The sequence below is a fragment of the Paenibacillus pasadenensis genome (assembly GCF_002864175.1).
In the GTDB taxonomy this organism is placed as follows: Bacteria; Bacillota; Bacilli; order Paenibacillales; family Paenibacillaceae; genus Paenibacillus_O; species Paenibacillus_O pasadenensis.
This window is the reverse complement of the sequence record NZ_NFEZ01000004.1, coordinates 1,241,058-1,471,743: the sequence shown is the minus strand read 5'-3', so window position 1 is coordinate 1,471,743 and position 230,686 is coordinate 1,241,058. Positions and strand designations below refer to the sequence as shown.

The 230,686-nt window shown below is 65.5% G+C and carries 176 protein-coding genes and 1 pseudogene; 50 read left to right on the top strand and 127 right to left on the bottom strand.

Annotated features, from left to right (window positions below; all coding sequences use genetic code 11):
* Positions 1–124: 124 nt before the first annotated feature.
* The 3 genes from B8V81_RS15885 to B8V81_RS15875 are packed head-to-tail and all read right to left on the bottom strand — an operon-like array spanning position 125 to position 1,854.
* Positions 125–817: a CpsD/CapB family tyrosine-protein kinase gene (locus B8V81_RS15885; RefSeq protein ID WP_101808714.1), complete on the bottom strand. Its 693-nt coding sequence runs from the start codon at positions 815–817 to the stop codon at positions 125–127.
* Positions 798–1,550 carry a YveK family protein gene (locus tag B8V81_RS15880; protein ID WP_101808713.1) on the bottom strand — a complete coding sequence of 251 codons (753 nt, stop codon included), beginning with the start codon at positions 1,548–1,550 and terminating at the stop codon, positions 798–800. Before B8V81_RS15880 ends, B8V81_RS15885 begins: the two co-directional genes overlap by 20 nt.
* Before the next feature lie 28 nt (positions 1,551–1,578).
* Positions 1,579–1,854 carry a hypothetical protein gene (locus B8V81_RS15875; protein ID WP_146000510.1) on the bottom strand — a complete coding sequence of 92 codons (276 nt, stop codon included), beginning with the start codon at positions 1,852–1,854 and terminating at the stop codon, positions 1,579–1,581.
* A 393-nt stretch (positions 1,855–2,247) separates the two neighbouring features.
* On the opposite strand from B8V81_RS15875, the gene B8V81_RS15870 reads away from it, so the two are divergent.
* From B8V81_RS15870 to B8V81_RS15865, 3 genes are all read left to right on the top strand, one after another.
* On the top strand, positions 2,248–2,616 hold the full coding sequence (locus B8V81_RS15870) for a helix-turn-helix domain-containing protein (protein WP_028600446.1): 369 nt from the start codon (positions 2,248–2,250) through the stop codon (positions 2,614–2,616).
* Positions 2,617–2,868: 252 nt separating this feature from the next.
* Complete coding sequence (locus B8V81_RS25320; protein ID WP_153783090.1) at positions 2,869–3,042, top strand: hypothetical protein; 174 nt, start codon at positions 2,869–2,871, stop codon at positions 3,040–3,042.
* A 257-nt stretch (positions 3,043–3,299) separates the two neighbouring features.
* A complete protein-coding gene (locus B8V81_RS15865) occupies positions 3,300–3,479 on the top strand; it encodes a hypothetical protein (RefSeq protein WP_028600445.1) in 180 nt (59 codons plus the stop codon).
* Between the two features lie 146 nt (positions 3,480–3,625).
* Here B8V81_RS15865 and gltB read toward each other — a convergent pair whose 3' ends face one another.
* Entirely contained in the window at positions 3,626–8,233 is a 4,608-nt protein-coding gene (gltB, locus tag B8V81_RS15860) for a glutamate synthase large subunit (protein ID WP_028600444.1), read from the bottom strand.
* Between the two features lie 1,601 nt (positions 8,234–9,834).
* A complete protein-coding gene (gene kapB / locus B8V81_RS15855) occupies positions 9,835–10,224 on the bottom strand; it encodes a sporulation phosphorelay system protein KapB (RefSeq protein ID WP_028600443.1) in 390 nt (129 codons plus the stop codon).
* A 131-nt stretch (positions 10,225–10,355) separates the two neighbouring features.
* Here kapB and B8V81_RS15850 point away from each other — a divergent pair, with 131 nt between their 5' ends.
* The gene (locus B8V81_RS15850) at positions 10,356–11,474 is read left to right on the top strand and encodes an MGDG synthase family glycosyltransferase (RefSeq protein ID WP_028600442.1); all 1,119 of its coding nucleotides are present in this window, start codon (positions 10,356–10,358) and stop codon (positions 11,472–11,474) included.
* Positions 11,475–11,679: 205 nt separating this feature from the next.
* Entirely contained in the window at positions 11,680–13,092 is a 1,413-nt protein-coding gene (locus B8V81_RS15845) for an NAD-dependent malic enzyme (protein ID WP_101808711.1), read from the top strand.
* 204 nt (positions 13,093–13,296) lie between these two features.
* Here B8V81_RS15845 and B8V81_RS15840 read toward each other — a convergent pair whose 3' ends face one another.
* The 5 genes from B8V81_RS15840 to B8V81_RS15820 form a co-directional block, all read right to left on the bottom strand.
* Positions 13,297–14,535 (bottom strand): MDR family MFS transporter, encoded by a 1,239-nt coding sequence (locus B8V81_RS15840; protein WP_052333590.1) that lies wholly within the window; start codon positions 14,533–14,535, stop codon positions 13,297–13,299.
* A gap of 437 nt (positions 14,536–14,972) precedes the next feature.
* Positions 14,973–15,650, bottom strand: coding sequence for a hypothetical protein (locus tag B8V81_RS15835; protein WP_052333589.1), 678 nt, complete (start codon positions 15,648–15,650; stop codon positions 14,973–14,975).
* 227 nt (positions 15,651–15,877) lie between these two features.
* Entirely contained in the window at positions 15,878–17,326 is a 1,449-nt protein-coding gene (locus tag B8V81_RS26055) for a C40 family peptidase (RefSeq protein ID WP_180968465.1), read from the bottom strand.
* 336 nt (positions 17,327–17,662) lie between these two features.
* On the bottom strand, positions 17,663–18,523 hold the full coding sequence (locus B8V81_RS15825) for a cation diffusion facilitator family transporter (protein WP_043111868.1): 861 nt from the start codon (positions 18,521–18,523) through the stop codon (positions 17,663–17,665).
* Positions 18,524–18,828: 305 nt separating this feature from the next.
* Positions 18,829–19,311, bottom strand: coding sequence for a zinc ribbon domain-containing protein (locus B8V81_RS15820; protein WP_101808709.1), 483 nt, complete (start codon positions 19,309–19,311; stop codon positions 18,829–18,831).
* 193 nt (positions 19,312–19,504) lie between these two features.
* Here B8V81_RS15820 and desA point away from each other — a divergent pair, with 193 nt between their 5' ends.
* The 3 genes from desA (at position 19,505) to B8V81_RS15805 (ending at position 22,460) form a co-directional block, all read left to right on the top strand.
* On the top strand, positions 19,505–20,530 hold the full coding sequence (gene desA, locus B8V81_RS15815; RefSeq protein ID WP_028600438.1) for a Delta(5) desaturase DesA: 1,026 nt from the start codon (positions 19,505–19,507) through the stop codon (positions 20,528–20,530).
* Positions 20,531–20,631: 101 nt separating this feature from the next.
* Complete coding sequence (locus B8V81_RS15810) at positions 20,632–21,864, top strand: sensor histidine kinase (protein WP_101808708.1); 1,233 nt, start codon at positions 20,632–20,634, stop codon at positions 21,862–21,864.
* On the top strand, positions 21,861–22,460 hold the full coding sequence (locus B8V81_RS15805; RefSeq protein ID WP_028600437.1) for a response regulator transcription factor: 600 nt from the start codon (positions 21,861–21,863) through the stop codon (positions 22,458–22,460). Before B8V81_RS15810 ends, B8V81_RS15805 begins: the two co-directional genes overlap by 4 nt.
* A gap of 1,058 nt (positions 22,461–23,518) precedes the next feature.
* Here the strand turns inward: B8V81_RS15805 and B8V81_RS15800 are convergent.
* The 16 genes from B8V81_RS15800 to B8V81_RS15715 form a co-directional block, all read right to left on the bottom strand.
* Positions 23,519–24,484, bottom strand: coding sequence for a carbohydrate ABC transporter permease (locus tag B8V81_RS15800; protein ID WP_052333585.1), 966 nt, complete (start codon positions 24,482–24,484; stop codon positions 23,519–23,521).
* A gap of 15 nt (positions 24,485–24,499) precedes the next feature.
* The gene (locus B8V81_RS15795) at positions 24,500–25,363 is read right to left on the bottom strand and encodes an ABC transporter permease (protein ID WP_228551822.1); all 864 of its coding nucleotides are present in this window, start codon (positions 25,361–25,363) and stop codon (positions 24,500–24,502) included.
* Positions 25,364–25,563: 200 nt separating this feature from the next.
* Complete coding sequence (locus B8V81_RS15790; RefSeq protein WP_028600434.1) at positions 25,564–27,282, bottom strand: ABC transporter substrate-binding protein; 1,719 nt, start codon at positions 27,280–27,282, stop codon at positions 25,564–25,566.
* Between the two features lie 119 nt (positions 27,283–27,401).
* The gene (locus B8V81_RS15785; protein WP_052333584.1) at positions 27,402–29,177 is read right to left on the bottom strand and encodes a cache domain-containing sensor histidine kinase; all 1,776 of its coding nucleotides are present in this window, start codon (positions 29,175–29,177) and stop codon (positions 27,402–27,404) included.
* 182 nt (positions 29,178–29,359) lie between these two features.
* Complete coding sequence (locus B8V81_RS25315) at positions 29,360–31,057, bottom strand: cellulase family glycosylhydrolase (RefSeq protein ID WP_180968464.1); 1,698 nt, start codon at positions 31,055–31,057, stop codon at positions 29,360–29,362.
* Positions 31,054–33,597 carry a beta-mannosidase gene (locus B8V81_RS15765; RefSeq protein WP_101808705.1) on the bottom strand — a complete coding sequence of 848 codons (2,544 nt, stop codon included), beginning with the start codon at positions 33,595–33,597 and terminating at the stop codon, positions 31,054–31,056. Before B8V81_RS15765 ends, B8V81_RS25315 begins: the two co-directional genes overlap by 4 nt.
* Positions 33,594–34,658: a glycosyl hydrolase gene (locus B8V81_RS15760; RefSeq protein WP_101808704.1), complete on the bottom strand. Its 1,065-nt coding sequence runs from the start codon at positions 34,656–34,658 to the stop codon at positions 33,594–33,596. Before B8V81_RS15760 ends, B8V81_RS15765 begins: the two co-directional genes overlap by 4 nt.
* A 58-nt stretch (positions 34,659–34,716) precedes the next feature.
* The gene (locus tag B8V81_RS15755; protein ID WP_101809433.1) at positions 34,717–35,682 is read right to left on the bottom strand and encodes a carbohydrate ABC transporter permease; all 966 of its coding nucleotides are present in this window, start codon (positions 35,680–35,682) and stop codon (positions 34,717–34,719) included.
* 81 nt (positions 35,683–35,763) lie between these two features.
* A complete protein-coding gene (locus B8V81_RS15750) occupies positions 35,764–36,663 on the bottom strand; it encodes a carbohydrate ABC transporter permease (protein WP_028600429.1) in 900 nt (299 codons plus the stop codon).
* Positions 36,660–39,242 (bottom strand): DUF5696 domain-containing protein, encoded by a 2,583-nt coding sequence (locus B8V81_RS15745; RefSeq protein WP_244912772.1) that lies wholly within the window; start codon positions 39,240–39,242, stop codon positions 36,660–36,662. The genes B8V81_RS15750 and B8V81_RS15745 overlap by 4 nt, the downstream gene beginning before the upstream one ends.
* A 12-nt stretch (positions 39,243–39,254) precedes the next feature.
* Complete coding sequence (locus B8V81_RS15740) at positions 39,255–39,875, bottom strand: Yip1 family protein (protein WP_028600427.1); 621 nt, start codon at positions 39,873–39,875, stop codon at positions 39,255–39,257.
* Positions 39,876–39,877: 2 nt separating this feature from the next.
* Positions 39,878–41,368: an NHL repeat-containing protein gene (locus tag B8V81_RS15735; protein ID WP_052333581.1), complete on the bottom strand. Its 1,491-nt coding sequence runs from the start codon at positions 41,366–41,368 to the stop codon at positions 39,878–39,880.
* 11 nt (positions 41,369–41,379) lie between these two features.
* Positions 41,380–42,246, bottom strand: a complete 867-nt coding sequence (locus B8V81_RS15730) for a carbohydrate ABC transporter permease (protein WP_028600426.1) — start codon at positions 42,244–42,246, stop codon at positions 41,380–41,382.
* A 4-nt stretch (positions 42,247–42,250) separates the two neighbouring features.
* Complete coding sequence (locus B8V81_RS15725; RefSeq protein ID WP_043111862.1) at positions 42,251–43,156, bottom strand: carbohydrate ABC transporter permease; 906 nt, start codon at positions 43,154–43,156, stop codon at positions 42,251–42,253.
* A 15-nt stretch (positions 43,157–43,171) separates the two neighbouring features.
* Complete coding sequence (locus tag B8V81_RS15720) at positions 43,172–46,111, bottom strand: extracellular solute-binding protein (protein WP_244912771.1); 2,940 nt, start codon at positions 46,109–46,111, stop codon at positions 43,172–43,174.
* 64 nt (positions 46,112–46,175) lie between these two features.
* Positions 46,176–47,549, bottom strand: coding sequence for an ABC transporter substrate-binding protein (locus B8V81_RS15715; protein WP_101808703.1), 1,374 nt, complete (start codon positions 47,547–47,549; stop codon positions 46,176–46,178).
* Positions 47,550–47,910: 361 nt separating this feature from the next.
* Between B8V81_RS15715 and B8V81_RS15710 the strand changes: the two genes are divergently transcribed.
* Positions 47,911–48,909 (top strand): LacI family DNA-binding transcriptional regulator, encoded by a 999-nt coding sequence (locus tag B8V81_RS15710; RefSeq protein ID WP_028600423.1) that lies wholly within the window; start codon positions 47,911–47,913, stop codon positions 48,907–48,909.
* A gap of 168 nt (positions 48,910–49,077) precedes the next feature.
* Here B8V81_RS15710 and B8V81_RS15705 read toward each other — a convergent pair whose 3' ends face one another.
* The 5 genes from B8V81_RS15705 to B8V81_RS15685 all read right to left on the bottom strand — a co-directional run bounded on the left by B8V81_RS15705 (position 49,078) and on the right by B8V81_RS15685 (position 57,171).
* Entirely contained in the window at positions 49,078–50,658 is a 1,581-nt protein-coding gene (locus B8V81_RS15705; protein ID WP_101808702.1) for a response regulator transcription factor, read from the bottom strand.
* An 86-nt stretch (positions 50,659–50,744) separates the two neighbouring features.
* Positions 50,745–51,905 carry a family 8 glycosyl hydrolase gene (locus B8V81_RS15700; protein ID WP_101808701.1) on the bottom strand — a complete coding sequence of 387 codons (1,161 nt, stop codon included), beginning with the start codon at positions 51,903–51,905 and terminating at the stop codon, positions 50,745–50,747.
* Between the two features lie 12 nt (positions 51,906–51,917).
* Entirely contained in the window at positions 51,918–52,829 is a 912-nt protein-coding gene (locus tag B8V81_RS15695) for a Nif3-like dinuclear metal center hexameric protein (protein WP_101808700.1), read from the bottom strand.
* A 144-nt stretch (positions 52,830–52,973) separates the two neighbouring features.
* Complete coding sequence (locus B8V81_RS15690) at positions 52,974–55,037, bottom strand: alpha-glucuronidase family glycosyl hydrolase (RefSeq protein ID WP_101808699.1); 2,064 nt, start codon at positions 55,035–55,037, stop codon at positions 52,974–52,976.
* Complete coding sequence (locus B8V81_RS15685; RefSeq protein ID WP_028600418.1) at positions 55,015–57,171, bottom strand: glycoside hydrolase family 52 protein; 2,157 nt, start codon at positions 57,169–57,171, stop codon at positions 55,015–55,017. The genes B8V81_RS15690 and B8V81_RS15685 overlap by 23 nt, the downstream gene beginning before the upstream one ends.
* A 151-nt stretch (positions 57,172–57,322) precedes the next feature.
* Here B8V81_RS15685 and B8V81_RS15680 point away from each other — a divergent pair, with 151 nt between their 5' ends.
* Genes B8V81_RS15680 through B8V81_RS15665 form a run of 4 tightly spaced genes read left to right on the top strand, consistent with a single transcriptional unit; the run spans position 57,323 to position 61,977 of the window.
* Positions 57,323–58,312 carry a helix-turn-helix domain-containing protein gene (locus tag B8V81_RS15680; RefSeq protein WP_028600417.1) on the top strand — a complete coding sequence of 330 codons (990 nt, stop codon included), beginning with the start codon at positions 57,323–57,325 and terminating at the stop codon, positions 58,310–58,312.
* A gap of 37 nt (positions 58,313–58,349) precedes the next feature.
* Positions 58,350–59,717, top strand: a complete 1,368-nt coding sequence (locus B8V81_RS15675; RefSeq protein WP_052333579.1) for a spore germination protein — start codon at positions 58,350–58,352, stop codon at positions 59,715–59,717.
* Complete coding sequence (locus B8V81_RS15670; protein ID WP_028600416.1) at positions 59,714–60,811, top strand: GerAB/ArcD/ProY family transporter; 1,098 nt, start codon at positions 59,714–59,716, stop codon at positions 60,809–60,811. The genes B8V81_RS15675 and B8V81_RS15670 overlap by 4 nt, the downstream gene beginning before the upstream one ends.
* The gene (locus tag B8V81_RS15665; RefSeq protein ID WP_101808698.1) at positions 60,808–61,977 is read left to right on the top strand and encodes a Ger(x)C family spore germination protein; all 1,170 of its coding nucleotides are present in this window, start codon (positions 60,808–60,810) and stop codon (positions 61,975–61,977) included. The genes B8V81_RS15670 and B8V81_RS15665 overlap by 4 nt, the downstream gene beginning before the upstream one ends.
* 21 nt (positions 61,978–61,998) lie before the next feature.
* On the opposite strand, the gene B8V81_RS15660 is transcribed toward B8V81_RS15665, so the two are convergent.
* Positions 61,999–62,682, bottom strand: a complete 684-nt coding sequence (locus B8V81_RS15660) for a L,D-transpeptidase family protein (protein WP_240479068.1) — start codon at positions 62,680–62,682, stop codon at positions 61,999–62,001.
* Between the two features lie 216 nt (positions 62,683–62,898).
* Between B8V81_RS15660 and B8V81_RS15655 the strand changes: the two genes are divergently transcribed.
* From B8V81_RS15655 to B8V81_RS15645, 3 genes are all read left to right on the top strand, one after another.
* On the top strand, positions 62,899–64,068 hold the full coding sequence (locus B8V81_RS15655; protein WP_028600413.1) for a MalY/PatB family protein: 1,170 nt from the start codon (positions 62,899–62,901) through the stop codon (positions 64,066–64,068).
* A gap of 592 nt (positions 64,069–64,660) precedes the next feature.
* A complete protein-coding gene (locus B8V81_RS15650; protein WP_028600412.1) occupies positions 64,661–66,106 on the top strand; it encodes an FAD-dependent oxidoreductase in 1,446 nt (481 codons plus the stop codon).
* Positions 66,107–66,604: 498 nt separating this feature from the next.
* Positions 66,605–68,383: an alpha-glycosidase gene (locus tag B8V81_RS15645; RefSeq protein ID WP_052333578.1), complete on the top strand. Its 1,779-nt coding sequence runs from the start codon at positions 66,605–66,607 to the stop codon at positions 68,381–68,383.
* 367 nt (positions 68,384–68,750) lie between these two features.
* Here the strand turns inward: B8V81_RS15645 and B8V81_RS15640 are convergent, their stop codons facing one another.
* Positions 68,751–69,494, bottom strand: coding sequence for a DUF998 domain-containing protein (locus B8V81_RS15640; protein ID WP_084137558.1), 744 nt, complete (start codon positions 69,492–69,494; stop codon positions 68,751–68,753).
* Between the two features lie 483 nt (positions 69,495–69,977).
* Between B8V81_RS15640 and B8V81_RS15630 the strand changes: the two genes are divergently transcribed.
* Positions 69,978–71,000, top strand: coding sequence for a LacI family DNA-binding transcriptional regulator (locus B8V81_RS15630; protein WP_101808696.1), 1,023 nt, complete (start codon positions 69,978–69,980; stop codon positions 70,998–71,000).
* A gap of 589 nt (positions 71,001–71,589) precedes the next feature.
* Positions 71,590–72,987: an MATE family efflux transporter gene (locus B8V81_RS15625; protein WP_052333596.1), complete on the top strand. Its 1,398-nt coding sequence runs from the start codon at positions 71,590–71,592 to the stop codon at positions 72,985–72,987.
* Positions 72,988–73,461: 474 nt separating this feature from the next.
* Here B8V81_RS15625 and cntE read toward each other — a convergent pair whose 3' ends face one another.
* The 9 genes from cntE to B8V81_RS15580 form a co-directional block, all read right to left on the bottom strand.
* On the bottom strand, positions 73,462–74,835 hold the full coding sequence (gene cntE / locus B8V81_RS15620) for a staphylopine family metallophore export MFS transporter CntE (RefSeq protein WP_244912770.1): 1,374 nt from the start codon (positions 74,833–74,835) through the stop codon (positions 73,462–73,464).
* On the bottom strand, positions 74,832–75,629 hold the full coding sequence (locus B8V81_RS15615) for an ABC transporter ATP-binding protein (RefSeq protein ID WP_101808695.1): 798 nt from the start codon (positions 75,627–75,629) through the stop codon (positions 74,832–74,834). Before B8V81_RS15615 ends, cntE begins: the two co-directional genes overlap by 4 nt.
* Positions 75,613–76,446 (bottom strand): ABC transporter ATP-binding protein, encoded by an 834-nt coding sequence (locus B8V81_RS15610; RefSeq protein ID WP_101808694.1) that lies wholly within the window; start codon positions 76,444–76,446, stop codon positions 75,613–75,615. The genes B8V81_RS15615 and B8V81_RS15610 overlap by 17 nt, the downstream gene beginning before the upstream one ends.
* Positions 76,358–77,308, bottom strand: coding sequence for a nickel transporter permease (gene nikC / locus B8V81_RS15605; RefSeq protein ID WP_101808693.1), 951 nt, complete (start codon positions 77,306–77,308; stop codon positions 76,358–76,360). The genes B8V81_RS15610 and nikC overlap by 89 nt, the downstream gene beginning before the upstream one ends.
* Positions 77,305–78,255 carry a nickel ABC transporter permease gene (nikB, locus tag B8V81_RS15600; RefSeq protein WP_101808692.1) on the bottom strand — a complete coding sequence of 317 codons (951 nt, stop codon included), beginning with the start codon at positions 78,253–78,255 and terminating at the stop codon, positions 77,305–77,307. The genes nikC and nikB overlap by 4 nt, the downstream gene beginning before the upstream one ends.
* A 1-nt stretch (position 78,256) precedes the next feature.
* Positions 78,257–79,831: a nickel ABC transporter substrate-binding protein gene (gene nikA, locus B8V81_RS15595; protein WP_101808691.1), complete on the bottom strand. Its 1,575-nt coding sequence runs from the start codon at positions 79,829–79,831 to the stop codon at positions 78,257–78,259.
* A gap of 110 nt (positions 79,832–79,941) precedes the next feature.
* On the bottom strand, positions 79,942–81,645 hold the full coding sequence (locus B8V81_RS15590) for a hypothetical protein (protein ID WP_101808690.1): 1,704 nt from the start codon (positions 81,643–81,645) through the stop codon (positions 79,942–79,944).
* Positions 81,642–82,451, bottom strand: coding sequence for an ABC transporter ATP-binding protein (locus B8V81_RS15585; protein ID WP_101809429.1), 810 nt, complete (start codon positions 82,449–82,451; stop codon positions 81,642–81,644). Before B8V81_RS15585 ends, B8V81_RS15590 begins: the two co-directional genes overlap by 4 nt.
* A gap of 277 nt (positions 82,452–82,728) precedes the next feature.
* The gene (locus B8V81_RS15580) at positions 82,729–85,071 is read right to left on the bottom strand and encodes a peptidase G2 autoproteolytic cleavage domain-containing protein (RefSeq protein ID WP_101808689.1); all 2,343 of its coding nucleotides are present in this window, start codon (positions 85,069–85,071) and stop codon (positions 82,729–82,731) included.
* A 1,094-nt stretch (positions 85,072–86,165) separates the two neighbouring features.
* On the opposite strand from B8V81_RS15580, the gene B8V81_RS15570 reads away from it, so the two are divergent.
* Genes B8V81_RS15570 through B8V81_RS15560 form a run of 4 tightly spaced genes read left to right on the top strand, consistent with a single transcriptional unit; the run spans position 86,166 to position 90,269 of the window.
* Complete coding sequence (locus tag B8V81_RS15570) at positions 86,166–87,707, top strand: spore germination protein (RefSeq protein WP_084137555.1); 1,542 nt, start codon at positions 86,166–86,168, stop codon at positions 87,705–87,707.
* A 15-nt stretch (positions 87,708–87,722) separates the two neighbouring features.
* A complete protein-coding gene (locus B8V81_RS15565; RefSeq protein WP_028600403.1) occupies positions 87,723–88,916 on the top strand; it encodes a Ger(x)C family spore germination protein in 1,194 nt (397 codons plus the stop codon).
* Between the two features lie 13 nt (positions 88,917–88,929).
* Positions 88,930–89,142 (top strand): hypothetical protein, encoded by a 213-nt coding sequence (locus tag B8V81_RS25310; protein WP_028600402.1) that lies wholly within the window; start codon positions 88,930–88,932, stop codon positions 89,140–89,142.
* Positions 89,139–90,269 carry a GerAB/ArcD/ProY family transporter gene (locus B8V81_RS15560; protein ID WP_028600401.1) on the top strand — a complete coding sequence of 377 codons (1,131 nt, stop codon included), beginning with the start codon at positions 89,139–89,141 and terminating at the stop codon, positions 90,267–90,269. Before B8V81_RS25310 ends, B8V81_RS15560 begins: the two co-directional genes overlap by 4 nt.
* A gap of 1,013 nt (positions 90,270–91,282) precedes the next feature.
* On the opposite strand, the gene B8V81_RS15555 is transcribed toward B8V81_RS15560, so the two are convergent.
* The 7 genes from B8V81_RS15555 to B8V81_RS15525 all read right to left on the bottom strand — a co-directional run bounded on the left by B8V81_RS15555 (position 91,283) and on the right by B8V81_RS15525 (position 103,788).
* Positions 91,283–93,358 (bottom strand): beta-galactosidase, encoded by a 2,076-nt coding sequence (locus tag B8V81_RS15555; protein ID WP_101808687.1) that lies wholly within the window; start codon positions 93,356–93,358, stop codon positions 91,283–91,285.
* Between the two features lie 225 nt (positions 93,359–93,583).
* On the bottom strand, positions 93,584–95,164 hold the full coding sequence (locus B8V81_RS15550; RefSeq protein WP_028600399.1) for a DUF3502 domain-containing protein: 1,581 nt from the start codon (positions 95,162–95,164) through the stop codon (positions 93,584–93,586).
* A gap of 33 nt (positions 95,165–95,197) precedes the next feature.
* Entirely contained in the window at positions 95,198–96,064 is an 867-nt protein-coding gene (locus B8V81_RS15545; protein ID WP_052333593.1) for a carbohydrate ABC transporter permease, read from the bottom strand.
* A gap of 84 nt (positions 96,065–96,148) precedes the next feature.
* Positions 96,149–97,069 carry an ABC transporter permease gene (locus B8V81_RS15540; RefSeq protein WP_028600397.1) on the bottom strand — a complete coding sequence of 307 codons (921 nt, stop codon included), beginning with the start codon at positions 97,067–97,069 and terminating at the stop codon, positions 96,149–96,151.
* 1,483 nt (positions 97,070–98,552) lie between these two features.
* Positions 98,553–99,812, bottom strand: coding sequence for an IS256 family transposase (locus B8V81_RS15535; RefSeq protein WP_101808686.1), 1,260 nt, complete (start codon positions 99,810–99,812; stop codon positions 98,553–98,555).
* Positions 99,813–100,378: 566 nt separating this feature from the next.
* A complete protein-coding gene (locus tag B8V81_RS15530; RefSeq protein WP_240478959.1) occupies positions 100,379–101,953 on the bottom strand; it encodes a response regulator in 1,575 nt (524 codons plus the stop codon).
* Complete coding sequence (locus B8V81_RS15525; protein ID WP_028597926.1) at positions 101,950–103,788, bottom strand: sensor histidine kinase; 1,839 nt, start codon at positions 103,786–103,788, stop codon at positions 101,950–101,952. The genes B8V81_RS15530 and B8V81_RS15525 overlap by 4 nt, the downstream gene beginning before the upstream one ends.
* 446 nt (positions 103,789–104,234) lie before the next feature.
* On the opposite strand from B8V81_RS15525, the gene B8V81_RS15520 reads away from it, so the two are divergent.
* Positions 104,235–105,263: a glycoside hydrolase family 53 protein gene (locus tag B8V81_RS15520; RefSeq protein WP_043111029.1), complete on the top strand. Its 1,029-nt coding sequence runs from the start codon at positions 104,235–104,237 to the stop codon at positions 105,261–105,263.
* A 732-nt stretch (positions 105,264–105,995) separates the two neighbouring features.
* On the opposite strand, the gene B8V81_RS15510 is transcribed toward B8V81_RS15520, so the two are convergent.
* The 6 genes from B8V81_RS15510 to B8V81_RS15485 form a co-directional block, all read right to left on the bottom strand.
* A complete protein-coding gene (locus B8V81_RS15510; protein ID WP_028597923.1) occupies positions 105,996–107,624 on the bottom strand; it encodes an ABC-F family ATP-binding cassette domain-containing protein in 1,629 nt (542 codons plus the stop codon).
* 254 nt (positions 107,625–107,878) lie between these two features.
* A complete protein-coding gene (locus tag B8V81_RS15505) occupies positions 107,879–108,556 on the bottom strand; it encodes a hypothetical protein (protein ID WP_028597922.1) in 678 nt (225 codons plus the stop codon).
* A gap of 587 nt (positions 108,557–109,143) precedes the next feature.
* A complete protein-coding gene (locus tag B8V81_RS15500) occupies positions 109,144–109,962 on the bottom strand; it encodes an SDR family NAD(P)-dependent oxidoreductase (protein WP_373864135.1) in 819 nt (272 codons plus the stop codon).
* Entirely contained in the window at positions 109,959–110,462 is a 504-nt protein-coding gene (locus B8V81_RS26285) for a Dabb family protein (RefSeq protein ID WP_373864134.1), read from the bottom strand. The genes B8V81_RS15500 and B8V81_RS26285 overlap by 4 nt, the downstream gene beginning before the upstream one ends.
* Before the next feature lie 270 nt (positions 110,463–110,732).
* Positions 110,733–111,800 carry a Gfo/Idh/MocA family protein gene (locus B8V81_RS15490; RefSeq protein ID WP_028597919.1) on the bottom strand — a complete coding sequence of 356 codons (1,068 nt, stop codon included), beginning with the start codon at positions 111,798–111,800 and terminating at the stop codon, positions 110,733–110,735.
* Between the two features lie 239 nt (positions 111,801–112,039).
* A complete protein-coding gene (locus B8V81_RS15485) occupies positions 112,040–113,155 on the bottom strand; it encodes an MBL fold metallo-hydrolase (protein ID WP_028597918.1) in 1,116 nt (371 codons plus the stop codon).
* Positions 113,156–113,411: 256 nt separating this feature from the next.
* On the opposite strand from B8V81_RS15485, the gene B8V81_RS15480 reads away from it, so the two are divergent.
* Positions 113,412–114,575, top strand: coding sequence for a virulence factor (locus tag B8V81_RS15480; RefSeq protein ID WP_028597917.1), 1,164 nt, complete (start codon positions 113,412–113,414; stop codon positions 114,573–114,575).
* 170 nt (positions 114,576–114,745) lie between these two features.
* Here B8V81_RS15480 and B8V81_RS15475 read toward each other — a convergent pair whose 3' ends face one another.
* The 7 genes from B8V81_RS15475 to B8V81_RS15445 all read right to left on the bottom strand — a co-directional run bounded on the left by B8V81_RS15475 (position 114,746) and on the right by B8V81_RS15445 (position 123,210).
* Positions 114,746–115,801 carry a transglutaminase domain-containing protein gene (locus B8V81_RS15475; RefSeq protein WP_101808685.1) on the bottom strand — a complete coding sequence of 352 codons (1,056 nt, stop codon included), beginning with the start codon at positions 115,799–115,801 and terminating at the stop codon, positions 114,746–114,748.
* 61 nt (positions 115,802–115,862) lie between these two features.
* Positions 115,863–117,356 (bottom strand): MFS transporter, encoded by a 1,494-nt coding sequence (locus B8V81_RS15470; protein ID WP_101808684.1) that lies wholly within the window; start codon positions 117,354–117,356, stop codon positions 115,863–115,865.
* A 58-nt stretch (positions 117,357–117,414) separates the two neighbouring features.
* The gene (locus tag B8V81_RS15465) at positions 117,415–117,999 is read right to left on the bottom strand and encodes a TetR/AcrR family transcriptional regulator (RefSeq protein WP_101809428.1); all 585 of its coding nucleotides are present in this window, start codon (positions 117,997–117,999) and stop codon (positions 117,415–117,417) included.
* A gap of 1,082 nt (positions 118,000–119,081) precedes the next feature.
* Positions 119,082–119,906, bottom strand: coding sequence for an RDD family protein (locus B8V81_RS15460; protein WP_101808683.1), 825 nt, complete (start codon positions 119,904–119,906; stop codon positions 119,082–119,084).
* Positions 119,903–120,940, bottom strand: a complete 1,038-nt coding sequence (locus tag B8V81_RS15455) for a stage II sporulation protein M (protein ID WP_084136750.1) — start codon at positions 120,938–120,940, stop codon at positions 119,903–119,905. Before B8V81_RS15455 ends, B8V81_RS15460 begins: the two co-directional genes overlap by 4 nt.
* Positions 120,941–120,968: 28 nt before the next feature.
* Complete coding sequence (locus B8V81_RS15450) at positions 120,969–122,339, bottom strand: DUF58 domain-containing protein (RefSeq protein ID WP_101808682.1); 1,371 nt, start codon at positions 122,337–122,339, stop codon at positions 120,969–120,971.
* Positions 122,290–123,210, bottom strand: coding sequence for an AAA family ATPase (locus B8V81_RS15445; RefSeq protein ID WP_028597913.1), 921 nt, complete (start codon positions 123,208–123,210; stop codon positions 122,290–122,292). The genes B8V81_RS15450 and B8V81_RS15445 overlap by 50 nt, the downstream gene beginning before the upstream one ends.
* Positions 123,211–123,215: 5 nt before the next feature.
* On the opposite strand from B8V81_RS15445, the gene B8V81_RS25305 reads away from it, so the two are divergent.
* The gene (locus tag B8V81_RS25305; RefSeq protein WP_180968462.1) at positions 123,216–123,683 is read left to right on the top strand and encodes a hypothetical protein; all 468 of its coding nucleotides are present in this window, start codon (positions 123,216–123,218) and stop codon (positions 123,681–123,683) included.
* A 56-nt stretch (positions 123,684–123,739) separates the two neighbouring features.
* On the opposite strand, the pseudogene B8V81_RS26280 reads toward B8V81_RS25305, so the two are convergent.
* The 4 genes and pseudogenes from B8V81_RS26280 to B8V81_RS15425 all read right to left on the bottom strand — a co-directional run.
* Positions 123,740–124,447: pseudogene (locus B8V81_RS26280) on the bottom strand (DUF4350 domain-containing protein); the annotation flags it as partial.
* Between the two features lie 2 nt (positions 124,448–124,449).
* Entirely contained in the window at positions 124,450–125,058 is a 609-nt protein-coding gene (locus B8V81_RS15435) for a DUF4129 domain-containing protein (protein ID WP_101808680.1), read from the bottom strand.
* Complete coding sequence (locus B8V81_RS15430) at positions 125,055–126,104, bottom strand: glycerophosphoryl diester phosphodiesterase membrane domain-containing protein (RefSeq protein WP_146000507.1); 1,050 nt, start codon at positions 126,102–126,104, stop codon at positions 125,055–125,057. Before B8V81_RS15430 ends, B8V81_RS15435 begins: the two co-directional genes overlap by 4 nt.
* 211 nt (positions 126,105–126,315) lie before the next feature.
* Entirely contained in the window at positions 126,316–127,425 is a 1,110-nt protein-coding gene (locus B8V81_RS15425; RefSeq protein WP_028597909.1) for a slipin family protein, read from the bottom strand.
* Positions 127,426–128,313: 888 nt separating this feature from the next.
* Here B8V81_RS15425 and B8V81_RS15420 point away from each other — a divergent pair.
* Together B8V81_RS15420 and B8V81_RS15415 are read left to right on the top strand one after the other, a co-directional pair.
* The gene (locus B8V81_RS15420; RefSeq protein ID WP_101808678.1) at positions 128,314–129,642 is read left to right on the top strand and encodes a helix-turn-helix transcriptional regulator; all 1,329 of its coding nucleotides are present in this window, start codon (positions 128,314–128,316) and stop codon (positions 129,640–129,642) included.
* Positions 129,608–130,489: a WYL domain-containing protein gene (locus tag B8V81_RS15415; RefSeq protein ID WP_101808677.1), complete on the top strand. Its 882-nt coding sequence runs from the start codon at positions 129,608–129,610 to the stop codon at positions 130,487–130,489. Before B8V81_RS15420 ends, B8V81_RS15415 begins: the two co-directional genes overlap by 35 nt.
* A gap of 505 nt (positions 130,490–130,994) precedes the next feature.
* Here the strand turns inward: B8V81_RS15415 and B8V81_RS15410 are convergent.
* The 7 genes from B8V81_RS15410 to B8V81_RS15380 form a co-directional block, all read right to left on the bottom strand.
* Complete coding sequence (locus B8V81_RS15410) at positions 130,995–133,991, bottom strand: glycoside hydrolase family 2 protein (protein ID WP_101808676.1); 2,997 nt, start codon at positions 133,989–133,991, stop codon at positions 130,995–130,997.
* Positions 133,992–134,185: 194 nt separating this feature from the next.
* Complete coding sequence (locus B8V81_RS15405; protein WP_101808675.1) at positions 134,186–135,166, bottom strand: glycoside hydrolase family 43 protein; 981 nt, start codon at positions 135,164–135,166, stop codon at positions 134,186–134,188.
* A 67-nt stretch (positions 135,167–135,233) separates the two neighbouring features.
* Positions 135,234–136,115 carry a carbohydrate ABC transporter permease gene (locus B8V81_RS15400; RefSeq protein ID WP_028597903.1) on the bottom strand — a complete coding sequence of 294 codons (882 nt, stop codon included), beginning with the start codon at positions 136,113–136,115 and terminating at the stop codon, positions 135,234–135,236.
* A 19-nt stretch (positions 136,116–136,134) separates the two neighbouring features.
* Positions 136,135–137,013 carry a carbohydrate ABC transporter permease gene (locus B8V81_RS15395; protein ID WP_101808674.1) on the bottom strand — a complete coding sequence of 293 codons (879 nt, stop codon included), beginning with the start codon at positions 137,011–137,013 and terminating at the stop codon, positions 136,135–136,137.
* Between the two features lie 113 nt (positions 137,014–137,126).
* Entirely contained in the window at positions 137,127–138,458 is a 1,332-nt protein-coding gene (locus B8V81_RS15390; RefSeq protein ID WP_101808673.1) for an extracellular solute-binding protein, read from the bottom strand.
* Between the two features lie 110 nt (positions 138,459–138,568).
* Positions 138,569–139,360 carry a response regulator transcription factor gene (locus B8V81_RS15385; protein WP_101808672.1) on the bottom strand — a complete coding sequence of 264 codons (792 nt, stop codon included), beginning with the start codon at positions 139,358–139,360 and terminating at the stop codon, positions 138,569–138,571.
* Entirely contained in the window at positions 139,357–141,111 is a 1,755-nt protein-coding gene (locus tag B8V81_RS15380) for a cache domain-containing sensor histidine kinase (protein WP_101808671.1), read from the bottom strand. Before B8V81_RS15380 ends, B8V81_RS15385 begins: the two co-directional genes overlap by 4 nt.
* A 474-nt stretch (positions 141,112–141,585) precedes the next feature.
* Here B8V81_RS15380 and B8V81_RS15375 point away from each other — a divergent pair, with 474 nt between their 5' ends.
* Together B8V81_RS15375 and B8V81_RS15370 are read left to right on the top strand one after the other, a co-directional pair.
* On the top strand, positions 141,586–142,572 hold the full coding sequence (locus B8V81_RS15375; protein ID WP_028597898.1) for a glycoside hydrolase family 5 protein: 987 nt from the start codon (positions 141,586–141,588) through the stop codon (positions 142,570–142,572).
* 93 nt (positions 142,573–142,665) lie between these two features.
* Positions 142,666–143,535, top strand: a complete 870-nt coding sequence (locus tag B8V81_RS15370; RefSeq protein WP_052333026.1) for an AraC family transcriptional regulator — start codon at positions 142,666–142,668, stop codon at positions 143,533–143,535.
* A gap of 208 nt (positions 143,536–143,743) precedes the next feature.
* Here B8V81_RS15370 and B8V81_RS15365 read toward each other — a convergent pair whose 3' ends face one another.
* The 7 genes from B8V81_RS15365 to B8V81_RS15335 all read right to left on the bottom strand — a co-directional run bounded on the left by B8V81_RS15365 (position 143,744) and on the right by B8V81_RS15335 (position 152,183).
* A complete protein-coding gene (locus tag B8V81_RS15365) occupies positions 143,744–144,910 on the bottom strand; it encodes a Gfo/Idh/MocA family protein (protein ID WP_101808670.1) in 1,167 nt (388 codons plus the stop codon).
* 138 nt (positions 144,911–145,048) lie between these two features.
* Positions 145,049–146,869, bottom strand: coding sequence for a glycerol-3-phosphate dehydrogenase/oxidase (locus B8V81_RS15360; protein ID WP_084136748.1), 1,821 nt, complete (start codon positions 146,867–146,869; stop codon positions 145,049–145,051).
* Positions 146,870–147,063: 194 nt separating this feature from the next.
* A complete protein-coding gene (gene glpK, locus B8V81_RS15355) occupies positions 147,064–148,560 on the bottom strand; it encodes a glycerol kinase GlpK (protein WP_028597894.1) in 1,497 nt (498 codons plus the stop codon).
* A 15-nt stretch (positions 148,561–148,575) separates the two neighbouring features.
* Positions 148,576–149,145: a glycerol-3-phosphate responsive antiterminator gene (locus tag B8V81_RS15350; protein ID WP_028597893.1), complete on the bottom strand. Its 570-nt coding sequence runs from the start codon at positions 149,143–149,145 to the stop codon at positions 148,576–148,578.
* Positions 149,146–149,202: 57 nt separating this feature from the next.
* Positions 149,203–149,847, bottom strand: coding sequence for a bifunctional 4-hydroxy-2-oxoglutarate aldolase/2-dehydro-3-deoxy-phosphogluconate aldolase (locus B8V81_RS15345; protein WP_028597892.1), 645 nt, complete (start codon positions 149,845–149,847; stop codon positions 149,203–149,205).
* Positions 149,844–151,202: an A/G-specific adenine glycosylase gene (gene mutY / locus B8V81_RS15340; protein ID WP_028597891.1), complete on the bottom strand. Its 1,359-nt coding sequence runs from the start codon at positions 151,200–151,202 to the stop codon at positions 149,844–149,846. Before mutY ends, B8V81_RS15345 begins: the two co-directional genes overlap by 4 nt.
* Positions 151,203–151,214: 12 nt before the next feature.
* The gene (locus B8V81_RS15335; RefSeq protein WP_052333025.1) at positions 151,215–152,183 is read right to left on the bottom strand and encodes a helix-turn-helix transcriptional regulator; all 969 of its coding nucleotides are present in this window, start codon (positions 152,181–152,183) and stop codon (positions 151,215–151,217) included.
* 115 nt (positions 152,184–152,298) lie between these two features.
* Here B8V81_RS15335 and B8V81_RS15330 point away from each other — a divergent pair, with 115 nt between their 5' ends.
* Positions 152,299–152,643 (top strand): c-type cytochrome, encoded by a 345-nt coding sequence (locus B8V81_RS15330; RefSeq protein WP_043111009.1) that lies wholly within the window; start codon positions 152,299–152,301, stop codon positions 152,641–152,643.
* 251 nt (positions 152,644–152,894) lie between these two features.
* On the opposite strand, the gene B8V81_RS15325 is transcribed toward B8V81_RS15330, so the two are convergent.
* The 24 genes from B8V81_RS15325 to B8V81_RS15215 form a co-directional block, all read right to left on the bottom strand.
* Entirely contained in the window at positions 152,895–154,427 is a 1,533-nt protein-coding gene (locus B8V81_RS15325; RefSeq protein WP_052333023.1) for an ATP-grasp domain-containing protein, read from the bottom strand.
* Between the two features lie 5 nt (positions 154,428–154,432).
* Positions 154,433–155,692 (bottom strand): ATP-grasp domain-containing protein, encoded by a 1,260-nt coding sequence (locus tag B8V81_RS15320; RefSeq protein WP_101808669.1) that lies wholly within the window; start codon positions 155,690–155,692, stop codon positions 154,433–154,435.
* A gap of 68 nt (positions 155,693–155,760) precedes the next feature.
* A complete protein-coding gene (locus B8V81_RS15315; protein WP_101808668.1) occupies positions 155,761–157,101 on the bottom strand; it encodes an MFS transporter in 1,341 nt (446 codons plus the stop codon).
* Positions 157,098–157,769 carry a B3/B4 domain-containing protein gene (locus tag B8V81_RS15310; protein ID WP_101808667.1) on the bottom strand — a complete coding sequence of 224 codons (672 nt, stop codon included), beginning with the start codon at positions 157,767–157,769 and terminating at the stop codon, positions 157,098–157,100. The genes B8V81_RS15315 and B8V81_RS15310 overlap by 4 nt, the downstream gene beginning before the upstream one ends.
* Before the next feature lie 33 nt (positions 157,770–157,802).
* Positions 157,803–159,149, bottom strand: a complete 1,347-nt coding sequence (locus tag B8V81_RS15305) for a nucleotide sugar dehydrogenase (RefSeq protein ID WP_101808666.1) — start codon at positions 159,147–159,149, stop codon at positions 157,803–157,805.
* 16 nt (positions 159,150–159,165) lie between these two features.
* On the bottom strand, positions 159,166–159,576 hold the full coding sequence (locus B8V81_RS15300; protein WP_028597889.1) for a DUF6917 domain-containing protein: 411 nt from the start codon (positions 159,574–159,576) through the stop codon (positions 159,166–159,168).
* On the bottom strand, positions 159,573–160,490 hold the full coding sequence (locus B8V81_RS15295) for a Gfo/Idh/MocA family protein (protein WP_028597888.1): 918 nt from the start codon (positions 160,488–160,490) through the stop codon (positions 159,573–159,575). Before B8V81_RS15295 ends, B8V81_RS15300 begins: the two co-directional genes overlap by 4 nt.
* A 79-nt stretch (positions 160,491–160,569) precedes the next feature.
* Positions 160,570–161,682, bottom strand: coding sequence for an Ldh family oxidoreductase (locus B8V81_RS15290; protein WP_101808665.1), 1,113 nt, complete (start codon positions 161,680–161,682; stop codon positions 160,570–160,572).
* Positions 161,679–163,007: a M20/M25/M40 family metallo-hydrolase gene (locus B8V81_RS15285; protein ID WP_219623324.1), complete on the bottom strand. Its 1,329-nt coding sequence runs from the start codon at positions 163,005–163,007 to the stop codon at positions 161,679–161,681. Before B8V81_RS15285 ends, B8V81_RS15290 begins: the two co-directional genes overlap by 4 nt.
* Positions 163,004–163,897 carry a sugar phosphate isomerase/epimerase family protein gene (locus B8V81_RS25540; RefSeq protein ID WP_219623323.1) on the bottom strand — a complete coding sequence of 298 codons (894 nt, stop codon included), beginning with the start codon at positions 163,895–163,897 and terminating at the stop codon, positions 163,004–163,006. The genes B8V81_RS15285 and B8V81_RS25540 overlap by 4 nt, the downstream gene beginning before the upstream one ends.
* Positions 163,890–165,017 carry a DegT/DnrJ/EryC1/StrS family aminotransferase gene (locus B8V81_RS15275; protein ID WP_028597886.1) on the bottom strand — a complete coding sequence of 376 codons (1,128 nt, stop codon included), beginning with the start codon at positions 165,015–165,017 and terminating at the stop codon, positions 163,890–163,892. Before B8V81_RS15275 ends, B8V81_RS25540 begins: the two co-directional genes overlap by 8 nt.
* Entirely contained in the window at positions 165,014–166,147 is a 1,134-nt protein-coding gene (locus B8V81_RS15270; RefSeq protein WP_043111006.1) for a DegT/DnrJ/EryC1/StrS family aminotransferase, read from the bottom strand. The genes B8V81_RS15275 and B8V81_RS15270 overlap by 4 nt, the downstream gene beginning before the upstream one ends.
* 42 nt (positions 166,148–166,189) lie before the next feature.
* Positions 166,190–167,230, bottom strand: coding sequence for a Gfo/Idh/MocA family oxidoreductase (locus B8V81_RS15265; RefSeq protein ID WP_043111005.1), 1,041 nt, complete (start codon positions 167,228–167,230; stop codon positions 166,190–166,192).
* Positions 167,223–168,032 (bottom strand): tryptophan synthase subunit alpha, encoded by an 810-nt coding sequence (trpA, locus tag B8V81_RS15260; RefSeq protein WP_101808662.1) that lies wholly within the window; start codon positions 168,030–168,032, stop codon positions 167,223–167,225. Before trpA ends, B8V81_RS15265 begins: the two co-directional genes overlap by 8 nt.
* Complete coding sequence (gene trpB, locus B8V81_RS15255; RefSeq protein WP_028597883.1) at positions 168,029–169,222, bottom strand: tryptophan synthase subunit beta; 1,194 nt, start codon at positions 169,220–169,222, stop codon at positions 168,029–168,031. Before trpB ends, trpA begins: the two co-directional genes overlap by 4 nt.
* Positions 169,219–170,061 (bottom strand): indole-3-glycerol phosphate synthase TrpC, encoded by an 843-nt coding sequence (gene trpC / locus B8V81_RS15250; RefSeq protein WP_084136741.1) that lies wholly within the window; start codon positions 170,059–170,061, stop codon positions 169,219–169,221. Before trpC ends, trpB begins: the two co-directional genes overlap by 4 nt.
* 201 nt (positions 170,062–170,262) lie before the next feature.
* The gene (locus B8V81_RS15245) at positions 170,263–171,054 is read right to left on the bottom strand and encodes a helix-turn-helix transcriptional regulator (RefSeq protein ID WP_101808661.1); all 792 of its coding nucleotides are present in this window, start codon (positions 171,052–171,054) and stop codon (positions 170,263–170,265) included.
* A 205-nt stretch (positions 171,055–171,259) separates the two neighbouring features.
* Positions 171,260–171,646, bottom strand: coding sequence for a holo-ACP synthase (gene acpS, locus B8V81_RS15240; RefSeq protein ID WP_028597881.1), 387 nt, complete (start codon positions 171,644–171,646; stop codon positions 171,260–171,262).
* A gap of 10 nt (positions 171,647–171,656) precedes the next feature.
* Positions 171,657–172,466, bottom strand: coding sequence for an ammonia-dependent NAD(+) synthetase (gene nadE, locus B8V81_RS15235; RefSeq protein ID WP_028597880.1), 810 nt, complete (start codon positions 172,464–172,466; stop codon positions 171,657–171,659).
* A 34-nt stretch (positions 172,467–172,500) separates the two neighbouring features.
* Complete coding sequence (locus B8V81_RS15230) at positions 172,501–172,935, bottom strand: BrxA/BrxB family bacilliredoxin (protein WP_028597879.1); 435 nt, start codon at positions 172,933–172,935, stop codon at positions 172,501–172,503.
* 166 nt (positions 172,936–173,101) lie between these two features.
* Complete coding sequence (locus tag B8V81_RS15225) at positions 173,102–173,437, bottom strand: DUF3905 domain-containing protein (RefSeq protein ID WP_101808660.1); 336 nt, start codon at positions 173,435–173,437, stop codon at positions 173,102–173,104.
* Positions 173,437–173,565, bottom strand: a complete 129-nt coding sequence (locus B8V81_RS26050) for a hypothetical protein (RefSeq protein ID WP_255309712.1) — start codon at positions 173,563–173,565, stop codon at positions 173,437–173,439. The genes B8V81_RS15225 and B8V81_RS26050 overlap by 1 nt, the downstream gene beginning before the upstream one ends.
* Positions 173,566–173,664: 99 nt before the next feature.
* A complete protein-coding gene (locus B8V81_RS15220) occupies positions 173,665–175,362 on the bottom strand; it encodes a two-component system sensor histidine kinase NtrB (protein WP_180968461.1) in 1,698 nt (565 codons plus the stop codon).
* A gap of 75 nt (positions 175,363–175,437) precedes the next feature.
* Complete coding sequence (locus B8V81_RS15215; protein ID WP_101808658.1) at positions 175,438–176,475, bottom strand: alpha/beta hydrolase; 1,038 nt, start codon at positions 176,473–176,475, stop codon at positions 175,438–175,440.
* Positions 176,476–176,558: 83 nt separating this feature from the next.
* Here B8V81_RS15215 and B8V81_RS15210 point away from each other — a divergent pair, with 83 nt between their 5' ends.
* A complete protein-coding gene (locus B8V81_RS15210) occupies positions 176,559–177,869 on the top strand; it encodes a BaiN/RdsA family NAD(P)/FAD-dependent oxidoreductase (protein ID WP_028597878.1) in 1,311 nt (436 codons plus the stop codon).
* A gap of 85 nt (positions 177,870–177,954) precedes the next feature.
* On the opposite strand, the gene B8V81_RS15205 is transcribed toward B8V81_RS15210, so the two are convergent.
* The 3 genes from B8V81_RS15205 to xylA form a co-directional block, all read right to left on the bottom strand.
* Positions 177,955–178,362 (bottom strand): hypothetical protein, encoded by a 408-nt coding sequence (locus tag B8V81_RS15205; RefSeq protein WP_052333016.1) that lies wholly within the window; start codon positions 178,360–178,362, stop codon positions 177,955–177,957.
* 829 nt (positions 178,363–179,191) lie between these two features.
* Positions 179,192–180,706 (bottom strand): xylulokinase, encoded by a 1,515-nt coding sequence (gene xylB / locus B8V81_RS15200; RefSeq protein ID WP_101808657.1) that lies wholly within the window; start codon positions 180,704–180,706, stop codon positions 179,192–179,194.
* Positions 180,699–182,012, bottom strand: a complete 1,314-nt coding sequence (gene xylA, locus B8V81_RS15195) for a xylose isomerase (protein WP_028597876.1) — start codon at positions 182,010–182,012, stop codon at positions 180,699–180,701. The genes xylB and xylA overlap by 8 nt, the downstream gene beginning before the upstream one ends.
* A gap of 195 nt (positions 182,013–182,207) precedes the next feature.
* Here xylA and B8V81_RS15190 point away from each other — a divergent pair, with 195 nt between their 5' ends.
* Positions 182,208–183,377: an ROK family transcriptional regulator gene (locus B8V81_RS15190; protein ID WP_028597875.1), complete on the top strand. Its 1,170-nt coding sequence runs from the start codon at positions 182,208–182,210 to the stop codon at positions 183,375–183,377.
* A 123-nt stretch (positions 183,378–183,500) separates the two neighbouring features.
* Here B8V81_RS15190 and B8V81_RS15185 read toward each other — a convergent pair whose 3' ends face one another.
* Positions 183,501–184,859 (bottom strand): sodium-dependent transporter, encoded by a 1,359-nt coding sequence (locus B8V81_RS15185; RefSeq protein WP_043111003.1) that lies wholly within the window; start codon positions 184,857–184,859, stop codon positions 183,501–183,503.
* Between the two features lie 173 nt (positions 184,860–185,032).
* Between B8V81_RS15185 and B8V81_RS15180 the strand changes: the two genes are divergently transcribed.
* Entirely contained in the window at positions 185,033–186,622 is a 1,590-nt protein-coding gene (locus B8V81_RS15180) for a catalase (RefSeq protein WP_028597873.1), read from the top strand.
* A 472-nt stretch (positions 186,623–187,094) separates the two neighbouring features.
* Here B8V81_RS15180 and B8V81_RS15175 read toward each other — a convergent pair whose 3' ends face one another.
* From B8V81_RS15175 to B8V81_RS15165, 3 genes are all read right to left on the bottom strand, one after another.
* The gene (locus B8V81_RS15175; protein ID WP_028597872.1) at positions 187,095–188,654 is read right to left on the bottom strand and encodes a methyl-accepting chemotaxis protein; all 1,560 of its coding nucleotides are present in this window, start codon (positions 188,652–188,654) and stop codon (positions 187,095–187,097) included.
* Positions 188,655–188,829: 175 nt separating this feature from the next.
* Positions 188,830–189,606, bottom strand: coding sequence for a ThuA domain-containing protein (locus B8V81_RS15170; protein WP_084136731.1), 777 nt, complete (start codon positions 189,604–189,606; stop codon positions 188,830–188,832).
* A 409-nt stretch (positions 189,607–190,015) separates the two neighbouring features.
* On the bottom strand, positions 190,016–192,235 hold the full coding sequence (locus B8V81_RS15165) for an alpha-galactosidase (protein WP_101808656.1): 2,220 nt from the start codon (positions 192,233–192,235) through the stop codon (positions 190,016–190,018).
* Positions 192,236–192,486: 251 nt separating this feature from the next.
* Here B8V81_RS15165 and B8V81_RS15160 point away from each other — a divergent pair, with 251 nt between their 5' ends.
* Entirely contained in the window at positions 192,487–193,104 is a 618-nt protein-coding gene (locus B8V81_RS15160) for an NUDIX hydrolase (RefSeq protein ID WP_028597869.1), read from the top strand.
* 176 nt (positions 193,105–193,280) lie between these two features.
* Positions 193,281–194,510 carry an MFS transporter gene (locus B8V81_RS15155; RefSeq protein WP_028597868.1) on the top strand — a complete coding sequence of 410 codons (1,230 nt, stop codon included), beginning with the start codon at positions 193,281–193,283 and terminating at the stop codon, positions 194,508–194,510.
* A 121-nt stretch (positions 194,511–194,631) separates the two neighbouring features.
* Here the strand turns inward: B8V81_RS15155 and B8V81_RS15150 are convergent, their stop codons facing one another.
* Both B8V81_RS15150 and B8V81_RS15145 read right to left on the bottom strand, forming a co-directional pair.
* Entirely contained in the window at positions 194,632–195,867 is a 1,236-nt protein-coding gene (locus B8V81_RS15150) for an MFS transporter (RefSeq protein WP_028597867.1), read from the bottom strand.
* A 39-nt stretch (positions 195,868–195,906) separates the two neighbouring features.
* Positions 195,907–196,980, bottom strand: coding sequence for a lactonase family protein (locus B8V81_RS15145; protein ID WP_043111001.1), 1,074 nt, complete (start codon positions 196,978–196,980; stop codon positions 195,907–195,909).
* A gap of 264 nt (positions 196,981–197,244) precedes the next feature.
* On the opposite strand from B8V81_RS15145, the gene B8V81_RS15140 reads away from it, so the two are divergent.
* Positions 197,245–197,748, top strand: coding sequence for an SH3 domain-containing protein (locus tag B8V81_RS15140; protein ID WP_028597865.1), 504 nt, complete (start codon positions 197,245–197,247; stop codon positions 197,746–197,748).
* Positions 197,745–198,434: an AIM24 family protein gene (locus tag B8V81_RS15135; protein WP_101808655.1), complete on the top strand. Its 690-nt coding sequence runs from the start codon at positions 197,745–197,747 to the stop codon at positions 198,432–198,434. The genes B8V81_RS15140 and B8V81_RS15135 overlap by 4 nt, the downstream gene beginning before the upstream one ends.
* A 62-nt stretch (positions 198,435–198,496) precedes the next feature.
* On the opposite strand, the gene B8V81_RS15130 is transcribed toward B8V81_RS15135, so the two are convergent.
* Positions 198,497–199,405, bottom strand: a complete 909-nt coding sequence (locus tag B8V81_RS15130) for an AraC family transcriptional regulator (RefSeq protein WP_052333014.1) — start codon at positions 199,403–199,405, stop codon at positions 198,497–198,499.
* A gap of 146 nt (positions 199,406–199,551) precedes the next feature.
* On the opposite strand from B8V81_RS15130, the gene B8V81_RS15125 reads away from it, so the two are divergent.
* Together B8V81_RS15125 and B8V81_RS15120 are read left to right on the top strand one after the other, a co-directional pair.
* Positions 199,552–200,610: a Gfo/Idh/MocA family protein gene (locus B8V81_RS15125; protein ID WP_028597863.1), complete on the top strand. Its 1,059-nt coding sequence runs from the start codon at positions 199,552–199,554 to the stop codon at positions 200,608–200,610.
* Positions 200,607–201,464 (top strand): sugar phosphate isomerase/epimerase family protein, encoded by an 858-nt coding sequence (locus B8V81_RS15120; RefSeq protein ID WP_028597862.1) that lies wholly within the window; start codon positions 200,607–200,609, stop codon positions 201,462–201,464. Before B8V81_RS15125 ends, B8V81_RS15120 begins: the two co-directional genes overlap by 4 nt.
* A gap of 91 nt (positions 201,465–201,555) precedes the next feature.
* Here B8V81_RS15120 and B8V81_RS15115 read toward each other — a convergent pair whose 3' ends face one another.
* Positions 201,556–203,232, bottom strand: coding sequence for an ATP-binding protein (locus B8V81_RS15115; RefSeq protein WP_052333013.1), 1,677 nt, complete (start codon positions 203,230–203,232; stop codon positions 201,556–201,558).
* A 171-nt stretch (positions 203,233–203,403) separates the two neighbouring features.
* On the opposite strand from B8V81_RS15115, the gene B8V81_RS15110 reads away from it, so the two are divergent.
* Positions 203,404–203,751, top strand: coding sequence for a hypothetical protein (locus B8V81_RS15110; protein WP_028597861.1), 348 nt, complete (start codon positions 203,404–203,406; stop codon positions 203,749–203,751).
* Between the two features lie 77 nt (positions 203,752–203,828).
* Here B8V81_RS15110 and B8V81_RS15105 read toward each other — a convergent pair whose 3' ends face one another.
* Positions 203,829–205,031, bottom strand: a complete 1,203-nt coding sequence (locus B8V81_RS15105) for an AI-2E family transporter (protein ID WP_280522977.1) — start codon at positions 205,029–205,031, stop codon at positions 203,829–203,831.
* 369 nt (positions 205,032–205,400) lie between these two features.
* Between B8V81_RS15105 and acnA the strand changes: the two genes are divergently transcribed.
* The 3 genes from acnA (at position 205,401) to B8V81_RS15085 (ending at position 211,405) form a co-directional block, all read left to right on the top strand.
* Positions 205,401–208,115, top strand: a complete 2,715-nt coding sequence (gene acnA / locus B8V81_RS15100) for an aconitate hydratase AcnA (RefSeq protein ID WP_028597860.1) — start codon at positions 205,401–205,403, stop codon at positions 208,113–208,115.
* Between the two features lie 583 nt (positions 208,116–208,698).
* Entirely contained in the window at positions 208,699–210,285 is a 1,587-nt protein-coding gene (locus B8V81_RS15090; protein WP_028597858.1) for a M4 family metallopeptidase, read from the top strand.
* A gap of 172 nt (positions 210,286–210,457) precedes the next feature.
* Positions 210,458–211,405: a catalase gene (locus tag B8V81_RS15085; protein ID WP_084136725.1), complete on the top strand. Its 948-nt coding sequence runs from the start codon at positions 210,458–210,460 to the stop codon at positions 211,403–211,405.
* A 127-nt stretch (positions 211,406–211,532) separates the two neighbouring features.
* On the opposite strand, the gene B8V81_RS15080 is transcribed toward B8V81_RS15085, so the two are convergent.
* From B8V81_RS15080 to B8V81_RS15050, 7 genes are all read right to left on the bottom strand, one after another.
* Positions 211,533–212,513, bottom strand: a complete 981-nt coding sequence (locus B8V81_RS15080) for a Gfo/Idh/MocA family protein (protein ID WP_028597856.1) — start codon at positions 212,511–212,513, stop codon at positions 211,533–211,535.
* A 45-nt stretch (positions 212,514–212,558) separates the two neighbouring features.
* A complete protein-coding gene (locus B8V81_RS15075) occupies positions 212,559–213,269 on the bottom strand; it encodes a FadR/GntR family transcriptional regulator (RefSeq protein ID WP_028597855.1) in 711 nt (236 codons plus the stop codon).
* 27 nt (positions 213,270–213,296) lie between these two features.
* Complete coding sequence (locus tag B8V81_RS15070; protein ID WP_028597854.1) at positions 213,297–214,010, bottom strand: LutC/YkgG family protein; 714 nt, start codon at positions 214,008–214,010, stop codon at positions 213,297–213,299.
* Positions 214,011–214,233: 223 nt separating this feature from the next.
* Complete coding sequence (locus B8V81_RS15065) at positions 214,234–215,760, bottom strand: LutB/LldF family L-lactate oxidation iron-sulfur protein (protein ID WP_052333012.1); 1,527 nt, start codon at positions 215,758–215,760, stop codon at positions 214,234–214,236.
* On the bottom strand, positions 215,757–216,485 hold the full coding sequence (locus B8V81_RS15060) for a (Fe-S)-binding protein (protein ID WP_028597852.1): 729 nt from the start codon (positions 216,483–216,485) through the stop codon (positions 215,757–215,759). Before B8V81_RS15060 ends, B8V81_RS15065 begins: the two co-directional genes overlap by 4 nt.
* A gap of 834 nt (positions 216,486–217,319) precedes the next feature.
* Positions 217,320–218,570: an MFS transporter gene (locus B8V81_RS15055; RefSeq protein ID WP_043111000.1), complete on the bottom strand. Its 1,251-nt coding sequence runs from the start codon at positions 218,568–218,570 to the stop codon at positions 217,320–217,322.
* Entirely contained in the window at positions 218,560–219,069 is a 510-nt protein-coding gene (locus B8V81_RS15050) for a MarR family winged helix-turn-helix transcriptional regulator (RefSeq protein ID WP_052333011.1), read from the bottom strand. Before B8V81_RS15050 ends, B8V81_RS15055 begins: the two co-directional genes overlap by 11 nt.
* Before the next feature lie 133 nt (positions 219,070–219,202).
* Here B8V81_RS15050 and B8V81_RS15045 point away from each other — a divergent pair, with 133 nt between their 5' ends.
* The 7 genes from B8V81_RS15045 (at position 219,203) to B8V81_RS15015 (ending at position 227,288) form a co-directional block, all read left to right on the top strand.
* Positions 219,203–219,853, top strand: a complete 651-nt coding sequence (locus tag B8V81_RS15045) for a DUF2306 domain-containing protein (RefSeq protein WP_101808654.1) — start codon at positions 219,203–219,205, stop codon at positions 219,851–219,853.
* Between the two features lie 586 nt (positions 219,854–220,439).
* The gene (locus B8V81_RS15040) at positions 220,440–221,429 is read left to right on the top strand and encodes an ABC transporter ATP-binding protein (protein WP_028597851.1); all 990 of its coding nucleotides are present in this window, start codon (positions 220,440–220,442) and stop codon (positions 221,427–221,429) included.
* The gene (locus B8V81_RS15035) at positions 221,426–222,427 is read left to right on the top strand and encodes an ABC transporter ATP-binding protein (RefSeq protein ID WP_240478957.1); all 1,002 of its coding nucleotides are present in this window, start codon (positions 221,426–221,428) and stop codon (positions 222,425–222,427) included. Before B8V81_RS15040 ends, B8V81_RS15035 begins: the two co-directional genes overlap by 4 nt.
* 126 nt (positions 222,428–222,553) lie before the next feature.
* Complete coding sequence (locus tag B8V81_RS15030; protein ID WP_101809427.1) at positions 222,554–224,194, top strand: ABC transporter substrate-binding protein; 1,641 nt, start codon at positions 222,554–222,556, stop codon at positions 224,192–224,194.
* A gap of 6 nt (positions 224,195–224,200) precedes the next feature.
* Entirely contained in the window at positions 224,201–225,205 is a 1,005-nt protein-coding gene (locus B8V81_RS15025; RefSeq protein WP_101808653.1) for an ABC transporter permease, read from the top strand.
* Between the two features lie 11 nt (positions 225,206–225,216).
* On the top strand, positions 225,217–226,110 hold the full coding sequence (locus B8V81_RS15020) for an ABC transporter permease (protein ID WP_043110998.1): 894 nt from the start codon (positions 225,217–225,219) through the stop codon (positions 226,108–226,110).
* A gap of 806 nt (positions 226,111–226,916) precedes the next feature.
* A complete protein-coding gene (locus B8V81_RS15015) occupies positions 226,917–227,288 on the top strand; it encodes a helix-turn-helix domain-containing protein (RefSeq protein WP_101808652.1) in 372 nt (123 codons plus the stop codon).
* A gap of 122 nt (positions 227,289–227,410) precedes the next feature.
* On the opposite strand, the gene B8V81_RS15010 is transcribed toward B8V81_RS15015, so the two are convergent.
* The 4 genes from B8V81_RS15010 to B8V81_RS14990 form a co-directional block, all read right to left on the bottom strand.
* Entirely contained in the window at positions 227,411–228,118 is a 708-nt protein-coding gene (locus tag B8V81_RS15010) for a hypothetical protein (RefSeq protein ID WP_101808651.1), read from the bottom strand.
* A gap of 5 nt (positions 228,119–228,123) precedes the next feature.
* Positions 228,124–228,525 carry a hypothetical protein gene (locus tag B8V81_RS15005; protein ID WP_180968460.1) on the bottom strand — a complete coding sequence of 134 codons (402 nt, stop codon included), beginning with the start codon at positions 228,523–228,525 and terminating at the stop codon, positions 228,124–228,126.
* A gap of 511 nt (positions 228,526–229,036) precedes the next feature.
* Positions 229,037–229,696 (bottom strand): ThuA domain-containing protein, encoded by a 660-nt coding sequence (locus tag B8V81_RS14995; RefSeq protein ID WP_028600394.1) that lies wholly within the window; start codon positions 229,694–229,696, stop codon positions 229,037–229,039.
* An 85-nt stretch (positions 229,697–229,781) separates the two neighbouring features.
* Positions 229,782–230,507, bottom strand: a complete 726-nt coding sequence (locus tag B8V81_RS14990) for an SDR family NAD(P)-dependent oxidoreductase (RefSeq protein WP_180968459.1) — start codon at positions 230,505–230,507, stop codon at positions 229,782–229,784.
* Positions 230,508–230,686 lie beyond the last annotated feature (179 nt).

Genomic DNA, 230,686 nt, shown 5'->3' with positions numbered 1-230,686 from the left:
CACGCCATACCATCGACGACTCGCGTCTAAGGTCCGCATACGGACCCACAGTATGGCCGAGTGCCTACAGTGATAAAGGTTCAGTAGGCATTACCTATACGATTCCTTCATCAGGCTCGAAAACTTATTTCGCTTCCGCTCCGTAATAGTAGTAGTTGTACTTGTCGCCTTTGCGGCTTTTCGTGTTGTTGAGCACGACGCCCAGGATGCGGGCGTTCACATGCTCCAGACTGGACTTCGCCTTGCGCACCAGCTCGCTTTTCACTTTGCCGGCATGCACGACGAGCAGCACGCCTTGGCAGAGCGAGGAGACGATGATCGAATCGGTGACGGCCAGCACCGGCGGCGTATCGAAGATGACCACATCATAGTCGGCTTTGAACTGCTCCAGCGTCGCCTTCATGCTCTGGGAAGCGAGCAGCTCGGACGGATTCGGAGGCACCGGCCCCGACGGCAGGACGAACAGGTTGTCGACGAGCGTCTCCTGCACCGCATCCGCAGCGCGGCATTGGCCTGATACGACCGTCGATAATCCCACGCGGTTGGATACCTGAAACACTTTGAACACGGACGGCTTGCGCAGATCGGCATCGATCAGCAGCACTTTTTTGCCTTCCTGAGCGTAGGTCACCGCGAGGTTGGAGGCCGTCGTGCTTTTGCCCTCGCCCGGATTGGCCGAGGCGACCATGATGACCCGGATCGCTTCATCGAACGAGGAGAACTGGATGTTCGTGCGCAGCGTCCGGTACGCTTCCGAGATCGGCGATTTTGGATCGTAATAGGTGACGAGGCTGGATTCACTGGTTGAGCGTGGCATACGATCCCTCCCCTACAGGCTTAGGCTTGGATGCGGACGGCTTTTTCGAGCGCGTGCCGTACTTGTCGATTTTGGTGATGAGCGCCAGCATCGGCAGCTCAAGCTCTTTTTCGATATCCCGCTCCGTCTTGATCGTGTCGTCCAGATAGTGGAGCAGGAACACGAGGCCGACCGCGAGCATGAACGAAACGACGAATGCGATGAAGATCAGCACGATCGGGCTGGTGTTGATGCTGTATGCCGCCGCTTCGACATCGGCTTTGTTGAGAATCGTGACGTTGTCCACTTTCATGATGTCGGGGTTGGTCGTGCGGAACGTTTCTGCGATCGCGTTGACCGCCTTGGCCGCTTGAGGGTAGGAGGTGCTGACGAAGCTCAGGTCCATGACCTGGGATTCCGCAGAGGATCCGATGCTGAGGCCGCTGCGCAGCTCATCGGCGCTCATCTTCAGATCGGGGAAGTTGGTCGACACTTTGTTCAGGATCGCGTAAGACTGTATAATTTCTTTGTAGGAATTGATGACCCGAATGTTGGTTTCCATCGTACTTAGATCCAGCATCGACGTTCCCTGAAAATCGAATGCTTGGTTGACGATGAGCTTGGCCGAAGCCTGGTAGATCGGCGTCGTATACATGAAGCTTTTGATTCCGGTCGCGACGCAGGCCAGCAGGACGATCGCGGCGATGAGCCACTTGCGCTTGGCCAAAATGCTGAGATACTCTTTCAACTCCACGTGATGGGCCTCCCGTTATGTATAGTGGTCAGTTCCGATATAAATAGTGGACTTTATGCTCGGGCAACGCTGGCTGATGCCGGAGCAGCCACTCGTTCAGCTCCCGGATCCAGTCCGTGCGGCTGATCGAGCTTCCGGCGATGCGGAGCTCATACAGATAGAGGTTTCCTTGCTTGACTCGCGAGGCGACGATGCCTTCGAGGATGATGCTCTTCTCCCCCAGTTTCATCTGGAAGGACAGGCGGTACCGGTCGTTCACCGGAAATCGGAGCGTCGTGGAGAATTCCAGTTCGTTTGCGTTCATATGAATCAGTAAGACTTTGCGGACGCCGGATCGGACCGGTTCTCCGCCGACCTGGGAAATCGCAAGCTCCGCCAGCAAGGCGCGGCTGTTGCCGGTTCGGGAAATGACGCCAGCAGAAGTCTCCATATTCCGACGCAAGAGCACGGTTCACCTCCGACAAATGCCTCCGGGCCTATGTTTGAGAAAAGCTCCGGCGGGGAAGAATGATGACTAATTGATACGTTTTGTATCGCTTTGACATCTCCAACTTTACGATACAATTCGTAACATGTCAAGGGCTTTTCAGGCTTAATTTTCAAGATTGCGTCTTTTTGTATCATGCCTTCAGAAATCCTTTTAGCGGGGGCATTTCCGTATTAAACTTGAATATAGAGGGAGTTAGGAGGTACGTAAGTGGACATAGGATCACGGCTTGCAAGTCTGAGGGAAGACCGGGGATGGACGCAAGAGCATACGTCTCAGGTTCTTGGCATTTCCCGCGCAGCCTTGAGTCATTATGAGAAGAACCGGCGTGAACCGGATACCGATACGCTTGCGAAATTTGCGGATATCTATCAGGTCTCGATCGACTACCTGGTGGGAAGAACCGACAATCCGGAGGCGACGCTTGATCCGGACGTCAGGGAGTTTGCCGGCAGCATCGAGCTGTCCGATCAGGAGCTTTTGGAGAAGTTCGCCTTCTCCATCGACGGCAGCCCGCTTACGCCCGAGGAATCCAAGATGTTCATCGCTTTCATTCGGGCGAACCGGTCTATGAGATAATCTGGAATATTGCAATGCTTGCAAACCTGCCGTTGGCGGGTTTTTTTGTTGTTTTAAGAACGGGTAGTAGGAGAAAGGAATCAAATAAGACAATTTGTTAATCCAATAGTCCTGATTCGACAAAAGCTCCTTTATTTTTCTCTGATTGCCGCTTCACATTCCGACACTCTTTGCACCTTCAGTCGGATATACTTTATCCTATGTTCCCAGTACATAGAGAAACTAAATAGGAAATGGGAGTGGGGTACAGGAATGAACAGCCATCAACCAGAAAGCAGCTCAAAATCTCCTGTGAAGGTATTGGACGTCAGGCAAGTGCTCGAACAGCTGGGGTTGCAGCCCGATGCCGCACTGAAGGAATTGTTCCCGGAACGAACCTCGCCGCCTCCTTCGGAGGACCGTCAGAACCGCACCTCGAAGAAATAAAGCGCTGAACGCCTCTCCCCCCAACCCGAGGCATCGCTTATCTCTACCGCTAGCTTTCCTCCATTCGCTACCATCTCGAAGGTCTCTCGGTACATACTCGATACACCTTGTATAGATACATATTGTATCAATACGGAGCCGGCTTGTCAGCCATCAGGATAGGCCCTCCCGCACTTAATGACGGCCGATACGGTCGTCTTTTGGTTATTTTCCCGGTGTTATGGGGCCATGCTGATCGAGAAAGGAGGTCATGATCAATGGACCTGCTGGCGATGGCCACGATGACGTTCTGCGTCATTTTTTTCCTCTACGCGATGCGCGCGATCGTGAACAAGGAAAGCGATCGGAAATTCTTTGCCCTGGCCGTTCTCGCCTCTCTTTGCGCCGGGGTTTCTTTCCTGCTTTTGATCGGAGCGATCGGCTCGATCATCCTTTGAAGGTTGCGCCGCGACCGGCCCTCTCCAACGGTGAGTATGGCATGGACGAGCTGCATCCCCGAAGAAACAGCACAAAATCAAAGAGCCGCCAGCCCATAATCGGGCTAGCGGCTCTTTGCATGCCGGCCGGCTGCATCGCCGGAGGCTTAGTTGCCTCCGACTCGCGCCAGCTCTCTCATATTGGCCTCGAAGGCGGCCAGCAGGGCTTCGTCGCCCTTCAGGCCTTGCGCCTCCTCGGCATGGCGGATCTGCTCCAACATCCGCTTGTAATCCTTTGGAATGACGCGGACGAAGTCGCCCAGCGACTGCTCCCAGTTCGCCAGGACGCGTTCGCCGATCGCGCTGCCCGTATAGCGGACATGGTCTTCGATCAGCGAGCGCAGCTCCTGCACGTCCGCCTCGTCCTCGACGCGCTCCAGCAGCACCATTTCCAGGTTGACCTGCTTGTAGAAGGTGCGGTTCTCATCGAGCACATACGCCACGCCGCCCGACATGCCGGCCGCGAAGTTCCGTCCCGTGCCCCCCAGCACGACGACGCGTCCGCCTGTCATGTATTCGCAACCGTGGTCGCCCGTACCCTCGACGACAACCTTGACGCCGCTGTTGCGCACGGCGAAGCGCTCGCCCGCGATGCCGCGGATGTACGCTTCCCCGCCCGTCGCGCCGTAGAAGGCGGTGTTGCCGATGATGACATTGTTCTCCGCCGCGAAGGTCGCCTTCGGCGACGGAGCGACGATGATCTTGCCGCCGGAAAGGCCCTTGCCGACGTAGTCGTTGGAGTCGCCCTCCAGCGAGAGCGTGATGCCCTTCGGCACGAACGCGCCGAAGCTCTGGCCGGCGGAGCCGACGAAGTGCATCTGGATCGTATCCTCCGGCAGCCCCTTGGCTCCGTAGCGGCGCGTCACCTCGCTGCCGAGGATCGTGCCGACGACGCGGTTGGTGTTGCAGATCGGGAACGTCGCCTTGACCGGCTCGCCGCTCTCCAGCGCGCTCTGGGCGGCCGGCAGCAGCGACTGCATGTCGAGCGACAGCTCGAGGCCGTGGTTCTGCTGCTGCACGTTGTAGCGGACCGCGTCCTGCGGCACCTCAGGCTGATGCAGCAGCGGCGTCAGGTCGATGCCCCGCAGCTTGTAGTGGTCCACAAGCTCCTTGGCTTCCAGTACATCGACGCGGCCGACCATCTCGTTGATCGTGCGGAAGCCGAGCTCGGCCATGTACTCGCGCATCTCCTGGGCGACGAACCGCATGTAGTTGACGACATGCGACGGATCGCCCATGAACTTCTTGCGCAGCTCCGGATTTTGCGTCGCGACGCCGACCGGACAGGTGTCCAGCTGGCAGACGCGCATCATGACGCAGCCGAGCACGACGAGCGGAGCGGTCGAGAAGCCGTACTCCTCGGCGCCGAGCAGCGTGGCGATCGCCAGGTCGCGGCCGTTCATGATCTTGCCGTCCGTCTCCACCACGACGCGGTCGCGCAGGTTGTTGAGCATGAGCGTCTGATGCGTCTCCGCCAGGCCGAGCTCCCACGGGAGGCCCGCATGGCGCATCGAGTTCATCGGAGACGCGCCCGTGCCGCCGTCGTAGCCGCTGACGAGGATGACGTCGGCGCGGCCCTTGGCCACGCCCGCCGCGATCGTGCCGACGCCGACCTCGGAGACGAGCTTGACGTTGATGCGCGCGCGCGGATTGGCGTTCTTGAGATCATGGATCAGCTCCGCGAGATCCTCGATCGAGTAGATGTCATGATGCGGCGGCGGCGAGATGAGGCCGACGCCCGGCGTGGAGCCGCGCACCTCGGCGACCCAAGGATACACCTTGCGGCCCGGAAGCTGTCCGCCCTCGCCCGGCTTGGCGCCCTGCGCCATCTTGATCTGGATCTCGTCGGCGTTGACGAGGTAGTTGCTCGTGACGCCGAAGCGTCCCGAGGCGACCTGCTTGATCGCGCTGCGGCGCGAATCGCCGTTGGCGTCCGGAATGAAGCGGGCCGGGTCCTCGCCGCCCTCGCCCGTGTTGGACTTGCCGCCGATGCGGTTCATCGCGATCGCGAGGCTCTCATGCGCTTCCTTGGAGATCGAGCCGAAGCTCATCGCGCCGGACTTGAACCGCTTCATGATCGCCTCGACGCTCTCGACCTCGTCGATCGGCACCGGCTGGCGGTCCTTCTTGAAGTCGAGCAGCGAGCGCAGCGTCATGAACTTGCGGTCCTCGCCCTGCACGAGATGCGAGAACCTTTTGTACAGCTTGTAGTCGCCAGCGCGGGAAGCCATCTGCAGCGTATGAATCGTCTGCGGGCTGAACAGATGGTCCTCCCCGTCCTTGCGCCACTGGTACTCGCCGCCGGAGTCGAGCTCGCGCTCTCCGCCCTGCTGCTCGGCATAGGCGCGGTGATGCGGCTTGAGAGCCTCCTGGGCGATGATGTCGAGGCCGATGCCGCCGATGCGCGAAGGCGTCCAGGTGAAGTACTTGTCGATGACCGACTCCTGCAGGCCGACCGCCTCGAAGATCTGCGCGCCGCGGTACGACTGGATCGTGGAGATGCCCATCTTGGACAGGATCTTGAGCACGCCCTTGGTCGCCGCCTTGATGAAGTTCTTGACGGCCTTGTCATGCGTCACGCCGCGCAGCATGCCCTGGCGGATCATGTCGTCGAGCGTCTCGAACGCCAGGTACGGGTTGATCGCGCTCACGCCGTAGCCGAGCAGCAGCGCGAAGTGATGCACCTCGCGCGGCTCGCCGGATTCCAGCAGCAGGCTGACGCGGGTACGCGTGCCTTCGCGGATCAGATGGTGATGCAGGCACGAGACGGCGAGCAGCGCCGGGATCGGGCAGTTGTCCTTGTCGGAGCCGAAGTCGGACAGGATGAGCACGTTATGCCCCTTGGCGATGACGCGGTCGGCCGCGTCGCACATCGTCTGCAGCGCCTGGCGCAGGCCGGCCTCGCCCCCGTCCGCCGGGAAGAAGATCGGCAGCGTGATCGACTTGAAGCCCGGACGGCGCACGTGGCGCAGCTTGGCGAACTCCTCGTTGGAGAGGATCGGCGAGTCGAGGCGGATCTGACGCGCGCTCTCCGGCTCCGGATGGAGCAGGTTGCGCTCCGGTCCGAGCGACGTGCCGGTCGCCGTGATGATCTCCTCGCGGATCGCGTCGATCGGCGGGTTGGTCACCTGGGCGAACAGCTGCTTGAAGTAGCTGTACAGCCGCTGCGGGCGCTCGGACAGGACGGCCAGCGGCGAGTCGTAGCCCATCGAGCCGACCGGCTCGACGCCGGAGGACGCCATCGGCTCGAGCACCTTGCGCAGGTCCTCGAACGTGTAGCCGAACGACTGCTGGCGCTGCTGCACCGTCGCATGCTCGAGCTCCGGCAGCTCCGGCGCGTCCGGCAGGTCGGCCAGGCTGATCAGGTTGTCGTCGAGCCACTGCTGGTAAGGCTTCTCGGAGGCGATGAGGCTCTTGACCTCCTCGTCGGAGACGATGCGGCCCTCCTTGGTGTCGACGAGCAGCATGCGGCCCGGACGCAGGCGGTCCTTGTACAGGATCTCCTCCGGCTCGACCGGCACGGTGCCGGCCTCGGAGCCGAGGATGATGACGTCGTCCTTGGTGACGTAGTAGCGCGCCGGGCGCAGGCCGTTGCGGTCGAGCACGGCGCCGATCTGCGTGCCGTCGGTGAACGCCATCGCGGCCGGTCCGTCCCACGGCTCCATCAGGCAGCTGTGGTATTCATAGAAGGCTTTTTTCTCCGGGCTCATGTCCTCGTGGTTCGACCACGGCTCCGGCACCATCATCATCGCCACATGCGGCAGCGAGCGGCCGGCCAGGTACAGGAACTCCAGCGTGTTGTCGAACATCGCCGTGTCGGAGCCGTCCGGGTTGATGATCGGCTTGATCTTGTCCAGGTCCTCGCCGAACAGCTCGGAGGCGAACAGCGACTGGCGCGCGTGCATCCAGTTGACGTTGCCGCGCAGCGTGTTGATCTCGCCGTTGTGGATCAGGTAGCGGTACGGATGCGCGCGCTCCCAGCTCGGGAACGTGTTGGTGCTGAAGCGGGAGTGGACGAGCGCGATCGCCGTCTCCATCGCCTCGTCATTGAGATCGACGTAGAACGAGCGCACCTGCTCGGTCGTGAGCATGCCCTTGTAGACGATCTTCTTGGACGAGAAGGATGGGAAATAGAACATGTCGCCGCCCTCGAGCCCCGCATAGCGGATCGCCAGCTCGGCGCGCTTGCGGATGACGTACAGCTTGCGCTCGAAAGCCAACTCGTCCGCGAGTGCCGCATCACGCGACACGAACACCTGGCGCACGTAAGGCTTGGCCTTGAGCGCCGACTCGCCGAGCTTGGCGTCGTCGGTCGGCACGGTGCGCCAGCCGATGACGCGCTGGCCTTCCTCGGCGATGATCGCCTCGAGCTTGCTCTCGAGCGCCTCGCGCACGGCCGAGTCCTGCGGCAGGAAGAGCATGCCGACCGCATAATCGCCCTCGGCGGGCAGCTCGACGTCCTGGCGGCTCAGCTCGCGCTTGAAGAAGCCATGCGGAATCTGCAGCATGATGCCCGCGCCGTCGCCAGTGTTTGGCTCGCTGCCCTGGCCGCCGCGATGCTCCATGTTCTCCAGCACGGTCAGCGCCTGCCGGATGATCGTATGGGACTTCACTCCCTTGATGTGCGCGACGAAGCCCATGCCGCAAGCGTCTTTTTCGAACTGTGGATCGTAAAGGCCTTGTTTCGGCGGCAATCCCGTCATTTTCCTGTTCATCGGATGGCAACCTTTCTGTCGGAGGATGGATATAGAACGGACGGCTGCGAACGGCTACCTATTAGATAGACATCTTCACTCCGGAAGCGGCTCCCGCCTGGCATGGAAGCTCTCCGATTCCATCTCATGAATAAAGATGCATATTAATACATATCCATTACGTCCCGTCCCGTCGTTCAAAAGGCAGAAATCGGTCGGATCTCCCGGACGGCGATCCCGGAAAAAGGAAGGGGGGCTTATATAGCTATTCCTCGATTTTATCACTAGGGTCGGCGCAGATCAATTTAATCTTTTTGATCGCGAGAGGAAAAGTTTCGCTCCCGATTCCTCCCTTCCCTTGCGCGGCAAGGGTTTGAAGCGGGTCCAACCGTTGCTTTGCCACGCCACAGCGGCGCTTCTGCATTCATCCTATCACAAGGCTCGGCAGCTTGGGTATACCAAGTTTAAGGAATGGCGGATCTGCCCGAACGATGACGTTCCATGTCAGGTCAAAGTGAGCCGGCACATGTATACTCATGCAAATTTTTGAACCAAAACTGCAACTGCGGCGGCCGCAGCTTCATGAAAACGCTGTCTCGCTGTCAGCTTGCCGGAAGCTCCAGCGCAGGGGCGCGGGCATGTGCGCGGGATGCCGGCGCGGGATGCCGGCGCGAGATGCCGGCGCGGGATGCCGGGCGCCTGAGGCGAAGCGCTCCGAGCGCTAACGATACTGTCGATCGCTATTGGCGTCAAAAGAGACCGTTTCGAAATGTAACGATACTGAGACGCGCTATTGGAAGCTGGAGAGCCGATTTTGCGGGTTTTAGGACCAATAGCGCTTGTGAGGTATCGTTAGAAGTTCCAAAGGGCGGTGTGGAGCGAAATAGCGTCTCTGAGTATCGTTAGCGCTGTGCATGGTGCGGGCGGCGCAACAGAAGCAGACGGCAGCCGCCTCTCCTTCGTCAGCAGATACGGGTTGTCGAGGGTGCAGCGGACAACGGCATGGCGTAGGTCCACTTGCATAGGGCGATGCATGGAGAAAGCGGACGACGAGGTACGGGGATGCAGACGGTGCGCGCGAAGGCCGGAAATGACTCAAGCTCGACACTCAGACACCGCACGAATGCACGCAGGCGGCGTGCGCTCAGAGCGCAGGCGGCGCAAGACTGCATGGACGCAATCGATGCCCAGGCGGCGCAAAACCGCATGGGCGCAATCGATGCCCAAGCGGCGCAAGAACCGCATGGACGCAATCGATGCCCAGGCGGCGCAAGACCGCATGGACGCAATCGATGCCCAAGCGGCGCAAGACCGCATGGACGCAATCGATGCCCAGGCGGCGCAAGACCGCACGGACGCAATCGGTGCCCAGGCGGCGCAAGACCGCATGGACGCAATCGATGCCCAGGCGGCACAAGACCGCACGGACGCAATCGGTGCCCAAGCGGCACAAGATCGCACGGACGCAATCGGTGCCCAAGCGGCACAAGACCGCACGGACGCAGACGGTGCCCAGGCGGCGCAAGACCGCGCGGATTCAGAGAGTGCGCGCAAAGGACAGCGGCGACTCGTGCTCGAGGCGCAGACAGCGCGGACTGACGAGAGTCCGCGCCGAGCGCCGGCTACCGGTAGTCCGCGGACACGGTCCGCAGCTGGTCGGCCGCGCGCGCCGCCCAGCGCTGCAGCCGGTCGAGCTCCTCCAGCATGCGGGCGACGGCCTGCTCGCGGGAGGCTTCGTACTCCGGCAGCTCCGCCGCGGCATGCGGCTGGATGTCGCGGTTGGGCACGAGCGCCTTTTCGCGATGGGCCAGCGCCCGCCTTTCATGGAAGAAAGGCACGTCGGGATCGTACGGATGGTGCAGGTCGCCCTGCTCGGGATGGCGCAGCACGGCCAGCGTCTCCACGACGCTTCTTGGCGAGCCCTGCTCGACCAGCCTGCCCGCATACTCCCCCGTCTTGTAGACGAAGCGCACCCAGCCCTCCGCGGCCTTGGCCTGATTGTCGTCGCTCATCGGTCATCGTCTCCTTCGGATCGTTTCCCCAAGAATATAGGAAGCGGGCCGGTAAGCACAAGCGGACAAGCCGAGCTTGTTTTATAGGCGGCGCTCGTCGTAATATTGGAAGTGGAAAAGTAGGTGAGTGCATGCGTAAAAAAAGAGTGCTGCTGCTATCGGAGGGGTTCGGATCCGGACACACCCAAGCGGCATATGCGCTCGCTGCCGGGCTGAGGCAGCTGTCTCCGGATGTCCAGACCCGCGTGCTGGAGCTGGGCAAATTCCTGAATCCGGTGCTCGGTCCTCTGATCATGTCCGCCTATCGCAAGACGGTCGGCAAGCAGCCCAAGCTGGTAGGCATGATGTACCGCACCAACTATAAGCGATCGTTCAACCGGTTCGCGCAGCTCGCGATTCACCGGATCTTCTATACCCAGACGGAGCAGGTCATCCAGCAGTTGCGCCCGGAGATCATCGTCTGCACGCATCCCGGCCCGAACACCGCCGTCGCCAGGCTCAAGCGGCTCGGCCTCGACGTGCCTCTTTACACGCTGATCACCGATTACGACGCGCACGGCACCTGGGCCAGTCCGGAGGTCAACCACTACCTCGTCTCCACGCCGGTCGTCAAGCGCAAGCTGATGGACCGAGGCATCCCGTCCGGCCGCATCGAGGTGACCGGCATCCCGGTCCATCCGCAGTTCTGGGAGTCCCAGGACCAGGTCCAGGCGCGGAGCGGGCTGGGCTTGCGGAACCTGCCGACGGTGCTGGTCATGGGCGGCGGCTGGGGGCTCATGGAGGAGGAAGACGAGCTCTTCACCTACATGACCCGCTGGCGCGAGGAGGTGCAGCTCATCTTCTGCACGGGCACCAACGAGAAGTCGCGGGAGAGCATGCTGGCCGACGAGCGGTTCAACCATCCGAACATTCAGGTGCTCGGCTTCACACGCGAGATCTCCAAGCTGATGGACGCCTCCGACCTGCTCGTGACCAAGCCCGGCGGCATGACCTGCACCGAGGGCATGAGCAAGGGCATCCCGATGCTGTTCTACAAGCCGATTCCCGGCCAGGAAGAGGAGAACCTGGACTACTTCGTCGGCAGCGGCTTCGGCGAGATGCTGCAGTCGGCTGCGACGATCGACCGCTGGTTCCAGCTCATCCAGGAGCCCTACAGCTCCGGCCGGCGCCGGCAGCGGCTGCAGTCCAAGAGCAGCCAGCAGTACGATCCGCAGGAATGCCCGTCGGCCGTGCTGCGGCTGATGCGCTGACCGCCGACGCGGAGACGTCCGCGTCAGGCGCAGGGACAGGATCTGCGCAAGCGACTGCGACGGACGCGCGGACGGCGCGCCGAGCGTTTGGAGCGCATGCGCCGAGGCAATACCTATACGGGGGACGGGAGGACGCTCCCTCCCCTTTTCTTTCTCCAACACGTATTCTACGCCTCTAAAGGCAAAAGCCAAGGAGATGAGCCGATTGAACAACAAGGCATTGGACGGCAAGACCGTCATCGTCCGGCTGGAGATCGACTCCGGCACCAACTTCAGCTCGGTCGTATCCGCCATCGAGGCGGCCGGCGGCGACATGATCGCCATCGACGTCATCCAGACGGGCAAAGGCAGCACGACGCGCGACTTGACGGTCAAGGTGAAGGACACCGGCACGACGGAGCGGCTCGGCAAGACGCTGGGGCAGCTGCCGGGCATCCGGGTCATCAACACCTCCGACCGCACCTTCCTGCTGCATCTCGGGGGCAAGATCACCGTTCAGCCCAAGACCGCCATCCACAACCGCGACGACCTTTCCCGCGTCTACACGCCTGAGGTGGCACGCGTCTGCACGGCCATCCACGAGGATCCGTCCAAGGCGTTCACGCTGACGATCAAGCGCAACATGGTCGCGGTCGTCTCCGACGGCAGCGCGGTGCTCGGCCTCGGCAACATCGGCCCCGAAGCGGCGATGCCCGTCATGGAGGGCAAGGCGATGCTGTTCAAGCAGTTCGCCGACGTCGACGCGTTCCCGATCTGCCTGGACACGCAGGATACCGAGGAGATCATCCGCACGGTGAAAGCGATTGCACCTGCCTTCGGCGGCATCAACCTGGAAGACATCAGCTCGCCGCGCTGCTTCGAGATCGAGGAGCGGCTGCGCGAGGAGCTCAACATCCCGGTGTTCCACGACGATCAGCACGGCACCGCCGTCGTCCTGTACGCGGGCCTGCTCAACGCGCTGCGCCTGACGGGCAAGTCGATCGAGGACGCGCGCATCGTCGTCTGCGGCATCGGCGCGGCCGGCACCGCCTGCACGAAAATGCTGCTCGCCGGCGGCGCCCACAACGTGCTCGGCGTCGACCGCGACGGCATCCTGACGGCGGATCGCGACTACGCGCATCCGATGTGGAACTGGTACGCCGCGAATACGAATCCCGGACGCGTCTCCGGCAGCCTGGCCGATGCCGTCGCCGGAGCGGATGTATTCATCGGCCTGTCGGCCGGCGGCATCCTGAAGCGCGAGATGGTGCTCACGATGAACGAGCAGCCGATCGTGTTCGCGATGGCGAATCCGGAGCCGGAGATCCGGCCCGAGGAGGCCGAAGACATCGTCGCGGTCATCGCCACCGGGCGCTCGGACTATCCGAACCAGATCAACAACGTGCTCTGCTTCCCGGGCATCTTCCGCGGAGCGCTCGACTGCCGCGCGACGACGATCAACGAGGAGATGAAGCTGGCCGCGGCCGAGGCGATCGCCTCCACCGTCGGCGAGGACGAGCTGAGCCGCAGCTACATCATCCCGAGCGTGTTCAACGCCAAGGTCGTCGAGGAAGTGCGCCGCCGCGTCGTGCAGGCGGCCCGCGAGAGCGGCGTCGCCCGCCGGAATCCGCGGGAATAGCGCGCGGCACGCGGCAGCGGCGTCGCCCGGCGGAATCCGCAGGAACAGCAGGCGGCAGCAAGGCCGGTTCGCCGCGCGAGAGCGGCTCTGCAGCTGGCGCAGACGAAGCAGCCGTTGCGGCTGGCCTTAGAAAAGAAACAAGGCAGAGAGCTCGCTCTCTGCCTTGTTTCTTTCTTGCCGCGGAACGCTTCGCTTTGCCGGCGGTCAGAGGCCGGCCGTGCGGGCGGCTGGAGCTTCCGTAGAGCCGAGGCTCGATTGGCGCCGCGCTCCCTTTCCATAGAAGAAGGATGAGCTGAGCAGGATCGCGGCGATCAGGCTGAAGACGATCATGCCGCTGGTTCGGTCAAGCAGCCAACCGCCGAGCAGCGGACCGAGAAAGTAACCGAAGTTGCCGAATGTCTGCGCGCCGAAATACGTGCCGCGAAGCGCCCCTGGCGCCAGCCGGTCCAGGAGCAGGCTGCCTGCCGGGTAATTGAGGATTTCGCCGATCGTGAACAGAATCATCGAGACGAAAAGCAGAGGAATGGTCGGAGAGATGCCGAAGCCGACCAGGCCGAGCGCGAACAGGATGTTGCCCGCATGGATCGCCGAGATGGGACGATGCTTTTCGAGCAGCCTGGACAGCGGCATCTGCAGGACGATGACCGTGACGGCATTCGCCGTCATGAGCCAGCCGAACACGTAGACGCCCTGATTGAAGCTCATCTCCAGATGTTGCGAGAGCGTGACGGCATGCTGGCTGTAGCCGATGGCGACGAGGATCGCGCCGATCGTGTACAGCTGAAGCACCCGGTCGCGGCGGACGGCGGCCCATGCGGAACCGATCGTGACCTTCTCCTTTTTGGCTGCGCCCTCGATCTCCTTTATACCGAACGCATTCATCATCGCGAACAGGATGCAGCCGTAGAGCAGGAAAATGAGTCCCGTCACGAGAAAGGGAAGCGGGCTGCTGCCGACGCCGAGATAGACGCCGAGCAGCGGTCCGATGGCGACGCCGACGTTGCCCATCAGATAACGGAGCGAGTACAGCTTGAACCGGCGCTCCGGCTCGGTGAGATCGCCCATCAACACTTGGGAGACTGGCTCGAACCAGGAGCGGCAAATGCCGTTCAGCAGGCTTAGCAGAAACAGCAGCGCCGGCTGCATGAAGAAGGCGAATCCGATGAAGACGGCGCTCCAGGCGAAAAGCGAGATGAACATGATGAGCCTGCGGCCGCAGCGGTCTGACAAAGCTCCGCCGATGAAGCCTCCGAACGTGCCGGCGAGAGATCCCGCACCGGCGACGAAGCCGATCATCGCCGCGCTCATGTCGGTGTTTTTGGCGAGGTACAGGGCGAGAAACGGCATGCTCATCGACATCGCGATCCGGGAGATCATCTGGCCGAAGAGCAGCGACGTGACTATCGGATGGTAGCTGCGGAACAGAAGCTGAATTCGGTTCATGGCTTCACCGACCTTGGAAGGATTGGCATGTACAGGATGCGACGATCGATGCTGGACATGGGCGGACGAATTCGTCTTGGATTAGAGCACGCATGATCAAACGGGCGGTCGGTTGCGACGGCCCGCGGACGGACAGGAGCCCATTTTATACCAGATACGTCCGATCTGCACAGGTATATTTTGGACTAGACCGTTTTCCCCCTGCCGCGGCGCGTCCTAGGGCCGTGTAGCACTAGCGGGCGTGCTATCCAGCGGCTGCGGCGCTTCTTAACGCCAAATTTGCCGTCAGCGGCATCCGGTTCCCCGGCTGCCGCACTTCTTAACGACAATATTGCCTTTAGCAAGGCCGGTTCCCCCGTCGCGGCGCTTCTTAACGCCAAATTTGCCGTTTAGCGAAAGCGTCTCCACTCCGTGGACCCGGCTCTGCTTAAGCATGGTCAGCCCCGCTCTCCGAGCTCCGGCACATAACGATATCGGCGAGCGCGTTTCCCTGCGGATATCAACTGGACTTTCCCTTCAAGCATCAGCTTCTTCAGGTACTTGATGACCGTCCTAGGATCGAGGCCAAGCTCGTCCGCAGCTTTGCTTGGATAGATGCACTCGCTGTGCTTTCTCGCATAATCCAACAAGGCTTGTTCGGCCAATGGACGCTCGGCCCGGCGGCCGGCACGCGCATAACGCATGATGTCCGGCTTCAGAAAATCGCGGATCAACGCCGGATCTTCCTTCAATGCATCATAGGCGATGGAAATATTCGTGTACCCTCTGCTGTGAAGGTACAGCTCTCGCATCAGCTCTCGTCTGTATCCCGTCCGATCGGCCTGCTGCACATGCGGGCCGAAGCCTTTCACATCGATGTTGAAACGACGCAGGCCCGGCAGCCACGCGAAATCCAGATACAGCGTCCCGCCTCTCCAATCCCGCACCTCATACTCGGGATGCAGATCATCGAAATTCCCGACCAGCGGCCACCAGACGTTCTTTAGAAAAAGCGCCTCTCCATGACCGTGCCCGCGCTTCAGACGATCCTTCCTCTCCCCTCTCCTGGCTCTGAGATGCCGCTCCATCCATGCATTCCGCGCTTCTTCGAATTCTTGCATCCGATTTTTGTCCATGTCCATCTGCTCCTTCGCATTCAAATCGAAAAAACGCCCGGTTTCATGCCTCGCCTCCTGCCCGGTCCCCTGTAAAGGGAATCCGAGAACAAGATTCGAAGAGAAACAGGACGTTCTTCGTCACTGCATGTCTTGCTTATCTGTCTGTGCCAGCCGTTTAGGAAAAAAGCCTCCAGCTCGATTTCATCCGAAAGCCCCGCCGGCTTTCAGACTAGCAGCTCCGCTCCCTACAGCGCGCTGCCGCCGAACATGAAGCGCGTCTTCCAGGTCGAGTTCTGCGGGATGTCCGTCACCTGCACGCCGCCCGACTCCTTGGAGTACGTCTGCAGGATCTTGTTGTCGCCGAGGTAGATGCCGACATGGGAGATGAGCGAGGCGTCGAGGCTCTCCTCGGCCGTCATGTCCTTGCCGATCGCGGTGGTCGTGAAGAACATCAGGTCGCCGCGCTTCAGCTCGTTCCAATCCTGCGTGTAGGCGCCTTTGTTCTTGACCTGCTGGCCTTGGCCGCGCGAGTCGGCTGCCAGCTTGATCCCGAGAGCGTCGAGGAAAGCTTGGCGCACGAAGTCCGAGCAATCGAACGTCGTCGTGTCGTTGCGGCTGGAGCCGAACTCATACGGAGTGCCGAGATACTTGAGGCCGGCGGCGATGACCGCCTCCAGCTCCGGCGAGGCGAGGCCATCCCCATCGCCGGACGGAGCCGGCGTCGGAGATGCGGGAGCCGCGCTCGGCGTCGGCGATGCGCTAGGAGCAGGCGTCGCGGTTGGAGCGCTCGGGAGCGTCCCTGTCACGGCGATGTACTTGGCGTCGGAGCTGACGTAGCCGGATTGGCCCAATGCGTCGACGATCTGGTACCAGCTGCGATTGGAAGTGGAGACGATCTGCACGGCCTCGCCCGTCTTCAGGTAGCGGATGCGGTCTTGCGAAGTGGACGGGCCGATGCGGAACGCCACCGCCGAAACGGCCTTCGCGTTCGGCGAGAACGCCTCCGTGCCGCCTTCTGGCGTCGGCGTCGCGGTCGGCGTTGCCGACGGCGCCTTGCTCGGCGTTGGCGTCGCGGTTGCCGCCGGCGTCTTGCTCGGCGTCGGCGTCGGCGTCGGCGTCGGCGTCGGCGTCGCGGTCGGCGTCGCCGACGGCGCTGGCGTCGAAGCTCCGGGCAGGACGCCGGTTACGGTGACGTATTTCTTGTCGGAGCTTATGTATCCGCTGTTGCCCTGCTCATCCTGGATCAGATACCAGTACGCGGTCGGCACGGCCACGATCTGCACCTGCTCGCCCTTGTTCAGGTAGCGGATGCGGTCGCTGGAAGCAGAGGCGCTCTTGCGCAGCGTGACGGTAGCCGCAATCTCCGCGTTCGCGGCGAGCGACGGCTTGGCGGAGGCGGCAGGCTCCTCGACTAGGCTGATGTAGGCGGAGGAGGAAGAGACGAAGCCGATCTTGCCTGCGCGTTCCTTGACTTTGTACCAGCTGCCGTCCACCCGCTCGAGCACGGTGAGCGGCTCCCCTTTGGCGAGCAGGCGGAGCACCTTGCCCTTGGTCGACGGCTCTTCCCTCAGGTTGACGGTGGACTGGGTGACGGCAAGCTGGGCGGCGGCGGATGGAGCGGCCTCCGCCCCGGTCGGGGGCATGCCCGCAAGCAGCAGGCTCGCGGCCAGCACGGCGGCGACGGGCTTTCTCATTCGATCACGACTCCTCATCTGGTTGAATGTCGATTGTCCATGGTCTAGATCACAGGTAGGTTATCGGCATCCGGCTTGTCCGGATTTAGGCTTGACTCTGTCGAAGGAGGAGCGATCGTGCGGCTCGCTGGGATGTTCTGGCGTCTTCTGGTGTCTATTGTAAATAAAACCGGCAAAAAGCGCATGGACCGCTGCTCCCAAGTTCGCCGCGGACTCAAGCTAGGACGAGCGGCCCGCCCGCGCCGAGCCTCCAGGGCCGCTCTGTTTTTTCACATAAAAAAAACCCGCCTCCGTCCCTGAAGGGACTTGGAAGCGGGCTGACGGACGGAAGCAGGCTCACGCCGGCTCCGGCTCGTAAGGCTCCACATGCACATGCACGTTCATGATGTTGTGCTTGCGCTCCATCCGGCTCTCGATCTCGTCGCTGATCCGATGGCTCTCGACCAGGCTCAGCCTGGAGTCGACGGTCACGATGACGTCGACGAGCACATGGCTGCCGTGGACGCGGGCTTTGAGGTCCTTGATCGACTTGACGCCCTCGACCTTCTCGATCGAGCTGCGCAGCGTGCGCAGCTCGCCGTCGTCGAAGCCGTCGGTCAGCGCATGGGTCGAGCCGTAGAAAATTTCCCATGCCGTCTTGCAGATGATGAGGCCGACGGCGATCGCCGCTACGGGATCGAGCCACGGCATGCCGAGCGAAGCGCCGGCGATGCCGACCGCCGCGCCGATGCTGACAAGCGCGTCCGACAGATTGTCCTTGGCCGCGGCGTCCAGCGCCTGGCTCTTGATCTGCCGGGCGAGGCGGCGGTTGTACAGATAGACGCCGAGCATGACGACGGCCGAGACGATCGCCACGACGGCGGACAGGATGTTCGGCGCCTCCTCGCGCCCGGCGAACAGCGAGCGCACGGAGCTGATCAGCACCTGCAGGCCGACCGTCGCCATGATGAAGGAAGCGATGAGCGAGGCGATCGTTTCCGCGCGGAAGTGTCCGTAGGGATGGTCCTCGTCCGGCGGCTTCTGCGAGATGCGCAGGCCGATGAGCACGGCGAACGACGCGACGATGTCGGTCAGATTGTTGAAGCCGTCCGCAGACAGCGCCTTGGAGGCGAACAGGTAGCCCGCGCCGATCTTGGCGATGGACAGCACGACATACGCGCCGATGCTGATCCAGGCTCCGCGCTCTCCTCGGCGCATATCGGCGTATTGTTGCTCGGTAGACACGTTTTCTTTCCCCTCTCAAAAAACACTCTCCCCACCTTACCGTCCGATCCCCCAGTGGGTCTAGAGAAACATTGTTGTCCTAATGCGCCTTTTTGTGGCTCTGCGCAACACTTTCCGCCTCCTGCAACGCCGCTTAGCCTGCTCTGGATATGCCATTTTTATGCAGGATGACGTCTCGTTTTTTCCAAGCCGCGGCAGCAAAAAAAAATCCAAGGCAGAGGGGGCTGCCTTGGATTCGTAGCCTCGCGCTGCGCCGCAGCGACTGCGGTCGAGGCCGCCTATTGCCAGGAGGCCAGCTCGCTGCCGCAGCGCGTGCAGCGCTTGGCGTCGAGCCGGTTCTCCGCCTTGCAGCGGCCGCAGAGCACATGCACCTGGCCCTCGAGCTGCAGCGCCGGCAGCACGCCCTCTTCGGGGAAGGGGGCGCCGCAATCCGGGCAGTAGCGGGCCTCATGGTCGGCCTCGCGCCCGCAGGTCGCGCAAGCCTTGAGCGCCTTGAGCGCGCGGATGCGCTGCTCGAGCTGGTCGATCTGCCCCTGCGCCGACACGATCCGTTGGCAGAGCCGATGGGCGGCCTCATGGGAGGCGGCCATGTCGTCCTTCATATAAGCGGCGAACACGGCGTCGCCGATCTCTTTCTTGAGCCGCGAGATGTCGCGCTGGCGAAGCGCGACCTGGGACTTGAGCCGCGCGGTCTCCATCGTCTGCTGAGCCGCCTTCGCCGCTTCGGCCGCTCCTTGCTTCATTTTGTCGAATATGGACATGATGCACGCTCCCCGCTTCCGGGATGAAGGTTCTTCCCCTAAGGCTACACCAATCGCAGCTTGACCGGCAAGGCATGACAGTTGTCATGTCAGATCGCTTACGGCTATGACTGCCTGTGCCCCGCCCCTTTCCCTATACTGGAATTATCAGCCGCAGCGCTCCGCGCGCCATACGGCCACACGGGAGGAAGCCATGAACCAGACGAAACAGCTCCGCAAGATGATCGCTCCCTTCGAGCGCAACGACAAGACCGCCAGCGTGCGCCAGCTGCTCAATACGATCCCGCCGTTCATCCTGCTCTGGATCGCGGCTTATGCCAGCTTGCAGGTCTCGTATGCCCTGACGCTGCTGCTGTCCGCGCTCGCGGCCGGCTTCCTCATCCGCAGCTTCATCATCTTCCACGACTGCTGCCACGGCTCGTTCTTCCGCAGCCGCAAGGCCAACGACGCGCTCGGCACGCTGCTCGGCATCCTGACGCTGTTCCCATACGAGCAATGGAAGCACAGCCACAACATCCACCACGCCGGCAGCGGCAACCTGGAGCGCCGCGGCACGGGCGACATGTGGCTGCTCACCGTCAAGGAATACAAGGAAGCGTCCGCTTGGACGAAGCTGCGCTACCGCATCTACCGCAACCCGTTCGTGCTGTTCGTCGTCGGACCGATCGCGCTCATCCTGATCACCTACCGCTTCAACGAAAAAGGCGCGCGCCTCAAGGAGCGCCGCAACACCTGGCTGACCAACGCCGGCATCGCCGTCCTCTACTCGCTGCTCATCTGGGCGATCGGCTGGCAGTCGTTCCTGCTCGTGCAGCTGCCGGTATTCTGGATCTCCGGCGCCGCCGGCATCTGGCTGTTCTACGTCCAGCATCAGTTCGAGGACTCCTACTTCGAGCATGAGGAAGAGTGGGACTACGTCAAGGCGGCCGTAGAAGGCAGCTCGTTCTACAAGCTGCCCGCCTGGCTGCAATGGCTGACCGGCAACATCGGCTACCACCATGTGCATCATCTAAGCCCGCGCGTGCCGAACTATCATCTGCAGCAGGCGCATGAAGCCGCGCCGCCGCTCGAGCATGCGACGACGATCACGCTGCTCACGAGCCTCAAGTCGCTGCGCTTCAACCTGTGGGACGACGAGCGGCGCCAGTTCGTCACGTTCCGCGAAGGCATCCGCCGCGCCGCGGAGCCGCCGCTTCGCTCCACCGGACGCCCGGCCTGAGACGGATATTTTGCCGGATAGTATGCTACAATGAGGCTAACCATCCCCGCCGGAAGACAGCGGCCTGAGCGCCGCCGTCCGGCCCAAGGAGCAAGCAGCGCATGCAGCAAAAATGGAATCAGATCCTGCCCCGCAACACCGGGCTCGGACCGTATATCTGGCTGGCCTTCATCGTCCTGCCGTTCTATTTCATCTTCCGCTACCCGGATACGGGCAGCATTCTCGCCGGCAGCCTCATGGTTGCCGTCTTTTTCATCTGCTACCGGCTCACGCGCGAGGGCCGGGGCTGGCGGATGTATACCGGCATCGCGATCCAGATGGCCATTTCGGCGGCGATGACGATTTATTTCCACTACCCTTACTTCGGCTTCTTCCTGGCGTTCTATATCGGCAACACGCGCAGCAGGGCCGGCTTCACGAGCCTCTATGTCGTGCATCTCGTGCTCGTCGCCGCCACGATCTATACCGCCTACTTCATGCATAACCGCTTCTTCATCCAGCAGTCGCCCTTCGTCGCGATCCTGCTGATCGGCGTCTCGGTGCTGCCGTTCAGCCGCTACAACTGGCTCAAGCAGGAGCGGCTCCAAGGGCAGCTCGAGGATGCCAACCGACGCATCGCCGACCTGCTCGTGCTGGAGGAGCGGCAGCGGATCGCGCTCGACCTGCATGACACGCTCGGCCAGCAGCTGTCGCTCATCCGCCTCAAAAGCGACCTTGCCGGCAAGCTCGTCTCCAAAAATCCCGAGCGGGCCCGCGCGGAAATGAGCGACGTGCACCAGACCGCGCGCATCGCGCTGCAGGAGGTGCGCGACATGGTCTCGCATATGCGCGGAGCCCGGCTCGAGGACGAGCTCGGGCGGGTCGGCCAGATTCTGCGCGCGGCCGAGATCGAGTTCGAGCTGGTCGGCGATCCGAAGCTTGCGCATACGTCCCGTTTCACCGAGAACGTGCTCAGCATGTGCGTCAAGGAGGCGGTCACGAACGTCGTCAAGCATAGCCGGGCTTCCCGCTGCCTCGTGCGGATCGAGCAGAAGCCCGACCTGCTCCGCGTGCTCGTCCAGGACAACGGCATCGGCATGCGGCTGCCGCGCGCCCAGGATCGGGGCAACGGCCTGCAAGGCATGAAGGAGCGGCTCGAGTTCATCAACGGCAGCCTCCAGATCGGCCAAGGCGCCGGTATGGATTCGAAGTCGGCCGCCGGCGCGAAAGCCTCGGATTCAAAGGGCGGGACGCGCGCTGCCGGGACGGACGGCGCTGCCGGAAGGCCGGGCACGACGCTGTATATGATTGCGCCGCATAATGTCAGCCGCAGAGAAAAGGAGGATTTCCAATGATCCGAATCGTGCTTGCCGAGGACCAGCGGCTGCTGCTGGGCGCTCTCGGCTCCCTCATCGACCTCGAGGAGGACATGCAGGTCGTCGGCCAGGCGACGAGCGGCGAGGACGCCGTCGCGCTCGTGCGCAAGCACAAGCCCGACATCTGCATCATGGACATCGAGATGCCCGTCATGAACGGGCTCGAGGCGGCCGAGCAGTTGAAGGACAGCGGCTGCCGGGTGATGATCCTGACGACGTTCGCCCGCAGCGGTTACTTCGAGCGGGCGCTCAAGGCGGGCGTGCAGGCGTATCTGCTCAAGGACAGCTCGAGCGACGAGCTCGCCACGTCCATCCGCAGCGTCATGGAAGGACGCCGCCTGTACGCGCCCGAGCTCGTCGACGAGGTGTACAACGAGAGCAACCCGCTCACCGAACGCGAGCGGGAAGTGATGGAGCTCGTCTCCGCCGGCAAAAACACCAAGGAGATCGCGAGCCAGCTGTACCTCTCGAGCGGCACGGTCCGCAACTACATCTCCGTCATCCTCGACAAGCTCGGCGTCAGCAACCGGATCGAGGCCGTCTCCCGCTTCAAGGAGAAGGGCTGGTTCAAGTGAAATTGAGTAAAGGCCGCAAAAGCCGACTAATCGGCTTCTGCGGCCTTATTTTCGCTCCTCGCCTGCTCTATCCGCTGCTCTAACTCCGCCGTTGCTCGGAAAAACCGAGCAACTCCGCTCTAAACACTCCCCTAGCGCCGACGTTGCTCGGAAAAACCGAGCAACTCCTCTCCAGCCGCTGCCCTAGCTCCGCCGTTACGCGGATAAACCGAGCAACTCCTCTCCAGCCGCTGCCCTAGCTCCGCCGTTGCTCGGATAAACCGAGTAACTCCTCTCCAAACGCCGCCTAGCGCCGACGTTACTCGGAAAAACCGAGCAACTCCTCTCCAGCCGCTGCCCTAGCTCCGCCGTTGCTCGGATAAACCGAGCAACTCCTCTCCGAGTTAGTGTACCGCAGCGCAACTCGATGGCTGTAACCCGAAAATGTCGGGTTGCAGGCGTCCATGAGCTCGGTTCAAAGGCTGTAACCCGAAAATGTCGGGTTGCAGGCGTCCGGGAGCTCGATTCAGAGGCTGTAACTCGAAAATGTCGGGTTGCGGGCGTCCGGGAGCTCGGGCCAGTGGCTGTAACCCGAAAATGTCGGGTTGCAGGCGTCCGGCGGACGATCGCTTGGTAGGTCAAGTGAAGCGCGACCATCCGAGCGAAGTTGGACTTGGAGCAAAGGTCGCTTGTGCTGCGGCAGTGGGCGTGCTGGCCCAGCGGAGCGGACGGAATCCTCCTGGAGAAGCGGCAGCGGTTCCCTTGAAGGCCGGATTCCTTCCGTTTCGGAAAGGGAGATCAGAGGAATCTGGGCTTCAGCGGAATCGGAGGGAGGTTCCGTCCGCGCAGCGGCTGTCCTCGGCACGCTGCTTCGTCCGCGCAGCGGCTCTCCCCGGCACGCAGCTCCGTCCGCGCAGCGGCTCTCCCCGGCACGCAGCTTCGTCCGCGCAGCGGCTCTACTCGGCACGCAGCTTCGCCCGCGAAGCGACTCCAGCCGTCCGCGAAGCGGCGGACTACGCCAATAACCCCCGCCGCTCAGAAGCCAGGCTTCCGAGCGGCGGGGGCGGCTTCCCGTCGGCTCAGCCCTTCACGCCGCCGACGGTCATGCCTTTGACGAAGTATTTCTGCAGGAACGGATAAACGATGATCATCGGCAAGCTCGCCACGATCGTCATCGTCGCGCGGATCGACGTCGGCGTGACGAAGTTGGCGCTCGCGTTCGCGCTGTTGGCGAACGCCGAGGCGGACGTCATCGACGAGTTCGAGTTGGAGTTGGCCAGCATCTTCATCAGCTCGTACTGCAGCGTGCTGAGGTTGGCCTTCTCGGAGTTGTACAGGAAGACGTCGAACCACGAGTTCCACTGGAACACGCCGGTGAACAGCGCCACGGTGGCGAGCGCCGGCAGCGCCAGCGGAATGACGATCTGCATGAACGTGCGGAACTCGCCCGCGCCGTCGATGCGCGCCGACTCGATGATGCCCTCCGGCAGCCCTTCGATGAAGGAGCGGATGACGATCATGTTGAACACCCCGATGATGCCCGGCACGATGTACACCCAGAAGCTGCCGATCAGGTCCAGGTCGCGCATGAGCAGGTAGTTCGGGATGAGGCCGCCGTTCAGGTACATCGTCAGGATGAACGTCACCGTCACGAAGCGGCGCAGCAGGAACTCCGGCCGGCTGATCGTATAGGCGACCATCGCGGAGCAGAACACCGTGACGATCGTGCCGATGACCGTCCGCAGGATGGAGACGAGCGTCGCGTGGAAGATCGTCGCTTCCTGGAACACGTACTTGTAGTTGTCGAGGCTGAAGTCGCGCGGCAGCAAGTAGATGCCGCCGCGGATCGAGTCGTTGGCGTTGTTCAGCGACACGGCCAGCGTGTTGAGGAACGGGTAGAGCGTGAAGATGACGAGCAGGGAAAGGAAGATGAAGTTGAACAGGTCAAACAGGCGGTCGCCCGGGGATTGGAACCGTTTGTACACCTTGCGCGGCTTTTCGGGCTTCTTGCCCGCGCCAACCTGCTGCGCTGCCGGTGTTGCCATGATACATCGCTCCTTTTAGAACAGTCTCTGCTCGCCAAGACGCTTCGCCAGCGAGTTGGCTCCGAACAGCAGGATGAAGCTGACGACCGTCTTGAAGATGCCGGCCGCGGTCGCGAGCGAGAAGTTGCCCATCGAGATGCCGTATTTGAGGACGAAGATTTCCAGGTTTTCCGAATAGTCGGCGTTCATGCCGTTGCCCATCAGGTACTGCGGCTCGAAGCCCGTCTCGAGGATGTTTCCGAGGTTCATGATGAGCAGGATGATGATGACCGGCTTGAGGCCCGGCAGCGTGATGTGCTGGATGCGCTGCATCCGGTTCGCGCCGTCGATCTCGGCCGCCTCGTACTGCGACGGATCGATCATCGTCATCGCCGCCAGATAGACGATCGTATTCCAGCCGACGTCCTTCCACACCTCGGAGGCGCCGAGGATGCCCCAGAAGTAATGGCCGACGCCGAGCCACATGATCGGCCGGTCGATGATGCCGAGCCACATCAAGAGCTCGTTGACGATGCCGCCGTCGATCGACAGCGCCGTCGAGATGATGTTCGCCGCCACGACCCAGGAGATGAAGTGCGGCAGGTAGCTGATCGTCTGCACGGCGCGCTTGAAGAACGCGATGCGCACCTCGTTGAGCAGGATCGCCAGAGCGATCGCGGTGACGAAGCCGAGCACCAGCTTGATGACGGCCATCGCCAGCGTATTGCGCAGGACGCGCAGGAACGAGTCGTCGGAGAACAGGAAGCGGAACTGCTCGAGGCCGACCCACTCCTGCTCGAACATGCCCAGGTTCGGGCGGTAATGCTGGAAGGCGATCGTCCAGCCCCACAGCGGCACATATTTGAAGATGAAAATCCAGATGACGAACGGCACCGACATGAGCACCAGCGCCTTCTGCTTGGACAGCGTCCTGAACCAGCGTCCTACCTTTCCCGGCTCCGCGGACGGCGCGGACGGGACGGCGGCGGTTTCTTGGCTGCGCATCGTATCTCTCCTCTCCTATCCAACCGGCATGCCGATCGGCAAAAACCGGACCGGTGCGACTGACCCGGTCCGGTCCGAAACCATTCAGCCTGTTCTCAGTTGCCTTGCGTCTTGGCAATCTTCGCGGCGACTTCCTTGGTCATCGTCTCCTCGTAGGCCTTCACGTCGAGCTTGTTGAATTCCTTGAGGTATTCGTCCCAGATGCCGTCGAACTGCTCCGGCTTCGCCAGCACGAGCTTGGAGAAGTACTTGAGCTTGAGGTCCTTGGACTTCTGCGTGAAGATCTGCGCCGGCGAGCCTTGCTCCAGCGAGATGCTCCAGGCCGGGTACCACGGACGCTCATCCGGCTTGGCGAACAGGTCGGAGAACGTCTTCGCGCCGTATTTCTCGAGAATCAGCTTGTCGCCTTCGGTGAACGAAGCCTGCGCGACCTCCGGCTGGCGGCCGGCGTTGAACGAGTTGCCGTCGGCCAGCGTGGAGCCGCCGCCGTACATCGGCCAGCTGTAGTTGAAGTAGGAGAAGCCGATGCTTTCCTGCGTCTTGTTGTCCTTGAGCATCTCGATCTGCTCCGGCGTGCGGTAGAAGCGGCCTTTGTCGTCCACCTCGTACTCCTCGCCCTTGACGCCCCACTGGATGAGCACCTGGTTCTCTTCCTTGAGCATGTTGTCGAAGAACTCGATGATGCGCACCGGATCCTTGGCCGACGTCGTGATGCCGACGCCGCGGTTGTTGACGAAGGACGGCGGATCGAGGTACTGGTCCTTCTCGACGCCGCTGAACACGATCGGCAGCGGCATGTAGTCGAGGTCGTCGTTGCCCGTCTTCTTGATGTTCTGCAGCGCCTGGTTCACCTGCCAGCCGTAGTCGAAGAAGCCAAGCACGTTGCCGGAGGAGATTTTCGCCAGGTACTGGTCGTAGTTGTTGACGAACGAGGATTCGTCGTAAAGTCCCTTGCTGTTGACCTCGTTCAGCTTCTTCAGCCAGTTTTTCGTGTTGTCGGTGTTCGAATACGTCTTGGCCTCGTGGCTCGTCATGTCGACGATGACGTCGCCGTCGTTCGGATAGCCGGCCAGATGCATCGGCGGGTTGAAGATGCCCATCGTGCGCCAGTCGTAGATGAGCGAGGTGAAGCCGGTCAGCTTGTCGCCGGAGTGGTTCGCCTTATACTTGTCGATCAGGTCGAAGTACTCGTCCAGCGTCTTGATTTTCGGATAGCCGGCTTCCTTCAGCACGCGGCGCTGGATGAAGAACGCGCCCTGCTCGATCGTCGGGTTGGAGATGTATTCGCCTACGACCGGGCTGAACGGCAGGAAGTAGATGTTGCCGTCCTCCGCCTTCATCAGGTTCATGTAAGGGCCATAGACGCGCTGGATGTTCGGAGCATGCTTCTCGATCAGCTCGTTGAGCGGGATGAACGCCTTGGCGTCAAGCACCTTGTCGATGGCCGTATCCGGCGAGAGCACGTCCGGATAGTTGCCGCTCGCGATCATCGTGCCGATCTTCGTATTGACGTCGCCGACCGGATACTGGAGGTTGAAGTTGACGCCGGTCTGCTCCTCGAGCAGCTTGCCGATCTTCGTCTTGTTGGACTCGATGTTCGGCACCTGGGCTCCGGCGTTGAAATACGTGAACGTGACCGGATCCTTCGCCGGCGCCGCCTTCTCGCCTGCGCCCGCGTTCGCCGATGCCTCCGGAGCTGCCGCTCCTCCGTTGCTGCCCGCGTTCCCGGAATTGCCCGAGTTGCCGCTGCAGCCGGCCAGCGCCGTGGCCATCGCTACCGCGAGGACCAGCAAGCCCTTTTTCGTCTTGACCATCTCTTTGCTCCCCTTCCCTATCGTCCGTGAATGTGCAGCTGTTCCTGTAAGCACTTTCATTTTATGACGGAAGCGCTTTACCGACACCCCTGCAAACTTTAGCTCCTACCCTAAAAAGTTTAGGAGTTGCCTCGGATCGCTGCCGGCTCCGCGATTTCCTCGCGCTGCGGAAGGCGGATGCGCACGCTCGTGCCCTGGCGGCGGACGCTGTCCATCTGCAGCTCGAACCGTTCGCCGTAATAAAGGCGCAAGCGCCGATAGACGTTCTGGATGCCGACATGGTCGCCGAAAGGCTCGTCCCGCTGCAGCCCGCCGCGGATCGCCTCCAGCTCCTCCGGCTCCATGCCGGCTCCGTCGTCGACCACCTCGGCGATCAGCGCGCTGCCCTCGACGCGGAACAAGAGGTTGATGCTGCCGCCGCGCTTGCTCTTCTCGATGCCGTGGATGCTGGCGTTCTCGACGAACGGCAGGACGGACATCTTCGGCACGAGCCAGCCGAGCGCCTCGTCGTCGGCCACGACGGAGTAGTCCAGCTTGTCGCCGAAGCGGTATTTCTGGATCTCGAGGAAGCAGTGGATCAGCTCGAGCTCCTCGCGCACGGTCATCCAGTCGCGGTCCCAGGAGAGCGAGCGACGGAAGATCTTGGCCATGTTGTGGATGATCTTGGCCGTCTCCTCCTCTTTTTTGATGAGGCTGCGCATGCGGATCGTCTCCAGCGCGTTGAAGAGGAAATGCGGATTGATCTGGCTCTGCAGCGCATGCAGCTGCGCCTGGTTGCGCTTGATCTCGAGATCCTTGCGCAGGATGTCGGCCAGGTAGACGTCGTCGATCAGGCTTTTGATCTGCAGCGTCATGCGGTTGAACTCGTTCGTCAGCTGGCCGATCTCGTCGCGGTAGTCGGGCTGCTCGACGGGCTCGAACGAATGGTTGCGCACCCGCTTCATCTGGTGCAGGATGCGGGCGAGCCGCGAGCTGAGCGAGCGGGTGAACCAGAGGATGATGAGCGTCGGCACGAGGATGTTCGGCAGCGCGAGGTAGACGACGAAGTTGCGGGATTTGTACACATCCTGCAGCACCCGATGCTCCGGGAACGCGCCCTCGAGGCTCCAGCCGCGCAAATAATCGACGTTGGCGATCGGCTTGCTCACCGAGATCGCGTCGGCCGCGAGCGCCTCGGGCAGGAACGACGCCTGCTCCTGCTGCCGCTCCGCGCCGCCGGACGCCGCCTCGATCCGGCCTTCCGGCCCGACGAGGTACACGTCTCCCTGCAGCGTCGCGTTGCGCATCAGCGCGCTGATGGCGCTGTAGCCGATGTCGATCTTGAGGATCGGATAGCGGCCGTGCTTCTGGCCGAAATAGTCGAGCCGGCGCACGAAGCTGAACACCGTCTCCGGACCGTGGGAAGTCTCGTTGACGCTGCGGATGACGATCGGCGAGCCGTCGCCGCCGCCGAGCGCGAGCGCGCGGTACCACGAGGAGGCCTCCACCTCCTCCGTGATCGGCCGCATCCCGCCGCCCCCGACGATGGTCGGATTGGGGGTATAGATGGCGACGTCGCGGATCGCCTTGTAGATCGGCGAGTAGCGGTACATCGTGGCGTAGATGTCCGCGTAGTAGGCATCCACATATTCCGAGGAGCTCGTGTAGGAGCGCTCGATCGCCTCGTTGAATTTGGCGTCGGTGTAGAAGATCGAAGAAATGCCGGCCGCGACGTCCATCTGGTCGAGGAAGTCGCGCCGGATCTGGTCCATCGCCGCCGAGATGTCGCTCAGCTTCTGCTGCCGGACGTTATGGGTCGTCACCTGATAAAAGACGATGTTCGTCAGCACGATCGGGATGAGCACGCAGACGATATAGACGATGAGCATCTTTTTGCGAAGGCGGACGTGGTTCAAGCTGAATCGCATCTCCGTATCCCCGTCTCTGTTTCGATTAAGGACCTTGCGCTGCCGCCGCTGGCGGCTCCAAGCAAAAAAAGCCCTTTCAAGTAGACTTTAGTCGGCTTTCGCCGCCCTGTCTACCGAAAGGGACGATGCGGGAAGGCGCTTTCTTTGAGAGCGGCCGTTCCCCGGCGGGCTCAGCCCGCCTTTCCTTCGATCTTGGAGCCTGCGCGCACGATGCTGTAGCTCAGCACGGCGCCGCTCCCGAAATGCAGGCGAAGCCGGACCTTGCGCCCCTCCTGCAGCGATTCCAGCAGCGGCTTCTTGAGCATGATGTCGCCCGTCGGATAGGAGGGCGCGAACGCCAGGCCGTACTCCTTGAACGGAGTCCACTCGCCCGGCCCCGGCACGCCTCCGTCCTCATACTCGGCCTCCAGCGTCGACAGCCGCTCGCCGCCAAACGCGACCGGAATCGCCAGCCCCTCGATCGAGCCGGTCGAATCCTGGGCCACGGGCTGCGAGACGACGGCGACAAACACGTCCCAGTCCGCTCCGCCGCTGAACGACAGCGTCAGCCGGGCGACATCGCCGGCCTGGCCGCCGACGAGCGACGAGAGCAGCGCCGCCGACAGCTTCAGCTGGCCGTCCTCCGCCGTGTAGTCGGCGCCTTCCTTCAGCGTCCTCTCTCCCGCGGCGACCGCCTGCAGCCGGTTGCCGTTCAGATCGAGCTGCAGCACGGCTTCCGCCGCCGGCTCGCCGGCCTGCATGTACACGGTGTCGGGCGACGTCGTGGAGGAGCGGCCGGTCCAGCCGGCGACCATCGTCTCCCGCAGCCGGGCGTCCGACCAGCTGCGCGTCAGGCGGTTGAAATGCTGGCCGTTGTCCCACAGCATCGTCGCGAAGCCTTTCTCGCGGGCGTAGTACGCCAGATGCTCGAAATACTTGAGCTTCTCCCCCTGCTGCACCGTGTCCAGCGACTTGTCGAACCCGAGCAGGCCGAACTCGCCGAGCACGACGGGGATGCCGGCGGGAGAGAAGGTCGCCGCCACGCGGTCGAACGTCTCCTCCAGGTCGCGCCTCGCCCGTTCGTCGAACGTCGTCGCTCCGCCGAGATTGACGCTGAACGGATAGTAGCCGTAATAGTGGATCGTCGCGATCAGCCGCTCGTCCTCCATCTTGCGCATCGTCCGCAGCAGCTCGTCCAGCCTCGCCTGCGACGCGCTGGCCGTCATCGACGAGAGGACGAGCGGCCGCCGCGAGTTGCCTCCTCCCGAGCCGCGCACGATTTCATGGAAGGCCACGTTCAGCTCGTCGAGCATCGCGAAGTACGCGGGATCGTCCTTGTTCCAGTCGTCCGAGAAGCGCGGCTCGTTGACGCTCTCGAACATCAGCTGCTCGGGATAGCCGCGGAACCGCTCCGCGATCTGCCGCCAGAGCGCCTCGTAGCGGGCCTTCACCTCGTCGGGGTTGCTTTGCATGTCCTTGATCCACTCGCCGGAATCATGATGCAGGTTGAGCATGACGAGCAGGTCCGCGCCGAGCGACCAATCGACGACTTCCTGGATGCGGTCCAGAAAAGCGGGATCGATCCGGTATTCCGGCCCCGGCCCGGTCCGGTGGAACCAGGTGACCGGCAGCCGCAGGCTCCGGTAGCCCTGGCCGGCCACCGCCTCGACGAGATCCTTCGTCGTCCGCGGATTGCCCCATGAAGTCTCGTCTCCGATCGCATCGAACGTATTGCCCAAATTCCACCCGGGCTGCATGCGCTTCACATAATCGTCCATCGCCATCTCCTTTTCGGGCTTGACCAGCATCGCCGCCAGGACGGCGCAGACGGCCGCTGCGGCCGCCAGTCCCAGCATCGCGGCAGCCCATCGCTTGTGGTATGCCTTCATGAGCCGCCTTCGATCCGGTCCGCTCCGGTGTCCTGCATGGACATCCAGGAGATGCGGCCGGGCCGGGCCGGCTGCCCCGAGGCGCCGTGGAACGATACCGTCCTCGGCAGGCCCGGCAGCACGTCGAAGAAATTGTCCGAGAACCGTCCGGCCTGCTCCGCCGCCAGCCGCACCTGCCGCGCCAGCGTATCGGACGAGACGGTCCAGCTTCCGTCCTCCGCCTCGGTGACGGCGATGCGCGGCCGCTCCAGCCGCTGCTGCTTGAGCGGGACGAAATAATGCCACGCCTCCGCAAGCGGCGCCCCTCCGTCCTCTTCGAGGGCGGCGACGAGCACGGCGGAGTCCGCCGGCAGCCCGCCGAGCCAATCCTCGTCCCGAAAAGCCAGCAGGACGGAGGAGCCGGCCTCGTCCAGCCGCACCTCCATGGCCTCGCGGCGCCGCTCCGTGCCGTCGAACTCCAGCAGCCGCAGCGTCAGCCTCCCGCGGACGCCGCCGGGACGGTCGGTCACCGCATGCAGGGAACGCAAGCCTCCGCTGTCGCCGAACGAGAGGAGCGTCTCCCGGAAGCTGCGCTTCGCCTGATACTGGAGCGCTTTCCAATGGCCGAAATAATCGATGCCCGACCAGGAGGCCGCCGGCCAGCAGTCGTTCATCTGCCAGTACAGGCTGCCCATGCAATAAGGCTTGGCGCGCCGGTGGGCCTCCATCGCCTCCTTCATCGCCTCGGCCTGCAGCACCTGGCTCCGATACACGAACGACGGAAAGTCCTTGGGCTCGCTCATGTAAAGGTTCATGAAATGCCGGATCCGCTGGTTGCCGCCGCCATGCTTCTGATGCGCGAGCATCGGCCTCGACTCCAGCTCCAGCTCGCTCTCCTCCGCATAGGTTCGGATCGTCGACAGCTGCGGGAACGACTGGAAGCCGTATTCGCTCATGAACCGTCCGACGTTGCCGCGGAACGCCTCGAACGGCTCCATGCCGTGCCACACGCCCCAGTAATGGACGTCGCCCTCGCCGGCATCGGCATGCCCGTGCTGGCCGGCGTCGCCGGACAGCCGGGCGAGCGGGGACGACGGCCAGTACGGCACTCCCGGAGAGAACGCCTCGACCGCCCGGGGCAGCAGGACATGGAACAGCTTCTCGTAGCCGCTCCAGATCGCGCTCCGCTGCTCCGCCGAGAAGCGGCCCTTCCACCCCCAGCCTCCCTGCTCGTCGTACTGCGACCAGGCGGAGTCGATCTCGTTGTTGCCGCACCACAGCACAAGGCTGGGATGGCGCCTCAGCCGCTTGAGGTTGTCCTCCGCCTCCGCCGCCACGCTTGCGAGGAAGGCGTCGTCGGACGGATACATGCTGCAGGCGAACATGAAGTCCTGCCACACCATCAGGCCATGCTCGTCGCACAGGTCGTAAAACGCCGAGTCCTCGTACAGCCCGCCTCCCCATACCCGCAGCATGTTCATGCCGCATTCCGCGGCCGCCTCGACCTCGGCCCGGTACTTCTCCACCGGCACCTCGGACGGGAAGCTGTCATGCGGGATGTGGTTGGCCCCCTTGGCGAACACCGGCACGCCGTTCAGCTCCAGCACGAAGCGGCTTCCGCGCTCGTCCCGCTCCGTATTCAGACGGACCGTGCGCAGTCCCGTCACGACCGTCGCCTCGTCGATCGGCTCCCCGTCGTCCAGCCGGAGCAGCTCCGCCTTGAAGGCATGGCGCTCGGGCTTCCCGAGGCCGCGGCACCACCAGAGCCGCGGCTGCTCGAGCTCCAGCTCCACCGACAGGACGTCGGTCCCCGGCCGCAGCTCCACCTGCCGCTCCCAGCGGCGCCCGCCCTCGCTGATGCGCAGGACGGCGGCGCATGCGGCCAGCGTGCGCACCTCGACCTGCGCCGTCAGCCGGGCCGTCTGCGCCGTGATCTCGTCCTGGCGGATGAAGAAGTCGGCGATGCGGCTGCCTCTCCAGCCGGCCAGCCGGGCCTCTCGCCAGATTCCGCTCGTGACGAAGCGCGGTCCCCAGTCCCAGCCGTAGTGGTACGGCGCCTTGCGGGCGAACACGCTGATCTTGTCGTCGCCGAGGCCGCCGAGCTCCGACTGGTCGTTGGCCGCGGGCAGGGCGATGCCGAGCGCCTGGAGCTTCGGCAGGTCCTCGCGGACCGGCGAGCGGAAGACGACGCGGAGCACATTGTCCTTTTCCGCCGCGATGCCCTTGACGTCGGCGCTCCAGCGGCGGAACATGTTGTCCGCCGAGAGCACCGGCCTGCCGTTGAGGCTCACGTCCGCATACGTGTCCAGCCCGTCGAACTCCAGCTCGAGGCTCGGCAGCAGCAGCATCTCCGCCGGAACGTCGAACCTCGTCTCGTAGTCCCAGTCCAGCTTGTCGATCCATTGCAGCTCGCGCTCGTTGTCGGAGCCGAACGGATCGGCGATGACGCGGTTGCGCAGCAGGTCGGCATGCACGCAGCCGGGAACGACGGCCGGCATCCATTCGTCGCTGCCGCTCGACTTGAACATCCATTGGCGAAAACGAAGGACAGATGCCGTCATGCCCGCCCTCCCTCGGCCGCGCGGAGCTCGCCGGCGAGCGGATAGGAGGCCAGGTCGGGCAGCTGGTCGCGGGAGAGGGCGAGCGGATGGGCGTAAAAGGCCCGCAGGCGCTCCGCCTCGGTATGCTTGCCGGAGTAGGCGATGCGGCCGTCCTCGCCGCCCCGCTCATAGACGTACTCCCCGTACCAGGTGCAGATCCACGCCCAGAGCGCGCCTTCGGCGGCCATCGCGTCGAGGTCCGGCAGCGCGCCGTTTTCCGTCATCGCGACGATTTTGTCCTCCGCGGAGAACGATCGGGCGAGCCGGTACCGGCCCGCCTGCGACTCGTGGCTGCGCGCCGGCGGATAGATGTCCTCGCCGATGATGTCCACCGTCTCGTCGCCCGGGTACCAGTCCGCATGCTGTCCGTTCCACACCCAGATCAGGTTGTGGAGGCCATGCAGGCCGGTCAGCCGCCGGAACATCAGGTTCCACAGGGCGATGCACGCCTCGGGGCCGGACGCCCCCCACCAGAACCAGCCGCCGGACGCCTCGTGCAGCGGCCGCCACAGCACCGGCACGCCGGCCTCCTGCAGCTTCGCCAGCTGGACCGCGATCTCGTCGATGTCGCGCAGGAGCAGCCGGTAGCCGTCGGAGTCCTCGTCGGCCAGCGCCCGCGCCAGATCGAACGTCGTCGCCTTCGTATAGAAGCCGCTGCTCCAGCTCTTGTCCGGCGGCTCGTCGATCAGATCCTGCGGCGCGTTCCAATGCCAGCAGAACGTGACGATGCCTCCGCTCCGCCACCAGTCGATGGCGAGCTCCGTGTCCTTGCCGGACGATCCCCGTTCCGTGCGGGACGGAGAGTAGTCCATGAAGTCGAACCCGCCGATCGCGGGATAATGCCCCGTCGTCTCGCGGATGAGGTCCAGCTCCGGCGTCGAGGCGACGCCGATCTGCTGGCCGGTCAAGCATCTGCGGCCGTACTGGTCCCTCAGGAAGGCCATGAGCCGCCGAGCGCCGTCTCCGGCGTCGCGATCGGCCATGCCCTGCCCGCCGAACCGGGAGTCGCGTAGCTGTTCCATCGTTCCTTCCTCCTTGCCAAGTCTGGATTCGGCTGCCGCCGGCAAGCGCCGGGGCGGGTCAGCCGATGATGCCGCTGCGCTCGACGCTCTCGACGAAATAGCGCTGCACGGCGAGATAAAGCAGCACGAGCGGAAGGATCGCGAGCAGGATGCCGGTGTCGATGATCATCGCCACATGGTTCGGATCGGCCTTGACCGCTCCCCCGCCGGCGGACGTGCCCAGCATGCCCGGGATCAGCATGTTCGCCTGCGCGGCGAGCGTGCTGATCTTGGTCGGCATCAGCTTCAGCTCGTTCATGAACAGCGAGGTGAAGAACGTGTCGTTGTACTGCCAGACGAAGCTGAACAGCACGACGGTAATGAGCGGCGGAACCGCGTTCGGCATCATGATGCTGGCGAACGTGCGCAGCCCGCCCGCGCCGTCGATGAGGGCGGCCTCCTCGATCTCCTTGGGCATGCCCTTGAAGAACTGGCGGAAGATGTAGATGAACAGCCCCGCCTTGAGCCCGATCGCCGTCGCCGAGGCGATCAGCGAGGGCCAGTATGTGTTGAGCAGGTTGAAGCCCGGCTTGCCCGTCAGCAGCTGGACGAGGCCGAGCGGGTCGAAGCTGCGGAAGTTCAGGTACATCGGCACCATCAGCGTGCCGGTCGGCACGAGGATCGTCAGGATGACCAGCCCGAACAGGACGCTGCTGCCCGGGAACGGGAAGCGGGCGAAGCCGTATCCGGCGAGGGCGCAGGAGGCCGCCGTCAGCGCCGTCGTCGCCGCGGCGAACAGCAGCGTATTCCCGAGCAGCGGCGCGTAGTCGAGGATCTGGGCCGCCATGCGGATGTTGTCGAGCGTGAAGTGCACGGGAATCATGTAGATCGTCGGGTTGTAGATGTCCGCCTTGTCCTTGAAGGCGATCGACACCTTCATGAGCAGCGGGTAGAGAATGATGAACGAGATTCCCGCAAGCAGCAGGTAGCGGAACAGGACGTACAGCATGTCGGCCGACTTCTTCCCCGCCTTCTGCAGCCGCATGTTTGGGCTCCGGGACGGTTCGGCCGCGGCGGGAGCGGCCTCGGGCATTGCCTGCATCGGTTTCCTCCTCCTTCTATTCGGTCAGTCGTAGTGGACCTTGCGGGACAGCGTCCAGCCGATGACGGCCAGGATGATGCCGACGATGACGGTGTAGATCCACGACATGGCCGCGCTCAAGCCGAAGTTCTGCGTCGTGAACGCCGTCTTGAAGATCGTGTCCGTGACGGCGCTGCCGCTGAAGGAATCGATGATCGTATAGATGACGTTCGTCAGGATGAGCGGGCTCACGAGCGGAAAGGTGATCTTCCAGAACGATTCGTACGCGGTCGCGCCTTCCATCTTGGCGACCTCGTACATCGCCGACGGCACCGACTGGAGCGCGGCGAGGAAGATCAGGATCTGCACGCCGGAGCTCGTGATGATGTCGTAGATGCGCAGGATGGCGCTGACGATATAGTCGGCGAAGGCGTCGGGCAGCCCCGCGTCGCCGAGCAGCATGACCATCGACATCGCGTTGTAGGACGAGCTGGACCCGGCCATCTCGTTCACGGCCGTCGCATCGCCGACGAGGTTGATCAGGCCGGACGCCTCCGCCGCGGAGATCGCGCTCGAGGCGAGGATGACGGGCAGGAAGAACACCGCCCTCGCCAGCGCCCGGCCCCGGAACCTCTGGTTCAGCAGCGTCGCGGAGAACAGGCTGAAGAACAGGATCATCGGCACGTTCAGCGCCATCTCGGCGACCGATTGCGTGAGGATCCGGTTGAACGAGGCGTCGACGAACAGCGCATTCCGGAAATTGTCCAGGCCGACCGACTGCAGCGCGTAGCCGCCCGGCTCGACCGTCAGCTTGCTGAGGCTGAAGCGGATCGACTGCAGCAGGGGAGCCGCGAACAGGAACGCGAAGCCGAGCAGCCAGGGCGCGATGAACGCGAGCCCGAGCAAGGAGCGCTTGCGGGCCAGCGACAGCGGTGCCATTCTCATGAGGCCTTCCCTCCGATCCAGTAGCTTTCGGGCGCGAGCGTCCGCCCGTTCACGGTCTGCGGCTGATCCGAATAGTTGATCAGGAACGTCGTGCCCTTGGCGTAACGCACCTCCACGACCCCGCCGGGATGGCGGACATGCTCGGCGATGACGTCGTTCTGCACCGGCGCGAGCGCCTTGTCGGCTTCGAGATAGAGCGCGGCGGCTTCCTTCAGCCAGAGGCCGCTCTCCGAGGAGAAGCGGGCGTCGAACGAGGTGAACTTCAGCTTGGACGACGGCTCATGCGACAAATAGAAGCGCGGAGCCGCTCCCAGCTCCAGCGAGCGCAGCAGCTGCTTGCGCATGTCCTGCTCGTCGGCCAGGTTCCACGCCTGCCCGGCGTAGGGAATGGAGCCGTGGACGACCATCTGGTAGAACGGCACCTCCTCGTCGGTGAGGACGAAGCCGCTGGAGCCCGTCGGCACGTCGACGAGATGGTCGGCGTCCTTCCAGGCGTACGCGTTGCCGCCGACGAGCAGCGTCCGGCCGACGCTGCCGGAGATCTTGCCGAGCTCCCGCTCCACGATCGTCTTGGCCGCCTCCCGCTGCACGACCCGCCCCTCCCGGTAATCCGAGGCGAGCACGTCGCCCAGATCGCGCAAGGCGACTCCGGAGGCGGCGTCCTGCCGCTTGAAGCCGGCGAGGAAGGCGTCCACGTAGGAAGGAAGCTTCGTCGGCGACAGCAGGTAGAAGGAGCCGAGCGTCATGTCCATCCGGCTCAGCGCACGGTTGTACGGATACAGCTCCGCCTGCTCGCGGGTGACGAAGCGCGCCGCGTCCGCGGAAGGCTTGAAGCCCCCGTCGTCCCGGTAGATCCGCTGGAAGGCCGTGTCCGGGAACAGCAGGCCGCCCTGGCTCTCCAGCTGCTGGCGCAGCGCCTTGAGGCCGCGCTCTCCCCCGAGGCCGCCCGCGGCCCGGAGCGAGTCCGGGGAGCCGTGCTCGGCGCCGCCGCTGGACCAGCCCTCGTAGCGCATCAGGACGCGGCTCGCGCCGAGCTGCTTCAGCTGCTCGGCGATGCTTCCCGCCTGCTCGAACGTCGTCATCGTCACGAGCGAGCGGTACGGCACGCCGAGGAACGACTTCCGCTTGTCGACCGCGCCGAGAATGTCCAGGTAGAAGGGAAGGCTCCCCTGCTCCTGCAGCGGCTGCAGGACGCCGGACGCCTGCAGCTGCGAGCGGTACTCGGCCGCCATCCCGGAATAGCTGGCGGCGTCATGGTCGAGGAAGCTGTAGCGGACCGTGAGGTCTCCCCGATGAAGCCGGTCGTTCAGCAGCTGGATCTCCTGGACCTTGTTGCCGGTGTACAGCTCCAGCACGTCCTCGCCGCGGACGTGGAAGCGGCTGTGGACGAAGTTGTAGCTGTTCTTCTTGCCGCTGATGTCGGCCGCGACGCTCGCGAGCGCGTCGCCCTGCTCGATCGTCGCGAGCCACGCCGCGTTACCCGCCTTCAGGCCGAACACAGGCATGCGCGCGCTCTGGCTCACCTGGCCGCGCCGCCAGCTGTTGTCGTTCGGGTCCATGCCGTAGATGCGCTGCACGTACTGCTCTTCCTTCACCTTGCCGTTGTTCAGATGGATGAGGCTGCCCGAGCCGTCGGGCACGAGCATGTAGCCCTGCTCCCCGCTGCCGGCCGCGCCGAAAAAAGGAAGCACGTCGAGGCTGCGGATCTGATAGCCGGCGCCCTCCTCCACCCGGCCCATCGGCACGGTCGCCCGCAGCGAGCCGCCGTCCAGGCGGTATTCCAGCGGCACGGTGAAGTTCGGCTTGGTCGAGGCGGCTCCGCCCTCGATGCCGGCGGCCGCGTTGTCGGCCGCGAGATCGTCCGGCGTGTAGCCGGCCTTCTCGAACGCCTCGGTCATCTTGCTCAGCACGAGCGGCTTGGAAACCTGGGCGTCGAGGCGCTCCAGCAGCTCGGGATCGGCCTCGGTCGGATAATAGCGCTTCTCGACGTGCTTGGCGGAGGAGCTGTCGAGCTTGGAGAGCACCTTCTCCTCCAGCCGGGCCTTGGTGATGAGCCGAGGCAGCGCGTCGACGCCGAGCGACGTGTCGCCGATCGTATAGACGACCCGCAGGCCGCCCGGAATCGCTTCCGCCTTGAACTGCTTGGAGGAGATGCTCTGGGCGAAGTTCGTATAGGTTTCCAGCGTGCCGACGGAATCGCGGAACGAGACGGACAGCTGCGAGGAGAGCAGCTCCTTCTCGAAGCCCGAAGCCTTGGCGTCGGACTCGCGCTCGGGCGGATTGCTGTACCAGACGTCTCCTTGCCGCTTGTCCTTGACGGCGATCTCGGTCGTCTCCATGTCGTAGTACAAGGAGAGCCGGTCGGATTCGGCCGCCAGGATCATGCCGGGCACGCCGTCCGTGGCGTCGGGCAGAGCCTTCAGCTCCGCTCCCGCCTCCAGCGGCGCGGCGACGTCCGCGTAGGCCGAGGCCGGCACCGCCTTCGCCCCCCGGTCGCCGAGCAGCAGGACGGCGCAGGCGGCCGCGACGCAGACGGCGCCTCCGATCCAGGCCGCCGTTGTTCTCTTCGGTTTTTTCACAGCTGCGCCCCCTTAAGTGCGGAAAGACAATTCCCGATAGATGTTGACGACGAACTCGATCATCTGCTGCGCCATGCTCGCGACCAGCGTGCCGAGGAAAACGATGATGCCCATGACGGCGACCGTCAGCGCCATCGTCACGATCGTCTTGAGCGCCGTGTATTGATGCACGGTCATCGTGCCGACGAACAGCAGCGCCACGAACCATAGGGAGGCGACGGACAGCATCAGGTAATAGAAGGCCGTCTCCTCCATCACCATGAAGCGGCTGGCGACGGTCATCGGCAGGTAGATCAGCGCCATCGGCACGAGCGCGTAGCCCGTCGCCATGACGATCTCCTTGAATTTCCCTTCCCCGTCCAGAAGCGTCGTGATCGACCAGTTGGAGACGCACCAGAGGAAAAAGGGCACGACGATCGTCAGCAGCTGGACGATGCTGTTGAGCTGCCGGGGATCGTTGTAGTTGACCAGGAATCCGGCATACTGGCTCTGCACGATCGTGGAGACGACGACGAGGCCGAGCACGATCAGCGCGATCCGGACGCGGCCGCGGCCGTCATATTTGAGATCCCAATAGCCGTCGAACGGATGCACGATGAGATGCAGCGGAAAAGACAGGTCGCTTCGCTTCATGCTCAGCCCTCCTTCGCTTTCGATGAAGTCCATGGCGGCGGCGGTCCGGCGGACCGTCCGCCGCGCAGCAGCCTGCGCCCGGCCAGCCGCCAGAGCGCGTACGCGGCGACGGCGGCGAGCAGAATCGTCAGCGCCGTGCCGAAGTGCTCCTTCATCACCTCGCGCCGATATCGCTTGAAGGCGACCGAGTAGGAGTCGCGGTCCATGCCGAGCTCGAAGTACGTCATCGCTTCCTTGTTCTTGCGCTCCATCAGCAGCGACTTGCCGATGCCGATGTAGGCGAGGTCGAAGTTGGCGTTCAGCTTCAGCACTTCCTTCCAGGCGGGAACCGCCTGCCGCTCGTCGCCGGTGTAGTGCAGCCCGGCCGCCTTGTTGACGGCGCTGCCGTACCTCGTCGGGGCATACACCTCGATGCTCGCCCGGCCGCGGTCCAGCACGAGCTGCCGGTCGCCGAGCTGCTCGATCGCCGCCGGCGTCTTGACCGTGCCGCGCTGGCTGCCCTTGCCGCCGTAGATGTAGAGCAGATTGCCTTCATGGTCGTAGGTGAACACCTTGCCCTGGCTGGAGTCCAGCACGCTGTAGAGGCCGCTCTCGCGCACGTTCACGTCGATCATCCGCGACGGCCCCACCGCCGAGCGGTACCGGATATCCCCGGCTACGTCGAAGTAGCCGAAGCGCTTGAGCACGTCGTCCCCGGACGGGTTGAGCCGCTTGATCGGCTCGCGCGAGCCGGGGTCGATGTTCGTCGCGAACAGGAAGCCTTTGCCGTCCATGTCGAGATTGGAAAATTCCGTCGGGACGAACAGCACCATCTGGGCTTTCTGCGCCTTGGTCGAGAGCATCCTCCAGAAATATTCCGCATAGTCCGGAGACACCTTGTTCGTGCCGACATAGCCGATGAACGCTCCGCTGCCGTCGAACTGCATGATGCCCTCGAAAATGCCCTTGGCGACGACATAGACGCGCCCGGCCTTGTCGACGGCCACCTTCAGCGGCGTGAAGGCGAATCCGTCGGGCAGGATGTCGGAGCTCGGCTTCTCGATCGTCCGGATGAAGGCTCCGTCGGCGCCGAGCACCACGATCCGGGAATGGCCGGAATCCGCGACATAGAGCTGCTCGGCCTCGTCCACGTACAGGCCCGTCGGATTGCTGAAGCCGTCCGGCTGTCCGTCCCGCTCGAAGCGGTCGATGACGGACTTCACCCGCCAGTCCCCGTCCACGACGACGATCCGGGCATTGCCGCTGTCGACGATGTAGAGCAGGCCGCGGGCGGATACGGCGATGTCGCTCGGCTCGACGAAATCGCCGACGCCGAGGTCGGCGCCGCTCACGCTCTTCTCCGGCAAGTAGGCGGCCGGAGCCGGCACCGCGTCGCTCCAGGAGTCGTAATTGTAGCTCTCGTACGGCGCCGACTCGGCGAAGGCCGGGCCGGGAAGGCCGAGCGCCAGCAGCGCCGCCGCCGACAGCGAGAGCAGGCACGCATGGAGTTTCATGGACTTCCCTCCTAATCCTTCATTCCCGAGGTGGCCATCGTCTCGATGATCCGGCTCTGGGAGAAGATGAACATCGTGATCGGCACGCTCATGAGGATGAGCGCGACCGCGGCCGCCGCTCCGGCGCGCGCGATGCCGCCGGCGACGATCTGGCCCGCCGCGAAATGCAGCGACTTGAGCTGCTCGCTGTAGATGAAGCCGTTGCCGTCCGTCCCCCACAGAATCTGGAACTGGAGGATGACGAGCGTCAGCCAGGCCGGCTTGACGTTCGGCATGACGATCGTCCAGAAGATGCGGTATTCGCTCGCGCCGTCGATCTTGGCGGCCTCCAGCAGCGAATCCGGGATCTGCTCCATGAACTGCTTCATCAGGTACAGGCCGAGCGAGTAGGCGAACGCCGGCACGATGACGGCCCAGTACGTGTCGATCAGGCCCAGCCACGACAGGATCATGTAGTTGGGGATGGCCGTTACGGCAGGCGTGAACATCAGGGACAGGACGACGATGCCGAACATCGCCTTCTTGCCGGGAAACTTATGCTTGGCGAGCGGGTACGCCGCCGCCGAGGCGAGCACGACATGGCCGAGGATGCCCGCGCCGGTGATGAAGACGGTGTTGAAGATGTAGCGCGAGAACGGCACCCACGAGTTGCCCATCAGGGCGAACAGGTCGACGAAATTGTTGAGCGTCGGATTGCGGACGAACAGCGTCGGCGGGAACAGGAAAATCTCGTCCAGCGGCTTGAAGGCGTTGTTGACGGCATAGACGAGCGGCAGGATCATGAAGCAGCCGAACAGCACGAGCAGCGCGAACAGCGAGATCGTGCCTCCGAGCGAGCGGTTCACCCGCTTGCGGCGAAGCGGCAACGAGAAGTTCACGGCCTCACTCACCTACCTTGCGCAGCAGTTTTTGGACGAGCAGGTTGGCTCCCACCATGATCAGGAACAGCACGGTCGCGATGGAGGACGCATAGCCCATCTCGTATCTCGTCGTGCCGAAGTCCATCAGATGCGTGACGATCGTCGCGGCCGCGTTGTTGACGCTCGGGAATCCGGCCAGCGCGATCGAGACGTCCGCCACGGCGAACGCCGTCGTGATCTGGATGACCGCTCCGAACATCAGCTGCGGCCGCATCGACGGCAGCGTGATGAACCACAGCTCCTGCCAGCGGTTGCGGATGCCGTCGACCGCCCCGGCCTCGTACAGCGTGCGGTCGACGGTCTGGAGGCCGGCGATGAACGCGAGGAAGCCGGTGCCGAGGCTCAGCCACAGCTGCACGAGGATGATGATCGGCAGGATGTAGGCTTCCGTCTTGAGCCATTGGATCGGCTCCAGCAGGATGCCGAGCTTCATGAGCATCCCGTTCATGATGCCGTAGCGGTCCCCGGAGAAGATCATCAGCCAGATGAAGAAGACGTTGCCGGATATCGACGGGGCGTAGAAGACGAGCGTCATGAACGCCCGCAGCTTCGGCGACAGCTCGTTGATGATCCAGGCGAATACGAAGCAGGCCATGTAGCTGACCGGGCCCGTGATGACGGCGAACAGCAGCGTGTTTTTCATCGCGATCAGGAAGACGTCGTCCTCGAGGAAGAGGCGCGTATAGTTCTGCCAGCCGATGAACTTGGGAAATTCCAGCATGTTGAAATAGGTGAAGCTGAGTACGATGGATATGAGCACCGGAAGCACGGTGAACACCGAAAAGAGGATCATGTACGGAGCCAGCATCGCATAGGACTGCCGGCTCGTCTTGACTTCCTTCCATTTCATGCTCCACCAGGTCTGCATGATCGCTTCCCTCCTCTAGCGAGGCAATCCGAATTCGCTGCGCTTCGTCCGGATCTCGTCTTGAATGTATTGGACGTAGTCCATGATCGATTCCCGCGCTTCCACGCCGCCGTTCACGGTCTTGTAGAAGGCGTTGAACAGATGGCGTCCGGTGAAGTAGCCGCCCGGAACCTCGGGAACTCCCTTCACCCACTCGAACTGCCGCTTCAGGCTGGCGTAGTCCTCCGCCGGCCAGGGCAGGCTGTCGAGCGCGGCGATGTTGGCGGTCGGATAGCGGGCGGCGGCTCCCATCAGCCCTTCCATCTCGCGGCCGAACTTCGTCTGCGTCTGTTCGCTCGTCCACCACTTCATGAACGTCCACGCCGCGTCCTTGTCCTGCGCCTTGCTCAGCAGGACGACGCCGCTGCCGCCGCTCGGGACGGAGCGGTCGAGCGATCCGCCGGCTCCGGGCGTGCCGGGGATCGGGGCGAAGCCCCACATGCCGCGGATCTCGGGCGCGAAGACGGACAGCTGGTTGTAGGTCGTATAGTCGGCGATGCCGACGGGCATCTGTCCGGTGCGGAACCGGTTGGCGAAGTCGAATTCCTTCTCCAGCTTGTAGTCGGTGTAGAACTCCGTCCACGCCTTGAACGTCTCGATGCCGGTGCGCGAGTCCAGATCGGACTCCCGGCCGACGTTCCGATAGAACTGGCCGCCGTTCTGATAGAGCAGCGCGGCGTACAGCGAGTTCGGCGGCACGTTCTCCCCCTGCACCGTCCCCTGGACGACGGGCGGCAGGCCGAACTGCATATGGTTCTTGCTCAGCACCGCCAGCATCTCCGAGACGTCCTCCCAGCTCTGCGGCACGCGGAGGCCAAGCTCCTGCAGCACGTCCTTGCGGTAGAAGAGCATGTTGAACGTCTGCGTCTCCGGCAAGGCGTACACCCCGTCGCCATAGCTGTAGGGCACCATCGCGCTCGGGCGGAACCGATCCCGCACGTCCTCGAAGTCGGGGAAGCGGGTCAGATCCTCGGCCGCGTTGCGCATGGCGAAATTGACGGGCAGGTCGTTGCCGATCTGCATCGCGACGTCCGGACCTTGGCCGGCCAGCGTCGCCGGCAGCAGCGTGCCCATGTTCACCAGCTTCAGGTTCACCCCGATGCCGGTCTCGGCCGTGAACGTCTCGTCGATCATCGCCTTGATCGTATTGGCCTGGTCGCGGCCGCTCCCGATCCATACCGTGACGCTGCGCTGCTCGTCGTCCTTCGATACGTTGCCGATCTGGTTGTAATCGGTGAAGAACGAGCTCAGGAACGTCAGCGCCTCATGCTTCAGCTTCGCGCCGAAGCCCATTCCTTTGCGGGGAAGCTCGACGTCCGCGGAAGCGACGTACAGCTCGTCGATCTGCAGCGGCTGCTCGCGCGCCTTCTGCACCCAGGTGCCGAGGCCGCCGGTATTGGTCTTGTAGGCGGCCAGCCGCTTCGGAATCGTATCGGGCTCGCCGATCATCGACTCGAGCTGCTCCGCCATCGTGTCCAGCAGCGCCTCCTGGTCGCCCGAGCCTCCCGACAGCTCGACGATGCGAGCGGAGACGGCCTGCAGCCGGTCGCGCTCGGCCTGCAGCGACTCCATCAAGCCGGGAATCTTGCGGTCGACCTGATAGTCGCGGAACGGGTCCGGCGTATTGCCCGTGATCATCAGAATGCTGCGGTACGCCGCGTTGAGGTTGAACAGGCTGTCCTCGACCTCGCGGATGAGCGGAGCGAACTCGCCGAGCGAGGCGGTCAGCCTCAGCGTCCGCGTTCCCTTTTCCAGGTAGAACAGATACGGCTCCTCGCCGCCGAGCACGTCGATGCGGTAGCCGCTCTTGTAGCGGAACGCCACGTTCTCCATCTCGCGGAACGGCACGACGCCGTCGATGGTCAGCCTGCGGGTCGAGTAGATGCCGCGGACGAAGTTCTGCTTGGACTTGAAGGCGATCCGGTACAGGCCCGTTTCCGGGACGTCGATTTCCCATTCGAGCCATTGGTTCGGGATGCGCCAGTTGTAGCCGCCGATCGCGTTGATGCGGATCTTCGAGCTGCTGTACGGCGTGACCGCGGCGCTCGCCCGCTCGCTGACGGGATACAGCGTCGGGGACGACTTCGCGGATGCGGCCTCTCCCTGCACCGTGACCAGCCGGCCGGACGTCGCCGCCCGTCCCGAGCTCTCCTGCTCGGCGATCCACTCGGAGTAGGTCGGCGGGGACGGCAGCTGATGCAGCCTGAGCTGGCGGATCACCATCGGCTCGCGCGTCGACTCCAGCCGCAGCGTGTGCGTCCCGGCGGAAAAATAAAATTGGAACGGCTCGTTCTCGTAGCCGTCGGAGTCGGCGAACGGCGCCTCGCTCCACCTAGGCGCCTCGCCCTGGTTCGGCCTCAGGTCGTTGTCCTGGTTGTCCCGCTGCACCTGATCCTGCACATTGTCCCAGATCCGGTCGAACTGCAGGAAGCCCGCCTCCCGGAACGGACGCTCCCCGTCGATGGACAAGGCGCGCTCGATCGCCGAGCTTTTGCCCTCGATCGGGTAGTAGAGCAGGCTGATGCGGTACAAGCCTTCCTCCTTGACGTCGAAGGTCCATTCGGCCGCCCCGGACTCGCCGGTCAGCAGCGAGACGCCGTCCATCCCCTCGTAGTCCTGCAGCTGCCGAAAGCCCTCTCCCTCCCAGCGGCTCGCCTGGGCGGCCTGCAGGACGATCTCTTCGCCCGGCGCCTTGGCTTCCTCGTGCTCCGCCAAATAAGCCGCGTAATGACGCTCGCGCATCGCGGCCGCGCCGTGCTCCGCGGACGGCTCGGCCGCGGCGCTCGTGGCGTCAGGCGGCTGCGCCTGCTCCGCCCGGACAGGGGGCAGGCCGAGCGGCAGCAGCAGCGCCAGGCTCAGCGCCGCCGCGGCCAAGCGGACCGGGGCGTTCTTTTTTCGACGATGGCTGATGTTCACCCGAATCCTCCCTTCACGAAAAAAGGGGAGCGCAAGCTCCCCCGTTGCTGGCCGTTCGATGCGGTCAATTGCCGAGTTTGCCGATGGAAGCCTCGGCCTCCGGCTTGTATTTCTGCGCCGAAGCGGTCACCGATTGGCTGTTCACCAGGATGTCCGTCAGGAACTTGCCGGTCGGGTAGTCCGGATACGCGTCCTCGAGCACGATCTGCCCCTTGCCGTTGATGTTGTCCTTCATCATCATGATGTCTTCCTCATGATTGTACTGGCCTTCCAGCCATTCCTGCCCCGGGAAGTCCTCGGTCTGGGCGATGTCGAACGTCTCTTCGTAGATCTTGTAGACGAGCTGGGGATCCTTGACCCCTTTCGGAATGAACTTGGCCGCGCTGCCGCTGTCCGCGAAGGTGAACTTGTCGCTGCCGTGAGGGCCGACCGGGAACGGCACGACGCCGAAGTCGAACGGCAGCTCGCTATTGACCGCCCAGATCGGCGCCGGGAACATCGCGACGTCGCCGTCCTTGAACGTGTTGAACTCCTCGTAGTTCATCCGGTCGCCCGTCTTGTTCTTGACGACGTTCTCGACGTTGTAGAGCTTGTTGACGAATTCGACGGCCTCGATCGTGTTCGGATTCGTGAAGCCCTCCGCTTTGTTCTCGGGGTCGACGAAGGCCCCGCCGTTGGCGGCGACGAAGTTGCGGGCGATGTCGATCGACCAGCCCGAGAAGCCGTACGTGTCGGTCTTGCCGTCGTTGTCCGTGTCCTTGGTCGCCTGCTTGGCGATCTCCAGGAATTTGTCCCAGTTCCACTGTCCGCTGGCGTACAGCTCCTGCAGGTCCGGCAGGCCCAGCTTCTTGAACAGGTCGCGGTTGTAGTGGATGCCGGAGCCGGCCATGCCCGGATTGTCGAAGCCGTACTCCTGTCCGGCGATCGCCGGCGTCCGCACCATCAGCTTCTTTTCCTGGTTGATGTCGTCCTCGGGAGAGGTGAACTCGTCGACCTTCAGCAGCTGGCCCTTGAGCGCCGCCGGCAGCGCCGACTTGTATTCCATCTGCATGATGTCGGCGAACGGCTCGCCGGTCAGCACCGTCGCCGTGAACTTCGGCATGTACTCCTCGAACGGAACGTTGACGAACTCGATCTTGACGTTGTATTTCTTCTCGACTTCCGCGATCTTCGCCAGCCGCTCCTTCTCCGAGGCCGTGTTGCCGGCCGGCTTGAGATCCCACCAGGCGGCGAACTTGAGGACGCGTCCGCCCAGGTCAGGCGGAGCCGCCTCCGGCGCCGCCGTCTCAGCCGGAGCCGCGCTGGCGGCCGGCTCGCTGCCCGGCGTCGCGGCCGCTCCGTTCGTCGCCGCTCCGCCTCCGTTGTTGCCGCTGCATGCGGACAGCAGCAGCGTGAGGCTCATCCCCAGCACCAGGCCCATCTTCGGTCTTCTCTTCATCCCGAACCCTCCCAAAATGATTGATGAATGCGCGCCATCCTTTTTGAAGCGCTTGCAAACCTCGTGGAACAAAAACGCCTTTCCGGCCCTTTTTGTTATCATCCCCTTAGGTTTTGTTATTTTTATTTTCATAACGGATCATAATTCTTAAATTTGGAAAGGTCAAGATAAATTTTGAAAACGCTTTATATGGGTCTGGCATCCAAGTTTAGAACCGTCGGAACCCCTTTAAGGCAGGAAGCTTTTAGGTTGCGCGAACGCCCTGGCAATGGTATGTTGTTAACATAACAAAATGTTATTTAATCTCGTTTTTATTAGGAGACGGGAGAAGCAGAAGCTGGATAAGGATGAGGATGATACGATGCGGGGCAAAGTGACCATTCAAGAAATCGCAGATCAGACCGGCCTATCGAAATATGCCGTATCGCGGGCGTTGTCGGGCAAGCCGGGCGTCAGCACGCAGACGAGGGAAATGATCTTGAAGACAGCGGGAACGATGGGATATTTCAAGGAGCCGGTCGCCGTTTTCAACGAGCTGGTCGACCTCGACGTGCGGACCTGGTCCGGAACGATCCTGGTGCTGTTCCCCAACGTCCGCCACCAGAACCGCGAATCCTCCTACTGGGGGCCGATCTTCGAAGGCATCTCCGCGAGCCTGAGCAAGAAAAAAATCAATATCCTGACGCTGACGGAGCCGCAGGACGAGTCCATGTTCTCCTTGCTCAACCCGGAAGGAATCATGGGCATCCTGACGATCGGCAACGTCTCGACATCGACGCTGTTCGACATCCGCAAGCTGAACATTCCGATCGTCATGGTCGATCATCTCGATCCGAGCTTCAACTGCGACACGGTGTTCACCGACAACTTCGCCGGCATGCGGGAGATGATGAACGCGATGATCCATCGCGGGTACCGGAAGTTCCAGTTCATCGGCAACATCAAGGATGCCCACAGCTATCGGGAGCGCTGGCTGGAATTCAACGCCTCCCTGGCAGAAAGCGGCATTCCGCAGGAGCAGCTGCCCGCCCTGCTCGACCACCGGCTGGATGAGTTCTACGCGACGCTCGAGGAGACGTTCGCCTCGCGCGAGCTGCCGGAAGTGTTCGTATGCGCCAACGATTTCTACGTCAACTACACGATCGAGTCGTTCGAGCGGATCGGGATTCCGATCGACGGCAAGGTCGTCTTTACTGGATTCGACCATGTCAACCCTCCTCCGTCCTGCAAGGCGACCATCAGCGTGAACGAGGAGCTGCTGGGCAAGCGGGCGGTCGACCAGCTGCTGTGGCGGATTCTGAATCCGAGCTCCAGCTATGAACGGAAGCTGCTGCGGGGAGATCTGGTGCTGAAGGACTGACCGGCAGCTGCCGCCGCAGAGCTCCCCAAGCCGAGGAAAGCCAAACAAGGACCGGCCGCCTGTTCGTTCCAGGCTTCCGGTCCTTGCTCTGTCTTCTTTCTTCCGCCCCTCAGGGGCTATCCTGGCCCGATTATTTCCGGCTTTGTCCTTTTGCGTTGACGCGATCCTTCACCCCGTCTTCAGCTCGTTGCGGTAGGCGGTCGGAGACTTGCCCTCGACCTTTTCGAACTTGCAGATGAAGTAGTCCGGATTGTCGAAGCCGACGCAGCGGGCGATCTCGTACACCCGCTTCTCCGTCTGCCGCAGCAGCAGCTTCGCCTGCTGGATGCGCAGCTGGAGCAGATAGTCGTTGAAGTAGACGCCGTAGCTCTTCTTGAACAGCTGGCCGAGATAGACCGGGTTCAGGTAAAAGCGGGCGGCGATGCTCTTCAGGCTGATCTCCTCGTGGAACCGGCTGTCGATGTACTGCTTGATGCGGGCGATGTCTCCCTTGGCGCCGCTGCTGCGCAGCCGGCTGGTCAGCTCCCGGCTCTCCTCGACGAACGCGGCGAACCGCTCCCGCAAGCCGTCCGGCGACAGCGGCCGGTCGCGCCAGGCGAGCAGCGGCTCGAGCGAGCGCAGCTCTTTCTCGTCGCCGCCGAGCGAGCGGATGGCGGCGATGGCGCCGAAGGCGAAGCGGCTGATCGCGTGATGGACCGCATCGGGCGCGAAGCGCTGCTCCCGGAAGCGCTCGAAGATGCGCCGCACCGCCTCCTGCCGAAGCAGCGGGTCGCCGTCCTCGAGCCGCTCGTTCAGCGCGGCATGCTCGCTCGGATCGAACTCCATCCGCCGCAGCTCCTCGCCCCGCAGCGCGCTGCGGCACAGCGCGCGCCGCTCCGGATAGGCGAACCGGTACTGCATCGCCTCCATCGCCTCCTGGCGGGAGACGCGGAGACCGGCCGCCGACTCGGCCTGGCCGCCCGCATAGACGGTGAACGGCCGCCCGAGCCGGCTGCCGAGCCGGGCGGCCAGCCGCTCGGCCAGCCCTTCGAGCGTCGTGCCGGCATCGGCCGGAGCGAGATGCACGGCTAGGCCGTACAGCCCCGGCCGCGGCCGGTCGACGCAGCTCGGATCATGCTTCAGGCCGAGCGAGGCCGCGGCCGCGGAAATGGCCGCGCCGAGGCTGTCCTTCGCCTCGACATCCTCCACGGCCGACTCGGCGCTCAAGGCCGGGCAGTGCGCCTCGACGAGCAGATAGCCGCAGGCAGCGGACTGCGGCACGCCGAGCAGGCGGGCGTACTCCGCTCCCGCCTCTGCCGGCGCGTCGCCGCGCAGCAGCTTGTCGAGCGCGGCGCGGACCGGCGGGACGGCCGCGCCGGGATCGCGGGATTCCTTTTCGATCTGTCCGGCCAGCTCCCGCAGCGCTCCCGTCACCTCGCCGTCGTCGACCGGCTTCAGGATGAAGTCGCGGACGCCGAACTTGATCGCCTGCTGGGCGTAGGCGAAGTCGCCGTAGCCGCTGACGATGATGAACTTGACGCTGTCGTTGCCCTGCTCGCGCACCGAGCGGATCAGCTCCAGCCCGCTCACCTCCGGCATGCGGATGTCGGTGATGACCAGATCCGGCGACAGCTCGCCGATCAGGCGCAGCGCCTCCTCGCCGTCCTCCGCCTCCCCGCATACCTCGAAGCCGCAGTCCTCCCAGTCGATCATCGTCCTCAGTCCTTGCCGCGCATACCCCTCGTCGTCGACCAGCATGACCTTGTGCATGGCAATACCTCCTCCGTAGGAATGGGAATGGGATCCGCCCGGCGGCCTCCCGCCCGAGCTCGGCCGTCGTCTGCCGGCGCGGCCGCTTATGCGCGCTCCGGCATCCAGATCCGGTAGCGCCCGCTCAGCGCCAGCATGGCGAACAGGTACAGGCAGTTGTCGTAGTAGCGACGCTCCCCGGTGCGCACCGGCGTCTCCCAGAAGCGGCGCGCCGTCTCCAGCGCCAGCTCTCCTTCAGCGGCCAGCGAAGCGGCGGCGTTGGTCGCGAGCAGGCCGACCGGATGAAGCGATTTTTCCTCGAACGGCGTGCCGTCGATATGATAGCGCCGGTAGTCTTCCGGCTCCTTGTCCGCGAAGAACGACTGGATGCGGCCGGCGATCGCCGGCTGCTCCGGATCGGCGCGGAACCATTCCCAGTCGAGGCCGATGTTGGCCGCGACGCGGTAGGCGTCGCTGAAAAACTTGCCGTAGCCGCGCTCGTCGTTGGGCGTGCCGTCGTAATGGGCGTATTCCGGCGCCAGCCCCGTCTCGGGATGGCAGGAGAGGCGGATGTACGCCCGGCTCGCCGCCGCGGCCTCCTGCCAGAACGGCCGGTCGGCCGGGTCGGCCCACAGCGCGAACAGCTCGTAGAAATGCGGCAGGTGGTAGGACGGGTCGCTGAACTCGCAGTTCGGAACGAACTTGATCAGCTTGTTGTCCGGGTTCCACATCGGGTCGCCGACGCCGTCCTCGCCTTTGTGGATGCAGACGCTCAGCAGCTCCCGCGCCTTGACGCCGTAGTCGAGCGGATGCTCGCCGTCGCCCCAGCGATGCGAGGCGAACAGCAGCGCGAGCGCGTAGTACTCCTCGCCGTCGGGAGCGGGGCCGTTCGAGTTGCGCGTGCCGTCCGGCAGGCAGGACCAGGCGAAGTAGCCGGCTCCCGGTCCTTCTTTCATATGCATGTACTGCCAGCTCCAGCGCCAGATGCGGTCGAACACGTCCTTCTGGCCGAGCTGCACGGCCATCATCATGCCGTACGACATGCCCTCGGTGCGCACGTCGAGATTGCCCGTATCGAGCAGGTAGCCCATCCCGTCGTCCGTCTCGTAGTAGATGCGCGTCTCGTCGCCGTCCTCGAACAGCTCTCGCCACGTCTGCGCAAGCCGCGCGGCGATCTCTTCCTCTCCGTAGCCCGCCTCGCGGAATACGCTGCGGTACGTTCCGGTGTGGAACGCTCCAGCCTTCGTGCCCGTGCCCGCTTCCGTCATGCCGATTCCCCCTCAGATGATCTGGATTCCGTCCCGCTCGTTCAAAAAATGGACCGGCACGCCCGGCAGCAGCCTGCCGATCCGCTCCGCCGCCAGCTCCATGCCCGGCTGCTCGCTCGCGGCGTGCCCGACGTACAGCAGCGCGATCCGGCGCCCGAGCCGGACCGCGTCCCGCACGTACTCCGGCGCCTCCCACTCCGGGCCTTCGCCCGCGAGCAGCAGCTCCGCTCCATGCTCCTCGTACAGCCGTGCGGCGAGCTCGCCGCCGCCGCGATAGCCGACCGTGACCGCAACCGTCCGGCACGGATGCGCCAGGTCGCCCGCCGCGCGCACGCCGCTTGCGCCGAGCCGGCGCTTGGCAAGCTCCGCCGCCGCGGCCGCGCTCAGCGGCTCCGGCAGCCGGATGATCGTCGCCTCCGGCAGCGTCCGGATGACGGCGTCCTCCCAGCCGAGCCGGCGCACGAGCCCTGCCGTGATGACGTCCGGCCGCAGCCGGTGCGGACCGTCATGCCAGCGGCAGACGGCGATGCCGCTCGCCTCGATCCGGCGGCGCTTCGCCTGCGCGGCCTCGCTGGCCGCCGTCCATGCGGCATCCGCTTGGTGGCTGAAGTAGAGCCCTTCATGGGCGACGAGCAGGTTCGCGCCGACGTCCCCGGCCCGCTCCAGCGCGTCCAGCGATGCGGCGAACGAGACGGCGACGCCAGTCAGCGTCCGCTGCGGATCGCCGGCCAGCAGGCCGTCCGCGCCGGCGGACAGAGGCGCGCTGCCGGCTCCGGCGGCCGAGCCGCCTGCTGCCGGATGACCGAGATTGCCCAGGCTGTCGGACCCGGCGGCCGAGCCGCCTGCTGCCGGCTCGCCGAGCCGGGCTTCGTCCAGCTCTAGTTGCAGCAGCCGGCGCACGGCCTCGCCGATCGTCCATGTCATGGGCGGTCCCTCCTTGTGCTCATCTTCACCGCTCGACTTTCGCCGTCGCGGCGCTGCTCAGTGCCGTTTTTACCACCGAGGAGCGCGCTCGCTGCGAAGGTCCAGTCCGTAAATTCAGTCCGTAAATTCAGTCCGTAAATCCAGTCAGTAGATCCTGCGGCCCCGTTCGTCCGGAATGCCGCTCTTGCGCCAGAAGTAGGTGTTGAGTACGTCGCGCCACTCGCGCGCATGCTCCGCCTGGTGGCGGAACCGCTCCAGCGTCTCGCTGTACGCCGGCTCCGGCACATGGCCGCGCAGCGACTCCCAGTCCGCGAGCAGCCCCTGCGCGCGCTCCGCTCCCTCGAAGCGGGAGTCGTAGATATGCTGGATGACCGTCTTGCCCGAGCGCAGCCGATGCGTGTACGGCACATGGTGGAAAAACAGCAGCAGCTCGTCGGGCGTCGTCTCCGGCGACTCGTACAGGCGGGCGACCGGCTCGGCATACTGCGCCGCGTAGCCGGTGCCGCTCGCGGAGCTGCGGTCGACGCCGATGCCGTCGCGGTCGGCGAAGTGGTACGTGCCCCACATCGAATACTCGTAGCCGTCGACGTCCGGGCCGTAATGATGGTTCGGCTTGACCATCCAGCCGACGCCGAGCGGAGCCGTGTACGACTCGTAAATGCTCCAGGACCGCGCCAGCATGCCGCAGACGACGTCGGCCGCCTGCGGGCGGTCGCCGAGCGTCAGCTCCGCCCACTCGCGCGCGATCTGCTCCGCGGACAGCTCCGGCTGCCAGGCGAGGCGCCCGAAGCCGTACAGGTTCGCCTGCGCGAGCAGATGCCCGGTCCAGTTGGCGTCGTCCCCGATGTTGGAGACGGCGGCGAGGCCTCCCGCCGGACGGCCGTGCAGCTCGCCGCTCGCGATCCGCTTCACGGTCGAGCCCTCGCCCTTCAGCCGGGTGTCGAAGTCGAGCGCTTCCTTCCACTGCGGCACGAGGTAGCACAGATGGCGCTGCTGGCCCGTGTACTCCTGCGCGATCTGGAATTCCACCAGCAGGTTCGTGCGCGGCACCGCCCCGATGAGCGGCGACACCGGCTCGCGGACCTGGAAGTCCATCGGGCCGTTCTTCACCTGCAGGAACACGTTGTCCTTGAAACGGCCGTCCAGCGGCTTGAAATGGTCGTACGCCGCGCGCGCCCGATCGGTGCCGCGATCGCGCCAGTCCTGGCGGCAGTCGTAGACGAAGCAGCGCCAGATGATACGGCCGCCATGCGGCGCGAGCGCGTCCGCCAGCATGTTGGCGCCGTCCGCATGGTCGCGGCCGTAGGTGAACGGACCCGGCCGGAACTCGGAGTCGGCCTTGACGAGAAAGCCGCCGAAGTCCGGGATGTGCCGGTAGATGCGGTCCGCCGCCTCGCGCCACCAGCTCCGCACGCCCTCGTCGAGCGGATCGGCCGTGTCCAGGCCGCCGCCCTCGACCGGCGCGGCATAGTTGACGCTCAAGTACAGGGAGATGCCCCAGCCGCGCAGGATGCCGGCCACGGCCGCGACGCTCGGCAGATCCTCCTCGCCGATGAAGCGCGTCTCGCGGGCATGCACGTTGACGTTGTTGATCGAGAGCCCGTTGATTCCGGCCGAGGCGAGCAGGCGGGCGTAGTCGCGGATGCGCGTGCGGTCCGGCACGAACTCCCCGTCCAGGTAAAAGATCGAGCGGCCTGCATAGCCGCGCTCGACGCTGCCGTCGGCGTTGTCCCACTGGTTGACCATGCGCAGCGCGTTGGCCGGCCGCTCGGCGACGTCGAGCCCGGCGAGCGGCGCGCCGGAGCGCAGCAGGCGGCGCAGGTGGAACGCGCCGTACAGCACGCCGGCCGGGCCGGAGCCGGCGACGACGAGCAGGCCGCCGCGCTCGACGAGCCGGTAGCTCTCGCCTGCCGGATCATCCGGCAGGCCGTCCGCGGCATCGGCCGCCTCGGCGCAGCCCGCCGGCGTGCCGAGCACGATGCCGCGTCCGTCCTCGGGCGGCAGGCCCGGCTGCGGCTCCCGGCCGGTCAGGCCGATCGCCGCGGCGCGCAGCTCCGCCAGCGCGGCGGCGATCGGCGCCGCCGGCTCGGGGGCGTGGAGGAATTCCATCCACGCCCGAGCCTGCCGCCGGGCGTCGCCGCTCGCCGGCGGCGCTCCAAGCCAGGCGTCGTAGCCGCTGCCCGGCTCAGCCTGCGCGGCTTGCCGCATCGCGCTCGCCTCCTTCCGCCGCGAGCGCGCGGCTGCCGCTCTCGCGCAGCCACAGGATCGCGGTCACGCCGCGCGGATAATATTTGCTGCCGATGATCTCGCCGGCGAGAATCTGGTCGCTCCACGCCCAGTACGACAGCTCCGGATGCTTGAGCCAGGCGGCGTGGGCCGCGTCGGCCGCCGCCCCCTGCTCCTCCCACGGGAGGCCGAGAATCTCGCGGGCGATGAACTGGCAGAGGTAGATCTTGCTCAGCCAGGAGTTGTCGCTCGTCGATGACAGCTTCCAGCCGCCGTCCGGGAACAGGCAGGTCCCTTCCTGCAGCACCGTCGCCAGATGCGTCCGAAGCGCCGCCAGGTAGACGGAGAAGCGTCCGTTCGGATCGAGCGCGTCCCGCGCTCCCGTGAAGTACGGGAACACCAATCCCTCGATCGCCGGGATGATGCGCGAATCGTTGTTCTCGCCGATGACGGCGGGGATGTAGCCGCGATCGTTCAGCTGCGCCGCGATCGTCGCCGCCGCGCGATCCGCCTGGGCGCCCGCCTCGGCCGCGAGGCCGGCGAGCCCTTCGGCGGCGAGGCGCTTCTCGAGCGCGACGTACACCGCCCAGCATTTGCCCGCCATATAGATGTTGTTGCGCGACTGGCCGAGCGACACGTCGAGGCTGTCGTAGGTCGTAATCTCCGCTCCGCCGTCGGTGCGCGAGCTGTCGAGGCCCATCAGCCCGTTCCGCAGCGACGGGTCCGGATGGTCGCGGCGCAGCATGCTTTCGAGCCCGTCCTGCAGCACCGGCAGCGCGCGCTCCAGGAACTCGCGGTCGCCTGTCTGCTCCAGGTAGACGAGGGCGCAGCAGAGCCAGTTGACGAGCTCCTCGTGGCTCATGTAGGAGAAGCAGCCGTCGATGCCCGCCAGCTCGTAGGCCGAGCGGCCCGGCGGCGAGAAGACGTTGGCGACGCCCATGTCATGGGTGAAGGCGATGCCGCCCGGATGCTCCTCGGCGTCGCCGGGGAAGCGCACCGTATCCCGGTAGCTGTAGCGCTTGACGAACCAGTCGAGCTCGTTGCGCACCGTCCACGGGTTCAGCTCCAGCTCGAAGAACAGCTGGTCCGCCGTCAGGTCGAGCGTGTTCATCATCCGGTACTCGCCCTCGTTGACGATCCACATCGGCTCGCCGTCCACGTCCAGCAGCTGCGTGCTGCCGTAGTAGCTGTGGATCGCGTGGTCCAGCATGAACCGCTGGTCGGCCGACAAGCCGTCCCCGCTCCAGCGCGCCTCGGCGGCGCGGCAGGAGGCGGCGAGCTCCTCGTAATGCTCCAGCGCATAAGCCGCGACGTCCTCGATGCGGCCGAACCAGCGCGTATACAAATAGGAAGCGTCCAGTCCCGACGTCGCGATGCCGCCGCGGTAGAAGCAGACCGCGAAGCGGAACGTGCGCCGCTCGCCCGCCGGCGTGTCGAGCAGCAGCGCGCCCGTGCCGCCGAGCCCGAACGTCAGATGCTGCTCGTGGCGCGCGGTCAGGATGCTCTCCATCGAGAAGCCGAAGCCGGTGCGCACGCCCGGAGCATGCGGCGCCGCGATGGCCGTGATGCGTCCTTGGCCGACGCCGGAGAAGCCGTCTCCCTCGACAGGGCGCATCGCGCTGTACGGATCGTTGCCCTCGTAGCCGAAAAACGCCCGGCGCGGGATGCGGCCCGCCGTATTGTCGACCGTCAGCTCCGCGAACACGGCCGGCACGAGCGCCGCCTTCAGCTCCTCCTCCGAGGCCGCCGCCGGGTCCGGCACCGGACGGACCGGCGACAGGATGCGGAACGTCAGATCGCCCGCCTCCCAGACGTCTTCCCCGGCGGACAGGCTGCGGCCGATCTCGGCGAAGGCGAACGGCTGCAGCAGGGACGGGCCGCCTGCGCCTTTCTTCTCGACGTCGTAGCGCGCGGCCTCGTCGCCGAGCGCGCCGTAGAACGGCAGCGCCTCATAACGCGAGCCGTCGCGCGACTGGAGGCCGATGTAGACGTTCTGGTCGGCCGGCCGGCCGAGCTCGAGGCCGAGTCCTCCTTTGGCGCCGGGATAGCCGAGCGTGAAGCTGGCGAAAGCTCCGATCGGAGCGTGATGAGCATTGTAGAACCGGTTGTCGGACAAGCGGGACAGCCCCTTCCTTGAAAGCGATTACGTTTATCCTAACACGGCATGGATAGGGCGGAAATGGTCAAATCCGGCGACTATTTACCCAAATCAAGCCAAGCCGTATACTGAAAAAAAGGGCCGCGGCCCAAGGAAGGAAGAATCGCCAATGGCTGACGCCGCTGCGGCTCCTGGCGGAGGAGCCGTCCTGTCCGAGACGATGTTCGCGGATGTGAAGACGACGCTGAACCTGTTCGGCATCCACCGGCGCGAAGTGCGCGGGGACTGGTCCTATCCGCCGCATCAGCATCCCCAGTACGAGATCAACTTCCTGCTCGCGGGCAGCCAGATCATGACGGTCGGCGGGCGCGAGCTCGTCCAATCGCCCGGCGACCTGCTGCTCATCCGTCCGGGCGAGCTGCACAGCAGCCGCAGCGGCGACGGCCTGCCGTTCGACTACTTCTGCCTGCACTTCGACCTCGACGACCGGCTGTTCCTGCCGCTGCTCGGACGGCTCGACCAGACGCTGTTCCGCGCGGAGAGCGAGCTGGCCCGCAAGGCGAGCCCGGTGCTGCGCAAGATGCTCGAGCCCGGCCAGGGCGGCGGCCCCAGCTCGGTCGCCGCGCGGATGCGGCTGCAGGCGGCCGCGTTCGAGCTGTTCGCGATGCTGTGGGACGCGATCACGGCCGAATCGCTGCTGCTCCCCCGCGCCTCGTACGCCAAGGAGGAGCTGGCGCAGGAGATCGCCTCCCGGCTGCAGGGCGCGGCGAGCCTGAACTTCCGGCATGCCCGCGGACCGGGGGCGGGCGGCGCGAGCGCGGCCAAGGGCGGCGAGGGCGAGGAGGATGAGGCCGAGGGCGACGGACCGGGCGGCCTGCGGCGGATCGCCGCCGAGCTCGGCATCAGCGCCTCGCATTGCGGACGCGTGTTCCGCGAGGTGTACGGCCAATCGCCGCGGGCGTACTGGTCCTCGCTCGTGCTGCATGAATCCAAGCAGCTGCTCGCGGATTCCCGGCATTCGATCCAGATGATCTCCTCGGTGCTGGGCTATCGCGACATCGCCCATTTCAGCCGCCAGTTCAAGCGCTGGACCGGCCTCTCCCCGTCCGCCTATCGCCGGCTTCATCTGCATAGTTCCGACAGCGGCGGCACAGACTAACTCCCGAATAGCACTTTCTGCCAAGGGAGGTTCTGCCATGCCGGCATTGCTCGCCAGCCTTCATAAGTGGACCGTCGACGAGCCGGCTCGCTCCTTGAACAAGGAGCTGGCGCTCCTGTTCGCCGATGCCCACGACTATATATGCGTCAAGATCGGCGAGGACGGCGGCCGGGAAGTATGCCTGTGCTACCTGTCCACGCTCGCCTCGCCCGCCAAGCTCCGCTTCGTCGTCTCCGAGGAGGCGGGCACGCTGGAATCGCGGCTCAGCCAATACGAAGGCACCGCGCTCCAGGAAGCCCAGGCGGACAGCGCCGAGCACGCCATCTGCCTCGGCATGGCGGTGCTCTGCATGGAGGGCTCCTCGCACGGCCTCGTGCTCAACCTGCATAAGGTGCAGCAGCGCAGCCTCAGCTCGCCGTTCACCGAGAACGTGCTGCAAGGCCCGCTGTATGCGTTCAACGAGAACCTGGAGGTCAATACGGCGCTCGTGCGCCAGCGATTCCGCAGCTCGAAGCTCAAGTGCCTGGTCTCGGATATCGGCACGGCCACCCGCACCAAGGCGGCCGTCATGTATGCCGAGGACAAGGTCGATCCGGACTGCCTGCAGCGCGTCCAGGACGCGCTGGACGGACTGGACGTGCAGAGCGTGCAGGACACCGGAGAGCTGCTCCGGCTGATCGACACGAAGCGCTGGGCAAGGCTGTTTCCGAAGGCGGTCTTGACCGAGCGGCCCGACCGCGTCAGCAGCGACCTGCTCCGCGGCAAGATCGCGATCCTGCTTGACGGCACGCCTTTCGCGCTGCTGCTGCCTGCGGTCTACACCGATTTCTGGCATTCGCCCGAGGACAGCTATGTCAATCCGTTCGTCTCGGTGTTCCTCAACGCGCTGCGCTTCCTGGCGATGTTCTGCAACCTGACGCTGCCCGCGCTCTACATCGCCCTCACCTCGATCAACGTCGACGTGAACCGGCTGGAGATCAGCCTCGCCGCGGCCGCCAGCCGGGAGGGCGTCCCGTATCCGGTGTTCATCGAGACGATGCTCATGCTCATCATCATCGACTTCATCACGGAGGCGGGCACCCGGCTGCCTCAGGCGATCAGCGCCACCGTCACGATGGTCGGCGGCGTCGTGCTCGGCCAGGCGATCATCCAGGCCAATATCGTGAGCAACCTGCTCGTCATCATCGTGGCGGCGACCGCAATCACGAACTTCATCGTCATCGACTATCAGATGGGGCTCGTGCAGCGCATCCTGAAGTACTTCGTCTGCATCGGCGCCGCTGTCGCCGGCCTGCTCGGCATCGTCTTCTGCCTCATCTGCCTCGTCTTCTACCTCAGCTGCCTGGAATCGTTCGGCACGCCTTATTTGACGACGATGCTGAAGAAGAAAGGCGGGGGAGCATGACGAAGCAGCCTAAACGGTCCGCTTACGCCTACTTCTGCCTGTTCAGCCTCTATTTCGGAGCGGCGGGCGGCTTCCTGTATCCGAGCCTGGTCATCAACAGCACCGATGGAGCGCTGTGGCTCCCGATTCTGCTGTGGGCTGGCGCATCCGCCGCCAGCTGCCTGCTCTACGTCCGTCTGCTCCGCGGGCTGAAGGGCCAGCCGCTCTTGCCGTACGCGCGCGGCCTGCTCGGACCCGCAGCCGCGTGGCTGCTCACGTTTCCCTTGCTTCTGTTCGCTTTCGGAGCCGTCATCGTCATGCTCCGCTCGTTTTCCGAGCTGGTCACGATGACGCTGCTGCCGACGACGCCGATCTCCTTTCTCGACGGCATGATCGTGCCGGCGGCGCTGCTGGCCGCAGCCGGCCTGCCGCCGATCTTCCGCGCGGCGAGGCTGCTGTTCCTGCTCGCCTTCACCATCCTGCTGTTCCTGCTGCTCGTCGGCTTCATCAACACGCATCTGTACTACGGCGGGCCTTGGCTGAGGCCGGAACCGGCCTTTCTGCTGAGCGGGGACTTCTACGGCGGCTCCTTTCTGTGGATGGGCTTCGCGTTCGTCGCGCTTTGCGGCAGCTACGACGCCGAAGAAAGCCGGGCGTACCGAAAGGGCTATCTGCTGGCGCTCGGCGTAGGCACGGCGCTCGTACTCTCGTTCGTCTACTTGCCCGTCCTGACCTTCGGGCGGGAGCTGAGCTCGAACCTGACGTTTCCGTTCGTGACCAAGATGGACTCCGTCTATCAGTATTGGATCGTTTTCGAAAATCTGACGTCGATCTTCCTGTCGGCGACGATGTTCTGCCTCCTGGTCGTCATGGCGCTCAAGCTGCGGACGATCGGCAGCGTCGCTCACGGGCTGTGGCCGAAGCTCCCCGTGAGCAAGCTCGTCCTGACGGCAAGCGCGGTCGTCTTCGCCGTGGCGACGTGGATTCCGGAATGGCGCATCATCGAGAGCTGGTTGTTCAACAGCCTGGTCATCCGGATGTATGTGATGTTCGCCTTTCCGCTGCTGCTGCTTGCCGCAGGCAAAAGGAAGACTGCGAAGGAGGAGTCCAAATGAAGCCGATAAACCCGACCGCCTCGCCGGCGTCGGAACGGCGCCGGGAGCAGGCGCAAGGACGGAAGGAGCAGGGAAGGGCGAAGGCGCTGGCGCGGCTGCGGACGGCATGGAGCGGGACAGCGGCGCTGCTGCTCCTGCTGGCGGCCGGCGGCTGCTGGGACTCCAAGGATGTCGACAACCGCTTCCTCGTCGGGGCGATGGGGCTGGACGCGAAGTCGCCCGAGCGGCTGGAGGTGTGGTTCCGAGTCCCGGTGACGAGCCCTATGGGCGGCGGCCACAAGAGCTCCTTCTTTGCCGTCAGCCAGGAAGGGAGCACCGTCATGGACGCGGTCAACAGGGTGCAGTATAAGCTGCCCAAGGCGATCGACGTCTCCTCGACGCGCGCCCTGTTTCTGGACGAGCAAAGCGCCCAGTACGGCCTGCTCCCTTACCTCGAGTTCGCGGTGAGGGAGCGCACGGTGCCGCTCGATGCCGTCGTGGCCGTCGTCGAGGGCGGCATGAAGCGCATCTTCGAAAGTCCGAATCCGGCAGGCGAGCTGGCCGGCATCTACACGAAGCTTTATTTCGAGCCGTATGCCGGAGGCATCCCGCGCAAGAACAAGACGATGCTGTGGGAGGTGTACGCGAAGCTGCACAACCCGATGCACGCCAATCTCATCCCGGTGCTCCGCCAGGAGAAGAAGGATTTCATCCAGACCGGCAACGCCTTTTTCCGGAGCGACCATATGGCAGGCAGGCTGACGATGGACGAGTCGCTGCTGTACGAGATGATGACCAAGCGTCTGACCGACTCCGAGATCGTGCTCATGAGCCGCTCCGACCTCAACATCGTCCATAACAAGACCCGTGTCCGGAGCCGGCTCGTAGGCGGCAAGCCCCGCGTCGAAGCGGAGATCTCGCTGTCGGTCTCCCTGCTCGACAAATCGCATTCCAAGCGGCGCAGCGAGGACGAGATCAAGGAGGAGCTCGCCGAGCAGCTCGATCAGCTGAGCAAAGGCTTGATCGCCAAAACCCAGAAGGCGGGGTCCGACATCTTCGGCTTCGGCAACCGGTTCCGCGACCGCATCAAGCCGGATCAGTGGCCGGATCTGTACCGGCAGGGCGACATCCGCTGCACGTTCAAGATCGAGATGCGCAATACGGGACTGGAGTTTCTGCGGGCCTGACGCTTCGCCCCGGGCTGGGGCTCATTCGATAAAGATCACGGGCTTGCGCGCAGCGTCCAGGCGGGCCAGCAGCTTGAGCAGGGCGCTTTCCGACAGCGCGACGCAGCCTGCGGTCGGCTGGTCCGCTCCACGCCACAGATGGAGAAAAATCGCGCTGCCCTTGCCGGGCACGACCGGCTGCTCGTTGTAGCCGATGACGACCGCGTAGCGGTACAGCGGCTGACGCAGCCGCTCGAACGAGGCCCATTCCGCCTTCGGCCCCGTTTCCGAGCGGATCCAGCGGTTGTAGTCGGGCGAGGCCGGGTCGTCGACCCAGAAGTCCGAGCCGTCCGTCTTTGTGTAGGGGAGGCGCAGCCCGGGCGGCTTGCCGGCGGAGCCGAACGCTTTTCCGAGCGGATAGAGGCCGGACGGCGTGCGGCCGTCTCCTTCCTTCATCTTGCCGATGCCGCTTCTCCCGACGACCGCCGGCGCCTTGCCGAGCGTGCGGAGCCACTTGCCGTCCTGCCTTTCATAAAAGGAGAAGGAGGCCCGGAACGAGTCCGGCCCCGCCGCGTCGATGACGACGACCTGGCTGGAGCCCTGCTTCTCGGCCTGCGCCTTCCACCCTGCGGACGCCGCCGCTTGCGCCGTCCCTCCGCCCGCCAGCAGCCCGGCCAGCATGATCGCCAGCGCGCGTCCGGCTCCGCCGTTTCCTGTTCGCTTCATGCGCCTCGCTCCTCTGCTCCTCTTTTCCTCTTCGTACCCGGATCCAAAGGTTCCCCAAACGCGGCCGCGCCATCCCTCGGCAGCCGTCGGAGCCTTTGCGGCAGCATAATCGGGAGGGATGGCGCGGGCTTTTTTTTCGCCGGACATTCCGATAGACTGATCGAGATGGCCTTGCAGCGAAGCCTGCGCAGGTCGAAGCCAGAGAGGAGCCTTTCGATGACTACGTTCGACAACCCGCCTTCTTTCGAGGGCATCGCTTCCGAAAAATGGGATCTCCACAAAGGCAAGGACATCCTGCCGATGTGGGTCGCCGACATGGACTACGCCGCGCCGCCGAGCGTGCTGGACGCGCTCGCGCGGAGGATCGGCAGAGGCGTGCTCGGCTATACGAGCGTCACGCCCGAGTACAAGCAGGCTGTCGCCGGCTGGATGTCCCGCCGCCACGGCTGGCAGGCGCAGCCGGAATGGGTGCGCTTCTGCCCCGGCGTCGTCGTCTCGCTGTCCGTCATCGTCCGCGCCTGCACGCAGCCCGGGGATGCCGTCGTCATCCAGCCTCCCGTCTACCCGCCGTTCCGCTCCGTCGTCGAGGACAACGGACGCGAGCTCGTGCTCAACCCGCTGCTGCGCGGGGACGACGGCCGTTACGAGGTGAACTTCGCCGAGCTGGAGGAGCAGCTCGCCGAGGAGCGCGTCAAGCTGCTGATCCTGTGCTCCCCGCATAATCCCGTCGGGCGCGTTTGGTCGCGTGAGGAGCTGCTGCGGCTCGCCGAGCTGTGCGCGCGCCACGGCGTGCTCGTCGCTTCCGACGAGATCCATGCGGACCTCGCATACGAGCGGTTCGTGCCGTTCGCCTCGATCTCGGAGGAGGCGGCCGCGCTGGCGCTCCTCTGCACGTCGCCGAGCAAGACGTTCAACATCGCGGGCATGAATACGTCCAACATGATCATTCCGAATCCGCAGCTGCGCGCGGCCGTCACCGCCGAGCTGAAGCGAGGCGCGCTCGCCTCGCTGTCCGCGCTCGGACACGCGGCCGTCCTTGGAGCCTACAACGGCGGCGAGGAGTGGCTCAAGGAGGCGCTCGCGTACATCCGCGGCAACCAGCAGTACCTCGCCCAGGAGCTTCGCCGCTCCGCGCCCGAGATTTCCGCCTCCGTGCCGGAGGGGACGTACCTGCTCTGGCTCGACTGCCGCGGCCTCGGCCTCGCGGAGCCGGAGCTGCACCGCTTCTTCCTCGAAAAGGCCCGGATCCAGCTCAGCCCCGGCTCCTCGTTCGGCGAGGGCGGCTCCGGCTTCATGCGGCTCAATGCCGCCTGCAGCCGGGCGACGGCCGAGGAGGCGGCGCGCCGCATCGCCGCCGCCGTGCAGGAGCTGCGCGCCTCGCGCTAGCGGAGGCGGGCCAGGCGGCGGAGCGCTCTGGAGGCGGGGCGACGGCCGTATTGTACCATCGGCATGAGCGGTCCGCTGGCCGCTCTTCCGTCGGCAGGACGGTCCGGGTGCCGCTCTTCCGTTGGCAGGAGCGGCTCTGGCCGCCGCTCTTCCTTTTCGCGCGGCAGATGCCTCCGGCCGGCTGGAAGACGCTGCGTCGAAAGGCTTGCCTGCGGGTATGAATACGGGAGCCGAGCGCCCGAAAACGACTTGGCGGCGACTGTCACAGCCTCGCCATAATCCGGCGAGAATGCCCCTTGCGTCCCCTGATGACGGATGGTAAGATAAAGCCATCAAGACATTGTGATTAATTTCACAACATCTCTGACACCGACGATTCTGCTTCTTTCGCTCTTCGGTCCGTCCCGACGCGAAGGCTCTCCCTCTCTCAAGAGTCCCAGGGAAGCAGGATCGTCTCCCTTTCGCCCAACATTGTGATTAATTTCACATAATGAGCGAAGCGCAGCTCCTGCAAGCAGCGGCGGCAGCAAGAAGCAAGCCGCAAGAAGCAAGCCACGCGATCGACCTACATCCCTCAAGGAGGAATACCTTTATGAAAATCGCCGTCATCGGATGCACGCACGCCGGAACCGCCGCCGTCAAAGCCATCGCGGCCGAGCATCCCGAAGCCCGCATCACCGTCTATGAGCGCAACGACAACATCTCGTTCCTGTCGTGCGGCATCGCCCTGCATGTCGGCGGCGTCGTCAAGGACCCCGAGGGACTGTTCTACAGCAGCCCCGAGCAGCTCGCCCGCCTCGGCGTCGACACGCGGATGCGCCATGAGGTGCTGCGGATCGATACGGCCGCCAAGACGCTCCGCGTCCGCAGCCTGGAGACGAACGAGGAGTTCGAGGACAGCTACGACAAGCTCGTCGTGACGACCGGCTCGTGGCCCGTCGTTCCGGACATGGAAGGCATCCGGCTGGACAACGTGCAGCTGTGCAAAAACTTTTTCCACGCCAAAGAGATCATCGCCCGCGCCGGAGCGGCCCGCAAGGTCGCCGTCATCGGCGCCGGCTACATCGGCATTGAGCTGGCGGAGGCGTTCAGCGATCTCGGCAAGGAGGTGACGCTGCTCGACAACATGGACCGCGTCATGGCCAAGTACCTGGACGCCGAGTTCACCGACGCCGCCGAGGAAGCGCTCGCCGGCCGCGGCATCCGCACGGCGCTCGGCGAGAGGGTGAGCCGCTTCGAGGGCCGGGACGGCCGCGTCGCCAAGGTCGTCACCGACAAGGGCGAGCACGAAGCCGACCTCGTCGTGCTGTGCATCGGCTTCCGCCCCGGCACCGAGCTCGTGAAGGGCCAGCTCGACATGCTGGACAACGGAGCGCTGCTCGTCGACGAGTACATGCGCACGAGCGATCCCGACGTGCTCGCCGCCGGCGACAGCTGCGCGGTGCGCTACAACCCGACCGGCCAGCAGGCGTACATCCCGCTCGCGACGAATGCCGTGCGCATGGGCACGCTCGCCGGACGGAACCTCGTCGAGCCGAAGGTCAAGTACCGCGGCACGCAGGGCACGTCGGCGATCAAGCTGTTCGACCTGAACATCGCCTCGACCGGCATGACCGAGGCCGCGGCCGAGGCGGCCGGCCTCGACGCCGCAGCCGTGACGCTGCGCGAGTCGCATCGCCCGGACTTCATGCCGGATGCCGAGGAGGCGCTGCTCAAGCTCGTGTACGAGCGGGGGACGGGACGCCTGCTCGGCGCCCAGATCCTGTCGAGGGCCGATCTGACCCAGGCCGCCAACACGCTGTCGGTATGCATCCACAACCGCATGACGACCGAGGATCTGGCCTATGTGGACTTCTTCTTCCAGCCGCACTACAACCACCCGTGGAACCTGCTCAACCAGGCCGGCCTCGCGGCCGAAAAGCAGCGCGCCGAGGCGCTTCGCCGGCAAGCGGCGGAGGAGCAGGCCGGGGCGGAGCAGGCCGCAGCGAAGGAGCAGGCTGCAGCGGAGCCGAAGCCGGAGCGCCGCGCGAGCGCCTGACGGACTTGCGGCGCTTCATTCCTCGCCGCTGTGCTCCGGGCGTGGACCGGATGCCGTGAAATCGATCTCCTTCCAGCCGAGCGCCAGTGCCGGCGAATCCGCAGCGGCCCCGGAGGATGCCGGACTTGCCGTGCTCCAGCGAGAATCGCCGTCTCTTCCGCCTCCCTGCGGATCGGGCGCCAGCCCTTCGCCATCCGCTTCAAGCTTTCATTAAAGGACGCATTCCGATGCGTCCTTTTTTGCTCGCCGGCGGCGGCGGTCCAAAACGAAACGCCCTGCTTGGACCCAGGATCGGAAAGAGCGGAAATACAAGTTGTGCAAACGCTTGCCAAAGTGCGGGACTTGCCTTTATAATGATCCCAGAAGTCAAAGGCAATGCTACCCCAGCCATCCGGGTACAACCTCGCGCGGCCGCCGCCTGGTTGTGCCTTTTCTATTTCTGACGCGCTCTCCGCGCGGCTGCCGCGCCGACTCCATATCCGATGAGGAGGAATCACCATGAATCTCGAAGCGATCTACCACCGCCCGCGCGGAAACTGGGCCTACGCCTACGACAAGGCGACGCTGCACATCCGGCTGCGCACCAAGAAGGACGACCTGGACGAGGTCGTCCTCATCCACGGCGACAAGTACGCCTGGGAGCGCACGCTCGAAAAGACGTTCATGGCCAAGCTGCCCTCCGACGAGCGGTTCGACTACTGGCAGGCGGCCGTGCAGCCTTCGCTGCGCCGCATGAAGTACGGGTTCGAGCTGCGCTCCGCGGGCGAGACGCTTTATTTCGAGGAGAAGGGCTTCCGCGAGGACGAGCCGTCCGATCCGGACAAGATGTTCGACTTCCCGTACCTGAACGGCGCCGACGTCTTCTCCCCGCCGGACTGGGTCAAGGAAGCGGTGTTCTACCAGATCTTCCCGGAGCGCTTCGCGAACGGCGATCCATCCAACGATCCCGAGGGCGTGGAGCCTTGGGGCGGCAAGCCGACTCCGAAAAACTTCTTCGGCGGCGACCTGCAGGGCGTCATCGACCATCTCGACCATTTGCAGGAGCTCGGCGTGAACGCGATCTATTTCAACCCGCTGTTCCAGGCGACGACCAACCACAAGTACGACACGTCCGACTACATGAAGGTCGACGCCCACTTCGGCGACAACGCGCTGCTGAAGCGTCTCGTCGACGCCTGCCACGAGCGCGGCATCCGGGTCATGCTCGACGCCGTGTTCAACCATAGCGGCAAGGAGTTCGAGCCGTTCCGCGACGTGCGCGAAAAAGGGAAGGACTCCAAGTACGCCGACTGGTTCCATGTGATGGAATGGCCGATCCAGGTGAAGGACGGGCGGCCGACGTATGAGACGTTCGCCTTCGAGCCGCTCATGCCGAAGCTCAATACGGAGAATCCGGAGGTCAAGGACTACCTGCTCGGCGTCGCCCGCTACTGGATCGAGGAAATGGGCATCGACGGCTGGCGCCTGGACGTCGCCAACGAGGTCGACATGGCGTTCTGGCGGGAGTTCCGCCGGACGGTCAAGGACGTCAACCCCGACGCCTATATCCTCGGCGAGATGTTCCACGACGCGCTGCCATGGCTCGGCGGCGACCAGTTCGACGCGGTCATGAACTATCCGTTCACCCATCTGGTCATCGACTACGCGGGCAAGGGCATCATCGGCGCCGACCGCTTCGCGGACAAGATCGGCGAGCTGATGGCGAGCTATCCCGACTCGGCCAACGAGGTCGCCTTCAACCTGCTCGGCAGCCACGACACCGAGCGCCTGCTGACGCTGTGCGGCGGCGACAAGGAGCGCATGAAGCTGGCGACGCTGCTGCAGTTCGTCTTCCCCGGCGCGCCATGCGTCTATTATGGAGACGAGATCGGCCTTGACGGCGCGGGCGACCCGGACTGCCGCAAGTGCATGGAGTGGGACGAGAGCAAGCAGGACCGGGAGCTGCTGGGCTTCTTCCAGCGGGTCATCTCCCTCCGCAAGGAGCATCGGGCGCTGCGCACCGGCAAGCTCGGCTTCCTGCACGCGGCCGAGGGCGGGAGCCTGCTCGTGCTCGAGCGCAAGGACGAGCAGGAGCATTTCCTGATCGCGGTCAATCCGGGCGCGAAAGCGGCTTCCGTGCAGCTCGACGTCCATCAGGCGGCGTGGAGCGACCTGCTCGGCGGCGGCGAGCTGCGGGCGAAAGGCGGCAAGCTGAGCGTCGAGCTGGCGCCAGGCGGCTTCCTGCTGCTGCGCGCGGCTTCCGCGATCAGCGCCGGCGGCTTCCCTTCCGGCCGCTAGAGCGGGGACAGCCGGGACGGCTGTGCCGGCGGCCGGCTCGCGGGCCCCGGGTCCGCGAAGCGCGGGCTTGAGGGCGCCGGGTTCGGGTCGGCCTCGGGCTCGCGGGCGCAGGTGCGGGTCGGCCTCGGGCTCGCGGGCGCAGGTTCGGGTCGGCCTCGGGCTCGCGGGCGCAGGTGCGGGTCGGCCTCGGGCTCGCGGGCGCAGGTGCGGGTCGGACACGGGCTCGCGGACCGCAGGTTCGGGTCGGACACGGGCTCGCGGACCGCAGGTTCGGGTCGGACACGGGCTCGCGGACGAAAGGCTGCTGCCCGATGCTTGAAGCATCGGCGCAGCGGCCTTCTTTTCGTCTCGAACGGCCGGCGGCCGATCAAGCCGAATGGCGGTCTGCGCGCAAGCGCAGCGACAGCAGCGACAGCCATCCGAATGCGAGCAGGCCGGCCGCCCCCATGGCGACGCCGATCCAGCTGCCCGGGCTGGAGCCGGCGGCGATCAGGATCGGAGCGAGGAGTCCTGTCGCGATGCTGTAGGCTTTCCAGCCGCGCTCTCCGGTCCGCCCGAAGCGGCGGGCCAGCACGAAGCACGCCGCGACGAGCGCCAGGAAGGCCGCGAAGAAGGCGCCGGAATGGACGGCGGCGGAAACGCTCATCGTCGCCGGCATGCCTGCCGGAGCGCCGGGAGGGAAGCTCATGCCCGGGTCGGGCCGGAACAGCCCCGCGCAGGCCATGCCGATGCCGTAGACGGCGATGAGCAGCGGGCCTGCCACGCTTCCCGCGCCGCCGCGCAGCGCCTGGCGGATGCCGATGGAGCCGAGCAGCGCCAAGCATCCGGCCGCGACGAAGGCGGCGCTCTGGATCCATCCGAGCTCCCCCAGCGTCAGCGTGCTGATGGCGTGCTTGCGGATGTCGAATCCTTCCCGGACGAGCATCAGGACGATCGCCACGGCGAAAAACAGCGGCGCGGACATCGCGCCGGCGAGCAGCAGCCCCCCTCCTTTCGGGGCGGCTTCCAAGCTTCGGCCGAGGCCGGGCTCCAAGCGATTTTCCCGGCTTCCTCTAAGGGTATTCGTCGATCCGGCTTCCACGCTTGCTTTCCGTCTATCGATTCGTTGCATGCTCCTTCATCCTCTCTCGGTCTGTTTGGCCTTCTGACTGGACGACGAAGGAGCGAGGAGGAAATCGACACCCGGCAAAAAAAGAGATTCGGCTTGCTCCGAAGCGGCGTGACGAATTCGCGGGTGCAGGCGTGCCTGCTTCCGTCTGTTAGGACCGCCTGCAAGGCCGTCCGCAAGGATCGCCTGCAAGGCCGTCTGCAAGGACCGCCTGCAAGGACCGTCTGCAAGGACCGCCTGCAAGGCCTCCTGCAAGGCCTCCTGCAAGAATTGCGTCCGCAGGACCCGCTTCACTGGTCCGTTTGAGCAGAGCTATCCTGTGGAAGCGGTTTCCACACCTGGTCCCCGGCCCCGACAGCAGTCCTTCGCAGACCGCCCGGGAGCCGCGCCGCCGTCTTGCTTTTGTTTGCAGCGAAGCTTACAATTTTCATAGTTTCCATCAGGCGCCCCCAGCCTGCCATCCGCATAAGCAGAGGACTGTAACCGATGAACGTAACGATAATCGATGTCGCCAAAAAAGCCGGCGTCTCTCCCTCGACCGTCTCGCGCGTCATCTCCGGCAGCACGCGCATCAGCGCCGCTACGACGGAGAAGGTGAAGGCCGTCATGGAAGAGCTCGGCTATCATCCGAACTTGATGGCCAAAAACCTCGTTTCACGCACGACGATGACGATCGGCCTGCTGCTGCCGCGCAACGCCGACGAGGCCTTTCTCGATATTTTCTTCTCCGACGTCACCCGCGGCATCCTGAGCCAGGCGACACGGGCCGGCTACGACCTTCTGCTGAAGACGGGCCGTTCCGAGCAGGAAGAGCTGGAAGCGGTAACACGTCTGGCTAAGGGCCGGCGGGTAGACGGCATCATCCTGCTTCAGTCTCGGCGCGACGATACGGTCATCCGCTATTTGCAGCAGGAGAAGTTTCCGTTCGTGCTCATCGGGCGCGACCCGGAGCGGCCGGACATCCTGACCGTCGACAACGACAACGTGCAGGGCGCCTACGACGTGACGCGCCATCTGCTGGAGCTGGGGCATCGCCGCATCGGCTACGCCAGCGGCCCGCTCGACCTCGTCGTCTCGGCCGACCGCTACGAGGGCTACCGCAAGGCGCTGGACGAGTCGGGCATCCAGCCCGATCCGAGCTGGCTCGTCAGCGCCGATCGGATCCGCGCCGACAGCACGGCCGCCGTGCGGGCGCTGATGGAGCGGTCGGAGCGGCCGACCGCGCTCGTCGTCATGGACGACCTGCTCGCGTTCACCTTGCTCGGCACGCTCTCCGAGCTCGGCTACAGCGTGCCGGGCGACATGGCCGTCTTCGGCTTCAACGACAATCCGATGTCTCCGGTCAGCACGCCGCCGATCAGCTCCGTCGACATCGGCGTCTACCAGCTCGGCCTGCAGGCGGCCGGACTGCTGCTGAAGTCGATCAAAGGCGAGGCGATCGAGCAGCGGCGGGTCATCGTGCCGCATCGGCTCATCCCGCGCGAGTCCTCGCAGCCTTCGCGGAGCTGAGCGGAGCGCATCGGCTGCGGGCGGAGCGGCAGCGGATCGCCAGCGCCAGCGGGCGAAGCAAAGCGGTTCGGCGGCGCCAGCGGGCCGAGCGGAGCCGTCGACAGCGGCTGCGGGCGGAGTTGAGCGAATCGCTAGTGGCGGAGCAAGGATGAGCGAATCGCCAGCGCCAGCGAGGCGAAGCAAAGCGGTTCGGCGGCGCCAGCGGGCGGAGCGGAGCACCAACGGCAGCGCCAGCGGCGGCGGGCGGAGTTGAGCGAATCGCTAGTGGCGGAGCAAAGATGAGCGGATCGCCAGCGCCAGCGAGGCGAAGCAAAGCGGTTCGGCGGCGCCAGCGGGCGGAGCGGAGCACCAACGGCAGCGCCAGCGGGCGAGCGGATCGCGTTCGAGCGCCGCGTTCCTTTTTGGAAGCGCGGCACTAGGCCTGGAGGCTTTTGTCCCCTGCTCCTGCTTGACGGAATATGATACACTAGACTGATCTGTCCCCTGGCGGGGCAGGTCTTCTTTTATTTCTTGGAGCGAGACACTTCCCCGGCTTCCCACGATCCGAAAGCCCGCTGGAAAAACGATGCTCGGCTGGAGGGTATTCATCATGCTTCGCCACGAACCCGCGCTGCGCGGGAAGCTGCTGCTGTTCCTTACGATTCTCGGTCCGATCGTCATCACCCAGGTGAGCTACACCGCGATGAGCGTGCTCGACACGATGATGTCCGGACGCGCCGGCACGAACGACCTCGCCGGAGTCGCCGTCGGCTCTAGCCTGTTCATGCCGATCATGACGGGGATGAACGCCATCCTGCTGGCGGTGACGCCGATCATCGGCCAGATGATCGGCCGCGGCGAGAAGGACGGGATCTCCCGTCCGGTCGTCCAGGCGCTTTACTTGTCGCTGCTCATGTCGCTGATCATCCTGATCGGCGGCTCGCTGGCCGTCGAGCCCGCGCTGTCGCTGATGGGGCTCGACGACGAGGTGCACCGCATCGCCAAGCAGTATTTAGGCGGCCTCGCCATCGGCTTCATTCCTCTCTTCGGCAGCTATGTGCTGCGGTATTTCTGGGAAGCCCAGGGCTATACCCGCATGACGATGGCGCTGCTGCTCGCGTCGCTGCCGCTGAACGCCCTGCTCAACTACGGCCTCATCTTCGGCGAGCTCGGCATGCCGCGCCTCGGCGGCGTCGGCTCCGGCTACGCGACCGGCATTACGTACTGGTTCATCTTCGGCGTCTCGGTCTGGCTGACGTTCCGCACGGAGGCGCTGCGCCCCCACCGGCTGTTCCGGCGCTGGTACGCGCCGTCCTGGCGCAGCTGGAAGGAGCTGCTCGGCATCGGCGTTCCGATGGGGCTGTCGACGTTTTTCGAGGCGAGCATCTTCGCCGTCGTGACGCTGCTCATGGGCGGAATGTTCAGCACGACGTATATCGCTGCCCACCAAGCGACGCTCAACTTCTCGTCGCTGCTGTTCATGGTGCCGCTGAGCATCAGCATGGCGCTGACGATCCTCGTCGCCTACGAGGCCGGCGCGGGACGCGCTCGCCATGCGCGGCAGTACGCCCTGCTCGGCGTGACGACGGCGGTCGGACTGATGGTGACGGCGGCCGCAGCCCTCTACTTTATCCGCCCGGCCATCGCCTCGTTCTATACGAACGATCCCGAGGTCGCCTCGCTGATGGTGACGTTCCTGCTGTTCGCGCTCGTCTTCCAGCTGTCCGACTCCTCGCAGGCGGCGCTGCAAGGAGCGCTGCGCGGCTACAAGGACGTCAAGGTGCCGTTCATCGTCGCCTTCGTCTCCTACTGGCTGATCGGCATCCCGCTCGGCTATGCGCTTGCCGCCTGGACCGGCCTCGGTCCCTACGGCTTCTGGGTCGGCATCACCGCCGGCCTGACGTTCGCGACGATCGGCTTCGCGATCCGGCTGTGGATCGTGCAGCGCCCGATGGCGCTGCGGCCAGCCGGGGCAGCCGCAGGCGATTCCGCAGAAAAAGAAAGCTGACGCGAGGAGGCTGGCCGGCCGGGCTGCACCGCAGACGGGCCGGCCCGCCGGATCCAAGGCATATTTCTGCCTTGGTTCGCCCGGCTCCCGGCCGGCGGGCCGGATCCAAGGCATATTTCTGCCTTGGTTGGCCCGGTTCTCGGCCGGCGTCTACTCCTCCCGGTAGATCGCCAAGGCGGTTCGCTAGAACATCCTATTCATGCAGCTGTCTCGGCAAAATCTTGTCGCTCATGCGGTCCACAGCCGCATTCACGACACAAACGAGACGGCTTTCGGGGATGTCCTCGGACAAATCCATGGGCAGGGCAAGCGGGTCCATGGTATGTTGGATGCACACAAAGATCTTCCATTCTGGCCGATGTCGGGGTGGTACCTGCATCTTATCAGAGGTGTTTAACCCATTTAAAAGAGGGTGTCCCTAAGCCAAGGCTTTCGGGACACCCTCTTTTTCGTTCAGGCCAAGCTCCCTCCCGCTCACCGGACAGGCGGATGCCCGTCGCCGGAAGCCGCTGCGTCCGCGGCAGCGCCTCTCTCGCCCGCGGACCCGTCTGCGCCTCTCTCCGGCGCAGACGCGGCAACGCCTCTCTCGGACGCGCCCGCAGACCCATCAACGCCTCTCTCGCCCGCGGACCCGGCAGCGCCTCTCTCGGGCGCGGACCCGGCGGCGCCTCTCTCGCGCGCAGCGCCATGCCGAAGCGCGGCGGCGCATCCGACAAGCGAGATCAGCGCGCATGCCGCATACATCGTCGAGTAGGAAGAAGCCTGCACGAGCCATCCCATCCCGAGGCCGCCGAGCGAGAAGCCGAGGTCGTAGGAGCTGAGGAACAGGCCCAGCAGCACGTACTTGGACGGACCGGGCAGCGCGAACGAGAGATAGGTGACGAGCGTCGGGTACAGGAGGGCCATGGCCAGCCCGCCGAACAGGGCGGAGACATAGACCCAGTCGCCGAGCGAGCCGGACAGCGCCAGCATCGCGAAGCCTGCGGCCGCGCACAGCATGAGCCCCGAGACGAGCGGCCCGCTCCAGCTTCCGTCGGACGGAATGCGCTTGCGCAGCACGAAGCGGCAAGCGACGACGACCGCCCCCTGCAGCATCAGATACAGTCCGGCGTGCCCGCTGCCGTCTTTCATCATCGACAGCGGCAGGAACGTCGCCGTCGCTCCGAATCCAAAGGACGCGCACAGCATGACCGCCATGCTGGCCTGCAACGGCCGACTGCCGCGGACCTGCCGGAGCGAGCGCCCGAGGTCGAGCAGCGTATACGACCGGTCCGCCGCTCCGCGGCGCGCCAGCGGCGCTCCGAGTCCGAGCAGCAGCGGCAGCAGGGCGAGCGCCAGCAGGACGGCCGCGAGCAGCAGCCGGTCCCCGTTCTGCCACAGCTCCACGGCCACGATCGGCCCGATGAGCGAGGGCACCATCGTGGACAGCGTATACAGGGACAGTCCCTGCGCCCGGTCGCGCTCCTCGAGTCCTTCGACGATGCCGGTCTGCATCGTCATCGAGAAGAAAGCCGTCACCGCGCCCTGGACGATCCGCAGCCCTGTGAACTGCTCCGCGCCGGCGACCGCGTATAGGGCCAGCGATACGGCATGGGCCGCCAGCAGCCAGCGCATGACCGCAAGCGGGCCATGCCGGCCGATCAGCTGTCCGGCCAGCGGCCGCAGCAGCATGCACGTCAGCATGTAGCTCCCCATCATGAGCCCGATCTCCGCCTCGCCGAAGCCTTCCTGCGAGCTGAGCAGCGGCAGCATCACTGTCAGCACCGAGTTGGCGGAGAAGAACAGGAACGCGAGCCCGTACAGGCGCAGGAAGCCCGGCGATGAAGGATGAAGGCGGCCCGCGCTCACGTAAACGCCTCCTCGCCGTGGACCGCCGATACGAGCTGCCTCGTGTAGGGATGGCGGCCCGCGAGACGGATGTCCCGCACCGGGAACTCGTCGACGGCCAGTCCGTCCTTCATGACGAGCAGCCGGTCGCAGATCGAAGCGGCAGCGGCGATGTCATGGGAGATGAACAGGATCGACATCCCGAGCTCCCGCTGCAGCTGCTTCAGCAGGAGCAGCACCTTCTTCTGCAGCGTCACGTCTAGGCTGGACGTCGGCTCGTCGCAGACGAGCAGCGACGGACCGATGGCGATGCCGCGCGCGATCGCCGCCCGCTGCCGCTGTCCCCCGCTCAGCTCCTGCGGATAGCGCTCCGCATAGCCGGAATCGAGGCCGGCCTGCTCCAGCAGCAGCGCCGCCAGCTCTTTGCGCGAGCCCGTCCGGTCCGCGCCGAACGGCGGCTCCGCGTCCGTAAAGCAGTCGAGCGGCTCGATGACCGAGCGCCAGATCGGCAGCCTTTCGTTGAAGGCGGAGGCCGGGTCCTGGAAGACCGCCTGGACATGCCGGCGCATCTGGCGCAGCTTCTCCCCCTTCAGTCCCGTAAGCGGAACGCCGTTCAGCACGATCTCGCCGCTGTCGGGCTTGTCCAAGGCGAGCAGCAGGCGCGCGACCGTGCTTTTGCCGCTGCCGCTCTCCCCGACGACGCCGAGGCATTCGCCCGGCGCGATGGACAAGGAGACGCCTCGCAGCGCCTGCACGGAGCTGCGGCCCGAGCGGTACGTCTTGACCAGCGAAGACGCTTCAACAATGGGCTTCATGGACATGGCCTCCTTCGTGGCGGTGCAGCGCGTCATCGAGCGACGGACAAGCCGCCAGCAGCTCCTGCGTATAAGGATGGCTCGCGGAAGTCCGGAGGACGTCGCACGGCCCCTCCTCCACGAGCCGCCCCTTCCTCATGACCGCAGCCCGGTCGGCCCAGTCGAGCACCAGGTTCAGATCATGGGAAATGAGCAGGATGCCGCATCCGGTCTGGCGCTGGATGTCGAGCATCAGCTGCATGACGCTGCGGCCCGACACGATGTCGAGCGCCGTCGTCGGCTCGTCCGCGATCAGCAGCTCCGGCCGCAGCAGCAGCACGCACGCGAGCGCGGCGCGCTGCAGCTGGCCCCCGCTCAGCTGGAACGAATAGCTGGCATAGGCGCGCTCGGCGGGCAGGCCGACCTGCTCCAGGCTATCCAGCGCCATTTGCTTCGCTTGCTTCCTCTTCATCGGGCGGGCGGTCCGCAGCGCCTCGACCAGCTGGCTGCCGACCGTATGGTACGGCGAGAAGCTGCCGCGGTAATCCTGGAACACGCAGCCGATCCGGGCTCCCAGCCCTTTTCTCCTCTCCTTGCGGGACAGCCCGGCGAGATCCGTTCCTTGGAAGCGGACGGTGCCGGCCGTCACGCGCAGCGGAGCCGGGAGCAGGCCGAGGATCGCGCTCGCCGTCAGGCTCTTGCCGCTGCCGCTTTCGCCGACAAGGGCAAGCCGTTCTCCGGGAGCGATCTCAAGATCGATTCCCTTCACGAGGTTTTCCCGTCCGTCGCCGATGCAGAGTCCGGCCAGCGAGACGATTGGAGCCGCTGCTTCCGTCATCGAAGGACCTCCTTTCCGTATATCGTTGGTCCAGCCTGGACCTCAGTCCCTCGCCCATCAGATTGAAGGCGATGACGACCAGCATGATTGCCAGCCCCGGATAGACCATCAGCTGCGGAGCCGTCTGGAAGTACGCCCGGCCGTCGTTCAGCATCGCTCCCCACTCCGGGGAGGGCGGCTGCGCGCCGAGGCCGAGAAACGACAGCGAGGAGACGACCAGAATCGTCTTGCCGATGTCGAGCGCGGCGTAGACGAGCACCGGCGACAGCACGGACGGCAGCAGATGGCGCCGCAGCAGCGCCGCCGGCTTGCAGCCGGAGACGATTGCCGCCGCGACGTAGTCCTTTTCCCGCTCGGACAGCACGACGCCCCGAACGATCCGCGCGTAGCCGATCCAGTTGATGGCGACGATCGCCACGATCAGATGGACCTGGCTCGGCCCCAGGAAGCCGGAGATCGCGATGACGAGCAGAAAATCCGGCAGCGTGCTCAGCCCGTCCACGATGCGCATGAGGAAGGCGTCGACGCGCCCGCCGGCATAGCCGGCGAGCAGGCCGAGCGGCACGCCGATGAGGAGGACCGCGACGATGACCAGTCCCGCCAGTCCGAGCGTCGTCTGCGCGCCGACGAGCAGCCGCGACAGCAGGCAGCGCCCCAGGGCGTCCGTGCCGAGCGGATAGGTCCAGCTGGACGGCAGCAGCCGCAGGTCCATGCGGACGGTCAGCGGGTCGTGGGGGGCGAGAGCCGATCCGAAAAAGGCCAGGACGGCCAGCACCGCCCCGACCGCCAGTCCCGCGATCCCCCATGGACGGCTGGCCAGCCTGCGGAGCGCGGCCGCTCCGATGCGTATGGCCTCTGTCATCGCCGTCCCCCCTTGCCGCTCAGCCGCACCCGCGGATCGATCCAGCCGTACAGCAGGTCGACCGCCAGATTCACGAGCACGATCAACGCGCCCGACAGCAACAGGAAGCCCTGCACGAGCGGATAGTCGCGCTGAAAGATCGCCTCCACGGCCATCAGCCCGATGCCGGGCCAGGAGAACAGCGTCTCGACGACGACGGATCCCGCGAGCAGGCTGCCCAGCGTCATCCCGAATACGGTGAGCACCGGAGCGATCGCGCCGCGAAGCGCATACTTGGCATAAATGGTGCTCTCCCGGATGCCGCGCGCGCGGGCGGCGCGGATGTACGGCTGGGAGAGGCTGGCGAGCATGCCGCTCCGCAGCAGGCTCGCATGGACGGCCGACAGGCCGAAGCCGAGCGTGACGGAGGGCAGGATCAGCTGCCGCCAGTCCTCCCCTCTTCCCATGAAGGGCAGCCATTGGAGCCGGTAGGCGAACAGATAAATGAGCAGCAGCCCGATCCAGAAGACCGGAATCGACGCGCCGAGCAGCGAGAACGCCCGTCCGGCATGATCCGGCAGCCTTCCTGGAAAGCGGGCGGCGAGCAGGCCGGCCGGCACGGCCAGGACGAGCATGAACGCCATGCCGCCTAGAGCCAGCTCGACCGTCGCCGGCAGCTTTTCCACATACAGCTCCAGCACCGGCCGCTGGCGCATGAGGGAGTCTCCGAAATCAAGCCGGGCCACGCGGGCCAGCCACTGCCCGTACTGGACGAGCATCGGCTTGTCCAGCCCGAGGGACTCGCGCAGCGCCTGCTCGTCCGCCATCGTCGTCTCGACCTCATCCGCCTTCAGCAGCGCGAATACCGGATCGCCGGGCGCCAGCTTCATCAGCCCGAAGACGAGGATGGACATGAAGAACAGGACGAGGAGCAGCTGCAGCAGCCTCTCCCGTATGAGCGCCAGCACTTCAGCTCACGTCCAGTTCGTTCGTCAGGATCGTATATTCGGACGGGTCGGTGCGCCAGCCGGCGATGCGCTCGCTCAGGCCGACGATCAGGTTCGGATAGACGGCATAGGCGTGCGGCGTCCGGCTCATGGCGATGTCGACCGCCTCGCGGGTCAGGGCGATGCGCCGTTCGGCCTCGCTCGTCGCGTTCAGCGTCTGCATGACGTCCGTCAGCTCGTCGATCCGGATGTCCGCCGCATTCAGAGAGCCTCCCGGCATCAGCGCCGAGTTCAGGAAAAAGCCGCCGTCTCCGCGCGGAGCGGACAGATTGCTGTAGGTGACCAGATCCCAGTCGCGGTTCTGGCGGATCGTGTCGTCGATATTCTCCACGGTCCGGATGTCGATCGCGACGCCGATCTTGGCCGCGTCCGACTGAAGCAGCTGCGCGATCAGCGGCAGCTCCGGGCGCGCCTTGTAGGTCAGCAGCTTAAGCGTAAGCTTCTTGCCGTCCTTGGCAAGGCTTCCGCCCGCATCCGGCGCGTATCCGGCCTGCTCCAGCAGCTGCTTCGCCTTGTCGAGGTCCTGCTCCGCCGCCGCCGCGGTTCTTCCGAACGGCAGCCGCTCGTTGAACGGGCCGTTCGCAGGAGCGGCATGTCCGAGCATGATGTCCTCGACGATGCTGCGGCGATCGAGCAGGACGTCGAACGCCTGCCGCACGCGCAGGTCGCGGGTCGCTTCCCCTTGCGGATTGAACAGCAGGAAGTGCACGCGCAGCCCGGGCTCCGACTCTACCTTGAGCTTGGAATTCAGCCGGATCGCCTCGACCGATTCCGCCGGCAGCTGCGTCGCGATATCCGCCTCGCCGGACTGGAGAGCCAGCGCCCGCACGTTGCCGTCCTCGTTGAACCGGAAGGACACCTGCTCCAGCTTGGCGGCGCCGTCCCAATAGCCGTCATGCCGCTCCAGCTCGATGCCGGCGTCCTGCGCGAAGCTCGCGACGCGGAACGGGCCTGTGCCGACCGGAGCCGAGGCGATGGAAGCCTCCTCCTTCACCTGGATGATCGCCGTATGGGGATTCAGCAGCTCCGACGCGAGCGCAGGATGCGGCTCGAGCGTCTCCACCGCAAGCTTCTGGCCTTCCGCCGTCATCGAGCGGATTTTCAGGGCGAGCTTCATCGACTCGTTGCGGGCCATCGTCCTTTCCAGCGAAGCCTTGACCGCCTCCGCGGTCAGCGGAGAGCCGTCCTGGAACGTCACGTTGTCGCGAATGAGGAATTCCCAGCGCGACGCGTCGACGGCGGTCCAGCTGGCCGCGAGCCAAGGCTTGACGCCGAGATCCGCATCCAGCCGCGTGAGCGTTTCCGCGATTCCCGCTTTGACCGTGATGATGTTGTCGGCGGGGTCCAGCGTGCTGCTCTTGACGTGAAAGAGCACGACGGCCCGCTTCGACGCCGCGGCTTCGGCCGCCGTCCGATCCTGATCGCCCGCTTCAGGCGCGGACGCGCCTCCGGAGCAGCCCGCCGACACGATCATGCTTGCCGAGATCGCCGTTGCCAGCGCGTATTTTTTCCATTTCTTCCATGCTGTAAGCGCCATGATGAATTCACCTTATCCGTTTCTGATCGTAATAATTACTGAATAAAACTATCATGAGGAATTCGATCGGTCAATCCTATCGGGTGAAAAAAGAAAAAAAGACCTTCCGCTTACGCGCGGAAGGTCGGATTTCCATTGGCCGGAGCTTTCTTTTCCGCCGCTCCTTCCCGGAACCCGTATTTCCAGCTGAAATGCTGTCCCGCCAGCAGCAGGACGGCGTAGAGCCATAAGCCGACCGGACCCGCAAGATTGGCGATCAGCGCATGGAGCAGGCCGAGGCCGAGCAGCAGGAACATCAGCAGGAACGTGTGCCCCGCCCCGCCGACGTTGTTGCCGGTCGGAAAGGGCTCGGCGAACGGCAGCCGCCGCGGAATGACGCGATAGCCGATGACGGCGAAGATCGACAGCGCCGGAATCAGTCCGGCCAGATGCGGCAGGATCGCCGTGCCGAAGAAGGCCAGGAACAGCAGCGTCGGCACGGCGAGCGCAGGCAGCCCAAGCCTCAGCAGCACGGCGGCGGCCGCGGCCCGGTGCACCTGCCCTGCGCGCAGGCCCGGAGCGGCGTGGAAGATCCATGCCGCCAGCGGCCGGCTCGAAAAGCGGAGCATCAAGAGCAGCATCGGCACCGCCAAGCCGGTGCCGTACAGCGCCAGGCTCCAATTCGGACTCAGCTCGTCCGTGCGGAATTCGTTGCCGGACAGCGTCGGCAGCACGAACAGGACCGGGATGAGGACGGCGTAGCCGAGGCTCGGGTACACCTTGAGCTTGAAGTCCCGCTCCCGCGACAGCGACGCCAGCGAGAAGTCGAGCAGCGCCCGCTCGCGCGGGTCCCGCAGCAGCAGGCGGCCGAGCAGCGATGCCATCGGCATGCGGCGCCGGCGCTGCCGCGGACGGTCCGGGGCGTCCTTGGACGCCAGCTTGTGCAGGCTGCGCTCGAACGACGGCAGCAGCCGGAGGTAGAGCAGCAGGCCGAGCAGCGGCGCGGCCACGGACAGGACGGTACAGGCGATCAGCCAGCCGCCTCCCTGCCCGTCGATCAGCCCGTGCGGAGCGGCGAACCAGAGCGGCGGCACGAGCGTCCACCACCACTGCGCCTGCAGCGCCTGCTCGGCCAGGCTGAAGTTGAACAGCCGGACGGCGAGCTGGCTGCCGCCGAGCACGACGGCCGCGAGGAAAATCTGCACGTAGTTGATCATGTCTTTCAGCCGCTCGCCGTCCCACAGCCTCAGCACTCCGTAGTAGACGGCTGCCGTCAGGCTCATCAGCAGCGCCGCCTGCAGCGCCGCGTGGACCGCATAGACGGCCGCGGATGCCGGGCCGTGCGCCAGCAGCGCCGCCAGCAGCGGCAGCGCCGTCAGCGCCGAGACCGTCCAGCCCAGATAGACGGCGGCGTGGAGCAGCCGCGCCATGCCCGCCGTCTTGGGCGAGACCGGCCGTACGCCGAGGATCGTCCGGTCCCGCGTGTCGAGCAGCGTGGTGGAGAAGTCGGACAGCAGCAGCGACGAGAGCAGCAGCATCTGGACCGCGGACAGCATTCCCATGCGCAGGATCGGCTGCTCGAGGAAAACCGCCATCGGGACGAGGAACAGGCTGATGCCGACGTAGATCCAGAGCGAGGAGAAGAACGAGTTCTGCAGCTCGTCTCCCTCCGTCTTCCTGGTCCCGCTGAACGCGTTCATCAGGCCGGTCGGCCGCCGCCGGCCCATCGTCAGCTTGGCCTGCAGGATGACGCGCAGCGCCGGGAAGTCATAGCCCGCGCGGGTGAAAGCGCCGCGGAAGCGGTCGAGCAGGCGGATCGAGAGGAACTCCTTCATGGCCGCTTCGTCTCCTCGGACGCTTCTGCGGCGAGCTGCTCCGGCGTCATCGCGATCGTGCTGCAGAACTGCTCGGCGATCGCCTCCTGCTCGTCGAAGCCCGTCATCCGGTTGAAGATCCGCTCGAGGCTGCCCTCCTCGCTGCGCGCCTGCAGCTCGGCGAAGCTGCCGTCCGCCGCCACCTGGCCGTCGTGGAGCAGGACGATGCGGCTGCTGATCTTCTCGACGACGTCCATGATGTGCGACGAGTAGAAGATCGCCTTGCCCCGCGCGGCCAGCCGCGTAAGGATTTCCTTGACGACGGCGACGCTGCCGGCGTCGAGGCCGCTGAGCGGCTCGTCCAGGAAGATGACGTCGGGATCGTGGAGGACGGCGGCGGACAGCATCACTTTTTGGCGCATGCCTTTGGAAAAGGAGTCGATCCGGCGGTCGACCATCTCCTCCAGCCCGAACAGCGCGAGCAGCCGCTCGCCCTTGCGCTCGGCCGCCTCGCGCGGCAAGCCGTACAGCTGGCCGCTGAACGCGAGATACTCGCGGGCGGTCAGCATGTCGTAGATCTCGGCCGTCTCCGGCACATAGCCGATGCGGGACTTGTACTCGTAGCCGCCGTACGAGATGTCCTGGCCGAGCACCTCGATATAGCCGTCATAGCCTTGCTCGAGGCCGAGCAGCAGCTTCTGGGTCGTGCTTTTGCCCGCTCCGTTCGGGCCGATGTAGCCGATGATCTGGCCGGGGTACGCCTCCAGGTCGATGCCCTTCAGCACCTGCTTGCTGCCGTACCATTTGCGCAGGTTCCGCACGCGGATGACCGGCTGCGCGGAGCCGTCGGGAGGCTGAGAGCGGTTTTGCCGGCCGTCCTGGACGGAGGATGAGTTCGTAGGATGAGTGTCGAAGGAAGACAAGCGGTTACCACCTTTCGGATAAATGCATATCCCTCATTCTACCAGATTAGGCGATGTCCGGGGGATAGAAGTTGGAGCTGCATCGCGGGAAGCAGGGCTGCGCGCGAAAAAAACGCCTCCCGCGAAGCCGCTCGTCAGCATGACGAGCCGCATCGCGGGCGAGGCGCCGGAGGCGGAGCCGCTATTTCATCTGGATGCGGATCTGGTTCGGGCCGGTGCGGCTCAGCACGCGGTAGCCGTTCGCGGCGGTCGTGGCGACGCCTCCGCTGCCCGGCAGGCAGTAGCCGTTCGGCGCGCAGCTGCCGTCGTCGCGCACGAGCAGCTTGCCGATCAGGCCGACCGGCGCCCAGCCCGGCAGCAGGCGCCGGGGCACGAACGGAACGGTCGGATCGTAAGCCGGGTCGACGACCGGCTGCTCGACCGCATAGGCCGGCGCGATGACGGTGCCGTCCGGAGCGAGTTCGGCCGGAATCGTCACCGTCTCCAGCACGATCCGCCCCCACTCGTCGCGCAGGTAGGCATCCGGGCTGCGCAGCTCGGCGGCGTCGCCGACGAGCGTCGGCACGGCGCTCGTGACGCCGAGCACGTAGCCGTCGGCCGCCTCGGCCGGACGGATCTGCTCGCCCTCCAGCGTGACGAAATAGCCCGGCTCGAGCGGGGCTCCATCGACCGTCTCGTACAGCTCCGCATAGTCGGCCCCGCCGCTGAAATAAGAGCCGTCGATGTACATGTTGCCCGTCGAGCCCTGCAGGACGGCCGCGAGGCCGGGATTGGCCGCCGACGTGCCGTTGGCGACATGCCAGGAGTACGGATAGAGCGTCGTGCCGTAGCGGCCCATGATGTGGGAGCCGGCCTGGTCGGCCGTCGTCTGCAAGCCTTCGGCATGCGTATAGTTGCCGCTGGCGGTCGTATTGCCGCCCTCGGCATGGGCGCGGCTGCCGGAAGCGACCGTCGAAACGCCTTCGGCGTGGGAGCCGTAGCCCGAGGCTTCCGTCGTCAGTCCTTCGGCATGGGCGTAGCTGGCCGTGGCGGAGGAGCCGCTGCCTTCCGCGTGGGAGGCATAGCCGGATGCGGTCGTCTGATAGCCCTCCGCATGCGTGTTGAACGCGCTCGCCACCGTCAGCGAGCCTTCCGCATGCGCGTAGTTGTCCAGCGCCTGCGTCTGGTAGCCTTCCGCATGCGAGAAGTTGCCGGATGCGGTCGTGAGCGATCCTTCCGAGTGGGCGGATGTGCCGGAGGCGATCGTATCCGCGCCTTCCGCATGCGAATTGTCGCCGCTCGCCTCCCCGTTGAAGCCTTCCGCATGCGAGTTGATGCCGAGCGCCCGCCCCGTCGAGCCTTCGGCATGGGAATTGGTGCCTTGGGCAAGCGTCGCGTTGCCTTCCGCATGCGAGTTGCCGCCGGAGGCGACGGTCGTGTTGCCCTCCGCGTGGGCGGCGAAGGCGCTGGCCGTCGTCGTGGCGCCTTCCGCATGCGAGTCGTTGCCGGAAGCGATCGTCGCGTTGCCCTCCGCATGGGCGGCGTAGCCGGACGCCTGTGTCTCGTAGCCCTCCGCGTGGGAGTTGAAGGCGGTCGCCGCCGTCAGCGAGCCCTCCGCATGGGCGTACGTGCCGGACGCGGTCGTCTGATAGCCTTCGGCGTGGGAGAAATTGCCCGAGGCGACCGTATTCGAGCCTTCCGCATGCGCCGTCGTGCCGCTGGCGAGCGTGGCCGCGCCTTCCGCATGCGAGCTTTCGCCGCTCGCCTCTGTGCTGGCTCCTTCCGCATGCGCGTAAGGGCCGAACGCGTCCGTCGACCGTCCCTCGGCGTGCGAGGCAAGGCCGGATGCTTCCGTGCCAAGGCCTTCCGAATGGGCTTGGTCGCCGGCTGCCCTCGTGCCGGAGCCTTCGGCGTGCGAGGCGGCGCCGATCGACCGCGTGCCGGTGCCTTCGGCATGCGACGATTCGCCTTCCGCCGAGCTCGATTCCCCCTCGGCATGAGCGGCCGGGCCGCTCGCCGTCGTGCCGGAGCCCTCCGCGTGCGCCGCATCCAGAGAGGCCGCCGTCCGGTAGCCTTCCGCATGCGAGGCGGAGCCCGACGCCGTCGTTCCCGAGCCTTCCGCGTGCGAGCTGTCTGCGGCGGCCGTCGTCTGGTAGCCCTCCGCGTGCGCCGCCGTCCCGAGCGCTTCCGTACCGCTCCCCTCCGCATGGGACACGTCGCCCGCCGCCAGCGTGCGCGAGCCCTCCGCGTGCGAGGCTTCGCCGGATGCGGTCGCATAGCTGCCCTCCGCATGGGCGGCGTCCGACAGCGCTTCGGTCGTGAATCCTTCCGCATGCGAGGCGGAGCCGGCTGCGACCGTCGTCGAGCCTTCGGCGTGGGAGCTGTCTCCGGCCGCATTTGTCCGGTACCCCTCCGCATGCGCCGCGCTTCCAGAAGCGACCGTCTCGCTTCCCTCCGCGTGCGACGCCGGTCCGCTCGCCGTCGTGTCCGCTCCGCCAGCATCCGAGCACGGTCCTATTGCCTGGCGGTTGCATTGCCCGTCCATATTCGTCTCCATCCTTCCTCAGCGTGTAGCCGCAAGTGAATTGTTGCATCTTATGCGAGTCAGCGTCCGAGGGGACGAAAAATGACGTAAAAAGGAAGCGATGCCGCAGCACGCTCCCTCGCTTGCGCCCGAATGAATGCAGTCCTCGCTCCGCTCCGCGCCTCCAGGCGGCTGCAACCCGATTTTTTCGGGCTGCAGCTTCTGCTTCGCGCCTCCAGGCGACTGCAACCCGATTTTTTCGGGCTGCAGCTTCTGCTTCGCGCCTCCAGGCGACTGCAACCCGATTTTTTCGGGCTGCAGCTTCTGCTTCGCGCCTCCAGGCGGCTGCAACCCGATTTTTTCGGGCTGCAGCTTCTGCTTCGCGCCTCCAGGCGGCTGCAACCCGATTTCTTCGGGCTGCAGCGCATCCCTTATTGCCTACTGGTAGCCCTCCTCGAACCCCAGTTACTCGGTTTTTCCGCGCATCTCCCTCGCCGGGGCCCTCCTTGAACCCCAGTTGCTCGGTTTTTCCGCGCATCTCCCCCGCCGGGGCCCTCCTCGAACCCCAGTTGCTCGGTTTTTCCGCGCATCTCCCCCGCCGGGGCCCTCCTCGAACCCCAGTTGCTCGGTTTTTCCGCGCATCTCCCCCGCCGGGACGCTCCTTGAACCCCAGTTACTCGGTTTTTCCGCGTATCTCCCCCTCCGGGGCCCTCCTCGAACCCCAGTTACTCGGTTTTTCCGCGCATTTCCCCCGCCGGGGCCCTCCTCGAACCCCAGTTGCTCGGTTTTTCCGCGCATCTCCCTCGCCGGGGCCCTCCTCGAACCCCAGTTACTCGGTTTTTCCGCGCATCTCCCCCGCCGGGACGCTCGTCCGAGCCCCGCTGCTGAGCCGCCCGCCCCGGTGGAGGCGAACTAGGGCCCTGGAAGCCCCGAAACGCCTCGCCGCAACGCGCCTAGTCAGACACGGCCGCTCCCAGCATCCCTTTTGGCGGCGGCTCGAACGGTCCGGGCCGCTGCCGGATTTTGGATAATGGCCCTCGCGGCTGGGCACACTTCTCACAGACCAGGCCGCAACGCTGCCTGGACGGAAACGCGTAAAAAGGCGGCGGTCATGGATGAAACCGACATTCAGCTGGGAAGGCACGGAGCCGGGCATGCTGCAGCCGCTGCCGCTCGATCCCGATGCCGGCCGGCTGCTCGAGACGATCCGCCAGGACATGGGCGGGAGCGGCGATCTCGTCATCCGACGGTTCGGCGATCCCGCCGCTCCGTCGCCTCCCGCCGCGCTCGTCTACATCGACGGCATATCCGATGAGGAGACGGCCGACCGCTACATCTCCGACGTGCTGCAGGCGGCCGGAGCGGAGGAGGACGGGCTCGCCCCTCCGGCAGCGGCCGTCGCTTCCGCCGCGCTGCGGCTGCTCGGCACGATCGGCAGCGGCGATCCGGTCCCCGACATGGCGGCGCTTTATGAGCGGCTGCTGAGCGGCAGCGCGATTCTCGTGCTGGACGGCAGCGAGCTCGCCTTTGCGGCTTCCAATGCGAAGTGGAAGAGCCGCGAAATCGCCGAGTCGCCCAACCAGACCGCGATCCGCGGTCCGCGGGAGAGCTTCACGGAGACGATGCGGGTCAACACGGCGCTGCTGCGGCGCAAGATCAAGGACCCTCGCCTGTGGATGGAGTCGATGCAGCTCGGGCGCATGACCAAGACCGAGGTATGCCTCATCTACATCCAGGGGCTGGCCAAGCCTTCGGTCGTGGAAGAGGCCCGCTCCCGGCTGCAGGCGATCGATATCGACGGCGTGCTGGACAGCGGCTACGTGGAAGAGCTGATCGCGGACGACCGGCGCTCTTTTTTTCCTACGATAAAAAACACCGAGCTCCCCGACAGCGTCGCGGGCGAGCTGATGGAAGGCAAGATCGCCATCCTCGTGGACGGCTCGCCGGACGCGTTGATCGCGCCGGCCCCGTTCTTCACGTTCATGCAGTCGGCGGAGGACTACTATCAGGCCGCGCTTTACTCCAGCCTGCTGCGGATGCTGCGCCTGCTCGGCCTGTTCATCGCGCTGCTGCTGCCGTCGATCTACATCGCGATTACGACGTTCCACCGCGACATGCTGCCGTTCACGCTGTTGTTCAGCCTGATGGCGCAGCGCGAGGGCGTTCCTTTTCCCGCCTTCGTCGAGGCGCTCGTCATGGAGATCACGTTCGAGATCCTGCGCGAGGCGGGGCTGCGCATGCCGCGGCCGATCGGCCAGGCCGTGTCGGTCGTCGGCACGCTTGTCATCGGGCAGGCGGCGGTCGATGCGGGCATCGTCTCGGCCGCGATGGTCATCGTCGTCTCGGTGACGGCGATCGCGACCTTCACGCTTCCCTCGTACAGCATCTCGATCCCGATCCGCATGCTGCGCTTCGCGTTCATGGCCGTCGCCGCGTCGTTCGGGCTGTACGGCATCATCCTGGCGCTGCTGCTGCTGCTGCTTCATCTCTCCTCGCTGAAGACGTTCGGCGAAAGCTACATGTCCCCGATCGCGCCGCTGCGCACGCGCGGGCTGGCCGATACGCTGGCGCGGGCGCCGCGCTGGACGGGCTTCCTGCAGCCGATGCTGTCCCGCCGCGCCGGCGCGAGGCGGTACCGGGACCGCCGCCACGATTAAGGAGCGTGATTTTCCGTGCGGAAACGAATGCGAATCTGCCTCGTGCTGTCCTGCCTGCTGCTGCTGAGCGGCTGCTGGAGCCGGCGCGAGCTCAACGACCTGCTCGTCGTGCTGGGCATGGGCATCGATTGGGTTGACGGGCAATACCTCGTGTCGTTCCAGGTCGTCAATCCGAGCGAGATCTCTTCCAAAACCAAAGGCGCGAGCCGGGCTCCCGGCACGCTGTACCAGGGGCGCGGCAATACGATCTTCGAGGCGGCGCGCTCCTTGACGACGCAAGCGCCCCGCCTCATGTACCTCGGCCATCTGCAGCTGTTCGTGCTGAGCGAGGAGATCGCGCGCCGCGGCGTCGCCAGCGTCATCGACAGCCCTTTGCGGGACAACGAGGCGCGCATGGACTACAACGTCGTCATCGCGCGCGGCGCTACGGCCGCGGAAATCCTCGACCTGTATACGCCGCTCGAGCGGCTGCCTACTTACAGCATGCAGCAGTCGCTGCGCACGTCGGAGCGCTCCTGGGCGCCTACGGTGGCGGTCACGATGAGCGACATGATCAACAAGCTGTCGGACGACGGCCAGCAGCTCGTGCTGACCGGCATCGAGATCGAGGGCAGCCGCAAGCAGGCAGGCAGGCCCTCCAACCTGACCGGATTCCGGCCGGCCGCCTCCTACAACTACCGCGGCATCGGCGCCTTCAAGGGCGACAAGCTGATCGGCTGGCTGAACGAAAAGGAGAGCAAGGGCTTCACCGATCTGACCGACAACCTGGACAGCACCTCGATCGAGCTGCCCTGCTCGCCGACCGGCTATACCGGCATCGAGGTGACGTCGTCCGTCACGCGCCTCATGCCGCGATTGCGGGACGGCAAGCCCGAGTTCCTCGTCAAGATCTGGGCGCAGGGCGACGTCGTCGAAAATGCCTGCTCGATGGTGGACTTCAACCGCGACGCGACGTTCGTCGATTTGGAAAAGCGGTCGGAGAACATCGTGCGCAGCAATGCGGAAGCCGCGATCCGCTGGGCCAAGAGGCACGAGACGGACGTGCTCGGCTTCGGCAGCGCGCTCGCCAAGAAGCATCCGGCTTACTGGGAGCGGGCGAGGGACGATGGGAACAGCAGCGGCTTCTCCCAGGCCGCCATTGTCTTCGATATCGACGTCGTCATCCGCAAGACCGGCACGATCGGCAATTCCGTGAAGCCGAAAGAATAGGAGGAACGCGAATATGTACGCCCTGCTGACCGGATGCTTTTGGCTTGCGGCCGCCGCGGCCCTGGACCGGCGCGAGCTGCTGCGGCGCGGCCGCAAAAAGGAGCTCGTCCTGGCCGCAGCCATCGGCCTCGCCGGACTGCTGCTTTTCGCGGCGCACGGCCTGCACGTTCCGCTTCCCAATCCGCTCGATCTGACAAGCCTGTTCCGCGGGGGGAAGACCGGATGAAGCCGATCGGCAACGGACGCATCTCCGCGCGCCAGTTCAAGATCATGATCGTGTTCAGCCTGATCGGCGACTCGATCCTCATCCTGCCCAACCTGATGGGCAACATCTCCCATCAGGACGCCTGGCTGTCTCAGCTGGCGGCAATCGCATGCGGCATGGCGCTCGCCTGGGCGTATGCCGCCCTGCTCGGCCGTCTCGGCCGCCTCAGCTTCGTCGGAGCCTGGACGGCGCTGCTCGGACGCATCGCGGGCAGCGCGCTCGGGCTCGTCTATGCGTACGGGTTTTACGCCATGGTGCTGGCGCTGCTGGCCGAGATCAGCCTGTTCATGCGCGCGCAGATGATGCGCGAGACGCCGGCAGAGGCGATCATGCTCGCTTTCCTGATCGTCATCGCAGCGGGCCTGCGGTACGGCATCGAGACGTTCGCGCGGACGAGCGAGCTGCTGTACCCGATCTTCATCGCCATGTTCCTGTTCCTGTCATTGTGCCTGCTGCCGCAGATCAAGGCGGATCAGCTGCTGCCGATCGCCGGAGCGGGCATGCCGCAGATCGCCGAGGGCTCTTTTCTCTCCTTCGCCTACGGCTTCCTGGAGTCGGCGGTGCTGCTCATGCTGACGCCTTACCTGGAGGATGACCGGAAAGCGGCGCGCTCCGCCATATTCAAGGGCTTCCTGACAGGCGGGCTCATGCTGTTCCTCATCCTGCTGCTCTGCGTGCTGGTGCTCGGGCCGAGCATGATGGAGCTCAAGCATTATCCGACGTTCCAGCTCGCCCAGCGCATCGAGATCGGTCGGTTCCTCGAACGGCTGGAAGCCCTCCTGACCTTTCTCTGGATCGTCACCGTGTTCTACAAGGCGCTGCTCTACAGCTTTTCGCTGCAAAAAACGATAAGCGAGATCGCGCGGCTGCAGGACGACCGCATCCTCGCCATGCCGCTCTGCCTGCTGATGCTGGCGGGAGGCATGATCAGCGTGCCGAACATCGCCGCCTATAACGAGCTGATCAAGGCGCAGTTTCCGTACTACGACCTCATCCTCTACCTCGGCGGGCCGCTGCTGCTCCTGCTGCTGCTCGCCATCCCGGCGGCGCGGCGGCGATTGGAAGCCCGGCAGCCGAGGGCGGGGTGAGTCTGGGGCAGGGTGAGTCGGGTAAGCGCGGCGGGAACGGGCGGGCGAGGGAATGAGCGCACAGGCAGCGAGGCGGGGCAGGAGCGGGGTGAGACGGGGTCCAGGGGCGGAGGCGCCCCCTTTGCCAGCCATGCGGACTCGCACGACAGCCAGACCGTCAGCACGAAGAGCCGCCGCGCAAGCATACCTCGCGCTGGCCTCGACTCGAACGTTGGGCTGGCGCTAACTCGATAAAATCGACTTAACCCGCTCCGAATCGGGCGTGCGGCTGCATTAGCTCGATAAAATCGACTTAACGGGACTGGGCTCGGATCGGAGGGAGCAGAAAACGAAAAAAAGCGTTCCAATCCACATGCAACGTGGATTGGAGCGCTTCTTTAGTTTGACTGCTGACGGGATGCGCCAATTCGAGGGTCTGACTCATTCTAACGACGGCTGAGACGCTTAGAAGGCATGATTGAGCCTGTTCGAAAATTTAACGACGAATCAGACGCTAAGAACTGCGAAATCCTCGGTTCACAGCTTATTCAGGGGCCATTTTCTTCGCTAAGCGCTTCACGCGTCGCTAGATTTTAGAGGGGGATGAAATCTGCGCTTTAACAAGCTGATTCGTCGTTAGCCAGCCGTGAGGTCGCGGGCTCCGCAGCAGAAGCGGAATACGCCTGGTCTGCTAACTCTAACCCCGGCTGGCCACCTCGCTCGCATGATGCTCGCCCAGCTCGTCTACGCACCGGCTCCGCAGCCACCCGCCTGCCTGTGCTCCGCCGTTCGCCGCCTGCTCCGCCCGCCTACCCACCAGCTCTGCCCGCCTGCCTCCGCACCTGCCTCCGCACCTGCCTCCGCACCAGCTCCGCCCGCCTGCCTGCGCTCCGCCGCCTGCTCCGCTCGCCGCTGCTCCCGCCTGCCTCCGCACCGCTTCGCACCTCCGGCTCCGCGCACACCGCGCCGCGCCCGCCTCCACGCCAGCTCCGCGCGCCCCCGCCTGCCCGCGCTCTGCGCCCGGCTCCGCGGCGCTAGCGGCGCGCGGCGCGCTTCAGCAGCGCCGCGCCATGCGCCGGCAGCGCCAGCTCGGCGCCGGCCGGCTCGCCGGACTCGAAGCGGACGAGTCCGCTCTCGCCGAGCCGCACCTGCGCCGCCGCGCCGGAGAAGTTGAGCACGAACACGTAGTCGTGCTCCCCGTCGCTGCGCAGCTGCGCGGTCACGCCCGGCGGCAGCTCCGCCTCCAGCGCGCGCGCCACGCCCGCCTCGCGGACGAGCGCGCCGTACCACGCCCCGTAGAACGCCTCATCGGCCACGCGCGCGGCCAAGTAGTGCACCCGGCCCTCGCCGAAGGCGTGGACCGTCAGCGCCGGCCGCCCGGCGTAGAAGTCTTCGCCGTACTCGCCGACGACGTCCGCGCCTTCGGCGTGGATCAGCTCGCAGATCTCGTGGATCCGCCAGCTGCCACTCAGGCCGAGCGGATTGCCCTCGCGCAGCACGAGGCGGTTCTCCTCGCCGTCGTGCAAGCCCTCGATCTCCTCGGCCCAGACGCCCGCCGCCTTCCGCAGCGGTCCGGGGAAGCCGTCCAGCCGGCACAGGTCATGCTCGTCGACGACGCCGCTCCAGTACGTCATCGCGACCGTGCCGCCGCCGCGCACGAACGCCTCGATGCGCTCGCCGGCGTCCTGCCGCAGCAGGTACGTCATCGGCAGGATCAACAGCTTGTAGCCGTCCAGCGGATCGGCGGAGCCGATGACGTCGACCGGCACGCCCATTTCCCACAGCGCCTTGTAATGCTGCACGACCGTCTGCTCGTAGCGCAGGCCGCCGTTGCGCGGTCCCTGCGCGTCGTTCACCGCCCAGCGGTTGTCCCAGTCGAAGACGATCGCCGTCTCCGCCGGCACGCCCGTGCCGACGAGCTCCGTCAGCCCGGCCAGCTCGCGGCCGAGCTCGGCCACGTCCTGGAACACGCGCGTATGCTCATGCCCGACATGGTCGACGACCGCGCCGTGGAACTTCTCGCTCGAGCCGCGGCTCTTGCGCCACTGGAAATACTGCACCGAGTCGGAGCCGTGCGCCACCGCCTGCAGCGAGCTGAGGCGATGCATGCCCGGACGCTTGAGCTTGCTGACCGGCTGCCAGTTCGTCAGGCTCGGCGTGCTTTCCATGAGCAGGAACGGCTGCTGCTTGAGCGAGCGGAACAGGTCGTGGTTGAACGCGAACCAGGCGGCCGTGCCGGCGTCGCTCGCCTGCGAATGCCACATCGGGTAGGCGTCCCAGCTGACGACGTCGATGACCTTGGCGAGCTCGCGGTAGTCGAGGTCGTAGAACAGGTCCATCAGGTTCGTCGTCGCCGGCAGCTCCGGATTGGCCGCCTTCAGCGGCGCGATCTCGGCGCGGCAGAAGTCCGCCGTCTGATGCGTCACGAAGCGGCGCCAGTCGAGGTTGTGGCCATGCACCATCGTCTCGCCGTGCGGCGCCGGGGACTCGACCTGCTCCCACGACGTGTACGTATGGCTCCAGAACGTCGCCCACCAGGCGGCGTTCAGCGCGTCCAGCGAGCCGTAGCGCTCCTTGAGCCACGCCCGGAACGCGTCCTGGCAATAGCCGCAGTGGCATTCGCCGCCGTACTCGTTGGAGATATGCCAGCCGAGCACCGCCGGATGATGCGCGTAGCGCTCCGCCAGCTTGGCGTTCATGAGGCGCGTCTTCTCGCGGTACGCCGGCGACGTGTAGCAGTGGTTGTGGCGCATGCCGTGCAGGTTGCGCACGCGGTTCGCCCCGACGCGCAGCACCTCGGGGTACTTCTCCGACATCCAGGCCGGACGCGCGCCGCTCGGCGTCGCCAGCCAGGCGTAGATGCCGTTTTCGGCGAACGTGTCCAGCAGCCGGTCCATCCAGCCGAACTCGAAGCGCCCTTCCTCCGGCTCCAGCGCCGCCCAGGCGAAGATGCCGACGGACATGACGTTGCAGCCGGCGAGCTTCATGAGGCGGATGTCCTCCTCCAGGACGGCGGGATCATGCTGCCACTGGTCCGGGTTGTAATCCGCTCCGTGCATCATGACGGGCAGCTTCGGGCTGACCGGGGGGAATTTGAGTTTTTTTGCCATAGTAGCCTCTCCTCTCGGTTGAAAAGCCGCGAGCCGCCCCCGCGAGGGGACGGCTGCAGCTGGACGGACGACGGTCGCGGGCTCCTGCAGCCCTGCCGATGAATGAAATCGCGGGACGGCGCTGCCGCCAGCTCCTGCGCCTTGCCGCGGGGACGGCGCTGTGGCCTAGCTCTGTCGCCTTTCCTCAAGGCCAGGAGCCGGGCGGCATGGCCCCCGCTCGTTTCCTTACTTCTGGGCCGCGAGGAACGCGTCCACCTGCGCCTGCATCTCGGCCTGCACCTTGTCGATGCCGGCGGCCTTGAGCTGCTTGATCAGGTCGGCGTGGCCTTTGTCGATGTCCTTGATGAGGCCGTATTCCAGCGGAATCGCGTAGCGCGTCATGACGTTGCCGATGTTGGCGACCTCCGCCTTGACCTTCTCGCCGTTGAACACGAACGTCTCCAGCGGGAAGTGGTAGATCTTGGACTGCCAGCTGTTGAAGATGTCGTCCGCTTCCTTCGGATAGGACGCGTCCTTGCGGTTGAGCGGCGAGTTCCAGCCCCAGTTGGAGAAGCCGGTGTAGTTGCCTGCGGCCGGTCCGGCCGTATACTTGTCGTCACCCTCCGGCACGTAGTTCTCGCCGGCGATACCGTACATCGTCAGGTCGTGGATCTCCTTGTCGTTCTGCAGCAGGTCGATCAGCATGAGCGCGCGCTCCGGATTTTTGCTCGTCGCGTGGACCGCCATGCCGTTCTGCGTGGAGATGGCGGCGATCTTCTTGCCGTCCGGCGTAATGTCGGCGATGGCGACCTCGAGCGACGGGTTGTCGCGGCGCATCTCGGCCAGGTTGGCGCCGGCGGTGCCGAGGTTCTGGGCGGCATAGGAAGCGACCTTGCCGGCCTTGATGTCCTGCCAGACGTCGTTTTTGTTGCTGACGACGTTTTTGCTCCAGACGCCGCTGTCCGCCAGATCCTTGTAGTACACGAGCAGATCCTTGAACTCCTGGGTGTCGTAGATGTTGAAAATCTGGCCCGTCGCGTCGTCCATCTTGTAGGCGAGCGGCAGCGTCGTGTCGACGAGGTTCCAGTCGTTGTGCTGCTCCAGCGTCGCCTGGTCCATCTCATGCCATTTCCAGCCGTCGCCGGCCTTCGCGCCGTAAGGGATGATGCCCTTCTCGTTCGCCGCAATCGCTTTCAAATACTGGGCGTACGTGTCGAGGCTGTTGATCTCCGGCAGATTGTGCTTCTTGCGCAGGTCCTCGCGGTACAGGACGACCTTGTCGTTGACCTCGACGTTGTTGTTCGGCACCATGTACAGCTTGCCGTCCACCTTGGCCTGGTCCCACGATACGGCCGGCATGCTCTCCATCGTCTGCGGCGCGTACTTCTTCAGCATATCCTCGGTCAGCTCCAGGAAGCCGCCCTTCAGCGCCTGGTCGTTGTAGTACGCCCAGTTCGCCGTGTACACGAGGTCGAAGTCCTCGTTCGCCGCGAACTTGAGCGGGTACTTCTGGTTCCAGTCGGACCAGTCGAGGAACTCGACGTCGACCGTCGCGTTGATCTTCTCCTTGAGCTTGGCGTTCAGCTCGCCGAACACCTTGTCGTAGTCGACCGGCTTGCCGCCGACGAGGATCATCTTGAGCTTGACCTCCTGCGACGTGTCGACCGCGCCGGACGACTCGCCCGCCGCTGCGGACGGAGCCGGCGAGGCGGTCGGAGCCGCGGACGGCTCGGCATTGCCGCCGCCGCTGCAGGCGGAGAGGATGGCGGTCAGCGACAGCGCGGCTGCCAGCGGAAGCAGGGTTGCTTTTTTCGTTTTCATTTTCATGGAATGTTCCCCCTATATGAGTATAAGAAAGGACTAGCCCTTCACGGACCCGATCGTCAGGCCTTGCACGAAGTAGCGCTGGATGAACGGATAGGCCAGCAGGATCGGCCCGATCGCGGTGACGGTCATCGCCATCTTGAGGCTCTCCGTCGGGATGCTGAGGCTCACGACCGCGCCGGAGCTGATGAGCGCCTTGCGCATGCCGTCCATGTTGCCGAGCATCTTGTACAGGTAGTACTGGAGCGGCATCAGGTTGTCGTTCGAGACGAACAGCAGCGCGTTGTACCAGTCGTTCCAGTAGCCGAGCGCCAGGAACAGTCCGATCGTGGCGAGCGCCGGCTTGGCGAGCGGCAGGATGAGCTGCCAGTAGATCCGGAAGTCGTCCGCGCCGTCCATCTTGGCCGACTCGACGATCGCCTCCGGGATGCCGCTCATGAACGACTTCATGACGATGATGTAGAACACGTTGAGCAGCATCGGCAGCACGAGCACGATGAACGTGTCCTTGAGCTGCAGGTAGTTGACGATGAGCAGGTACCACGGGACGAGCCCGCCGCTGAACAGCGTCGTGAAGAAGAAGAAGAACGAGAACGAGTTGCGCCAGCGGAAGTCCTTGCGGGACAGCACGTACGCCGTCATCGACGTCAGGAACAGTCCGGCGAAGGTGCCGAGCGCCGTCACGCCGATCGTGACGCCGTAAGCCCTCAGGATCTGCTCCGGGTACTGGAACAGCAGCGAGTACGCCTCGGTGGAGAACTCCGTCGGCAGCAGCTGGAAGCCGTGCTCGATGATCGAGCTCTCGCTCGTCAGCGAGGAGGACAGCACGAGCAGGAACGGCACGAAGCAGTACAGCGCGAGCAGCGCCAGCACGGCGTAGCCGATGATGCGGAACAGCAGCATGTCCCGGCGGACCGCCTTGCTGCGGACCGCATCGGATGCGGCCGCAATCGCAGCTTGGTTTTTCATGTCGGATGGACCTCCTTTCTAGAACAGCGCCCGGTCCTTGTCGTAGCGGCGGACCGCCCAGTTGGCGACGAGGATCGTGACGAAGCCGAGGATCGACTGGTAGAAGCCGGCCGCGGCCGACATGCCGATGTCGTTGTTCGCCGTCAGCGCGCGGAACACGTACGTGTCGATGACGTCGGTCGTCGAGAACAGGATGCCGTTGGTGCCGACCATGTTGTAGAACATCCCGAAGTCGCCGCGGAAGATGTTGCCGATGGCGAGCAGCATGAGGATGATGAGCGTCGGCATCAGGTTCGGGATCGTGATGTGGATGATGCGCTGGAAAATGTTCGCGCCGTCGATCTCCGCCGCCTCGTACATCTCGCGGTCAAGGCCGGTGATCGCGGCCAGGTACATGACCGTGCCGTAGCCGAGCGCTTTCCACGCCGAGATGAGGACCAGCAGCAGCGGCCAGTAGGCGGCCGTGTTGTACACGTCGATCGGCTCCATCCCGAGCCAGCCGAGCACGGAGTTCAGCATGCCGTAGTCGTAGTTGAACAGGTTGTAGGCGATCGCCCCGACGACGACCCACGAGATGAAGTACGGCAGGAACAGCATCGTTTGGAAAATCTTGCGGAAGAACGGCCGCGCCGCCTCGAACAGCAGGATCGCCGCCGCGATCTGCAGCACGTTGTTCACGATGATGAACGCGATATTGTACAGCGCCGTGTTGCGGGTGACCCGCCAGGCGTCCCCGGATTCAAAGAAGAACCGGAAGTTGTCGAGTCCGTTCCACGGACTGCCGAAAATGCCTCCGTTGTAATTGAACTGCTTGAACGCGAGCACGATCCCGGCCATCGGGATGTAGGCGAACAGCAGGAAGAACAGAACGGCCGGCAGCAGCATGAGCAGGAGGACGCGGTACTTGCTGACGTCCGACCAAAAGCCGCCTCGGTTCATGAGCCCCTCTCCTCTCGGTGTTGCGGTCTAGTCTGGCTTACGGTCCCATTATAGGTCCGCAGGCCCGCTTTTCGACATTGGGAGGAGCAACAATAACCGATACTTTTTCAACGGGAGGGCGAAAGGGACGGGAGCGGGCGGCAGAGCGGTGCGGCAGCGCGGGCGGAGCCGGCAGCGCGGGCAGCGCGGCAGTGCGGGCAGTGCGGGCAGCGCGGCAGCGCGGGCAGCGCGGGCAGCGCGGGCAGCGCGGGCAGCGCGAGCAGCGCGGTGCGGGCAGCGCGGTGCGGGCAGCGCGCAAAGCGGGCAGCGCGCAGAGCGGGCAGCGCGCGAGCGGACAGAGCGGCAGAGCGGACAGAGCGGCAGAGCGGGCAGCGCGGTGCGGGCAGCGCGGTGGAGCGGGAAGCGCGGTGGAGCGGGCAGCGAAACCGGCATCCGCTTCGCAGAGCGGGGACTCGTTCCGATCTCCCTGGAGCCCAGATTCCTTTGATCCCATTTTCCAAAACGGAAGGAATCCGGCCTCCAAGGGAACCGCTGCCGCTTCTCCACGAGCCCCCGTCCGCTTCGCTCTCTGGTTTCGACGATAGGCTCGCTGCCTTCGCTCATCACCGGCTAGCCCTATCACCGATACAATCGGTTAGAAGCTGATGCCGAACCCGCCCCCGCTTCGCTTCGTAGAGACTCGTTCCGATCTCCATGTAACCAGGATTTCTTGATCGCATTCTCCGGAACCCTCGAAAGCTTCTATAACGAACTGAACCCCCGGGAAAATTGGGTTCTAGCTGCCCGCAAGCTCGTCTCTCTGCCCTAACCCGAATAAATCGGGTTGCAGCGGCTCACTAGCCCGGCTTTCAGGCTCCAACCCGAATAAATCGGGTTGCAGCGGCTCGCCAGCCCGGCTTTCGGGCTCTAACCCGAATAAATCGGGTTGCAGCAGCTCACTAGCCCGGCTTTCAGGCTCTAACCCGAATAAATCGGCTTGCAGCGGCTCGCCAGCCCGGCTTTCAGGCTCTAACCCGAATAAATCGGCTTACAGCGGCTCGCCAGCCCGGCTTTCAGGCTCTAACCCGAATAAATCGGGTTGCAGCAGCTCACTAGCCCGGCTTTCAGGCTCCAACCCGAATAAATCGGCTTACAGCGGCTCACCAGCCCGGCTTTCAGTCTCTAACCCGAATAAATCGGCTTACAGCGGCTCGCCAGCCCGACTTTCAGGCTCTAACCCGAATAAATCGGCTTACAGCGGCTCACTAGCCCGGCTTTCAGGCTCTAACCGACACGCCTGCCTACCGGAGTTACTTGACTTGACCTCGCATCTCCGACCAGTTCGGCCCCTGCTTGCCCGAGTTACTCGGTTTTTCCGCGCATCTCCATCCGGTTCGGCCTCCGCTTGCCCGAGTTACTCGGTTTTTCCGCGCAACTCCGCCCGTTTCCGGTCAAGTCCATAATTGTGTGTAAAAACACTTCTCGGTAGAAAATGGAATCGGGTTTAAAGGCTGTCCGTCGCTTCCGTCATGGTGGTGCTGGTTTCCTGCTCCTCCGAGCCGGCGCCCTGAGTGGCTTTCTGCTTCTTCCACGCCTTGAAGTCCGTCATGTCCATGTACGGCTTCTTCGTCATCCAGTACTCGTTCTCTTCCATGAGCATGGCTCCGATGAGGCGAAGGACGGAAGCGCGATTGGGAAAGATGCGGATGACCGTCTCGCGCCTGCGGATCTCCCCGTTCAGGCGCTCCATGCCGTTGGAGGTGCGCAGCCGCACGCGGTAGGCCTCCGGGAAGGCCAGCACCGCGACGGCGTCCTCGAACCCGTCCTCCAGTATTTTCATCGCTTTGGGTGCTGTCTCGGCATACGCCTCAAGCGTCTGTTCGAGATAGGAACGAGCCGTCTTCATGTCGGGCGCATCGAAGATCGATCGGACGCGACTCTTGATTTCGCTTTGGAGCGCTTTGGGCGCTGCGTTCAGCACGTTCTTGATGAAGTGCGTCTGGCACCGCTGCCACGAGACCCCTTGAAACTCCTTCTCGATGGCCTTGACCAGCCCGCCATGGTAGTCGCTCGTGACGAGCTCTACGCCGTGCAGGCCGCGCTCTTTCAGCCAGCGGAAGTAGGCGCCCCAGCTCTCCTCCGACTCGGTGTCGTCGACGCGCAGGCCCAGAATCTCACGCCGGCCTTGCTCGTTCACGCCGTAGCCCACCAGAACGCCTCGAGAACAGATACGGCCTTCTTCACGCACCTTCACGTAGNTCGCATCGATGGTGATGAAGGGGAAGGCGTGGTCGGCCAGAGAGCGGTTGTTCCAGTCGTGGACAGCCGGGTCCAGCTGCTTGCACAGGTGGCTGACCGTTGACTTGGAGAACTGGGTTCCGCACAGCTCCTCGGTGATTTTAGTCACCTTGCGCGTCGACACGCCGTTGATGACCATTTCCATGAGCGAGAGCACCAGCGCTTGCTCGCTGCGCTGATACCGGGCGAAAAGCTCGGTAGAAAAGGAGCCGTCCCGAAACCGGGGGACGCGCAAGGTGACGCTGCCAGCGCGGGTAATGACGTCGCGCTCGTAGCTGCCGTTGCGGTAGCCCTTGCGCTCGCTGGTGCGCTCGTACGTCTGCGCCGCCAGCTGATCCGTCGCCTGGGCTGTCAGCACCTGATTCAGCACCGTCTCCAACAAGCGGGCCACTCCCGCGTCCCGATCGGTTCCGATAAACAGCTGGTGCAAAATGTCTTGATCTACGGTAATCTGGTATGGAGTCATGTGTAGGCACTCTCCTTGGAATGTTGGTCTCGACAACTTCCATTCTAACCGAGAGTCCTACCATGGCTTTCCTTTTTATGGTCAGGAGCATTTTACACAATTATATGGACTTAACTCCCGTTCGGACCTCCGTTTGCCCGAGTTACTCGGTTTTTCCGCGCATCTCCGACCGTTCGGACCTCCGTTTGCCCGAGTTACTCGGTTTTCCGCGCATCTCCGACCGGTTCGGCCTCCGATGGCCCGAGTTACTCGGTTTTTCCGCGCAACTCCGACCGGTTCGGCCGCGTGCCGAGCGAGCTGCCGTCCCCCAGGTATGCGGAGGACGGCCCACTCTCCCAAAAAATGGGGAGCAGGCGACGCAGGGACAAGGCAAGCGAAGCGAGACGATGCCTTTCGGAGAAGCGGCAGCGGTCCTCTTGGAAGACGGATGGCCTCCGAATAGGAGGTCGGGCAATCAGGGCATCCGGCTTCCAGTGGAATCGGAGAAAGGCTCGGCTCGCGCAGCGGGCTTCTTGTCCATCAGAGTGGCTCGGCTCGCGCAACCTCTTTAACGCCGAAAAAGCGGGCTATATGCCCGCTTTCTTGCGGTATTCGCCCGGCGACATGCCGGTCGCCTGCTTGAACTGGCGGTTGAAGTAGACGATGTTCTTGTAGCCCATCCGGTCGGCGATCTCGTAGATCTTGAGCGTCGGCTCCTCAAGCAGGGAGCAGGTGAGCTTCAGCTTGCGCTCGAGCAGATAGTCGCTGAAATGCTGGCCGGTCTCCTCCTTGAACAGATGTCCAAGGTAGTTCGGCGTGAAGCTGAACTGGGCGGCCGTCTCCTTGAGCGTCACCTTCTGCTCCAGCCGCTCCTCGACATAGGCCTTGATCTCGTCGATCAGCTTGCGGCTGTGGCGGCGGCTCTTGATGAGCAGCAGCTCCGACAGCTCGAACAGCCGCTTGCGCAGCCAAGAGAGCAGGTCGTTCATCGTCTCGAACTGGAACATGACGCCAGGCTCATGGGTGTCCCACTTGAGCAGCTCGTACAGGTTCTCGTCCATCGCCTGCAGGTCGGCATGCAGCTTGGACGTCAGGCGCAGCACGAGCGGGTACGCCTCGCTGCGGCGGAGCCGGCCGGAGCCGCCGAACAGCTCCAGCAGGCAGTCGTCGATCTCGACGAGATCGTACTGCAGGATGGCGGCGAGCATCCGGTCGATGACCGCCTCCTGGGCGGCGGACGGACCTTCGTCGCCGAGCGGCTCGGGACTCTCGCGCAGGACGCGGTTTTTGCCGAGCAGCCATTTGGCGCTCAGCGCCGCCTGCGCCTCGCGGTACGACTCCGGCAGCTCCTGCCAGCGCCCCGCCGGACGGCCGACGCCGATCGTGACCGTCAGCGGGAAGCGGCGCGCAAGCTCGGCGACGAGCTCCTCGAGCCGCGGGTCCGCGCCCGCCCGCGCGATCAGCACGGCCCGCGCGCCCGGCAGGCCGGCGAGCATGAGCCCGAGCTGCCGGCGCTCCGCGAAGTCGTGCAGGAACGCGCCCATCGCGGCGATATGGCGGTCGCGCTCCGCCTCGCCCAGCGCCGCGGCCTTCCACTCCAGATCGTCGATCTCGATCAGCGCGCAGCTGGCGCCGTGCTCGGCGGCCGGCAGCAGGTAGGGCTGCAGATGCTCCTCCAGCAGCGGCGAGCGGTCCCCGCCGAGCCAGCGCAGCAGCAGCTCCCGCGCCGCCAGCGACAGCGCCTCCGAGACGCTGCGGCTCGTCCGCTTCTCCTGCTCGACGTCGCGGCAAAGCGTGCTGAGCATCGCCAGCAGCTCCTCGTCGTCGACCGGCTTGAGCAGATAGCCGGACGCGCTCAGCCGCAGCGCCTCCTTGGCATAGTGGAAGTCCTCATGGCCGCTGATGAATACGATCTTCACATGCGGGCGGGCTTCCTTCGCGCGGCGGGCGAACTCGATGCCGCTCATGATCGGCATGCGGATGTCCGTCAGGATGACGTCCACCTGCTCGCGCTGCAGCAGGTCGAGCGCGGCGAAGCCGCTGCTCGCCGTGCCCGCCACCTGCACCGGCAGGCCGCTGCCCGCGACGCGCCGGCGCAGCCATTCCAGATCGACGGCCTCGTCGTCGACGAGCAGCACCCGGATCGGCATTGCTTCGTTCATCGGCCTTCCTCCTTTTCTTCCCGGACGATGCCGTCCTCCCACTCGCCCTCCGCGGGGAGCAGGATGCGCACCGTCGTGCCGCCGCCAAAGACGCTGCCGACCTCAATGCCGTAGCGCTCCCCGTAGCGCAGCCGGATGCGCTCGTCGACGTTGCGGATGCCGTAGCTGCCGCCTGCGCCGGCGGAGCCGGACGCCCGGACAGCTGCCGCCGGAGCGAATTCGGACGGCTCGCCCGCGAGGCCGGCTGCGGCAGGCGCGGCTGCGGAGCCGGCCGTGCCGGAGCGCAGCCGCTCCAGCGCCTCGGCGTTCATGCCGACGCCGTTGTCGATCACCTTGAGCTCCAGATCGGCGCCGAGCCGGCGGGCCGTGATGCGGATGGCGATGCTCTCGCCGTACCAGGCATGCTTGAACACATTTTCCACGAACGGCTGGAGGATCAGCTTCATCACCCGCAGCTCGCCGATGTCCGGCTCGGCGTCCAGATGCACCGTGAAGGCGTCGGCATACTTCACCCGCTGGATGTCTAGATACGTCTGCACCTGCTCCAGCTCCTGGCCGAGCGGGATGAGCACGCGCCCCTCGTTGAGCGACAGCCGGTAGAAGCGCGACAGCCCCTTGACCATCTCCGTCACCTGGCGCGTCTCGCCCATGTTGGCGAGGCTGCTGATCGTGGACAGCGTGTTGTACAGGAAATGCGGGTTGATCTGCGCCTGCAGCGCCTCGAGCTCCGCCTGCTTGCGCTTCTGCCCTTGCGCGAACACGCTGCTGATCAGCTCCTTGACATGCTCGGCCATCGTGTTGAACGCATCGGCGATCTGCACGAACTCGTCCTTGCCGGAGAAACGGATCCGCTTCTCGAGGCTGCCGTCCTGAAACGACTGCACGAGCGTCACGATCTTGCGCATCTTGCGCCCGGACAGCCGCGCCACCATGAAGCCGATGAGCGCCATCACGGCGAAGCTGACCGAGCAGACGCCGACGATGACGAGGCCGAGCCGGCGCGCGTCCTCCTGCAGATAGCGCTGCGATACGACCGCCTGGATGACGTAGCCGCTGCCCGGCACCGCCTCGCTCAGCGTCAGATGGCCGGGCGCGTCGGCCTCGTGGGCGTCGCCCTTTTCGTACAGCGTCCGTCCGCTCGGCTGGTCGAGCAGGCGCAGCGTCATGCCCTTCTCCACGGGGAACGCGTCGAACCGTCCGAGCAGGTCGTCGAGCCGCGCCGTGATGCGGATGTAGCCGATCGCCGTCTGATAGTCGCTGTAGGAAAGGAGACGCGTCAAATGCGACAGCTGCCGATGCTCCGCGTCGCTCTCCACCTGCATCCAGCGGCTGCCGTCGCCGGCTCCCGCCTGCTCGGCCCAGGCGCTCCCGCGCAGCCTGTCCGCCGACAGCACATAGTAGTCGCTGCGCTCGATCTTCGTCGACGGATCGTCGCCCTCGATCTCGTACAGATCGGGATTCGTCGTGTACAGCTCGATGCGCAGCGGGTTGCCGAACAGCTGCAGCGGCTCCTGCAGCTTGGGCACGATCTCGTCGAGCATCGTGAGATACGCCTGCAGCTCGTCGCCGCGCTTCTGCAGCGCGCGCTGGAACGGCACGCTGCCGAACAGCGTGTCGGAGATGCGCTTGATCTCCTCCATCTGGTAATGCATGTTCGTGCGGGTCTGCTGCATCGCCGCCTGGATGTTCGTGCGCGCGATCTCCGTCCGCGACTCGACGAGCATCCGGTACGAGATCGTGCCGATCAGGGCGTCGGTGACGAGCACGAGCAGCAGGTACGGAATCATCATTTTATAGGAATAAGGGATATAGGACTTTCTCTTCGCTCCTGACATCGCTGCCGCCTCCACCCGGTAGGAGTTTTGAGAACTAATACCCCATTGTACCTTTACCGCCCGCCGGATGCCTACTGCGCGGGGCAACGCTTTTTTATATGTTTTCCACGATGGCGGAAGCGGATACCGCAATCGCTGCGGTCCCCGCCAGAGCCGCTGCCGCCGCCGGTCCCCTTCGTCGTTGAATGTGGATAAGAAATCATGGCTGCGCTCACTGTCGGGAAATCTTGGTAAGCGCTTACGATACAGAGGAATCCACTTCGCAAGGAGGAAGATGAGGAATGAATCGATTGGGACAATCCGGACAAAGGCAGGAAGAAGCGCATGAGACGCCGCTAGGCGGACAGCTGCAGGAAACCCCGGCTCGACTTGGCGAAAAGCATGAGCGGCCTGGCAGCGGACGGCAAGCCTGGAAGCGCAGATGGAAGCAGACGGCCGCCATCCTGATGGCGGCGCTGCTCCTGCTGCTCGCTCCGGCATGGGAGGGCGCCGGCGCTGGGGTCGGCGGCAAGGCGGAGGCAGCGCCGGCCTTCGCCAAAGGAGCCGACATCAGCTGGGTGGCGGCCATGGAGGCGCAGGGCTACAAGTGGAAGGATAAAAACGGCGTCACGCGGGACATCTTCAACATTCTCAAAAACGACTACGGACTGAACTCCGCCCGCATCCGCGTGTGGGTCAATCCGAATATGAGCGACTACGGCAACGGCTACCTGAACGCCGACAAGGCGGCCGAGCTGGCGGCGCGGGCAAAGGCGCAGGGCATGAGCGTCATGCTGTCGCTTCATTACAGCGACTCGTGGGCCGATCCCGGCAAGCAGACGAAGCCCTATGCGTGGACCGGCTTCACCTTCAATCAGCTGATGGACGCCGTCTGGTCGCATACCGTATACGTCATGAACACGATGAAGGCGAAGGGCGTCACGCCGGACTGGGTGCAGATTGGCAACGAGACGAACGACGGCATGCTGTGGCAGGACGGCCGCGCGTCCGTCAATATGAAGAACTACGCCTGGCTCGTCAATACGGGCAACAACGCGGTCAAGAGCATCTTTCCGTCGACCAAGACGATCGTGCATCTGGCCAACGGCTACGACAACGCGCTGTTCGTCTGGAACATCGGCGGGCTGATCGCGAACGGCGCGACGTTCGACTACATCGGCATGTCGCTCTATCCGTCCGTCTCCGACTGGCAGACGAAGGTGACGCAGACCGTCGCCAATGCCAATGACATGATCGCCCGCTACGGCAAAAGCGTCATGATCTGCGAGATCGGCCTCGACTACAATCAGCCGGCCGCGTCGAAGAGCTTCATCGCCGATATCAAGACGAAGATCCGGAACATCTCCGGCGGCAAAGGCCTCGGCGTGTTCTACTGGGAGCCGCAGTCGACGCCGGGCTACAACGGCGGCTACAACAAGGGCGCCTGGCAGGCCGACGGCAAGCCGACGATCGCGCTCGACGGCTTCTTGAACTAGCCGGCGGCCGGGCGCGGCGCGAGCTGCGGCGAGGCAGCTGCGGCGAGGCAGGGCGGCGGGCTCGTGGCCGCGGAGAGGCAGGGCGCGGCCTCGTGGCCGAGAATTCGGCCGCACGCTTATGGCGGGCTCGCTGGGGGCGCTGCAACCCGATATAATCCGGCTGCGCGGCTCCAGCGAGCCCTTCACGTCTCTGTAACCCGATATAATCCGGCTGCGCGGCTCCGGCGAGCCCATTGCGTCTCTGCAACCCGATATAATCCGGCTGCACGGCTCCCGCGAGCCCTTCACATCTCTGCAACCGGATAAAATCCGGGTGCATGGCTCCGGCGAGCCCATCACGTTTCTGCAACCCGATATAATCCGGGTGCACGGCTCCGGCGAGCCCATTGCGTCTCTGCAACCCGATATAGTCCGGCTGCACGGCTCCCGCGAGCCCTTCACGTCTCTGCAACCCGATATAATCCGGCTGCTCGGCTCTGGCGAGCCCTTCACGTCTCTGCAACCCGATATAATCCGGCTGCACGGCTCCCGCGAGCCCTTCACGTTTCTGCAACCCGATATAATCCGGCGGCGCGGCTCCGGCGAGCCCTTCACGTTTCTGCAACCCGGTATAATCCGGTTGCCCCCCGCCATCCGGCGCAGCAGCTTCGCCGCTGTGCGTTCCGGCAAGCCTTCCACGCAAAAACCGCCGCTTCCCGAATCGGGAAGCGGCGGTTCTTTTCGATATAAGCTCTAGCTCGGCTGACCGGCGTAAAGGCGGTCGCGCATCGCCTTTACATCGTCGCTCTCGAGGTACTCCTCGTAGGTCATGAGGCGGTCGATGACGCCTCCTGGCGTGATCTCGATGATGCGGTTGGCGATCGTCTGCACGAACTGATGGTCATGCGACGTGAACAGCACGGTGCAGTCCGTGTCGATCAGGCCGTTGTTGAGCGCGGTGATGGACTCGAGGTCCAAGTGGTTGGTCGGTTCGTCCATGACGAGCACGTTCGCGCCGGACAGCATGATCTTGGACAGCATGCAGCGGACCTTCTCGCCGCCGGAGAGCACGCTCGCCTTCTTGAGCGCCTCGTCGCCGGAGAACAGCATCCGTCCGAGGAAGCCGCGGATGAACGACTCATCCTGATCCTTGGAGTACTGCCGCAGCCAGTCGACGAGGTTCATCTCCACGCCGTCGAAGTACTTGGAGTTGTCCTTGGGGAAGTAGCCCTGGATCGTCGTAATGCCCCATTGGTACGTGCCGGCATCGGCTTCGGACTCGCCCGTGATGATCTGGAACAGCGCCGTTTTCGGCAGCGTGTTCGGTCCGACGAAGGCGATCTTGTCACCCTTGTTGACCGTAAGCGTGAAGTTGCTCAGCAGCTGCTCGCCGTCGACGTTTTTGGAGATGCCCTCGATCAGCAGGATCTGCTTGCCCGCCTCGCGCTCGCCCTTGAAGTTGATGAACGGATACTTGCGGCTCGAAGGACGGATGTCGTCGAGCGTGATCTTGTCGAGCATCTTTTTGCGGCTCGTCGCCTGCTTGGACTTGGACTTGTTGGCGCTGAAGCGCTGGATGAACGCCTGCAGCTCCTTGACCTTGTCTTCTTTTTTCTTGTTGGCGTCGCGCTGCAGCGCGAGCGCCAGCTGGCTGGACTCGTACCAGAAGTCGTAGTTGCCGACGTACATCTGGACCTTGCCGAAGTCGATGTCCGCGATATGCGTACACACCTGGTTCAGGAAGTGGCGATCATGGCTGACGACCACGACGGTGCCTTCATAGGTGGAAAGGAACTTCTCGAGCCATTCGATCGACTGCATATCCAAGTGGTTGGTAGGCTCGTCGAGCAGCAGGATGTTCGGCGTGCCGAACAGCGCTTGCGCCAGCAGGACGCGGATCTTCGCGTTGCCGTCAAGCTCCTTCATGAGCTTGTCGTGCAGGTCCGGCGTGATGCCGAGGCCGTTCAGCATCTCGGCTGCCTCGGACTCCGCTTCCCAGCCGTTCATGTCGGCGAACTCGGCCTCGAGCTCGCCCGCGCGCATGCCGTCCTCGTCCGTGAAGTCGGACTTGGCGTACAGCGCGTTCTTTTCGTTCATGACGTCATAGAGCTTCTTGTGGCCCATGATGACGGTCATGAGGACCGGAACCTCGTCGTATTCGAAATGGTTCTGCTTGAGCACGGCCATCCGCTCGCCCGGCGTGATGTGGACCTCGCCCGTGTTGGGCTCGATCTCGCCGGAGAGGATCTTCAGGAACGTCGACTTGCCCGCTCCGTTCGCCCCGATCAGGCCGTAGCAGTTGCCGGGGGTGAACTTGATGTTGACGTCTTCGAAAAGCGCCCGCTTGCCGTAGCGAAGCGAAATGCCGCTAGTGCTGATCATATGTGGAAATCCCGTCCTTCATCTATGGATTAGGCGGATGTCCGCCTTGCCTCATCGTCTCGGGCAGGGACCGGATCGGCCGCAGCCCCGCTTTCCCTGCAAAAAAACAGACTTCCTTCAGTATAGCATAAGATTCGGAATCGTGGGAAACGAGGGAGGGCTGCAGGCGACATCATAGTTTAGAAACGCTTCGTTTACGAAATCCCTGCTCTTTTAGCAAGATCGCTCTCCTCTCCTACGGGCAGAACCCCTATTCATGAGCCGACTCCATTTCCCCAAAACAACTTCCATCCCTTATCGGTGATGTGGTAAGCATGATGCCGAGCATTTCCATTTCCTTTGGCAGCCAGCCACCCTTGATCCATCAGTCGGCGCGTAATCTTGCGAACGGTATCCTCCTTAAGTCCAAGCCAAGCTTGTGCATCGGGTTGACGGAAGATTCGCCCATTAGCGGCCAGCCTCAGCAACTCTCTATCTTGGATAGGGAGAGCTCGAATTCCTTGATTCGCGTTTCCGTGACCGCAACGCCCTACCAATTCATATACCGCTCTTCGGCACTGCTCCCCTTTTTTATCCAGCTCGTCCCAACTAAACGGCAAATAGCGATATCCGAACAAAGTCATTGTTCTTATCCTTTGCCGCTCCATAGAAAATCGTTCTCTGGTCAACAACTCCGCATGCGGCACATACCCATCACACTCAAAAACCGTCTGAAGCGGTTCGTGGAACAAGTCCGCGTAAAAATTATAGCCGTTCGGACTTTTGAACTCATACTCCAGCCTGAATCCATCCAAGGAACCAAAGACCGGGAAAAGGACCGTTTCTATCAGCTTGATGGTGCCGTGCAAATTTCTTTCCAGCATTTCAAGTCGCTGACCCTTTGCACCGCTTCTCTCCTTCTCAATGAATTCGCTGACCCGCAGATCTACCACTACAACCACTCCTTATTCTAAGAATAAAAAACGCCGCTTGCCCACTGGGCAAGCGGCGTGTTCTTCACGCAGCAACTAGCTTCTATTGAAATCTAAATCCGAATCTACAATAAAAAGGGAAATTTCGCAACCACGAAATCCAAAGCTTTGAAAACGTCCTGTCTACCTGCACAGGGACGCCAACCTGGTTGCAGCAGTCTGGCTCGCTCCGGCAGAGCCTCTAACCGGATTTTTTAGGCTTGCAGCCGTCCAGCTCGCTCCGGCAGAGCCTGTAACCGGATTTTTTCGGCTTGCAGCTGTCTAGCTCGCTCCAGCAGAGCCTCTAACCGGATTTTTTCGGCTTGCAACTGTCTAGCTCGCTCCCGCAGAGCCTCTAACCGGATTTTTTCGGCTTGCAGCTGTCTAGCTCGCTCCAGCAGAGCCTCTAACCGGATTTTTTCGGCTTGCAGCTGTCTAGCTCGCTCCCGCAGAGCCTCTAACCGGATTTTTTCGGCTTGCAGCTGTCCAAGTTGAACCGTCTCAGTTGTAACTCGATCTTTTCGACTTAATACCTGCTGATACGCCTGTTCGAAACAAGTCCAGACCCGCTAGATCGCCGGCATCACGTTGCCGCCGTTCACAGGCAGGTAGGCGCCGGTGATGAACGAAGCGAGATCCGAGGCGAGGAAAGCGACCGCGTTGGCGATCTCCTGGTCCGTACCGCGGCGGCGCAGAGGGACGGAGCTTTCATAGCCTTCGCTGCGCTCGGTGCCATTCTCGCGATCGCGCTCGCTGATCGTCCAGCCGGGCGCAATCTGGTTGACCGTGATTCCGTCCGCTCCGACTTCCTTGGCGAGTACGCGGTAGACGCCGTCCATGCCGCGCTTGCCCGCCGTGTAGGCCGACTGCGTCGGAAAGTTCTGCATCGCGCACTCCGTGTTGATGCCGATCATCCTGCCCCAGCCGCCTTGCTGCATAGCCGGGACGAAGGCTTTGGCCAGATGGACGCTCTGCAGCACGCAGGACTCGAACTGGCTGACATAGTCCTCCACCGGCTGCTCCAGCACGGACGTCCAGCTGTACTGGACGACCGCGTTGGCGACGACGATGTCGACCGGCTTCATCCCGGAAGCCGCGGCCGCGCCCGCCATCGCCAGCACGGAGTCCAGCCGCGTGACATCCGCCTGGGCGATCATGACGCTGCGCCCGAGAGCGGCCAGCTCGGCGTGAAGCTCTCTTGCCTTGGCCTCGTTGCCGTGATAGTGCAGCACGATGTCGGCTCCCGCCTGCGCCAGCGTGCGCGCGATGACGCGGCCGAGCTGTCCCGTCGATCCGGTGACGAGCGCGACATGGCCCGACAAGTCGAGCCGGATGCCGCCCGCTCCGTCAGCGCCGATTTCCGTCTGCGGCTGGCGTTCGGCGCTCATCGTCCCGCCTCTTCCCGCTTGCCGTCAGGACGGGCGGATCGATCCCTTGCCGCGCCAGCTGCAGCGGATCGATCCGTTGCCTCGCCAGCTGCAAGGGAAGCCTCGTCCGCTCCGGCCGAAGAGCTCCCATCCGCATCGACCGAGCGGTCCGAGCGGAGAACGGCTGATTCATCAGCCGCTCCCGCAGCGCCGTCCAGATCGAAGTCGATCTCCAGGAATCGGCTCACTTCCGCCTGCCAACGCTCCTCCACGAACGACACATGCGCCGGATGGGCATTGTACGCATCGTAGTCGGCCTGGCTGTCGAATTCCATGCTGAAGCCGAACCGATAGTCGTTCTTGGCGGATGTCTGGCGGAACGCCCCGAATGCCCGAACGACCGGGATCGAGGTCAAAATTCGCATCCCGTCTTCCAGAAACCGCGCTTCTTCCGCCGAGCCCTCCTCATGCCTTAAATCGAAGATCACCATATGCCGAATCCGTCCCTGCCGCTGCTCCATGCCCGGTCTCCTCTCCATCAGTCAGATCAATGATACGGTTGAAAAAGAAAAAGGCGACGGCTCTAAGCCGCCGCCAATCCGGACGCGCCGAGCCTCGCCGCTCGGCATCGCGTCCAAAACTCGCCTGCAACCGAAACCGGCTTCCCGGTTTCCCGGCTCATCGCGTCCGCGCTCGCTTCCCGTCCGCGCTGCGGCCAAGAAGCGCACGGCGTCTGTTCCAGCTTGCCGTCCGTCCCTTGCCGCTTCCACGCTGCCCGGGTCGCTCGCGCGTCAGTTCCAGCTCAGCTTGACTTCGCTGCCCGTGCGGGACGATTCGTAGATCGCGTCGAGGACGCGGTTGACGGTGAAGCCGGTCAAGGCCGAGCTGATCGGCTCGCGGCCGGTCTGCACGCACTCGATGAAATGGCGGAACATGAGCACGCGGTCCTCCTCGCCCTCGAGCGGAACGATGTCCTGCTCGACTACGCCTTGCTCGTCATGCGTGACGTAGGTGCCCGCGCTGCCGGAGTAGCTGGCTCCGCCCTCGGTGCCCATGAGGTGGATGAACGGATTCTCGCCGAGTCCGGCGGCATGCGCCGCCCAGCTCACTTCGAGCGTCAGCGTCGCGCCGTTGTCCATCTTGATCAGCGCCGTCGCCAGATCCTCGACATCATAGTAGCCGTCCCAGTTGGGCGTGCCCCAGTCGCCGACGCCTTTGCGCTGCGGGCCGAACTCGGCGTAGGTCGTGCCGAAGACGCTGACCGGGCGCGGGTTGCCCATCATGTACAGCGACAGATCGAGCATATGCACGCCGATGTCGATGAGCGGACCGCCGCCGGCCATGTCCTTGCGCGTGAACCAGGAGCCCCAGCCGGGGATGCCCTTCTTGCGCCACCAGCCGGCCTTGGCGTTGTAGATGCGGCCGAGCTTGCCGTCGTCGATCATGTCCTTGATCGCGCGGCTAAGGCCGAGGAAGCGCATCTGATGCGCGACCATGAGCGTCTTGCCCGATGCGAGCTTCGCATCGAGAATCGCGCGCGCGTCCGAGAGGCTGATCGCCATCGGCTTTTCGAGCAGCACATGCTTGCCCTGCTTGAGCGCCTCGATCGCCAGCGAAGCGTGGAACTGGTTCGGCACGCAGACGACGACGGCGTCGATGCTGGCGTCCTCGAGCAGATGCTGCGGGCTCTCATGCACGGTGGCGATGCCGTGCTCTTGGGCGCGCTGCTGCGCCAGCGGCAGGAAAGCGTCGGTTACGGCCGCGATTTCCGCTTCCGGGATTTTTTTGATCGTATCCATATGCACGTTGCCGATCGCGCCAGCGCCGATGATGCCGATACGGAGCGGGGAATGGGTCATAGTAGCTGAGTCCTCCTGTCAATTGAACAAGTCGACTTCAGTATACCACTGGGCACGAAAGCAATCGAGGACGAGTTGTGGCGCGTCTTTGTGCGATCTTGGCGTCGCAGGGCGGGCGGCCGCCGCGCTTCGGGCTCGGCTTTTCGCAGGCGCAGCGGCCATACTTCGCCGGGAACGGATCGTTCACGCTTCGCCATGCGCGCCTCGGTCGAGATCTCCGCGCTCGGTCGCGAGTCCGCTCAGCCGTTCATGCGCCACGTCTCCCCATGCGGCAGCAGCACGAGCCGGCCGGCCTCGAGCCCCGCCTGCCGGCGCGCGTTCTCCAGCCGGTCCAGCGCCTCCTGCGGCGTGTCGTCGGCGAGCTTGAACGCGCCGTAGTGCATCGGCACGAACAGCCGCGCCCGCGTGTCGAGGAACGCCTGCAGCGCCTGCTCCGGCGTCGTATGCTGCGGTCCCATGAACTCCTCCGGATCGTACGCTCCGATCGGCAGCATCGCCACGTCGATGCGGAACTTGCGGCCGATGTCCGCGAAGCCGCGGAAATAGCCGCTGTCTCCGGCGAAATAGACCGTCGGATACAGTCCGGCGCGAGGCCGTTCGGCGTCCGGATGGAACGGATCGAACGGCCCGGCGTCCGCGGCGGAAGCGCCATTTTCCGCTGCTGCTCCTTCCTCCAAGCCGCCGGGCCCGCCTGCCTCATCCGGACGCGGCGGATGGGAGCGGACGCCGCCCAGCGTGCCCTCGCCCGGCTCGTGGTCCAGCCCGTGCTCGGGCTGGATGACCCAGCCGCCCCAGTGAGAGGCGTTCATGTCCCACGGATTGCGGCGCGTCCAGTGCTGGCTCGGCACGAACGTCAGCTTGAGGCCGCGGAAGTGATAGCTTTCCCACCAATGCAGCTCATGCACGCGCGGGAAGCCCTTCGCCTTGAGCTTCGCCCCGAGGCCGGCCGGCACGAGGATCGTCTTGGAGCCGCCGAGACGGCGCAGCGACGCCATATGCAGATGGTCGTAATGCGAATGCGAGACGAGCACCAGATCGACCGGCGGCATCGACTCGAGCGGCACGCCCGGCGGCGTCAGCCTGCGCTGGAACGCCATCTTGCCCGCCCAGACGGGGTCGGTGACGATGTTGACGCCGGCCAGCTGCAGCAGGAACGTCGAGTGGCCGATCCACGTCATGGACGGCTTGCTCCGGTTATGATGAAGGAACTCCAGATCCGGCGGGCTGTTCGGGACGCAGAACGAGTAGTCCTTGCCTTGACGGTTCCAGATCTTTTCCTGCCTCCAGCGCTTGAAGTGCTTGGACGTCTTTTGCGTCGAGACAGGATCCATGTTGCCGAATTTGGACTTGGCCATGTTGGTCACCCTTTCGCCGGCTGCGGAAAATCGGTCGGTCGAGCTTCTGTTCCCTAACGATACAATTCGAGCCTGGTGAATGCAATGCTCAGGAGCGATGCGAAGCAACGCTCGGGAGCGATGTAAGGCAACGCTCGGGAGCTTTGCGCCCCCAGCGCTCAGGAGCTTTGCGCCGGTTCGCATCGCCCAGGCGAATGCGCTACACTAGAAGGACAGAGCTTGCTGAATACTTACCCTGAGGCGGGAGGAACGAAAAATGAACTTGATCTCCATCGAACCGACTCCGAGTCCGAACTCGATGAAGCTGAACGTCGACGAGACGCTGCCCCGCGGGCATCGCCATACGTATGTGCCGGCCGAGCCGGACGCCGCGCCGGAGCCGCTGCGCAGCCTGCTCGCCATACCGGGCGTGCGCAGCCTGTTCCGCACGGCGGACTTCATCGCGCTCGACCGCAAGCCGAGCGCCGACTGGGCCGCGATTCTCGCGGAGGCCCGCCGCATCCTGCAGGCGGAGGACGGCGGCGCGGCCGCGGCGTCGGATCCGGCCAGCGGCTTCGGCGAGGCGCATGTGCTCCTCCAGATGTTCCGCGGCATCCCGATCCAGGTGCGGGTGCGCCTGGGCGACGGCGAGACGCGCGCCGCGATGCCGGCGGCGTTCACGGACGCGGTCAGCCGCGCCGCCGGCTCGACGATGATCCGCGAGCGGAGGCTGGAGGAGTTCGGCGTCCGCTACGGCGATCCCGAGGAGATTGCCGCCGAAATCGTGCGCGAGCTCGAGGCCTCTTACACGCCGGAGCGGCTCGAAGCGCTCATCGAGGCGTCGCTGGCGGCCGGTCCCGGCGAGCAGGCCGCTGCGGCTCCGACCGTCAGGCCCGCGCCGCTGACGGCCGCGGAGGCCGAGCCGCTGCTGGCCGCGGAGGACTGGCAGAGCCGCTACGCCGCGCTCGACCGGCTGGCGGTCGACGAAGCCGCGCTGCCGCTGCTGGAGCGGGCGCTCGCCGACGACAACGCCAGCATCCGCAGGCTCGCCGTCGTTTATCTCGGCGACCTGCGGGAGCATCCGCAGGCGCTGCCGCTGCTCATCCAGGCGCTCGCCGACAAGTCGGCCTCGGTGCGCCGCACGGCCGGCGACACGCTGTCCGATCTCGGCGATCCCGCCGCGACCGGCGCGATGGTCGCCGCGCTCGGCGACCGCAACAAGCTCGTCCGCTGGCGGGCGGCGCGCTTCCTGTACGAGGTCGGCGACGACAGCGCGCTGGAGGCGCTGCAGCAGGCGGCCGAGGACAGCGAGTTCGAGATCCGGCTGCAGGCGCAGATGGCGCTCGAGCGCATCCAGCGCGGCGAGGAAGCCGCCGGCTCCGTCTGGCAGCAGATGACGGCGGCGCGCCGCCGGGAGACCGGCGAGGCCGAGCCGGGCTGAAAACGCCTTTGATCCGGAGCGCGATTGCCGCAACGCCGAAGCAACGGCAAAAAAGGGGAGGAAGCGAGCAGCTGCTCGGCTTCCTCCCCTTTTTGCGCTGCCGCTTGCGGAGCCGGGCAGCTACCGCATTTCAGACGATGCTCCCCTGGACGGCAGCCGGCGGATAGCCTCTAGCGCTTCCGCACTGCCGGAAGGCTCTCCGGCGCTTCCGGGTAAGGCTTCGTCCACTCGTGGTCCTGGCGCATCTCCTCGTCCGACAGCAGATAGTACCGGCGGCTGACCTCGTCGCCGCGGTCCGGCAGCGGATCGTCCCAGGTCGTGTCCATATGATGCCAGCTGCCGTCGATGCGCACCAAATTCCAGGCGTGGTCGCCGGTGTCGACCGTGCCTTCGGCGATGCGGGCCTCGAGCCCTGCGTCGGTGAGCATGCGGTAGGCAAGCAGCGCGTAGCCCTGGCATACCGCCGAGCGCAGCTCGAGCGCCTCGTAGGCGGTATACCGCGTGAGCGACTCATCATACCGCACATGGCGCACGATCCAGTCGTGGATCGCGCCCGCCTTCTGCTCCTCGCTCATGCCCGGGCGGACCAGCGAGGCGACGATCTCCTTGGAGCGGCGGGCGACCTCGGCGGTCTGCTCCGGCGTCTCGCGGTACTTGGCCGTCATCGTGATCGTCGACGTGCCGGCCGCCGAGCGGATCTTGTAGGCGTACGATTGGAGCACATAGGCCGTGTAGTCGTCCTGGTAAAGGCCCTGCTGCACCAACTCCGGCATCAGCTCGACGAGCTGCTCGTGGCCGCCCTTGAAGGTCAGCCTGAACTCGGGGCTGCGGCTGCGAAAGCCTTCGGCCAAGCCGTCCACCAGCCTGGCGCGGGCTTCATCCGCCGCGGCCGAGATATCCGATCGCGGCTGGGCGGAGGCTTCGCCGGGCTGGCCGGGGGTTCCCGCCGCCGCCGAGCCGGCACTCGGCTTGGCGCCTTGGCCCGGGCCGCTTTCGGAGACGGATTCAGCTCCAGCGCCGGCCGGACCGCCGCTAGGCTCGGCTGCATCCGCCTGACTTTTCCCGAATCCAACCGCGCCGCTCCCCGGCTCTACCGCCGCGACCGTCGCCGCATCCGTGCCCGCCAGGCCGTCCGCCTGCGCCGGACTGCCGACTCTCGCCTCCACCACGTAGATCGATACTGCCAGCGACAGCGCCAGCAGCAGGTTCGCGATCCGGTGCCTCATCGTCCATCGCCTCCCGGTTGTACGTCCGCATCATGTAACTATATGTGGACGAACCGGCGATTCATGAATCAATGGACTCGCGAAGCGGCATCGTCTCCCTGCCGCTCTGGCCGCTCCGGCTGAAGCGGTAGCGAAACGTCAGCGCAAGCAAGCCGACAACGACGAACAGCCCCGCATAAATGAGGCCGAACACCGGAAAAGCCCCAACGCCCGTTCCGCCGCCGAAGCTGTCCAGCAGACGGCTGAACGCCGCTCCCGCCGCGGCTCCGGTCAGGAAGTTGAGCAGCGAGACGAGCCCCATCCCGGCGCCCGCCTGATCGGACGGCAGCGTGCGGGAGACGGAGTTCATGAGGGAGATCTGCAGCATCGTCTGGCCGAGCTGGCCAAGCACGAGCGCCCCTCCGGCGATCCAAGGCGATGCTCCGGCGAGCAGCGCCATCAGGCCGAAGAAGGTCAGCAGCAGGCTGGCGGCGACGTAGAAGACGTACGCGTTGCCTTTGCGGTCCGCGAGCCGCCCGGCGGCGCGGCCGAGCAGCGCCGCGAGTCCGGCCGCCGGCACCATCGCGAAGCCGATGACGCCGGGACTGAGCTCATGCACGGAGGAGAGCAGCTGCGGCGTCAGGAAAGGCAGCGCGTAGCCCGAGACCATCGCCAGCATCATCAGCAGCAGCCCTTGGCGATAGGCAGGGATGCGGAACAGCGCCGGCCGCAGGAACGGCTCCCGCGCCGTGCGCAGCCGCAGCGCCAGCAGCAGGGCGAGGACGATGCCGGCCGCGGCGTACCAGAGGCTCCATTCCGTCAGCGCGAGCAGCAGCGAGGCGCTCGAGCCGGCCAGCAGCAGGCCGCCGGCGAGATCGAGCGAGCCGCCTTTGGCCGGCTCGTCGACGAGATAGCGGCGGAACAGCGGAAGCGTGAGCAGCACGAGCAGCGGCGCGCAGAACAGCCAGCGCCAGTGCAGCGTGCTGACGACGAGCGCGGCGAAGATCGGTCCGATCGCGTTGCCGAGCGCGAGCGCGGAGGCGGTCATCCCGAGCGCGCGGCCGCGGACGGCCGGCGGGAAGTAGCGGATCGGGATGATCATCGCGGCGGCGGGCACGACGGCCGCGCCCGCCGACTGGATGAGGCGGCCGGCCAGCACCGCCCCGTAAGAGCTGGAGACGAGGCCGATGAAGGAGCCGATGATGAACAGCGAGAGGCCGAACGTGAGCAGGTTCTTGAGGCGGAACAGATCCGCCAGCTTGCCGTAGATGGCCGATCCGATCGCGTAGATCAGCATGTAGCCGGTCATCATCCAGCTGACCTGGGACAGCGACAGGCCGAATTCGGCCTTCATCTCGGGCAGCACGATCGTGAACATCATCGCGCTCATCGACGAGATCGCCATCGTGAACGCGAGCACGCCGATCAGCCGCTCCGCGCCTGGCCGGGGCTCGGTTTCGGCAGACGTTGGCGGGACGGACGGAGCGGCGGGCCTTTCGGTGGCGGCTGAGGCGGACGCAGCGGCGGCGGCACGTTCGTCGGCTGAGCGCTCGTCAGCCGGACGTTTATCGGACATAATCCATCATCCTTTCGTTGTAAGCAAGCGCACGCTTGCATTAAGGGCGAATAAAAGGCTAGAGCTTGAGCGCTCTAGCATACAGCTCGACCGAATGGCGGATCACCTCGCGGGATTCCGCGTCCGGCTCGCCCAGGTCGGAGTGAAGGCGGCTGATGAAGCAGCCGTAATTGACGTACATGAACGACAGCGCGAGCGTATCGGGCGGCTCGGCGCGAATGAGGCCGCGACGCTGCTGGTCGGTGAAATAGTCCCGCAGCAGCTCGCGCAGCTTTTCCCGATGGCGCGTGTGGGCATGCTCGCCGATCGGAAGCGATGCACCTTCCTTGTGCACGATCCGAATCAGCTTCTTGTTGCGGAACATCGCTTGCTGATACGTCTGGGCGATGAGGTGCAGGTCGCTCTCCAGCTCTCCCGTCAGCCGCGTCGCGAACAGCTCCGTCATGATGTCCGCATAATGATAGCGGTCGAGCGCCGCCTCCAGCAGGTTCGACTTGCAGCCGAAATGCCGGAACAGCGTCACCTCGTTGACGCCTGCGGCTGCGGCGATTTCCTTCGTCGAGGCGCCGAGATAGCCTTTTTCCGCCATCACCTCGATCGCCGCCAGCAGCAGCTTCTCCGCCGTCGATCTGTTCGTCTCCACTTCCCGCATGCCTCCCTTCCCTTGTGGTCGCTGTAAATGATGCTGGCTAGCACTCGTCGATTGCATCGTGATTGGGTGTGACTATGCTCATGTGAACGCTCGTTTTACTCTCGATGCTCGTGTGGCGTTCACGATCATTTATTTCGATGCTGCGCGCCTGATGCAAGTGTTCACTTGCATCTATTGGAGCTAGTATATGCCTTCCCCATTCGTCCAGTCAACGATTGAATAGCAGGCTGTTGCTTCGTGTGGCCGAGGGAGAGCCTTCCCTCGTTTTCACGCTGCTCGCCTGCAAAACCGATCCGCTCTCCCCCAACTGACCTCCCCTGTGGCGGCGCTACGCGGAAAAACCGAGCAACTCTGCTCGAACAGCGGCTCCAGCGGGGGCGTTGCTCGGATAAACCGAGCAACTCTGCTCGAATGGCGGCTCCAGCAGGGGCGTTGCTCGGATAAACCGAGTAACTCTGCTCGAACGGCGGGTCCAGCAGGGGAGTTGCGCGGAAAAACCGAGTAACTCTGCTCGAACGGCGGGTCCAGCAGGAGCATTGCTCGGATAAACCGAGTAACTGGGCTCGAACGGCGGGTCCAGCAGGAGCATTGCTCGGAAAAACCGAGTAACTCTGCTCGAATGGCGGGTCCAGCGGGGGCGTTGCTCGGAAAAACCGAGTAACGCTGATCTACCTGCCATATCCCGGTCGGCATTAAGTCGATAAAATCGGGTTAGCACGGTTCCAAGCGCGTGGGCAGACGGCTTTAACTCGAGAAAATCGAGTTAATGTGCTCCGGCGGGGGCTTCTGCTCGGCGGTAAGTCGAAAATTCGAGTTAGCAGAGTTCGAAGCGCGTGGACAGATGGCTTTAACTCGATAAAATCGAGTTAATGTGCTCCGGCGGGGGCCTCCGGTCGGCATTAAGTCGAAAAATTCGACTTAACAGCCTCCACTCCGCTCCCCCCGCCCATCCGGGCTTGGCGCCGGGCGATGCGCCGTCCCAGGCCGGCCCCGGCCGCAAGCCCGCAACGCAAAGAAGCGCCCGCACGGCCTGATGCCGGGCGGACGCTTCTTTGAGCAACAGGAGAACTGGCCTACAGCTCCCAATCCTCGCGAACGGCGAGGTAGAGCGCGGCCAGATAGGGCCGCGAGTCGGGGTAGGCCGCCCGGCTATGGCCGAGCTTCTCGGTGAAATGCAGCCAGATGCGCTGCTCCAGCCCCTGCGCGCCGACCGGCGGCTTGGGATCAAGCCGCTCGGCCCAGCCGGACAGCAGCTGCCAGTCCCGCTCGTCGAGCAGCGCGCGCTCCGCCGCGCCAAGCTCGCTGGCGAGCTCCGGCAGCAGCAGTCCCTTGGCCTGCAGGCGGGCGATCCGCTTGTCGATGCGCGCGCGGCGCTTCCGCTGCTCCGCCGTCGCCTCCGCGACGACGATCGTGCCGGCGACCATGTCGCCGAAGCGCTTGTCGGCGCGGCTGAAGAAGATCGCCGTGCTGCCGGCGAAGTAGCCCATCGGCAGGAAATCGAGCAGCCGGAACAGGTTGCGGATGACGACCGGCAGGATCGTCGCCGACTGGCCGCTCGCCTGGAGCACGCGGAGGCCCATCGCTTTTTTGCCGAACGTCTGCCCGCCGCGGTACGCCTCCATCACGATGAAGTAGCCGACGTTCATGACGATCAGCAGCAGGAACATGCCGGCGAACAGGTAGTCGTAGCCGTCGTTCGGGAACCAGGACGAGGACAGCAGGTAGATCGAGCCGGCAGTCCCGAACACGACCAGCGCCGACGCTGCGAGCAGCAGCAGCGCGTCGATCAGATGGGCGATCGCCCGGCTGCCGAGGCCGGCGGTCCGCAGCTGCAGCCGCACCTGCTCCGGCGTGACGAATGTCGTCTGTCTTTCAGAATAAGGATCTCTCATCGTCATGATCGGCCTTCCTTTCGAAATCGGGAGGCAGGCAGGCTCAGCGATCCGCGCGCGTCCCCGCCTCCGCTCCCCCCGCCCTGCTCGCGCTCGCCGCGCTTCGCGCCGTAGACGCAGTAGGCCGCGAAGGCGGCCAGCGTCAGGCCGGCGACGCCGTACTTGAGCTCAAGCGGCAGCGAAGCGGGCGTAATGTAGCCTTCGATGAGGCCGGCGATGACGAACAGCGGGATCGTGCCGAGCAGCAGCAGCGCGGATTCCTTGGCGGCCTGCACGAACACGATGCCGCGCGGCAGCTCGCCGGGCACGAAGAACTTGTAGCCCATGTAGAAGCCCGAGCCGCCCGCGATGAAGATCGCCGCCAGCTCGATGACGCCGTGCGGCAGGATGTACGCCCAGAACGTGTAGCTGTACCCGGCCTGCGCGAACACGGCGGCGAGTCCGCCGACGAGCATGCCGTTGAAGGCCATCAGGTAGATCGTGAACAAGCCGAGCGTGACTCCGCTCAAAAACGCCAGCACGGCCACGCGGATGTTGTTGGTCATGATCTCGGCCGAGACGATCGCGCTGTTGATGTCGCCGCGGTCGTCGGCTGTGCGCGCCGGATCGATGCGGTCGGCCATGCCGGCAGGCAGCAGCGAATGAATTGCCGCCGGATTGTCGCGCACGGCCATGTAGCCGAGCAGCTCGCCGAGCAGCAGCAGCGCCCCCGCCAGCGCGATGAACGGCAGCCGCCGCTTCAGCAGCAGCGGGAAGCCCCAGAGCAGGAATTCGAGCGGCTTGCTGCGTCCGGCCGCGCCGCCCGCATACAGCTGGTTGTGCGCCCGCGACACGAGGTCGCCGAGCAGCAGCGCCGCCTCGCTCGCGGGCGCATGCGTCTGCAGGTAGGCCAGATTCGCCGAGGCGCTCCGGTACAGCTCCGCGAACCGGTCGAGCTGAGCGGCGTCCGGCCGCGCCTTGCGCCGCCCGAGCTGGGCGAGCAGGCCCTCGAGCTCCGCCCAGGCCGGCTTGTGCCGCCGGATGAATGTCGTCGTGTCCATGTTGGCTCCTCTCCTGACCTTTGCCGGATCAGATCTTGTCGCGGATGTCGAGATAGGCGCTCACCGCGCTGGTCGCCAGCTGGTCCGGAGAAGCGTCGAGCATCGGCACGCCGCCGCTGCCGAGCCGCCGCACGAGCAGCTGCCGCTCCAGCGCGTAAGACGCCGCCATGCTCCGCACGTAGGCGTCGCCGGCCGTCTCGGGAGGCCGCTCCTCGAGCTCGCGCAGCGCCGGATTTTGCAGCGACATCAGCACGAGATGATGCTGCTTGCGCAGCTTGGCCGCGTACGGCAGCAGCTCGGCGTCATGCAGGTAATGGTCCATGTCGGAAAAGAGCACCGCGAACGAGCGCCGCCGCACGCGCTGCAGCAGGAAGCCGAGCCCTACGGCGGCCCCCGCCTCGGCGTAGTCCGGCGCGATGTCGCTCGCCGCGCGGGTCAGCGTCTGCAGCTGCTCGAGGCCGCGGCCGGGCGGGACGAACAGCTTGACGCGGCTCGAATAAGCGATCAGCGCGACGAGATCGCCCTGCCGGAGCGCGGCGGCGGCCAGCGTCAGCGCCGCCTCCAGCGTCCGGTCGAGCTTGACCCGGCCGTCCAGCTCGACGCCCATCTGGCGGCCGCAGTCGAGCAGCAGCACGAGCGTCTTGCCCTTTTCGGGCCGATACAGGTTCGTCAGCAGCCGTCCGGAGCGCGCCGTCGCACGCCAGTTGACCTCGCGGATGTCGTCGCCGGCCGCATACTCGCGGATCGCGTCGAACTCCGTGCCGCCGCGCTGGCGGCGGTGGATCCGCTTGCCGTCGACGAGCAGCGAGTCCTGCGCCGAGGCGAGCACGCCGCGCACGCCCGACAGGTCGGGATCGATGCGGATGCCGTCCTCGACGGCGAGCTGCGCCTGCTTGCGCCACAGGCCGAGGCCGCCGCTCCAGCGCAGGTCCACCTCGCGGAAACGAAACCGCCCGCGCTCCAGCGCGCGGAGGCGGTACGACGCCTGCAGCCGGCCGCGCTCCAGCGTGCCGGCCGCGCTCCGCCCGTCCGGACGGTCGAAGCGGTCCGGGATGTCGTCGGCAAGCTCCACGCGCAGCGGCAGCGCCGTGCGGCAGGTCAGCTCCAGCCGGACCGCGAACTCGCGGCCGATCTCGGCGCTCTCCGGCAGCTCGCGGCGCGCCGACCAGGCGGACGCACGCGGCAGCCGCGCCAGATCGGCGGCCGACAGCGCGGCGAGCGCTGCCAGCCAAAGCGCGGCGGCCTCCAGCTCGCGGCCGGCCGCTCCGGCAAGCGCGGCCGCAGCCCCGCCGCCGGCCGTCCACCAGGCTAGCCGCGGCGTCGGCAGCGGCGCGCGCCGCAGCAGCCGGTCAGCGAGGGACCGGAACCGATGCCAGCGTTTGCCGGATGATGCTTTCACCGGTCATCCCCTCCAGTTCCGCCTGCGGCGTCAGCAGCAGCCGGTGGCGAAGCACCGGAAGCGCCATTTCCTTGATGTCGTCCGGCGTCATGTAGTCGCGTCCTTCGAGCAGCGCCCAGGCGGACGCCGCCCGCAGCAGCGCGATGCCCGCGCGCGGACTCGCGCCGAGCTGCACGCCGTCGGCGTCGCGCGTGGCGCGCACGAGCGCGGCGACGTAGCCGTAGATGGCGTCCTCGACGACGACGTCCTCGACCCGGCGCTGCAGCTCCAGCAGCTCCTCCGGCGAGACGGCCGGCTCCGGCGCCGCTTCGCGGATGCTGCCGGCCCGCCGATGCGAGCGCAGGATGCCGATCTCCGCCTGCTCGCCCGGATAGTCCAGCACGAGCTTGAACAGGAACCGGTCGAGCTGCGCCTCCGGCAGCGGATACGTGCCGTCGTACTCGACCGGATTTTGCGTCGCGACGACGAAGAACGGCTCCGGCAGCGCGTAGGTCGTGCCCTGGATCGTCGTCTGCCGCTCCTCCATCGCCTCCAGCAGGGCGGCTTGCGTCTTCGGCCCGGAGCGGTTGATCTCGTCGGCGAGCAGCACGTTCGTGAACACCGGCCCTTTGACGACGGAGAAGCTCTGCTCCTGCATGCTGTAGGTCACGCTGCCCGTAATGTCGCCCGGCAGCAGGTCCGGCGTGAACTGGATGCGCCGCCAGCCGCAGCCCGACAGCGCCGCCAGCTCGCGCGCCAGGCTCGTCTTGCCGAGTCCCGGCACTCCCTCCAGCAGCACATGCCCGCCCGCGACGAGCGCGGTGACGAGCAGACGGACGTTGCGGCTCTGACCATGGATCCGCCGCTCCAGCGATTCGACCAAGTGATTCATCTTCTATGTCCCCTTCCCGGCTCGGCGCCGCCTCGCAGCAGCGCCGCCAGCTCGCTTGCTTCCTTGGATCTGTGCCGCCCGCCGCCTTGCGGCCGGCGGCCTGCAGCGGCCGCTCCTCGAGCGCCCGCCGCAGGCGCAGCGCGTCCTCCTCGCTCCAGCGGCTGCGGGCGGCCGCGGCCGCCTGCTCCGGCGACGCCGCCGCAGGCAGCCCCCAGCGCTGCGCCAGCTGCTGCCGCAGCCGCCGCCGCTGCCGCTCCAGCGCCTCGTCCATGAGGCCGAAGCGCTCGTACCAGGCGGCCAGCGCCCGCACCGTCTCGTCGCCGCGCCGCACCGTCCACTCCCGCGGCACGCGCGTCGGACCGAAGCGCTTGCCGGCGCTCCAGAGCGCGAGCAGCAGCGCCAGCAGCAGCAGCGCGCTCGCCAGCAGCAGCGGACGCGGCAGGACGGCGAACGCCCCCGGCGCGGACGTATAGCCGTGATGCTGCTCGTCGAACAGGATCTCCGTCCAGCTTCCCGCGAGCAGCGCGGCCATCAGCTCGGCATGCGAGCCGCTGAGCGCCGTGCCGTTCTGCATCCAGCGCGGCTCGACGACTAGCGTCGCGGAGCCGGAGCCGACGCTCTGGCGCGCCGCCAGCGTGCCGCGCTCGTCGGTCACGAGCGCTTCGCCCTCGCCGTCCAGAACGGCGATCCGCGGCGACGCCTCGGCCTGCGCCTCATCGGCGCCCGGGCCGAGCAGCGCCGACGCGTCCACGGCGAAGAGGGGAGCCTCTTCGTCCGTCCCGGCCTCTTGGTCGCCGCTTACCTTTTCGTCCGATTCAGCCTGTTCATCGGACCCGGTTGCCTCGGACGGCTCGCCTTCATCCGGCGTCGCGCTCCAGCCTTCCGTCAGCTCCCAGAACGGCTGATCCGGCAGATCGCCGAGCAGCAGCACGGAATTCCCCGTCTTCAGCCACTCGTGCAGCGCCTGCCATTCGACCCCGCTGACGCCGGCCGGCTCCGCGGCGATCAGCAGCCGGCCCGAGCCGGCCGGCAGCTCGTCCCAGCGCTGCCGCCACTCGCCGACGAGCGGATGCCGCTCCTGCAGCAGCTCGCGCCATGCCTTGAGCCCGTCCGTATCCGACGAGAAGCTCAGGTTCGGCGGCTCGTCCCGCAGCTGCGGCCGGCCCAGCAGCAGGCCGAGCAGCAGGAACAGCGCCGCAAAAAGAGCCAGCAGCCAGACGCTGCGCTTGCTCCCCATCCTCATTGCGGCACCTCCTTGCCTTCGGCCTCAGCCAGCAGCGCCTTCAGCTCGTCGTACTGAGCCTGCGACGCTTCCAGCCGGCCGTACCAGACGCGCTCGAACAGCCCCATCGCTCCGCGCAGGGCGGGCGCATGCGCAGAGCCGGCCGCAGCCAGCTCCTCCAGGTACTCGCGGTTCGTCTTCCACGCTTCGACCCTCAGCTCTCCGCGCTCCTCCAGCCGGAACAGGAAAGCGAGAAAGACGGCGCGCACGCCGTCCCTCCACTGTCCGCGCTCAGCGAAGCCTTCGCCGAGCCGGGCGTAATGCCGCCAGGAGCGGCTGTCGTCGCCCGCCTCCATCCAGACGCCGGAGCGCAGCCGGCCCGCCGGCCCGAAGCGGCGCAGCAGCAGCCAGCCCATCCAGCCGAGGAAGGCGGCGAGCGCGACGACGATCAGGATGGACAGCAGGCTGATCGTGCCCGGTCCGGGCTTCAGGTCGGGGAAGATCGCGGCGAGCAGCCGTCCGAGCTGCTCCACGATCCAGTCCCACAAGGAAAAGCCCGGCTCCTTGCGGTAGGCGGTATATTCCTCGCGGGAGAGGATCTCCTCCAGCTGCCCCCTTTCCGTCATGGACGAGGGCCGTCCCCGGAGCTGCCGCCCTCATCGGAGCGGTCTGTGCGGTCCGGAGCGCCGTAGCCGCCGCCCCAGCCCGCCGGAGGAGGAGGCGGCGTCTGTCCGCCGTAAGGCTGCGCTCCGTCGAGCAGCGTCTCCAGTCCCCAGCCCTCGCGGCGCACGCGCAGGTCGAAGAACGCGATCGCATACGGCAGCACCCACAGCGATCCGATCAGGATCGAGACGAGCGAGTCGACGAGCGAGTTCAGCACGCCTCCGCCGAAGATCGCGGCCGAGCCGAGGCTCAGCACCCCAGTGAAGATGGCGAGCAGGATCCAGAGCACGAGGTAGAGCAGCAGCAGGCGCCAGAAGCTGCCTTTGGTCAGGCGCCAGCTCGCGCCGACGCCCGTGCCGCTCTCGTTCAGCGCGACGAACGGCAGATAGAACGCCCAGCGGACCGCGAAGAACGTGATCAGCAGCAGGACGCCGATGACTGCGGGAACAAGCAGCAGCATGGCCGGCCCTGCCCCCGCGTCCGTGCCGGACAGCGCCGCGGCGAACAAGATTCCAACCGCGAAAGCGAACGCGACGACAACGAGCAGATACAGCCCGAGCATGATGATGCCGTACAGCAGCGTGCTGCCGGTCAGCGGCCAGAGGCGGCGGAAGCCTTTTTTGAGCAGCTCGCCCGCGCTCGGAATTTCCTCGCCGCGCAGATGCGCCTGCACGAGATGCACGATCGCCGCGACCGAGACCGGTCCGAGCAGCAGCATGAGCACGAAGCCGAGCAGCATCGCCAGCACGGCGCCTCCGCTCAGTCCGGCTCCTTCGCCTGATTCGATCGACTGCAGGTAGCCGTCGATGCCGCCATTCCGGATGGTATCCATGAGTCCGGAGGTCGTGTTGGACGAATCGGTGGCGAGCGCCATCGAGACGATCGCCATCGGGCCGTACAGCGCCAGCATGATGATCGCCAGCGTCGTGAAGTGGGTGCGGTACAGCTGGAAGCTGCGGTCGAGAATGCGGCCGATCCCCATCGGCCTCAGTTGTTGCGGTTGCTGCATGAATGTCCACCCTCCCTATGTATGAAGCCATGCCAAGTGCTGCCCGCCTGCAGGCGCACCACGATTATTATACTACGGATCGCAGGCCCGAGACGGTTCCTTTTTCCTTATGCTCCCAAAAGAATAAAAATTCGGGCGGTCCGCAAGGAACCGCCCGCCAGAGGGGCTTTCGCGCGCCGGCCCGTGCCGCCGGCAAGCCCGTCGAATGGCTTCAGCGCCGGCCCGTGCCGCCGGCAAGCCGGGCGAGCTGCTCCAGCACCGGGCTGCCGGAGTCGAGCGTGATGCGGTCCATGCGCTCGGCGAGCCGCTCCAGCATCTCCAGCTCCTTGAGCCGGTAAAGCGTCTCGTTCTCCTCCATCAGCTTGGCCGTGTTCAGCAGGCTGCGCGTCGAAGCCGTCTCCTCGCGGCGGGTGATGAGGTTCGCCTGCGCCTTCTTTTCCGCCAGCAGCACGGTATTGAGAATGTCGCGCATCTCGCCCGGCAGAATGACGTCCTTGATGCCCGCGCCAAGGAATTCGACGCCGCTCGCGGCCCCGACCGTCCGCAGCCGCTCCAGCGCCTCGGACGCCGCCTCGTCGCGCGCGGCGAGCAGGCGGTCGAGCGTCCTGCCGGCGACGATGTCGCGCAGGATCAGCTGCAGCGAGGCGTGCAGATGCTCGGACAGCGAGCGGATCTCGAGCGTGCGGCGCGGGTCGCTGACGCGGTATGCGCTGACGAAGTTGAGCCGCAGCGTCACCTTGTCGGCGGTCATCATCTCCTGGCCGTGCAGCTCAAGCTGCTGGCGGCGCAGATCGACCTTCTGGACCGACGCCTTGACCGGACCGCGCCAGAACCGGTAGCGGCCGGGACCGAGCTCGCGCTGCAGCTCATGGTCGTAGAAAAGGAAGCCGCGCTCCCAGCTCTCCACCTCCAGCGTCTGCGCATATGGCCCGATCCGCTCCGCGAGCTCCGGCTCGAGCGCCGCCGAGACGTCCGGCTCGCGCATATCGATGCGCTGGAACTCGTGGCGGCCGCCCGCTTTCCAAAAAGCATGCAGGCCCGGCGGCAGCAGCCGCTCGAAGCGTCCGTCGATGCGGTGAGCGGCGTATTCGCCGTCGCCGACCTCCACGACGTCCAGCTCCGCGGCAAGCCTGGCATCCTGCAGGTAGACGGCCAGCGGACCGTCCGGCGGCAGGAACGGCTCGTCGACGCGGCAGGCGACCGCGGTCTCGCGGCGCAGCCGGATCAGCCGCTTCGTTCCAGGCAGGAGCAGTCCTGCATAGCTTCCTCTCCGGTACAGCAAACCGCGCTCGGTCGGCTTGATCGTGACGATTTCGAACATATCGATCATCTCCTTGTATGAGGGCGTGTTTGCATCCTTCGAAGGAAGCCGAATATGGCCGAATTTTTGATTCCTGCGAGGAACGTAGGCGAAAGCGTACCGGGGGTACGTCGAGCCTGCGTGACGAAGCAGGGGGCAAAAAGGCGGTGATAGACGCTCCTGAGCGGGGTTGCAAACACGCCCTAAGTAAGCCGCGAGCCGCCTGCGGCGTCGCGCCGCTCGGCAGGCTGCTTCGGCTCGGAATGGCCGGGGTCGGGCGGCATCCGTCCGCTCGCCCGCGCCCCGGAAGCGTCGGCGGAGCGCCTGCGGGCAGGCGGCCTCCAGACAATTTCCCGCTGCCGTCCCTTCGCGCTTCCCTCCTTGCGCCATGGCGCAAGGAGAGTCGCGAGCGGGCGATCGCTGCGGGGGGAATCGTCCTTCTTGCCGCCGCCGGCGCATGGCGCTGCATGGCCTGCTTCCGGCGCCGCCCTTGGAGGCGCGGCCGGCGCGGATCGGCGGGATCGGATGCCGGTCCCTCGGGTACTGCGCTCGTAGGCTCTTCGCCGTTTTGAATTCATCAACCATGAACGCCCCTGATAGAGCGTCCGGGATTCGAACCCGGTGAATGAACGAGGAGAAAGGACGGCCGTAGCATGCCTGTCGGATCAGCGTCCCGGCACTGCGGAACAGGGCCTGCGGCCGAAGTTCCCGCCTGTCGCCTGACCTTTCCGCTTCATCATAGCCTCCTGCGGACGGGCGGAACAGGGCGGAAGTATGGCGAAGGCGTCCGCTTGGCGGAAAAAAGCGGCAATCCGGCGCGGAGCCGCCCGGGCAGGAAATCAGGCGTGCCGTCCCGAATAAAGCAGGTTCGACAAAAAAGGCTGGATCGAGCGGGAGGAGGAAGCGAGGATGGCGAGAGAAAGCTTCGACAAGGAGATCGAGCTGCTGCGGCTGCTCGTGCTGACGGGCGGCGCGTTCAGCCGCAAGGAGTCGGCGGAGCGGCTCGGCATCTCGGTGCATACGCTCGACAAGGCGCTGCGAAGGCTGCGCGAGGCCGCTTCGGCCGCTGGCGCGGATGGCGCGCCCGGAGAGGACGGCGAGCTTGGGCTCGGCCGGCTGCTGCAGGCGAGGCGCGAGCGGGGCGGCGACCCGCTGCTGCTGTTCCTTTTCCGCTCCCGCTCGCTTAAGGAATCGGAAATCGCACGGCTCTCGCTGTTGCAGGGTGAGCTTGGGAAAGGCGGCCGAACGGCCGCGGAGCTGCTCGACGCCTGCTGCGGCGGCTGGCCGGAGGCGTCGCCGTGGCCGGACGAAAAGACGATCCGCTCCGACCTCGCCTACCTCGAAAAAGCCGGCATCGTCGCGCGCGCAGGCGGCCGTCCGGTGCGCTACCGGCTGCGCGACGAGCTGTGGGCGGCGCTGGAGCCCGAGGAGCTGCGGCGGCTCGAGCTGTTCGTGCATGCGATGGCCCACACGCGGGTGCCGTCGGTGCACGGGTTCCTGCTGCAGGACAGCCTGCGCCGCCTGCTCGGTCGGGACGGCGCGCTCAGCGCCGGCGTCGGCTTCGCCTACCGCTACGACTGCCGCATCCTCGACGAGGCGTACCTGCATCCGCTGCTGGCGGCGATCGAGGAGCGGCGCACGGCGAGCTTCGAGTACTTGACGCCGAAGTCGGAGCATCGCTACGCCGCGCGCGGCACCAATCCGCTGCATGCGCGGACCAGCCCGGCGCGGCAGATCGCGATGCTTCCGCTCAAGGCGGTCTACGACCACCAGTACGGCCGCTGGTACGCGCTCGGCTTCACGCGCGCCCACGGGCTGAGCGCCTGGCGGATGGAAGGAATGAGCGGACTGGCGATCGGCGGGGCCGCCGATCCCGAGCTGTTCGCCCGCAAGCGGGAGCAGCTGGACGCGCGGCTGCGCACGAGCTGGCTCGTCGATCTGGGCGAGCCGACGCGCGTTTCCGTGCGGTTTTTCCGGCCCGAGGGGGCAGAGTACGACTTCGTCCGCGAACGGGTGCTGCTGCAAGGCCAATGGGGCGAGACGACGGAGGAAGGACCGGAGTCGTTCCGGTACGACATCGAGGTGAACGGGACGAGGGAGATCCGCCCGTGGCTGCGCAGCTTCGGCTCCAGCTGCGAGGTGCTGGAGCCGGAGGAGCTGCGGCAGGACATGATCGAGGAATGGAAGGAGCTGGCGGAGACGTATGGAGCTGCTGTTCGACAAGGCGCACAATCATGAGCTAAGCCGCCGCATGGCGGAGGCGGGCGCCGTCGCCGTGACCGGGCGCGAGCGCGCCTGGCTGAAGCTCATGCTGGAGCATCCCGCCGCGGAAGGCTTCCTCGGCGTGGCGGCGCGCGCCAAGCTCGCGGAGCTGCTGGCCGAGGAGCCGCCGCTACCGCTGGGACATCTGGACGAGAAGGCGCGCAGCCGGGAGCGGCGGCTGTATTCGCCGCTGCTCCCGGAGCTGGCGGCGATCATCGCGGGCCGCAGCGGCATGCGGCTCGCCTACAGCGCCAAGGGCGGCGGCGAGCTGCGCCATGCCGAGGGCTACCCGTACCGGCTCGACTACGCGATGTCGACCAAGCAGTGGTATCTGCTTTGGCATCGCGCCCAAGGACGGCCGCTCATGCGCACGCGGCTCACCCATGCGCATGGCGTGGAGGAGCGTCCGCTGCCGCCGGGCGAGGCGGATCGGCTGGACGCGGCGATCGCGCGGCTGACGGCGCGCTCGCAGGAGGAGGTCGAGCTGGAGCTCCTCCCCCGCTACAACCGCGAGCTCTCGCGCATCCTGTACGCGCTCTCCTGCTTCCGCCAGGAGGTGCGCTTCGACGCCGCCGAGGGCGTCTACCGCATCGCGCTCCGCTATCCGCGGGACGAGCGCGGCTTCCTGCTGCAGAAGCTGCGCTTCCTCGGCAAGCGGGTGCGCGTCGCCGATGGCGCTGCTAGCGCTGCTCTGCAGGAGCAGATGAGAGCCAGCGCGGCGAAGGCGCTGGCCCGGTACGGGATTCGGCTGGAGGCCGTTGCCGAGGCGAAGGCGGAGGTTGAGGCGGGCGAGGCGGAGGCTGGGGCTGACGCGGAGGCTTAGACGGCAGCCCAACGCATCCAAGGCACTTTTATGCCTTGGTCGGGCTGGTTCGGCGGGTTTTGAATGCATCCAAGGCACTTTTATGCCTTGGTTGGGCCGGTTCGGCGGGTTTTGGAACGCATCCAAGGCACTTTTATGCCTTGGTTGGGCCGGTTCGGCGGGTTTTGAACGCATCCAAGGCACTTCTATGCCTTGGTTGGGCCGGTTCGGCGGGTTTTGAACGCATCCAAGGCACTTTTATGCCTTGGTTGAATCGGTTCGGCGGGTTTGAACGCAACCAAGGCACTTTTATGCCTTGGTTGGGCCGGTTCGGCGGGTTTTGAATGCAACCAAGGCACTTCTATGCCTTGGTTGGGCAGGTTCGGCGGGTTTTGAACGCAACCAAGGCACTTCTATGCCTTGGTTGGGCAGGTTCGGCGGGCTCGCGCGATACTACAGCATATAAAGAAGGGGCAGATCAAGGCCGATCCGCTCGGCCTTGGTCTGCCCCTATCTATTGCTGCCCTCACACCGGTAGCGGCTGGTTGAACGCACGGAAGACGACCGTCGGCTCCGTCGGCACGTCGCCGGCACGAGTCGCCGCATCCGTGCCGACACTCTCCACATCCGCGGCACGTCCCGCCTCATCCGTGCCAACTCTCCTCGCATCCGTGCCGACACTCTCCGCATCCGTGCCGACACTGCCCGCATCCGAGGCGCGGATCGCCGCTCCGGCGCCGAACAGCTCGCCGCGGCGAGGCGCGCAGGAGAGCTCCACCCGGCGCGACTCTCCCGGCAGCAGCGTGAAGTACGCCTCGCTCGCCTCCATCCACCAGCCGTCGGTCGTCTCCTCCGGCCGCACATGCAGCGCGGCTTCCGTGCCGTCGTTGGCGATGACATAGGCGCGGCGCAGGCGCGGACTGGCTGCCGGTCCGCCCGCTTCGGGCGGCGCCTGCTCCCAACCGCCCAGCGGCTCGGCCCGCAGCGCGGCGGCCATCGGCTCCAGCGCGGCGGCATATACCTCCGGCGACCGCGTAGAGAAGAAGTAGTCGACGGGAGGAGGCGCATCCATCCCCTCGATGCGGAGACGGACGAGCAGCAGGCCGTTGTAGGTGTCCTGCACGACCCAGTCCAGCGTTCCGATTCGGAGCGAGCCGCTTCCCGCGCCCGTTTCCCCGCCGGCCGGCGCATCGAACGTCTGCTCATGCAGCAGCGCTCCGCGCAAGTCCCTCACTTCGGCGCGTACGCGGAGAAGCGGCGTCACATTCGCCTCGAGTCCCTCATCCATCGCCTGGCTCGACTGGCCCGCATCCAGCTCGCGCCCCTCGCCGCTCGCCCTTCCCGCCTGGCTCGCCTCTCTCTCGTCCATCTGCGGATTCGACTGGCTCGACTGGCCCGATGCCAACCCGCCGCCTTCGCCCGTCGCCTGGCTCGCGCCTCTCTCCATCATCGCCGTACCCGCCAGCCCCGCGTCCAACCCGCGCACCTCGCCCGCCGCCAGACCCGCCGCCGCTCCCGGCCTGCGATGCAGATGCACCGCCGCCTGCAGCCGGCTGCCCGCCGGCGCGTCCAGCGAGCGGTAGTCGAGCGACGCATGCGTGCCCTCGAAGGCCGAGCGGGTCCAGTAGTAGGCCATTTTCGGCTCCATGTAGTAGTCGACGAGATTCGTGCAGCTGGCGTTCGGCCACGGCTCGTTGAGCTGCCAGATGATGCTGCCGCTCTGCCGGCCCTGGCGGCGCCGGTTGGCCTCGAGGATGAAGCGCAGCCCTTCCGCCTGGATCCACTGGCTCGCGTCGGAGAACGCCTGCAGGTCGGCGAAGCCGCCGAACAGCTCCGTATCGCGGCCGAACGTGTCCCACCATTCGCCATGGTGGCGCCAGACGAAGCTCTCCTCCATCGACACCGGCTTCCGATGAGGCTCCGACAGGAACTTGCGCAGGCTTTTCACGCTGCTGACGCCGTCGACGCCGAACTCACTGTGGAACAGATGGTCCGCCTCGGCGTACAGCGGGTAATGGCCCGGATTGCCCATGTACTTCCAGTGGCCGTGGACGTCGTGGCTGACGCCCTTCTCGCTAGTGATGTACTGCCTCGGACCGGACGCCGACGTCGGCAGGAACAGCCGCTGCGGATCATGCTCGGCGACGAGCGCCCGCAAATAGGCGAGGTTGGCGTCCTCATACGTCGAAGGCCGGTCGGGCGCGCTCATCAGCTCGTTGCCGCCGCTCCACACCGCCAGCGACACATGGTTGCGCCGCGTCTTGAGCGCCTGCACGGCGCTGCGGCCGAGCAGCTCGAGGAAGCGCGGCTTTTGGGACGGCTCGTTGTCGATGCCGGAGCTGGACTGGATGAACTCCTGCCAGACGAGGATGCCGAGACGGTCGCACAGGTCGTACAGCTCTTCCTTTTCGATGAGGCCGCCGCCCCACACCCGCAGCAGGTTGAGATTCGCCCGCCGGGCGAGACGCGCGAGCCAGCCGTAGCGCTCCGCTCCGACGTTGCCGTACAGATGGTCGAGCGGCGTCAGGTTCGCGCCTTGAATGTAGATCGGCTGTCCGTTGACGACAAACGTGTACGGCAGCGCGTCGTCCGGTCCGCCCGGGTTGCGCCGGTACTCGATGCGGCGGATGCCGGTCCGCCGAGTCGTCTCCTCCGTCAGCCGGCCGTCCGCGAACAGGCGCAGCCTCAGCTCGTAGAGCGGCTGCTCGCCGTATCCGTTCGGATGCCACAGACGCGGCTCCGGCACCTCCAGCTCGGCCCGGACCGCTCCGTCCGCGACCGGACCGCTCCAGCGGGCGGCCGTCCGGCCGTCCGGATCGAGCAGCTCCAGCTCCGCTGCAGCTCCGCCCGTCCCTTTCTCCACGCGCGCGAGGGCCGCGACCGACACGACTCCCGTACCGTCCTCGCGCACATTCGCATGCAGCGCCAGCTCGTCCAGCGAGACGGCGCGGCGGACGCGCAGCGAGACGGTGTCCCAGATGCCGACGTTGACGAGCCGGGTCGAGAAGTCCCACTTGTAGTTGAAGCGGCTCTTCTGCGTGAACGTCTCGCTCGTCTTGCCGATCTGGCCCATCTCGTCCGGCGCCTGCTTGAGGATGATCTGCAGCTCCGCCGTCTCGCGCTCGCCGAGCAGCTCGGTCACGTCGTAGACGGCCGGCTCGTACATGCCTTCATGCTCGCCGAGGCGGCGGCCGTTCAGCGAGACGATCGCCTCGTAGTCGAGTCCGGCCAGCACGAGCTCGGCCCGGCAGCCCGGCTCAAGCTCCGGCCGCGCGAAGCGGCCGCGATACACCCACCAGCGGTTCTCCACCCATTCGACTGCCAAGCTGTTCGTATCGACATACGGATCGGGGATGAGCCCCGCCCGGTACAGATCCTCATGCACGCCGCCCGGCACCGTCGCCGGGATCCACTCCGTCACGCCGAGCAGCTCATTGCCGATCTCCATGCTCGTGCCCTTCAGCGGCACCCACGGCCAGAATCCCTTTACTTCCCATGCCGCATCCAGCTTCCGCATCTCCATGTCGCACCCAACCTTCCCTTATTCGAAAGCAAAAGCAAACCTGTTCCTCCATCGTATCAACGCCTTCAAATTAATTCAACTGTTTCGTTTTGTTAAATTCGAATTCGGATCGACGCAGACTTCGATGGCAAAGGAAAAGGGCCGGCCCGCTCGTCGATGGCTCGACGTGCGGGACAGCCCTTAGAGGAGTGCCGTCATTCATAAGGCCGGACGGTGCGGATCGATCCGTCCTCTTCGTGATGCAGCTCCGTGAACTTGACGCAGCGCTTGTTGTCGGCGCCGCCGGAGAGCGAGCTGTCGTGGTAGAACAGATACCACTTGCCGTCCCACTCCACGATCGAGTGATGGGTCGTCCAGCCGACGACCGGCTCGAGGATCGTCCCCTGGTAGACGAACGGGCCGAGCGGATCGTCGCTCGTCGCGTAGACGATCTTGTGCGTCGTGCCGGTCGAGTACGACAGGTAGTAGCGCCCCTGATGCTTGTGCATCCACGGTCCCTCGAAATAGCGGCGCTCCTCGTCGCCGGCCGCGATCGGCCGGCCGTCTGCGTCCACGATTGACAGCTCCGCAGGTGCGCTCCTCAGCGACAGCATGTCGTCCGCCAGCTCGGCGGCGCGAGGTCCGAGCGCCGGCTCGTCCCCGGTCGGCCCTGCGGCGTCCGGATCGAACGCACCGGCCTGCCATTTTTCCAGCTGTCCGCCCCACAGGCCGCCGAAGATCAAATAGGCGCGGCCGTCGTCGTCGACGAACGCCGCCGGGTCGATGCTGAACGTGCCGTCGATCCAGCTCGGCTCGGCCCGGAACGGACCCTCCGGCCGCTCGCCGACGGCGGCGCCGATGCGGAAGATGCCGTCCTCGTCCCGCGCCGGGAAGAACAGATAATACTTGCCGTCCTTGCAGGCGGCGTCCGGCGCCCACATCTGGCGGGACGCCCACGGCACGTCGCGCACATGCAGCGCTTGGCCGTGGTCGACGCAAGGCGCGTCCGCGGCGTCCATCGACAGCACATGGTAGTCCTCCATGTCGTACTGGTCGCCGTTGTCGTTGGACACGCGCTCGTGGTCGAGGTCATGGGACGGATAGACGTACAGCTTGCCTTCGAACACATGGGCCGACGGATCGGCGGTGTAGATATGGGTGACGAGCGGCTGGTTGAAGCTCGGTTTGGCGGTCATCGTACCATCCTTTCTGAAGTCGCAAGTCGCAGGGGCAGGGGCAGGCTCAGGTGCGGGCTCAGGCGGATCAGCCCTTGACCGAGCCCGCTGTCATGCCCTCGACGATCTGGTTGCTGAGCGCGAAGAAGGCGATCAGGATCGGCAGGATGCTGATCATGAGCGTGGCGCCGATCGCGCCCCAGTCGGCCGAGTACTGGCCGATGAAGTTCTGGATGCCGACGGTCAGCGTCTTGAGCGTGTCGCTGCTGATGAACGTGTTGACGAAGACGAACTCGTTCCAGTTGTAGATCATGTTGATGATGACCGTCGTCGCCAGCACGGATGCCGTCATCGGCAGCACGATCTGGAAGAAGATGCGGTTGACGGAGCAGCCGTCCATGACGGCCGCCTCCTCGACCTCGCGCGGCAGCGTCTCGTAGAAGCCGAGCAGGATCATGATCGTCAGCGGCAGGTTGAACGCGGTGTACGCCAGGATGATCGAGAGCGGATGGTCGGTCAGGCCCGCCTTCATGAACATCTGGAACAGCGGGATGAGCGTCGAGTGGATCGGAATCATGATGCCGACCATGAACAGACCGAGCACGGGCTTTTTCCAGCCCCACTTCATGCGCGTCAGCGCGAATGTGACGAGGCTCGCGAGCAGCACGGTCGCGGCGACGGCGGCGACGGTATACCAGACGCTGTTGAAGAAGTACTGGCCGATGTTGCCCTCGGTCCATACCTTCTCGTAGTTCTCCCACTTGGGGCTGGCCGGCAGCGAGAGCGGAGACTTCGTGAAGATCTCCTGCGTGTCCTTGAGGGAAAAGACGGCGAGCCAGAGCAGCGGGAACACCTGCGCGACGGCGATGAGGGCCAATGCGGCGTACAGGAGCGTCTTCAGGACCGGGCTGGCGGCAGAGCGCCCGGCAGGGCCGGCTTCTGCGCGAGCCGCGGCGAGTCGTTGCGACATGTCGGTTGGCTCCTTTCGCTTACGAGTATTGGACCTCTTCGGACGAGGTGAGCTTGCGGATCAGCCAGGTGACGACGAGGCAGATGAGCAGCAGGAAAAATCCGATCGCGCTGCCGTAGCCGAAGTCGTAGCTGCTGAACGCCTGCTTGTACATGTAGGACGCCATGACCTCGCTCGCTCCGTTCGGCCCGCCGCCGGTCATGACGTAGATCAGGTCGAAGTACTTGAGCGAGCCGACGACCGCCAGCACGACGGTCATCTTGGCGACGCCGGCGATGAGCGGCAGCTTGACGCGCAGCGCGATCTGCAGCGGGCTCGCGCCGTCGATCCGCGCCGCCTCGACGAGCGAGGACGGGATGTTCTTGAGCGCCGCGTAGTAGATCAGGATGTAGAAGCCGGCGTACTGCCAGATGATCGGGATGAAGATCGACAGCAGCACGAGGCTCGTGTCGGACAGCCACTCGACCGTGTCGGGCAGGCCGACCGCGCCGAGCAGCGTGTTGAGGATGCCGTTCGTCGGGTGGTAGATCTTGGCCCACAGCTGGGCGATCGCGACCGAGCTCAGCAGCATCGGGATCAGGTACAGCTTGCGCAGCAGGTTCGCGCCCTTGATCTCGCCGGCGAGCACGAGCGCCACCGCCAGATAGCCGAGCAGGCTGAGCGCGGAGAACGCCGCCAGCAGCAGCGAGTGGCCGGCGCTGTCCCAGAACGCCGCGTCGCGGACGAGCTTCGCGTACTGGTCGAGCCCGGTGAACGCCATCTCGCCGATGCCGTCCCATTTCATCAAGCCGTAGTAGCCGGTGAGCACGATCGGCACGTAGATCAGGACGAGCACGAGCAGCAGCGCCGGCAGCACGTAGAGGGCAATCATCTTCTTGTTGGACATCACTTTATCCATGCTTGTTCACGCTCCTTCGCAGGTTCGGGCAGGCGGTGCGGCGGCAAGCGAAGAGGAGGACCTGCTCCCGCCTCGCGGGACAGGTCCTCCTCGGAGGCCGCGCGGCTGCGGAATCAGCCTGCGTCCTGCTTCAGCGCCTCTTCATGCTGCTTGGCGAAGTCCTCCGGCGTCACTTCCTTGCCGAACAGCGCCTGGATCATGTTCAGGTGGACCTGCGCGACGGCCGGGCTCATCTGCACGTCCGCGAACAGCGTGATGTTGCTGGCTTTGCCGAGCTCGTTCAGGATGTCGATATACATCTGCGGCAGATCGACCTTGGACGTGTCGACCTTGGTCGCCGGGATGACGCCCGCCTTGGTGACCGACTGCTCGCCCCATTTCTCGACGAAGAACTTGACGAACTTCTTGGACTCTTCCTTGACCTTGGAGTTCTCGGCGACAAACAGCCCTACGCCCGGTCCGCCGACCCAGCTGTCGATGTCGCCCTTGCCGCCCTCGATCGTCGGGAACTTGAAGAATCCGACCTGGTCGCGGAACTCCTGCGGGATGGACTCGTTCGTCGTGAAGTTCGGCAGCTCCCATGTGCCCATCAGGTACATGGCCGCCTTGCCGCTCAGGAACTCGGCCTTGCCCTCGTCGTTGGACAGGCCGTTGAAGCCCTTGTTGAAGGCGTTGCCGTCGACGAGCTTGCGCACCTCGTCCGCCGCCTGCACGAGGCTCGGATCCTCGAACGAGCCGGAGCGGTCGATCGCCTTCTTGAGCGTCTCCGCCCCGCCGAGCCGGTCGGCCAGGTACATGTACCAGAGCGAGCCGGTCCAGCGGTCCTTGTTGCCGAGCGCGATCGGCGCGACGCCGTTCTGCTGCAGCGTGTCGACCGCCTTCTGGAAGTCGGCGTACGTCTGCGGCACTTCGAGGTTGTATTTGCTGAAGATCGCCTTGTTGTAGTAGACCGGCGTGATGTTCAGCTCAAGCGGCAGCGCGTACGTCTTGCCGTCCACCGCGTACGCCTCTGTCGTGCCGGAGACGAACGAGTCCTTCAGGCCGCCGGCCAGCGTGTCGTCGAGCGGCGCGAACAGATTGCCTTTGACATAAGGAGTCAGGAACCCCGCCGCCCACGTCATGCCGACATCCGGCAGGTCGTTGGACGCCGACAGCACCTTGAGCTTGTTCTTGTACTGCTCGTTCTCCAGAATCTCCTGCTTGATCGTCACGTTCGGGTTGTCGGCCTGATATTGGGAAATGATGTCGTTCACGATCATGTTCTGCTGCTTGGAGCTGCCGGCCGGCCACAGATGCATCATCTTGATCGTAATCTTCTCGGCCGAGCCCGAGCCTGCTCCGGCGTTCGCGGCTTCGCCGCCAGCCGAGTTGCCGCCGCAGGCGGTCAGCGCCAGCAGGGACGCCAGCGCGGCCGCGCCCAGCACGGAGGTCGATTTTTTTGCCATGGTGGTGGTTCCTCCCCTTCATCGCTCTTGGATAGCGGTTACATTTCCAATGATAGCGGTTTACCCGGCTTGAAATAAGGTAACGGCGATTAGGGAAAAGTCCGATATTTTCAGGTCTCCTTGCTGTCGGAGAGGCTGCGGCGGTACTGGCTCGGCGTCATGCCCTCGTAATCCTTGAACAGGGTGATGAAATACTTGGCCGTCTGGTAGCCGACCTGCTCGGCGATCTCTCCGACCGGCAGGCCGGTCGAGTAGAGCAGCTTCTTGGCCGCCTGCAGCTTGCTGCGGGCGACGAACTGGCTGAACGTCATGCCGGTCTTGTCCTTGAACAGCGAGCTGAAGTAGCTCGGGTTCAGATGCACATGCTCGGCGACCTCGCGCAAGGTGAGCGGCGTCCGCACGTTGTCCTCGATGAAGCGGATCGCGTCCTGCACCGGCTGCGGCACGAGCCGGTCCTCCTCCTTCAGCTCCGCGAGGCCGAGGTCGACGATCCGCTCCATCGCGCCGAGCCGGCGGCGCTCGAGCGCGATCTCGAGCGCCTGCTCGGCCGCCTCCAGCAGCTTCGCGCGCGTCACCGGCTTGAGCAGATAGTTAACGACGCCGAGCCGGATGCCCTCCTGCGCGTAGTCGAACTCGGAATACCCCGACAGCAGCACCGATACCGGATCGCTGCCCCGCTCCTTGATCGCGCGGATCAGCTCGAGCCCGTTCATCTCCGGCATCCGGATGTCGGTCAGCAGCAGATGGATCGGCCGCTCCGCCGCCAGCTCCAGCGCCTCGTCCCCGTTCTCGGCGGAGAGGATTTCGAAGCGCCCCTCCGCCCAGCCCTCCAGCGTCTTGGCCAGTCCTTGCCTCGTTCTCGGCTCATCGTCGACGATGAGCACGGTCAGCCGATTTTTCATGCAGTCCCTCCCGGTATGTCGAATCCGACCGTCGTCCCTTCGCCGGGCCTGCTCTCGATGCGCAGTCCGCCCGCCGGCCGATCCTTGTAATAAAGCTGCAGCCGCTTGCTCACGTTGGCGAGCGCCATGCCGCTGCCCTTGCCCTTGCCTTTTCCGGCTCCGTCCGCCGGGCCGCCTGCGCCGAGCGAGTCGCTCAGCGCCTGGACGAGCTCCGCGTCCATGCCCGGACCGTCGTCCTCGACGGCGACCGACCACAGGTCCGGCTCGCCCGCCGGCTCGACCCGCAGCGAGACGGAGCCCGGCCCTTTTTTGGCGCCGACGCCGTGCAGGATCGCGTTCTCGACGAGCGGCTGCAGCAGCAGCTTCGGCATGCGCAGCTCGAGGCTGTCCGGCGGCGCCGAAAGGCTCCACTCGAGGCGGTCGCCGAACCGCAGCTTCATCAGCTGCATGTAGCGCTCCGCATGGTCGAGCTCCTCGCGCAGCGTCACCCACTCGCTGCCGTGCTCGCTGCCGATCGTGTAGCGGAACAGGTCCGACATGGCGACGACGAGATTGGCGAGCTCCTCCTCTTCCTTGTCCTGCAGCGCCCAGAACAGCGCCTCGAGCGTGTTGTACAGGAAGTGGGGATCGATCTGCGCCTGCAGCGCCTTGAGCTCGGTGCGGCTGCGGATGAGCTCCTTCTCGTAGATGACCTGGATCAGGTCGTTCATATGCCCGACGAGCTGGTTGTACGTCTTGGTCAGCTCGTTGATCTCGACGGTCGAGTGGACTTCCGGGCTCGGCCGCAGCTCTCCGAGGCGCGCTCCGCGCATCGTCTTGATGAGCCGCAGGATCGGCCTCGTGATCATCGCGCTCAGGAAAAAGGAGCAGACGAGGCAGATGAGGAAGCCGACCGCGCCAGCCGCGACGATGGCGGTTCGCAGCGCGCCGATGCCTTCCGTGAGGCTTTTCACCGGCGCCAGGATGACGAGCTTCCAGCCCGTCAGCTGGGACGTCTGGCGCACCTGCAGATAGGGCTCCCCGCCGATGTCCAGGTTATGGTCGGCCGAGTCCGGCAGCGCCTCCGCCGAGTCGCCGTAATCGGATGTGATGACGCGGCCTTCGCCGTCGAGCAGCGTCATGAACTCGCGGCGCTCCTGCGCCTCGTCGGCGCCGAGGTCGAAGGTGCTGCGCTCGATGCGGACGAGCAGATAGCCCGCGCTCTCGAACGAATGGTCCATCAGCCGCACGCTGCGGACGGCGAGGAAGTACGCCGGGTCCTTCGGATCCTCGCCGATCCACGCCAGCCGGCCGCTGCCGCGATCGGCGAGGGCGATCTGCTCCGGCTGCAGCCGGTCGGTCAGCCGGCTCTCGTCGAGCGGCGACAGGCTGCGGTAGTCGCGGGTGAACAGGTCGAACGAAGCGATGCCGTCGGAATACACCTGCAGCGTGCGCACGCTCTGCAGCAGCGACTGCCGCTGGCCGAGCGTCGAGCGGCGGCCGCGGGACTCCTGCAGCAGCAGCTGCTGCACCTCGGAAGCGGTCATCACCTGGCTGGACAGCATGTCCACCTGGCGGTAAAGCGTTTCCAAGCGGCCGATCGCCTCAATCGCCGTCTGCTGCAGCTGGCGCTCCGCGTTGCTTGTGATGACCGTCGATACCCGGCTGTACGTATAGAAGCCGACGAACAGCAGCACGAGCGCCATGACGAGCACGCAGACGGCGAGAATCTGGTTCCGCAGCGTATTGGCGTTGCGCAGCCGCGTTCTCATAGCGGATCTCCCTTTCGTGAAGTGGCTTGGGCTCGAGGGTGAAGCCGTGACTCATTATAGGAGCAGGCGCTCGCGGGACGCAAGGGGGCGGAAAGGCGAGCCGCAATCGGCGCCTGCGGCATGAAGCCGCGGCAGCTGACGGACTTTTGCCGGCATCCAGCGGGCATGGCGGCTCGCTATGAAAGCTTTTTACAATCTTGTAATCTGTTTGTAATCTTTCCTTCAGCTAGCCTTCATTTAACGGCTTTATAGTAGAAGCAGACCCCCCTTATTCATATATTCTCTCTAGGCCCGCGCCTCGCGCGGGCCGCTTTTTTTTGGAGCGGGGACGCCTTGACCTGCAAAGCAAACCGCCGCCAAACAAACACCATAAGCAAAGACAAGAAATCCAAACCGATTCCATCTTTATCTTTTTCTGGGCGTGGTATCCTCTACCTATCCCCCCAGCAAAGGAGAGAATTGAAGATGAACAAGATGAAAGCGCTTAAGATGCTGCTCGCCTTGATGACCGCCTGGACGCTCCTGGCCGCGATGCCGGGCCTGGAGCGGACCGCCCACGCCGCCTCCGGATTTTACGTCAGCGGCACGACGCTGTACGACGCGAACGGCAAGCCGTTCGTCATGCGCGGCGTGAACTATGCCCATACGTGGTTCAAGAACGACTTGAACACGGCTATCCCGGCGATCGCCGCGACCGGCGCCAATACGGTGCGCGTCGTCCTTTCCAACGGCAGCCAGTACACCAAGGACACCGCCCAAAATGTAAGCGCCATCCTATCGCTGCTCAAGCAGCATAAGATGGTCGCCGTCCTGGAGGTGCATGACGCGACCGGCAGCGACAGCGCCGCCGAGCTGGACAAGGCGGTGAATTACTGGATCGAGATCAAGAACGCGCTGATCGGGCAGGAGAAGTACGTCATCCTCAACATCGCCAACGAGTGGTACGGCACCTGGAACGGCAGCGGCTGGGCCAACGGCTACAAAGCGGCCATCCCCAAGCTGCGGAACGCCGGACTGACCCATACGCTCATGGTCGACAGCGCGGGCTGGGGCCAGTATCCGGATTCCATCCGCGATTACGGCCAAAGCGTGCTCGCCGCCGATCCGCAGCGCAACACGATGTTCTCCATCCATATGTACGAGTATGCCGGCGGCAACGCGCAGACGATCAAGACGAACATCGACAACGTGCTGAACAAGGGGCTGTGCCTGACGATCGGCGAATTCGGCCAGTACCATACGAACGGCGACGTGGACGAGCCGACCATCCTCAGCTACGCGCAGCAAAAGAAGGTCGGCTGGACGGCCTGGTCCTGGCACGGCAACGGCTCGAGCTACGCCTACCTCGATCTCGCCCATAGCGCAGGCGGCGGCCTGACCGACTGGGGCAATACGGTCGTGTATGGCTTGAACAACGCGAACGGCATCAAGCAGACGAGCGTGAAGGCAAGCGTGTACTGAAGCCGGCCCCGCCCTTGCCTCCCTTCGGACGGCTCGCTATCATGAGGAGAGCAAGGCCGCATCGGCAGCGGCCGCCCGAAGGGAGGACGCTTCATGCCCTATGAGGAAGGCACCGGCTTGAACGAGTCGCCGCTTTACTTCGCCTATCGCCGCGTCAGCTCCGGCTATCCGCATACGGAGACGTTCCACTCGCATCGGGGCATGGAGGTGCTGCTCGTCCACGAGGGACGGGGAACGCTGATCGTCGGCAACGTCAGCTACGCGATCCGTCCCGGCATGGTGTGCGTGTTCCAGCCCTACCAGCTCCATCATCTGAAGCTGGAGCACGGAGACGGCGGACGGTTCGAGCGCTCGCTCGCGATATTCGAGCCGACGCTGTTCGAGGCTTATTTCGAGCCGTGGCCCGCCCTGCATGCGTTTTATGGCGCGTTGTCCAACAGCCGGCTGCCGTCGCCTTGCCTCTATGGAGCCGAGGAAGCGGGATTGGCGGAGCTGTTCCGCGACATGCGGCAAAGGCTCGACCGCCTGACGGAAGCCGAGCAGCTCGAGGAAATCTCGCTTTTTCTCGTGCAGCTGTTCCGCGGCCTGAAGGAGGCCTGGCGGCAAGAAGCCGCTCCGGCCGCTCCGCTGCCTTCCCGCAGCCAGCACCATGCCGAGCGCGTCCTCGACTGGATCGAGCAGCGTTATGCCGAGCGGTTCCAGCTCGAGGAACTGGCCCGCGACCTTCATCTGTCTCCCCATCATCTGTCCCATCTGTTCAAGGAGGCGGTCGGCATCAGCATCACCGAGTACATGACGACGAGGCGAATGCACCAGGCGGTCAAGCTGCTCACGTCGACGGGCAAGCCGGTCGCGCTCGTCGCGGAGGAGGTCGGGTTTACGAACGCCTCCTATTTCTGCAAGCTGTTCAAGTCCCGCATGGGCGCGACGCCGCATCAGTACCGCTTGCGCGCCTCCCGCTAGCCGCAGCCGCCTTGCCCGGCCCAAAAAAAGACGAACAAGCCCGGCCCCCGCATGAAGCGGAGGCCGGGCTTGCTGCGCGGCATGGAGGAATGCTGTCCTCGCCTGCCGGGAAGAGGGGGGCGCTTGGCGATCTGAGAGCTGGGGGCTGTGGCCTGGGGGCTGCGGCCTGGGGGCTGCGGCCTGCGGTCTGTGCGGGCGCAAGGCAGCCTTACGGCCCGTTCTTCGGCTCGAGCGGACTGCCGGTCGTAATGCCGATGTCCGCGAAGTTCTCGACGGAGCTTTTCTTCTTGTGAAAACGAGGCGCATGGCGCAAGACGCCTTCCCGCGTATAGAACGGATCGTCCGGCTGCAGCGGCAGCCGCGCGGCCTCGCCGGTAGCGGCCGACTTGTAGATGGCCGTAATCAGCTCCAGCGCCGCCCGGCCGTCCTCCGCCCCGACAAGCGGCTGCACGCCGGCCTCGATCGCGCTCAGCACGTCGTCGATCTGGCCCGCATGGCCTTCATGGGCGAGGCTCGGCAGGCTTTCGTAATGGCGGCACAGCTTCTCCTCGAGCTCGCGGTTCGGCTCGGGAAAGCCATTCGCGCGAGAGGTCGAGGCGACGGCCTTCCACGGCGCGGAGACGCGGGCGTTCGTTCCCTGGAACACGAGCTGCTGCTCCTCCCCGTGATGGACGACCGAGCTGGCGATCTGGCCGAGCGTGCCGTCGGGATAGCGGAGCATCGCGATCGACAGATCCTCGACCTCGGCATTGTCATGGGCGACGTTGCCCATGAACGCCATCACCTCGCTCGGGCGGCCGCGCATCCAGAGCAGCGCGTCGATATGGTGGACGGCATGGTTGAGCGTCGGCCCGCCGCCTTCCTTTTCCCATGTCCCGCGCCACCACAGATCGTAATAGCTATGCCCCCGCCACCAATAGGAATCCGCCTGGGCGTGCAGGATCCGGCCGGCGAGGCCGCTGTCCAGAACGGACTTCAGCTTCATCATCGGATCGCGGAACCGGTTCTGCGCGACGACGGAAACGAGGCGTCCCGCTTGCCGCGCCGCGTCCGCGATCCGGTCGCATTCCTCGAGGGAAGCGGCCATCGGCTTCTCGATCAGGACGTCGCTGCCCGCGCTCAGGAAGTGGATCGCAGTCTCGGCATGCGTGTACGGCGGCGTGCAGACGGAGACGAGATCGAGTTGCATGCCGCCCAGCTCGCGCCAGTCGGAGACGACTTTTGCGTCGAGGCCGTACCGGTCGGCTCGGGCTTGCGCCTTCTCGGGATAGAGATCGCAGATCGCGACGATGCGGCAGCGCTCCGGGAAGCGCAGGTAGCCTTCGATATGCGCGGCGGAGATCGCGCCGGCGCCGATGATCGCAACGTTCAACATAGGTCAGCCCTCCTGGGATGGTTCGGATCGCTTGATCGCTTTCCTCCCAAGCATAGCGGGGCCGAGCATGCGGCAGTCGGCTGCGGTTGCGGAAAAAATAACGCTCTGTTGCGGAGCGCCGCCTCGGAGCGGCGGCGGTCAGCGTCCGGGCTCGATCGCGTTCTCCAGCTCCCGGTCGAGGTCGGCCGCGCCGGCGCGCAGCTGCTCGTCCGTCCAGCCAAGCTCGCGCGCCATGAAGCGCAGTACCGGCTCGCGCCAGCGGAGCGCCGCCGCCCGGTCGAACAGCGAGAGGCCGGTGCGGCGGACGAGGAAGTCCGCCGGCCGCGCCGCCATCTCGCTGCGCAGCGCATAGCGCAGCTCGGCCATCAGCGCGCGCGGCAGCCCGGCTGCGCTCGCGGACGCCTCGTCCGGCAGCTCCGCCAGCACCGCGGCGGCGTTGCTGCCGTAGCGGGCGGCGATGCGCCGCGCGTCCTCCTCGGCGAGGCCGAGCGACATGCCGCGCGCCGCGGCCGCCTCCACCGCGGCCGGCAGTCCGGCCGAGCCGCCGACGTCGCCGCCGGAGACGGGCAGCGTGCGCGTGCGGCTGCGGCCGAACGGGCCGCGCCCGGCGCGCTCCAGCTCGCGGACGACGAGGTCCGTCACCGTCTCCGCCATCTTGCGGTAGCCGGTCAGCTTGCCGCCCGCGATCGTGAGCAGTCCCGAGTCGGAGCGGAAGATCTCGTCGCGCCGCGAGATCTCGGACGGATTTTTGCCTTCCTCGAAGATCAGCGGCCGCAGCCCCGCCCAGCTGGACTCGACGTCGGCCGCCGTCAGCCGCAGCTCCGGGAACATCGCCGCCGCCGCGTCGACGATGTAGCGCCGGTCCTCCTCCGTCATGCGGGGATGGATCGGATCGCCCTCGTAGTCCGTGTCGGTCGTGCCGACGTACGTCTTGCCGTCGCGCGGAATCGCGAACATCATGCGGCCGTCCGGCGTGTCGAAATAGACCGCCTGGCGCAGCGGGAAGCGCGCGCCGTCGAAGACGAGATGCACGCCCTTGGTCAGCCGCAGCGTCTTGCCCTGCCGCGAGCCGTCCAGCTCGCGGATGCCGTCCACCCAAGGTCCGGCGGCGTTCACGATGACGCGTGCGCGCACGTCGAAGGCGCCGCCGCCGAGCCGGTCGACCGCGCGGATGCCGCTCAGCCGGCCCCGGGCCGCCGAGCCCGCGGATGCCGAGCCGCTTCTGGACGCAGCGGCGCCGGCAGACCGCGCTCCGCTGCCTTCAGCGCCGATGCCGTCAACGCCGCCGTCGTACAGCAGCCCCTCGGCCTTGACGTAGTTGACGGCGCAGGCGCCGAGCTCCGCCGCCTTTTTGGCGACCTCGATCGTCAGCCGTGCGTCGTCGGTGCGGTACTCGACATAGCTGCCTCCGCCGAGCAGTCCGTCCCGCCGCAGCAGCGGCTCCAGCTCCGCCGTCGCCTCCGCGCCGAGCATACGCCGCCGCTCCCGCAGCTTGACGCCGGCGAGCCGGTCGTACAGCGCGAGGCCGAGCGAGGTCGACCAGCGGCCGAACGTGCCGCCCCGGTAGATCGGCAGCAGCATGCGCTCCGGCACGGTCACATGCGGGCCGTTCTCGTACACGATCGCCCGCTCGCGCCCGACCTCGGCGACCATCCGCACCTCCAGCTGCTTGAGATAGCGGAGCCCGCCGTGCACGAGCTTCGTCGAGCGGCTCGACGTGCCGGCGGCGAAGTCCTGCATCTCCACGAGCGCCGTCTTGAGCCCCCGCGACGCGGCATCGAGCGCGATGCCGGCCCCCGTGATGCCGCCGCCGATGACGAGCAGGTCCCAGGTCTCGTCCTGCAGCCGCGACAGCAGCCGCTCCCGCTCCAGCGCGGAGAATGCCGGCGCGCGGCCTCCCGCCGCCGTTCCTTGCTCCCTTGCCGTTCCCCTTTGCCCTTCCGATCCGTTTCTCTCCATCTGTCCGTCCTCGCTTTCCCGCCCGCCGCCGCTTTGCCCCCGAGAGCCCCGCTCCCCGGACCAAGGCATGAAAAAACGCCGCAAGGAACCGCGGCCGGCCTGCATTCCTGCAGGCGGTCCGGTCCTTGCGGCGTTCTCCCGTTCTCAGCGCCGAGCTTATCAACTTGTTGCTATAAGCGTACCAGATGACGGCGCTAATGAAAAGCCCTTGCGGCGGCGACCGCTTTTTTCCAGCCGCCGTACAGCTCCTCGCGGCGATCCGGCTCCATCGCGGGCTTGAAGCGCCGCTCCATGCTCCAGATCGCCTTGAGCTCCTCGAGATCCTGCCAGTAGCCTGCGGAGAGCCCGGCCAGATAGGCCGCTCCGAGCACCGTCGTCTCGTTGATCTCCGGCCGCTCGACCGGCACGCCGAGGATGTCGCTCTGGAACTGCATCAGGAAGCCGTTCTTGACGACGCCTCCGTCGACGCGCAGCGAGCTCAGCTTCATGCCGGAGTCCTCCTCCATGACGGCGAGCACGTCGCGGGTCTGGTAGGCGAGCGACTCCAGCACCGCCCGGACGAAATGCTCCTTTTCGGCGCCGCTCGTCAGTCCGAACACCGCTCCGCGCACCTCGCTGTCCCAGTAAGGCGTGCCGAGCCCGACGAACGCCGGCACGACGTAGACGCCCTTGGTCGAGTCGACGCGCATCGCATACAGCTCGCTGTCCTTCGCGGCCTTGAGCATGCGCATGCCGTCGCGCAGCCACTGCACGGCGGAGCCGGCGACGAACACGCTGCCCTCGAGCGCGTACTGCGCCGGGCCGCCGTCCGCGCTGCAGGCGATCGTCGTCAGCAGGCCGTGCGCCGAGGCGATCGCCCGGGTCCCGGTATTCATCAGCATGAAGCAGCCGGTGCCGTACGTGTTTTTGGCCATGCCCGGCTCGAAGCAGGCCTGCCCGAACAGCGCCGCCTGCTGGTCGCCGGCGACGCCGCGGATCGGGATGCGGCAGCCGAAGAAATGCGCCTCGTTCGTCTCGCCGAAGCTGCCCGAGGACGGCCGCGCCTCCGGCAGCATCGCCTCCGGCACGCCGAGGATGCCGAGCAGCTCGGGGTCCCAGCGAAGCTCGTGGATGTTGAACAGCAGCGTGCGCGAGGCGTTCGTATAATCGGTCGCGTGCACCGCGCCGCCGGTCAGCTTCCAGACGAGCCAGGCGTCGATCGTGCCGAACAGCAGCTCGCCGCGCTCCGCCCGCTCGCGCGCCCCCTCGACATGATCGAGGATCCACTTGATCTTCGTGCCGGAAAAGTACGGATCGAGCAGCAGGCCGGTCTTGCCGCGGAACGTATCTTCATGCCCCGCCTCGCGCAGCTCCTGGCAAATATCCGCCGTCTGGCGCGACTGCCAGACGATCGCGCGGTGGATCGGATAGCCGGTCTTCCGATCCCAGACGACCGCCGTCTCGCGCTGGTTGGTGATGCCGATCGCGGCGATCTGATCCGGACGCAGCTGCGCCTTGGACAGCGCCGCGGCGATGACGCCGAGCACCGACACCCAGATCTCGCTGGCGTCATGCTCGACCCAGCCCGGCTGTGGATAATGCTGGCGGACCTCCTCCTGCGCGGACGCGACGAACTCGCCGCCGCGGCCGATGATGACCGCGCGGCTGCTCGTCGTGCCCTGGTCGATGGACAGGATGTAACTATCGCTCATGAAGGGGATCGCCTCCTAAGGGTTGGATGTAGGCTCGAAATGCTTCCAGAGCGGCTCGCGCGACGTCGTCACCGCCGACGCTCCGGCCGCCAGCGCCGCCTCGACCTCGTCCGCGGTGCGGACGAGCCCTCCGGCCAGCACCGGCAGTCCGGTCCGCTCGCGCACCTCGGCGATGAGGCCGGGCAGGATGCCCGGCAGCACCTCGATGCAGTCCGGCTGCGAGCGGGCCAGCAGCGCATAGCTTTTTTCCAAAGCCCCGCTGTCCAGCAGGAAGATCCTCTGGATCGCCAGCAAGCCGTTCTGCTTCGTCTTGGCGATGACGCTCGCCCGCGTCGACAGCAGCCCGGCGGGTCGGATCGTCTGGCAGAGGAACTCGGCCGCCGCCTCGTCGTTTTTGAGCCCCTCGATCAGGTCCGCATGGATGAACAGCTTTTTGCCGTGCGCGGCGGCGAGCTCAGCGGCGGGCCTCAGCCGGCTGATGTGGCTGTCGAGCAGGATGAGATGCGTATAGGACGAGCGAAGCAGCCGCTCCAGCTGCTTCATGCTCCGTGCGGCCGGCAGCACGGGCTGGGATGGGAATGTCATGTCCGCCTCTCCTTCCTTCGCCTTCTGCACGATTGTAGCGGGCTGTCGGAAACCGTGTCAACCGCCCGCCTCGGCCGCGCGGACGGCCGCGACGAACGCCGCGGCTCGCCGCTCCATCTCCTCGAACCGCCCTTGGCGGGCGAGCTCGAGCTGGACGAGCTTGCTGCCGAGTCCGACGGCAGCAGCCCCCGCCCGCAAATAATCGCCGATGTTGTCCAGGTCGACGCCGCCGGTCGCCAGCATCGGAATATGGTTCAGCGGCGCCTTCAGCTCCTGCAGGTAGCGATGTCCGAGCGAGGCCATCGGGAAGATCTTCACCGCCTCGGCTCCCGCCTTCCAGGCGCGGACGATCTCCGTCGGCGTCATGACGCCCGGCCAGACCGAGACGCCACGGCTCGCGCCGTACTCGACGACCGCCTCGTCGAGGTTCGGCGAGATGAGGAACTCGGCGCCGGCCGCGACCGCCTCGCGCGCCATCCGCTCGTCCAGCACGGTCCCCGCTCCGACATGCGCCTGCCCGTCCAGCTGCTCCCGCCATCGCGCGAGAATCGGCAGCGCTCCGTCCGTATTGAGCGTCACCTCCATCAGGCGGATGCCGCCGGCCGCCAGCGCGCGGGCCGCTCCGTCGGCCTCCTCCCGTCCGATGCCGCGGAAGATCGCGACGATCTTCTCCCGGGTCAGCGCATCCAACAGCAAGCTCATGCTTGTTCCTCCTCTTCTCCGATCGCGTCCCAGTAGTCGTAAAGGATCTTGGCGAACAGGTTCGGGAACGCGAGCTCCCGCATCCGTTCCCTGCCGATCCAGGCGTAGCCCTCCGGCAGCGCCGGAGACGAGGCGGCAGCGGCCCCGTAGAGCGCCGCCGCCTCGGCGGCCCGCTCCGCGCCCGCCGGACCGCCTTGGGCCGGCGCAGCCTCCGTGCCGCCGCCATGGACTCGGCTTCCGCTCGCTCCGCCGCGCGCGGCCGGCAGCCTCAGGCGTGCGGCCGCCTCGCGCGCGGAGTCCGCGCCGAGGTCCAGCTCCGCCGCGTAGATGCGCATCATCCAGTGCAGATGGCTGAACGTATGCTCCTCCGACCCGAGCCAGCGGCGGGCGACCGCGCGCAGCCCGGTCTCCTCCTCCAGCCGGCGCAGCAGCTCGGCCGCATCCGCGGCCTGCCGCTCCACCGTCGGCTGCGCCGCGGCGGCCAGCTTCGCCGCGCGGCCGCGCGGCTTGGCCGCAGGCTCGTCCAGCAGCACATGCGGCAGCTCCCACAGGCTGGCGAGCAGCCCGCTGTCCGGCCGCTGCCGGACGAGCACCTTGCCGGCATGCTCTCCGACGCCCTCGATGACGGCGGCGACGCGCAGCTGCGGCTTGGGCGGCTTCGCCTTGGCCTTGACGGGCAGCTCCGTCTCGCGCCCGGCGATCCGGCCCGCGCAGAGCGCCATGACCGGGCAGGTCAGGCAGCCCGGCGTGCGCGGCGTGCAGACGAGCGCTCCAAGCTCCATGAGCGCCTGATTGAAGTCGCCCGCCGCTCCATCCGGGATGAGCGAGGCGGCGAGCTTTTCCATGCCGATACGGGTCGACGGCTTGGCGATGTCCTCGTCGCGGTTGAAATAGCGCGAAAGGACGCGCATCACGTTGCCGTCGACGGCCGGCTCCGGGCGATTGAACGCGATGCTCATGATGGCGCCGGCCGTGTACGGGCCGACCCCTTTGAGCGCCGACACGGCCGCCTTGTCGTCCGGCACCCGTCCGCCGTAACGCTCCGCGACCTCGCGCGCTCCGGCCTGCAGGTTGCGGGCGCGCGAATAATAGCCGAGGCCCTCCCAGTGCTTGAGCACATCGGCTTCCGGCGCCTCCGCCAGCGCCTGCAGCGTCGGAAAGCGGGCCATGAAGCGCTCGTAATAAGGGATGACGGTATCGACCCGCGTCTGCTGCAGCATGATTTCGGATACCCAGATCCGGTAGGCGTCGCGATCGCGCCTCCAGGGCAGCGTCCGCTTGCTCGCCCGGTACCAGGCGAGCAGCTCGCGGCTGAAGTACGTTTCCGGCGTATCCGTCTTGGTTGTCAGGTTCATGTCGTTCTCCTTCTAGGCTAAGCTCACGATCGGACGCGCGTTGGCCGCCGGTTTCGCCTCGGGCTCGTCCAGCCAGGCGAATTCCTCCAGCCAGGGCGAGACTTCCGGCAGCGGCGAATGCAGCTTTTCCTGCAGCGCCATATGCTCTCTGCGCTCGGCCATCAGCTGGCGGTAGCGCCTCGGCGAGAGGCCGATCTGCTGCTTGAACAGGCGTGAGAAATAAGGGTTGTTGAGGCCGATCGCGCGCGCCGCCTCCTGCACCGGAAGCTCGCCGCTGTCGAGCAGCTCCCTCGCGTATTCGATCTTCCGCTGGTTGACGTATTGAATCGGCGTCAGCCCTGTCAGGCTGCGGAAATAAGTGATAAAGTAGTTGGGATGAAGATAGGCGAGCTTCGCCAGCTCCTCGACCGTCAGCGCATCCATCAGATGGTCGTCGATATAGCTCAGCACCCCCGACAGCAGCTGCAGCTCGGGATGCTCGGACAGCAGCTTTCCGGAGCGCAGGCCCTCCTCCAGGAAAAAGGCGACCAGCTCCATCACGACCGCCCGCGCCTTCAGCTCGTCGGACAGCGTTCTGCGGATGCGGCTGTCGATCAGCTGCCGAAACAACGTCCTGACCCGCTCCGGATCGTCGACCCGCGCGCGGAGCGGCAGCTTCATCAGGCGGATGAATTCCGTGCTGCCCGCATCGAGGTGGAACGCCATCCAGTAAAAGCGGAACGGCTCTCCCTCCGTCACGAAGCAGCTCGTCTGCACGCCTTCGTGAAAATAGTACAAGCCCCCCGCTTCGGCGACATGCTCGCTTTTGCCGTCAAGCACGATCTCGCAGCGTCCCGTAATCGGCAGGATGAGGCAATGCTGCTCGTGGATCAGCCGCTCCCCTTGCTTTCCCGGCTGCAGCTCGCTGGCCGCAGCCATCGAGAACGTGGCGTGCAGCTGCCTCAGTCGGTGCCTGATGATAACCGATTCATTCCGATCCATCCGCTCAGCTCCCTGTCCGTTAGGTTGGAATGGGACCATGCAAACATCCCGTTTCGGGTATTATACGAAAAATACTCTAAAATTGAAATCATTCTAAACGATGAAAGGAGACAACATGTCCATGAAATCAGCCTCCACCCTCGCCTCGGCCGCGCTGATCCTCGTCCTGCTCGCGGGCTGCGGAAGCGCCGCAAAGCCGGGCGCGATCGCCATCGACGGCCCGGAACAGGCGGTCGCCCTCTACAAGCAGAGCTGCATCAGATGCCACGGAACCGATCTGAAAGGACGCATGGGGCCGGAAACCGATCTCCACGACGTCGGAGCCCGTCTGTCCGAGCCGGAGATCCTGCGTCAGATCGAGCAGGGCGGTGCGCGGATGCCTGCCTTCGGCGAGCGGCTGACGGCCGAAGAGATCGCCGCGCTGTCAAGCTGGCTGTCCGGCCTCGGCAAGAGCGAGTAAGGCCTTGAACGAAACCGCCTCTCCCTCGATCCGCCTTTATCAGCGGCAGGACTCGCGAAATCGCTTCCCTTCCCAAAAAGCAAACGAGACGAAGCCGGTTCATTCCGGCTTCGTCTCGTTTGAGCAGCAAGCTCCGGCTCTTGACGCTTTCATGCCGACGGCAAAGTGTCAGGACCACGGAAGTCAGCTGCGAGCAGCTGACGACTCTATGCGGATATATGGATGACGCAAAATGCAAATGCAGACGCGGCTTAAAACGAAAACGACTCCTGCAGAGGCTGGCCGTCGCGCTCCGGCCCGGCAGCCTCTGCCTCCGCCATCCCCGGCCTTGCGTCGGCCGGCTCTTCCGGCGCGGCCAGTCCGGCCGCCTCGTCGACAGCAGCCAGCCGCAGCCTCACGGCGGAGCGGATGCGGCGCACGGCGGCCGCGAGCTCCTGCGGCCGGTCCGCTTCGAGCTGCAGCGTCGAGACGAAGCTCATCGCGTTCTGCCCGGGGATGCGCCGCACGACGCTGCCGACGGGCAGCTCCTGCTCCGCCGCGAGCCGGACGCCGTCCGGCAGCAGCCCCTCCCGCTCGTAGCCGGCGTAGACGTACGCGCCGCCGACCTGCGTGCGCGCGTCGTCCTCCAGATAGAGGCGCATGTTGCAGCGGGCGGCATCCGCTTCCCGCAGCGCCGTCGACGGCAGGCCTTCCGCCGAGCCGTACAGCACGGCAAGCGCCCAGGCGCGCGTCATGTCGATGCCGTACACGTCGCGCAGCTGCGGCACGATGTTCCAGCCGCCGAAGCGGGCGGCCGTCTCGATGATGCCGACGCGGCGTCCTTTCAGCAGCTTGACCTCCGTGTGGGTCGGGCAGGTGCGCAGCCCGAGCGCCTCGTTGGCGACCCGGCACGCCTCCACGATGACCCTCTGCGCCTCGGCGTCGAGCGCGGACGGCACGAGATGCGCCGTCTCCGTGAACTCGCCGTGCTGCGGCGCCTTGTCCGTAATCGCCGCCGGATGGTAGACGCCGTCCACCATCATGCCCTCGACGGAGACGTAGTCGCCGTACAGCGGCGCCAGCTCGCCGTACCAGTCCTCGGCGCAGCCTGCCATGTACGACTCGGCCAGGAACAGGCACTCGCCGCCGTACAGCAGCCGATCCTCCTCCGAGCTGCCGAGGCTCGCCTGCACCTCTCGGAACACCTCCGCCGGATCGCGGCTGCCGTCCAGCAGCGTGACGCCGATCGAGCAGGCGAGGTAGGTCGGCTTGAGCACGAGCGGATAGCCGAGCTCGCGCGCCGCCGCGGCCAGGTCGTCCGCGCCGTAGATCGGGCGGAAGTCGGGACCGGGCGCTCCGCCTGCGCGGAACGCCTGCCGCATCTCCAGCTTGCCGCGCGCCTTCACGGCGCCCTGCACGCCGGCGGAGCGGAGGCCGAGCTGCTCCGCCGCCTTGGCCACGGACAGCACGATGTTTTCTGCGCCGCCGAACAGGATGCCGTCCGCGCCGAACCCGGCGGCAGCCTCGGCGATCCGGTCCGCCAGCTGCTCCTCCGTCAGCGTATACGGGCGCGCTCCGGTGAACGTGACGCTGGCCGGATGCTCGTAGCCGCCGGGAGGGCAGGCGGTCGGCTCCTTGAGCACGCCATGCGCATAGCGCCCGACGTCCTCCATGTAGCGGGCCGTGACGGCGCTCGGGCGCGGGACGTACACGTAGACGTCCGCCAGCTCCGCGAGCGTCCGCAGATCCGGCGGCGAGCCGCCGAGATCGGCGACGACGAGCAGCTTCTTCCTCGTCCTCTCCATGCCGCCTAGCCCTCCACGGGCGCCAGCGGACGCGCCTCGATGCGGAACAGCCCCATCGCTCTGAGGATCGCCTTCTCGACCGCCGCCTCGCTCTCGCCGCGCAAGCGGTAGCGGCCGCTGATATGGTAGTAGGAGCCTTTGCCGTCGAGAATCTCGCCCGGCTGCGGCGTCCACTCGTCATAGATTTCCGGCACGACGCCGAGCAGCGAGGAGACCGAGACGACCTCAGCCGGCGTGCCGGGAGGCTCGGGGAACTGGATCAGCCCGCCGTGCACGCCCTCCTGGGGAGCCTGCAGCGGCTCGAACGTGCCGAGCTCGATGCGGATCCACTCCTCGCACAGGTTGACGCCGTACAGATCGACGGTCAGGAACGGCGTCTCCGCCCCGCCCATGCGCGCGCCGATCTCCAGGAACACCGCCTCGCGGCCGTCCCGGTCGATCACCTCCAGATGGAAGCAGCCGTCCGTCAGCTCGAGCGAGCGCAGCGTCTCCTCCGTGAAGCGCTGCAGACGGTCCCGCAGCTCCTGCCGGTCGGTGACGATGAACGAGCCGTTCGGCCGTCCCTCGGCGAAGCCGAGGCAGCCCCCGACATACTGGGACGGCGCATAGAACGCCAGCTCGCCGTCTTTGACCAATCCGTCGATATGGAAGATCGGGCCGGCGACGAACTCCTCCACCTGGCAGTCTCCGGCCATGCCTGCCTCATGCACGGCGCGCAGCGCCTCGCGCAGCTGCCGCTCGTCCTCGGCGCGCCTCACGCCCTGGCTCGCCGCGCCGCGGCGCGGCTTGACGATGAGCGGATACCCGGTCTCGCGGGCGAATGCGAGCGCCGCTTCCTCGTCCGCTCCGTCGAGGAAGCGCGGCACGCGGATGCCGTCCCGCCGCAGCCGCTCCTTCATGACGATCTTGTCCCGATACAGGGAGATGCGGTCCAGTCCGACGCCGGGAATGGCGAGCTCGGAGCGCAGCCGCGCCGCATGGCTCAGATCGAACTCCGACAGCGCGATCAGCAGGTCGAAGCCGCCCAGGCGCGCGGACGCGTCCGACAATGCGGCCCGCAGCGGCTCGTAGGCTTCCAGCTCGGCCAGCTCATGCACTTCCGCCGCCAGCGGCTCCACGGCGGCGATGTCCTTGCGCCCCCGCGCGTTGACGAAGTAGGCGACCTGGTCGCGGGAGTGGTCGATGACGCGGGAGTAGTCGACGAAGCCGCCGAGCACGACGTCGCCGAAGCGATGGATGACGGCGATTTTCCGGGATGGGGTCATAATGGTCCTCCTTGTGCCCTCTTGGGGGATGTTCTGCTCGATCGGTCAAACGGAAAGCCGCCTCCGCTTCAGGCAGAGGCGCCTTGGGCGGCGGGTCCGGCGGCAGGCCGGGCGGCGCTGAAAAAGCCGCGCCGGATGCGGCGGATGAGCAGCGACTGCAGGATGCCGCAGGCGACGAACAGCGCGCCGAGCGCCGAGAACAGCACGGCTCCGTCCGTCGCGGCGTAGAGCAGGCCGCCCAGCGCGGGGCCGAGCGCCAGCGGGACATGCATGTGCAGGCCGAAAATCGCGAAGTACCAGCCGCGCTCCTGCTCCGGCGCGAGCTCGGCGACCGTGTTTTGCAGATGCGGCCCGATCAGCATCTCCGCCACGGAGAAGACGAGCTCGACGACGAACAGCAGCAGCAGCACGGTCGAGAACGCGTAGCCGACCGACACGGCGGCGAACATGCCGTAGGAGACGGCCGCCGCGAGCGAGGCGGACAGGCGCTTCGTGCGGGCGATGATCCATAGCTGCAGCGCGATGACGAGGATGCCGTTGAACGTCATCAGCGAGGCGAGCACGTCCTCGGGACGGGCGAACGACTCGCCGAAGTGGAACGGCAGGATCGAGATGACGAGCGCGAAGATGAGGCCGATCGGCATCGCCAGCGACGTCAGGCCAAGCAGCGCGCGGCGGCGCGCGGCGGCATCCGGCGCAGCGGCATCCGGCGCGGCCGGCCGGCTCGCTTCGGCGGCAGCGCCGCCGGCAGTTCCCGGCTCCTCGGCATCCGCTCCCCGGGCGCCGGCAGGCCGCCGGGGCGTGCCCGGCCGCGTCTCCGGCACTTTGGACAGCACGAGAAAAAGATACGCGAGCAGCAGGAGCGCGCCGGCCGCGAACACGACGTTCTCCCCGGCGCGCAGCAGCAGGAGGCCGGCCGCCGGGCCGAAGGCGGCGCCGACGTTGGAGGCGGTGTGCAGCAGCGCGAACACCTCCCGCTGCCGCTCCGACGGAACGACATCGGCGACCATCGCGTTGGCCGCCGGGTTGAACAGCGCCGAGCCGACGCCCATGACGGCGGTGATGGCCGCGAACGCCCACACCTGCTCGGCGAACGCGTACGCGCCCATGCACGCCGCCTGCAGCAGCAGCGCGCCGAGCATGACCGGGCGGCGGCCGAGCCGGTCGCTCACTCCGCCGGCGAGGAAGCTCGTCGCCATCGAGGCGAACGGCTGGAGGCCGATGACGAGCATCGCGAGCAGCAGCGAGCCGCCCGACTGCTCGTACAGGTAGAGCGCCAGGAACGGACGGATCAGAAACGTCGTCGTCGCCGTGACGGCGTTGCCGCAGATGCGGATCCAGAGCGCCGCGTCATAGCGCCGGATCAAGCCGCCGGCGCGGGCGAGAGGCGAGCCGAAACGTCCGCTCATCCGGCCGTCCGGACGCCGGCACGCTCCAGCCGGGCGGCGGCGGCGGCGAGCGCGGCTTCCGTTTCGGCGCGCGAGATGCCGGGCACCTGGCAGCCGAGCAGCCAGACGGAGCGCGTCTGCGCCGTCACCTTTTGCGCCTCGCCGTCGCGGTAGCAGAAGCGCGAGAGCACCTTCTCCTCGTCGGCCAGCACGAGCACGCCGGCGGGAAGCTCGGCCGCCTCCGGCTCGCCGAGCCCTTGGAACGGCTCGCCGCCTTGCGTGAAGTCGAGCCGCAGGCTGCCGGCGACGGCGGCGGAGTCGAACGCGCCGAGCGGAATCCGATGCTCGAGGGCGGCGAGGTTGACCGCGTCGACGGCCGGATGGATCAGCGGCAGCCGCGCCAGCTCGTCCTGGATGAAGAACCGCTGCAGCAGGTTCTGCACCGACGGCGGCGTTTTTTTCGGATCGAGCCCGATGCGGCGATAAAATTCGCTGTACGCGCGGATGCGCGGGTCGTCCGCGACCTCCGCCTTGCTGCGGCCGCGCCAGCGTTCATGAATCTCGTACCAGGCGGCGGTGTCGGGCGGCGCGGAGGCCGCCCTTTCGTCCAGGCCGAGCTCCCGCCCGTACACCTCGACCTCGCCCAGCTCGCGCCGGACCGCTTGCGCGATATGGATGGCTGTGAACATGAGGATCTCCCCCTTTGCGGTAGATGCGTGAAGTCAGACGATCGCGAGCTCGCGCCCGCTGCCGTCCGGTCCCGGCATGGCGTCGCCGATCCTCACGATGGAGGCGGCGTCGTAGCCGGCAAAGGCGTTGCGCGTATCGAGCACGGGCACGCCGGAGCGGACGATCTCGCCGAGATCGAACGCCGAATGCGCGGTCAGCAGCAGGATGCAGTCGTAGGAGGCGAGACGATGCGGATCGAGCTCCGCCGCCTGCTCCGGCCGATGCCCCTTCTCCGTGCGCACGCCGGCGCAGTGCGGATCATGGACGGCGAGGCGCGCTCCTTTTTCATGCAGCAGATCGTAGATCTCCAGGCTCGGCGATTCGCGCCAGTCGCCGACATCCGGCTTGTAGGCCATGCCGAGCAGCAGGATGCGGGAGTTCTTGACGCTCTTGCCCGAGCGGTTCAGCAGATCGGCGGTCTTCTGCACGACGTAGCGCGGCATGTTGCGGTTGAGGTCCTGCGACAGCTCGATGAACCGGCTGAAGAAATTCTCGCCCTTGGCCTTCCACGACAGGTACATCGGATCGAGCGGGATGCAGTGGCCGCCGATGCCCGGGCCGGGGTAGAACGGCATGAAGCCGAACGGCTTGGTCGCCGCCGCCTGGATGACCTCCCAGACGTTGACCTCGATGCGGTCGCACAGCTGGGCGATTTCGTTGATGAACGCGATGTTGACGCTGCGGAACGTATTCTCCAGCAGCTTGGACATCTCGGCCGCGCGCGTCGAGCTGACCGGCACGACGCGCTCGACGATCGTCTCGTACAGCTTGACGCCGAGCTCCAGGCAGCGCGGCGTGCTGCCGCCGACCACCTTGGGCGTATTGCGGATGCGGAAGGTCTTGTTGCCGGGATCGACCCGCTCGGGCGAGTAGCACAGGAAAAAGTCCCGTCCCGCCTGCCGCCCGTCCGGCGCGAGCGCCGCGGCGACAAGCTCGTCCGTCGTGCCGGGATACGTCGTGCTCTCCAGCACGACGAGCGCTCCCGGCTTCAGATAGGCGCCGAGCTGCTCGACCGCCGAGGCGATGCAGCTCAGATCGGGCTCCTGATTGCGCGTCAGCGGCGTCGGCACGCAGATGCAGACCGCGTCGAGGCCGGCGATCGCGGCAAAATCCGTCGTCGCCTCGAAGCGGGCCAGCGCCGCGGCCGTCATTTTTTCCTGAACGTCGGGAATGTAGCACTCTCCCCTCCTCAGGCGGGCGACCTTGTCCTCCGACAGGTCGATGCCCGTCACCGCGAAGCCCGCCCCGGCGAACTCAAGCGCCAGCGGCAGTCCGACATATCCCATGCCGACGACTCCGATCCGCGCCTGCCGGCTCTCCAGCTTCGAAAGCAGCTCCATATGGGGTTCTCCTCCTTCAATCGCCGATCTCTTCTCCCGGCTCGAATCGTATCGCCTGCTCGACCTCCAGCAAGACATCGCCGGACGCCAGCAGCTCGTCGGCCGCGATCAGGATGTTGTAGTGGTTCGGAAAATGGCAATCGTCGAAGCCGAGCACCTCGCCGAGCAGCCGTCCGCCCGCGACGAGGCGGTCGCCGCGCTGAATGACGCCGCCGGCCTCGAATTCGGCAAAGCCGAGGAAGCCGACGCGGTCGATCGCGTCGCCGGCCGCGGCCGAAGCCTGCGTCGTCGTGACCAGCTCATGGATGTCGCCCTGCCGGATGCAGCGGGCGCGCTCCTCCATCAGCCGCATGCCGCGGTCCATGCGCTTGTGATGCAGCAGCTTCACCATGCGGCCGCGCACGATCCGCTTGTCGGCGAGCCTCACGAGCGGACCGTCTCCGCCAAGTACGTGTCGCGCACGAGCCGCACCGCGTCCAGCCCGTCCTCGCCGTGGCAGCCGCCCGCCTCAATCTTGGCGTCGAAGTCGCGCAGAATCTCCGCGTATTCGTGGTACAGCGACGACTTGAACGCCTCGAAGCCCGCCAGCATGTCGACGTTCAGCTCCGTGCCGTCCTTCAGCCGGATGAGCACTTCCTTCTTCTCGCCGTGCGGGTACGCCCAGTCCAGATGCACCGACACCGGCACGCCCGTCTCCGACACGAGCTCCACGCGCGCCTCCGTGTCGGCCTGGCCGGTCCAGGAAATATCCGCCGAGACGACATCCAGCCGGCCGAGGAAAAAGGCGAGCGTGTCGTACACGTTCGGGCCGTTGTCGGCGATGCAGCCGCCGCCGCAGCGCGCCGGATCGAGGTACCAGCGGTCCTCCCCGGCATGCTCCTCGATCTTTTCCAGGTAGCGCGCCTCGACCGAGGCGATCTCGTCGCGCGTGGAGATGCGCTCCAGCGCCTGCTGGAAATGCACGTTGTAGCGGCGGTGAAACGCGGTGAACAACGTCTTGCCCGTGCTGCGCGACCAGGCGGCGAGCTCCCCGGCCTCCTGCAGCGTCAGCGCCATCGGCTTCTCGCAGCATACATGCTTGCCCGCCAGCATCGCCTCGCGGCAGATTTCGTAATGCTTGTCGTTCGGGACGTTCACGATGACCGCGTCGAGATTTTGCTGGCGCAGCAGCTCGCGGTAATCCCGATAGGCATGCAGGCCTTCTTCCTGAAAGGCCGCGATGCGCTCGAGGTTGAGGTCGCAGACAGCCGCCAGCTGCGGCAGTCCGGCCTCATTCCGCATCGCATGCACATAAAATTTCGAGATGACGCCCATTCCGATCAAACCGACTTTCCTTGCCATTGCCGATCGCCTCCTTCTTCTGCCGAGCCGTTAGATTCGTAATCGCCGTCCGCCGGCCATGCAGGCCGCGCTCCGACCGTCAGCCGCGCTCTGCCGCCGCCGGCTCGCGCGGCGGGACCAGTCCGAGCCGCTCGGCCAGCCCGTCCAGCTGCCGCGCGAGCGCAGCGTCCAGCTCCACCTGCTCCCGGCTCGCCCGAGCCGCCTCCAGAAAGCCCGGATAGACGACCCGGCCGCCCTCGCGCGCCGGCGGACAGGCGAGCAAGGCGCCGAGCATGCCGCCCATCTCGCGCTCGAAGCCTCCGTCCGGGCGGAAGCGCGCCGGGTCGATCGCCAGGAAGAAATGTCCGACATTCGCGTCCTCCGCGCCGGCTTCCCGGCCTTCGGGCGAGAGCAGCCGCTCATGCGGCCCCATCTCCGCCCCGGACAGCGCCCCGCAGAGGATGTCGACCATAAGAGCGAGGCCGAAGCCTTTGGCGCCGCCGGTCGCCAGGTCGCCGCCGAGCAGCTGCAGATGGCCGCGCCCTTCCTCGTAGGCGGCCGGGTCGGTCACCGGCCGGCCCTCGTCGTCGACCAGCCAGCCCTCCGGGATCGGCTCGCCCCGGCGCAGCGCCGCCTTGATCTTGCCGGTGGCGACGACCGTCGTGCTCATGTCGAGCTGGAACGGCGGATGCCCTTCTCCCGGCGCGCCCATGGCGATCGGGTTCGTGCCGAGCATCGCCGCCGAGCCGCCCGGAGGGCGGGCGATCGCCTGCGAGCCGAGGTTCGTCATGGCGATGCCGATCATGCCCCGGCGCACCGCCTGCTGCGTGTAGTAGCCCGCGCTGCCGAAATGCGACGAGCGCCGCACCGCGACGCAGCCGATGCCCGTCTCGGCCGCCTTGGCGATCGCGAGCTCCATCGCCCGGGCTCCGGCGGCCAGGCCGAGCCCGCCGCGGGCGTCCAGCGCCGCGATCGAGGCCGTCTCCGCCGTCAGCTCGAACTCCGCCTGGGGGTCGATGCGGCCGTCCAGCAGCCGCGCGACGTAGATGCGCTCGAGATTGGCGACGCCATGCGTGTCGAAGCCGTTCTCGTCGGCGTAGCAGAGCACCTCTGCGGCTGTCCGGGCCGTCGCCTCGGGCGCTCCGCAGGCCCGGAACGCCTCCTCCGCGAACCGCCGCAGCTCCTGCGCCGGCACGATTTTGACGCTTGTCATGCGCTTCCCGTCCTCTCCAGCTGCCGCTTTCTGCGCGCCGTGCGGGCGAAAGCGAGCAGCAGCTCCTTGATCTGTCCGGCGTACCGCTCCAGCTCCGCGAGCTCCATGCTCTCGCGGGCCGTATGCGCGCCGTTCCCCTCCAGGCTGCCCGGTCCGTATACGACCGTGTAGCAGCCTTTGGCCATCATCCACATCGCGTCGCAGGTGAAGGCGCGTTCCGGCCGGTCGTCCGGATTGCGCTCCCAGCCGAGGCCGCTCAGCAGCCGCTCCCATGCAGGATGGCGGTTGTCCAGCACCGGCAGGCCGCTCTTCACCCAGCTCAGCCGGCAGAGCCGCGTAGCTTCGCGGGCCGTGCGGCGCGCCTCCGGCACGTCCGCCCATTCGTCCGCGAAGCGCAGCAGCGCGTCGCGCGCGCACCGCTCCGTCAGCAGGCGCAGCTTTTCACCGGCAAAGGCCGACGGATAAGCGATGTTGAGCAGCAGCGTGCCGGTGCCGTACACCTTGTTGTGCATCCCGCCCGTATGGAGGCCGGCCAGGCACACCTTGCCGCCGAGCTCGCGCGCCGGCTCCGCCAGGCCGCGCAGCAGCGCCGCGCCGACCTGCCCGAGCAGCAGCGTCGCGTTGTGCCCCGCTTGCGGAGCGTCGTCGGTCGCGTCCTCTCCGAACATCTCGACCCGCGCCGTCATCGACGTCGTCGAACGGTCGAACCACACGCCGCCCGAAGGCTCGGCGAACACGTTCAGCGCGCCGACATGCCCGAGCTCGGCCAGCTCCCGCGTGCCGCAGACGCCCATCGCGCCGCCCTCTTCGCCGCAGACGCTCTGCACGAGCACCGAGCAGCGCTCCGCCAGCTCCGGGTCCTCCGCCAGCGCCGCCTCGATGCCGGCGAGCAGCGCGACGCCGGCGCCCTTCATGTCGGCGCTGCCCCGGCCGTAGAAGCGGACGCCGTCGAAGCCGATCTCCTGCCCGCCGTCCGCGACGGTATCCATATGGAAGTTGAACGCGATCGTCTCCTCCCGGGGCCGCTCCCGGCCGATGCGCAGCAGCAGGTTCGGCTGGGCGGCGAGGAACGCCTGCTCGCCCATCCGCTCCGCCTGCCGCAGCACGCTCAGCGGCACGCCGTCCCGCCGCAGCGCCTCGGGCGGAGCCGGAGCGAGCAGCAGCTGCGCCGCTCCGGTCCGCCGCGCCGCGAACGCGGCGTACGCCTGCTGCGCCTCCGGCAGCCGTCCGGGAGCGTCCGACTCGAGCGGCGACACGGTGTCGAGCCGCAGCAGCGCCAGCAGCAGCTCGGCATGTTCGTCCGTGAACAGCCTCGCCGCGCTCACGCCGGCTCCTCCCCGGCGGCCGCCGCTTCGGAGCGGGCGTCCGCCCGGACCGCGGCGAGCAGCCGCTCCAGCTCGCGGCCGTACGCCGCGTACGCCTCCAGCTGGCCCGCGCCGCCGCCGCGCTCGCCCAGATGCGGCACGACATGCAGATGCGGCTCGATCGCGAGCAGTCCCGTATAGCCGGCGTCCAGCAGTAGGCCGAGGCATTCGGCTACGCCGGCGTCGCCGCGTCCGGGCAGCGTGTACATCGCCTTGCCGTTCTCGAGCCGGCCGTCCTTCACATGCACATGCTCGACATAGGGCAGCGCCCGGCGCAGGTAGTCCGGCGCCGAGTAGCGGTAGGCGATGCCGTTGCCGGTATCCATCAGCAGGCGCAGCGACGGGCGGCCCACCGCCTCGACGAGCCGCAGCGCCCGCTCGGGGTCGCAGCCGGCCCATCCGGCGCAGTTCTCATGCAGCAGCGTGACGCCGCAGCGGCCGGCCTGCTCGGCGAGCCGGTCCATCCGCTCCAGCACGCTTTTTTCCCAGTCGGACTCGCTCAGCCCGTCGTTCGGCCAGGACATGACCCTCAGGCCCCATCCGCCCAGCCGCAGCAGCCGCTCGGCGCAGCGCTCCAGCTCCTCCAGCTCCCGCTCGTACGGAGTGGAGATCGTCCGCTCCCAGTTGCCGATGCGCGAGTCGGCGATCGAGGCCTTCAGCCCCGCGCCCGACAGCAGCCTCCGGGCCTTGCCGGTCAGCGCGTCGTCCCAGTCGGCGAACGCGGCTCCGTCCGCCGAGCGCAGCTCCAGCTCCGTCCAGCCGAGCTCCGCATGGACCCGCGCCTGCTCCTCCAGCGAGGACGACGCCTCGTCGCCGATGCCCGACAGGGCGATGCCGCCGCGCTCAAGCATGCTGCGGCTCCTGGGCCAGGAACGAGACGACCGACCGGATGACGGCATCGACGTCGCCGTCCGGCATCTCGGGATAGAGCGGCAGCGCCAGCGAGCGGCTCGCGAACCGCTCGGCGCCGGGATAGTCTCCCGGACGGGCGCCGAGATCCGCGAACGCCGGCTGCAGCGGCAGCGCCGCCGGATAGTACACCTGCGTCTCCACGCCCGCCTGCTCCAGCTCCGCGCGCAGCTCGTCGCGCCGCTCGGCCTGCACGACATAGGTGTAGTACATGCGGCTTTCGTGATCGTCCACCGTCACGAGAAGCCTCGGGTCCAGCCCTGCGAACGCCTCGTGATAGCGGGCCGCAAGCTCGCGGCGGCGCTCCAGCAGCTGCCCGATGCGGCCGAGCTTGTGCAGCAGATAGCCGGCCAGCACCTCGTCCATCCGGCTGTTGTAGCCGAGCCGATGATGGAGGAAGCGGGTGACGCCGTCCTGCCCGTGGTTGCGCAGCATGCGGCAGCCGCGGGCGAGCTCCTCGTCGTCGGTCACGATGACCGCGCCGTCGCCGATGCCGCCGAGCGGCTTGGCCGGGAAAAAGGAGTACAGCCCCGCGTCGCCGTGGCGTCCGGCCGGAATGCCGCGCTGGGAGGCGCCGAGCGCGACCGCGCTGTCCTCCAGCACGAGCAGCCCGCGTTCTCGGGCGACGGCGCGGATCGCCTCCATGTCGGCCATGACGGAGAACAGATGCGTCGGGATGACGATCCGGCTCTGCGGCGTGACGCGCCGCTCGAGATCGGCCGGATCCATCATGCCGGTGCGCGGATCGGCGTCGACGAACACCGGATTCGCCCCGAGCAGCCGGATCGCGCTCGCCGTGGAGATGAACGAGAACGCCGGCGTCAGCACGTCGACGCCCGGACCCGCGCCCATCGTCCGCAGCAGCAGCACGAGCGCCGACGTGCCGTTCGCCGCCGCGACCGCGTGGGCCGCGCCGGTATAGGCGCAGATCGCCTCCTCCAGCCGCCGCACGTCTTCCTTGAGGATGAACTGGTCGGTCGTCCCCGAGCGGTACACCAGCTCCTTGATGAGGTCCTTGTCCGGCGCGAACCGCGCGCTGTAGTTGAAGAACGGCACGTTCATCGTGCAGCCACCTCCGCGTAGAATTCCTGGACGGCCCGGCAGACGAGCCTCGCCTCCTCGTCGGTCAGATCGGGATACATCGGCAGGCCGACGGCGCGTCCGGCAGCCCGCTCCGCATGCGGGAGCTGCCCCGGGCGTCCGCCCAGCTCCGCGAACGCCGGCTGCAGATGCAGCGGCAGCGGATAATACACCTCCGTGCCGATGCCCCTCGCCGTCAGATGCTCCACGAGCCCGTCGCGGTCGTCCGCTTCGATCAGATACACATAGTAGACGGCGTTCGCCGCTTCCGAGCCGGCCTGGATGACCGGCGTCGACACCTGCGGCACGGCCGCCAGCTCGCGGTCGTACAGCGCGGCCAGATGGGCGCGGCGGGCGATGTTCGCCGCCAGCGACTCCAGGCGCACGGCGATGACCGCCGCCTGCACGTCGTCCATGCGGCTGTTCCAGCCGATCTCGTGGTGGATGTACGGCTGCCCGGCCTCCTGTCCGTGGCTGCGCAGCCGGCGGGCGCGGGCCGCCAGTCCCGCGTCGTCCGTCAGGATCATGCCGGCGTCGCCGATCGCGCCCAGCGTCTTCGTCGGGAAGAACGACAGCACGCCGCCGCGTCCGTGCAGCCCGGCATGCACGCCGCCGCTGAACATGCCGATCCCTTCGGCGCTGTCCTCCAGCACCTGCAGTCCGTGGCGCCGCGCGATGTCGAGGATCGCCGGCATGTCCGCCATCTGCGTGAACAGATGGACCGGCATGATCGCCCGCGTGCGCTCGGTGATCCTGGCCTCGATCCCGGCCGGGTCGATCGCGTAGGTGGCCGGATCGATGTCGCAGAACACCGGGGTCGCGCCGGCGTGAGCGACGCAGGATGCCGTCGCGAAGAAGGAGTAGCCCGGGACGATCACCTCGTCGCCGGGGCCGATGCCGGCCGCCTGCAGCAGCAGGATGAGCGCGTCGGTCGCGTTGCCGACGGCAATCGCGTGGCGAGCTCCCGTATAGCGCTCCAGCGCCTGCTCGAGCCGCGCGACCTCCGGTCCGTTCGTGAACTGGCCCCCGTCGATGACCCGGTCCAGCCGCTCCGACAGCCGGGGCCACGCTTCCTCGAAGGAGCGCGCTCCCGTATAAAAGGCAATGCTCATGATCGATGCCCCTCTCTGGCGTCTTGGCCTCTTTTTCGTTGCTCAGCCGCCGGCGGCTGCCGGACGGGCCGGCCGCTCGCGGGCGGGAATCGCCTTGGCGTCTTCCAGAACCTTCATGACCGCGCGGTTGAAAGCGGCGCCGCTGAGCGGACTCGATCCGATGCCGGCGTAATAGAGATAGAACTCCTCCAGCACGGCCGTCAGCGGATCGTCCTCCAGCCATAGCTGCTCGACGATCCGTCCGTCCCGGCTCCTCACCTCGAGCCAGGAATAGCTGTCGTCGCCGCTGGCCGGGAAGTAGCCGGTCACGGCCGCGTCGTCGAATTCCAGCTCGAGCCTGCGCTCCCGCACCGGGCTCATGAGATCCGAGCGGATGCGGGAAACGGCGCCTGCGGCATGCTGCAGCGTCAGCTCGGCCCGTCCGAGCAGCGGCAGCCGCCGCTCGCCGACGACCATGTCCTCGGCCGCCGCGCCTGTCACCTGCGCCGCCTCGCCGCCGAGCGCGAGCGCCAGCGCGGCCAGATGCGGCAGCTCGACGTCGAACGCGCTGTCGTGGCCCGGCTGCCGCAGGCTGCGGGACAGGCGGGCCTTGTTCTGGCAGGCGTCGATGCTCCGCAGCCTTCCGAGGCGGCCGCTGTCCATCCGCTGGCGGATCGTCTTGTAGAGCGCGCTGGACAGCCAGTTCGCCACGACGAGCAGATCGAGGCCGCAGCGCCGCTGCAGCGACAGGATCGCATCCGCCTCCTCCAGCGTGCCGGCCAGCGGCTTTTCGACGATCAACCGACGGTAGCCGTGCCGCGCCGCCTGCTCCGCCGCCTCGGCATGCTGGCCCGGCGGCGTGCACACATGCACGACCGTCCGCTCCGGCGGGTAGTCGCGCGCCGCCTCCGGCCAGCCCGCCAGCAGCGCCGCGTCCGGCGGAGCCGCCTCCTCCCCCGTCAGCCCCGGATCGAGCACGCCGACCGGGCCTTGCAGGCGCCCCCGCAGCGACGGCAGTGCCGCCGCCTTGCGCAGGCAGGGCAGATGCAGCTCGCGGCCCGCGCGGCCGAAGCCGACGAGCAGCGACCGCAGCGGCTCAGACATGCTGGGCCTTGCCGGTCGCCTGCTTGAGCTCGCCGATGAATCGGCCGACCTCGGCCTCGACCTGATCCGCCGGCGTGCGGCGGATCAGGTTGACGAGCGCGCTGCCGACGATCGCCCCATCGGCGTAGCGGCTGACCTCCTCCACATGGCCGGCATGGGAGATGCCGAAGCCGACCGCGAGCGGCAGCTCCGTCCGGCGGCGGACCTCGTCCAGGAAGCGCTCCAGCTCCTCCGGCATCCGCTCCCGCTCGCCGGTCACCCCGGCGACCGAGATGCAGTAGAGGAAGCCGCTGCCCTGCTCGACCACCGCCTGCGCCCGCTCCGGCGTCGTCGTCGGCGCGATGAAGAAGATCAGGTCCCGCCCTTGCGGACGGAACACGTCGACCCAAGGCGCGGCCATCGTCGACGGCAGATCGGGGATGATGAAGCCGTCCACGCCGGCCAGCGCCGCGTCATGGGCCAGCTTCTCCAGGCCGTAGGCGAGAAAGGAATTCGCATAGCCCATCAGCGCGACCGGCAGCTTCAGCCCCTCGCGCCGCATTCCGGCGACCGTCTCCAGGCAGTCGCGCAGCCGGGTGCCGCCAAGCACCGCCTGCAGGCTCGCCTCCTGGATGACCGGCCCGTCGGCGAGCGGATCGGCATAAGGCACGCCGAGCTCGATCATGTCCGCGCCCGCATCCGCGATCGCGCGGATCAGTCCCGGCGTGCTTCCCGGCTCGGGGTAGCCGCATGGCAGATAAGGGATGAGCGCCTTCTCGCCGCGCTCCTTCAGCCTGCTGAACATCGTTTCGATCCGGCTCATGCCCTCGCTCCTTCCAGCTCCAGCTTGTCCAGCGCCTCGATGGCCTGGCTCAGATCCTTGTCTCCGCGCCCCGACAGGTTGACCAGCACGATCTGTCCCGGCTCCATCGACGGCGCCAGCTTCAGCGCGTGCGCCACCGCATGGGCCGACTCCAGCGCCGGCAGGATGCCCTCCGTCCGGCACAGGCAGCGGAACGCCTCCAGCGCCTCGCGGTCGGTCGCCGACGTGTACTCCACGCGGCCGCTGTCCTTGAGGTAGCTGTGCTGCGGGCCAGCGCCCGGATAATCGAGGCCCGGCGCGATGCTGTGCGTCTCGCGGATGCCGCCGTGCTCGTCCTGCAGCATGTAGGTCAGGCTGCCCTGGATGATGCCGAGCGTGCCCTGCACGAGCGGAGCCGCGTGCTTGCCCGACTCCAGCCCCTCGCCGGCCGCCTGCACGCCGATCAGGCGCACCGCGGGGTCGCTCAGGAAGCCGCTGAAGATGCCGATCGCGTTGCTGCCGCCGCCGACGCAGGCGACGACCGCGTCCGGCAGCCGGCCCTCCGCCTGCAGCAGCTGCTCGCGGGCTTCGCGGCCGATGACGGACTGGAAGTCGCGCACGATCTCGGGAAACGGCTGCGGTCCGACCGCCGAGCCGAGCAGGTAATGCGTCGTGTCGACGTTCGCGATCCAGTCGCGGATCGCTTCGCTGATCGCGTCCTTGAGCGTCTGCTGTCCGAGCGTGACGAGCCTCAGGTCGGCTCCGAGCAGCTTCATGCGCTGCACGTTCGGTGCCTGGCGGGCCGCATCGACCGCGCCCATGTAGACGACGCATTCGAGGCCCAGCTTGCAGCAGGCGGTCGCGACCGCGACGCCGTGCTGGCCCGCTCCGGTCTCCGCGACGATGCGCTTCTTGCCCATGCGCTTTGCCAGCAGCGCCTGCGCCAGCGCGTTGTTGATCTTGTGCGCGCCGGTATGGGTCAAGTCCTCCCGCTTGAGGTACACGCGCGCTCCGCCCCGCTCTCCGCTCAGCCGCTCCAGCGGCGTGATCGGCGTCGGCCGGCCGACGAACTCCCGCAGCAGCCGGTCGATCTGCGCAAGGAACGTCCCGTCCTCGCGGACGGCCGCATACTCCCGCTTCAGCTCCTCCAGATTGCGAATCAGCGTCTCCGCGACGAATGCCCCGCCGAACGGGCCGTAGAACTCGTTCATCCCGCCACTCCTTCCTTTCCTGCCGCAGCCTCTTCGGCCGCTCCGCCTTCCGCCTCTCGTCCGACGAAGCGGCGCACCGCCTCGCCCGGATCGGCGGCGCTCAGAATCGCCTCGCCGACGAGCATCGCGTCGAACCCGTCGCTTTGCGCCTGCAACGCATCAGAGCGAGAATGCATGCCGCTCTCGCTTACGGTGACGATGTCCTCCCCGAGCAGCGCCCGGATTTGGCCCGCCCGCCGGATGTCCACCTCGAACGTCTGCAGGTCGCGGTTGTTGATGCCGACGATTTTCGCTCCGGCGCCAAGCGCCCGCTCCGCGTCGGCCGGCGTGAAGCATTCCGCGATGACGCCCATGCCCAGCTCTCCCGCCAGCGCGAGCAGCTCGGCCAGCTGCCGGTCGTCCGGCACCGAGCGCACGATGACGAGCGCCGCGTCCGCGCCGACCGCGCGGGCCTCGAGGATCTGGTACTCGTCCACGATGAAGTCCTTGTACATCACCGGCAGCGACAGCCCGCCGAGATTGGCCACCTGCTCCACGACCGACGCTCCGTTGCCGAAAAACGCCTCGTCCGCCAGCACCGAGATCGCGCTGGCTCCGCCCGCCTCATACGCCCTCGCCAGCTGCTCCGGCTCGAACTTCGCGCGGAATTCCCCCTTCGACGGCGACTTGCGCTTGATCTCGGCGATCAGCGAGATGCCCGGCGCCTTCAGCGCCCCTCGGAAATCCCGCGGCGCTCTCGCCGCAGCCAGCTTGTCCCGCAGCCGCGCGGCGCTCGCCTCTCTTTTTTTGCGCTCCAGCTCTACACGCTTGTGGGCTACGATTTCGTCCAGCATGAACATGCCTAGCCTTCAGCTCCTTCCCGATAGGCGGATGTCCGCCGATTTCGGCCGATTGCGCGCGCGTTTGGGCGCGGCTCTTGCCTGCTGATGTAAAAGGATGGGGAAACTGCGTCCATCATAGTCAAAACGGCCGCATCGTCATATGCCCTAAATTGGGTATTGTAGGAGCCGATTGCCCGCGCTTCCAGGCGGGGCAAGAGCCTATCGCTTCAAAAACCGGATGAAGAACTCCCCTTTATGGTTCACGCCGGTCTTTGCATATATTTTTTTGATGAACGTCCGCACCGTCTGCTCGGCAATGCCGAGCCGCTCCGCGATCTCCTCCACGGTCAGCCCCTCCAGCCAGTCGCCGGCGACCTGCATTTCGCGGAAGGTCAGCCGATGCTCCTCCAGCCGCTTTTGGACCGTGTCCGGATCGGACGCCGCACGCTCCGTCCGCCCCTCTACGGAGCGCGCCAGCTGCTGCAGCAGCGGCACGCGGAACGCAAGCTCGCCGCTCGGCGGGCTGCCGAGCGCCACGTATCCGCTGGTCCGAGCCTCCCGCCGCAGCGGCGAGCAGATCCAGGACAACGCCCCGAAGGCCCGCTTGTCATGCTCCAGCCCTTCGACGACGGACAGCCGGCCGGTCGCCATAGCCAGCGCTACCGCATTGCGGCCCGCCTGCTCCCGCGCCAGGCTGGCCCCGGCGCGCAGTCCGGCCTCCCCCAGCCGGGACGTCAGCCGGCTTTCGCCTTGGATATGGCGCACGACGCCCGCTTCATCCGCATAGAGGAACAGATGCGGCTTGACGAGCGTCAGCTTCTCGATCTCTCCGGCCAGCTTCCGGATTGCCTCCGCATGCTTGGCATGCGGGCCCAAATCCGTCTTTTCCTTCTGTTCTCCGGGCCTCTCCCGTTCCTGCTTGTCCGCCGGGTTCCTGTCGAAGTCGTCGACGGTGCACCAGGGCTTGAGCGGCTTGCGTATCGCGCGTATTCCTGCTTCCCTTCTCCTCATCGCTGCCTCCTCTGTCGGTGTCAGATCTTCCCCGTGCTGCAGAGTTCCCCCTTTTTCGCATCGGATTAAATGAATCCTAGCAAGTTGGCGATGAAAAAACTGTCGAATCCCATAAATTTTAATTTAATTGACTTAAATTGGTTCAAATGATGCGAAAAAACCCTGGGCGCCGAAGCGTCCAGGGTCAAGGGATCGAAGGTATTCATTAGGTCTCCAGAACGACAACAGCCGAAGCGAGCTGCCGCTCATGCGTGATGCTGACATGCAGCGCCGCCGAAGGGCCGAGCCCGAGGGCGGCCGCGGAGCGGGCGGAGAGCCGGCAGACCGGCTTGCCCGACGGCGCGCGCAGGATCGAGACGTCGCGGAAGCCGGCGCTCGCTCCGATGCCGCAGCCGAGCGCCTTGACGGCCGCTTCCTTGGCGGCGAAGCGGCCGGCGGCGAACTCCGCCAGCCTGCGCCCCGCAAGGCCGGCGGCAAGCTCCAGCTCCTCGTCGGTCAGAATGCGGCGGAGGAATTTCGCTCCGGCCTCGCCTGCGAGCATCCGCTCCACGCGGCCGATGTCGCATAGATCATGGCCGATGCCGGCGATCATCGGACGTGCCTCAGATGCCCGGGATCGGGGCGCGCTTGTGCATCGTCTTGACGTACTGCTTCTCCAGCAGCTCGCGCGCGGCATCCGGAATCTCGCGGCCTTCCAGATAGGCGCTGTTGTCGTCGTACTTGATGCCGAGCTCGCCCTCGTCGGTCTGGCCTTCCCAGAGGCCGGCCGTCGGAGCCTTGTCCTGGACGCTCCGCGGCACGCCGAGCGCGGCGGCCAGCTGGCGCACCTGATGCTTGTTGAGCGTGCTGAGCGGAGTGATGTCGACCGCTCCGTCGCCCCATTTGGTGTAGAAGCCGGTGACCGCCTCGGACGCGTGGTCCGTGCCGACGACGAGCAGATTGAGCTCGCCGGCCAGCGCATACTGGGTCACCATGCGCGTGCGCGCCTTGATGTTGCCCTTGACGCCCCGGTTCACATGGCGGGACAAGCCGATCGACTTGAGGGCGTGCTCGACCTCGAGCGCGATCTCGTCCACCGCCTCGGCGATGTTCGTCTCGACGCGGTGCTTGAGCTCGAACGCCTCGGCGACCTCGTAGCTGTGCGCGATGTCCGACTGCTCGCCGTAAGGCTGGAATACGCCAAGCGTCATGTACTCGCGGCCCTTCTCCTGCGTCAGCTCGTCCGTCGCGCGCTTGCACAGGCCGGCGGCCACGGCGCTGTCGATGCCGCCGCTGATCGCGATCAGCAGGCCCGAAGCGCCGGCGCCGACGACATACTCCTTGAGGAAGTCCACCCTGCGGCGGATTTCCTGCTCCGGATCGATGCTCGGCTTGACGCCGAGCGCGGCTATGATTTCCTGCTGCATGCTCATGGCTTTGTTCCTCCTTCGAAAATCGGCGGGACGATCAGCGGCAGTAGCGGTCGAACGCGCTCGTCAGCTCGGCCGAGATGTCCGCCGCGGAGCGGTTCTCGATCTGATGGCGCTCGATGAAGTGCACGAGCTCGCCGTCCTTCATCAGCGCGATGGAAGGAGAGGACGGCGGATACGGCGCGAAGTATTCGCGGGCTTTGGCCGTCGCTTCCTTGTCCTGGCCGGCGAACACTGTGTACAGATGATCCGGCGTGATGTCATGGCCCAGCGCGTCGGCGACGCCTGGACGGCATTGTCCCGCGGCGCAGCCGCAGACGGAGTTGACGACGACGAGCGCCGTGCCCTTGGCCGTCGGCAGCTTCTCCTCGACCTCCTCCGGAGTGCGCAGCTCCTGGATGCCGAGGCGCGTCAGCTCGTCCCTCATCGGCTGCACCATATCAAACATGTATCGCTCAAAAGACATCGACATTTGAAACCCACACCTTTCGGGGAAATGGAATTGGCATTATCCCCGCTATTATACCCGATTGCCGGCGCCAGGGAAACGCCGCCCGCGCCGGCCGGCGGCGGCCAGTCCGGCCGGCCGCCAAAAAAGCCGCCTCATTCCTGCGCGGGAACGGGCGGCGCGGCGAAGCTCAAGGCTCCTGCGGCGGCTTGACGCCGCTTTCGGCCGAATGCTCGGGATGCTGGAGCGGACCGGGCTCCGGCGCCTCTCCCTGCTCGAACAAGGCGCGGTTCTGCGCGGTCTGGAAGCCGATGTCCTTGTACGGATGCACCCACTCGTCGCCGGCCATGACAGCCGGATCGGTCTCCTCCGACCACTGCTCGAGCGGCGACTGCGGCGAGGCGTATTCGTGGTCGCCGATCGTCACCCCGTACCGGTTCACGAACGGCTCCCGCGGCCCTTTGCCGCTGCGGAAGCGGGGCAGGAAGTCGATCTCGAACGGATCCAGACGGGGATCGTCCGCCATCAGATCGAGGGACGGTTCGGTCCGTCCAGCTTCTTGTCGTAGCCGGGCGATCCCGGCGCGGCTGTTTTGCGCCCCGCCTGCTGCTCCTGCTTTTGCTGCTCCTTGGAGTCGTTGCTCGGATTGGCCATCGTATGCGTTCAGCTCCTGTCGGTTATGGACGCGGCCGCTTGCTGCCGCTATGGGGCTAGTATGCCGTTCGCGGCAGCGGACTATGCCCCGGAGCGGAGCTAGCCGGCGTCCGGCCCGCGCAGGCGGAGCCCGTCCCGGACGGGACTGTCGAAGACGACCTTGAACACGGTGCCCCGGCCCGGCTCCGAATCGACGTCGATGCGGCCGTTGTGGCGCTCCGCGATGCTCAGGCAAAGCGGCAGGCCGAGGCCCGTTCCGCGCGCCTTGGTCGTATAGAACGGCTCGAACAGGCGGGCGAGCTTGTCCGGCGGGATGCCTTCTCCGTCATCCTCCACCGACAGCTCCACGGCCGAGCCGCTGAAGCGGGTCGCGATCCGCAGCACGCCTTTTTCCCCCATCGCCTCCATGCCGTTGCGGGCCAGATTGAGGACGAGCTGCTTGATTTCCTTGCCGTTGAGCTCAAGCGTCGGAATCTCGTCGGCGAGGCTCAGCTCGATCGACTGTCCGCGCAGGTTGGCGTCGGCCCACAGCAGCGGCAGCAGCTCCTGGACGATGTCGTGGAGAGAGCCCTGCTCCTTGGAGATGACGCGGTTCTGCGCCAGCGAGAGGAAGTCGTTGATGATGGCGTTCGCCCGGTCCAGCTCGTCGATGACGATGCGGAAATACTCCTGCTGGCTGTCCGGGCTGCGCTCGCGCATCAGCTGCACGAAGCCGCGGATGACGGCCATCGGATTGCGGATCTCATGCGTGATGCTGGCGGCCATCTGGCCGACAAGGCTCAGCCTTTCCATCCGTCCGAGCTCGTCCCTGAGCTGGGTCAGCTCGGTGACGTCCTGCACGACCATCGCCGCTCCCGTCACGATGCCGGCCTGCAGGTTGCGGATCGGGAACGCCGTCGTCAGGTAGGAGCGCTCGCCCTCGACGAGTATCGTCGACGGAGACATGCTGCCCTTCATCGCTTCGTCGAACAGCTGCTTGAACGGCTCCTGGCTGCGGAAGAACCGTTCGTACGGCATGCCGGCGAACTCCAGCTTGCTGCGGCCCTTCAGCGCCTGGCCGCTGAGGCGGATCGCCGCGTCGTTGAGATGCGAGATCCTGCCGTCCGCGTCCACGAGCACCGTCCCCATCGTGCCCATCGCCATCTGGTCGATGAACTGCTGGAGCTTGTGGACCTCGTTCGTATAATTGGAAGACATCCGCCGCAGCTGATGCTGCAGCTGGTAATGCTGGATGACCTGGTGGATCGTATACAGCGTCAGCGATACGGCGATGTAGCTGATGAACGCGATGACGGCGATATCGCCTGCGGCCGAGGCGAGGCGATCCGGCTCGAACTGCCGGATATAGCCGGCATAAAGAAACGCGTGATAAGCTCCCCCGACCGTCAGCAGCAAGAGCAGGATCTTGTACTTTTCCTTGAGCCGCGCGAGCTGGAACGGCCGGATCGTCAGCAGCAGCACCGGCACGGCGATCAGCAGGAACAGGACGAAGCCGAGCGTCTCCCCGCCGTCGTCGAGCTGCGGCAGCCGCAGCGCCGCATAGATCGTGGACATCGTCGCCAGTCCCGGCACCCCGCCGTACAGGGAGCCCATGAGGAAAGGAATGTACCACAGGTTCAAGTCGAAGCCGAAGCGGGTCGTCTCGGTGAGCAGGACGCAGGCCGCGAGCGAGGCTCCGTAAGCGATGGTGAAGAAAGGAATCGAGCTGCGGCCCTGGTTCAGCCGATACATCCATAGCTGATAGAGGAATACGGGCAACAAGGAGACGAAGGCCTGCAGTATCAATTTTTCCCACATTGACGCAGAAGGTTCCCCCCTTTGCGAGCCGTCTTGCATAACTCCGATTAAAGCACAGGAGGGGAATTTTGACAATCAAGAGTTTGCATAAATCCACATCTTGACCGTCTCGATCACTTCCTCCCGGCGCTCGTCATGATGCAGCTCGTGGTAGCCCCTCTCCCAGCGCCGGAAGGTACAGCGCGGACCGAGCGCGTCCGCCAGCTCCTCGCTCGCCCGCAGCGATGTCACCCGATCCTCGGTGCCGTGCAGCAGCAGCGCCGGCACGGCCAGCCTGCCGGCGTCGGAGAGCGCGCGCTTTCCGGCGGCCGTCACCGCCCGGTACATCGAGACACTGATCCGGGTATGGCAGAGCCGATCCATGACGCTGCCCGCCACCGCATGGACTCCAGGGCGATACAGGTCCCGCTGCTTGATGCCGGTCGGCAGGGCGAAGGTCGGCCGGAGGCGGCCGATCCAGGACGCCGCCGCTTCGGAGACGCGCGATGGCGGCGAGGCGAGGCGGAGCCAGGGGCTCGTCAAAATGAGGCCCGCGAGCGGCAGCTCGCGCTCGAGAGCGGCCGCGAGCGCGACCGCTCCGCCCATGCTGTGCCCGTACAGGAACAGCGGCGCATCCGGCCACAGGCGCGCCGCCTCGGCCACCGCCCGCGCCGCGTCGGCCGTCAGCCGCTCCATGCTGTCCGCGTGCCCGCGCGGCCCCGGAGAGCGCCCATGGCCGCGCTGGTCGTAGGCGAGCACGGCGATGCCCGCCTCCGCCAGCGCCTGCGCGAGCTCGGCGTAGCGGCCGCTATGCTCGCCCATGCCGTGTACGAGGCAGACCGCCGCCCGCGGCTTGACGCGGCTGGGCGATGCCTTCGGCGCTGCGAGAAACGGCTCCGGCCGCTCGGCGCGGCTTGGATTTTTTCCGGTTCCCCTGGAGCCGTCCGAAGGCTCCTGGCGACCGGGCGATGCCGCCCGCCTGTCCGTCTCCTGCCGCTCCGGCGGCCGGCTCTCCTCCTCCGCCTGCGGCTCCTGGCTCCATCCACTCCGCTTCGCCTCATCCTCCGCCTGCGGCTCCAGGCTCCATCCATGCAGCCTCGCCCCATCCTCCGCCTCAAGCGCCAGCTCCCGCATCGCCATCCGCTCCTTTTCGCTTTGCTTCCGCATTTGATACACTGATTGTAGCCTATTGTCTCAAAAGGAGAGAAGCGTCAAGAATGGCAAGCAAGGATAGATTCGACGTCATCATCATCGGAGGAGGGCCGTCCGGCCTGATGGCCGCCGCGGCCGCAGGCCGCGAGGGAGCGCGCGTGCTGCTGCTCGACAAGGGCAGCAAGCTCGGACGCAAGCTGGCCATATCCGGAGGCGGACGCTGCAACGTCACCAACAACAAGGAGCCGCAAGAGCTGATCCGGTACATCCCGGGCAACGGCAAGTTCCTGCACAGCGCGCTGTCGGAGTTCGGCAGCCGCGAGATCATCGGCTTTTTCGAGGCGCTCGGCATCCGGCTCAAGGAAGAGGACCGCGGGCGCATGTTTCCCGTGTCGGACAAGGCCAAGACCGTCGTCGACGCGCTCGTCGCCTCCGTGCGATCGAGCGGCGTCGAGACGCGATTGAACGAAAAGGCCGCCGGGCTGCTCATCGCGGATGGACGCATCCGCGGCGTCCGGCTGAGCGACGGACAGGAGCTGCGCTCCGCGGCGGTCGTCGTGGCGACCGGCGGCAAGTCGGTGCCCCACACCGGCTCGACCGGAGACGCCTACCCTTGGGCGGAGGCCGCTGGCCATTCGGTGACGGAGCTGTATCCGACCGAGGTGCCGCTGACGTCGGCCGAGCCTTTCATCCGCGATCGCCGGCTGCAGGGGCTGTCGCTCCGCGGCGTCGTCCTGACGGTGTGGAGCGCCAAGGACAAGCGCCTCACCGAGCAGGAGGGCGACATGATCTTCACCCACTTCGGCCTGTCCGGCCCGGCCGCGCTGCGATGCAGCCAATTCGTCGTCAAGGAGCGCAAAAAAAGCGGCGCTCCGGAAGTCCGGATCACCGCCGACCTGTTCCCCGACCGCTCGGCGGACGAGCTGTACGGCGAGCTGCTGGCGCTCGCCGCGGCCGAGCCGCGCAAGGCGTTCAAGAACGTGCTGCCGCCGCTCATGCAGGAGCGGATGGCGGAGTTTTCGCTGGAGCGCTCCGGGATCGACCCGGCCGTCACGTACGACAACCTGAACCGCTCGCTGCTGCAGGACTACGCGCGGCTGCTCAAAGCGCTGCCCATCCTCGTGAACGGCACGCTGTCCATCGAGGAAGCGTTCGTCACGGGCGGCGGCGTCAACCTGAAGGAGATCCATCCGAAAACGATGGGCTCCAAGCTCGTGCACGGCCTTTATTTCTGCGGGGAGGTGCTGGACCTGCACGGCTTCACCGGAGGCTACAACATCACGTCTGCGTTCACGACCGGCCGCCATGCCGGCCTGAGCGCCGCCCTCCAGGCGTTGGAGGACCGCGCCGAGGCGCAGCGGAGCCGATCGGAATGATTCCGCTCCGCTAAAAAACGAACGGGTCGAGCGGCGCAGATGCGCCCTCGACCCGTTTTTGCTAGCGGCGATGGCTTGCTTCGCTTCAGCCGTGCACGTCGCCCGAGAAATAGCTGAGCGAGCCTTCCTGCTCCGGGAAGGCCGACTCTCCCTCGGTCGCTTCGTCGCGGTTGCGCAGATCGCTTCCGTCCGAGGCGCCGGTCGAGATGCCGGTCGAAGCGCCGTCATAGCCGAAGCCCTCCTCCCAAGCGACAAGATCCTCGTTGACGAGATGGGCCGGGATCGGAATGACGTCCTGCTCCTGCACGTCCAGCTCGCCCCCGTGGGCGAAAGCGATCTCCAGCGCCGACGTCAGGTCGCTGCCGCGCAGCGACAGCCCGACCTCCTGCGCGCCTTGCGCAGCGGCGTCATACCCGAGCTCCAGCAGCGTAGCGGCCGCGACGGAGGCGGACTCCGCATCGTGGAATCGGAACAGCAAGCGGCGGTCAGTCATGGCTTTAGTCTCCTCTGCTCGAAGCGGAATCGAACCGGCTTTTGGCCGTTCTTCCATACGGTAACCATCCCCGCGCCAGTTTATGAGCGGCTGAATGGTGGAGCGGCTGAATGGTGGAGCGGCGGAACGATGGAACCGGCAGGTCAGAAGAGCGGCAAATCGAGGGGCAGCGGATCGGAGGAGCGGCGGAACAGCGTAGCGCCGAGGATGCTGGGTGCTGTTTCGCCGCCGCCGACATCGAGCGCCTGACCTGTCGGTGCGGCATCAGGCATTGACTCGCCCCGGTTGAGGATGGCTGGAGAACTAACGATACTGCGCGACGCTATCTGGCCAAAACCGAGCATTTTGAAAATGTAACGATACTCACGAGCGCTATGGACGCAAAATGAGGCGTATTGGCTCCTTCACTGAGTAAATAGCGTTTCTCCGTATCGTTAGCCGCAGGAAAGCACGATTATAGGCAAAATAGCGCTCCTCTGTATCGTTAGCCTATCCCGGTCCGGAACCGCACGCCGGTGCAGCCTTCACGGACGCCGACTTGCCGGTCCTCGATCCGCCCGCTGACCGATCATTCGCCGAACGAGCGGCAATTTCGGTCCTCGATCCGCTGCCGACCGCCGCCCCCTGACATCAAAAAAGCGGGAAGAAGACGGAGGGTTTCCGTCTTCTTCCCGCTTGTTCATTCATCCAAATCGACCGAGGCAGCAGCACGCCGCTGCGCCAGCATACGACGCTCCGCCGGCCAACTGCGGCCATCGCGCAGCTCCGCCGGCCAGCCCCGGCCAGCCCGCAGATCCACCAGCCGCGGCCAGCCGCCGCCGACAACGATCTAGCCCTGCGCCAGACCCTCGCGGAACCGGCCGAGGCCGGCGCTGAGCGAGCGCGTCGCCTCGTACACCTGCCGGTACAGCGGATAAAGCTCGCGGTACGCGGCCGCCGCCTCCGGCTGCGGCTCGTACGTGCGGCCGCGCCGCACGAATGCCGCCGCGCAGGACGCCAGGTCCGGGAACCAGCCGCAGCCGGCCGCAGCCAGCATCGCCGCCCCGAGGCCGGGGCCTTGCTCGTTCTCGAGCGCCGTCACCGGCAGGCCGAACAGATCCGCCTGGATCTGCAGCCAGTCGGGATTTTTCGCGCCTCCGCCGATCGAGACGATCGAGCGGATGTCGCGTCCCGCCTCGCGGTAGATCGTCAGCGTGTCGTTCAGCGAGAACGTGATGCCCTCCATGACGGCCCGCGCCAGATGCTCGCGGCGATGGCCGCCGTCGAGCCCGATGAAGCTGCCGCGGATGTCGGCGTCCGCATACGGCGTGCGCTCGCCCGCCAGATACGGCGCGAACAGCAGCCCGCCGGAGCCGGGCGGCAGATCGCCCGTCCCGGCAAGCAGCTCGGCGTAGTCCAGGCCGCCCATGAGCCGCTTGAACCAGCTCATCGAGTAGCCTGCGCCAAGCGTGACGCCCATCGAGTAGAACGCGCCCGGCGCGCCGTGGTTGAAGAAATGGACGCGGCCGCCATAATCGCGGTCCTGCTCGCCCTCATAGGAGAGCAGCACGCCCGAGGTGCCGATGCTGCACAGCGCCTCGCCCTCCTGCAGGATGCCGGCGCCGATCGCGCCGCAGGCATTGTCCGCCCCGCCGGCATAGACGCGCAGCGGACCGGCGAGGCCCGTGCGCTCCGCCAGCTCCGGCAGCAGCGTGCCGGTCTGCGCGGTCGACTCGACGAGCGGCGGGCACAGCTCCGCGCCGAGATCCAGCGCCGCGAGCACTTCCGGGCTCCAGCGCTGGTTCGGCACGTCGAGCAGCAGCGTGCCGGCAGCGTCGGACAGATCCATATGCAGCTCGCCGGTCAAGCGCAGCCGCACATAGTCCTTGGGCAGGACGAAGACGCGCCCCTGAGCGAACGTCTCCGGCTCATGCTTGCGCACCCACAGCAGCTTCGGCAGCGTGAAGCCCTCGAGCGCCGGATTGCGGGTGATGTCGAGCAGCCGCGTTCCGAGCGCGCGCTCGATCTCGCGGCACTCGGCCGTCGTGCGGGTATCGTTCCAGAGAATCGCCGGACGCAGCGGCTGCAGCTCGTCGCCGAGCAGCACGAGCCCGTGCATCTGCCCGGAAAAGCTGATCCCCTCGACCGTCCAGCCCTGCGGCAGGCCGGGAGCGGCGGACAGCTCGCCGAGAGCGGACAGCGTCGCCTCGACCCAATCCTCCGGACGCTGCTCGCTCCAGCCCGGTCGCGGGCTGGAGAGCGGATACTCGCGCGAAGCCTCGGCGGCGATGCGGCCGTCCTTGCCGACCAGCAGCGCCTTGACCGCGCTCGTGCCGAGGTCGATGCCGACGACGAACTCAGACACGGTAGATCACTTCGTTGAGCTTCGCCTTGATCTGCTCCAGGCGGCCCGAGCGGTTGTTCATCGGATTGTTCTGCAGCGCGTACTGCTCCAGCGAGGCGAGCGTCGCCTTGCCGCTGACGATGTCGGCGCCGATGCCTTGCTTGAACGTGGCGTAGCGCTCCTCGACGATGCCGTCGATGACGCGGTCCTCGATCAGCTTGGCGGCCGCCTTCAGGCCCCAGGCGAAGCTGTCCATGCCGGCGATATGGCCGAGGAACAGGTCATCCAGCTCGTAGGAGCCGCGGCGCACCTTGGCGTCGAAGTTGACGCCGCCGCGGCCGAGGCCGCCGGCCTTGAGCACCTCGTACATCGTAAGCGTCGTCGCATACAGGTCGGTCGGGAACTCGTCGGTATCCCAGCCGAGCAGCAGGTCCCCCTGGTTGGCGTCCAGCGAGCCGAGCGCGCCGTTGATCGCGGCGACGCGGATCTCATGCTCGAACGTATGGCCGGCGAGCGTCGCATGGTTCGCTTCGAGGTTCAGCTTGAAGTGGTCCTGCAGGCCGTATTTTTGCAGGAATGCCAGCGTCGTCGCCGCATCGAAGTCATACTGATGCTTGGACGGCTCCTTCGGCTTCGGCTCGATCAGGAACTGCGCGTCGAAGCCGATCTCGCGGGCATAGTCGATCGCCATCTTGTACAGGCGGGCCAGGTTGTCGAGCTCGAAGCCCATGTCGGTGTTCAGCAGCGTCTCGTAGCCCTCGCGGCCGCCCCAGAACACATAGTTCTCGGCGCCGAGCTCCTTGCCGACCTCGAGCCCTTTCTTGACCTGGGCGGCGGCGTAGGCGAACACGTCCGCGCTCGGAGCGGTTCCGGCTCCGTGCGTGAAGCGCGGGTTCGAGAACATGTTGGCCGTATTCCACAGCAGGCGGCGGCCGCTCGTCTTCATGCCGTCCTTGAGCAGGGCGACGATCTCGTCGAGGTTGCGGTTCGTTTCCTGCAGCGTGTCGCCTTCCGGAGCGATGTCGCGGTCATGGAAGCAGAAGAACGGCAGATCGAGCTTCTCGAGGAACTCGAAGTTCGCCTCGACGCGGGCCTTGGCCAGATCCATGCCGCTGAAGCGGTCCCACGGACGCACCGCCGTGCCCTTGCCGAACGGGTCGGAGCCGTCGGCCGTGAACGTATGCCAGTAAGCGGCGGCGAAGCGCAGATGCTCCTCCATCGTCTTGCCGAGCACGACCTGCTTCGGATCGTAGTGGCGGAACGCGAGCGGATTGTCGGTGTCGCGGCCCTCGAACTGAATGCGGTTGATGCCGTTGAAGTAAGCCATGAATGATAGCCTCCCTAAAATAAGTGGATAGAATGTAAACGCTGTTATGCTGAGTTCTATCCGTAGAGTACCATCCCTTAACTTCGTTTGTCTACTAAACAAACCAAGTTTTTTATGTTATGCTTTCGAGGACATGGTATCGTAGTGTGCAGAACGAAAAGCGGCTGCAGCCGCTTCGACCCGAAGGAGACCGCAATGAAATCAACGACGACCGGCGATCCCGCCCTCATCCGCCGCATCAATACCGGCATCGCGCTCGACGCCGTGCTGAAGGGCGAGCCGCTCTCGCGCGCCGCGATCTCGGCCGGCACCGGCCTCAACAAGGCGACCGTATCGTCGCTCGTGCAGGACCTGCTCGACCGCGGCTTGCTGACCGAGACGGGCCAAGGCGCCTCAAGCGGCGGCCGCAAGCCCGTCATGCTGGAGTTCCGCGCCTCGGCCGGCTGCGCGATCGGCATCGACGTCGGCGCCACCTATCTGATGGGCGTGCGCGCCGACCTGCGCGGCGAAGTGCTGGCCGAGCTGCGGCGGCCGATGGAGGCCGCCGGCGGCCGCAGCGTCATGGAGCAGCTGATCGGCTTCATCGAGGAGCTGCTGCCGAAGCAGCCTCCGCAGCCGTACGGCGTCGTCGGCATCGGCATCGGCCTGCCGGGCATCGTCGACGGCGCCGGCTCGCTGCTGCTCGCGCCGCATATGGACTGGGAGCCGACTGAGGTCGCGCGCCGGCTGGAGGAGCGGTTCGGCGTGCCGGTGCATGCCGACAACGAGGCCAACTTCGGCGCCCAAGGCGAGCGCATCTTCGGAGCCGCCGCCGGCATCCGCCATCTCGTCTATGTGAGCGCGGGCATGGGCATCGGCACCGGCCTCGTGCTGGACGGCCAGCTGTACCGCGGCGCGTCCGGCTTCTCCGGCGAGCTCGGGCATCTGTCCATCCAGTTCGACGGTCCCGCCTGCCGCTGCGGCAACCGCGGCTGCTGGGAGCGCTTCGCCTCCGAGCAGGCGGCGCTCGAGTCCGCCGCCGCGATCGGCTGCGGCAGCCTCGAGGAGCTCGTGCAGCTTGCCGAGCAGGGACATTCCGAGGCGCTGCGCATCTGGGACGAGATCGGCTCGTACCTCGGCATCGGCATCGCCACGATCATCAACGTGTTCAATCCCGAGGCCGTGCTCATCGGCAGCCGCCTCAGCATGGCGGCCCGCTGGCTGGAGCCGGCCGTGCAGCGCGAGGTGCAGGCGCGCGCGCTGCCGTTCCACCGCCGCCAGGCGCGGGTCCGTTTCGCCGAGCTCGGCGACGGCTCGGCCGTGCGCGGAGCGGCCTGGCAAGCCGCGGAAGGCTTCCTCGCCCGCGTCAAGGCCGGCGAGGCGTAAACGCGCTCCCCGAGCGGCGGCACCGCCCGCGGCGCCTCTTCGCTCCGCAGCCGAAAATAAAGCGGCTTCGCCGCCTGTCCGGACCGGACAGGAGCGAAGCCGCTTTTTGGCATTTGAACCGGCTCAGACCGGCTTGACGAAGATCGAATACAGGAGCACCGCCAGGATGAGCAGCGGCGCGACATAACGCAGGCAGAACATCCAGGCCCGGTACCAGAAGCCGGTCAGGCCGGCTTCTTCGCCGGCGCGCTTCCATGCGTAGCCGGTGAACAGCGTCACGGCGAGTCCGCCGAGCGGCATGAGCACATAGGCGGTCGTGAAGTCGAACCAGTCGAAGATCGACTTGCCGAAGGGCGTCCAGCCGCTGAGCGGACCGGCGACGGACAGCCCGGCGGGAACGCCGAGCAGGAAGCTGACCGCGGCGATGATCGCCGCCGCCTTGCGGCGCGACCATTTCCAATAGTGCATCGCATAGGCGACCGGCACCTCGAGGATCGAGACGGCCGAGGTGAGCGCCGCGATCGCCAGCAGCAGGAAGAACAGGCCGCCGAACAACGAGCCGAGCGGCATCTGCGAGAACGAGGCGGGCAGCGCCATGAAGGCCAAGCCTACGCCTTTCTGCGGCTCGATGCCGTAGGAGAAGATCGTCGGGAAGATGATCAGGCCCGCGATCAGCGCGTAGCCGAGGTCGCCGACGCCGATCGCGACGGTCGCCTTGCCGAGCGACTGCTCCTTTTGCACGTAGGAGCCGTAGGTGAGCATGCAGCCCATGCCGAGCGACAGCGAGAAGAACGCATGGCCGAGCGCGATCAGCGCCGACTCGCCGGTCAGCACGGAGAAGTCGGGCTTCAGGAAGAAGTCGACGCCCTCCGCCGCTCCCGGCAGCGTCAGCGCGCGGACCATCAGCACGAGCAGGATGATCAGGAAGCCGGGGATGAGGATCTTGTTGAACTTCTCGATCCCGCCCGAGATGCCCTTGCCAACGATGATGCCGCAGACGATCATGACGACGAGCTGCCAGAACACAGGCCAGCCGCCTGCCGCGAAGTCGATGAAGTGCTGGTCGAAGTTCGTGCCCTTGCCGAGCGAGCCGATGACGGAGTCGACCGTGTACTGGAGCGTCCAGCCGGCGACGACGCCATAGTAGGAGATGATCAGGAACGCCGTCACGACGGACATGAAGCCGAACCATTTCCACTGCTTGTTGCCGGTCAGGTTGTAAAAGGAGCTGGCGGCGTTGCCGCGTCCGCCCCGGCCGATCGTCATCTCGGCGAGCAGCACCGGCAGCCCGACGAGGATCAGGCAGACGATGAACAGCAGGAAAAACGCCGCTCCCCCATACAAGCCTGTAATATACGGGAATTTCCACATGTTTCCGAGCCCGACCGAGCTACCGATCGCCGCCAGGATGAAGCCGGACGACGTGAAGCGCTCGGCTTTTTTGCTTTGTCCCAAAGCGGTTTCCTTTGGTTGTTTGTCCATCATGATGTCCTCCGACCGTTCGCTAAGTAAAATACAAAATACAGAATACAAATTTATCGAAAAACGCATGGCATGTCCACACCAAATCGAGCCAGCCGCCATTTTGATCCCGCTCGCATAAATTAACCTTTCTTTGCCAAAATAAACCGGGAGCAAACAGGCAAAGAAAGGATGTGGGCCATTTGGACCCGAACAAGCAGGGCAGCGAAGCCGATCGGACGCTGACGAACCGGCAGGGCCACCCGATTACGGACAACCAGAACATCCGCACGGTCGGAGACCGCGGTCCGTCGACCTTGGAGAACTACCATTTCATCGAAAAGATCTCGCATTTCGACCGCGAGCGCGTGCCGGAGCGCGTCGTGCATGCGCGCGGAGCAGGCGCCTACGGCGTCTTCGAGGCCTACGGCACTGTCGGCAGCGAGCCGGTCTCCAAGTACACGCGGGCCAAGCTGTTCCAGGAAAAAGGCAAGCAGACGCCGGTATTCGTCCGCTTCTCCACGGTCGTGCACGGCGGACATTCGCCGGAGACGCTGCGCGATCCGCGCGGCTTTGCCGTCAAGTTCTACACCGAGGACGGCAACTGGGATCTCGTCGGCAACAACCTCAAGATCTTTTTCATTCGCGACCCGCTCAAGTTCCCCGACATGGTGCATTCGTTCAAGCCCGATCCGGTGACGAACCTGAACGATCCGGAGCGCATGTTCGACTTCCTCTCCAACTCGCCGGAAGCGACGCATATGGTGACGTTCCTGTTCTCCCCCTGGGGCATCCCGGCCAACTACCGGCAGATGCAGGGCTCGGGCGTGAATACGTACAAGTGGGTCAACCAGGATGGCGTCGGCCATCTCGTGAAGTACCACTGGGAGCCGCTGAAGCAGGGGATCAAAAACCTGACGCAGGACGAGGCCGAGGCGATCCAGGCGAAAAATACGAGCCATGCGACGCAGGACCTGTACGAGGCGATCGACCGCGGCGACTATCCGGAGTGGGAGCTGAACGTGCAGATTCTCGAGGACGACGAGCATCCCGAGCTCGACTTCGATCCGCTCGACCCGACGAAGCTGTGGCCGCAGGAAAAGTTCCCGTTCCTGCCGGTCGGCAAGATGACGCTGAACCGCAATCCGGAAAACTACTTCGCCGAGGTTGAGCAGGCGGCGTTCGGCACCGGCGTGCTCGTCGACGGCCTGGACTTCTCCGACGACAAGCTGCTGCAGGGCCGCACCTTCTCCTACTCGGACACGCAGCGCTACCGCGTCGGCACGAACTACCTGCAGCTGCCGATCAACGCGCCGAAGGCTCCGGTCGCCACGAACCAGCGCGACGGCCAAATGGAATACAAAGTCGACCTCGCGCCCGGGCAGAACCCGCATGTCAACTACGAGCCGTCCAGCCTGGGCGGGCTGACGGAAGCCCGTCCGTCCGGCGCCGAGCACGAGCCGGCGTACGATGCGAGGCTCGTGCGCGAGAAGATCGGACGGACGAACGATTTCGGCCAGGCGGGGGATACGTATCGCAAGTTCGAGCCGTGGGAGCGGGACGAGCTGGTCAAAAACCTCGTCGATGCGCTCAAGATGTGCCGTCCGGTCGTCCGCGACAAGATGATCGGCTACTTCAAGGAAGCCGACGCCGACTACGGCAAGCGCGTCGCCGAGGCGCTCGCCCGCGCCGAAGCGGCGGCGCCGGAGCATCTCGGCAACGAGTCGATGCGCCAGGGCCAGGAGCTGGCCGACCGTTCCGGCCACCGCACCGACGGCTATTGATTGTTTAGCCGGGGAGCCGGGAGAGCCGCAGATTCCCATCCCGATCGCAAAAAAAGTCCGGTTCCCGGCCGGCGGGCCGAATCCAAGGCACATTTCTGCCTTGGTTGGTCCGGTTCCCGGCCGGCGGGCCGGATCCAAGGCACATTTCTGCCTTGGTTGGTCCGGTTCCCGGCCGGCGGGCCGGATCCAAGGCATATTTCTGCCTTGGTTGGTCCGGTTCCCGGCCGGCGGGCCGGATCCAAGGCACATTTGGACCTTGGATGGCCCGCGCCGGCCGATTGGATGCACAAAAAATCTTCCTCTTTGGCCGATGACGGGGTGATGCCTGCATCTTGCCAGAGGAAGATTTTTTTGTGTTTAACCCATTTATAAAGAGGGTGTCCCTAAGCCAAGGCTTTCGGGACACCCTCTGTCGCGTTCATGGAATCGACGCTGCCGGCTCGACATGCCCGGCAGCGGACGGCACCAGGCGTCAGCCTGCTGCCGACAGCTGGCGAAGCGCCGCCTCGGACTCTTCGATCCTCGACTGCAGCTGCGTGTTTTGGCGGACGAGCGTCTCGACCGTAGCCAGCAGCTCCTCGAGCGTCGCCGACGACTGCTGCACGACCGCGGCGAAGTCGCTCACCCGCTCCTCGACATCTCCGCTCGAGGCGCTGACCGCGTCCATCTCCACGCCGATCCGCGCCGCATCCGACTGCAGCGACTCGACGGACTGGCGGATGCCGTCGAACGCGGCGCTGGTCGCCTCCACATGGCCGAGGCTCTCCTCCATGCGCAGCACGTTCTCGCGCATCGCCTCGCGAGACTGCTCCGTACGGACGGCGGCCTCCTCGAGGCTGCCGGTCATCCGGTCGGCCGTATCGCCGGCCGTCATCGCCAGCTTGCGGATCTCGGCCGCCACGACGCCGAAGCCCGCTCCATGCTCGCCGGCGCGCGCCGCCTCGATGCTGGCGTTGAGCGACAGCAGGTTCGTTTGGCGGGCGATGTCCTGGATCGAGGCCGTGAACGGCAGGATGCCCCGGATCGTCTCGTTCAGCCCGTCGAACCTCTCCTGCAGCTCCTCCATGCTTGCCCGGAACTCGCCGATCGTGCGGCTAAGCTCGCCGACGATGCGCGCGCCCTCGGCGGACGAGCCGCCCGTCACCTCGATCTGGCCGACCATCGAGCCGAGCGTGCCCATCATCCGCTCCATCTGGTGCATCGACTCGCTCACCCGCGAGGAGATTTCTCCCATCGTCTCGGCCTGGGTCGTGACGCCGGACGTCAGCTCCTGGAACGCGGTGTTCATTTCCTGGAAGGAGGCGTCGTTCTCGCGGCCGTTCTCGCGGATGCGGCCCATGCTGTCCGACAACGTCTTGACCGTCTCAAGCGTCATCCGCTCGCGCTCCTGCTCCTTGAGCAGCTGCTGCTGGGCCGCTTCCTGGAGGCCGAGCGCGCGCCGGAAGATCGAGCGGCCGATCTCCGACTGGGCGATCATCGTGACCGCCGCCAGCACGAAGTAGAACAGGAAGTAGACCAGATGGGACTCGCCAGCCGAATCAGCCGCGGGGAAAGCCAGATATTTGTACAAAATGATGAATATCCCGCTCAGCGTGCCGTAGGCGAGCGACAGCCGGCTGTTGTACATGATGCCGATGGCCATCAGGTAGAAGGCGCTCAGCGCGTTCAGCGGATCGTCGGGACTGTCCTGGATGCCCGTCGCCGCCAAGTAGCCGACCAGCATGAGCACGGCGATCGGGATCGCCCTCTCCAGCACGCGCAGCGCATGCGCCCCCCAGAGCAGCGCCATGCCGACGGCCGTAGGCAGCAGCATCTTGAGGGTGAACTCCAAGGTCGAGCTGAAGGCGATCATCATTGCGCCCAGCAGCAGGACGTTCGAGCTGACGATGGCCAGCACCGTCTGGTTTCGCTTGCGCAGCTCCAGGTAGGCGTGGTCGGCCTCGCCGGCCGCTTGCCCCGCTCCTCGCTGGAACAGCTTGCCGATTAAGGGAGACTGGTTTTGACGGTTGATGCCGGATGGTGTTGAAGCCATGATGAGCCCTCGCTTTTGTCGATAGTCGATTGCACTTTCGTGCAGTAGTATAGGTATCGACACCGAACTTTCTTATCGTGATAGAGAAATCGAAGGGCGCTGAAAAAAATTAGCTCCAGCGGCTGGAGAAGCCGCTGGAGCAATGTTTGCGAACTTCGCGGACGATTCCGGCGAATCAGATCCGCCCAGCCGCCCACAGCGAGCTGCGGCGGATCAGCCGCTGCAGCTGCGGATGCCGCAGCGAGTCGGAGCTATGGCCCGGCATGATGGATACGACGCGGCCCCGGCCGACCCGATGCGCCCAGGCGGCAGGACGGCGCACTCCGCCCAGCACGTACTCGAGGATGACCTCGCGGTCCATCGACGGCCGGAACGAGTACCGGTACGGCTCGTCGGTCAGCTCGAACGGCTCGAGGTCCTGGACGGCCGGATGCACCCCCGCCTTGCCGACGACTGGATCGAAGCTGAGCAAGCGCCCTTCTGGATGCTCCTCGCAGCGCGCGCCCGCGAGATGCTCCAGCAGCGGATGAGAGGCGAGCGAAATTCCGCAATGGAGCAGCACGAGCCCGCCCCCGTGCTCGACGAACCGGACGAGGCCGGCTGCCTGCCGATCGGACAGCGGCCGCTCCCAGCGATCGCTGCAGGCGACGATCAGCGACTGGTCGGCCGGCATGTCGTCTTCGAGCAGGCCGTAGCTGTCGCTCGCCTGCATGTCGAAGTCTTCGCCGAGCAGCCGGCAAAGCGCCTCCTGCAGCGACGCCAGCGGATGGCTCTCCGCCTCGCGGTCGCCGAGCAGCAGTCCTCCCGAGCCCGCCAGCGACCGAGCCGCCGGCCTCGCCGGCCCGAACGGCAGCGCCTCCCGCGTCATTCGATCCGCGACGAGCCCCGCCAGAGCTCCGGCCTCCGCATCCGGCACATGAGCCGAGCCTCCTCTTCCCACTTGGATGACCATTTCCGATTCCCCTCCCGAACGATTGGTTTCGACTCGTTTCGCCGTCTGTCAGTATCAATCGACATTAGGCATAACAAAAATCGACAAATAAATAACTGTTCTGGATTATAATTCCACGTCCATCCTCTGTTTCCTTCCGTCGCCGCATCCAAAAACAAACCGACAGCCGCGGGGCAGGCAGCGGTTGAAGGCTGCTTGCCCGGCATGCTGCCGGTTCGGAGAAGTCCGCTCCTCCGCGCCATGTATACGGGTCATTACCCGAAGCGCGGAGCGGTGAAACGGGACGGTCAGAATAGGTGTCGGGGGAGTCGGGGGCTCGGGTGGCAGGAGCCTGGACTCTGAGAGACGAGACGCCGGGAGCTTGGGCGTCGGAAGCCGCGAGTCCGGAGTCGGGACCTCGGAGCCTGCCCTATGCGCGCAGCCGCCAGACGAGGCTTTGGAAGTCGCCCGGGCGGTCCGCAAGCGCGAGACCGGCATGCATCAGGACATCGCCGCCGACGCGGAAGGACTCGCCTGCGCCGGGGCTGGCCAGGTCGATCTCGACCGCCTCGTACTCGAGCGCAGGGTCGAGCCCGCGCAGCTTCAGCCAGCCGATCGGCGGGTTAGGCTGGGCCAGCACGCGGAAATGGAACGCGATCGCTTCGCGGCGGTCCGGCGAGACGATCATCCAGGCGGCGTCCTCTCCTTCGAAAGGACTCAGCAGGCGGTACAGATCGCCGAACTGCACCAGGCTCCGGATATCCTTGTAGAAGGCGACCTGGGCCGCTGCGAGCGCGGCTTCTTCCTCGCTGAACTTGGTCAAGTCCAGCTCATAGCCGAAATTGCCGCTCATCGCGACGTCTCCGCGCATCTTGAGGCTCGTCACGCGGCCGACCTGGTGGTTCGGCACGGCGGAAATATGGGCGCCCATCGAGCTGATCGGATAGACGACGCTCGTGCCGTACTGGATGCGCAAGCGGCTGACGGCATCGGTATTGTCGCTCGTCCACGTCTGCGGCATGTAATAGAGCATGCCGGGATCGAAGCGGCCGCCGCCGCCGGAGCAGCTTTCGAACAGCACATGCGGGAACTTGGCCGTAATCCGGTCCAGCACGCGGTACAGGCCGAGCATGTAGCGATGCGCCGTCTCGCGCTGGCGTTCCGGCGGCAGCGCGGCGGAGCCGATCTCCGTCATGTTGCGGTTCATGTCCCATTTGACGTAGGTGATCGGCGCGCTTGCCAGCACGCTTTCGATCTGCTCGGCGATCGCATCGGCGACTTCCTCGCGGGAGAAGTCGAGGATCAGCTGCCGGCGCCCTTCGCTGCGGCGGCGGCCCGGAACATGCAGGCACCAGTCCGGATGCTGGCGGTAAAGGTCGCTGTCGGGCGAGACCATTTCCGGCTCGAACCACAGGCCGAACTGCAGCCCTTCCGCGCGCACGCGCTCGGCGAGATCTCCGAGCCCTTCCGGCAGCTTGTTCAGGTCGACCTTCCAATCGCCGAGCGAGCTGTCGTCCCGGTCGCGCCGGCCGAACCAGCCGTCGTCGAGGACGAACAGCTCGATGCCGAGCTTGCCGCCCTCGCGAGCGATCGCGGCGATCTTGTCGGCCGTGAAGTTGAAATACGTCGCCTCCCAGTTGTTGATGAGCACCGGACGCTCGCGGTCACGGAACGTTCCCCGGCACAGGCGGGAGCGGTACAGCCGATGATACGCGCGCGACATGCCGCCGAGTCCTTCGGCGGAGTAGACGAGCACGCATTCCGGCGCCTGGAACTCCGCTCCCGGCTCGAGCCGCCAGGAGAAGCCGTCCGGATGGATGCCGATCTGAGCGCGCGACATGCCGTACTGCTCCGTCTCGACGCGGCCGAGGAAGCTGCCGCTGTAGACGAGGCTGAAGCCGTACGCGTCGCCCTGCTCCTCGTCGGCCCGACGGCCGAGCAGCGCGAAGAACGGATTGTGGTTATGGCTGCTCGAGCCCCGGCGGCTGCCGATCGACTGGGTGCCCGGCTGCAGCGGAGAGCGGCTGATGCCCCGCTCCATCGCCCAGCGTCCATCCAGATGCAGGAAGTCGTAGTCCGACGTCTTGAAGTCGATGCTGGCGCTCAGCGCCGCCTCCAGCTCCAGCGGCTCGCTGCCTCCGTTCGCGAAGCGGACCGACCTGGCGACCGCGGCATGCTCCGCGAACACGGTATAGGAAAGGATGACGGCGAGCCCGCTGTACGCATCGCGCAGCGTCAGCTCGAGCGTGAGCGCCTCGTCCTCCGACTCAACGTAAACGGCCGGCAATCCCGCCAGCGCGGGCTTGCCGCCGAGGATGCGGTGGCTTTCATAGACGGCTTCCGTCACGGAGGTGCCGTCGGCGAGCCGCGCCTCATAGGCCGGCGCGCGGAAGTCGCCCGCGCCATGCGCCGGGTATTCCTGCGGCAGCGTATCGAGCGTCAGCACGGGACGCGCCTGCAGCAAGGTCGGGGAGAACGAGGGACGTTCCCGGAACGCCGTTCCGAGCTGCGGGGACGCGGCTGCGAGCCTCGGCCCCCAGTAGACATGAGCGGGATAGCTGCCTTCTATGAGTTCAACGACATAGCTGACCGCGCCCCCCTGCAGATGGAACAAACGGCGGTCGGCGTCGTAATGGATCGCGGCCTTCATCGGACATCTTCCTTCCTCGATAAATTCCGGGCAAGTCCATCTTCGGTCAAAAGAGAAGAGCTGCCCTCAGCCTTCTCATTATCGGTCTTTCCGAGCTGCTTCGTCCATGAGCAAAACGCTTTCGCATATGGACATTTGTCGTTTCGTACGCCGGGTCGTCGAACGAGGCAGGAATTGTCCTCTGCGGCTGGAATAAACCGGGAGAGTAGGGCCCGGCGATGCGCCGGTCCGTGAAAAGGAGGCGGCCGCCAATGGAGCCGAAATGGCTGTCCTGGGCAAGAGAGATGCAGGCGATCGCGCAAACCGGCCTTGCCTATGGCAGGGATGTCTACGATGTGGAGCGCTTCGAGCAGCTGCGGGCGCTGAGCGTAAGGATTATGAGCGAGCATACCGGCGCGGGCGAGGCGGACATCGAGCTGAGCTTCGCCTCCGAGGAGGGGCACGCGACGCCGAAGGTCGACGTGCGCGGCGTCGTGTTCCGAGAAGGCAAGCTGCTGCTCGTCCGCGAGAAGTCCGACGGCCGCTGGTGCCTGCCGGGCGGCTGGGCCGAGATCGGCCTGTCCCCGAAGGAGAACGTCGTCAAGGAAATCCGCGAGGAGAGCGGCTTCGAGACGCGGGCGGTCCGCCTGCTCGCCGTGCTGGACCGGCTCAAGCAGGACCATCCTCCGGATGCCCGCCATATCTATAAGCTGTTCATTCTTTGCGAAATTATCGGCGGCGAGGCGGGCGGAGGCGTGGAGACGAGCGAGGCCGCCTTTTTCGGCGAGAGCGAGCTTCCTCCGCTGTCGCTCGGACGCAATACGCCCGTCCAGCTCGCGCTCATGTTCGACTTCCTGCGCAATCCTCAAAAGCCGGCGCTCCTCGATTAGATGAGCCCGGCTTTTAGTCTGACCGCCGCCGATCGTCCAAGCAAGCGCTTGCTTTTTTCGCGGCGGCCGATCGGGCCTTTTCAGCGCATCGGAATCTGCTATACTGTCGGAAGCTGATATCAAAAAGCAAGCTTCATCCGGCTTCCACACTCATCCAGAAAGAAGGACGCACATCCATGCAACATGTCCAGTCAGCCGATGCTTCGCTGCCTCGCGGCGGCAAGGAACGGTTCCCGCTCTCCCTCTACTCCCTCACGGCCGGGGCCTTCGCCATCGGCATGACGGAATTCGTCATCATGGGCCTGCTGCCCGAAGTCGCGGCCGATCTCGGCGTCAGCGTGCCGAAGGCGGGCAACCTGATTACGGGCTACGCGCTCGGCGTCGGCATCGGCGCGCCGGTGCTGGCGCTCGCCACGGCACGATTTCCCAAAAAGCTGCTGCTCTCGCTGCTCATGGTGCTCTTCATCGCCGGCAACGCCGCCGCAGCGCTCGCTCCTACCTACGGCATCCTGCTGGCGGCCCGCATCTTCACCTCGCTGGCGCACGGCACGTTTTTCGGCATCGGAGCGGTCTACGCCTCCAGCCTCGTCTCCGCTCAGCGCAAGGCCGGAGCGGTCTCGGTCATGATGGCCGGACTGACGATCGCCAATGTCCTCGGAGTGCCGTTCGGCACGTTCATCGGCCAGGAGCTCGGCTGGCGGATGTCCTTCGTCGCCGTCGCGGTCATGGGCGTCGTCACGCTGATCGGCCTGGTCGTGCTGATTCCTTCCGTCAAGCAGGAAGAAGATACAAGCCCGGCCCGCCAAATCCGCGCGCTGCTGCAGCCAAAGCTCGGACTGGCGCTGCTCACCGGCGCGATGGGCTGCTGCAGCCTGTTCGCGCTGTTCAGCTACATCAAGCCGCTGCTCACTGACGTGACGGGCATGTCCGAGGGCATCGTCCCGTGGGTGCTCGTGCTGTTCGGCTGCGGCGTGACGCTCGGCAACATGATCGGCGGCAAGCTGGCGGACCGCGCGCTCATGCCGACCGTCATCGGCTCGTTCCTGGCGCAAGCGCTGCTGCTCGCCCTGCTCGGCCTCGTCGACACGACGCCTGCGGCGACGCTCGCCGTCGTCTTCCTATGGGGCGCGGCTTCGTTCGCCTCGATGCCGGGCTTGCAGGTGCGCATCATGACGCTCGCCAAGGACGCGCCGGCGCTCGCCTCTACGTCCAACCACGCCGTGCTGAACTTCGGCAACGCCTTCGGCGCCTTTTTCGGCGGCTGGATCGTCGTCCGCTTCGAGCTCTCCTCCGGCGCCTACGACTACAGCGTGCTCCCGTGGACGGCAGCCGCGTTCTCGCTGCTCGGCCTCCTGCTCGCCTGCGTGATGCTGGCCTGGGATCGCCGCGGCAAGGCCTTCTCTTAAGCTAGAACCCAAACGGCCACGCCCCCCACTCCTCAGCCGTTCAGCGGCAAAACGCAAAAGGACGAAGCAGAACCGATCGGTTCCGCTTCGTCCTTTGTTTTGCGTCTGGCCGAAGCTTGGCTCAGCCCGCTTTCTGCGGCTTGCCGCCGCCGGGCATGAACACCGCGAGCACGCCGGCAAGCGGCAGCACGCTGGTCCAAAACATCATGCTCTGCAGGCCGTACAGGTCGCCCAGCCGGCCGAGCACGACGGCGCCGAGCGCGCCCATGCCGAAGGCGAGTCCCGTGATCAGGCCCGAAGCCATGCCGACGCGTCCCGGCAGAAGCTCCTGCGCATACACGACGCTGACGGAAAAGCCGGACTGCAGCACGAGGCCGAGCAGCGCGGCGAACGGATACATCGCGATCAGCGGCAGATGCGGCAGCAGCAGCGCGAACGGGGCCGCTCCTAGCAGCGACAGCAGCATCATGCGCTTCGCTCCGATTTTATCCGAGACAATCCCGCCGAAAAAGGTGCCGACGACGCCGAAGATCATGAACAGGAACACCGGCACCTGCGCCGCCTGCTTGGTGAGGCCGTAGTCGTGGATGAGGTAGAATTGATAAAACGTGCCGATCGCCGCCCCGTACCACGAGCGCGCGAAAACGAGCGTAATGAGCAGCGCCAGCGCCAGCGCGACGAGCTTTTTCCGCTTGCGCGCGTCAGCCGACAGCTCGCCGCGCGGCACGGCGGCTTTCTTGACCGGCTTGCCGTGCTCCGCCAGCTGACGGCTGTACCATGGCACGACCTTGAGCAGGACGAGAATGCCCGCCACGGCGAGCAGCGTGCCCCAGATCGCGCCTTGCTGGCCGAGCGGGATGAAGATCAGAATCGTCATGAGCGGCGCGAGCGACTGGCCGAAGTTGCCGCCGACCTGGTAGATCGACTGGGCGAAGCCGCGGCGGCTGCCGGCCGCGAAGTAGACGACCCGCGAGCCCTCCGGGTGGAACACGGCCGAGCCGAGCCCGACGAACAGGATGAAGAACACGAGCCACCCGAAGCTCGGCGCGTAGGCCAGCCCGGCGATGCCGATCATGCTCATGATCATGCCGCCGACGAGCAGCCAAGGGGACGGCCGGCGGTCCGAGAACAGGCCGACGACGGGCTGCATGACCGAGGAGGTCATCTGCAGCGTGAAGGTCAGCCACCCGATCTGGGTGTAGCTGATGTGCAGCGTATCCTGGAAGATCGGGAACAGCGCGGGGATGACCGACTGCATCGAGTCGTTGAGCATATGGACCACGCTGATGGCGATGAGGATCGCATAGACGGTTCCGGTGCGCGCCGCGCCGATCCGGGCCGTTTGCGAAGCGGACATGGACAGGACTTCCTTTCGGTTGAACTTGAAAATGAATAGCTACAGAAAACGGATGCAGACCGGAGACGGCAGGCTCAGAACGGAATCCGTCCCTTGCAGCAGGCCCGTCTGCGGATCGCGGCGCAGCACGTTCACGCTGCCGCTGTTCTGATTGGCGGCAAGCAGCCAGCCCCCGTCCGGCGAAAGCGCGAAGTTCCGCGGGTAGCTGCCGCCGGTCGATTCATGCTGGATCAGCCGCAGCGTGCCGTCCGCCGCATCCGCCTCGAACACGGCGATGCTGTCATGGCCGCGGTTGGACACGTACAGGAAGCGGCCGTCCGCCGACAGATGGATGTCCGCCGCCCAGCTTTCCCCGGCGAAGCCTTCCGGCAGGGCGGACAGGCGCTGCACCGGCTCCAGCGAGCCGTCCTCGCCGAGCCTCGCGACGGTCACATGGGAGTCCAGCTCGCCGATGATGTACATGTAGGGTGAGCCTTCGCGAGCCGCCGCATGGCGCGGTCCGGAGCCCGGCTCGACGCGCAGCGCCGATGTCCGCAGCAGCGAGCGTCCGTCGACCGAGCGCCGGTGGATGTAGACCGTATCCGTGCCCAGATCGGCGACATAAACGAACGGCGTGCCCGGAATCGGTCCGATGCTGTGCGCATGGGCCTTGTCCTGGCGGCTCGTCATCGGGCCGAGCTCGCCCGGATTCTCGATCACGGCCGATGCCGGCTCCTCCAGCCGCCCGGCTGACGAGAGCGGGAACACAGCCGCGTTGCCGCCGCTGTAGTTGGCCGCATAGAGCGAGGCTCCCTCCGGAGAGACGCTGACATAGCAAGGATGCTCGCCGTGCGTCAGCTGGCTGCCGAGCGCCTCGAGCTCGCCGGTGGCGCCGTCGATCGCGAGCTCATGCACGGAGCCGCCCGGCTTGCCGCGCGTCTTGCCGACCTCGCTGCAGGCGTACAGGATGCTTCCATTCGGATGCGCCGCCAGAAAGGAGGCCTGCTCGACGCCGGCCAGCCGCTGGAATACAGCCAGCCTGCCGCTCTCTTCGTCGAGCCGGCAGCCGTAGATGGTCGGCTCCGCCGCCTCTCCATAGGCGCCGATATAAAAGATGCCGCTGTTGTTAGCCAAACGAGTCGCCTCTTTTCCCCCGTCCCGGGGTCTATTTTTTGTGACCATACCATAATCTACCCATTCCTACAATTCGTCCAGCGACCGTTTTCGGAGGCCAGGGCCGGGCTTCCCCCCGCATCCGCGGCCAAGCTCGCCCGCAGCGCGCGCGTCTCTGCCGCAGGCGACCATTCGACTTGCTGCGCCAATCTCTTACAGAAAGGGTACACAATTGATATACTTGTAGAGCAGGTATTTCCCGGGGAATAGGAGGGGAGGCGAAGCATGAGGAATCGTGTCGACATCATCCGGACATGCCGCCGCGCGGCGCTGACGGCGGCCGCGGCCGCCATCGTCGTCCTGGCCGCGCCGCTGCCGCACGCGCACGCCGGCATCTGGAGCAACATCAAGGAGATCTACGACACTCCGGCCAAGGTCGAGGAGCTGCAGAAGCAGTATAGCGAATCGGTCGGGCGCCTGGAGGAGCAGCAGCGGAAGCTGCAGGAGGACTACTCGCGGAAGCAGGCCGAGCTCGAGCAGCGCCAGCAGGAGCTGATGCGGCAGAACGAAGCCTACCAGGAGCAGAACGGGCGGCTGCAGGAGCGGAATGCCGCGCTCGAGGCGGAGCTCCATCAGGCCGCGGAGCGAAGCGCCGCCATCAAGAGAGGCATCGCCTGGACCGTGCTCGTCCTCTCCTCGGCGTTTCTCGGCTACATCGCGGCCGTCCGCATCTGGCGCTACCGGGCTTATCGCGCGCAGAGCCGCAGCGGCGGAGGGGCCGCTTCATGAAGACGACCGCGCCGCCTCCCCAAGGCTATGTGCGGGTCGAGCTGGAGGCCGGCGAAGCGCTGCATGTGCTGCATCCAAATGCGATCCTCGCGTATCGGGGAGCGGGGCGCGGCCGCGAAGACCGCATCATGGACGCGGGCGGCATCTACCGCAAGCGCAAATGGATCCGCTCCCTGCTGCGCGGGCAAAGCGAGCTGCTGCTCGGCCTGCCTCCCGGATTCGGCCTGGAGACGGTCGCCATCCCGGCTGGCAGCGATCTGCTGTTCGACTTCCGGCATGTGATATTCTACAGCGACGGCATGGCGCTGAAGCCGCGCATCCAGAAGCTCAAGACCGCCTGGATCACGAAGGAGCTGACCCGCATGCGCTTCAGCGGTCCCGGCTCCATCGGCATCCTGACCGCAGGCGGCCTCGCCCGAATCGATCTTGACGAGGAGCAGCCGCTGTTCATCGACGCCTCCGCGCTCGTCGCCTTTCCCGAGTCCGCGAGCATCCGGCTCTCCGTCTACGGCAATCCGCTGGCCTCGCAGCACATGAACGTGCAGTGGGAGCTGCGCGGGACCGGCTCCGCGCTCATCCAGACCGGCTCGTTCGACCGCGCGCTGCCCGAGCTGCTGGACAAAGGCGGCTTCATCCGCCGCACGCTGCGCGAGCTGCTGCCGTTCGGTGGCGTCTACATCAAATAACGAGAAAAACCCCCGTACGGGGGTTTTTCCTTTTCAACACCTCGTCCGCATCCTCCCCGGCTCTAGCGGGCCAGCGGATCCAAGTCTGCCGGCGCCTCCGCCGCGCCGCGGCTTCTCGCCTCCGACGGAGCGTAGCCCCGGTAGCGCCGGAAGATGCGGCTGAAGTAGCTCAAGTCGTTGTAGCCGGCGGCCATCGCGATTTCGGCGATCGTCTTTTCGCTGCTGCGCAGCAGATACTCGGACTTGTTGATGCGGATCCGGTTCACGTAGTCCGTCACCGTCCGTCCCGTCAGCTGGCGGAACAGCCGGCTGAAATGATAGCGGCTGAGCGAAGCTCTGGCAGCCAGCTCCTCCACTGTGATGTCTTCTGTATAGTGCGTCTCGATATAGTCGAAGATCGGCTCGAACCGCGCGAGATTGCGCAGCCGGGCCGACGACTCCTGCTCGCTCAGGCGCAGCTCCACATAACCCCGCAGCAGCAGCGTCAGCATGGCGTACAGCTGCGACTTGACCGACAGCTCGAAGCCGGGCTGGCGCTCGCGGAACTCCTCCGCCAGCCGGTCCAGAATCGCGGCCAGGCCCGCGTCGCCGCTGATCCGGTTGCAGAACAGGATGCGGTTCTGCGCCATCGGCGTAATGTACTTCGTCTCCGCGGCGTCCGGGGACTGGCTCTGCAGCAGCGCAAGATCGGCGATGAGGATGTCGTACTCCACCGCATCCGAGCTCAGCAGTCCCATATGGATGTCGTTGCTGTTGAACACCATCACATCGCCGGGGCCGGCGTCGAACGGCACATGGTTGACCTCCACCCGCGCGTGCCCGGAGAGGAAATGCAGCACCTCGATATGGTTGTGCCAATGGGCCGGAAACAAGGTCGCTCCCTTCCCGGCCGCCTTCATCTTGCCGAGCTTGACCGGAAAGCGGGGATCCGGCATGCTCATCGGCTCCAACAGGGACAGCGGACGTTCCATAATCTTCTACCGGCTCCTTCCCGTTGCTCCCGCGCCGCCGCACATTTGTCCAAATAGTCCGCATGATCGCCCATGCCGAACCGCCGCGCGCGCCGCTATACTTTCCGTATATCAAGGTTACCAAGCAAACGAGGAGTGAGGCAAGCATGAGCATCCGAATCGGCGTCATCGGGGCGGGATCGATATCCGAGTTCCACCTCAAATCGTACGCGGCCAATCCGAGCTGCGAGCTTGTCGCCGTATGCGACCTGAACCGCGAGCGCGCCCAGGCGGCGGCGGACAAGTACGGCGCGGCCAAAGCGTTCTCCGACTACAAGGAGCTGCTCGCCGATCCCGAGATCGACGCGGTCAGCATCTGCACCTGGAACGACACGCATGCGGAGATCAGCATCGCGGCGCTTGAGGCCGGCAAGCATGTGCTCGTCGAAAAGCCGCTTTCCCGCAAGCTCGAGGAAGCCTATGCCGTGCAGGAAGCCGTCCGCAAGTCGGGCAAGACGCTGATGGTCGGCTTCGTGCGGCGCTACGATCCGAACGCGCTCATGCTCCGCTCGTTCGTCGACGGCGGCGAGTTCGGCGAGCTGTACTTCGCCAAGGCGTCCTACATCCGCCGCATGGGCAACCCGGGCGGATGGTTCTCCGACCGCTCCCGCTCCGGCGGCGGGCCCGTCATCGACATCGGCGTGCATGTCATCGACCTGTGCTGGTACATGATGGGACGCCCCAAGGTGCGCTCCGTCAGCGCCAATGCCTACAGCAAGCTCGGCAACCGCGACAGCGTCAAATATTTGTCGCGCTACAAGGCGGCCGACTACAACGCCGAGCTGAACGACGTCGAGGACATGGCGAACGCGCTCATCCGCTTCGACAACGGCGCCTCGCTGCTTGTCGATGTCAGCTTCTCGCTGCACGCCTCCAAGGACGAGGGCATCGTCAAGCTGTTCGGCACGAAAGGCGGCTTCGAGATCGATCCCGAGGTCGTGATGGTGACCGAGAAGCATGATACGATCCTCAACGCCTATCCGCAGACCGACAGCAAGGGCATGCAGATGAACCTCGCGTTCCAGAGCGAGATCGACCACTTCGTCGACAGCGTCATGACCGGCCGGGCTCCGATCAGTCCGATCGAGGACGGCGTCGAGGTCATGAAGATTCTGGACGCGATCTACGAGTCCGCCGCCAAGGGAGCCGAGGTGACGTTCCCATGAAGCTCGGCCTCAGCACCTACAGCCTGTACGGCGCCTTGCAAAAGGGCGAGATGACCGTGCTGGACGCGATCGACTTCATCGCCGATAACGGCGGCGAGCATGTCGAGATCGTGCCGCTCGGCTACGATCTGGTCGGCAGCCCGGAGCTCGTCCGGCAGATCGCCCGGCATGCGGCAGCGCGCGGGCTCGACATATCCAACTATGCGGTCGGCGCGAACTTCCAGGGGCTGGCCGACGAGGCGCTGCGCGCCGAGATCGACCGCGTCAAGCGCGAGGTCGACATCGCCCATGCGCTCGGCGCGCGCTTCATGCGGCATGACGTGGCGAGCGACGACGACCGCTCGATCCAGAACTTCAACCGCTCGCTGCCGCGCCTGGCGGACGCCTGCCGCGAGATCGCCGACTACGCTGCGGCCGCCGGCATCACGACGAGCGTCGAGAACCACGGCTACTTCATCCAGGCGAGCGACCGCGTGCAGGCGCTCGTCTCTGCGGTGGACCGGCCGAACTTCCGCACGACGCTCGATGTCGGCAACTTCATGTGCGCCGACGAGGATTCCGTCTCGGCCGTCCTGAAAAACCTGCCGATCGCCTCGGTCGTGCATGTGAAGGATTTCTATCTTCGTCCTTCCCATCGTCCTCCGGGCGAGGGCTGGTTCCCGACCGCCTCCGGCAATTTCCTGCGCGGCGCGATCGTCGGCCAGGGCGACATCGACATGCCCGAGGCGATCCGCGCCATCAAGGCCTCCGGCTTCGACGGCTACATCTCCGTCGAGTTCGAAGGGCTGGAGGACTGCCGCTTCGGCTCCCGGGTCGGCATGGCGAACGTGCGCCGGCTCTGGGACGCCTGCTGAAGCAGCGAGGCCGCCCGTCCGATCGTCAAAAAGGCTTTCCCCAATCCGGCTGGAGACGCCGGATGCGGGAAAGCCTTTTTTGGAGGAAAAATCAGGTCGAGCGCGCAGCGGCGCCTTCTTCGAAGGCAGTCGTAAGCGCATGGATCAGAAAGAAGCGCCGGATCGGCTTGACCAGCATCGTGCGCGGCTCCAGTCCCGACGCCGCCGGCCTCGCTCCGCCGAGCGGCGCCATCAGCACGAGCGGAAGGCCGCAATCCGAGGCCCGCTCCACGAGGCTCGTCATCGCCTGCGACGAGGCGAAGCTCTCGTCAGCCAGCAGCACGTCGAAGCGTCCCTCCGCGGCCAGCGCCCGCATCGCTTCCTCCGGCTCGGCGCAGCCGGTTACGGCTACGCCCCATTGCTCCAGCTGCTTGCCGACGATTCTCCGCAGCTCCTCGCTGCCGTCGAGCAGCAGCGCCCTCTTCCCTGCGACAGGCGCATGGTTCAGCTGGACGAGCGGCGTCGGCTCCGCGCGGAGCATCATCTCGAACGTGAAGACGCTGCCTCGGCCCGGTACGCTCGACGCGCGCAGGCTGCCCTCCATCCGCTCCGCAAGCTGCCGGGAGATGTACAGGCCGAGCCCGGTGCCGACCTCCTGCTTCCGCTTGCCCTCATGCGGACGGCTGTACTTGTGGAACAGCTGCTCCAGCTCCTCCTCCGTCATGCCGCTGCCCGTGTCCGAGACGGACAGGCTTACGCGCAGCCGGCCCGGCTGCTGAGGAAGGCGCTGCGACCGGATCTGGACCGTGATGCTGCCCGTCTCCGTGAACTTGACCGCGTTGCTGAGCAGATTGAGGAGCACCTGGCGGATCTTGCCCGCGTCTCCGTACAGGAGAGGCAGCTCCTCCTCCGCGTCGATCAGCAGCTCGAGCCGCTTCGCGAGCGCCTGGGAAGCGAACAGGAAGACGCTGTCCTCGACGACCGACAGCAGATCGATCGGAAACGCCTCCAGGCTCACCTCGCCTTCGTTCAGCTTGCTGTAGTCGAGGATGTTGTCGAGAAGCTGCAGCAGATTGCGGTTGCTGTCCTCCATGAAGCGGAGGTAGACGTCCTGCTCCTCGGTCGTGCCGCTCTGCTGCATGAGATCGGTCATGCCGATCGTGCCGTTGAGCGAATTGCGGATCTCGTGGCTGAGCATGGCCAGCAGATCGGAGCTCTGAGCCAGCTTGGCCTGGGCGGTGCGATGCCGCTCCCTCAGCCGCTTGAGCCGCAGCTCCGCCTGCTGCCTGCGCAGCTTCTGCCGCTCGCCGCGACGCCGCTCGCGCTCATGCTCGCGCTCGAGATCGATCGTATAGGATAAAAAGACGGACATCGAATTCAGCGTGCGAAGCTCCCAGCTGCTGACCGGGTAGCCCGGTTCGTCCATCGCGCAGAGGGTTCCGTAGAGCGTGCCGTCGGCGAGCCGGATCGGCACGCCGACGAACGAGCGGTCGCCGAGCGCGTCCGTGACCGCCATCGCGGAGGCGGACGCATGGCTGCGCGTGCTCGGGATGACGACGAGTCCGCCGCGGCGGTTGGGAACGAGGCTGCAGTAGGCTTCGGGGAGCGGCAGCAGGGTGCCGGCCTCGACGAGCCGCTCGCCGCGGTTGAACGCCCGGATAATATGGTTCGTGCTGCCGTCGTTGACGGCGATAAACAGCGTATTCAGCTGAAGAAGCCGTGACAGCAGATCGAGAATGTGATCGGCGGCCTCATTGAACGTCTCGATCGCTAGATGCTCTCTGCTCATTCTTCACCGGCTTTCTTTATAACGTTAAGGATTAGTCCATTATACCAGAGCCGGGCGCGAAATCCTACGGCGGACGCGAAAGGAGCCGTTCTCCCGCTTCCCAAAAAAGCCGCGCTGTGCTATGATATGTAAGCGTTATCAATAAATCAGCATTTGCAAGGGGGAAACGGAATGGAAAACGTGCCATTAAAGGACCGCAACGTTTACGAGGACTTTGATGTCGAAACGGACATTCTGTACTACAGGCTCGGCAGCTCGGGCCTCGTCAGCTTCCACGGCAGCAACTACAACATAAAAAAGAAACTGTCTGCCGACCAGATCGGCCGCCTTCGGAGCGGCTCCTTTTACCCGCTCAGCTCTGACTGCTACGTCAATACCTCCCTCATCAGCGACATCGTCGACAACACGATCTACTTCGGCAGCAAGGGCCCTGAGGCGAAGCGGGTGCCGATCTCGCGCTGGAAAGCCTACCTGCTGCGCAGCCATTTGAGCCGCCTGCATAGCCCTACCGCGCAATAGCGGCCTCGCCGCCGCTGGCCGCGCGAATGAGAAAAAGACGTTCCGCCTATTCAGGCGGAGCGTCTTTTTTCATGCCGTCACGGCAGCAGGTCGCTATCGCGCTTGACGCCTAGAATCTTGTACTCCGGCTCGGGTCCGTACAGCTTGGAGTTGACCATGAACCAGCGGAACAGATGCGTGACGAACACCTTGAGCACGGCATAGCCGGGCACGGCCAGGATGATGCCGAGGAAGCCGAACAGCTTGCCCGACGTCAGGATGACGAAGATGATCGTGATCGGATGGATCTTGAGCGACTTGCCCATCACCTGCGGCGAGATGAACTTGCCCTCGATCAGCTGCACGATCGTCCAGACGGCGATCATCTTGAGCAGCATGATCGGCGAGGTGAACGCCGCTACGACGAGCGCAGGCGTGATCGCGATCGCCGGCCCGATGTACGGCACGACCGCCGTGCACGCGGCGACGATAGCGAGGATGAGCGAGTACTCGAGCCCGATGACGAGATAGCCGACGTACAGCAGGCAGCCGATGCAGATGCTGACGATGATCTGGCCGCGGATGTACGAGCTGATCTGGTCATTGGACTCGCTCAGCACGCGGCGCGTTTCCGGACGCAGCCCCGTCGGCAGCAGCTTGAGGATGAACTCCGGCAGCCTGCGGCCGTCCCTCAGCATGTAAAACAGGATGAACGGCAGCGTCACGAGCGCGAGCACGAACTCCGTCACGGTGCCGAGGAAGCCGCCGATGTTGGTCAGCGTCGTCTGTACGATCGAGCCGGCGCGCTGGGACACCTCCCGGGCGAGCTGCTGCGGATCAAAGTTGAACTCCCGTTGAAGCTCCGTCACGGTATCGTTGCCGAGATAGCGCGCGAACGTGTCCTGCACGTACTTCGTATAGGCAGGCACGTTGTCGATCAGTCCTTGGATCTGCTCCCGGACGACGGGAACGACGATCGTGACGAGCAGCGTCAGCAGGCCGAGGATGATGACGTAGAGCGCCGCGATGATCCAGCCTCGCTTCATGCCTCTCTTTTCCATCCAGTCGACGAGCGGATTGAGCAGATAATAGGCGACTCCGGCCAGCAGGAGCGGCAGCAGCACCGTCTTCACCAGGACGATCAGCGGAGCGAAGATGAACGTGATATGCGCCAGGACGTAGACGTTGATGCTGACCAGAAGCAGGACGAGCAGAAACAGGACGAACTTGTTGTTGATGAAAAAGGTGCGGAATCGGTTGAAGCGCGCTTCTTCCTGGCGCTCCTGCTGGATTTGGTCCAAAAGGCTTCCCTCCAATTATGCCAAGTATTGCTGTTCCCCACATCATAATCATCCGGCCCTGCGACTGCAAATACTAAGCGGGCCATGACGCTCTTATACGGGTGGGAAAGCCTTCTGGATTCAGCTTTCATCCCTTTACGAATCCGCACCGTTCCGTTTATAATAAGGTTAAAGCGGTTTTTGAAATGAAGTTTTACTGTGTGAAACCATGCCTGACCGATGCCTGTTTGCCGGAAGTTCCGCCCCCCGGCGCTTCGTCATGTCCGGCCGGCCGCGTTTCACGCCTGCCTGGAGTCGCCCACCCGACGCTCCCGCAGCCACACTTTCGTTTCATCAATTGCAAATCCGCCTGAGGGGAGCATAAGCCTGATGCCATTGCAGAACCAGTATTCTGTCCGTTCCACGCTGGAAGTCGGCGGCAAGTCGTACACGTACTACCGCCTGGAAGGCCTGGAAGAGAAGGGACACGGATCCATCTCCAAGCTGCCTGTCTCCATTAAAGTCCTGCTCGAGGGCGCCATCCGCCAGTTCGACGGACGCGGCATTACCGCCGACCACGTCTCGCAGCTCATGAACTGGGCTCAGAAGCGCGAGGACAAGGAAATCCCGTTCATCCCCGCCCGCATCGTGCTGCAGGATCTGACCGGCGTGCCGGTCGTCGTCGACCTGGCCGCCATGCGCGAGACCGTCAAGAAAAACGGCGGAGATCCGAAAAAGATCAATCCGCTCGTGCCGGTCGACCTCGTCATCGACCACTCCGTCATGGTCGACGCGTTCGGCTCGCCGGACGCGCTTGAGATCAACCAGCGCATCGAGTTCGAGCGCAACGCCGAGCGCTACAAGTTCTTCCGCTGGGCGCAGACCGCGTTCGACAACTTCCGGGCCGTGCCGCCGGATACGGGCATCGTCCACCAGGTCAACCTGGAGTATCTCGCCTCTGTAGCCGCGACCAAGGTCATTGACGGCGAGACCGTCGTCTTCCCGGACTCCCTCGTCGGCACCGACTCCCACACGACGATGATCAACGGCCTTGGCGTCGTCGGCTGGGGCGTCGGCGGCATCGAGGCGGAAGCCGGCATGCTCGGCCAGCCGCTCTACTTCGTCGCGCCTGAAGTCATCGGCTTCAAGCTGACAGGCATGCTCGCCGAGGGCGCGACCGCGACCGACCTGGCGCTGACCGTCACCGAGATTCTCCGCAAGCGCGGCGTCGTCGGCAAGTTCGTCGAGTTCTTCGGCCCCGGCCTGTCCAACATCAGCCTGCCGGACCGCGCGACGGTCGCCAACATGGCTCCGGAGTACGGCGCGACGGTCGGCTTCTTCCCGGTCGATGCGATCACGCTGAACTTCCTCCGCCAGACGGGCCGCACCGAGGAGCAGATCGAGCTCGTCGAAGCGTACTACAAGGCGCAAGGCATGTTCCGCACCGACGATACGCCGGACCCGACGTTCACCGACGTCATCGAGCTTGACCTGTCCACGATCGTGCCTTCCCTGGCCGGTCCGAAGCGTCCGCAGGACCGCATCGAGCTGACCGCCATGAAGGAAGCTTGGAACAGCACCGTGCGCACGCCGGTCGACAAGGGCGGCTACGGCCTGTCCGACGCCAAGATCGAGGAAGTCGTCGAGATCAAGCATGCGAACGGCAAAGTGAGCAAGATGGGAACGGGCGCCGTCGTGCTCGCCGCCATCACGAGCTGCACGAACACGTCCAACCCGAGCGTCATGCTCGGCGCCGGCCTCGTCGCCAAAAAGGCCGTCGAGAAAGGCCTCGTGAAGCCGGAGTACGTAAAAAGCTCGCTGACGCCAGGCTCGCTCGTCGTCACCGACTACCTCGTGAAGGCTGGACTGCTGCCGTACCTCGAGCAGCTCGGATTCCATGTAGCCGGCTACGGCTGCGCGACGTGCATCGGCAACTCCGGTCCGCTGCCGGAGGATGTCAGCCAGGCGATCGCCGACAACGACATGACCGTCGCGGCCGTCCTGTCCGGCAACCGGAACTTCGAGGGCCGCATCCATGCCCAGATCAAGGCGAACTACCTGGCGTCCCCGCCGCTCGTCGTCGCCTATGCTCTGGCCGGCACGGTCAACATCGACTTCGCGAACGAGCCGATCGGCCACGATCAGCAAGGCGAGCCGGTCTACCTGCGCGACATCTGGCCTTCCTCCGAGGAGATCGCCAATGCCGCCAGCTCGGCGATCACGCCTCAGATGTTCCGCGACAAGTACGACAACGTCTACACGCATAACGAGCGCTGGAACCAGATTCCGGTGCCGGAAGGCGAGCTGTACGAGTGGGATGAGGACTCCACCTACATTGCCAACCCGCCGTTCTTCGAGAACCTGGCGGACGGCATCCGCGACGTCGCGGACATCAAGCATGCCAAGACGCTGCTCCTGATGGGCGATTCCGTCACGACGGACCACATCTCCCCGGCCGGCAGCATCCGCGCCGACTATCCGGGCGGCAAGTACCTCCTGGAGCACGGCGTCGAGAAGAAGGACTTCAACTCCTACGGCTCCCGTCGCGGCCATCATGAGGTCATGGTGCGCGGTACGTTCGCGAACATCCGCATCCGCAACCAGGTCGCTCCGGGCACCGAGGGCAGCTTCACGACCTACCTGCCGACCGACGAAGTGACGTCCGTCTACGAAGCCTCGATGAAGTACCAGGCCGACAAGACGAACCTGATCGTCATCGGCGGCAAGGAATACGGCACCGGCAGCTCCCGCGACTGGGCCGCCAAGGGCACGTTCCTGCTCGGCGTGAAGGCCGTCATCACCGAGAGCTTCGAGCGGATCCACCGCGCGAACCTCGTCGGCATGGGCGTCCTGCCGCTCTGCTTCCAAGAAGGCCAAGGCTGGAAGACGCTCGGCATCACCGGCCGCGAGACCTTCGACATCGAAGGCCTCACGAACGACGTGAAGCCTGGCGACCAAGTGACCGTCACCGCGACCCGCGAAGACGGCAGCAGCTTCCAGTTCCAGGTTACGGTACGTCTGGACTCCCTCGTGGAGGTCGACTACTACCGCAACGGCGGCATCCTGCAGACCGTTCTGCGCCAGATGCTGAGCGAGCAGAAGTAAGATTTTTCCCTTTCCGCGCCGGAAGCATCCGCTTCCGGCGCTTTTTTTGTATTCCGCTCCCGATCCGAGTAGAAATGGTCCCAGCTGAACGACGAGCGCTCCTGCAGCAGAGCGTCCAACATCGCCAAGACATCCTCCTTCGATCGAATTTCCTCTGCTCCCATTGAACTTCACCCCTTCTCAGCTCTACATATCCTGCTTTCATTCGACAGCATTCGACTTCATAAAACGCTTGGCAAGCATCCAAAGAAGCAGATTTAGCGCTTCAACCGAAAAAAGCAATTCCTTCCTAATTCTACCTGAAGTCCTACTCCGGCACATCCTCCCCGGGACTTAATGATGAGATGCCGTGAGCTTTCCTTGAGCTTTCACTTCTAAAGAATCAATTGTTACTTTTTAGAATTTTCTGTATTTACGAACGATTTCTCCCGTGATAGATTTATTCACACGGCTGCAATCTGGAAATATCAGATCGGTTATTGCCGAATAAATTAATGGGGGTGCATAAATAATCTCTTTTCATGCGGTTTAGCTTTGTTTAATCTGCACTTACTAAAAAAACGAATTGGAGTGAATTAATTTCATGAAAAGATCCGTCTCGGCCCTGCTGGGAAGCATTTTGCTGCTTTCTTCCGTTTCTTTGGTTAACGCCGCCCCTTCGATGAGCGTCATTCCCGAGGATTCGCTCGCGCCTCAATTCATCGGCGGCGATACGAATGCGGCTGCCGCTGGCGGCACATCCGAGGATAAGGTATGGGCTTTCCTGCGCAGCCAGCAGACGAAGCTCGGCCTGACGACGTCCGATCTCAAGACCGCCTTCCAAATCAAGGACAAGCAGCTGGACGCGGGGTCCGGCATCGAGCATTTCCGCCTCCAGCAGGTCGTGAACGGCGTCCCGGTCTACGGCGCCGATCAGACGATCCATGTCGACAACAAAACCGGAAAAGTGACCTCCTTCCTCGGCGCCGTCATTCCTTCCAAAAAGCAGGAGCAGTTCGCCGCGAAGGCGCTCCAGCCGCAGCTCAGCCCGACCGACGCCATCGCCGTCGCGACCGCGGAAGCCGCCTCGCGGATCGGCAGCCTCGGAGCCTCGGAAAAGGCGCCTTCCGCTCAGCTGTTCGTCTACGCCGAAAACGGAGCGAACAATCTGGTGTACGAGACGGAAGTGAACGTGCTGGAGCCTGAAGCGCTCCGCACCCGCTATCTGATCGATGCCGTCGACGGCCATATCGTGCTGCAATACGACCTGCTGCAGCATGCGACCGGCACCGGCACCGGCGTCGCTGGCGATACGAAGACGTTCCAGACGACGCTGTCCGGAAGCACGTATCAGCTCAAGGACACGACGCGCGGCAACGGCATCTCGACGTATACGGCTTCGAACCGCACCTCCTTGCCGGGCACGCTGCTGACCGACAGCGACAACGTCTGGTCGGACCGCGCGGCGGTCGACGCGCATGCGTACGCCGGCCAGGTGTACGACTTCTTCAAGAACAAGTTCGGCCGCAACAGCCTCGACGGCAACGGCTTCGCGATCCGCTCTACGGTCCACTACAGCTCGAGGTACAACAACGCTTTCTGGAACGGCTCGCAGATCGTATTCGGCGACGGCGACGGAACGACATTCACCTATCTGTCCGGGGACCTGGACGTCATCGGCCACGAGCTGTCCCACGGCGTCATCGAATACACGTCGAACCTGCGCTACCTGAATGAATCCGGCGCCCTCAACGAATCCTATGCGGACGTGCTCGGCAATTCCATCCAGGCGAAAAACTGGCTGATCGGCGACGACATCTACACGCCTGGAGTCGCCGGCGACGCGCTGCGCTCGATGTCCAACCCGACGCTGTACGGCCAGCCGGACCATTACGCCAACCGCTACACCGGCACGGCCGACAACGGCGGCGTCCATACGAACAGCGGCATCACGAACAAAGCGTTCTACCTGCTCGCCCAAGGCGGCACCCATAACGGCGTGACCGTCGCCGGCATCGGCCGCGACGCCGCCGTGAACATCTTCTACAACACGGTCGCCTACTACCTGACGTCCACGTCGACGTTCGCTTCCGCCAAAAACGCCTCCATCCAGGCGGCGAAGGACCTGTACGGCACGAGCTCTCCGTATGTGACGTCTGTGACTAATGCGTTCCGCGCCGTCGGCCTTTAGCTCCGCTACGGATTGACGGCAGCGTTCCGCGCCGTCGGCCTTTAGCTCCGCTACGGGTTGACGGCAGCGTTCCGCGCCGTCGGCCTGTAGAAACCGGCGAGGCGATTGGACGCTGCGGCGAAGCGGGTAGAAGGAGAAGATCCGACCATCCCGTCCGCAAAGGAGAATCGCCATGACCGCACCGAAAGAACCGATGCCCTCTCCCGCCGAGCTGCCGGCCCGCTCGGTCGACGCCATCGAGGAGCTGGCCGGGAGCCACCCCGGCCAGCGCCGCGCGCATGCCCGCGGCATCTGCGCCCGCGGCGTGTTCACGCCAAGCGGCGAGGCCGCCCGCCTGACCGGCGCCGCGCATCTGCAGCGGGAGCCGAGCGACGTCGTAGTGCGCTTTTCCAATAGCGCCTCCGACCCGTCGACGAGGGACCTGCTCTCTCCCGCCAAAGGAATGGCCGTGCAGTTCCAGCGCCCCGACTCCGCCGGCGTAAAGCCGGTCATCGTGGCGGTGACCGCGTCCGTGTTCGTCGCCCGTACGCCGGAGTCGTTCCTCGAGATGATGCTCGCCGCTCGCGATCTGGCCCGCGACGGCTTGTCCGTCAAGGAGCGGCTGAAGTCGCTGCTCGGAAGCTTTCCCCATGCCGGCGAGGCGCTGACGATCCTCTCCGAGCTGAAGCCGCCCGCGAGCTTCGCCTCCGTGCCGTACCATTCGATCCATGCGTTCTACCTCGTCGACGGCGAGGGGCGCAAGCAGCCGGTCAAGTACGAGTGGATCCCGGATGCCGAGGTGGCCTATCTGCCTCTGCTGAAGACGGCGGCAGCAAGCAAGGACTACCTGGAGGACGAGCTGCGCGAGCGGCTGGAGAAGCTGCCGGCCGGCTTCACGCTGCGGATCGCGCTTGGCGAGCCGTGGGATCCGGTGGACGACTCCAGCGCGCGCTGGCCGGCCGATCGGCCGACGCTCGATATCGGCCATCTGTCGATTGCGGAGCTGACGGACGAGCCGGCAGGGCTGCTCATGGACCCGACCGCGACCGGGCAAGGGATCGAGATTACCCCCGATCCGATTCTGAGCTTCCGCCGCGAGGCGTACGCGGTCAGCTATGAGCGCCGCATGAAGGGCATTTAGCCGGCGCAAATGTCAAAAAAACAGCCTGCGGACCGATCGGTCCGCAGGCTGTTTGGTTTTGGCATGCCGATATTTTGGAATGAATGGCAAAAGCTGCTCTCGGCGTCCGAAACCCGCTCCTCTGCCGTTAGTAGGTCAGTCCCCACTGGGCGCGGATCCGATCCATCGTCTCCAGGATGCGGACGCTCTCGGCGATCGGCATGATCTCGCTGGACGTCCGGCCCTCGCGCAGGGCGTCCATCGCCTCCTCCGCCTCGAACGCATAGCCGTTGCAGACGCGGCCGTCCTCGAACACGACCGGCTCCTCGCCCTTCACGCGCAGCTCCGCCCCGCGGCTCCAGAGGAAGCCGGGGATGCGGATGCGGCCCTTGGTGCCGTAGATCCAGGCGTCGTTCTCCATCTCCAGCCGGATCGAGCCGTGCAGCGAGGCCGCGCGGCCGTCGCCGTAGCCGAGCAGCAGCGAGAACTGCTCGTCGACGCCCGTCTCGCCGATGCGCGCGACGCTCTCGATCCGCTCTGGCTGCGCGCCGAAGACGAACGAGGCGAACGACACGGGATAGATGCCGGCATCGAGCAGCGTGCCGCCGCCGAGGTCCTTGTTCAGCAGCCGCCCGTCCGGATTCCATCCGGCGTCGAAGCCGAACTCGGCCTTGAGCAGCCGCACCTCGCCGATCGCTCCCTCGTCCAGCCAACGCCGCGCCTGGCGGATCGCCGGCAGGAAGCGCGTCCACATCGCCTCCATCACGAACACGCCCTTGGACTCGGCCAGGCCGGCGATCTCCCGCGCCTCGGCCGCGTTCATCGCCAGCGGCTTCTCGCACAGCACCGGCTTGCCCGCCGCCAGAGCGGCGAGCGCATGCTCCTTGTGCACGGGATGGACCGTGCCGATGTAGACGATGTCGACCTCGGGATCGGCAGCCAGCTCCTCGATGCTGCCGTGCGTCTTTGCGATGCCGAACTTGCCGGCGAACGCCGCCGTCTTGTCCGGATCGCGTCCGGCTACGGCCGCGAGCTCCGCTCCTTGCGCGTGCGCCAGGTCCTTGGCGAAGCCTTCCGATATGCCGCCCGGCCCCATGATGCCCCAGCGGATCGTCTTTTTGCCTTCCATGCGCTCAGCTCCTGTCGGATAGTGATTGCCTTTCCTTACCCGAAATCAAAGATGCTTCATCACGATCCGCTCCACATGCTCCAGATGGGCCTGCATCTCGGCGGCGGCGAGCGCTTCGTCGCCCGCCTCCACCGCCAGCAGGATGCGCTCATGCGCGTCGGCGAGCCTTCCTGCGACCTCGCGGCTCGCATACAGCTCCGTCCGGCGCACGGCGCGGATCGCCCGCTCGATCGGCGCCATCAGCGACTCGTACAGCCGCGCCATCATGCGGTTGCCGGTCGCATGGGCCAGCGCCAGATGGAACTCCATGTCGTAGCGCTCGCCCTCGAGGTCGTCGCCGAGCGTGCCGCTCATGCCCTCGGCCAGCTCGCGCAGCCGGGCGACGTCGTCCGCGCTGCGCTTGCGGGCCGCGAGCGCGACGTTCGCCAGCTCCAGCGAGCGCCTCGCCTCCAGCAGCTCCAGCAGCTCCTCGCGCGTCGCGCCGGCGGCCGCGAGCAGCGGCGGCAGGCCGCCCGCCCGCTCTTCCGGCGGACGCACGACGCTGCCGCCGCCCTGGCGGATGTCGATGTAGCCCATCGCCTTGAGCGCGCTCAGCGCCTCCCGCATCGTCGACCGCCCGACGCCGAAGCGCTCCGACAGCTCGCGGGCCGAGGGCAGCTTGTCGCCCGGCTTGACGCTGCCGTCGTCGATCAGCCGGCGCAGCTGCCCGGCGATCGCTTCATAGTGATTTTGCTTGTTCAGCGGCTTTACCTCCACGGCTGCCGTCCCCCTTTGCCCTCCATGCTACCCGATGAGCAGGATCGTGACAATGCCGGGGCCGTGCACGCCGATCGTCAGGTCGTTCTCGATGTCGGCCGAGCGGCTCGGTCCGGAGATGAAATGCACGCCCGCCGGCATCGCCTCCCGTCCCGCCTCGTCGAGCGGCAGCAGCAGCTCGCCGAGCCGGGTGGCGAGCCGCTCGCGCGGCAGCACGACGAACAGCGCCGTCGGCAGCAGGCTGACGCTGCGCCCCTTGTGGGGAGCGGAGCGGACGCACACCGAGCCGGTGTACGCCGCCGCTCCGTCGGCGAGCACGACGCCGAAGTCGGCTTCCGCCGCCCGCGGCAGCCAGCTCTCGCGGCCTGCGCCGTCCTCGTTCCAGACGCGCACCTCGCAGCCTTCGGGCTCGAGCGCGGGCTCCAGGCCGAGCCGCGCGAGCTCCGCCTCGTCCTGCCGCAGGATGCGCCGCGCCTTCATCTCCCGCGCCTGCTCGGCGATGAAGCGGCCCGCCGCCTCCAGGTCCGGCAGCTCCGCGAGCTTGCCTCCCGCCGCCTCGAAATGCTCGCGCAGCTTGGCCGCCCGCTCCTCCGGGCTCCACTGGAACTCGCGCCAGAACGCAGGCGCGCCGCGCCGCGGCTGCACCGGCCGCTCCAGCTGCCGCGGCCGGCCGAGCTTGGCCGCGATGCCGTCCATGAACGCCTGCTGGCGCCGCTTGGACTGCTCCTCCAGCTCGCTCAGCCATTCGCGCCGACTCGCGGCCGACTCCGGCGGCGCCGTGCCGCCGGGCGGCTCGGCTTGCGCCGACTCGCTCTGGCCAGCCGATGCGGCCGCTTGAGTTGCCGCTTCCGGCGGCGCCGCGCTTTCGCGAGTCGACGCAGTCGATTGAGCGGCCGAATCCACCGCCCGGCCGGCTCCGACGCCCTCGCCGCCTGCGGCGCTAGCTTGCTGCCGCTTCATGTCCTCACCCATGCGAGTCTCCTCCTTTGCGCCCGCCCCGGCGCGCGAGCTCCTCCAGCCGGTTTTTCACCGCCGGGTCCATCTCCCGCAGCTCCCCCGTCAGCTCCTGCTCCAGCGTGCTCCACCGCTTGCGGAAAGGCTGCTTCGCCAGCGTCGGCGTCACGCGATACTTGTTCCAGCCCTTCAGCGGCCCGAGCCGCAGCCGGATCTCCCCGCCGCGGGCGACGAGCCGCTGGCCGAGCCGTCCCGCTCCGAGCGCCGCGCCCATGAGGCCGGCGCGGCCGGCGACCGCTCCGAAGCCTTTCATGCCCAGCGTCTCAAGCGCATCGGCGCGGCCGGCCTCGACCTTGCGCCGCCGCAGCGACACGAGCATGTCATGCAGCGGGATCTTGACCGGACACGCCTCATAGCAGGCGCCGCACAGGCTCGATGCGCTCGCGATGTCGTCCCACTCGGCGACGTTGCTCTTGAGCGCCGGCGTCAGCACCGCTCCGATCGGTCCGCTGTACGTGCCGCCGTAGGCATGGCCGCCGATGTGGCGGTACACCGGGCAAGCGTTCAGGCAAGCCCCGCAGCGGATGCAGTTGAGCAGCTCCTGGAATTCCGGGTCGCCGAGCTGGTTGGAGCGCCCGTTGTCGAGGATGATGAGGTGCATCTCCTCCGGACCGTCGGCGTCGTCCGCGCGCTTCGGCCCCGTGATGCCCGACATGTAGACGGTCAGCCGCTGGCCGGTGGCCGAGCGCGGCAGCAGCGTCGCCATCGTTTCGAGATCCTCCCAGGAGGGGATGATCCGCTCCATGCCCATGAGGGTGATCTGCGTTTTCGGCACGGTCGACACCATGCGGGCGTTGCCTTCATTTTCAAAAAGCACCATCGACCCCGTCTCCGCGATCGCGAAGTTGCAGCCGGTCATGCCGATGTCCGCCTCGAGGAACTTCTCGCGCAGCTTGCGCCGCACGAAGCCCGCGAGGATCGTCGTATCCGGCGGCAGCGTCTCGCCCGCCTCGGCCGACAGCAGCTCGGCGATCTGGTAGCGGTTCTTGTGGATCGCCGGGATGATGATATGCGACGGCGTCTCGCCCGCCAGCTGGATGATGTACTCGCCGAGGTCCGTCTCCACCGCCTCGACGCCGATCGACTCCAGCGCATGGTTGAGATGGAGCTCCTCGGTGACCATCGACTTGGACTTGACGACCGAGCGCGCTCCGGCCGACTCCGCGATCGCGAGCGACAGCGACACCGCCTCCTCGGCGGTCGACGCGAAATGCACCTGGACTCCGTTCGCCCGCGCGTTGTCCGCGAACAGGTTCAAGTAATAGTCCAGATGCGCGATCGTATGCAGCCGGATCTGCCGCCCTTGCTCGCGCCATTCGTCCCAATGGCCATGCGCCTCGGACGCCGCCTTTTTGCCCGAGCGCAGCCGCTCGGTCGTGAACTTGACCGCCTGGCGGAGGAACTCGTCGTTCAGCGCCAGTCCAGCCCGCTCGCGCACCGTGTCCGGCTGCGCTGGCTTGGCCTGCTCCTTGATCATCCGACTCTCGCTCCTTCCTCCAGCAGCTCCGCCAGATGCAGCACGCGAACCGGCTCGCCCCGGCGGCGCAGGTTGCCGGCGATGTTCATCAGGCAGGCCATGTCGAGGCCGACGAGCACCTCGGCTTCCGTCTCTTTCACATGGTCGGCCTTTTCCGTCACCATCGCGCCGGAGATATCCGCCATCTTGACCGCGAACGTGCCGCCGAACCCGCAGCAATCCTCGGCGAAAGGCAGCGGCACGAGCTGCAGCCCATCGACGCCGCGCAGCAGCTCGAGCGGCTCCTCCTTGACGCCGAGCAGACGGCTGCCGTGGCAGGACGGATGGTAGGTCACCTTATGCGGGAAGCGCGCCCCGATGTCGGTCACGCCGAGCACCTGCACGAGGAACTGAGTGAACTCGTATGTTTTGGAGCGGAGCTCCCGCGCCTCGCGCAGCGCCTCCGGCTCGTCCTTGAACAGCTCCTCGTAGTGATGGACCATGTACGTGCAGGAGCCGGACGGCGAGACGACGAAGTCGCTGTCCCGGAATGCGGCGAGGATCGTGCGGGCGGTCTTGCGCGCCTCGTCCCAATAGCCGCTGTTGTACGCCGGCTGTCCGCAGCAGGTCTGGACTTTGGGAAAGTCCAGCTTGACGCCTTGCCGCGCCAGAATGCGCGCCATCGCTTCGCCGACCCGGGGATAGATCGCATCGCTCAGGCAGGTGATGAACAGGGAAACTTTCATGAGTGCACCTCTCCGTCAATTGGTCAGGTTGTCAGACAAGTTGAGTTGATGCCATTATACGCCAGCCTGCTTCGCCGCGCTAGAGCGAATTGCGCCGAGGGGCTGCTTCGGGAGAGCCCTCGTCCTCGTCCGCTCTCGCTGGCGGCGCTGCGGATCGAGCTTCCTTCGGGCGACTGCAACCCGATTTTTTTCGGGTTGCAGCCTTAGATTCGCCCTCTCGCACGCCTGGAACCCGACTTTTTCGGGTTGCAGCCTTAGATTCGCTCTCTCGGGCGACTGCAACCCGATTTATTCGGGCTATCGCCGACGGAACGCTCACCTCGGTGCCCAGTAACCCGATTTTTTCGAATTATTGCCCACTGATCGCTCACTTCGGAGCCCAGTTACTCGGTCTTTCCGCGCAACTCCCCTGCTCCGCACCCTCTTCGAGCCCAGTTACTCGGTTTTTCCGCGTTATTCCCCCGCTCCGCACTCTCTTCGAGCCTAGTTACTCGGTCTTTCCGCGCAACTCCCCTGCTCCGCACCCTCTTCAAGCCCAGTTACTCGGTTTTTCCGCGTTACTCCCACGTCCGGTCACTCTGTTCGAGCCCAGTTGCTCGTTTTTTCCGCGCAACTTGCAGGAAAACAAAAAAGGGACGAAGCCGAGCATAGCTCAGCTCATCCCTTCCCTTCTAGAACACCACGCTGAGCCGCCACTCAGTGGCACACCCAGCGGAGCAGCGCATCTCCTAGCATCGCCTACTCAGGATCCGTGCCTGCGACCGGCTCATCCGGCTCCGCCTGCCGCGTACCTCCGTCGGCTCACCCAGCCCCGCCTTCCGCCGGCTCCTCCTGCTAAGCGCGGCGCGCCCGGCGGCGGCCCAAGGCCAGCCCCGCGCCATAAACGGCGAGGAGCAGCGCCATCGACAGCGCCGCCCAGCGGTACATGACCGCATAACCGGTCGCGGCCGCGACGGCGCCGAGCAGCATCGAGCCGGCCGCGACGCCGAGGTCGGTCGAGTTGTAGAACAGGCTGTTCGCCGACGCCTGGCGGGCAGCCGGCATGCTGCGCAGCATCCATGCCTGCGCGGTCGGCTGAATCGAGCCGAAGCCGAGTCCGTACAGCAGCGCCGAGAGCAGCAGCAGCCCGGTCGTATCGGACCAGCTGAGCAGCAGCAGGCCGCCCATCAGCAGCAGCGAGGCCGCGGGCAGCACCGCGAGATGCCCGAAGCGGTCGAACAGCCGGCCGGCGATCGGCCGCACGAGCAGGATGGCGACGGCGTTCAGCAGAAAGAAAAGGCCGATATTCGGCAAGCCCATTTCCCGTCCGAACAGCACCAGGTAGCTCAGCAGGCCGCCATAGGTAACCGCCATCAGCGTATTCAGCAGCGCGGGCAGCCAAGCTGGCCCCGCCTCGCTGCGCCCGAGCTCCTCGCGCGCTCCTGCCGCTGCCGAGCCGACGCTCGCCCTCTCCGCGGCCGTGCCTCCGATTGCCGCAGCAGGCACTCTGACCCGGACCGGCGGGATAGCTCGAAAAACGAGCAGCAGCGGAATGATGACGAGCGAGGACGCCGCTCCCGCCAGCGACAGCGCGCGGAAGCCGAGGCCGTCCATGATCGACAGGCCGATCATCGGACCGAGCGACATGGCCATGCTGCTGGAAAGGCCGAAGTAGCCGACCCCCTCCCCCATCCGCCGCGGCGGAATGATGCCGGTCACCAGCGTCGGCAGCACGGTGCTGGCCATGCCGAAGCCGATGCCGAACAGCACGCGCAGCGCCAATAGCGCTCCGATGCCCGACACGGCCGAAAAGCCGAGCGTCGCCAGCGCGGATACAGCCAATCCCGCGAACAGCACGATGTTGCGCGAGATGCGGCCGAGCATCCACGCCGTCGCGAAGCGGGCGGCGATCGCCGCGAGCGCGAACAGGCTCGTCACGAGGCTGATGACGAACGGTCCCGGCGCGAAGCGCTCTTCGACATACGAGGGCAGCGGCGACATGAGCATTTGCAGGCAAAGGAACATGAGGAACGCTCCGATCGTCAGCACGATGAACGAGCGTGTCCATAACGGCTCCTTGCGCAGCGTCAGCGGCTCAGCGCTCATCGGCTTCCTCCTGCGCCTCAGCCAAGGACGATGCCGGCGGCTGCACGATGCGCTGCAGTAGCTGCCGCAGCTGCGCCCGATCTTCCTCCGTCAGCGCGCGGAGGCCGATGTCGAGCGCCTTGCGCTCGACCGGCCTGGTCTCGGCCAGCAATCGCTCGCCCTGAGCCGTCGCATGGATCCGCTGCGAGCGCCGGTCCTTCGGATCGGGCTGCTTGACGATCAGTCCCTTTGCCTCAAGCAGCTCCAGAATGCGCGTCGTCGTCGGCTTGTCTTTTCCGGTCAGCTCGCCAAGCTCCCTCTGGATCCGGCCTCCGCGCTCGCAGATCCGTGCGAGCATCGACCACTGTTCCGGCGTAATATCCCAGTCGCGCAGCTGCTGCAGCAGCGTCAGGCTCACCTTTCGGTAAGCCGCTCCGAGCAAAAATCCGATCGAATCGTCCAGACCGGCGCCGGACGCCGGACCAGATCGAGGATGAGTCAAGTCTTCTGATTCATGCATGATGGCCTTCCTTCTTTCTGTCCTGTTCATTAGTTGTCACAACAACTATACGCCTTTGAACGAAAAGGGTCAACCTGCGGGCATGGCGCCATGATACAATGGCCATCATAACGACAAGAAAGCGAGTCCTTCCATGTCCTCGAAAGCCGCCCTCCGGTGGCTGGCTGCAGCCGCTGCCGCCGCCGTCGCCTATGTGCTCTACAAATCCTATCTGGCCGACCCGCAGGCGGCCGGCTTTCTGGCGCTCAAGCCGCCCGGACAAGGGCCGGACAAGCTCGGCTCATGGCTGGCCGTGCTGCAGCTCCACATCGCCGCCGCCTGCGCGGCGACCGCTTGCGGCCTGCTCGGCTTCGCTCCGGCCGGCCGCCGCACGCCGCGACGCTTGCCGTTTCACCGCTGGAACGGCTATCTCTATTTCATCTGCGTCTTCCTCGTCTGCTTGACTTCAGGCTACATGGCGCCGTATGCGACCGGAGGCAAATGGGCCAGCGTCCCGTTCAACCTGCTCAACATGCTGTGGCCGGCGATCACGCTGCTCGCCATCCTTCGCGCCCGCAAGCGGCGGCTGGCCGCCCACAAGCGGCTGATGATCCGCAGCTATGCCTTTTGCTTCAACAACATGACGCTGCATCTGTTCACCGGCTTGTTTACGGGCTTGCTTGAACTGCCCTATGCCGCCGGCTATGCGGCCGCGCTTTACGCCAACATCGCCTTCCTGCTGCTCGCAGGCGAGCTCGCTATCCGAATGCTGCGGGTGCCCCGAGATGAAGGAGGCCGCGCTTGAGGAAAAGGATGCCGCAAGCGCGGCCCTTTTTCGGACCGGGAAATGACGACCGGGAATAGAATTGGAACTTGGCCGCCCCGCTCCGAATCCGCTTCAGCTTCAGCGAAAGCTGAAGCTTATTCCCGTTTCAACCGGTAGTCCAGGATCGGCCAACCTCTTTTGCATCGAAAATAGGATTCATTTTGCATAAGAAAATAACCTTTTTAACGTAAACTCGATCTTTCATCCGCAAATCCGACTGAATAGTTTGAATATTTTACCCTTTTAAACTACGTCAATAAACCTAACTCCATCTAGCATTGGCATCCATAAATGGGACTAAAGCCTCTTCCTCTTGCTTAAATAAAGCGCTTCCATATCAATTAAAACAAATAAATATCTGTGATAATGAGTATTTATTCACTGTTTACGAACACACAGCTTTTGATTTACAATCAGTGTCACGAAATATGACGTATTTTCTTGCAGCTTTGCCGTTGTCCTCCTTTATTTCTCAAAAAAAAGAAATTAAATCAACGCATTGCTTTCCTGATGCATCAACGCATTAAAGTAAATAACATCCAAAACGTCATGAGGGAGAGATGGCATGGCACCGAGCCTGCTGGAATTGACAGACCTGCATACGCACTTCGCCACCGATCGCGGAGAGCTGCCGGCCGTGGACGGGATCGACCTGACGATCCGCTCCGGCGAGATTGTCGGCATCGTCGGAGAATCCGGCTGCGGCAAAAGCGTCACCTCCCTGTCGATCATGCGGCTGCTGCCCGAGCCGCTTGCCCGCTATGCGGGCGGATCGATCCGCTTCAAGGGCGAGGATCTGCTCCGCGCCAAGGAAAAGCGCATGAAGCAGGTGCGCGGCAACGAAATCTCGATGATTTTCCAGGAGCCGATGACCTCGCTCAACCCGCTGCTGACGATCGGCGAGCAGATCGGCGAGACGCTGCGCGTCCACCGTCCGGTAGGGCGCAAGGATGCCGCGGCGAAGGCGGTCGAGATGCTGCGCAAGGTCGGCATCCCCCGCGCCGAGGGCGTCGCCAAAGCTTATCCGCATCAGCTGTCCGGCGGCATGCGCCAGCGCGTCATGATCGCCATCGCGCTTTGCTGCGAGCCGGAGCTGCTCATTGCCGACGAGCCGACGACAGCGCTCGACGTGACGATCCAGGCCCAGATCCTCGACCTGATGAAAACGCTCAATCGCGAGACGGGCACGGCGATCATGATGATCACCCACGATCTCGGCGTCGTCGCCGAGCTGTGCGAGCGGGTCGTCGTCATGTACGCCGGCAAGATCGTCGAGGAAGGCTCCGTCCACGATATTCTGACTGACCCGCGCCATCCGTACACGCAAGGACTGATCCGCTCCATCCCGCGTCTGGACGAGGAGCGCGAGCGGCTGTACTCGATCCCCGGCCAGGTTCCGCGGCCCGGCGCGATCGCCCAGGGCTGCCGCTTCGCCCCGCGCTGCGAGCATGCGATGCCGATCTGCGGCGAGCAGCTGCCGGAGCTGATCGCGTGCGCCCGGCCGGCCCATCGCTCGCGCTGCTGGCTGAACACGGCCCAGGAGGTGGCGAATTGAACGCGGCGTCGAAGATCGAAAACCCCCCGCAGGCCGAGGCGCTGCTCGAAGTCGAGGAGCTCCGCACCCATTTCCCGATCCGCAGCGGCCTGCTCCAGCGGGTATCCGGCCATGTGAAGGCCGTCGACGGCGTGAGCTTCCAGGTCCGGCGCGGCGAATCGTTCGGCATCGTCGGGGAGAGCGGCTGCGGCAAGTCGACGACCGGCCGCTCGCTGCTGCGGCTGCTGGAGCCGACGAGCGGACGGGTCCGTTTCGACGGCGAAGACGTCCTTGCCTTGAAGGACGAGGCGCTGCGGCGCAAGCGCCGGGACATGCAGATGATTTTCCAGGATCCGTTCGCCTCGCTCAACCCGCGGCATCGCATCGGCAAGATCCTCGAGGAGCCGCTGATCGTGCACGGCATCGGCAGCGCGGCGGAGCGCCGCGAGCGGGTCGCCCGTACGATGGAGACGGTCGGCCTCAGCGCCTGGCAGCTCGACCGGTATCCCCATCAGTTCTCGGGCGGCCAGCGGCAGCGCGTCGCGATCGCGCGGGCGCTCATGCTGGAGCCCAAGCTGATCGTCGCCGACGAGCCGGTATCCGCGCTCGACGTGTCGATCCAGTCGCAGATCCTCAACCTGATGCAGGACCTGCGGGAGCAGATGGGGCTGACGTACGTGTTCATCGCCCATGACCTGAGCGTCGTGAAGCATTTTTGCGACCGGGTCGCGGTCATGTACCTCGGCCGGGTCGTGGAGATTGCGGACAAGCGCGGCCTATACCGGGAGCCCCGACATCCGTATACCAAGGCGCTGCTGTCCGCGGCTCCCAGCCCGGTGCCCGGCGCGGCCGCCGAGCGGATCGTGCTGCAGGGCGACGTGCCCAGCCCCGCGAACGTGCCGGAGGGCTGCGTGTTCCACACGCGCTGCCCGGTCGCGATGGACGTCTGCCGCTCGCAGCGGCCTCCGCTGAAGATCGACGGCGAGGGACATGGAACGGCTTGTCATCTCTATCCTTGAGGCTCGAAGGCAGAGATTTCAACATCATACAGCAAGGCATAGACCACACTCGGCATCAACCAACGACAAGGGGAGGAATCGATCTTGACCATCATCAAAGGCACCAAATGGACTTCCACCACGGCGATGCTGCTCGCCGCGACGCTCGCCTTCGCCGGCTGCAGCGGCAACAGCAATGCGCCTGCGGCACAAAACGGCGGCGCGACCGGCAGCCCGGCGCCGACCACGAGCACGGCTCCGTCCGATGGAGCGGCCAGCTCCCAGGACACGCTCATCGTCGCTCGCGGCGGAGACTCCGCCGCGCTCGATCCGGCCATCGTCACCGACGGCGAATCGACCAAGGTGACGGAGCAGATTTTCGAAGGGCTGCTGTCCTACAAACCGGGCACGACCGAGGTCCAGCCTGCGCTCGCCGAGAGCTATGAGGTGTCGGACGACGGCCTCACCTACACGTTCAAGCTGCGCCAAGGCGTCAAGTTCCATGACGGCACCGACTTCAACGCCGACGCCGTCGTCTTCAACTTCAACCGCTGGAGCGATCCGAACAGCCCGAACAAGTACGAGGGCGACTCGTTCTACTATTACGACTCGATGTTCGGTCCGGAAGGGTCGCGCGTCATCAAGGAAGTGAAGGCGATCGATCCGGCCACCGTGCAGTTCACGCTGAACAAGCCGCAGGCGCCGTTCCTGCAGAACATCGCCATGCCGTCGTTCGGCATCGCGTCGCCCAAGGCGGTCGAGGAGAAGAAGGACAAGTTCAAGAGCGAGCCGGTCGGCACCGGGCCGTTCGTCTTCAAGGAGTGGAAGCGCAGCGAGTCGATCACGGTCGAGAAGAATCCGAACTACTGGCAGTCCGGCCTGCCGAAGCTGGCGCGCGTCATCATCACCGTCATCCCGGACAACTCGGCTCGCCTGACGGCGCTGCAGAACGGCGAGATCGACCTGATGGAGGGCGTCAACCCGGACGACCTCGGCACGCTGGAGAGCAACGCCGAGCTGCAGAGGATCGAGCGTCCGTCGTTCAACGTCGGCTACGTCGGCTTCAACCTGAAGAAAAAGCCGTTCGACGATCCGAAGGTGCGCGTCGCCCTCAGCCACGCCGTCAACAAGGAAGGCATCATCAGCGCCTTCTACGCCGGCCTCGCTGAAGCGGCGGTCAACCCGATGCCGCCGAGCACGCTCGGCTGGAACGCGGACGTCAAGGATTATCCGTACGATCTCGAAAAGGCGAAGCAGCTGCTCGCCGACGCCGGCTACCCGAACGGCCTGCCGGAGGAGATGGTGTTCTACGCCATGCCGGTCGCGCGCCCGTACATGCCGGACGGCAAGAAGGTGGCCGAAGCGATCCAGGCCGACTTCGCCAAGATCGGCGTCAAGACGCGCATCGAATCGCCGGAGTGGGCGACCTATCTCGACGACGCGAAGGATGGCGAGAAGGACGACCTGTTCATGCTCGGCTGGAACGGCGACAACGGCGATCCGGACAACTTCCTGTTCACGCTGCTGCACAAGGATACGATCGGCAGCAACAACTACAGCTTCTATTCCAATGAAGAAGTGAACAAGCTGCTGAGCGAAGGCCAGGCCGAGACGGATCCGGCCAAGCGCGAGGAGCTGTACAAGCAGGCGCAGGTGCTGATCAAGCAGGACGCGCCGTGGATTCCGCTCGTGCACTCGACGCCGCTGCTGGCGGGCAAGGCGAATCTCAAGGGCTACGTGCCGTCGCCGACCGGCGGGGAGCCGTACAGCGAAGTCTATTTCGAGTAGGCCGATATGCTGAACTATGCGATTCGCCGCCTGCTGATGCTCGTCCCCGTGCTGCTCGGCATGACGGTCATCGTGTTCATGATCATCCGGGCCATCCCCGGCGATCCGGCTGAGGTCATCCTCGGGGAAAAGGCCAGCCCGCAATCGAAGGAAGCGCTCCGTCAGGAGCTGAAGCTCGACGAGCCGCTGTACGTCCAGTACGGCGACTATCTCGGCAAGCTGCTGAGCGGCGACCTCGGCAAGTCAATCCGCAGCAAGGAGCCGATCGCCACCGAGATCGGGCCGTACCTGGCGGCGACGCTGGAGCTGACGGCGTTCGCGATGCTGTTCGCGATTGTCGTTGGCGTCAACGCCGGCATCGTCAGCGCCTGGCGGCAGAACTCCTGGTTCGACTATGCCAGCATGCTGATCGCCCTCGTCGGCGTGTCGATGCCGATCTTCTGGCTCGGCCTGATGGAGCAGTGGATCTTCGCGCTGGAGCTCAAATGGCTGCCGTCGATCGGCCGCGCGAATCCGCGCGACCCGATCGACGCCGTCACCGGCCTGTACCTGATCGACACGCTCGTCGCCGGACGGTTCGACCAGTTCGGCACCGTGCTCAAGCATCTGGTCCTGCCGGGCGTCGCGCTCGGCACGATCCCGATGGCGATCATCGCGCGCATGACGCGCTCGAGCATGCTGGAGGTGCTGCGCTCGGACTACATCCGCACCGCCAAGGCCAAAGGGCTGTCCCAGCTCGGCGTCATCTACAAGCATGCGCTGCGCAACGCGTTCATCCCGGTGCTGACGGTCATCGGCCTGCAGTTCGGCCTGCTGCTCGGCGGAGCGGTGCTGACCGAGACGATCTTCGCCTGGCCCGGCATCGGACGCTACATCTTCGATGCGATCAGCGCGCGCGACTATCCGGTCATCCAGTCCGGCATCCTGATCATCGCGTTCCTCTTCGTCCTCATTAATCTGCTGGTCGACCTGCTCTACGCGGCGGTCGATCCGCGCATCAGCTATAAGTAGGAGGGGTATCCGTGTCGCAACCGGCTGTGCGCCTGCCCGTCCCGCTGCCCAAGCCGGAAGAGGCGTCGTCCCCGTGGCGGGACGCCTGGCGCAGCTTCCGCCGCAATCGCATGGCGATGGCGGGGCTCGGCATCATTGTCTTTTTCATCCTCGTGGCCGCGCTCGCTCCGGTGATCGCCCCCTACGACTACAAGGAGCAGGAGCTGATGAACCGGCTCCAGCCTCCGGGCGGGGAGCACTGGCTCGGCACCGACGACCTGGGGCGGGACATCCTCTCCCGGCTCATCCACGGCGCCCGCATCTCCCTGTGGGTCGGCGTCTCGTCGGTGGTCGGCTCGATCGTCGCCGGCACGATGCTCGGCATCCTTGCCGGCTACTACGGCCGCTGGTGGGACGCGATCATCTCGCGCCTGTTCGACATCCTGCTCGCGTTCCCCGGCATCCTGCTGGCGATCGCCATCGTCGCCGCGCTCGGGCCGTCGCTGCAGAACGCGCTGCTCGCGATCGCCATCGTCAACGTGCCGGTGTTCGGCCGGCTCGTGCGGGCGAAGGTGCTCAGCCTGCGCGAGGAGGAGTACATCGTCGCCGCGCGCTCGCTCGGCATGAAGAGCTCGCGCATCCTGCTGCAGCATATCCTGCCTAACAGCCTCGGGCCGATCATCGTGCAGGGCACGCTCGGCATCGCGACCGCGATCATCGAGGCCGCGGCGCTCGGCTTCCTCGGCCTCGGCGCGCAGCCGCCGGATCCGGAGTGGGGCAAGATGCTGTCCGACTCGCGCCAGCTCATCCAAAAGGCGCCGTGGACGGTGCTCTTCCCCGGCCTTGCGATCATGCTCACCGTGCTCGGCTTCAACCTGATCGGCGACGGCCTGCGCGACGTGCTCGACCCGCGCATGAAGCGCTGATCGGGGCGCGGGGCGGGGCGCGCAGCGATTGGCTGGGCGCGGGACGCGCGGCGATTGGCTGAGCGCGGGCGCGCAGCGATTGGCTGAGCGCGAGCGTGCAGCGATTGGCTGAGCGCGGGACGCGCGGCGATTGGCTGAGCGCGGGCGCGCAGCGATTGGCTGAGCGCGAGCGTGCAGCGATTGACTGAGCGCGGGCGCGCGGAGCTTGCGCGGGTAGCCGGGCGCGGGACGCGCGGCGACCTTTGCGCTCCATACATCCGCCGCTCCTAACCCGCCCATCCCGGCGCGTTCCCGCCCATCCAAGGCTCATTTGTGCCTTGGATTTCCTATTCCGACGCCTCTCCCGCCCATCCAAGGCACATTTGTGCCTTGAATTTCCCATTCCGGCGCGTTCCCGCCCATCCAAGGCACATTTGTGCCTTGGATTTCCCATACAGGCGCGTTCCCGCCCATCCAAGGCACATTTGTGCCTTGGATTTCTCATTCCGGCGCGTTCCCGCTCATCCAAGGCACATTTGTGCCTTGGATTGCCCATTCCGGCGCGCTCCCGCCCATCCAAGGCACATTTGTGCCTTGGATTTCCTATTCCGGCGCGTTCCCGCCCATCCAAGGCACATTTGTGCCTTGGATTTCCCATTCCGGCGCGCTCCCGCCCATCCAAGGCACATTTGTGCCTTGGATTTCCCATTCCGGCGCGTTCCCGCCCATCCAAGGCACATTTGTGCCTTGGATTTTAATTTCTATCATCCCAGGTTGGCAGTCCCCTAGCCGAATCAGGTACACTAGCAGCAAAGAGGTGACAAGTCATGAAACAACATCGCTCTACATCCGGCGAGGTTAGGACCCAAGTAGTTCGAGAGTCGCTCGACGGCGTTCCCACGGCTGAGCTGGCCCAGAAGTACGCGGTTTCCCAAAGGTCGATTCGCGCCTGGGTGCGGGAGTATCAGGAGAAAGCTGCCCTTGCGAAAAAATCGACAGCATCGACAGGAGCTAGGCCCGACAACGCTCAGCGGCTGGCGGAGATGGAGGCGAAATACGAGCAAGTGCAGAAGCTTCTTGCGGAAAAGGAGCTCGAGTCGGAAATCCTGCGTGCCTTGATCAACACGAAAACGAATAGCCCTGCCTCGATGAACGACTCGAAGTCTCGAAATCATTCATCGGGCAGGGGAAATCGATAGCCCGCTTGCGCGGGCAGCATGAGCTGACGATCAGCAAGTAGAAGTTGCTTCGCTTCGGCCTTCGCTTCGGCCAAGAACTGATCTTGCTGAACTCTCGCAAAAGAAAACCTGGCTATGCGCCGCTACGCCAAATCCGGACGAAGGCGATAGCGGCATACTTTTCCTCCGGCCGCAACAGACTCGAACAAGCCTTTTTCCGCCAACCGCTTCAAATGGATCGCCGCCGTCCGCCGATGGACGCCGATCGCTTCCGCAGCCTTGAACGGATAGATGTCTCCTCCATGAGCGCGAGCGTAGCGCAGCAAAGCAGCATCGACTCGATTCATGCCTTCCCCTGCTCCATCCCCCTTGATGCCGACCGAGAAGTCCGAGCCGCTGCGGGCGATTTGCGCGATCAGATCCCGGACTTGATCCGGCTCCTCCTTCAGGGAGTCGTACGCGACGGTCAAGGTGCGGAACCCATGCGAGTGGAGAAACATTTCCCGCATCGCCTCTCTCCTGTAGCCGCTCCGGTCCATCTGCTGCACATGAGGGCCGAATCCTTTGACATCGATGTTGAAGCGCACGCCTTCGGCGAACCAGGCGAAGTCCAGATAACAGGCGGCTCCTCTCCAGTCCTTGACCTCATATTCGGGATGGAGATCGTCAAAATGACCGAACAGCGGCCACCATACCGCCCGCAGGAAAAGGATCTCTCCGTGAGCATGTCCGCGCTTGAGCCGGTCCTTCCGCTCTCCCGTCCGGGCATCGACATGCCGCTGAAGCCACGCCGCATGCGCCGAATCGAAAGACTGCCCTCGCCGATGCCCGGCGTGACGGGAAAAATCCATGCGGCTCAACGCCGCCTCCAGCCTTGGGGCAATTCGATATAACGGTAGACTCTCCGCTCTGACGGGAACAAGCCGAACTTCCCTTGATCCGCCTTTTCCTTAAACGAAGCCATCAGCGAACGAATCTCCGCTGGATCTTCCACCAGCGCATCATAAGCGATCGGCAGCATCCGGTATCCGCAGATCGTCATGTAGGCGTTGAACATCATCTCCCGGTTGCGCTCCTCTTCCGTCTGCCTGGCATACGTCTCGAATTCCTTGACCGCAATATGGAAATATTGATTGCCCTGCAGCCAGGCGAAATCAAGAAAAACCGGCGCTCCCTTCTCGTCCTGGACTTCATATTGCGGATGCAGATCGTCCAATCGACCGAACACCGGCCACCAGATCTCTTTCAGGAAAAGCATATCCTTCTCTTTCTGCCCCTGCTCCAGCCGCCGCCTCCGCTCCTTCGTGCTGCTTCGCAGATGGCGCTGAATCCAAGCCAGGCGCGCTTCCTCGAATCGCTGCTCTTGCTCTTGCCGATCCTCCATGCTCGTACAGCCTCCTCTTGAAAAAATGGATGCAAAAAAGCCCTGTACCGCCTCCCTGCCAGCCGGACGGTCTCAGAATTACGAGAGCTGTCGCTGACAGAAAAGATGGAACAGGGCGTTCTTCGCCACGAAACCAATCGGTCGGCACTCTTACATCCGTGCCGCTACAAGCCTATTCTAGCCAAGCGGCCGTCTGCTGGCAAGCCCCTTCTTCCGCTCGACGCTGCGGCCTCGCGTAGCTTGATCTTGCCACGCCTTGCCACGCCTTGCCATGCCTTGCCACGCCTTGCCATGCCTTGCCATGCCCTGCCACGCCTTGCCACGCCTTGCCATGCCTTGCCATGCCTTGCCATGCCTTGCCCTGCCATGCCTGCGCGAAAACTCCTTACAGCGCCCCCAGCGCCCACAGCCCGGCCTGGCGGACGAGCTTGCGGTACTCCGGATGCTGGAACGATTCGCGGCGATGGCCCGGCGACAGGTAGGCGACGCGTCCGAGACCATGCGCATGAGCCCAAGCAGCCGGCCAGCGGCTGCCTTCATGCTCGTACTCCAGCAGCACGGACGCCGTCGTTACGGTCGCTGGATCGAACCGGTAAGGCTCCTCCTCCATCCGGAAAGGCTCCACGCCGTCCAGCATCGGATGCGCGCGGCCCGCCTCGGTCGGCGAGTAGGCCAGCTCCGTCCAGTCCGGATGCCCGGTGAAAAAGCCCCCGATCAGCTTCGCGAGCTCCAGATCCGTCTGCAGGGAGATGCCGTTGTGCAGGACGAGCAGAGCTCCGCCCGCCTGTACGAACGACAGCAGCCCTTCGATCTCCTCCGGCTGCTTGCCGGTGCGCCAGTTGTCCGAGTAGGAAACGACGAGGCGATAAGGAGCCAGCGCCTCCGCGCGCAGCCGGCTGTAATCCTCCGTCGGCTCCAGCACCAAGGCGCCGTCGAAAATCGTCTCCAGCTCCGGATAAGCCGCGTCCAGCGGATGATACGGCGCCCGCTCCCCGTTGTCTCCAATTACGAGCGCCCGCGGCAGATGTCCATGGGATGTTGTCATGGGATGATTCCTCCTTGGAAAAAAATGCGTCATCGTCCGATGACGGAACGCAGCGAAGCGGGAGGCCCCGCTCGCTGACGGCTCCCTACGTCCAGCTCATATCCGCGCCGGTGTTGTCGATGAACGCCGGGTGATCCCGAGGCGTCCGATCCGCCAGATGCCCGTCGATGACGGTCGCGATGCCGGCGGCCGACTCTGCGGCCGTGTAGGTGCCCTCTTCGCTCAGCTTGCCGCTCATGTAGCTGCGCACCCAGCCGGGGTGGATGACGAGCACGCGGCCGCCGCGCGGCTTCAGCTCGTTGTGCAGGATGTTCGACTCGATGTTGAGCGCGGCCTTGGACATGCAGTAGCCGTACCAGCTTTCCCGCCACGTCTGATTGATCTGTCCCGCCTCAGACGAAATGTTCACGACAAGCTTGTCCTCGCCGGCGAGCAGCAGGCCGCTCAGCGCCTGCACGACCCGCAGCGGTCCGACCGCATTGACGGCGAACTGCCGGAACATCGCGTCATAGTCGATCTCGCCCAAGGCGCTTCCTTCCTTGTCGCCGACGACGCCGGCGTTGTTGACGATCAGCTCGAGACGGTCCGTCCGGCGCGCGGCCTCCTCCGCTGCGGCGCGCACGCTGTCCCCGTCGGCGACGTCGATGGCGAGCGGCACGAGCCGCTCCTTCCATTCCTCCGGCACCGGCTGCGGCTCCTGCCACTCCGGCATGTAGCGGCCGGCGAACACCGTATAGCCGCGCTGCAGCAGCTCCAGCGCCAGCGCGTAGCCGACGCCGCGGTCGGCTCCTGTTACAAAGGCATGTTTCATGCCCTTCCCTCCTCTATCGGTTCTGTTGAAAAGGCGACGGACGCTCGGCATGATCCTTCAAGCCGAACGGCCTGAAGCCGCGCCTGTCAAAACGCAGCCCCTGCTTATGAATGCGCTTCCCTCTCATTCTACCTGCAGAAGCCTGCCGGCGCCAACGCCCGAATCGGGCAGCGCGCAGC

Excerpts from the sequence above, each read along its gene's own strand:
- B8V81_RS15800 (WP_052333585.1), bottom strand. The coding sequence starts at position 24,484 with ATGGCAACACCGGCAGCGCAGCAGGTTGGCGCGGGCAAGAAGCCCGAA.
- B8V81_RS15650 (WP_028600412.1), top strand. The coding sequence starts at position 64,661 with ATGAAAATCGCCGTCATCGGATGCACGCACGCCGGAACCGCCGCCGTC.
- B8V81_RS15365 (WP_101808670.1), bottom strand. The coding sequence starts at position 144,910 with ATGTTGAACGTTGCGATCATCGGCGCCGGCGCGATCTCCGCCGCGCAT.
- B8V81_RS15395 (WP_101808674.1), bottom strand. The coding sequence starts at position 137,013 with ATGGATAAAGTGATGTCCAACAAGAAGATGATTGCCCTCTACGTGCTG.
- B8V81_RS15695 (WP_101808700.1), bottom strand. The coding sequence starts at position 52,829 with ATGACATGGACGATCGGCGAGGCCGTGCGCCGGCTGCTGCAACTAGAG.
- nikC (WP_101808693.1), bottom strand. The coding sequence starts at position 77,308 with ATGACAGAGGCCATACGCATCGGAGCGGCCGCGCTCCGCAGGCTGGCC.
- B8V81_RS15305 (WP_101808666.1), bottom strand. The coding sequence starts at position 159,149 with ATGGAGCTGCTTTCGAAGCTGGAGAGCCGGCAGGCGCGGATCGGAGTC.
- B8V81_RS15715 (WP_101808703.1), bottom strand. The coding sequence starts at position 47,549 with ATGAAGAGAAGACCGAAGATGGGCCTGGTGCTGGGGATGAGCCTCACG.
- B8V81_RS15410 (WP_101808676.1), bottom strand. The coding sequence starts at position 133,991 with ATGGAGATGCGGAAGCTGGATGCGGCATGGGAAGTAAAGGGATTCTGG.
- B8V81_RS15655 (WP_028600413.1), top strand. The coding sequence starts at position 62,899 with ATGACTACGTTCGACAACCCGCCTTCTTTCGAGGGCATCGCTTCCGAA.
- B8V81_RS15690 (WP_101808699.1), bottom strand. The coding sequence starts at position 55,037 with ATGCGGCAAGCCGCGCAGGCTGAGCCGGGCAGCGGCTACGACGCCTGG.
- B8V81_RS15475 (WP_101808685.1), bottom strand. The coding sequence starts at position 115,801 with ATGAGGCACCGGATCGCGAACCTGCTGCTGGCGCTGTCGCTGGCAGTA.
- B8V81_RS15015 (WP_101808652.1), top strand. The coding sequence starts at position 226,917 with ATGAAACAACATCGCTCTACATCCGGCGAGGTTAGGACCCAAGTAGTT.
- acnA (WP_028597860.1), top strand. The coding sequence starts at position 205,401 with ATGCCATTGCAGAACCAGTATTCTGTCCGTTCCACGCTGGAAGTCGGC.
- B8V81_RS15345 (WP_028597892.1), bottom strand. The coding sequence starts at position 149,847 with ATGAGCTTGCTGTTGGATGCGCTGACCCGGGAGAAGATCGTCGCGATC.
- B8V81_RS15420 (WP_101808678.1), top strand. The coding sequence starts at position 128,314 with ATGGCGAGAGAAAGCTTCGACAAGGAGATCGAGCTGCTGCGGCTGCTC.
- B8V81_RS15155 (WP_028597868.1), top strand. The coding sequence starts at position 193,281 with ATGCAACATGTCCAGTCAGCCGATGCTTCGCTGCCTCGCGGCGGCAAG.
- B8V81_RS15405 (WP_101808675.1), bottom strand. The coding sequence starts at position 135,166 with ATGACCGCCAAACCGAGCTTCAACCAGCCGCTCGTCACCCATATCTAC.
- B8V81_RS15310 (WP_101808667.1), bottom strand. The coding sequence starts at position 157,769 with ATGTTCACAGCCATCCATATCGCGCAAGCGGTCCGGCGCGAGCTGGGC.
- B8V81_RS15625 (WP_052333596.1), top strand. The coding sequence starts at position 71,590 with ATGCTTCGCCACGAACCCGCGCTGCGCGGGAAGCTGCTGCTGTTCCTT.
- B8V81_RS15725 (WP_043111862.1), bottom strand. The coding sequence starts at position 43,156 with ATGCAGACCTGGTGGAGCATGAAATGGAAGGAAGTCAAGACGAGCCGG.
- B8V81_RS15270 (WP_043111006.1), bottom strand. The coding sequence starts at position 166,147 with ATGAGCATTGCCTTTTATACGGGAGCGCGCTCCTTCGAGGAAGCGTGG.
- B8V81_RS15640 (WP_084137558.1), bottom strand. The coding sequence starts at position 69,494 with ATGCAACGAATCGATAGACGGAAAGCAAGCGTGGAAGCCGGATCGACG.
- B8V81_RS15050 (WP_052333011.1), bottom strand. The coding sequence starts at position 219,069 with ATGCATGAATCAGAAGACTTGACTCATCCTCGATCTGGTCCGGCGTCC.
- B8V81_RS15510 (WP_028597923.1), bottom strand. The coding sequence starts at position 107,624 with ATGATCAGCACTAGCGGCATTTCGCTTCGCTACGGCAAGCGGGCGCTT.
- B8V81_RS15375 (WP_028597898.1), top strand. The coding sequence starts at position 141,586 with ATGAAAGCGCTTAAGATGCTGCTCGCCTTGATGACCGCCTGGACGCTC.
- B8V81_RS15385 (WP_101808672.1), bottom strand. The coding sequence starts at position 139,360 with ATGAAAAATCGGCTGACCGTGCTCATCGTCGACGATGAGCCGAGAACG.
- B8V81_RS15885 (WP_101808714.1), bottom strand. The coding sequence starts at position 817 with ATGCCACGCTCAACCAGTGAATCCAGCCTCGTCACCTATTACGATCCA.
- B8V81_RS25315 (WP_180968464.1), bottom strand. The coding sequence starts at position 31,057 with ATGAAGGCATACCACAAGCGATGGGCTGCCGCGATGCTGGGACTGGCG.
- B8V81_RS26285 (WP_373864134.1), bottom strand. The coding sequence starts at position 110,462 with ATGGAGCAGCGGCAGGGACGGATTCGGCATATGGTGATCTTCGATTTA.
- B8V81_RS15560 (WP_028600401.1), top strand. The coding sequence starts at position 89,139 with ATGAAGCCGATCGGCAACGGACGCATCTCCGCGCGCCAGTTCAAGATC.
- B8V81_RS15085 (WP_084136725.1), top strand. The coding sequence starts at position 210,458 with ATGACCGCACCGAAAGAACCGATGCCCTCTCCCGCCGAGCTGCCGGCC.
- B8V81_RS15570 (WP_084137555.1), top strand. The coding sequence starts at position 86,166 with ATGAAACCGACATTCAGCTGGGAAGGCACGGAGCCGGGCATGCTGCAG.
- B8V81_RS15060 (WP_028597852.1), bottom strand. The coding sequence starts at position 216,485 with ATGAAAGTTTCCCTGTTCATCACCTGCCTGAGCGATGCGATCTATCCC.
- B8V81_RS15320 (WP_101808669.1), bottom strand. The coding sequence starts at position 155,692 with ATGACCCCATCCCGGAAAATCGCCGTCATCCATCGCTTCGGCGACGTC.
- B8V81_RS14990 (WP_180968459.1), bottom strand. The coding sequence starts at position 230,507 with ATGAAACATGCCTTTGTAACAGGAGCCGACCGCGGCGTCGGCTACGCG.
- desA (WP_028600438.1), top strand. The coding sequence starts at position 19,505 with ATGAACCAGACGAAACAGCTCCGCAAGATGATCGCTCCCTTCGAGCGC.
- B8V81_RS15500 (WP_373864135.1), bottom strand. The coding sequence starts at position 109,962 with ATGAGCGCCGAACGCCAGCCGCAGACGGAAATCGGCGCTGACGGAGCG.
- B8V81_RS15010 (WP_101808651.1), bottom strand. The coding sequence starts at position 228,118 with ATGGATTTTTCCCGTCACGCCGGGCATCGGCGAGGGCAGTCTTTCGAT.
- B8V81_RS15055 (WP_043111000.1), bottom strand. The coding sequence starts at position 218,570 with ATGAGCGCTGAGCCGCTGACGCTGCGCAAGGAGCCGTTATGGACACGC.
- B8V81_RS15175 (WP_028597872.1), bottom strand. The coding sequence starts at position 188,654 with ATGGCTTCAACACCATCCGGCATCAACCGTCAAAACCAGTCTCCCTTA.
- B8V81_RS15165 (WP_101808656.1), bottom strand. The coding sequence starts at position 192,235 with ATGAAGGCCGCGATCCATTACGACGCCGACCGCCGTTTGTTCCATCTG.
- B8V81_RS15875 (WP_146000510.1), bottom strand. The coding sequence starts at position 1,854 with ATGAACGCAAACGAACTGGAATTCTCCACGACGCTCCGATTTCCGGTG.
- B8V81_RS15225 (WP_101808660.1), bottom strand. The coding sequence starts at position 173,437 with ATGGCGGACGATCCCCGTCTGGATCCGTTCGAGATCGACTTCCTGCCC.
- B8V81_RS15065 (WP_052333012.1), bottom strand. The coding sequence starts at position 215,760 with ATGATCAAGGAGCAGGCCAAGCCAGCGCAGCCGGACACGGTGCGCGAG.
- kapB (WP_028600443.1), bottom strand. The coding sequence starts at position 10,224 with ATGAGCGACGACAATCAGGCCAAGGCCGCGGAGGGCTGGGTGCGCTTC.
- B8V81_RS15580 (WP_101808689.1), bottom strand. The coding sequence starts at position 85,071 with ATGGACGGGCAATGCAACCGCCAGGCAATAGGACCGTGCTCGGATGCT.
- trpA (WP_101808662.1), bottom strand. The coding sequence starts at position 168,032 with ATGAGCCGGATCGAAACGATGTTCAGCAGGCTGAAGGAGCGCGGCGAG.
- B8V81_RS15400 (WP_028597903.1), bottom strand. The coding sequence starts at position 136,115 with ATGTCGCAACGACTCGCCGCGGCTCGCGCAGAAGCCGGCCCTGCCGGG.
- B8V81_RS15590 (WP_101808690.1), bottom strand. The coding sequence starts at position 81,645 with ATGAAGGAGTTCCTCTCGATCCGCCTGCTCGACCGCTTCCGCGGCGCT.
- B8V81_RS15705 (WP_101808702.1), bottom strand. The coding sequence starts at position 50,658 with ATGCACAAGGTCATGCTGGTCGACGACGAGGGGTATGCGCGGCAAGGA.
- B8V81_RS15110 (WP_028597861.1), top strand. The coding sequence starts at position 203,404 with ATGGAAAACGTGCCATTAAAGGACCGCAACGTTTACGAGGACTTTGAT.
- B8V81_RS15130 (WP_052333014.1), bottom strand. The coding sequence starts at position 199,405 with ATGGAACGTCCGCTGTCCCTGTTGGAGCCGATGAGCATGCCGGATCCC.
- B8V81_RS15675 (WP_052333579.1), top strand. The coding sequence starts at position 58,350 with ATGCCGGCATTGCTCGCCAGCCTTCATAAGTGGACCGTCGACGAGCCG.
- B8V81_RS15455 (WP_084136750.1), bottom strand. The coding sequence starts at position 120,940 with ATGGACACGACGACATTCATCCGGCGGCACAAGCCGGCCTGGGCGGAG.
- B8V81_RS15125 (WP_028597863.1), top strand. The coding sequence starts at position 199,552 with ATGAGCATCCGAATCGGCGTCATCGGGGCGGGATCGATATCCGAGTTC.
- B8V81_RS26055 (WP_180968465.1), bottom strand. The coding sequence starts at position 17,326 with ATGAGAAAGCCCGTCGCCGCCGTGCTGGCCGCGAGCCTGCTGCTTGCG.
- B8V81_RS15445 (WP_028597913.1), bottom strand. The coding sequence starts at position 123,210 with ATGAATCACTTGGTCGAATCGCTGGAGCGGCGGATCCATGGTCAGAGC.
- B8V81_RS15090 (WP_028597858.1), top strand. The coding sequence starts at position 208,699 with ATGAAAAGATCCGTCTCGGCCCTGCTGGGAAGCATTTTGCTGCTTTCT.
- B8V81_RS15215 (WP_101808658.1), bottom strand. The coding sequence starts at position 176,475 with ATGCGGGAGCTGGCGCTTGAGGCGGAGGATGGGGCGAGGCTGCATGGA.
- B8V81_RS15810 (WP_101808708.1), top strand. The coding sequence starts at position 20,632 with ATGCAGCAAAAATGGAATCAGATCCTGCCCCGCAACACCGGGCTCGGA.
- B8V81_RS15670 (WP_028600416.1), top strand. The coding sequence starts at position 59,714 with ATGACGAAGCAGCCTAAACGGTCCGCTTACGCCTACTTCTGCCTGTTC.
- B8V81_RS15140 (WP_028597865.1), top strand. The coding sequence starts at position 197,245 with ATGAGGAATCGTGTCGACATCATCCGGACATGCCGCCGCGCGGCGCTG.
- nadE (WP_028597880.1), bottom strand. The coding sequence starts at position 172,466 with ATGAGCATGCAGCAGGAAATCATAGCCGCGCTCGGCGTCAAGCCGAGC.
- B8V81_RS15425 (WP_028597909.1), bottom strand. The coding sequence starts at position 127,425 with ATGTTCGAAATCGTCACGATCAAGCCGACCGAGCGCGGTTTGCTGTAC.
- B8V81_RS15460 (WP_101808683.1), bottom strand. The coding sequence starts at position 119,906 with ATGACGATGAGAGATCCTTATTCTGAAAGACAGACGACATTCGTCACG.
- B8V81_RS15330 (WP_043111009.1), top strand. The coding sequence starts at position 152,299 with ATGTCCATGAAATCAGCCTCCACCCTCGCCTCGGCCGCGCTGATCCTC.
- B8V81_RS15765 (WP_101808705.1), bottom strand. The coding sequence starts at position 33,597 with ATGACGGCATCTGTCCTTCGTTTTCGCCAATGGATGTTCAAGTCGAGC.
- mutY (WP_028597891.1), bottom strand. The coding sequence starts at position 151,202 with ATGAACCTGACAACCAAGACGGATACGCCGGAAACGTACTTCAGCCGC.
- B8V81_RS15350 (WP_028597893.1), bottom strand. The coding sequence starts at position 149,145 with ATGACATTCCCATCCCAGCCCGTGCTGCCGGCCGCACGGAGCATGAAG.
- B8V81_RS15040 (WP_028597851.1), top strand. The coding sequence starts at position 220,440 with ATGGCACCGAGCCTGCTGGAATTGACAGACCTGCATACGCACTTCGCC.
- B8V81_RS15080 (WP_028597856.1), bottom strand. The coding sequence starts at position 212,513 with ATGGAAGGCAAAAAGACGATCCGCTGGGGCATCATGGGGCCGGGCGGC.
- B8V81_RS26050 (WP_255309712.1), bottom strand. The coding sequence starts at position 173,565 with ATGGCCAATCCGAGCAACGACTCCAAGGAGCAGCAAAAGCAGGAGCAG.
- B8V81_RS15480 (WP_028597917.1), top strand. The coding sequence starts at position 113,412 with ATGAACTTGATCTCCATCGAACCGACTCCGAGTCCGAACTCGATGAAG.
- B8V81_RS15205 (WP_052333016.1), bottom strand. The coding sequence starts at position 178,362 with ATGACTGACCGCCGCTTGCTGTTCCGATTCCACGATGCGGAGTCCGCC.
- B8V81_RS15645 (WP_052333578.1), top strand. The coding sequence starts at position 66,605 with ATGAATCTCGAAGCGATCTACCACCGCCCGCGCGGAAACTGGGCCTAC.
- B8V81_RS15170 (WP_084136731.1), bottom strand. The coding sequence starts at position 189,606 with ATGGTCATCCAAGTGGGAAGAGGAGGCTCGGCTCATGTGCCGGATGCG.
- glpK (WP_028597894.1), bottom strand. The coding sequence starts at position 148,560 with ATGAGCGATAGTTACATCCTGTCCATCGACCAGGGCACGACGAGCAGC.
- B8V81_RS15370 (WP_052333026.1), top strand. The coding sequence starts at position 142,666 with ATGCCCTATGAGGAAGGCACCGGCTTGAACGAGTCGCCGCTTTACTTC.
- B8V81_RS25305 (WP_180968462.1), top strand. The coding sequence starts at position 123,216 with ATGTCCCCTTCCCGGCTCGGCGCCGCCTCGCAGCAGCGCCGCCAGCTC.
- B8V81_RS15380 (WP_101808671.1), bottom strand. The coding sequence starts at position 141,111 with ATGAGAACGCGGCTGCGCAACGCCAATACGCTGCGGAACCAGATTCTC.
- trpC (WP_084136741.1), bottom strand. The coding sequence starts at position 170,061 with ATGTTCATGCTGGACGAAATCGTAGCCCACAAGCGTGTAGAGCTGGAG.
- B8V81_RS15005 (WP_180968460.1), bottom strand. The coding sequence starts at position 228,525 with ATGCTTTTCCTGAAAGAGATCTGGTGGCCGGTGTTCGGTCGATTGGAC.
- B8V81_RS15470 (WP_101808684.1), bottom strand. The coding sequence starts at position 117,356 with ATGTCCGATAAACGTCCGGCTGACGAGCGCTCAGCCGACGAACGTGCC.
- acpS (WP_028597881.1), bottom strand. The coding sequence starts at position 171,646 with ATGATCGCCGGCATCGGCCATGATCTATGCGACATCGGCCGCGTGGAG.
- B8V81_RS15865 (WP_028600445.1), top strand. The coding sequence starts at position 3,300 with ATGGACCTGCTGGCGATGGCCACGATGACGTTCTGCGTCATTTTTTTC.
- B8V81_RS15820 (WP_101808709.1), bottom strand. The coding sequence starts at position 19,311 with ATGTCCATATTCGACAAAATGAAGCAAGGAGCGGCCGAAGCGGCGAAG.
- B8V81_RS15790 (WP_028600434.1), bottom strand. The coding sequence starts at position 27,282 with ATGGTCAAGACGAAAAAGGGCTTGCTGGTCCTCGCGGTAGCGATGGCC.
- B8V81_RS15665 (WP_101808698.1), top strand. The coding sequence starts at position 60,808 with ATGAAGCCGATAAACCCGACCGCCTCGCCGGCGTCGGAACGGCGCCGG.
- gltB (WP_028600444.1), bottom strand. The coding sequence starts at position 8,233 with ATGAACAGGAAAATGACGGGATTGCCGCCGAAACAAGGCCTTTACGAT.
- B8V81_RS15530 (WP_240478959.1), bottom strand. The coding sequence starts at position 101,953 with ATGAACGAAGCAATGCCGATCCGGGTGCTGCTCGTCGACGACGAGGCC.
- B8V81_RS15265 (WP_043111005.1), bottom strand. The coding sequence starts at position 167,230 with ATGTCTGAGCCGCTGCGGTCGCTGCTCGTCGGCTTCGGCCGCGCGGGC.
- B8V81_RS15835 (WP_052333589.1), bottom strand. The coding sequence starts at position 15,650 with ATGGACAAAAATCGGATGCAAGAATTCGAAGAAGCGCGGAATGCATGG.
- B8V81_RS15805 (WP_028600437.1), top strand. The coding sequence starts at position 21,861 with ATGATCCGAATCGTGCTTGCCGAGGACCAGCGGCTGCTGCTGGGCGCT.
- B8V81_RS15545 (WP_052333593.1), bottom strand. The coding sequence starts at position 96,064 with ATGCTGCTGTTCCGCATCATCGGCTACGCCGTGCTGGCGCTGCTCGCG.
- B8V81_RS15115 (WP_052333013.1), bottom strand. The coding sequence starts at position 203,232 with ATGAGCAGAGAGCATCTAGCGATCGAGACGTTCAATGAGGCCGCCGAT.
- B8V81_RS15760 (WP_101808704.1), bottom strand. The coding sequence starts at position 34,658 with ATGGAACAGCTACGCGACTCCCGGTTCGGCGGGCAGGGCATGGCCGAT.
- B8V81_RS15220 (WP_180968461.1), bottom strand. The coding sequence starts at position 175,362 with ATGTGGGAAAAATTGATACTGCAGGCCTTCGTCTCCTTGTTGCCCGTA.
- B8V81_RS15840 (WP_052333590.1), bottom strand. The coding sequence starts at position 14,535 with ATGAACCGAATTCAGCTTCTGTTCCGCAGCTACCATCCGATAGTCACG.
- B8V81_RS15680 (WP_028600417.1), top strand. The coding sequence starts at position 57,323 with ATGGCTGACGCCGCTGCGGCTCCTGGCGGAGGAGCCGTCCTGTCCGAG.
- B8V81_RS15710 (WP_028600423.1), top strand. The coding sequence starts at position 47,911 with ATGCGGGGCAAAGTGACCATTCAAGAAATCGCAGATCAGACCGGCCTA.
- B8V81_RS25310 (WP_028600402.1), top strand. The coding sequence starts at position 88,930 with ATGTACGCCCTGCTGACCGGATGCTTTTGGCTTGCGGCCGCCGCGGCC.
- B8V81_RS15190 (WP_028597875.1), top strand. The coding sequence starts at position 182,208 with ATGAAATCAACGACGACCGGCGATCCCGCCCTCATCCGCCGCATCAAT.
- B8V81_RS15755 (WP_101809433.1), bottom strand. The coding sequence starts at position 35,682 with ATGCGGCTGCAGAAGGCGGGGAAGAAGTCGGCCGACATGCTGTACGTC.
- B8V81_RS15295 (WP_028597888.1), bottom strand. The coding sequence starts at position 160,490 with ATGGCAAGGAAAGTCGGTTTGATCGGAATGGGCGTCATCTCGAAATTT.
- B8V81_RS15825 (WP_043111868.1), bottom strand. The coding sequence starts at position 18,523 with ATGCGCCGAGGAGAGCGCGGAGCCTGGATCAGCATCGGCGCGTATGTC.
- B8V81_RS15135 (WP_101808655.1), top strand. The coding sequence starts at position 197,745 with ATGAAGACGACCGCGCCGCCTCCCCAAGGCTATGTGCGGGTCGAGCTG.
- B8V81_RS15630 (WP_101808696.1), top strand. The coding sequence starts at position 69,978 with ATGAACGTAACGATAATCGATGTCGCCAAAAAAGCCGGCGTCTCTCCC.
- B8V81_RS15430 (WP_146000507.1), bottom strand. The coding sequence starts at position 126,104 with ATGCAGCAACCGCAACAACTGAGGCCGATGGGGATCGGCCGCATTCTC.
- B8V81_RS15290 (WP_101808665.1), bottom strand. The coding sequence starts at position 161,682 with ATGACAAGCGTCAAAATCGTGCCGGCGCAGGAGCTGCGGCGGTTCGCG.
- B8V81_RS15045 (WP_101808654.1), top strand. The coding sequence starts at position 219,203 with ATGTCCTCGAAAGCCGCCCTCCGGTGGCTGGCTGCAGCCGCTGCCGCC.
- B8V81_RS15525 (WP_028597926.1), bottom strand. The coding sequence starts at position 103,788 with ATGTCAGGAGCGAAGAGAAAGTCCTATATCCCTTATTCCTATAAAATG.
- B8V81_RS15485 (WP_028597918.1), bottom strand. The coding sequence starts at position 113,155 with ATGGCCAAGTCCAAATTCGGCAACATGGATCCTGTCTCGACGCAAAAG.
- nikA (WP_101808691.1), bottom strand. The coding sequence starts at position 79,831 with ATGGCGCTTACAGCATGGAAGAAATGGAAAAAATACGCGCTGGCAACG.
- B8V81_RS15850 (WP_028600442.1), top strand. The coding sequence starts at position 10,356 with ATGCGTAAAAAAAGAGTGCTGCTGCTATCGGAGGGGTTCGGATCCGGA.
- B8V81_RS15555 (WP_101808687.1), bottom strand. The coding sequence starts at position 93,358 with ATGGCAAAAAAACTCAAATTCCCCCCGGTCAGCCCGAAGCTGCCCGTC.
- B8V81_RS15540 (WP_028600397.1), bottom strand. The coding sequence starts at position 97,069 with ATGAACCGAGGCGGCTTTTGGTCGGACGTCAGCAAGTACCGCGTCCTC.
- B8V81_RS15120 (WP_028597862.1), top strand. The coding sequence starts at position 200,607 with ATGAAGCTCGGCCTCAGCACCTACAGCCTGTACGGCGCCTTGCAAAAG.
- B8V81_RS15610 (WP_101808694.1), bottom strand. The coding sequence starts at position 76,446 with ATGACGGAAGCAGCGGCTCCAATCGTCTCGCTGGCCGGACTCTGCATC.
- B8V81_RS15435 (WP_101808680.1), bottom strand. The coding sequence starts at position 125,058 with ATGACGGAAAGGGGGCAGCTGGAGGAGATCCTCTCCCGCGAGGAATAT.
- B8V81_RS15550 (WP_028600399.1), bottom strand. The coding sequence starts at position 95,164 with ATGAAAATGAAAACGAAAAAAGCAACCCTGCTTCCGCTGGCAGCCGCG.
- B8V81_RS15360 (WP_084136748.1), bottom strand. The coding sequence starts at position 146,869 with ATGGAGAGAAACGGATCGGAAGGGCAAAGGGGAACGGCAAGGGAGCAA.
- B8V81_RS15185 (WP_043111003.1), bottom strand. The coding sequence starts at position 184,859 with ATGGACAAACAACCAAAGGAAACCGCTTTGGGACAAAGCAAAAAAGCC.
- B8V81_RS14995 (WP_028600394.1), bottom strand. The coding sequence starts at position 229,696 with ATGACAACATCCCATGGACATCTGCCGCGGGCGCTCGTAATTGGAGAC.
- B8V81_RS15660 (WP_240479068.1), bottom strand. The coding sequence starts at position 62,682 with ATGAAGCGAACAGGAAACGGCGGAGCCGGACGCGCGCTGGCGATCATG.
- B8V81_RS15325 (WP_052333023.1), bottom strand. The coding sequence starts at position 154,427 with ATGGAGAGGACGAGGAAGAAGCTGCTCGTCGTCGCCGATCTCGGCGGC.
- B8V81_RS25320 (WP_153783090.1), top strand. The coding sequence starts at position 2,869 with ATGAACAGCCATCAACCAGAAAGCAGCTCAAAATCTCCTGTGAAGGTA.
- B8V81_RS15335 (WP_052333025.1), bottom strand. The coding sequence starts at position 152,183 with ATGGATCGGAATGAATCGGTTATCATCAGGCACCGACTGAGGCAGCTG.
- B8V81_RS15150 (WP_028597867.1), bottom strand. The coding sequence starts at position 195,867 with ATGTCCGCTTCGCAAACGGCCCGGATCGGCGCGGCGCGCACCGGAACC.
- B8V81_RS15315 (WP_101808668.1), bottom strand. The coding sequence starts at position 157,101 with ATGAGCGGACGTTTCGGCTCGCCTCTCGCCCGCGCCGGCGGCTTGATC.
- B8V81_RS15160 (WP_028597869.1), top strand. The coding sequence starts at position 192,487 with ATGGAGCCGAAATGGCTGTCCTGGGCAAGAGAGATGCAGGCGATCGCG.
- B8V81_RS15275 (WP_028597886.1), bottom strand. The coding sequence starts at position 165,017 with ATGAACGTGCCGTTCTTCAACTACAGCGCGCGGTTCGCGCCGGACAAG.
- B8V81_RS15795 (WP_228551822.1), bottom strand. The coding sequence starts at position 25,363 with ATGTCGGTGCCGTTCGTCATCTGGATTTTCATCTTCAAATATGTGCCG.
- B8V81_RS15415 (WP_101808677.1), top strand. The coding sequence starts at position 129,608 with ATGGAGCTGCTGTTCGACAAGGCGCACAATCATGAGCTAAGCCGCCGC.
- B8V81_RS15390 (WP_101808673.1), bottom strand. The coding sequence starts at position 138,458 with ATGGCAAAAAAATCGACCTCCGTGCTGGGCGCGGCCGCGCTGGCGTCC.
- trpB (WP_028597883.1), bottom strand. The coding sequence starts at position 169,222 with ATGAACGAGTTCTACGGCCCGTTCGGCGGGGCATTCGTCGCGGAGACG.
- B8V81_RS15615 (WP_101808695.1), bottom strand. The coding sequence starts at position 75,629 with ATGAAGCCCATTGTTGAAGCGTCTTCGCTGGTCAAGACGTACCGCTCG.
- B8V81_RS15750 (WP_028600429.1), bottom strand. The coding sequence starts at position 36,663 with ATGAGAATGGCACCGCTGTCGCTGGCCCGCAAGCGCTCCTTGCTCGGG.
- B8V81_RS15210 (WP_028597878.1), top strand. The coding sequence starts at position 176,559 with ATGGCAAGCAAGGATAGATTCGACGTCATCATCATCGGAGGAGGGCCG.
- xylA (WP_028597876.1), bottom strand. The coding sequence starts at position 182,012 with ATGGCTTACTTCAACGGCATCAACCGCATTCAGTTCGAGGGCCGCGAC.
- B8V81_RS25540 (WP_219623323.1), bottom strand. The coding sequence starts at position 163,897 with ATGCTTGAGCGCGGCGGCATCGCCCTGTCGGGCATCGGCGACGAGGCG.
- B8V81_RS15030 (WP_101809427.1), top strand. The coding sequence starts at position 222,554 with ATGCTGCTCGCCGCGACGCTCGCCTTCGCCGGCTGCAGCGGCAACAGC.
- B8V81_RS15700 (WP_101808701.1), bottom strand. The coding sequence starts at position 51,905 with ATGACGGAAGCGGGCACGGGCACGAAGGCTGGAGCGTTCCACACCGGA.
- B8V81_RS15025 (WP_101808653.1), top strand. The coding sequence starts at position 224,201 with ATGCTGAACTATGCGATTCGCCGCCTGCTGATGCTCGTCCCCGTGCTG.
- B8V81_RS15520 (WP_043111029.1), top strand. The coding sequence starts at position 104,235 with ATGGCGGCGCTGCTCCTGCTGCTCGCTCCGGCATGGGAGGGCGCCGGC.
- B8V81_RS15490 (WP_028597919.1), bottom strand. The coding sequence starts at position 111,800 with ATGACCCATTCCCCGCTCCGTATCGGCATCATCGGCGCTGGCGCGATC.
- B8V81_RS15740 (WP_028600427.1), bottom strand. The coding sequence starts at position 39,875 with ATGAAGCGAAGCGACCTGTCTTTTCCGCTGCATCTCATCGTGCATCCG.
- B8V81_RS15735 (WP_052333581.1), bottom strand. The coding sequence starts at position 41,368 with ATGAAACTCCATGCGTGCCTGCTCTCGCTGTCGGCGGCGGCGCTGCTG.
- B8V81_RS15230 (WP_028597879.1), bottom strand. The coding sequence starts at position 172,935 with ATGTCGATGTCTTTTGAGCGATACATGTTTGATATGGTGCAGCCGATG.
- B8V81_RS15245 (WP_101808661.1), bottom strand. The coding sequence starts at position 171,054 with ATGAGGAGAAGGGAAGCAGGAATACGCGCGATACGCAAGCCGCTCAAG.